The sequence below is a fragment of the Mitsuaria sp. GD03876 genome (assembly GCF_029840635.1).
Classification (GTDB): domain Bacteria; phylum Pseudomonadota; class Gammaproteobacteria; order Burkholderiales; family Burkholderiaceae_C; genus Roseateles.
The window spans coordinates 1-221,431 of record NZ_JAOCCU010000001.1; the positions used below are offsets into that span (position 1 = coordinate 1).

Sequence of the window (221,431 nt, forward strand, 5' to 3'; positions counted from 1 at the left end):
GGGCGCCGGCGAGAACCTGTTCATCATCAAGAACGGCGTCGTCTACACGCCGGACCTGTCGGCGGGCGCGCTCAACGGCATCACCCGCAACACCATCTTCGCGATCTGCCAGGACCTGGGCCTGAAGCTCGTCGAGAAGCGCATCACCCGCGACGAGGTCTACATCGCCGACGAGGCCTTCTTCACCGGCACCGCCGCGGAAGTCACGCCGATCCGCGAGCTCGACCGCCTGGAGATCGGCATCGGCAGCCGCGGCCCGATCACCGAGAAGATCCAGACGGCCTTCTTCGACATCGTCAACGGCCGCAATCCCAAGTACGCCCACTGGCTGACGCCGGTCTGATCGGGGTCGCCCCCGTCGGAACGATCCGCCCGCCCCTCGCCAGCCTTCAAGAACAAGATCATGAGCGCCAACACCTCCCCCAAGGCCACCGTCGAAGTCACCGCCCAGGACCTGCAAGGTCCGGGCGTGGTCTTCTGCCCGAATCCCAAGATGCCGCTGTGGAGCAACCACCCGCGCGTCTACATCGACCTGAGCCATGCCGGCGAAGGCGCCTGCCCGTACTGCGGCACGCTGTACAAGCTCAAGGCCGGCGAGGTCCTGCCTTCCGGCCACTGATCCGGCGGGGCCGGGTCCGGCCCTTGCCCGTTCGCCTGAACAAGGAACGAGACCCATGGTGCGCAAGCCTCAGACCGCCCTGCTGCTGGCCTCCCCGGAGGACACCGAAGCGCAGTTCTACGAGGCCTTGCAGGCCGGCGACCTGGAACGGCTGATGGCCGTCTGGGGCGACGAGGACGAGGTCTGCTGCGTGCATCCGGGCGGGCCGCGCGTCGTCGGCGCGGCAGCCATCCGGGCGAGCTTCGAGGAGATCTTCTCGCGCGGCTCGGTGCCGGTGCATCCGGAGTGCCAGCGCAAGCTGGTCGCGGGCGACACGGCGATCCACCAGGTGCTGGAGCGGGTCGAGATCACCGACGAGGACGGCATCCAGAGCGCCTGGGTCGTCGCCACCAATGTCTACCTGAAGACGGCGCTGGGCTGGCGCATGGTCGCGCACCATGCGAGCCCCGGCACGTCGCAGGACGTGAAGCAGGAGCTGTCGATCGTGTCCGTGGGCGCGCCGACGACCCTGCACTAAGAGGTCCGCGCATGCAGTACCAGGCGCCTCCCTGGTTGCCCGGAGGCCATGCCCAGACGATCTGGCCCGCGCTGTTCGCGCGGCGCTTCGACGGCTCGCCGCCGCGGTTCCGCCGCGAGCGCTGGGAGACGCCGGACGGCGATTTCGTCGATGTCGAGCACCTCGTCGATGACGCCCCGGCGCCGGGTGCCCATCCCTCCTCCCATTCATCCGCCTCCCCCTCCGCCGCCGGGGCGGAGCGCCCGCTGCTGGTGCTCTTCCACGGCCTGGAAGGCTCGGTCGAGAGCCAGTACGTCCAGGCCTTCGCCGCGGTCGCGCGCCGGCGCGGCTGGGCCTTCGCGATGCCCTACTTCCGAGGGTGCTCGGGGGAGCTCAACCTCGCGCCGCGGGCGTATCACTCGGGCGACTACGTCGAGATCGGCTGGATGCTCGCGCAGCTGCGCGCGATGCACCGCGGACCGATCGTCGCGGCCGGCGTCTCGCTGGGCGGCAACGCGCTGCTGCGCTGGGCCCAGGAGGCCGGCGAGAGCGCCGCGGCGACGGTGAAGGCGGTGTGCTCGATCTGCTCGCCCATCGACCTGACCGCCGCCGGCCATGCGATCGGCCAGGGCTTCAACAAGCTGGTCTACACCCGGATGTTCCTGCGCACGATGGTGCCCAAGGCGCTGAACAAGCTGAAGCAGCACCCGGGCCTCTTCGACGGCGAGCGCTTGCGCCGCGTGCGCAACCTCTATGAGTTCGACAACATCTTCACCGGGCCGCTGCACGGCTTCCGGGACGTCGACGATTACTGGCTGCGGGCCTCGGCCAAGCCACACCTGGCGCGGATCCGCGTGCCGGCGCTGGTGCTGAACGCGCGCAACGATCCGTTCGTGCCAGCCCGCAGCCTGCCCGCGCAGGGCCATGTCGGGCCGCACGTGACCCTGTGGCAGCCGCGCGACGGGGGCCATGTCGGCTTCCCGTCGGGCCGGCCCCCGGGCCATGTGCGCACGATGCCGGAGCGGGTCACCGACTGGCTGGCGATGCGGCTCTGAGCCGCGCAGGACAACCGGGAGAGCGCCGATGGACGCGATCGTCGAAGCCGCGCTGAAGAAGTGGCCCAACGTGCCGCATTGCTACGGCTGGCTGGCGCTGGACGCGCGCGGCGACTGGTACATGCGCGACGAGCGCATCCAGGCCGCGGGCTCGTTCCCGCGCGTGAAGGGCAGCCGCATCGTGCACGACAAGCTGATCGGCTTCATCGACCGCAACTACGGCGTCGACGACCAGGGCGCCTGGTTCTTCCAGAACGGCCCGCAGCGGGTGTACGTGCAGCTCGAGGCCGCGCCCTGGGTGTGGCGGCTGCAGCCGGACGGCCGCGTGCTGAGCCACACCGGGCGCGAGGCCCGCGTGGCCGGCGCGGTGCTGGACGAGGCGGACCGGTTGTTCCTGGAGACCGACCTCGGGCTGGGCCTGGTGCACACGCAGGACATGGGCCCGGCGGCGGACGCCATCGAGTCCGGCCGCTGGGCGATGACGAACGCGACGCATGCCGAGCTCGTCGCGCGCCATGGCGTGGTGCTGGAACCGCTCGATCCGAAGGCGGCCCGCGGCGATCCCGGCAAGGCCTGACCCCACGGAAGGAGGCCTCCGAGCGAGGGCCCCCTTTCAGGCGTCCAAGAAAAAAGCCGACCCTCGGGTCGGCTTTCGTGCGTCTGGCGGTCGCTTGTTTATTGCGAGGCGCCGGAGGCCGGGGCCGAGGCGCCTTCGGCCCCGGAGGCCGCGGCGGCGGGCAGCTTGGGGTCGTCGAACTTGGCGCCGCCCTGGTTGGCCATGTAGACGACGGCGCGGGAGATCTCGAAGTCGGAGAAGTCGCCGCCGCCCTGCGGGCCCATGTTGCCCTTGCCCTTGAGCGCGGAGTGCACCAGCGTGTCGAAGCCGGTCTTCACGCGCGGGCCCCAGGCGTCGTGGTCGCCGAGCTTGGGCGCGCCGGCGGCGCCGGTGGCGTGGCAGGCCGAGCACTGGGCCTGGAAGACCTGTTCGCCGCTCTTCATCGCGGCGGGGTTGGAGAGGTCCTTGAGCTCGATCGCGCCGATGCGCTGGATGCGGGTGGCGACGGCCTCCTCGTCCAGGCCGGTGGAGCCGGCGGCGGGCTTGATCTCGCTGGAGACGTAGTTCGCGAGCATCACGATGACGACGATCGGGATCAAGAACGCAAAGAAGACCGCGACGGCCAGTTGCTTGGGTGTCTTGATGGGGCCCTCGTGGGCATCGTGACCTTCAGCGTGCGTGTCCTGGGCGTTGGCGTGGTCCTGGGTTCCGCTCATGAATTCCTCGTGGATCGAATCGAATACGGCAGAAGCGAGTCCGTTTTTCTCGGGGCTCCGGATGGCGGATCGCCCTCGGAAAACCGGACCGGGGAACAGCAAATCGGCGCAGTATAGCCAGCCCCCCGGCGGCCCACCCTGGGGCTTTCGTCAAGGTGGGCGCGGACCCGCGGGCGGTCCTCGCGCTGAAGAGATTCGCGAGCTCGCGTCGAGGTGCCTCGGAACAAGGCTAGAATCCGCGCTTCCCATGGCGACCGTGGTGAAGTGGATATCATTGGGCCCTCCGAAGGCTTAGTCGCAAGTTCGATTCTTGCCGGTCGCACCAGAATGAAAAGAAGCCGGTTGTCACTCGCGTGGCAACCGGCTTCTGTCTTTGGCGGCCCGCGCCGGGAGGCGCGCGCCGCGGGCGTCACTTGGACTCGGGCATCGCGGACGAGTGGTGATGCGCGATCAGCCACTTGCCGTCTTTCCACTCGTACACGTAGGTGTAGCGCGCCTTGACCTGGCTGCCGTCCGAGAAGCGGAAGGTGTAGGTGCCGACGTCCTGCGCGATGTTGCAGTCGATCTTGATCGTGCGCTTGTCGATGGTGCCCTGCGGCTTCTTCTGCAGGAACTTGACGAAGTAATCGCGGATCTCGGCCGGCGAGGTGCGCGGCTCGTTGGTGACGGTGGGCAGCAGCACCGCGTCGGTCGCGTAATTGGCGGTGACCTTGTCCGGATCCAGCGTCGCGAGCGAGGCGTTCCAGCGGTCGAAGAGCCCCGCGATCTGCGCCGTGCTCGTCTTGGCGCAGCTCATCGGCTTGCCCGCCGCGTGGTCGTGCTCATGTCCGTGGGCCAGCACCGGACCGGCGGCGGCCAGGGCCAGCGCGGCCAGCGCGCCGCGGGTGGAGAAGGAGCGGAAGGTGAGGAATGCGGTCATCGTCAAGGTTCCTGTTCATGGAGGGACTCGCCGGAGTCGCCGCGGGATCGCGGGCAGTTCCCGGCTGTCGAACAGATTCTTGAGACCGGAGATGAACGGCCGCCTCGCGCGCGATGAACCGTCGATGAGCGCCGGATGAACAGGCGATGAACAGCCGCGTCACTCGGCGCTGTCGTCGAGCCGGTAGCCCAGGCCCCGCACGGTCTTGAGCAGCGGCAGCGCATGGCCCGCGTCGATCTTGGCGCGCAGCCGGCGCACGTAGACGTCGACGATGTTGGTCAGCGGATCGACGGTCACGCCCCAGACGTTGGACAGGATGCGTTCGCGGCTGAAGAGCCGGCCCGGCGCGCTCATCAGCAGTTCCAGGAAGGCGAGTTCCTTGGCGGTCAGCGCGAGCTGGCGGCCGGCGCGGCTGACCCGCATCTGCTCGCGGTCGAGTTCCAGGTCCGCGACCCGCAGCAGCACCGCCTCGACCCGCTGGTCGCGGCCGCGCCGCTGGAGCGCGACGATGCGGGCGAGCAGTTCCTCGAAGTCGAAGGGCTTGGTCAGGTAGTCGTCGGCGCCCAGACGCAGGCCGCGCACCTTGTCGCCGGTGCCGTCCATCGCGGTGAGCATCAGGATCGGCACGTGGCAACCCTCCGCGCGCAAGGTCTGGCACAGGTCCAGGCCGCCCAGGCCAGGCAGCATCAGGTCCAGGATCACGAGGCCCGGGTCGCCGGCGCGCACGCGCTCGAGGCCGTCCGGGCCGGTGGCGGCGACCTCGACGGTGTAGCCCTCGGCGGCGAGGCCGCGGGAGAGGAAGTCGGCGATGCGGGCGTCGTCCTCGATGACGAGCAGGTGTCGGTTCATGGCGGGACGGGTCTCCGGGGGAACTGGAACGGGAGCGGGCGCTAGGCGGGCCGCGAGAACGGCAGCAGCAGGTGGACGGCGGTGCCGGCGTCGACGCGGCTGTCGATCTCGATGCGGCCGCCATGGGCGTCGAGGATGGACTTCGCGATGGACAGGCCGATGCCGGTGCCGTCGGCGCGATGGCGGCGCGCGCGCTCGCTGCGGACGAAGCGCTCGAACACCTGGCCGAGTTCCTCGGGCGGAATGCCGATGCCGTCGTCGCGCACGGTCAGCGCGAGGTCGTCGCCCCGCAGGTCCCAGGCCACGCGCACCGCGCCATGGGGGCGGGAATAGCGGATCGCGTTGTCGACCACGATCATCAGCGCCTGGCGCAGCCGGATCGGATCGACGTGGACCTCGAGCGCCGCGGGCACCGGCATCGCCTCGAGCCGCTGGTGATGCGCGGCGGCCAGCGCCTGCGCCTGCGCGATCACGCCGTCCAGCAGCGGCGCCAGCGCGACGCGCTCCGGCACGATGTCGAGCTCGTCGGCCTCGGCGCGCGCGACCAGCATCAGGTCGTCGACCACCGCCGTGAGCTGCTTGACGGCCGAGACGATGCGGTCGAGCGCGCGCCGGTAGTCGGCCTCCGTCAGCGTCGATGCCCGCAGCGCGATGTCGGCCTCGCCGCGGATGACGGTGGCCGGGGTGCGCAGCTCATGGCCGAGGTCCGCGAAGAGCTGGCGCCGGCGCTGGTCGAGCCGCTGCAGCGTCTGGTGCGCGTCCTCGAGTTCGCGGGTGCGGGCGCGCACCTGGTCCTCGAGCCGGCGGCGCACGGCCTCGGCGGCCTCGCGATGGAGCTGCAGTTCCTGGGCCATCGCGTTGAAGCGCGCGGCCACGCGGTCGAACTCGTCGCCCGAGCCTACGGGGATGCGGTGGTCGAGGCGGCCCGCCTGCAGCGCCTGCGTGCCTTCGAGCAGCGCGTCCAGCGGCCGCTTGAGGCGACGGCTCAGGTGCAGGTAGAGGCCGAGCGCCAGCGCGAAGGTGACGCCGACCATGGCCACGGCCTGCTGGCGCAGCCGGCGGATGCCGTCCTCGGTGGCGGCGCGGGCGATGGGCACGGCGCGGCGCTGGCCGTCGATGGCGCCGTTGAGCAGGTCGCGCAGGTCGCGGCCGTGGGACATGTCGAAGACCTGGTTGAGCTCGAGCCAGACGGCGTCGAAGCTGCCGTGGTCCTCATGCGGCCGCAGCTGCCGCAGCTGGCCGCGCAGCTGGGCGATGTGGTCGCCGAGCAGGTCGCTGATGTCGACGAGCCGCGCGACGCCGTCGGGCACCGGCGCGCCGTCGCGCGCGGCGAGTTCCTGCCAGGACTCGAGATGGCGGCGGGACATCTCCGACAGGCGCCGCGCGCTGGCGTCCATCGCGTCGAGCAGCCGTTCGCGGGTCGCGTCCTGGGCGCCGGCGCCCATCACCTGCTGGGCGGCCCAGTTGCGCAGGCGCTGCTTGTTGGCGGAGAGATCGAGCAGCTCGGACAGCAGGTCGCTGGTCAGGCGGCTGTGGCCCGCGTAGCGGTCCACGCGGATGGCGCCCCAATGGACGAAGGCCGCCTGCACGCAGACCAGCGCGAGCATGGCCACCAGGGCCAGGGTCAATCGGTGCCGGTACATGCGGCGGGATTCTAGGAACGACGGCCGACGCGGCGGGGGCGTTCATCTGCGGTTCATGTGGGGCGGTGGCCGATGCGGTGCTGGCGACGACGACGAAAGGGGGAGACGCCACGCAAACTCGCTCATCCGGATGCCGCCATTTGTGCGATTGCTCATCGAACGCATTTCTCTAGAGTCGCTGGCCTCGGCGCTCGTCGACATCGCCCGGGGGCGGAACGTCGGCAGGCGTCATCACGATGGGAGGTCGATGGATGGAGTTGCTCAAGGAAAACTGGATCCGGCTCGCCTATGGCGCGGTCAGCATCTGCATCGCGTGGGCCGCCTACAGCTTTCGCGTCGAGGTCCTGTCGGACAAGGACACCTTCGACCGCTTCGCCTACATCGGCGGCGTCGCCACCTTCATCGGACTGCTGATCACGGTGTCCGAGGTGCTGCACGCCATCGGCATCTCCAAGGGCATCCGGGCGGAGGCCCGCGCCTTGCTCGCCGAAGCGCGCAAGATCGACCGCGCGGCGCTGTTCAGCGAGTGCCTGCTGATGATTGATCGGATCAACGACGACCTCATCGGCGGGCGGTTCTCTACCGCCTTGCAAGGGCTTCAACAGGTTCGTCGCTCCTTCCTCCGTGCCTCGACATCGAACAGCGGAACCGACCCGTTGTCGGCCAAGCTCGCCGGGGTGGAGGAGCTTCTACAAGGCTCGATTCGGATGGCGGCCATGGCACCCCGCTCCAAGCGCGATGCCGTCGAGATCCAGGAAGGACTGCTGGCCGCCAAGCAGATCCTTGAACACCTCATTGCCGGAAGGACCGACTCCCATGCTGCCTGACAAGATCCGTCGCTTCGTGTCGAAGCTGGTGCAGCGCACCGAAGCCGGGGAAATTCCTTGGGAGTACGACCTCTTCGACGCCGTCGCCTGGAGGGAAAAGGACTTCTCCGTCTCCCTCGAGTACTCGTTCGACGCCAAGAACGCCTGCGGCGTCTTTCGCTTCGTCTACCGTGACGCCGCAGGGCAACGCTATGAGTTCTACACGAATAGCGACTGCGACGACTACCCGATGACGAAGCACCTCTTCGACAGTGCCCAGGCGACCAAGATGGAACTTCCGTTCTAACGGCGGTGCGGAAGGATACTTCCCCGACAACCTCCTACCGTCGCCTCGCCATGCACCTGCTCATCCTCGGCGGCACCGTCTTCCTCGGTCGCCATGTCATCGATGCCGCGCTCGCGCGGGGTCACACGGTCACGATGCTGAACCGCGGGCGGCACGGCCCCGGGCTCTTCCCCGAGGTCGAACGCCTGGTCGGCGATCGCGACGGCGACATGAGCGCGCTGCGCGGACGCGTCTTCGACGCGGTCATCGACTGCTCCGCGTTCAATCCCGGACAGGTTGAGCGCACCGTCGCCGCGCTCGACACGGGGTCGCCGCATGTCGTGCTGGTCTCGTCGATCTCGGCCCACGGCACCTTCCCGCCGCATCGGACCTTCGACGAGTCCGCCCCGCTGATGGCCGGTCACGAGGGCTACGGTCCGCTGAAGGCCCGCGCGGAAGAGGCGCTCGCCAACGCGCTGCCCGATCGCCACGCCGTGGTGCGCCCCGGCCTGATCGTCGGTCCGCATGATCCGACCGGCCGCTTCACCTACTGGCCGACCCGCGTCGCGCGCGGCGGCAAGGTGCTCGCGCCCGGCCGGCCCGAGCGACCCGTGCAGGTCATCGACGCCCGCGACCTGGCCGCGTTCTGCATCGCGCTGGCGGAGGCCCGCGTCACCGGCGCGTTCAACGCCGTCGGCCCGCGCCTGCCGATGCAGGCGCTCCTCGACGCCTGCGTCCAGGCCGCGCCGGGCACCGACGCGCGCTTCACCTGGATGCCGGACGCCCAGTTGCTGGTGCTCGGCGTCGCGCCGTGGACGGGCTTGCCGCTCTGGCTGCCCGAGGACGATCCCCAGCATGGCGGCATGCTGCTGGGCGACAACGCCCGTGCGGTCGCCGCGGGCCTGCGCCCGCGCCCGCTGGCGGAGACCGTGGCGGACACGCTGGCCTGGGCGCTCGCGCCGCGCGAGCCGGGCTGGGACGCGTCGAAGCTCGTCGCGACCCTCGCTCCCGAACGGGAAAAGGAACTCCTCGCCGGCCGACACGGTTAAGCCGGCGACCGGGGCCGCGGTGCCTACCTCAGCCTGAACACCGCGATCGCCGTCGACAGCCGCTGCGACTGGTCCTTGAGGCTTTCCGCCGCCGAGGCGGCCTCCTCGACCAGCGCCGCGTTCTGCTGCGTCATCTGGTCCAGGTGACCCACCGCCGCGTTCACCTGGTTGATGCCGTCGCTCTGCTCCTGCGACGCCGCGCGGATCTCGGCAATGATGTCGGTCACCCGCTGCACGCTGGTCACGATGTCGGTCATCGTCGTGCCGGCGTCGCTCACCAGCCGCGACCCCGACTCCACCCGCTCCACGCTCGTCGCGATCAGCGACTTGATTTCCTTGGCCGCCTCCGCGCTGCGCTGCGCCAGCGAGCGCACCTCGCCGGCCACGACCGCGAAGCCGCGCCCCTGCTCGCCGGCCCGCGCCGCCTCCACCGCCGCGTTCAGCGCCAGGATGTTGGTCTGGAACGCGATGCCGTCGATCGTCCCGATGATGTCGGCGATGCGCCGCGAGCTGTCGCTGATCTCGCCCATCGTCGCCACCACCTGGCCCATCACCGCGCCGCCGCGTTGCGCCGTCTCGGCCGCGGAGCCGGCCAGCTGGTTCGCCGTCGTCGCCGCGTCCGCGGTCTGCCGCACCGTGCCCGTGAGCTGCGTCAGCGAGGCCGCCGCCTGCTGCAGGTTGGAGGCCGTCTGCTCCGTGCGCGCCGACAGATCCATGTTGCCGCTGGCGATCTCCGCGCTGGCCGTGCCGATGCTGTCCGTGGAACCGCGCACCTCGCCGATCAGCCGCAGCAGCGCGCCCTGCATCGCGTCCAGCGACTGCAGCAGCCGCCCGGTCTCGTCGCCGCCGGCCGCGTCGATGCGGCCGGTCAGGTCGAAGCGCGCGATCGCGTCCGCCACCTCCGCCGCCCGGCCCAGCGGCCCGGTGATCGAGCGCGTCAGCCACATCGCCAGCGCGCCGCCCACGACCAGCGCCACCACGCCGAACACCACCAGCGCGATGCGCGCCCGCTGGTTGGTTTCCGCCAGCGACTTCATCACGCCGTCGAGCTGGTCGCGCTGTTGCTGCACCACCTGGCGGATCGATTCCTTGTAGTCCTGCGCCGCGCCCTGGAAGCGCTCGTCGAAGATCTGCCGCGCGCGTGCCGCGTCGCCCTGCTTCTTGGCCTCGGCGATCGCGTCGCGCAGCGACAGGTAGCTCTTGCGCAGCTCGCCGATCCGCTCGAAGCTGGCGCGTTCCTCCGGCGTCGTCAGCAGCTTGTCGAGCTGCTGCTGCAGTTCGGTGGAGACCTTGGTCGACTCGGCCGCCGCCTGCGTGAAGAAGGTCGCCAGGCCCGCGTCGGCGCTGACCGCGATGGCGGTCGTGCGGGTCACGCCGTTGAACACGTTGCGGTACCAGTCCGAGGCGACGCGCTCGGTCACGATCGCGTCCTCGTACATCGCGGCCGTGCGCGTCGCGACGCGGTTCAAGCCCCAGTAGCCGAGCGCCGATCCGATCAGCGCGATCACCAGCACCCCCGCCTGGACAAGTCCCAGGCGGCGGCCGATGGATCCTCGGCCGGAGAAATTGGACGTCATGATGGGTGTCTCCTCGGACGCCAGCCCGAAGGGAGATCGGGCCCCCGGCGCCTGCGGGGATGTTGTCACGCCCGCGCGCGCGCCGCCAGAGCCGCCTCCCCCGGGACACCCCGGCCTCACTGGGGCTGCGCGCGACCCCGCTCCTCCTCGCGACGCGCGTCCGGACGCCGCTCGTCGGGATGGTGGCCGCCGTGCGGCTGCGCCGCGCTGGCCGCCGGATGGCGCGGCGGCGGCGCGGCCTCGCGGGCCTGCCGGTCCTCATGCCCGCGCGGCGCCTGGCGTTCCTCGCGCGGCGGCGGCAGCGGGCGCTCGTCACGCGGGGGTGGCAACGGACGCTCGTCGCGTCCGTGCTGCGGCGGACGTCCTTCGCCCGCATCGCGGCCATGCGGGTGCTCGACCGCCTGGGCCCGCGCGCGGTCTTCCGCAGCCTGTTCCCTCGCCTGATCGCGTGCTTGGTCTCGCGCCTGTTCTCGCGTCTGGTCGCGTGCCTGTTCCCGCGCCTGATCCCGGAATCGATCGTGGTTCAGGTCCTGCGGTGCCCGCTGCGGCGGCTGCGCCAACGGCGGCGACGCCGGGAGTCCGTGCTCCGCCGGGGCCGATGGCGCGGGCGGCGTCATGTGGGCCATCGGCGCCGGCGGGGTCGACGGCGGCGCGACCGACGGCGGCTGGCCCGGCGCCTGGCCCGGCCGGGGCATCGGCGACGCGGCGGCACGCGCCGGCATGTAGGCGGGGACCGGCGTCGCGCTGGCCGGCACCGGCGCCGGCGCGCGCACCACCGCCGGCATCGCCGCGGCCAGGTGCGCCTCGGCCGGCACGTTGCCCTGGAACGCCTTGCCGTTGGCGGTCGAGCTGGCCGGCGCCACGATCGTCACGTTGGTGATGTTGTTGGTGACGTTCTGGACATTGCGGACGTTGGTGACGTTCGTCGTGTTGTGCACGTCGACGTTGTTGATCGTCGTGTTGTGCTGGATGCGCATGCCGATGTTGGTCACCGGCGGCGCGCTGACGACGACCGCCGGCGGCGTGCCGATCGGCGCCGGCACGATCAGCCCGGCGCGCGAGCCCGGAGGCGGCGGCACGAACACACCCATCGGCCCGACCGGCCGCGCCCCGCCGCCGATGGCCACCTCCACCGACAGGTGCAGCCCCGGCGGCGGCGGCACGAAGGCCACGCCATGCGCGGCCCAGAAGCCGGACACGAAGACCACCGCGCCGTCGCGATGCTCGTAATAGGGCTGGACCCACACGTAGTCCGGCCGCGGCGGCGGGCTCCAACGGCCCGCGCACCACACCCAGCGGCCCTGCCACCCCCAATAGCCGCCGGTCCAGACCGCGCCCGGGAAGGGCCGTGGCGGCGGCACCTCGACCAGCATCGCGGGCGGCGCGACGTCGACGAACACCGGCTCCGGCTGGACCAGCGGCGGCTCGACATACACGCTGACCACCGGCGCGGCGGGCGGCGGCGGGGGCGGCGTCCACACCGGCGCGGGCGGGTACGCCGCGTCGACGCGGAGGGCGGCGTGGCGCGGTTCCGCGCATCCCGCGAGTTGCGTGACGAGGGTCGCGGCGGCAACCGCGGCCAGGGTGACATGAAGGACTTGGCGCATGGACTTCGTGGAGGAGTGAGCTCTCCCGCCCAACGAGGGACATCCCCGCGCGTTGACCCGACGGAGCGCTTTGCGTGTCCAGCGGTAAGGCGAATCAAGATCGGGTCAAGCGCCGATGACATCGGCGTTCACGCCTGCCACCGCGCTCACGCGGCCCTCACGCCGCGTTCAGATCCGCGGCACCAGGCGCACGAGCGGCACTGGTCGCGGCGACACGTCCTCGAGCGATCTCGGCCGGGTCGATCCCCGCATCGGCGGCGTCGCCTTGCCGATCTGGACGAGCCCGTCCAGCACGCGCTGGGCTTCTGCGCGATTGGGCGCACGGTCCTTGTAGCCCGTTGCATCGTTCAGCAGCCAGAGCCAGGATCCCGTCGCCCGGGCGGTCTCGGCCAGATCGACACAGGCCGGCTGCATCGTTCCCAGGAAGGTGGTCAGCCGGACGCGGCGCTGGTTCTCCCATCCACGCCCCTGCTCGCGGCCCGCGGGATGGAAGCGCCCGATCAACCGATGCGCCGCCATCTCGCCGGCCAGCGCCAACGCGCCGATGGTCTCCTCCGACATGCGCAGGTTGAGCCCGCCCTCATCGGGCCGTTGGCTGATCTGCACGATGCGGTCGCGATATCCCGGCGCGGGGAACGCGATCTGGTCGCGCCAGTTCTGCATCGTGCCGACGATGCTCCACAGGAAGGACGCCAACCCCGCTGCGGGGGACTTCGCCCGCTCGGCCGGGGGCCGCGATTCCCAGTCCGGCACCAGGTCCGGCTCCGGCCAGTGCTGCAGGTGGCCGCCCTGGTTGTCGTGGGGCAGGTAGATGCGCCCGCCCGTGTTCTCCGGGTTCTCCGGCCGCTCCCGGTCGATGGGGACGTCCGGATGCGGCGCCTTGAGGTTGATCGCGAAACCGGGATGACGCGGCAGCAGCGCGTCGAACATGTGCAGCGGCATGTTGCTGCCGATGCCGCCGTCGGAGAACCAGACCTTGGTGGCACGCACGCGATGGCGGGCCGCATCCCTCCCCGCATCCTCGTAGGCCTTCTCCTGCGCCACGTTGTGGGCGAGCGACCGGTCGACCGCGTACAGCGGCACCGCCGACAGCAGCAGCGGGAAGCTCAGGCTCATGCGGATCGCCACCACGACCGGCAGGTCCCACTCCCGCGTCAGCGGCCGCAGCGGCGCTTGCGCGGCACTTTCCGCCGGCGCGCCGTAGTCCCCGGCGATCCGATCGCTGGCGCGCGCGAGCGCCGCCATGACCTCGGGCGGGAACAGCGCCGCCCACTCCACCGGGTCGTAATAGAAGGTGGGCGTCCCCTTGCGGAACGGGATGCTGTAGGCCATCTGCTGGCTGACCGCACTGGTCATCACCTCGAGGTGGATGCGCCGCTCGGGCGGGTCTTCGCCGCCCCACAGGTCGCCGAAGGTCAGCGGCGGTCCATCGGGGTCCAGCCCTGCCAGCTCGTTGAAGTAGCGATGCAGCCACGCCGTCAGGGCGTCCTGCCCGCTCGGGTCGCCCGCCTGGGTCAACCCGCTGCACAGTCCGTAGCCGTTGCCGCCGAGCCGGCGCAACAGGCCGCTGGCGAAGAACGCCAACGCCGCCACCGCATGGCACACGGCCAGCAGCGCGGCGACGATCAGCAGGCCGGAGCCCGCGTGGACCTGGACTCGGCTCGCGTCCGAGCCCCACAGCGGCACCGTCAGGATGGTCGCGATCACACCGAGCCCCAACACCGACAACACCCCGCGCGGGCCCTCGTCGGCATGGACGACGGCCAGCCGCCACAGGACCACGCTGGTGGCGGCCTGCACCGCCGCGGCCGCGCCGATCAGACCCACCCAACCGGCGTCAGGCGTGATCTGTCGCAGGAACGGCGCCAACAGCAGCCCGCCGGCCACCGCCATCACGACGAACAGCCAGGCCTGCAGGCCCATCGCAGAAGCCAGCACGCTGGCTGCGGCGCTGCCCGCCGGCCGGCCCAGCGCCGACGCGAACGCCTCGAAATGGCGCCGCAGCGCCGGCACCGGCTGGAACAGCGTGAACAGGCGGCTCCGGTCGCCGCCCGCCGCCGTGGCCCCGAGTTCCTCGGGCAGGTCCGCCAGCCGCTCGAAGGCGCCAGGGTTCCCGTGCTGCCGCCCGTACTCGGCCGCGGCGCTCGCGCCGGCCGCGATCGCGCCCGCCGAGGTGCCGCCGATGTTCTTGAAGACGTAGCGCCGGGCCAGTCCCGCGACCAGCCGCGGATAGATCACGCCGCTGGTGATGCCGCCCTTCATGACGAGGTCGCAATGCGCGACCTGGTCGCCCTCCCCTTGCCGCTGGTCGTCGCGTTCCATGGCGCCCGATTCTGGGCGAAAGGCACGACAGCCGATGACAGGATCAGCCCGGAGCGCCGTCCTGCCACACGACCCCGTCGCGCAGCCGCACGCGGTGGTCGCCGAAGCGCGCCACGTCCTCGGGATCGTGCGTGATCATCAGCATCGGCATGCCGATGCGCTCGAGCAGCGTGTCCAGCTCCGCGCGCATGCGCCCGCGCAGTTCCGGGTCGAGCGCCGAGAACGGCTCGTCCAGCAGCAGCGCGCGCGGTCCGTTGACCAGCGCGCGGGCCAGCGCGGTGCGCTGGCGCTGGCCGCCCGAGAGCTGGTGCGGCCGCTGCTGCGCGACGCGTTCCAGTTCGAAGGCCTGGATCCAGCGGTCCACCGCCTCGCCGCCGGCCTGCCGGGACGGATTGAGCCAGCCGCGCTGCAGCCCGAAGGCGATGTTCTGCCGCACCGTCAGGTGGGGGAACAGCGCGTAGTCCTGGAACAGGTAGCCCAGCCGCCGCTCGCGGGCCGGCACGTCGATGCGCAGGCCGCTGTCGAAGACCGGCTGGCCGTCGACGTGGATCGTGCCCTCGTCGGGCGTGAGCAGCCCGGCGATCGCCTGCAGCGTCAGGCTCTTGCCGGCGCCCGACGGTCCATGGATCACGGTGCGCCGCGCGTCGGTGCTGAACGCCACGTCCAGCGCGAATCGCCGGCCGCCGCCCTCGACCTGCTTGCGGATGCGGACCTCGAAGCTCATGGCGCGGCCTTCGGTCCGGCCAGCCGCCCGGCGGCCAGCAGCACCACGATGCAGGTCAGCGACACGATCAGCACCAGCAGGTTGGCGGTGTCGTCCTGGCCGGCCTGCACGGCCTCGTACACCGCCACCGACAAGGTCTGCGTCTTGCCCGGGATGCTGCCCGCGACCATCAGCGTGGCGCCGAACTCGCCCAGCGCGCGGGCGAAGGCCAGCAGCACGCCGGCCAGCACGCCGCGCCAGGCCATCGGCAGCGTGACGCGGAAGAACAGCGCCGCCTCGCCCAGGCCGAGCACCCGGCCGGCGCGCTCGAGCTGCGGGTCGACCCCTTCGAAGGCCGCGCGGGCCGACTTCATGACCAGCGGGAAGGCGACGATGGTCGCGGCGATCACCGCGCCCTGCCAGGTGAAGATCAGGTTGATGCCGAAGGTCTCCCACAGCCAGCCGCCCAGCCAGCCGCGCTTGCCGATCACGACCAGCAGGTAGTAGCCCAGCACCGTCGGCGGCAGCACCATCGGCAGCGTCAGCACCGCGTCCAGCAGCTCCCGTCCCGGGAAACGCAGCCGCGCCAGCGCGAAGCCCGCGCCGACGCCCAGCACCAGGTTGAGCGCCGTGGCCCAGCCCGCGACCTTCAGCGACAGCGCCAGCGCGACCCAGGCCGGTTCCACGTGCGTCGCCGCTCCCGCGCGATCAGGGCTTCTGGAAGCCGTACTTGGCCAGCACCGCCTGGCCGGCCGCCGAGGCGACGAAGTCCAGGAACTGCTTGCCGCCCTCGGCGTTCGGTCCGCCGTTGGTCACGGCGATCGGGTAGGAGATCGGCGTCTCGGTCGGCACGCTGAAGAGGATGCGGACCTTGTCCTTCTGCACGAAGGCGTCGGTGGCGTAGACGAAGCCGGCCTCGGTCTCGCCGCGCGACACGTAGTCCAGCGCCTGGCGGACGTTCTGCGCGTAGACCGCCTTGGGTTCGACGGCGGCCCAGAGGTTGGCCTTCTCGAGCGCGCCCTTGGCGTAGCGGCCGGCGGGCACGCCCTCGGGCTTGCCGATGGCGATGCGCTTGACGCTGGGCTGCTGCAGGTCGGCCAGCGACGTGAGGGCCACGCCCTGCTCGGCGGGCGTGATGACGACCAGCGCGTTGGCGACGAAGTTGCGGCGCGTGCCGTCGACCAGCAGTTTCTGCTGCTGGGCCTTGTCCATGATTTCCTGGTCGGCGGAGGCGAACACGTCGACCGGCGCGCCCTTGGCGATCTGCGCCAGCAGCGCGTCGGAAGCGGCGAAGTTGAACTGCACCTTGGTGCCGGGATGGGCGGCCTCGAAGGCGGGCGCGAGTTCCTTGAAGGCGTTGGTCAGGCTGGCGGCGGCGGAGACGGTGACGTCGGCGGCGTGGGCCAGGGACAGGCTGCCGGCGGCCATGAGGGCCAGCGCGAACAGCGTGGCGCGGCGGGCGATCTTCATCGGGCGAATGGAACGCATGGCGGATCCCTCTCTCGTTGGCCGAGTCGGCGACAGGAAGGGTCGCAATATATCGCAGGACATTGCGCAACCTCGAACCGGACCTGCCTCCCCGCACACCATTCGCCCGAGGTCCTGGGTGTCTCGAAGCCGGCGGCGCCGGTGCCCCTCGGAGCGAATTCCGAGCGTGCGGAGGAGATTGAGCGAAGAGGGGCACCGGCGCCGCCGGCTTGGGCTCGGTCTCTCAGGACGCTAGCAGCTTCATCAGCTGCCGGATGTCGGCCTTGCAAGCGTCGAGCGCGGTGGCCTCGATCCGCCGGTAGAGCGCGATCACGGTGCGGCCGGTATCGGTGAGCACGCTGCCCCCGCCCTTGGCTCCGCCGGCGGCGGTGGCGACGGCGGGTTCCTTGAGCGCGTGGTTGATTTCGTCGATCAGCAGCCAGGCGCGGCGGTAGGACATGTCCAGCGACTTGGCCGCCGCCGTGATCGAGCCGGTGGCGTCGAGCGCCTCGAGCAGGTCGATCTTGCCGGGGCCGATCGCGATGACGTCACCGACGGTGACGCGCATGCGGAGCTTGAGGGTGGCCTTGGGCGTGGCGGGAGCGGGAGCGGGGATCGGACGTGCGGCCATGGCGGGGATTACACCTCGGATCGTGACGCGGGCGAGCGGGTCAGCCGGCCACCCGCCAGCGGCCGCGCCCCTCCGACTTGGCGCGGTAGAGGGCGTCGTCGGCGCGTCCGAGCAGGGCGACCTCGCCTTCCGGTCCGCCGTCGTGGCAGGCCACGCCGATGCTGGTGGACAGCTGCAAGGCCTGTCCCTGCAGCGTCAGCGGCGCTGTCACCGCGACCAGCACCTTCTCCGCGACGAGCGCCGCCTCGTCGGAGCCGTGCAGGTTCTCCACGATCAGCACGAACTCGTCGCCGGCCAGGCGGCAGAGCTGGTCGGTCTCGCGGATCGTGCCGCGGACGCGCTCGGCGAAGGTCTTCAGCACCGCGTCGCCGGCCGCGTGGCCCAGCGAATCGTTGATCTGCTTGAAGTGGTCCAGGTCCATGAACATCAGCGCCATCGTCCGCTGGCTGCGGCGCGCGCGGGCCAGCGCCTCGGACAGGCGGGACTCGAACTGGCGGCGGTTCGGCAGCCCGGTCAGCGGGTCGAGGCGGCTGAGCTGGTCCAGCTCGCGCTCGACCTGCTTGAACGCGGTGATGTCGGTGGCCAGCGTGTAGACGCCGGCGACGCTGCCGTCGGCGCGGAAGTCCGGCACGTACTCGGCCAGCAGGTCGCGCGCGACGCCGTTGGTCTCCGAGCGCGTCTCGAAACGCTGCCGCACGCCGGCCAGCGCGGCCTTCAGGTGCGGCAGCCGCTGCGCGTGCAGCACCGGTCCGACCACGTCCAGCAGCGGCCGGCCCAGCGCGTCCTCGGTCGACATGCCCATCCAGGCGCGGAAGGTCGCGTTGAGGAAACGCAGCCGCTCCTCCGCGTCGATGTAGGAGATCAGCACCGGCAGGTTGTCGGCGATCGTGCGCAGGCGGCGCTCGCTCGCTTCCTGCTGGAGCATCGCGTCGTGCAACTCCAGCGTGCGCGCCTGCACCCGCAACTCCAGCGACGCGTTGAGCTGCGCCAGCGAGCGGTCCTGCTCCGCCTGGCGCCGGGCCAGGTCGCTCAGCGCCTGGGACAGCAGCGCCGCCTCGCGGTAGCCGCCGACGGCGGGCAGCGCGTCCTCGCTCAGGTGGCGGCGCTGGCTGATCGCCGTGGCCAGCTCGTACAGCGGCCGGCTCATCCGGCGCGCCAGCCACCAGCTCAGCGGCACCGCCGCGGCCAGCAGCAGCACGGCGCTCAGCACGATCTGGCGGCGCAGCTGGTAGTAGTCGGCCAGCGCGACGGCCACCGGCTGCCGCACCAGCACCGTCCAGCCCAGTCCGGGGTACGGGCCGTAGCCCTGGCTGGGCACGCTGACGGCGAAGTAGTCCACGCCGTCGACCTCGTGGTGGCGCAGGCCCTGGCCGTGCTCGGCGCCGATCGGCATCTTCTTGCCCTCCAGGTCCGAGGGCCCGAGGATCACCGCGCCGTCCTTGCCCAGCACCAGCGCGTCGGCCTGGTGCGAGGCCATCGTCGCGTCGATCAGCTCGCTCTTGATCTGGCGCGCCCAGCCCCAGCTCAGGTGCACGCCGAAGACGCCGCGCAGCTGCCCGCGCCCGTCCAGCAGCGGCACCGCGAAGTCGACGAAACGCCAGGGCTCGTTCTGGCGCGGCAGCAGCTTCTCCAGCAGCAGCGCGGCGTGCACGTCGCCGACGAAGGGCTGGCCGGTCTTCGCGCCCTGCCACCACGGCCGCTTGGACACATCGACGCCGTCCAGCAGCCCGCCGGCCGCGGCCAGCACCTTGCCCTTGGCGTCGGTCACGCCCAGCCAGGCGAAGTGGTCGAAGCCGACCTGCACCTGGTCCAGCGCGCGGCGCATGCCTTCGGGGTCCTCGAAGCGGCCGAAGGGCTCGAGCTGCGCCAGCACCCGGACTTCCTTGAACTGCTGCGCCATGCCGCGGTCCAGCGCGTCGCGGAAGTCCATGGCGACCTGGCGCAGCGACTCGATCGCGCGGCGCTCGGCATGGGCGCGGGCGAAGTTCTCGATCAGCAGCGCGGAGATCAGCAGCGCCACCGCCACCGCGCCGAGCACCATCACGGTGAGCCAGCGGCGCAGCGACGCCCGGGAGCCGCGCGGCGGCACGAACGCGTCGGCGGTGCCGGGCTGGGGGGTCGGCCGCTCGGCCAAGGCGGCCTCGGCGGCCGGGGCGTCGTTGTGCATCGCGGCATTCTGTGCGACCGCGGCGCGGCCGCGCAACGCGGGATAGTGCCACTGCACCAGAGCCGGGCAATGGAGGAACCTGCCCAGGCACCGTCGCGGGGCGGGCCGGGCAAGCGCACCAGAAGCGGTCACGCGAGGGCGCCGGCCGGCCCGCCGGCGCCGCCGGGCTGGGCACGGGCCTTGCAACCTGCCCCGCCGGGCCGCCGCCCGCAGGCGGCCCGACCCTGGAGACCCCATGCATGCGCTGACCCTTCCGGCCGCCGGCCACTACGACGAGATGCTGCTGCAAAGCGGCGCGATCCGGCCCAGCTACCAGGCCTTCGCCGACTGGCTGCACGCGCAGACGCCCGACGCGCTGGCCAAGAAGCGGGCCGAGGCCGACCTGCTCTTCCACAAGGTCGGCATCACCTTCGCCGTCTACGGCGACGAGGCCGGCGCCGAGCGGCTCATCCCCTTCGACACCGTCCCGCGCATCGTCCCGGCGGCGGACTGGCAGATGCTCGAACGCGGCCTGCGCCAGCGCGTCACCGCGCTCAACCGCTTCCTGTGGGACATCTACCACGACCACGAGATCGTGAAGGCCGGGCTGATCCCGGCCGAGCAGGTCTTCGCCAACGCCCAGTACCAGCCGGCGATGCAGGGGCTGGATCTGCCGCTGGGCATCTACGCCCACATCACCGGCGTGGACCTGATCCGGCATTCCGACGGCGGCTACTACGTGCTGGAGGACAACCTGCGCGTGCCCTCCGGCGTCAGCTACATGCTGGAGAACCGCAAGATGATGATGCGGCTCTTCCCGGAGCTGTTCGCGAAGTACTCGATCGCGCCGGTGGCGCACTACCCGGCGCTGCTGCTCAACACGCTGCGCCAGGCCAGCCCGGCGGACAACCCGACCGTGGTCGTGCTGACGCCGGGGCCGTTCAACTCGGCCTACTTCGAGCACGCCTTCCTGGCCCAGCAGATGGGCGTCGAGCTGGTCGAGGGCCAGGACCTCTTCGTCAAGGATGGCTTCGTGTTCATGCGCACGACGGTCGGCCCCAAGCGCGTGGACGTCATCTACCGCCGCATCGACGACGCCTTCCTCGACCCGCTGGCCTTCCGCGCCGATTCGATGCTGGGCGTGCCGGGGCTGCTGTCGGTCTACAAGCAGGGCCACGTGGTGCTGGCCAACGCGATCGGCACCGGCGTGGCGGACGACAAGTCCATCTATCCCTACGTGCCGGACATGGTCCGCTTCTACCTCGGCGAGGAGCCGATCCTGCACAACGTGCCGACCTGGCAGTGCCGCAAGCCCGAGGACCTCGACCACGTGCTGACCCACATGGCGGAACTGGTGGTCAAGGAGGTCCACGGCGCCGGCGGCTACGGGATGCTGGTCGGGCCGGCCGCGACGGCGGCGGAGGTCGCGGACTTCAAGGAACGCGTCAAGGCCGATCCTTCCAACTACATCGCCCAGCCGACGCTGTGCCTGTCGAGCTGCCCGACCTTCGTCGAGCGCGGCATCGCGCCGCGCCACATCGACCTGCGGCCCTTCGTGCTGTCGGGCCGCGAGGTCAACATGGTCGCCGGCGGCCTGACGCGCGTGGCGCTGAAGGCGGGCTCGCTGGTCGTCAATTCGTCCCAGGGTGGCGGCACCAAGGACACCTGGATCCTGGAGAGAACATGATGCCCCCACGCTCACTTCGTTCACTGCCCCCCAAGGGGGCGCCGTCCTCCCTTGGGGCGGCCCTGCGGGAGTCCGAAACATGTTGAGCCGCACCGCCGCCCAGCTCTACTGGATGAGCCGCTACATGGAACGCGCCGAGAACCTCGTGCGCATGCTCGACGTGACGCACTCGCTGTCGATGCTGCCGCAGTCGCGCGGCGCCGCCACCGAGCTGGCCGCGCCGCTGGCGATCACCGGCACGCTCGAGGCCTACCAGGCGCGCCATCCGCGCCTGAGCGCCGAGCTGCTGTTCCGCTTCATGGGACTGGACCTGGAGAACCCGGCCTCGGTGCTGTCGTGCATCCGCCAGGCGCGGGAGAACGCGCACGCGGTGCGCGGCCAGATCACCGCCGAGATGTGGGAGGCCATCAACACCAGCTGGCTGGAGGCGCGCGAGCTCGCGCGCAAGGGCGTGGCCGAGCCGTCGTGGTTCTTCGACTGGGTGAAGGAGCGCTCCCACCTGTTCCGCGGCGCGACCTACGGCACGCTGCAGCGCAACGACGCCTACTGCTTCATCCGGCTGGGCACCTTCGTCGAACGCGCCGACAACACGGCCCGGCTGCTGGACGTGAAGTCGCAGCTGATCTCGCCGGCGGTGGACACGCTGGCGCCGGTCGACGCGCCCAGCGAGAGCGCGCCCGACTTCTATGCGTGGAACGCGCTGCTGCGCTCGCTGTCGGCCTTCGAGGCGTACCACGCGGCCTACCGCGACAGCCTGAACGGCCGCCGCGTGACGGAGCTGCTGATCCTGCGTCCGGACGTGCCTCGCTCGCTGCGCGCGTGCTGCGACGAGATCCGCGCGGTGCTGCCGCAGATCGAGGCGCGCGGCGGCGCCGAGGACGCGGGCCGCATCGCCAAGCAGAGCGCCGGGCGGCTGGCGCTGCGACTGGAGTACGGCGCGGTGGACGAGATCCTCGACCAGGGGCTGCATCGGTGGCTGACGGGCTTCCTGGAGGACTCGGCGCGCTTGGGCCTGGACATCCAGCAGGCCTACTTCGAGGCGCAATGAACGCGTCGCAGGATCGCGCACCGGAGACACCGCCATGCATCTGCACATCTCGCACGAGACCGTCTACGACTACGACGCGCCGCTGGCGCGCAGCACGCAGTACCTGCGCCTGTCGCCGCGCCCGTCGCGCCGGCTGAAGCTGCTGCACTGGCGGCTGGAGCTGCCGGCGCCGGCGAGCAGCTGCCGCGACGCGTTCGGCAACACCATGCATGTGCTGAGCCTGGACGGCCCGCGGCGCGACATCGTGCTGCGCGCGATCGGCGAGGTCGACACCGGCGATGCGCCCCCCACGCCCGATCCCGAGGACGACCTGCCCGCGCCGCTGTTCCTGCGCGACAGCGTGCTGACGCGGGCGGACGAGGCGCTGCGGCGCTTCGCGGACGGATTCGCCGGCGCGGCGCGCGCCGATCCGCATGGCGCGCTGCTGGCGCTGATGGCGGCGATCGGCGAGCGCATGCCCTACCTGCGGGGCTACACCGACGCCGCGACGCCGGCGGCGGAGGCCTTCCAGACCGGACGCGGCGTCTGCCAGGACCATGCGCAGGTCTTCGTCTGCTGCGCGCGGCTGCTGGGGCTGCCGGCGCGCTACGTGTCCGGTTACCTGGCGACGGACGCCGAGCATGTGGCCAGCCACGCCTGGGCCGAGGTCCGCCTGCCCGATGCCGCCGCGGGCGACGCGCCGGCGCACGGCATGGCCGGCGGTTGGCTGGGTTACGACATCAGCAACCAGTGCCTGGCCGATGGCCGGCACGTGAAGCTGGCGATCGGCGCGGACTACCTGGACGCGTGCCCGGTGCGCGGCGTGCGCACCGGCGGCGGGCTGGAGACGATGCGCGCGGAAGTGCTCGTGAAACCCGGCACGCCCGATCAACAGTGAGCCCGCACCACGACGGCGCATCGACGGCCTGATGCGCTAACCTCCCGCCCCATGACTTACTGTGTTGCCATGCGGCTGCGTGCCGGCCTGCTGTTCGCGTCGGATTCCCGCACCAACGCGGGCGTGGACCACATCGCGACCTTCCGCAAGATGAATGTCTTCGAGCAGCCGGGCGAGCGCCTGATCACGCTGCTCAACGCCGGCAACCTGGCGACGACGCAGAGCGTGGTGAGCCTGCTGCGCCAGCGCGCGGCGGGCGCGGGTCCGCACCTGATGAACCTGGCGTCGATGTACGACGTGGCGGAGCTGGTGGGACGCACGCTCAAGGAAGTGGTCGCGCGCGACAGCGACGGCAACGGCCAGCTGAACCAGGGCGTGGACTTCGGCGCCAACTTCATCGTCGGCGGGCAGATCGCCGGCGAGGTGCCGCGCATCTTCCACGTCTACCCGCAGGGCAACTTCATCGAGGCGACGGAAGACACGCCCTACGTGCAGATCGGCGAATCCAAATACGGCAAGCCGATCATCGACCGCGTCATCGACTTCGACAGCTCGCTGGCCGAGGCGACGAAGTGCGCGCTGATCTCGTTCGATTCGACGATTCGCAGCAACCTGTCGGTGGGGTTGCCGATCGACATGCTGCTCTACCGCACCGACAGCTTCGCGCCGGCGCAGCCGCACCGGGTCACCAAGGACGATCCCTACTTCTCGACGATCAGCCAGGGCTGGGGCGCCGGGCTGAAGCGGGTGTTCGAGCAGCTGCCGGACGAGGACTGGTTCGCCTGAACGTCCCGGGGCGATCGGGCCACCGGCCGGTCGATGCGCCGGTGGATCAGGTCTTCCCGGCGTCCTTGCAGTCGCAGACGTCGGAGCCGTTGTCGAAGACGACGCGCCAGCGCCCATCGGGATCGCGGCGCCAGGTCGACGCGAAGCGCGCGACCAGCTTCCCCTTCACGTGCACGGGGCCGGTGCTGTAGCCGAGCTGCCCGTTGGGCAGCACCTCGACGAGGTCCGGTGCCCAGGAGAACGGCGCCTCCGGGGCGTCGAAGAAGCGTTTCCAGCTGGCGAGCACCGCGGCCCGGCCGCGCAGCGGCTTGCCGTCGTTGATGAAGACCGCGTCCTCGGCGACGAACTCGGCGAAGGCCTTGAAGTCGCGCCGGGCCATCGTCGCGGCGAAGGCGATCTCGGCCTCCCGGACCGGGTGGCCCTCGCCGCCGCCGGTCGGCGCCTCGCCCGCCGGAGCGGCCCTCGCGGTCGAGGCCCACGCGCCCGCGCCCAGCGCGAGCGTGGATCGGAGGATCGTGCGGCGGTCGGGCATGGCGGGCTCCTCGAAGTGCGACGAGGAGTCTAGGCCGCGCCTCCGCCCGTGCCGTCAGTCATCCAGCGACTTCAGGAACTGCCGGAGTTCCGCCGTCTTCGGCGCGCCGAAGAGCTCGGCCGGCGAGCCAATCTCGTGCACGCGGCCCTGGTGCATGAAGATCACCCGGTCCGCGACCTTGCGCGCGAAGTTCATCTCGTGCGTGACCATCAGCAGCGTCATGCCCTCCTCCGCCAGCGACTCGACCACCCGCAGCACCTCCCCCACCAGCTCCGGGTCGAGCGCCGAGGTGATCTCGTCGCACAGCAGCACCTGCGGCGCCATCGCCAGCGCCCGCGCGATCGCCACGCGCTGCTGCTGGCCGCCGCTGAGCTGATCGGGCATCGCGTCGAACTTCTCCGCCAGGCCCACCCGCGCCAGCAGCGCCCGCGCCTGCTCCGCCGCGTCGCGGTCGGACTGCTTCTTCACCAGCGTCGGCGCCAGCATCACGTTGCGCCCGACGCTCAGGTGCGGGAACAGGTTGAAGCTCTGGAAGATCATCCCGACCTGCTGCCGCAGCGCGCGCATCGCCATCGCGCTCTCGTGCAGCAGCGGCTTGCCCGCCACCGTCAGCGAGCCGTCCTGGAATTGCTCCAGCCCGTTGATGCAGCGCAGCAGCGTGCTCTTGCCCGATCCGCTCTTGCCGATCAGCGCGATCACCTCGCCCCGCATCACGTCCAGGTCGATGCCCTTGAGCACCTCGTGGTCGCCGTAGGACTTGCGCAGCGCGGTGATGCGCACGATCGGTACGCCGGGCACCGGCGCGGACGCGGCGGACGAGGCGGCAGCCGCTGCCGTTGCAGGGGAATCGGCGATCTCAGGCAGCGCGGCCATGCGGTTTCCTTTCCAGGTATTGGGCGAACAGGCTCACGGGGAAGCACAGCGCGAAATAGAACAGCGCCACGCAGCCGAAGACCAGGAAGGGCTTGAAGCTCGCGTTGGCGATCATGCCGCCGGCCTTGGTCAGCTCGACGAAGCCGATCACCGATGCCAGCGCGGTGCCCTTGATGACCTGCACCAGGAAACCGACCGTCGGCGCGATGGCCAGCCGCGTGGCCTGCGGCAGGATCACGTGACGCAGCTGCTCGCCGAAGCTCATCGCCAGGCTGCGCGCGGCTTCCCATTGGCCGCGGGGCACGGCCTCGACGCAGCCGCGCCAGATCTCGACCAGGTAGGCGCTCGTGTAGCAGGTCAGCGCCAGCGACGCGGCCGTCCAGGCCGACACCTCCAGCCCCAGCAGCGCCAGCCCGAAGTAGGCGAGGAACAGCTGCATCAGCAGCGGCGTGCCCTGGAACAGCGCGACGTAGGCGCCGATCGCCCGGCGCGTGCGCGGTCCCAGGCCCAGCCGCAGGCACAGCAGCGCCGCGCCGACCACGCCGCCGCCGATGAACGCGATCAACGACAGCGCCACCGTCCAGCGCGCCGCCAGCGCCAGGTTGCGCAGGATGTCCCAGACGGTGAACTCGATCATGCGGGCCTCCCGATCCGGCGCCAGGTCGATCGCTTCGCGCGTGCCGGCGTGCCGCCGAAGAGCCAGCGCGGTCCCGCCCAGAGCAGGCCGCGGCGCACGATCACCGCCAGCGCCAGGTAGATCAGCGTCGCCACGATGAAGGCCTCGAAGGCGCGGAAGTTGCGGCTCTGGATCAGGTTGGCGGCGTAGCTCAGCTCCTCGGTCGAGATCTGGCCGCAGACCGCCGACCCCAGCATCACGATGACGATCTGGCTGGTCATCGCCGGCCACACCCGCTGGAACGCCGGCGGCAGGATCACCCGCGTGAAGACCTGCACCGGGCCCAGCGCCAGGCTCCGCGCCGCCTCCCACTGGCCGCGCGGCGCGGCCTGGATGCCGGCGCGCAGGATCTCGGTGCCGTAGGCGCCGAGGTTGAGCGTCATCGCGATCAGCGAGGCGGACTCCGGCGACAGCTTCACGCCCAGCGCCGGGAGGCCGAAGAAGACGAAGAACAGCTGGACGATGAAGGGCGTGTTGCGCAGCAGCTCGACGTAGACGCCGACGCCGCGGCGCAGCGCGGTCGAGCCGCAGGCCCGGGCCCAGGCGCCGAGCGTGGCGATCAGCAGGCCCAGCGGCACGGCCACCAGCGTCAGGCCGACGGTCCAGGCGAGGCCGCGCAGCAGCAGCGGCCATTCGGCGAGGACGGCGCCGAAGTCAAAGGCGATCATCGCCGGCTCACAGCGGCAGGTCGCCGGCGCCGCGGCCGAGCCACTTGCGCGACATCGCCTCGAGCTCGCCGGCCTGCTTCGCCGCCGCGATGATCGCGTTCACCTTGGCCAGCAGCGCGTCCTCGCCCTTGGCGACGCCGACGAAGCAGGGGCTGTCCTTGAGCAGCAGCTTGTATTCGACGTTCAGGCCGGGCTGGCGCTGCATCAGGTTGCCGGCGACGGCGGCGCTGGTGGCCAGCACCTGCGTCTGGCCGGCGGCGAACGCGGCGATGGTGGCGTTGTTGTCCTCGAAGCGCTTGAACTCCAGCGTCGACGGCGCGACCTTGGCGAGCTCCTGGTCCTCCATCGCGCCGCGCGTGACGGCGACGGTCTTGCCGGCGAGGTCGGCGAAGCTCTTGATGGCCAGGCTCTTCGGCGCGAAGACCGCCTGGTAGAACGGCGCGTAGGCGGCGCTGAAGGCGATCACCTTCTCGCGGTCGGGGTTCTTGCCGAGCGTGGAGATGACGAGGTCCGCCTTCTTCGTCTGCAGGTAGGGGATGCGGTTGGCGCTGGTGACGGGCACCAGCTCGACCTTCACGCCGAGCTTGGCGGCGATCAGCTCGGCCATCGCGACGTCCAGGCCTTGCGGCTTCATGTCGGGGCCGACGAAGCCGTAGGGCGGGTAGTCGGTCGGGACCGCGATCTTGATGGTCTTGCTCTTGGCGATCGCGTCGAGCGCGGTCTGCGCCTGCGCGCCCAGCGCGAGCAGGCCGAGGCCGGCGGCGAGCAGCAGGCGGCGCGGCACGAGCGCGCGGGCGGAGGAACGGACGGCGTGGCTCATAGCAAGGCTCCTAGGTAGGCGGCAGGGGGGGAATCGTTGGCGTCGGCATCAGCGAGGCGAAGCGCGCGCTGCCGCCGGGCGGGCGTGGCCGGCGCGGCGGCCGCCAGCGGCGTGAGCGCCTGGCGCAGTTGGTGCAGGGGGTCCTCGGCAGGCGTCTCGAGCCGCAGGCCCGCCTGGACGTTGGCGAGGTGGTCGGCCATCAGCGCCTCGGCCCCGGCGAGATCGCCGCGCTCGAGCGCGGCCACGATGGCGACGTGGTCCTGGCAGGACTGCGCCGCCTCGTGCGACGACTGGTAGAGCATCGCGATCAGCGTGGTGCGCGCGGTGTAGTCGCGCAGCGTGTCGGCCAACAGGCTGTTGCCGAGGCATTCGGCGAGGCAGACATGGAAGTCGCCGAGCAGGAAGCTGCGCGCGCCGACGTCGTCGCCGCGCAGCGCGGCCTTCTCCTGCGCGAGGTGCTTCTTCAGCCGCGTGAGCGCCGGCTTGTCCAGCGGACGGCGGCCGCGGATCAGGCCGAGCTCGATCACGCGGCGCGCCTCGAAGGCCTCCCGGGCCTCGTCGCGGGAAGGCGCGATCAGGTACCAGCCGCGGCGTGCGCTGACGGTGACGATGCCGCGCGCGGCGAGCCGCGTCAGCGCCTCGCGGACGATGGTGCGGCTGCAGTCGAAGAGCAGCGCGAGCTGCTGCTCGCCGAGCCGCGTGCCCGGCGCCAGCTTCTGCGCCAGCACGGCTTCGACGATGCGCTGGCTGATGTCGGTGGCGGAAGTGCCCATGCACGGGGCTTTGCAGCTTCCGTGCCAACGGACGCGCGGGGCGCCGTCACCGGTGAACCTGTCTTGTATGCAAGCCTGCGCGACCGTCGCGCACCAGCGTTGCGCACAAGTTTGGTGTGGCGGGCACTGTCCCAGTGCCCGCCGCGCGCCCGCCCGGCTCAGGCCGCATCGGCGCTTTCGGCCTCGAACACCCGGGCTTCGACGACCGGTTCCGGCGACTTCAGGAACGGCGCGTCCTTGATGTCGTGGTACAGGTTGAGCAGCCGCTTCTCCGCCCGGATCAGGAGCGTGGCGTAGAGCATGGGGCGGATGCGGATCGTGGGGCTGTAGACGGTGAACCGGTTCTCGCCCTTGGCGATCCTGCTGCCGAAGATGTAGCCGTCCACGCGCGTCCCCGGCTTGAGATGACCGGCCTGCTCGAGTTCCTTGATGTAGTTCCAGACCTGTTCCCGGTCCCGGCCGTCGATCACCCGCCCCGTCGTCTTGAGCTCGATCACCACCAGCTGGTCGACGCCATCCGCCTCGTACGTGTCGTCAAAGGATGAACAGCTGTAGAGCCCGAGGCTGCTGTCGGGCAGCACCACCAGGTCGGGGCGGTTGCGGGAGCCCTTTCCCTCGGGACAGTCCAGCAGGTCCTGGATCACGCTCGTCATGCCGGCGTTGGCGGTGAACTGGACCGATTCGAACTGTGGCCCGAGCATCCAGAGCCCGCGCTCGAAGAGCGGCTGGAGTTCCTGGACTTCCTTGACACCCACGACCCGGAGCTTGTCGCGCAGCTCGGTCATCAGTCGGAGCCGGCATTCGACCTCGTCCAGGATGCGGATGGCTTTGCCGGCCGTCCATCGGCGCAGGATGTCCCGGATGGCGCCAGCATTGGCGTCCGGGACCCGATCATCGTTGCTTGCTTCCACGCGCGTCTCCTTCGCTTGAGAGGAAGCCGCGAGTGTCAGAAAGAAGTTCGGCGCCAGATATGGCGCCGAATTGCGGGAGCAGCCGGTGTTCAGGCCAGTGTCAGCCCTCGACCCGCATCGAGTAGTCAACCGCCTTGGCGTCCTTGGTCAGCCGGCCGACCGAGATCCGGTCGACGCCCGTCGCCGCGATCCAGCGCAGCTGGTCGATCGCCACCCCGCCCGACACCTCCAGCAGCGCCCGCCCGCCGGCGATCGCCACCGCCTCGCGCATCATCGGCTCGCTGAAGTTGTCCAGCAGCACGCTCACCGCGCCGGCGTCCAGCGCCTCATGCAACTGGGCGATCGTCTCGACCTCGACCTGGATCGTCACGCCCGCCCCCAGCGCCTGCGCCTGCCGCAGGGCCTGCGTCACGCCGCCGGCCGCGGCGATGTGGTTCTCCTTGATCAGGATCCCGTCGTACAGCGCCAGGCGCTGGTTCGCGCCGCCGCCCACGCGCACCGCGTACTTCTGCGCCAGCCGCAGCCCGGGCAGCGTCTTGCGCGTGTCCAGCACCGCGCAACCGCGCGGGTTCGGGCTCGCGCCCTCGATCGCCCGCGCATGCGCCCGGGTCGTCGTCGCCGTGCCCGACAGCAGCTGCAGGAAGTTCAGCGCCGGCCGCTCGGCCGACAGCAGCGCGCGGCCCTCGGCCTCGAGCTCGCACACGATCGTGTCGGGCGCCATGTCCGCGCCCTCGTCGTAGCGCCACTCGATCCGCGACGACCCGTCCAGCGCCAGGAACACGCCCTCGAACCAGTCGCGGCCGCACAGCACCGCCGCCTCGCGCACGCGCACATGCGCCTTCACCCGCTGGCCGGCCGGCACCAGCCGCGCGGTCCAGTCGCTGATGCCGATGTCCTCGAACAGCGCGTCGCGGATGTTGCGCGCGCGGGCCTCGTCCAGGGTCTCGTTGTGGTCGAACATGCCGGCGCCGTCCCGTTTACTCGGCGTCGCCGATCGTGATCGACAGCGTGCCGAAACCTTCGATCACGCCGTCGATCCGGTCGCCCGGCTTCACCGGACCGACGCCTTCCGGCGTGCCGGTGTAGATCAGGTCGCCCGGCTCCAGGTGATAGAACTGGGACAGGTTGGCCACCAGCTCCGGAATGCTCCAGATCATGTCCGACAGGTCGCCGCGCTGCTTTTCCTCGCCGTTGACCGACAGCGTGATCGCGCCCTTGGCCAGCTCGCCCAGCTCGGCGCGCGGCACCAGCTCGGTGATCACCGCCGAATGCTCGAAGCCCTTGCCCAGGTCCCAGGGACGGCCGGTCTTCTTGGCCTCGTTCTGCAGGTCGCGGCGCGTCATGTCCAGGCCGGCGGCGTAGCCCCAGACCGCGTCGGCGGCCTGTTCCGGCGTCGCGCGGAACACCGGCTTGCCGATCGCCACGACCAGCTCCATCTCGTAATGCAGGTTGCCCGTCCCCGCCGCGTAGGGGATCGTGCCGCCCGACGGCGCCAGCGCGCTGGCCGGCTTGGTGAAGTAGAACGGCGGCTCGCGGTCCGGATCGCTGCCCATCTCGCGGGCATGGGCGGCGTAGTTGCGGCCGACGCAGAAGATGCGGCTGACGGCGTAACGCGCGTCGCTGCCACGCACGGCCACGGCGGCCTGGGGCGCTGGGGGGAAGACGTAGTTGCTCATGACGGTGCGGACGGAGCGATCGCAACAGATGCAACCGCGGTGAAAGGGAAGAAGGGAGCGCGGAGCATAACCTTGGCAAATCCGCGCCGCATTGCTAGGGTTGCGGCCATGTTTGAAGCCCGCCCCGCCGGCCAGCGCCTGGCCGTCCTGACGTGTGCCCTGATCCTGGCCGCCTGCGCCAGCCGCGGTCCCGCCCCCTCCCGTTCCCCGTCCGGAGGCCCCAAGGTCTCCTCCTGGCCCGACAAGGACGGCCCCGACGCCGTCATCCCGCCCGACCTCAAGAAGGTGCCCGACGCCGTCCCGAAGCTGGAGTCCATCCGCAAGGGCGGCCCCAACAAGCCCTACGAGGTGCTGGGCGAGCGCTACGAGCCGATCGCCGAGGACAGGCCGCTGGTGCAGAAGGGCCTGGCCTCCTGGTACGGCCGCAAGTTCCACGGCAAGCCGACCTCCAGCGGCGAGATCTACAACATGTACGCGATGACCGCGGCCCACGCGACCATCCCGATCCCCAGCTACGCCCGGGTGCGCAACCCCAGGAACGGCCGCGAGGTCATCGTGCGCATCAACGACCGCGGCCCGTTCCACAAGGGCCGGATCATCGACCTGAGCTACACCGCCGCGCTGAAGCTGGACGTGCTCAACGGCGTCGCGCCGGTGGAGATCGAACGCATCACCTACGAGGACATCCGCACCGGCGCCTGGACCCGCGACCGCGACACGCTGTCGCCCGATCCCAAGGTCGCGCCGGACACCCCCGTCTACGCCGCCGCCACGCCCAGCGGCGCGCCGGACCTGACGACCACCGCCCAGCTGCGCCCGCCCGTCGTGCCGGTGGCGGCGCAGGTCCCCGTGCCCACACCGGTGATCGTGCCGGCGCCGGTCGCCCGCAACGACCGGTCCGCGGATCGCCCGGCGGCGCCACCGGCCTCCACGCCCGCGGCCACCGCCCCGACGGCCACCGCCGCCGCCGACGGCGCCCTGAAGCCGATCCCGATCACCGCGCTGCCGCCGGGCAGCGACCTGCCGCCGCCCGGGCAGTCCAAGGCCGACGCGATGGCGACCGCCACCGCCGGCGCGATCGCCGCGGCCGACCCGGCCGCCCCGGTGCCGGCGCTCAAGATCGCCGCCGCGCAGGGCTTCTGGCTGCAATTCGGCGCGTTCTCGCGGCTCGAGGGCGCGGAGCAGCTGCGCGAGCAGTTCACGCGCGGCATGGAGGAATTCGCGCCGATGCTCACGATCTTCAAGGACAAGAACCTGCACCGCCTGCAGGCCGGTCCGTTCACGAGCCGCGAGGACGCCCGCGCCGCCGCGGACCGCGTGCGCTCGGCGATGGCGCTGACGCCGATCCTGGTCGAGCGCCGCTGAGCGGGCGCGGCTGAGAAGTCGCGGCTGGGAAGGCGCCGCTGCGCGGGCGCCGCATCCCGCGTCGACCGCGGCCGCGATCCTTTCCCCCGGCCGTTTCCATCGCGCACGCACGCGCCCCCAACGCCTCCCCGCACGGGGATTGCCCCTCTGACCGACAGGGGCGGCGCCATGGGGGTGCCGCCATGACCCGGGGGCACGATTGTGTGCCGCCGACCGCTTTGCGATGATGACCCGCATGCCGCCGCTGGACGCCGCCACGCTGCTGATGGTGATCGCCGTGATCGATGCCGTCGCGTGCGTCATCTGGCTCGCGCTGGGCGAGGCCTTGCGCATCGCGCCGCGCGCGGCCCGGCGGATCGCGGCCTATCACGGCCTGCTGGCGCTGGCCTGGTGGCCGGCGATCCCCGAATCGATGGAGCGCCTGGTCGCGCTGCCGCTGGACGTGATCTCCGCCGGGCTGCTGACGGCCGGCGTGCGCGCGCTGATGCGGGTCCGCCACGACGCGTGGGACATCGCCGCCATCGTCGCGCTGGGGCTGCTGGCCACCGCCGCGACCGCCGGCGATCCCGACCTGGCCACCGCGCGCGCCGTCTCCAACCTCGCCGGCGGGGTGCTCGCGGCGATGGCCGCCTGGGATGTCGCCGTCGGCGCGGGCTTCCGGGCCGGCTTCACCGGCGCGCTGATGCTGCCCTACCTGGTGCTGGCCGGCGGCTGCTTCTGGCGTGCCGGCGGGCTGCTCGGCTGGACGCCGCCCGGCCTGGACCTCGCGGGACTGGGCGCCAACGCGCCGCTGGCGCTGCTGCGCCTGGTGGTCGACCTGACCATCGCGACCGGCCTGATCGCGCTGGTGCTGCAGCGGCTGATCGCCCGCGTGCGCCACCTCACGCGCCGCGACGCCCTCACCGGGCTGCTCAACCGCCGCGCGCTCGAGGAGCACCTCGCCCGGATGCAGGCGCTGGTCGAGCGCGGCCGCGCCAACGCCGTGCTGGTGCTGGACGTGGACCACTTCAAGCGCATCAACGACGAGCTCGGCCATGCCGGCGGCGACGCCGCGCTGCAGCACCTGGCCGGCGTGCTCGGCGCGACGCTGCGCGACACCGACTGCTTCGGCCGCCTGGGCGGCGAGGAATTCGCGGTGCTGCTGCCCGACACGGACCTCGACGGCGCGATGCTGGTCGCCGAGCGGCTGCGCAAGCTGCTGCAGGAACAGCCGCTGGCCTGGGGCGACAAGCTCTGGCCGATCAGCGCGAGCTTCGGCGTGGCGACGATGCAGCGCGGCGACGCGAACGGCCATGGCGCGCTGTCCCGGGCCGACGCCGCGATGTACGCGGCCAAGGCGCGCGGGCGCAACCGCGTGCTGCGCGCCGCCGGCGAGGCGGAGTTCGCGTGATGGAGGCCGCCCGATGATCCCCGCCGCCGATCCGGTCTCGCTGATCGCCGCGCTGGTGGCGCTGTTCGGCGTCGCGGCGGTGGTGTGGCTGATGATCGCCGCGGGCCTGCGCGAATCGCCCGCCGCCTGCGCCAGCGTCGCCGGCGCGAACGCGATGCTCGGCGGCTCCTTCCTGCTGCACGAGGCGCTCGGCCTGACGCTGCCGATGCATTACTGGTGGTCGGACCTGCTGTCGCTGGCGGGGATCGGGCTCGTCCGCCTGGCGGTGCCGCTGATCGGCGACCGGCCGGCGCCGTGGCGCGCGGTGCTGGCCACGATCCTCGTCGTCGGCGTCGCCACCGCGCGCTTCACCGGCGGCCCGGAGGCGCTGCTCCACAAGCTGCTGCTCTACGGCGCGATGGGCGCGCTGGCGCTGCTCGCGGCGCGGGACGCCTGGCGGCTGCTGCGCGCGCGCGGCCTGCACGCGCGCGCCGCGCTGGTGCTGGCCGCGCCGCTGGTGATCGTCGGCGCCCTGCTGCTCGCGCGCCCGGTCGAGGCGTTGCTGGCGCCCGGCCGCACCGAGGACATCGACGTCCAGTCCGCCTTCAACATCGCCTGGCTGTGGGCCTCGCTGGTGCTGGCGCTGCTGATCAACGGCTGGATCGCGTTCCTGTTCCTGATGAAGCTGGTGCTGGAGATCCGCCGCCTGACCGAGCGCGACCCGCTCACCGACGCGCTGAACCGGCGCGCCTTGTCCGAGGCGGTCGACGCGGAGCACTCGCGCCAGATGCGCGGCCACGGCTATGCGCTGGTGCTGCTGGACATGGACCGCTTCAAGCAGCTCAACGACACGCTGGGCCATGCGGCCGGCGACTCGGCGCTGAAGGCGCTGGTGAACGTGGTCAAGCCCTGCCTGCGCGAGGTGGACCGGCTCGCGCGGCTCGGCGGCGAGGAGTTCTGCGTGCTGCTGCCCCACACCGGCATCGCCGGCGCGGCGCTGGTGGCGGAACGCATGCGCGCGCTGCTGGCCGAGCATCCGTTCGCGTGGAACGGCCAGTCGTGGTCGCTGACGGCGAGCTTCGGCATCGCGGAATCGTCGGCGGCCGACGCCAGCGCCGCCGAGGTGATGCGCCGCGCGGACCAGGCGCTCTATCGCGCCAAGGGCCAGGGACGCAACGTGGTGCAGGCGGTGGAGGTGGAGCCGGCGCGCTGAAGGCGCCCGGCGGCCCGCACCGCGAGGCCGGAGCCGGCGCGGGAACCGGCGCGGGAGCCGGAGTCGTGTCGAGCGGGACGGGGCGAAGCCCCGCGGCTCAGCGCGGCATCGGCCCGGTCAGCGGCATCAGCATCAGCGCGGTCGCGCCGACGGCGATCGCCGCGGCGGGCAGCCGCCTCGGCCACCACGTGGCCAGCGCGACGACCGTGAACGCGCCGACGCTCAACTGCGCGGTCCACATCGCCCAGGCGACGCCGTGGTCCAGGCGCGGAATCACGGTCCACCACGACGCCAGGAACGCCACCAGCGCCACCGTGCGCAGTCGCCGCACGCGACGTGGACTGGGCATGTGCTCGAGCGCCTCCTCGTGATGACGCTCCGTCGCCAGGCACAGCGCGGCGAACGCGGCGAAGGAACACAGCATCGGATGCAGCAGGTCCATCACGCGCCCTCCGTGCCCGCGGCGGCGGCCGGCGCGGGATCGGCCAAGCCCGGCGACATCGACGCGGGCGCCGGCGCGGGGGCCTTCTTCTTCAGCGACAGCGGCGGCGCGCCGGGCTTGCAGCGCCAGGCGAGCACCGCCAGCAGCGCCGCCACCGCGACGAAACCCGCGTTGACCGCCTGCACCACCGGACCGGCGTGCCAGAACGGCCAGCCGCCGACGATGTCCATCACCGGCAGCGCCGCCCACGCGAGCGCACCGGCGGTGAACAGGTGCCGCCAGCGCGCGCCCAGCGCCGCCGCCAGGAAGCCCAGCGCCAGCACGCCGTAGAAGACCTTGATCTCCGCGTCGGTCCGCTGGGCCATCTCCAGCGGCAGCCAGCGCGTGGCGTGGCAGAACGCCGCCATCGCGATCGGCAGGCCCGCGATCGCGCCGATGTTCAGCGCGTCGACCAGCTTGTGCCCGGCGCCGATCGCCACCCGGCGGCGCTCGGCATCGGCGCGCCGCTTGACGCTCCAGAGCACCAGCCCGGTCGCGATCATCGCGGTGCCCAGCAGGCCCAGCCCGACCAGCACGAAGCGCAGCGGCAGGTCCGCGAAACGCGCCACGTGCAGCCCATAGAGCACGCCATAGGTCGTCGCCGCGCGACGCTCGTTGTCCGAGCGGCGGATCAGCTGCAGCGTCGTCGCGTCGTACATCAGCCGCGGACCGCGGTACTGCAGCCGGTCGCCGTCATGCGGCAGGAACTCGACCACCGCCCGCGCGCCCTCGCGCTGCAGGCCGATGCCCTCGATGCGGCCTTCGGGCATGCGCTGGCGGACGTCGCGCAGCAGCGCGGACCACCCCGCCTCGCCGATCAGCGGCAGCGGCGCCTTGACCTCGCCGTCGCGCGCGCGGCCGCGCGGCGCCTCGTCGCCGCCGAGCTCGCCGAAGTACGCGCCGGTCTGCGCGCCGTAGGCCGCCGCGATGCCGGCCGGCAGGTACTGGCTGTGCATCGTCATCAGCCCGCTGAAGGTGATGACCAGGTAGAACGGCAGCGCCAGCACGCCGCAGACGTTGTGCGCGTCCAGCCAACTGCGCTGCGCCGCCTTGGCCTTGGGCCGGAAGACGAAGAAGTCCTTGAAGATCCGTCGGTGCGTGACGATGCCGGTCAGCAGCGCGACCAGCATCAGCAGCGTCGCCAGGCCGACCGCCCATCGGCCCTCGAGGATCCACTTGCTCTGCTGCGCCGAGCGCAGCTCGAAGTGGAAGCGATAGAAGTACTCGCCGGCGCCGAAGGTGGTGCGCGTCGCCACCAGGCCGCCGGTGGCCGGATCGAACCAGCGCTGCACGAAGCGCGCGCGCTCGCCGGGCTTGGCCGGCGCCTCGCGGTAGAACACCGAGGCCTGCGGGCGGCGCTCGTCCTGCGCGGTGAAGCGCCAGCTCGCCGCCGCCGGCGCGGCCGCCTGGATCGCGTGCTCCGCCCGCGCCAGCTGCGCGGCGGTCAACGGCCCGGCCGGCGGCAGCGCATGCAGCTCCGGCCGGCTCCACAGGTTCAGCTCCTGCTTGAAGAACGCGAAGGTCCCCGCCAGGAAGATCGCGAACAGCAGCCAGCCCAGCACCAGGCCGGTCCAGGTGTGCAGCCAGGCCATCGCCTGGCGGAAGCCCTCGCGCGCGCCATCGGTTCTCATGCGGCGTTCTCCTCAGAAGCGGCCGGCGACGGCCGGCAGCACGGTCGCGCCGAGCAGCAGCGCCGGTCCCAGCACCCAGGCCCAGGCGCGCCACGCGCTGCGCGCGGTGAAGGCCGTCATGATCGCCACCGCGTAGGCGACGAAACCCAGCATCACGCCAGCGATCGTGGCCTCGGCGCGGTTGTCGGACAGCAGCGGCTGCAGGTGCAGCGCGACCGCGGCGGCCAAGGCCGAGGCCAGCGCGTAGCCGCCGCCCAGCGCCGCCACCGCCCGCGAGGCGACGGCGGCGCGATACCGCCACGGCAGCCGCGACGCCGACGACGCGGGCTTGCGGGCCGCGACGTCCGTGGCGTTCGCACCGCCGAGGCGCGCGGCCATCGCGGCCCGGACGGCCTTGGTGACCATCGTCAGAAGCGGCCGCGCACGCTCAGCATCACGCTGCGCGGGTCGCCGTAGTTGGGATAGTCGAGGTTGGCCCAGTAGGTCTTGTCCAGCGCGTTGCGCACCGACAGGCCCAGGCTGAACCGGTCGTTGAGCTGGTAGTTGGCATGCAGGTTCAGCAGCACGAACGCGCCCTGCGTGACCGTCACCGTGCCCAGCGTCGGATGCGGGATGCCGAAGCCGGTCACCGTGCTCTGGTAGTTCAGCCCGCCGCCGACGGTCAGCTTCTCCCAGGCGCCGGGCAGCCGATAGCTGGTGCTCAGCTGCACGGTGTGGCGCGGCAGGTTCGCGTAGATCAGATCCTGCGCGTTGCGGGTGATGCGGGTGTTGGCGTAGCCCGCGTTGACCGTCCAGCCCCGCGCGACCTGGCCCGCGACGTCCAGTTCGAAGCCCCGCGTCTTGGTGCCGTTCACGCCGATGAACGCATTGCTGCCGTCGGGCAGCGAGCCGTCGGGCACCGACGAGTCCCGCACCGCGTAGTTGTCCTGCTTGGCCTCGAAGACCGCGGCGGACACCGCCAGCTTCTTGTCGAAGAACTCGCCCTTCAGGCCGAACTCGGTGTTGCTGCCGCGGATCGGCGCGAGCAGGTTGTCGTTCTTGTCCTTGTAGTTCTGCGGCTTGAACAGGTCGGTGTAGCTCGCGTAGAGCGAGACCGAGTCGGTCACGTCGTAGACGACGCCGAAGTACGGCGAGACCTCGTCGGTGACCTTGTAGGCGCCGGAGGTGCCGGTGAAGCCGCCGGTGGTGTTGAACGCGTCGGTGCCGGTCTTCCAGTAGCTCAGCCGCGCGCCGGTGATCACCGACAGCGCGTCCAGCACCTTCCAGCGGCCCATGGCGAAGACGCCGCTCTGCTCGGTCTCCGCGACGCGCTTGGCGCCGGTGGCGCTGAAGGTCGGCGTCGGCGCGCTGCCATCCCAGGTGCGGATGTCCGGGATCGCGTAGCTCCAGCTGTTGACGCCGGTCAGCGTCGGCGTGGTGGTGGTCGTCTTCACGCCGTTGGCGCCGATGACCAGGTCATGCCGGCGCCCGAAGAGCTCGACCGTGCCGGACGCGTAGAGGTCCAGGCTGTCGCGCTTCTCCCAGCTGCGGCCGACGGCGGCCAGCAGCTTCAGGCCGGCGCCGGTCTTGGGGTCCGGATAACCGCTGGCATAGGGCACCAGGCGGAAGGTGTTGCCTTCGCTGTGGTTGGCGATGGCCTTGAGCGTCCAGTCGTCGCCGAGCTTCTGCTCCAGCACCGCGTAGAAGGTGCCGTTGAAGCGCGACCAGCGCGACCACGACGGCGAGAAGCTGGTCTCGCGCGGCAGCCCGGCCAGCGAGCCGTCCGAGGCGAAGCGCGGGATCGTGCCCCAGACCGGGCCCTTGGGCGTGTTGTTCTGGTTCTGGTAACCGAGGGTCAGCGTGGTGCTGGCGGTCAGGTCGGCCTCGACGGTCGCCATCAGCGCGGTCTTGTTGTCCAGGTGCCGGTTGCGGAAACCGTCCTTCTCCTGCGCCGACGCGATCAGCCGCGCGCGCACGCGGCCGTCGCGGGTCAGCGGCGTGTTGAGGTCGGCCTCGAGGCGATGGAAGTCGTCGGAACCCAGCACCACCGCGCCGTAGGCGGAGAACGCCTTCTCCGGCCGCTTGCGGATCATGTTCACCGTCGCCGACGGGATGCCCGCGCCGGTGGTCAGGCCGTTGGCGCCGCGCACGACGTCGATGCGCGAGTAAAACGCGGTGTCGAACTCCTGCTGCGTGTTGCCGCTGTAGGTCGGCACGCCGTCGATCTGGAAGTCGGTGATCTGGAAGCCGCGGGCGAAGTACAGCGGGCGCTGGGTGTCGTAGAACGACACGTTCACGCCGGTGATGTTCTGCATCACGTCGTTGATGCTGATCAGCGTCTCGTTCTCGAGGCGGGTGGCGTCGAGGCTGCTCATCGACTGCGGCGTCTCCCGCGCGGTCAGCGGCAACCGGGTGCTGGCACCCTCGAGCTTCTTGCGCGCGGCGCTGATCGTCACGCGGTCGAGCGCCTTGCGACGATCGGCGGCCGTGCCGCCCGAGGTGGCGGGATCGGCGGTGGCGTCGGCTTCAGGGGCGTCGGCGTCGTTCGACGTCGCGGGGACGGACTGCGCGACGGCGGCGCCGGCGGACAACAGCAGCGCGACCGCGGCCGCGAGAGGAGTGAGGGAGGAGCAGCGGGACATGGGAAAGAGCAGCAGCGAGCGGGCGTGAGCCCGCCACCGGCGCGCGCACGAGCGCACCGGGCCCCGGAGGGAGGTGTTGGAAGGAGGCTTGCGGGTCCGGCTCCAGGCGCCGTGCGGCGCGCGCAACGGAGGTTGCGGGGCACGGTGGAGCGTGAGGATCAGGCTGGCGGGAGGCCCTATCCGCCGGGCTTTGCCGACTAGATGAGAACTGTTCTCATTGTAGAAACAGTCTGCGGCGGCGTTCAGGCAAAACCTGCCCCTGTGTGCGGTCTTCGGCCCCACCCACGCTCGCTGCCTGCGCCTTGTGGCCGTGGTCAGGCCAAGGCGACACGGTTGCGGCCCAGATGCTTCGCGCGCTCGACGGCCGCATTGGCGCGGGCGATGAGCAGGTCCGTCGCGTAGGGCGGCGCGCTGGCCAGGCCCATGCTCAGCGTCACGTCCAGGCCCGGCGCGAGCTCGCTCCACGGATGCACCGAGACGCTCGCGCGGATCCGCTCGCAGACCTCGAAACCCCGGTCCGCCACCGTGTCCGGGAAGACGACCAGGAACTCCTCGCCGCTCCAGCGCAGCAACACATCGGAGCCGCGCGTGTTCTCGCGCAGCAGCTGCGCCAGCTCCTGCAGCACGCGGTCGCCAATCTCGCGACCATGGCGCTCGTTGATGTTGCGCAGGCCGTCCGCGTCGATCAGCGCCACCGTCAGCGGGCGCGCCTCCTGCTCCGCCGCGCGCAGCAGCGGCGGCAGCCGCGCTTCCAGGCAGCGGCGATTGCCCAGGCCCGTCAGCGGATCCTTGAACTCCGCCGCGTCGCGGGCGGCGGCCCCAGTCGGATCGGCCGCGTACTCCGCTTCCATTCGCGAGACGAAGTACTGCGATTGCGCCATCAGCTGCGAGACCGCGCGCCGGCGCTCCAGCGTGCGCGCCTGCTCCAGGTGGAACAGCGACGGCCCCAGCAAGGCCAGCGCCTTCGCCGCGCGGTAGCTGGCCTGGTGCAGGCGCAGGCGCAGGAACAGCGGCACGTCGTTCAGCTCGGTGCCGTCCGCCGCGTCGCCGCGCCCTCCGGCGTCGCGCGCGGTCACGCGCTCGAGGTCCTCCTGCAGCGCCTGCAGCTGCTGCCAGGCGGTGCTGGCCTGGCCGCGCGCGAGCTGCAGTTCGGCCAGCATGCCGCGCAGGCGCCAGTCGAGCAGGCGGAAGCCGGCCCGCTCGCTTTCATCGCGCGCTTCGGTGAGCAGCGGCTCGGCTTCGTCCAGGCGCCCCATCAGCAGCAGCACCTCGCCGAAGTTGGACGCGGTCAGCGCGATGCCGTAGCGGTCGCCGAGCTGGAGCGAATGGGGACGCGCCTCGCGCGCGAGTTCGAGCGCCCGCTCCAGCGTGCGCGGCGCCTGCTGCGGCGCGGCGCCGTCGCGCTGCAGGTGGTAGGCGCCGATCGCCACGGTGCACAGGTTGGTGAGCGTGACCACGCGCTCGTAGGGCGTGGCGTTGGTGCGCAGCAGGCCGCCGGCCTCGCTCATCAGGCGCTCGGCCTGCCAGGGATCGCCCATGCGCTCGAAGCAGGCGCCCAGGCCGTTCAGCGCGACCGCGTGCAGCCTCAGGTCACCCAGCTCGCCGGCCAGCTTCAGCGCCTCGTGCGCGCAGGCCAGGCCTTGCTCGTAGGCGCCGAGCTCGCAAGCCGCCAGGCTCATCCAGCGCAGCAGCTCGCACATCGCGGCACTGGCGCCGAGCGGCCGCATCAGCCGCAGCGCGCGCTCGCCGACGTCCAGCATGCCGGACAGGTCGCCGCGGCGCAGGCGGAAGAAGGCGCGCAGGCGGCCGGCCTCGGCCTGTTCGTTGATGTAGCCCTCGGCGTCGGCGCGATGCCAGATGGCATCGGCGAGCGCGAGGCCGTCGTCCAGCCGGGCCTCGCGTTGCGCGAGGCGGGCGCGCTCGAGGAGCTCGCCGAGCGGCGCGCCGTCCAGGGACGCCGTCGCTGGCGTCGTCATCGCATCGGGAGAAGGGGTGCCGCTTGGGAACATCCGGCAAGCGTAGCCGAACCTGTCTCCTGCACTGCGAAGACCCTCACCCCCCGGCCTCTCGCAACTCCCTCTCCCGCACTGCGGGAGAGGACGGGGGTGAGGGTCGTGGCCGGACTCGGCGCCCGCCGAGCGGCCTGCTCAGCCCTGCATCACTGGCTCGTCGGCATCACGAACTCGGCGCCCTTGGCGATGCTCGCGGGCCAGCGCTGCATGACGCTCTTCTGCTTCGTATAGAAGCGCACGCCCTCCTCGCCGTAGGCATGCATGTCGCCGAACAGGCTCTTCTTCCAGCCGCCGAAGCCATGCCAGGCCATCGGCACCGGGATCGGCACGTTGATGCCGACCATGCCGACCTGCACGCGGCGCGCGAACTCCCGGGCGACATTGCCGTCGCTGGTGAAGCAGGCGACGCCGTTGCCGAACTCATGCGTGTTGACGAGGTGCAGCGCCTCGCTGAAGTCCTTGACCCGCACGCAGGCGAGCACCGGCCCGAAGATCTCTTCCTTGTAGAGCCGCGTCGACGGCTGGACGTGGTCGAACAGCGTGCCGCCGGTGAAGAACCCGCCCGGCAGCCCGTCGACCTGGTGACCGCGCCCGTCGACCACCAGCGTGGCGCCTTCCTCGACGCCCTGCGCGATCGCGCCCTCGATGCGGTCGCGCGCCTCGCGCGTGACGATCGGGCCCATCTCGGCGCGCAGGTCCATGCCGTCCATGATCTGGAGCGCCTTCGCGCGCTCGGCCAGCTTGGGCACGATCTTGTCGGCCACGTCGCCGACCAGCACCGCCACCGAGATCGCCATGCAGCGCTCCCCCGCCGAGCCGTAGGCGGCGCCGATCAGCGCGTCGACGGCCTGGTCGATGTCGGCATCGGGCATGACCACCATGTGGTTCTTCGCCCCGCCCAGCGCCTGCACGCGCTTGCCGTGCCTCGCGCCGGTCTCGTAGATGTACTGCGCGATCGGCGTCGAGCCGACGAAGCTCAGCGCCCGCACGTCGGGATGGTGCAGCAGCGCGTCGACGACCTGCTTGTCGCCCTGCACGACCTGGAAGATGCCGTCGGGCAAGCCGGCCTGCTTGAACAGCTCGGCGATGGCCAGGCTGGGCGACGGGTCGCGTTCGCTCGGCTTGAGGATGAAGGCGTTGCCGGTGGCGACGGCCAGCGGCGCCATCCACATCGGGACCATGAACGGGAAGTTGAACGACGTGATGCCGGCCACCACGCCCAGCGGCTGGCGCGTCGTCCAGTTGTCGATGCCGGTGGAGACCTGCTCGGTGTAGTCGCCCTTGAGCAGCTGCGGCACGCCGCAGGCGAACTCGACGACGTCGATGCCCCGGGTCACCTCGCCCTGCGCGTCGGTGAAGACCTTGCCGTGCTCGGCGGTGATCATCGCGGCGAGGCGGTCGCGGTGCTGGTTCAGCAGCTCGAGGAACTTGAACATCACCCGCGACCGGCGCAGCGGCGACGCATCGGCCCAGGCGGGGAACGCGGCCTGCGCGGCGGCGACCGCCGTGTTCACGTCCTCGGCATTGCCCAGCTGCAGCTGGCGGGCCACCTCGCCGGTGGCCGGATTGAAGACCGCCTGGCTGCGACCCGAGGTGGCCGCGCGGCGCTGGCCGCCGATGAAATGGGGGATGTCGGCGTTGTCGGTGAACGCGGCGGGGGATGGGGTGCTCACGGCGGTCTCCTGCTTCTGTGGGATGCCGACGAGTCTAGGCAGCGCCTCCCACCCTGCCTAGCCCAGATGGCCGATCACATTGTTCGATAGACTGAACAATCATGGCCTCGCGAACCCCCGCCCTTCCCTCTCGTCCCGCCTCGGCGACCGCGGTCGCCACCGCCACGGGTTTGCCCCCCGGCAGGACGGCCTTGCCGGTCCGGGCGGAAGTCCGGGACGAGCTGCTCTGGTCCCAGCTGCAGGCGCTGATCGCCGTCGCGCGGCTGGGCAGCTTCACGAAGGCGGCGCAGCGGCTGGGCCTGTCGAAGGCCGCGGTGAGCCAACGGGTGGCGGATCTGGAGCGCCACCTGGACCAGCAGCTGGTGCAGCGCACGACGCGCTCGGTGCGGCTGAGCGAGGCCGGCCTGCGCCTGGTCGAGCAGGCCGAGCCCGGCCTGGCGCTGCTGAGCCGCAGCCTGGGCGAGGCGCGCGAGGCCGCGGGCGCGCCGCGCGGGCTGCTGCGCGTGACCGCGCCGGTGGCGCTGGGCCGGCAACATGTGGCGCCGGCGCTGCCGGCGTTCTTCGACCGCTACCCGGCGCTGCGGATCGAGCTCGACCTGTCGGACCGGCTGGTGCCGCTGGCGCAGGAGGGCTTCGACCTGGCGATCCGGCACACCAGCGCCCCGCCGGAAACGCATGTGGCCTTCAAGCTCTGCGCGTCGCGCGCGCTGCTGACGGCGAGCCCCGCCTACCTCGCACGCGCGGGCACGCCGCAGCATCCGGCGGAACTGGCGCAGCACCGCTGCCTGCCCTATCTGCGTCCCGGCCCGGCCCAGTGGTTCTTCGAGCGCGTCAGCGAAGGCGGCGATCCCGAGCGCCTGCGCGTGCCGGTGCAGGGCTTCTTCCGCGCCAGCAACAGCGAGGTGCTGCGCGACGCGGCGCTGTCGGGGCTCGGCATCGCGCTGCTGCCGGACTTCAGCGCGGGCGAGGCGATGCGAGACGGCCGGCTGGTGGAAGTGCTGCCCGACTGGCGCCCCGTCGGCTTCTTCGGCGACGCGATCTACGCGATCCACCCGTGGAGCAGCCACACGCCGCAGGGCGTGAGGCTGCTGGTGGAGCACCTCAAGGGGGCGATGTCGGGCGGCTACTGACGCCGGGCGCCTGAAGCCAGGCGACCGAAGCCGACGGACGGGCGACGCTTCGCGGTCAACGCGCGGTGGTCAACGCGTGACCTTCGCCGCGCTCAGCGGCACCAGCGCGAGCAGCGCGGCCAGCAGCCAGAACGCGGACGACAGGCCGACGCCGGCGGCGAGGAACCCGATCAGCGCCGGGCCGAGCAGCACGCCCGCGTAGCCCGCCGTCGTCACGGCGGAGACCGCGAACGCCGCCGGCATCGCCGTCTGTTGGCCGGCGCGGCGGAACAGCACCGGCACCAGGTTGGACGCGCCCAGCCCGATCAGCACGAAGCCCGCGAAGGCCACCGCGCGCACCGGCGCCAGCAGCAGCGCCGCGACCCCGAGCACCGCGACCACGCCGCCGATCACCAGCGTGCGCCGGTCGCCGAGCCGCGCGACGACCGCGTCGCCGGCGAAGCGCCCCGCCGTCATCGCCACCGAGAACAGCATGAAGCCCAGGCCGCCCTGCGCCGGCGCGACCAGCTGCGACTCGGTCAGCAGCAGCGCGCTCCAGTCCAGCACCGCCCCTTCGGCGAGGAAGGTCGCCGCGGCCAGCAGCGCCAGCAGCCACACCATCCCGCGCGGCATCACGAACAACGGACCGCCCGAGGTCCGCGCGGTCTCCAGCACGTAGGGCCAGGCGACGACGACCGCCAGCGCCATCAGCGCGGCGCCGAGCGCCGTCGCATGCAACGGCTCGAAGCCCATCGACAGCAGCAGCGTCATGAAGCCCGCGCCGACGAAACCGCCCACGCTGTACAGGCCGTGGAAGCCCGACATCAGCGGCTTGCCCGCCGCGCGCTCGACCTCGATCGCGTTGATGTTCATCGCCACGTCGAGCGAGCCCAGACAGGCGCCGAAGGCCGCCAGCGCCAGGCCCAGGCTCCACGGCGCGTCCGCGACCGCGAGCAGCGGCAGCACCGCCGCCATGCCGAAGCCGCTGGCCACGATCACCGGCCGCGTGCCCAGGCGCGTGCTCAGCACGCCGGCCGCCACCATCGCCGCCACCGATCCCAATCCCAAGCACAGCAGCAGCACGCCGAGCGTGCCCTCGTCGATGCCCAGCCGCTGCCGCGCGAACGGCACCAGCGGCGCCCAGCAGGCGACGCCGAAGCCCGCCACCAGGAAGGCCAGCCGCACGGCGAGCCGGTTCTCGGGTTTCTCGACGGCGGTGTCGGCGCCCGCCAGCGCTTGCGGGGACGCGCTCATCGGGCGGTCTCCACCGGGACCACGTCGACGCCCGCCTCGCGCAGGCCGGCGACGACGCCGGCATCGAGGTCGTGCTCGATCACCGCGGTGCGCAGCATCCCGAAGCTGGCGATGCGGTGCGGCGCCGAGGCGCGCGCCTTGTCGCTGGTCAGCAGCGCCGCCGGGTGGCGGCTGTTCTGGACCAGCGTGCGCTTGAAGGCGGCTTCGCTGAACTGCGTCGTCATGATCCCGTCCGCCACCGACAGCGAGCACACGCCGATGAAGCAGCGGTCGATCCGCATCCGCGAGAGCGCGTCCACCGCCGCCGCGTCGACGCAGCCGCCCAGGTGCCGGTCGACCTCGCCGCCCACCATCAGCAACCGCAGGTCCTGGCGGCGCAGCACCTCGGCCGCGACGTCGACCGCGTTGGTGGCGATCGTCAGGTCCGCGTCCTCGGGCAGGAACTCGACCAGCGCCAGGTTGGTGCTGCCGGTGTCGATGAAGACCAGCTCGCCCCGCCGCACCGTCGCCGCGCCGGCCCGGGCCAGCGCCGACTTGCGGTCCGGCGCCTCGCGCAACCTCGCGGCCAGCGGCCGGTCGCCGTCGACCACGGGCACCGCGCCGCCGTAGACGCGCCGGCACAGGCCCTCGGCGGCCAACGCGCGCAGGTCGCGGCGGATCGCGTCCTCGGACAGCTTGAACTCGGCGGCCAGGTCGGCCGCCACGACGGCCTGCCCCGCCGACAGGCGTTCGGCGATCAGCAGGCGGCGGGATTGGGGAAGGTCGGCTTGCGTCATGACGCCCTCGGTTGGAGCGCCGCAGTATGCATGGTTTATCTCGTTCATGCACGTTGTCGCATGATTGTTCGTGCTGCGGCTCGCCCGACATTTCCGCGCCTTCACCCCCTAACTCGCTGCTTCTTCCCTCAAATCTCTCCCCCGCAGTGGGGAGCTACCCCTGATCCGTGGGAGTTCGCCTTCCCCCGCAAGGGGGCCGACATCCCTAGAGCAGCGGTTTTTTGCGGCGAGGCGGCCGCCGAAAGTGACGCCGGGCGGTCGATGTTGGCCGCCAGGAGATCGGCATGAAGTCTTTGAACGTGATGCGTCGCATGGCCGCCTGGGCGGTCCTGAGCGGCGCGACCGCCGTCGTGCTGGGCCTGACGCCCGCCGCGGCACAAACCTCGACGTCGGACCGCGACGTGGTGCCGGGCGCGCAGTTGCGCACCGGTGAACCGCTGCGCGTCGGCGGGTACGCCGCGCTGCGGGCCAAGGCGCTGCAGTCGCCGCGCAAGGTCCGCGTGATCGCGCGGCTGTCGGCCTTGGCGGCCGGCACCGGGCCGGCAGCCGAGCCGCTGCGGGCGCTGGGCGAGAGCCCCGCGATCCGGAGCGCGCGGGACCAACTGGTGCTGCGCCTGCGGGCCCGTGGCGCCGAGTCGGTGGAGGGGCTGGCGGACACCTCGCTGGTCGTGATGGAGGTCGACGCGGCGCAACTCGACGCGCTGGTCGCCAACGGCGAGGTCGCCGAGCTGACCGAGGACGTCCCGGTGCCGCCGATCCTGGCGCAGTCCGGACCGCTGGTGCACGCGCCGCAGGCGCAGGCGCTCGGCGCGCGCGGTGCCGGCACCGCGGTGGCGATCCTGGACACCGGCGTGCAGAGCAACCATTCGTTCCTGACCGGCCGCGTCGTCGAGGAGGCCTGCTTCTCGACCACCTCGGCGGGCAGCAACGCGACCTCGGTCTGCCCGGGCGGCGCCTCCAGCAGCACCGCGGTCGGTTCCGCGGCGCCCTGCGGCATCGGCGGCTGCGACCACGGCACGCACGTGGCCGGCATCGCCGCCGGCCGGGCCTTCGGCAGCACCACCTTCAACGGCATGGCGCCCGACGCCAACATCATGGCCGTGCAGGTGTTCTCGCGCTTCGCCGACACGCCGGGGAACACGCCCTGCGCCAACGCGGGCACCGCCTCGCCGTGCGCGCTGAGCTTCACCTCGGACCAGATCCGCGGGCTGCAACGCGTGCTCGACCGGCGCGCCGCGCGCAACGTGGTGGCGGTGAACATGAGCCTGGGCGGCGGCGTCAACGCCGCGGCCTGCGACGCCGATGCCCGCAAGGACGTCATCGACGACCTGCTCGCGGCCCGCGTGGCCACGGTGATCGCCTCGGGCAACAACGGCTCGTCGACCGGCGTCAGCGCGCCGGGCTGCATCTCCACCGCGGTGACGGTGGGATCGACGACCAAGACCGACACGATCTCGAGCTTCTCCAACAGCTCGTCGCTGGTGGACATCCTGGCGCCCGGATCGAGCATCAACTCGTCGGTCACCGGCAGCGCCTTCGGCGTCAAGAGCGGCACGTCGATGGCGACGCCGCACGTGGTCGGCGCCTTCGCGGCGATCCGCTCGATGGTGCCCGGCGCCAACGTGGGCGACATCCTCGGCGCGCTGCAGGCCACCGGCGTCGCGATCACGGACGCGCGCAACGGCGTGACCAGGCGGCGCATCAACATCGAGGCCGCCGTCCAGCAGCTCGCGCCGCAGCCGTTCGCGCTGTCCAGCGGCATGCTGTTCCAGATGCACGCCGACGGCCGCATCTGGGCCCACACCGGCGTGGCCTGCTCGGGCAGCAGCTGCCCGGGCTGGGTGATGCTGGACAACAACCCCGCCACCAAGGCGATTGCCGCCGGCGGCAACGCGCTGTACCAGCTGCACGCGGACGGCAAGGTCTGGCGCTACACCGGCATCCGCTGCGGCGCCAACGCCTGCCCGGGCTGGCAGATGCTGGACAACAACCCGGCCACGAAGCAGATCGCCGCGGGCGGCACCTCGCTGTACCAGCGCCACGCGGACGGGAAGATCTGGCGCTCGACCGGCGCGGCCTGCTCAGGCAACAGCTGCCCCGGCTGGACGATGCTGGACACGAACCCGGCCACCGTCGACATCGTCGCGGACGGCACGCGGCTCTACCAGCGCCACAACAACGGCCGCATCTGGCGCTTCACCGGCACGGTGTGCTCCGGCAACAGCTGCCCGGGCTGGTCGATGCTGGACAACAACCCGCACACGATCGCGCTCGCCGCGGCCGGCGGCGCGCTGTTCCAGCTGCATGACACCGGCGCGATCTGGCGCTCCACCGGCGTGGCCTGCTCCGGCAACAGCTGCCCGGGCTGGACGATGCTCGACAACAACCCGGCGGCGCGCGAGATCGCGGCCAACGTCGGCGGACTGTTCCAGCGGCATGTCGACGGGAAGATCTGGCGCTTCACCGGCACGGTGTGCTCGGGCAACAGCTGCCCGGGGTGGACGATGCTCGACAACAACGGCGCGACGGTGCAGATCGAGGCGGCCACCAGCGGCCTCTACCAGCGCCACGGCAACGGCCGCATCTGGCGGTCGACCGGCGCGGCGTGCTCGGGCAACAGCTGCCCGGGCTGGGTGATGCTGGACAACAATCCGGCCACCACCGCCATCGTGACGGCCCAGCCATGACGTTCCGGTCACCGCGCCTGTCCCGGCCCCGCATGCCGACCTCCCTGGGCATGCCGGCGTGCGTGGTCGCGGCCCTGATGGGCACGGCCTGCGCGCTGATGGGCGGCGACGGCGCGGTGGCCGGTTCGCCGGGCGCGCCGATGTCGATGCCTTCGGGGGCGCCGGGCGCCGGGGCCTCGGGCATTCCCGGCGCGTCGTCCCCTTCGGCGTCCGATTCGGAGTGCCTCGCCATGGACCTCATCGACGGCGCGAGCGCGCTGCTTCAATCGCTGGACCGGTCGCCCGACCGGCCGGCGCGGGTGCTGCTCAAGCTCAAGCCGGGGCCGCAGGCGCTGGCGGAGGTCCGACGGGCGCTCGACGCGGCGAAGGCCACGGGCGAGGCCGTCGGCGGCCGGCCGCTGCTGGTGGCGGAGCTGACCGCCTCGCAGCTGCGCGCGGTGCTGGCGACCTGCCAGGTGGCGGGCGTGCAGCGCGACGAGCCGGTGCCGGGAACCTGACGACCGGATCGGCCATCGCGACGCTGCCATGATGTCGCCCAGCCGAGGCCCATCCCGGGCCTTCCGCCAAGGAGCGCCCATGAGCACCGCATCGATGCTGTCGACCCTGTTCCGCTACCAGGCCTGGGCCCATGACGGGTTCCTGCGGGCCATCGAGGCGCTCGATGCCGGGCGGCATCCGGAACAGCGCCACCTGGCGCTGCGCGTGCTCAACCACGTCTACGTGGTCAACCAGATCTTCACCGGCCACCTGACCGGCCAGCCGCACGGCTACGAGGCCAACAACACCGTCGACACGGCGACGCCCGAGGCGCTGCGCGCGGCGCATGCGGCATCGGACCGGTGGTTCCTCGAATACCTCGCGTCGATCACGCCGGAGCAACTGGCCGAGCGCGTCGCGTTCCGCTTCACCGACGGCGACCACGGCGCGATGACGCGCGAGGAGATGCTGTTCCACGTGGTGACGCACGACGGTTATCACCGCGGCGAGGTGGGGCGGCTGCTCAAGCAGATCGAATCGCCGCTGCCGTGGGACACCTTCGCGGTGTTCCTGCACCAGGACCAGCCGGAGCGGCGCGGTCAGCAATGACGGCCGGGGCGGCGAGCGCGGCCCCATGCCGCCAGACCGCACGAAGCGTCTGCGACGCCCGGATCGCGACCCACAAAAAAGGACGCCCGACCAGCGAGCTGACCGGGCGTTGCAAGTCCTAGAAAGGACGTCGTTGGGATCGGTGCCTGCCGTCGGGGCCTGGGGCCGCGCCGTCGGAAGACGTGAGATGGACTCTAGGGCGAACCCTGAGCCTCCGGCATCCCCTCAAGGTGGGAATCAGTCGAAAAATAGTCAGCAGGTGTAAGCACCACTCCGCAATACGGAAAAGTCCTCGGCATCGCGCGGAACGCCCATGACTTTCGTGCGGGAGGCCACACAAGACACGCCGGTCCGCATGCCCAGGCACGCGCCGCGTCGCCCGTTGGAAGGACAGTCCCGCCCCGGGTCGACCCGCCCGGATAATCGCGCCCCATGACCGCGTCCAAGCCTCCCCAGAAGTCCGGCCCCCGCCCGCCCGCCGCCAAGACCGGCGCGCCCGCCCGCGGTCCGCGACCCCAGCACGGCCGCGCGCCTTCGGGCGCCGCCGCGCCCAGCGCGCCGCCCGACGCCTGGAGCGACGACGACCTCGACGAGCTGCAATCGCTGCTCGACGAGGTGCCCGCGCCGCTGGAGCCGCTCGACGCGTCGATGCTCGACGGCTTCCTGGTCGCGGTGATCCTGCAGCCCAAGCCGGTGCCGCTGTCCGATTGGTGGCGCTGGGTCCTCGATGCCGAGGAAGGCCGCCCCGCCCCGGCCCGCTACGACGCGCAGCCGCTGCTGCAGCTGGTCCAGCGCCGCGAGCGCGAGCTCAAGCAGGCGATCGCCGATCGCCAGTGGTTCGACCCCTGGGTCTTCGAGCTCGACGAGGACGCCTCGCCCTCCGAGACGGTGCTGCCCTGGGTCGCGGGTTTCGCGCTCGCCGCGGACCTCTTCCCGGCGCTGATGAACCTGGACGAGTCCGAGCTCACCGAGCCGCTCGCGCAGCTCTACATGCACCTGGATCCCGAGGACCTCGAGGACGCCGACGCGCTGCTCGAGGAGATCGAGAGCCTGGAGCCGCCCGAGGAGCTCGACGAGGCCGTCGAGAGCCTGGTGCGCGCCACGCTGCTGCTGGCCGACGTCTCGCGGCCGCAGCCGAAGCCGCAACGGCCCGGCGGCCATGGCGGCCCGGGCGGCCCGCGCCGCGGCGGACCGCCGCCCCGCCGTCAGCGCTGAGGCTCGGCGCCCGCGCTGGGCGCGATGGGCGCGCCAGGTCCGACCTGGCGCTTCATCCACTCGCTCATTTCCCACAGCGTGTGACCGATCGACTCGCGCGCGGTGTAGCCGTGCGACTCGTGCGGCAGGGTGACGTAGCGCACCGTGCCGCCCGTGCCCGCCAGCGCCTGGTACAGCCGCGCGCTCTGAATCGGGAAGGTGCCCGGGTTGTTGTCCGCCTCGCCGTGGATCAGCAGCAGCGGCTCCTTGAGCTTGTCGGCGTAGTTGAACGGCGAGAGCCTCTGGTAGACGTCCTGCGCCTCCCAGTAGGTGCGGCGCTCGCTCTGGAAGCCGAACGGCGTCAGGCTGCGGTTGTAGGCGCCGCTGCGCGCGATGCCGGCCTTGAACAGGTGGGTGTGGGCCAGCAGGTTGGCGGTCATGAAGGCGCCGTAGCTGTGGCCGCCGACCACCATGTGGTCGCGGTCGCTGACGCCCAGCTCCACCGCCTTGTCGATGATCGCCTGCGCGTTGGCCGTGATCTGCGCGATGAAGCTGTCGTTCACCGTCTTCGGATCGCCGACCACCGGCATCGTCGCGTCCATCAGCACCACGTAGCCGTCCAGCAGCAGCATCAGCGGGCTGGTCGCCGGGAAGGTGTTGAAGCGGTTGGTGGAGCCGCTCACCTGGCCCGCGGTCGACGCGTCGGTGTACTCCAGCGGATAGGCCCAGACGAAGGTCGGACGGCGCTCGCCGGCCTGGTAGCCCGGCGGCTTGTACAGCCAGAACGAGAGCTCCACGCCGTCCGCGCGCTTGAAACGCACGAACTCGCGCTGGATGTCGCGCAGTTGCGGCGTCGGGTTCTTCACCTCGGTCAGCGGCTTGATGTCGGCCAGCGAGGCGCCGCCGCGCAGCATCACGTTGCCCGGCTCGTCGATGCTCTCGCGCACCGTCAGCACCTGCGCGCCGGCGCCGTCGAGCACCGCCAGCGGCCGCTCGAAGTGCGCGGCGTCGCCGCCCTGCGCGGCCACGCCGGACTGGAACACGCGCGACTTCTTGTTGTCCGCCAGCGTGAGCCGGTCGATGAAGGGCTTGTCGCCCTCGGGGCTCGCGCCGAGGCCGAAGTACCAGATCGCGCCGTCGTCGACGCGCGCCACCGTGCGGCCGGTCGGCTGCATGCGGCCCACCGGCGTGCCCGGATCGCGGTAGCGGTCGCGCACCGAGCGCTCGACCAGCCGCTGCGCCGGCGCGGCGCCGTCCATCGTGACCAGCTCGGTCGAGGTCCGCATCTTCGCGAGGTCGAAGTCCTGCACCAGCGCCTGCTTGCCACCTTCGAGGAACTCCAGCCGCGACAGCCGCTGCGCGACGCGATGCACCTCGCGCGCCTCGCCGGTGTAGGGCGCGTCCAGCCGCATCAGCCGGTCGCGATGCGGCACCTGCACGCGGTTGTCGCCGTCGTCCAGCGCCTCGACCCAGTACACCGCGCCGTCGCCGCCGGGCGAGGCGAAGAAGTGACGCGGGCCGGTGATGACGCCCTCGACCGGCACGCCCTCCTTGAGCTTGGTGCGGCCGATGGCCACGACCTTGCCGTCGACGCCGCGCACCTCGGCCTGCGACGCGAAGTCGTCCCACGCGAGCTGATAGCTGAAGGGCTCGAGCAGACGCATCGTCAGCACCTGGCCCGGCGTGCCGAGGGCCTCGAGGTGGGTGAAAAGGCCGGGCTCGCCGACCGCCTTCACCACGCCGGTGGTGAGGTCCACGCGCGCCAGCTGCGAGCTCGCGTGATGCGCGAAGACGGCTGCGTCCTGCGCGTTGGCCAGCAGGTCCTGCGTCGTGCGCTCCGGCGAGTTGCGACCGATCGATTCCTGGATCGCCGGCCCCGCCGGCGCGCTGAACACCGGCGCGGGGCCGCGCTTGGCCGGCACCGTCAGCGTCATGAGCTCATGGTCGTTGAGCCATACGACGTCGTTCTCGAGCATCGTGTGCAGCTTCAGCTTGGGCACCGCCTTGAGCTTGCCGGTCGCCACGTCGCCCACCCACAGCTCGACCGCCGTCGCGGTGCGGCGGTTCAGCAGGAAGCGCTTGCCGTCCGGCGAGAAGCGCAGCAGGTGGAAGGTGCCGCCGGCCGGCAGCACGACGCGCCGCTCGGCGTCGCCCCCGGGCAGCGCGCGCAGCGTCAGCGCGTCGATCTCCGACATCAGCTGCGGGCTGTCGGTGGCCGGGTCGTAGCGCAGGCCGGCCTGGCGCAGCACCGGGCGGGCCAGCTCCGCGATCGTGCGGAAGCGGCGGTGGCCCGCGATCGCCAGCGTGCGCTGGTCCGGCGAGACCTGGAAGGTCGGCAGGCCCTGGGTGTCGAGCACCGCGCGGATCGCCGCCGACGGCTGCTGGTAGACCTGCGCGAGCGTCGCGGCGGAGGTCAGCGGCCTCGTCGCGGCCGCCTCGTCCGCGGGGGCCGCCGTGGCGGCGGCACCGCCGAGCGCGGCGGCCAGCGCCACGATCAGCGGCTGGCGGGCGCGGCGGGACAGGCGGGAGGAACGCGGACTCGGCGACGAAGCGCGGGACATGGACATGTGTCGGCCTGGAAACATTGGGAAGGCGGCAATCTAGCAGCGCCCTCCCCCGTTGTCCGGCCCGGCGCCTCCGGGTTGTCCCGGAGTCAGCCCGCGTTCAGGTCACGCCGCGAACAGTCGCGCGGCATGCAGGCCCAGCCCGGTCGCGACCGAGGCGAAGCGATCGCCACGCACCGGACGCGCGTCGGGGTAGTCGGCGGCGATGCGGTCGGCCAACACGCGCAGCCCGGTGGAGCCGCCGGTGAAGTACAGCGCGTCCACGTCCGAGGGCTTCAGCCCCGCGCGCTCGACGGTCTCGCGGCCGGCTTGCGCGATGCGCTCGATGTCGCCGCGCAGCGCGTCCATCGCCGCCGCTTCCGACAGCTCGACCGACAGGCCGGACTCGATCAGGCCGAGGTCGATCGTGCAGTCGCCGCCGCCGGCGACCTCGATCTTGGCGTCCTCGGCGCGGTTGGCGAGCTCGTGGCCCAGGCGCTCCTCCAGCACCGTCATCAGGCGCTGGTGGTGGCGCGGGTCGCCGTAGAAGCCCTTCATGTTGCGCAGCTCCAGCACGCGCTGCGGGCTGTAGCAGGTGTTGATCAGGTGCCAGGTCGCGAGGTCGAAATAGACGCCGCTGGGCACCTCGCGCGCCGTCTGGCCCGCCTTGGCCGGGCCGAGCGCGCGGTAGCCGAATTCGCGCAGGATGCCGGTCAGCTCGATGTGGCGGTCGAAGTCGGTGCCGGCGATGTGCACGCCGTGGTTGGCGAGGATGTCGTCGCGGCGGTCCAGCCGGCCCAGGCGCTCCGGCCCGACGCGCACCAGCGAGAAGTCCGAGGTGCCGCCGCCGATGTCGGCCACCAGCACGAGCTGTTCGCGCTCGGCGTGCTGCTCGAAGTCGAAGGCCGCGGCGATCGGCTCGAACTGGAAGTGCACGTCCTCGAAGCCGACCGCGCGCGCCGCGGCGGCCAGCGAGGCCTGGGCGGCGGCGTCGCGTTCGGGCTCGCCGTCGACGAAGTAGACCGGGCGGCCCAGCACCGCGCGGCGCGGCTCGTGGCCGTCGGCCGAGGCGGCCTGGCGGCGCAGCCGCTTCAGGTAGCCGGCCAGCATGTCGGCGTACTTGACGCCCTTGCCGCCGCCGACGTCGGTGACCTGGTCGATCAGGCTGGAGCCCAGGATGCTCTTCATCGAGCGCATCAGCCGCCCGTCGACGCCCTCGACATAGGCGGCCAGCGCGGCGCGTCCGAAGGCCCGCGGCGGGCCGTCGGCGTCATGGCGGCCCTCGGCGAAGTAGAAGACGGCGGTGGGCATCGTCACGTTGCCGCCTTCGAGCGCGACCAGGCGCATCGCGCCGGGGCGTTCGACGTCGGGAACGGCGACGGCCGAATTGGAGGTGCCGAAGTCGATCGCGCAGAAGTCGCGGGGCAGGCCGGAGGACGAGGAAGACATGGCGCGACGGAAATGCGAAAAGGGCGCGGATTCTAGCCGCGCCCTTGTTTCAGGCCGCCGGCGTCCCGATGACGCCGGCAGGGGCTCCAGCGGATTACGCCGGTTGCAGCGTGCGCGCGGCCTTGGCCGGCAGCGCGTCGCCGTAGAAGGCGAAGTCCAGCTCGGGGCGCTTGCCGCTCATCAGCTCGGCCAGCGCGCGGCCGGAGCCCGCGCCGTGCGTCCAGCCCAGCGTGCCGTGGCCGGCGTTGATCCACAGGTTGGATGCCTTCTGGCTGCGGCCGATGTAGGGCACGTTGGTCGGCGTGCTCGGGCGCAGGCCGGTCCAGTAGTTGGGCTCGGACAGGTCGGCGACGCCGGGGAACAGCTCGTCGTAGCGGCGGATCAGCGACTCGCAGCGGACCTTGGAGGTCGGCGTGTCCAGGCTGGTGTCCAGGCCCACGAGCTCGGCCGTGCCGGCGATGCGGACGAAGTCGCCCAGCCGCGAGATCGCGATCTTGCGCGCGTCGTCCAGCAGGCTGACGCTGCTGGCGAGCTCGGGCTTCTTCAGCCGCATCGTGGCCGAGTAGCCCTTGGCCGGATAGATGTTGAGGTGCTCGCCCAGCGGCTTGGTCAGCGCCGGCGCGTACGACGCCAGCGCCACGACGTAGGCGTCGCCCTTGAGCCATTGCGCCTGGCCGGTCTCGCGCGAGCGGACCTGCACGCCGCCGATCTCCTGGCCCTGCGGCTGCAGCGTCACGATGTCGTGGTTCCACAGGAACTGGGCGCCGCGCTTCTCGGCCAGCTGGGCCAGCGCCTGCGTGAACACGCGCGCGTCGCCCGATTCGTCGCTGGGGGTGTAGGTGCCGCCGAAGACCGCATGCTGCGCCGAGCGCAGCGCCGGCTCGATCGCCAGCACCTCGTCGCGGCTCAGCACGCGGCGATCCACGCCGTGGCGGCGCATGATCTCCGCGCCCTGCGCGCCGGCCTCGAAGTCGGCCTCGCTGCCGAAGAAGTGCAGGATGCCCTTCTGCAGGCGGTTGTATTGGATGCCGGTCTCGGCGACCAGCGACTGCAGCGACTCGTGGCTGTAGCGGCCCAGGCGCACGAGCTGCTCGACGTTGCGCTCGAACGCGGCGGTCGTGCACTGGCCCAGGAAGGACAGGCCCCAGCGCCACTGCGCCGGATCCAGCCGCGGGCGGAACAGCAGCGGCGCGTCGTCCTTGAGCAGCCACTTCGCGACCTTGAACGGCGCGCCGGCGTTGGCCCAGGGCTCGCAGAAGCAGACCGAGATCTGCGCGCCGTTGGCGAAGCTGGTCTCCAGCGCCGCGTCGGGCTGCCGGTCGACGACGACGACATCGTGACCCTGGTCCAGCAGGTACCAGGCGGTGTGGATGCCGATGATGCCGGCGCCGAGGACGATGACCTTCATGGGAGGAGCTCCAGGTGAACTTGTGGTTCGGCGTCGATGTCGCGTCGAAGTCGCATCGGCGTCGCCTTGGGGGCGTCAGGCCAGCGGGCGCAGGATCAACTGCAGTCCCAGGATGGCCATCACGAGGGCGATCAAGGCGTCGATGCTGCGCCAGACCGCCGGGCGGCGCAACGGCCCCGCCACCGCCGCCGCGCCGAAGCCCAGCAGCGAGAACCACATCCAGGACGCCACCGAGGCGCCCGCCGCGAACGGCAGCTGCAGGCCCGCCGGCTGCTGGGCGCCGACGGTGCCCAGCAGCACGACGGTGTCCAGGTAGACATGCGGATTCAGATAGGTCATCGCCAGCGTGCTGCCCAGCACCGCCGTCAGCGACGCGCTGCCCGCCTGCGCCTGCAGGCCGGCCCGGGGCGAGATCGCCCGCAGCGCCGCCTTGGCGCCATAGGCGAGCAGGAAGGCCGCGCCGCCCCAGCGGAACAGCTCCATCAGCAGCGGGCTCGAGGCGATCAGCCGGCCCAGGCCGAACACGCCCAGCCAGATCAGCAGCATGTCCGACAGCGCGCACACCACCACCACCGGCGCCACGTGCTGGCGCATCAGGCCCTGGCGCAGCACCAGCGCGTTCTGGGCGCCGATGGCGACGATCAGGCCGGCTCCGGTGAGCCAGCCTTGCAGCAGGGCCGCGCTGGGGGACGACATGGGGGTGTTCCGGGCGAGTGTTTCCGCCCGCTCGGGGGAGCGGGTCGCGGAGCGCGATTGTGGAGAGCCGCCCGCGAACCATGAAGTGGGATTAATATTTCAGCGACTCCATTAGGAACGCTAATGAAAGACCTGGATGCCGCCGGATTGGATTGCCTGGCCGCGCTGGCCGACGAGCGCAGCTTCGAGCGCGCGGCCGAGACGCTGGCGATCACGCAGAGCGCCGTCTCGCAGCGGCTGCGAAGCCTGGAGGCGCAGGTCGGGCAGCTGCTGGTGGTGCGCTCACGGCCGCTGCGGCTGACCGAGCCCGGCAAGCGCCTGCTGCGCTACGCCCGCCAACTGGCGGCGCTGCGCTCGGACGTGGTGCGGGAGCTGGGCGTGCAGTCGGCCCAGACCGAGCGGCTGCCGATCGCCGTCAATGCCGACAGCCTGGCGACCTGGGTGCTGCCGGCGCTCGATCCGCTGGTGCAACGCGGGCTGCGCGAGGGGTTCGGGCTGGAGCTGGTCGTCGACGACCAGGACTTCACCCACGACTGGCTGCGCCAGGGGGAGGTGCTCGGCTGCGTGACCACGGTGCCGCAAGCCTTGCGGGGGTGCATCGCGCAGCCGCTGGGGGTGATGCGCTACATCGCGGTGGCGAGCCCGGACTTCGTCGCGCGGCGCCTGCCTGAAGGGCTGGGGGCGGCCAACTTCGCGCAGGTGCCCTTCCTGGTCTTCAACCGCAAGGACGATGCCCAGCAGCAATGGGTGCGGCAGGCGATGGGGCTGCGCTCGGCGCGGCTGAACGCGCGCTACGTGCCGTCCAGCGAGGGCTACGTCAACGCGGTGCGGATGGGATGGGGCGTGGGCGTCGCGCCGGAACTGCAGGTCCGGCCGCTGCTGGCGAGCGGGGAGCTGGTGGCGCTGCGGCCGGAGGTGCAGGTCGAGGTCGCCCTGTACTGGCACCAGTGGAAGCTTGGCGGCGAATCGGCCGCGGGGGACGGCAAGGCCGTCGCGCCGGAAGGCGGAGCGCCGCCGGCATTGCTGGATCAGATCGGGGAAGCCTTGGCCCGGGGCGCCCGGGAGGCCTTGATCGCGCCGTGAGCCGCGAGGCCGGGCGACCGGCGCGCGTTCAGCGCTTGATGGAGGCGACCTGGACGCGGGTCTGCGCCAGGTGGGCCGGGACGGCGCCCGGCGCGGCCGAGGCGGCGCCCTGCTGCGCCAGCGGCAGGCGGAAGCCGCCGCGCTCGTGCTTGTCCTGGACGGAGTTGGCCAGCCATGCCGAGGTCAGCACCACGCTGCTGACAATGGCCCAGGTCATCGACTTGTGAATCAGCGGAGACATGAAAAAAGCAATGGCTAGCGCGAGCTACGAAAGGCCCGGAGCATAGTCACCCCTCATTACGGGGGGGATCACACCTAAGTGGGAAGCGTGGTTATTCCGCTGAACCTGTGGCGGGTTTACCCCAATATGTGTGCATTTGTGAACGGACCTTGAAAGCACCCGCGATCTGGGGATTCTCCCGGCGGGCCAGGCGCGCACACTGCGTCCATCACGCGGTGCGGCATCGGCGCCGCGGGATCCAAAAGTCCCCGTGCTTTTCGACGAGGTCCATCATGCGAATCACGTCCGCCCTGCGCCTTTTCCGTCGCAACACCACCGACGTCCACGAGCCGGAACCGGCCGACATGGGGACCGCGTTCGGCATGGAGGCGAGTTTCGGGGACGACAGCGAGTACGAGGACTTCCGCCGCAGCGACTACGGGCTGGAGTCCGAGGCCTCGCCCCCGGCGACGGTGAGCTCGCCACTGTCGTGGATGGCCACCCGCCGCAGCTGAAATGAACAAGGCGCCCCACCGGGCGCCTTTGTTTTTCCAGGGTCCGCGGCCCGGCGGATCAGCGGATCAGCAGCACTGGCACGTCGCTGTGGGCCATGACCTTCGTGGCCACCGATCCCAGCACCAGCTTGCCCAGCGCCGTGTGGCCGTGCGAGCCCATCATCAGCAGGTCGAAGCGGCCCTTCTCGGCGACGGCCGAGATCGCGTCGGCGGCCTGGCCGGTCTTGACAACGTACTGCGCCTTGATGCCGCGCTTGTCCATGAAGGTGCGGATCGGCTTGAGCACCTTCTCGGCCTCTTCCTGGTAGTAGTCGGCCAGCACGGCCTTCTCGAGCACCGCGGCCGCGCGCGGCGGCACCGCCGCGACCACGTGGACCACCGTGTAGTCATGCGCCCCGCCGAGCCACTCGTCGTGGGCGGACAGGTAGGCCAGCATGCGCTTCGAGTAGGTGCTGCCGTCGACGGCGACCAGGATCTTCATCGTTGTGTTCCTCTCTGACGGCCGACATCCGGCCGCTGGCGAGTGTGTCACGGGGCCGGGGCGGGAATCCAGGAAGACGCAGCGTGGGGATCCGTGCTTGACGGCGCCGGGCCGGACGGGCGGTCCGCGCCCTCCGAAATCCGGCCCGAAGTTCGGCCCGACCTTCAGCCCGACGTTCAGCCCGGCGGCCGCGACGCGGGGTCCGGACCCGGCGCGGGCGGCGGCGCGACGGGCAGGCGTGCCAGCTGCGCCTGCGCCAGCCGGTGGTAGATCGGCACGCTGATCCAGCGCGAGACCAGGCTGGCCAGCAGCGCCGCGGCCATCAGGCTGAGCACCATCGCGTGGCCGTCGACCATCTCCATCACGATGATGAAGGCGGTGATCGGCGCCTGCGTCACCGCGGCCAGGAAGGCGGTCATGCCGATGGCGATCAGCGCGGCGGCGCCCTCGTGGGTGCCGGTGAGCTGGGCGATGTCGCTGCCGATGCCCGCGCCGATGGCCAGCGACGGCGCGAAGATGCCGCCGGGCACGCCGGACCAGACCGCCAGCCAGGTCGCGACCAGGCGCAAGGTGACGTAGAGCACCGGCAGGTCGAGGTGGCCCTCGACCAGGCCGCGGGTGTAGTCGTAGCCGCTGCCGTCGGTGGCGCCGCCGCTGACCAGGCCGATCGCCGCGATCGCGATGCCGCAGCCGAAGGCGAAGCGCACCGGATACCGCGCGCGCCAGGCGCTGAAGCGGTCCGTCCCGCCGAGCAGGCTGCGCTGCAGCAGCCGCGAGAACACGCCGCCGAGCAGCCCGCAGCCGACGGCCGTCAGCAGACCGGGCAACAGGTGAGCCCAGGTCAGGTGGTCGACGCGCAGCCGGCCGAAGTAGCTGGCATTGCCGAACACCGACACCGCCATCAGGCCGGCCAGCACGATGGCCGCGATGATCAGCCCGCTGCTGCGCTGCTCGATCTTGCGGGTCAGTTCCTCGATCGCGAACATCACCCCCGCCAGCGGCGCGTTGAACGCGGCGGCGATGCCGGCCGCGCCGCCGGCCACCAGCAGCCCGTCGTGGTTCAGCGGCGAGCGCCGCGGCAGCCAGCGCTGCGCATGCTGCATGACGCCGGCGGCGATCTGCACCGACGGGCCCTCGCGGCCGATGGCCAGGCCGCCGAGCAGGCCGCCCGAGGTCAAGGCGATCTTGGCCACGCTCAGCCGCAGCGAGACGAACAGCCCTTGCGAGCCTGGTGTCACCCGCGGCGACAGCGCCGCCATCACCTGCGGGATGCCGGAACCCGCGGCGCCCGGCGCGAAGCGGCGGGTGATCCAGACCAGCGCGGCGGTCAGGCACGGTGTCCAGACCAGCGCGAGCCAGGCCGGTCCGTGGCGGACCTGGGCGAAGCCCTCGATCGCCAGGTCGCTGAGCCAGGTGAACAGCACGACGGCCAGGCCCGCCGCGACGGCGTACGCCAGCACGACGGCCCGCGCCAGCCATTGCCGCCAGTCGGCGAGGTCCTCGCGCATCGAGGACAGGAAGTCGGGTTCCGTGTGCGGCTGCGGATCCTTCGATCCCGACCGGTCGTTCGAGGGCGGCTGCATCGGGCGAGTATCCCGCCGCATCGCGCGCGGGCCGCGGCGCAGCGGGCAGAATCTCCCGCTTGTCCGTTCCGCCCCGTCCCGTCGTGCGCCTGCAACTGATCTCCGACCTCCACCTCGAACGCCAGACCGACTTCCAGACGGTGGCCGCGCCGGGCGTCGACCTGCTGGTGCTGGCGGGGGACGTCGGCTCGTACCAGGCCGGCTCGCGGCTGGTGACGAACGACTTCGGCCTGGGCCGCTTCTCGCCGAAACGCGCGGACGCGCCGTGGCCGCGGGTGCTGTACGTGCCGGGCAACCACGAGTACGACGGCCTGGACTTCGCCACCGCCCAGGCGCGGCTGCGCCAGACCTGCGACGAGCTGGGCATCGAGTGGCTGGACCGCGAGCAGCTCGTCATCGGCGACGTGCGCTTCATCGGCACGACGCTGTGGGCCGACTTCGACGCGCTGGCGGCGCGCGAGCCGACGCCGACGAAACAGCTCGCCGCGCGCGAGAAGGCGTTCCGCGCCGCCAACCATTACCTGCGCCGGTTCTCGACGCTCGTCGACGGGAAGCACCTGCTGGCCGAAGGCATGCGGGACGTGGCGCTCGACTGCCAGGCCTGGCTGCGCGAGGCGCTGGCCCAACCCTTCGACGGCAAGACGGTGGCGGTCACCCATTTCGCGCCGAGCCTGCGCAGCGCCGATCCGCGCTACGGGCTGACGCCGGGGACGGCGGGGTTCTGCAACGCGCTGGACGAGCTGCTGCCCTTCGCCGACCTGTGGCTGCACGGCCACCTGCACTGCGCGCACGACTACGTCGTCGAGTCGCCGTCCGGCCCGCGCGGCGAGGTGCCGCACCGCTGCCGCGTCGTCGCCAATCCGCTGGGCTACGCCAACAAGGGCGAGCAGGCGGACTACCGGCCGGACCTCGTCATCGAGGTCTGAGCGCCACCTGCCTGGTCAGGCAGACGCCAGCGCCGGCGATCGCGGCCGGCGGGCCGCCCGCCTCAGCGCTTCGCCGGCGGACCGTCGTAGGTCCACAGGTACTCGCGCGGCATCGGGCCCTTGTTGCGCCCGCCCTGCTGCGTCTGCTCCCACGCATGCGCCAGGATGCCCACCGAACGCGAGATGCAGAACAGCCCCCGGGCCAGCGGCGCCGGGAAGCCGAGCTCGGCATAGATCACCGCCGTCGCGCCGTCGATGTTCATCGGGATGCGGCGGCCGTCCTTGCGGCGCTGCAGCTCGGCCTCGACGGCCCGGCCGATCCGCGCGAAGCGGCCCGACACGACCTTGAGCGCCGCCGCCTCGTCGACCAGCTCCAGCAGCCGCGGCGCGCGCGGATCCACCGGATGGAAGCGGTGGCCGAAGCCCGAGACGAACTTGCCGCGCAGCTCGATCGCCTCGTCCAGGCCCGCGGCCGTGGCGGCCTCGAGCGACGCGCCCGCGTCCATCCGCGCCGCGATCGACTGCAGCATCTCCACGCACTGCTCGCCCGCGCCGCCATGCACGTCGCCGAGCACGTTCAGCGCCGACGCCATCGCGTTGTTCAGCCCGACGCCGCAGGTCGCGGCCATGCGCGCGATCGCGATGCTCGGCGCCTGCGGGCCGTGGTCGACCGCCGCCATCAGCGCGACGTCCAGCAGCTTGGCCTGCTCCGCGCCGGGCAGCTCGCCGCGCGTCATCAGCCAGACCATCTGGGCGAAGCTGACCTGCCCGATCAGGTCCTGGATCGCATGGCCGCGGTAGCGGATCACGCCGGGCGACATCTCGATGATCGAAGTCCGCCACCAGTCCGGCACCCGCGGGTCGTGCACCGCATCGGCGCCCGGCGCGCGCCCGATGCTCCCGCCCGTTCCGCTCGTGCTGCTCGTGCTGCTCGTGCCGCTCGTGCCGCTCGTGCCGCGCACGTCGTCCTGTTCGTTCATACCGCCTTCTCCGCTTTCAGCGCGGCGCGCTCGTCGGCGCCGTAGCCCAGTTCCTCGAGGATCTCGTCGGTGTGCTGGCCCAGCCGCGGCGGCGGCGTCGCCACCGACGGCGCCTGCCCGTCGAGCTTGAATCCGGTGCGCACGACCCGGATCGGCCGCCCCACGCCCGGCACGTCCTCGAAGCCGCCGACCATGCCGCGCCCCGCGATCTGCGGATGCGCCAGCGCCTCCTTCACCGACAGCACCGGCCCTGCCGGCACCCCGGCGGCGGTGAAGCGCTGCCACCAGTCCGATGCCGGGCGCTCGCTCATCGCCGCCTCGAGCAGGTGCTTGAGCTCGGCGCGATGCCGGAGCCGCGCCTGCCGGTCGGCGAAGCGCGCGTCGGTCGTCCATTCCGGATGACCGACGACGGCGCATACCGCCTCGAACTGCTCCTGCTTGTTGGCCGCGATGTTGAGCAGGCCCTCGCCGGTGCGGAAGGTGCCGGACGGGCTCGCGGTCACGTTGTCGTTGCCCATCGGCTGCGGCTCGCGGCCGGCCACCAGCAGGTTGGACACCGCCCAGCCCATCGTGGCCATCGCCGCCTCGAGCATCGACACGTCGATGAAGGTCGCGGATGTCCGGTCCCGGTCGGCCAGCGCCGCCGCGATCGCCATCGCCGCGGTCAGTCCGCCGATCGTGTCCGCCACCGGATAACCGACCCGCAGCGGCGCCGTCTCCGGATCGCCGGTGATGCTCATCATTCCGGACATGCCCTGAATGATCTGGTCATAGGCCGGCAGGTCGCGCAACGGGCCGTCCTGGCCGAAGCCCGAGATCGCGCAGTACACGAGGCGCGGATGCTCGTGCCGGAGCTCGTCGAAGCCCACGCCCAGCCGCTGCATGACGCCGGGGCGGAAGTTCTCGACGACGACGTCGGCCGTCGCGACCAGCTTGCGGAACACCGCCTTGCCGGCCGGCCGCTTGAGGTCGACGGTGATCGAGCGCTTGCCCGGGTTCTGCGCCAGGAAGGACACGCCCATGTGGGCCTGGTTCAGCGCCGGATCCGCGCCGAGCTGGCGGGCGAGGTCGCCGGTCTCGCGCGCCTCGACCTTGATGACGTCGGCGCCCAGGTGCGCCAGTTGATGACACGCGAACGGGCCGGCCAGGACGTTGGTCAGGTCCAGGACGCGCACGCCGCGCAGGGGCTGGTGGCTCATGGGGAACTCCGCCGCGCGCTCAATCGACCTTGACGTTGCCGGCGCGGACCAGGTCGCCCCAGCGTTTCTGCTCGCGCGCCAGGAACTGGGCCGCCTGCTGCGGCGTGCCGGCCATCGGGACGCTGCCCTCGGACTGCAGCTGGCCGATCATGGCCGCCTTGGCCAGCGCCTTCTGCACCTGCGCGTTCATCCGCGTCACCACCGCCGCCGGCGTGCCGGCCGGCGCGACGATCATCTTCCAGTCCGCCGTGTCGAAGCCCTTGAAGCCGCTCTCGGCCACGGTCGGGACGTCCGGCAGCACCGGCAGCCGCGCCGCCGAGCTGACCGCCAGCGCGCGCAGCTTGCCGGCCTTGATGAAGGACACCACCGTCTGCGGCGTCGCGAAGTAGTAGTCCACCTGCCCGCCGAGCAGGTCCGTCGCCGCCGGGCCGGCGCCCTTGTAGGGGATGTGGGTCACCTTGATGGCGGCCTGCTTGGAGAACAGCTCCCCCGTCAGGTGGCCCACCGTGCCATTGCCGGCGGAGGCCATCGACAAGGACCCCGGCTTGGCCTTGGCGGCGGCGACCAGGTCGGCGACCGACTTGAACGGCGAGGCGGTCGACACCACCAGCACCACCGGCTGGCCCGCGACCAGCGCCACCGGCGTGAAGGCCTTGGACGCGTCGTAGGGCATCTTGGGATAGAGCGTCGGGTTGATCGCCAGGTTGGCGGTCTGGCCCATGCCGAGCGTGTAGCCGTCGGCCTTGCTCTTGGCCACCGCGTCCAGGCCGATGTTGCCGCCCGCGCCGGCCTTGTTGTCGGCGACGAAGGTCCAGCCCGTGTCCTCGCGGATCTTGTCCAGCACCAGCCGCGACACGATGTCCGTGCCGCCGCCCGGCGGGAACGGGACGATCAGCTTGATCGGCTGCGCCGGATAGGCCGGTTCGGCGGCGACCGCCGCGGTCGCGCCCAGCGTCGCGAGCAGCGCCCCGGCGGCGCCGCGGATCAGGGAGGGCCGGGAAGGCATCGTGGATCGGGTCATCGGTCGTCTCCGTGTTTGTTCTATCTGGCAGAACTGTGATTTGTCTGATAGAACTGTAGGCGACGCGATCAACGATGAGGCGAGGGTTTACCCGTGGCTGACCAACATCCCCCTTCCGACGGCGCCGGCGGCGAGACCGCCGACAGCAGCGGCGTGGCCGTGCTCGACCGCGCCTTCGCGCTGCTGGGCGCGTTCGGGCAGGACGACGACAGCCTGACGCTGACCGAGTTGTCGCGCCGGACCGGCCTGTACAAGAGCACCGTGCTGCGGCTGCTGACGGCGCTGGAACACGGCGGCTTCGTCCGCAAGCTGCCCGACGGCGCCTATGCGATCGGGCCGGCGCCGCTGCGGCTGTCGACGATCTACCAGCGCTCGTTCCAGGTCGGGCCGGTGATCGAGCCGCTGCTCAAGCAGCTGAGCGCCGAGACCGGCGAGACCGCGTCGTTCTACGTCCGCCATGAGGACGCGCGGATCGCGCTCTACCGGTGGGAGCCGGCGCGCTCGGTGCGCGCGGCGGTGGCGATCGGCCAGCAATACGCGCTGCACCAGGGCGCGTCGGGCAAGGTGCTGTGCGCGTTCTCGGACGACCGGCGGGAGGGCTTCGATGCGATCCGCGCCCGCGGCTGGGCCGCGTCCTACGGCGAGCGCGAACCGGACACGGCCTCGGTCGCGGCGCCGGTCTTCGCGATGGGCGGGCACGCGCAGGGCGCGATCGCGATCTCGGGGCCGCGGGTGCGGTTGGCGCCGCCCGAGGCGATGGTCGCCGCCTGCCGCGCGGTGCTCGGCGGCGCGCGGGAAGCGAGCCGGCTGCTGGGCGGCGACACGGCGCGGCTCGACGCGGCGCTCCAGTCGCTGCGCATCGAGGACTTCAGCGCCGCCGGTTGAGCGGCGACCGGGCTCGAGGCGGGTTCGACCGCTGACGACCGGCGGCGAACGACGCACCATGAAAAACGCCGGCGCGAAGGCCGGCGTTCATCGGGTCAGGCGAGCGGCGCTCAGGCGGCGCCGTGGCAGTTCTTGAACTTCTTGCCCGAGCCGCAGTGGCACGGGTCGTTGCGGCCCAGCTTCGGCGCGTCGCGGCGCACCTGCTCCACGTGGTAGCGCTGTTGCTCGGTCGCTTCCTGCAGGTCGACCACCGTCAGGATCAGGTCCTCGATCGCCTCGTCGATGTTCTTGAGCGGGTGCTCGCGATTGAGCGTCTCGACGATCTCCTTTTCCTCCGGCGTCTCGGCCGGCAGGTGGCGATACAGGCGCGCCAGCAGCGTGTTGACGTTGTCGTCGGCCTGCTCGTGCAGGTCGGGGAAGGTCACCGCGGCGTATTCGAAACCGCCCACCCACGGCAGCAGCGCGCGAGTGATCGGATCGTCGGGCAGCTGGATCGCGTCGGGATCGGTGCCTTCGGCGGCGGCGATCTCGGCGGCCGCTTCGACGGCATCCTCGGCCTTCTCCTCGGCTTCAGCGGCGTTGTCGGCGCCATCGGCGTCGTTCGCGCTGTCGGCGTCGCCCGCGTCATCGGCGTCCAGGTCCAGCACCACCGGGTAGAACCAGCCCTGCTCCAACATGCTCTGGTTCAGCGACGCGAACCGGCGCTCGACCAGCGCGCGGATGCGGGCCAGCCAGGCGGGGTCGATGTCGTCGGGCAGCGGGCGGCCTTCGTAGTCGAAGACCGGCGGTAGCCATTCCTCGATCGGGATCAGCCGCGGCTGCACCAGCACGCCGGCCAGGTAGCCGTCCAGCATCGAGGCGTCCAGCGGCTCGAGCGGTTCGGGGGTGGCGGCGAGGAGATCGTCGAGTTCATCGAACTCGGCGTCGGAAAGGTCGTGGGCAATGCTCATGGGGCGCGATTGTCGCCGCTCGCGCCCGCCAGCGCCGTCCCCGGCGACGGCGCCACCGACTCGATCAGCCGTTCCCGCATCCAGCGCTGGGCGCTGCGGTCCTCGTTGCGCAGGTGCCAGAGCAGGTCCACGTGCACCGGCGACAGCTGCATCGGCAGCGGGCGGTAGATCAGCGATTCCTGATAACCGGTCGCGGTGATGAAGGACTGCGGCAGCACCGTCAGCAGGTCCGAGTGGGCGACCACGCGGCCGGCGGTGAAGAACTGGTTGACCGTCAGCGCGATCCGCCGGCTGCGCTTGAGCGCCGACAGCGCCTCGTCGACGAAGCCGTAGGGCCGGCCCGAGAAGCTCACCAGCAGGTGATGCGCCTGGCAGAAGGCATCCAGCGTCAGCTCCTGGTCGGCCAGCGGATGGCCGCGGCGCATCACGCAGACGTAATACGAGTCGTACAGCCGCTGCTGGCGGATGGCCGCCATGTCGCCCTGCCCCTTCAGCGCGGCCACGGCGGTCGGGAAGTAACCGAGCGCGAAATCGGCCTCGCCCTGCTCCAGCAGCGAGCGCGGATCACGGGTGGTCAGCGGCAGCACATGGACGTTGGCCAGCGCTCGCATTTGCTCGAGCGCCTGCATCAGCGGCGGCAGGATCAGCGCGGCGGTCGCGTCGGCCATCGCCAGGCGGAAGGTGTATTCCTCGGCGGCCGGGTTGTAGTCGCCCGGATCCAGCGCCACCCGCAGCCGCGTCAGCGCCGACCGGACCTCCGGCCACAGGCCCTCGGCCCGCGAGGTCGGCTTCATGCCGAAGGCCTGGCGCACGAACAGGTCCTCGCCGAGCGCCTCGCGCAAGCGCTTCAGCGCGTGGCTGACCGCCGGTTGCGTCATCGACAGCCGCTCGGCGGCGCGGGTCATCGAGCGCTCCGCCATGACGGCGTCGAAGACCTTCAGCAGGTTCAGGTCGAGGTTCCGGAAGCTCATGGCGGCCTTTCTGGCGGGCACTTTGTCACGGGGAAAGCGGGGATTCGCGGTCGCGCGACACCGGCGGCGGGCGCTGGCAGGCCGCTCAACCCGGGGCGTTCCTGCGCATTCCTTGGCATCCGGCGCCCGGCGATGTGCGTTCGATCACGGTCTGCACGCGCTCCGCCCAATGATATGCACGGTGTTTATACATTCGATGCCCATCTTTCATTGGCGTCATGACTAGGGGAAACCCTATAGTTCGTTCCGTCGGCTCCAGAAGGGCCGCGAAACAAGCCAAACAAAGGAAATCGCCATGAGCGTCGCTACCCAAACCTTCGGTCTGCCGCTGAGCCGCACGGTGCGTCGCGGCGGTACGTTCGCCACCATCGGTGCCCGCGTCTGGGCCCGCACGATCACCAACGTGAAGGCCCGCATCGAGGCCTCCAAGATGGCTCGCGCCGAGCGCGAACTGCTGCTGCTGGCCGCCCAGTACGAAGAGAGCATGCCCTCCTTCGCCGCTGAACTGCGCGCCGCGAACGCCCGCCGCAACGGCTGAACGCCGACCCCGCCGGGGGCTGTACAGACCCGGCCGTGACGTCTGGAGGTGAGCGCAGGCTCTCCTTGCCATCCGCACCAGGCCTCACAAGACAAAAGCCCGCTTCGAGTCGTTTCGAGCGGGCTTTGCCTTTTCCGGACGCCGGAAATGGGTCCGCCCGGACCCGCCTCTTTCGAGGCGGCTTCCGGGCGGGATTCGGTTCGGGGGGCGCCGGGGGTCCGGCGCGGTCCGGTCGATCAGGCCTGGGACAGGCGCTGCTCGATCCGGGCCTTGGTGGCCGGCAGTTCGGCCGGCAGGCCCTGGGCCAGCTGGACGAAGAGTTCGTCGTGCAGCTTCAGCTCGGTCGCCCAGTCCTCGTTCGAGATGTGGGTGACGGTCTTGAACTGTTCCGGCGTGAAGGCCAGGCCCTGCCAGTTCAGGTCTTCATAACGCGGGCTGGTGCCGAAGGCGTGCTCGGTGCCCTGGCCCTTGCCGTCGACGCGCTCGAGCATCCACTTCAGGACGCGCATGTTCTCGCCGTAGCCGGGCCAGACGAACTTGCCGTCGGCGCCCTTGCGGAACCAGTTGACGCAGAAGATCTTGGGCAGCGTCGCGCCGGAGGCCGACAGCTTGGCGCCCAGCGACAGCCAGTGCTGGAAGTAGTCCGCCATGTTGTAGCCCATGAAGGGCAGCATCGCGAACGGGTCGCGGCGCACGACGCCCTGCTGGCCGGCGGCCGCTGCGGTGGTCTCGGAGCCCATCGTGGCGGCCATGTAGACGCCCTCGGTCCAGTCGCGGGCCTCGGTCACCAGCGGCACGGTCGTGGAGCGGCGGCCGCCGAAGATGAAGGCGTCGATCGCCACGCCGGCCGGGTTGTCCCACTCGGCGTCCAGCGCCGGGTTGTTGGTCGCGGCGACGGTGAAGCGGGCGTTCGGATGGGCGGCCTTGGCGCCGGTTTCCTTGGCGATGGCGGGCGTCCAGTCCTTGCCCTGCCAGTCGACCAGGTGGGCCGGGGCGGTGTCGGTCATGCCTTCCCACCAGACGTCGCCGTCGTCGGTCAGCGCGACGTTGGTGAAGATGACGTCCTTGTCCAGGCTGGCCATGCAGTTGGGATTGGTCTTCTGGTTCGTGCCGGGGGCGACGCCGAAGTAGCCCGCTTCCGGGTTGATCGCGTACAGGCGGCCGTCCTTGCCGGGCTTGATCCAGGCGATGTCGTCGCCGATGGTGGTGACCTTCCAGCCCTCGAAGCCGGCGGGCGGGATCAGCATCGCGAAGTTGGTCTTGCCGCAGGCGCTGGGGAAGGCGGCGGCGACGTGGTGCTTCTTGCCTTCGGGCGAGGTGACGCCCAGGACCAGCATGTGCTCGGCCAGCCAGCCCTGGTCGCGGCCCATGGTGGAGGCGATGCGCAGCGCGAAGCACTTCTTGCCCAGCAGCGCGTTGCCGCCGTAGCCCGAGCCGTAGGACCAGATCTCGCGGGTCTCGGGGTAATGGACGATGTACTTGGTCTTGTTGCAGGGCCACTTGACGTCGGCCTGGCCGGCTTCCAGCGGCGCGCCGACGGTGTGGACGCAGGGCACGAACTCGCCGTTGTCGCCCAGCGTGTCCAGGACCGCGCGGCCCATGCGGGTCATGATGCGCATGTTCACGGCGACATAGGGGCTGTCGGACAGCTCGACGCCGATGTGGGCGATCGGGGAGCCGATCGGGCCCATCGAGAACGGCACGACGTAGAGCGTGCGGCCGCGCATGGCGCCCTTGAAGAGCGCCTGGTCGCCGGTCTGCAGCAGGGCGCGCATCTCGGCGGGTTCCATCCAGTTATTGGTGGGACCGGCGTCGAGCTTGTTCTTCGTGCAGATGAAGGTGCGGTCCTCGACGCGGGCGACGTCGCTGGGGTCGCTCCAGGCGAGGTAGCTGCCGGGGCGCTTGGCCGGGTTCAGCTTCTGGAAGGTGCCGGCGTCGACGAGTTGCTGGCACAGGCGGTCGTACTCGGCCTGGCTGCCGTCGCACCAGTAGACGTCCTTGGCCTCGGTGAGCGCGGCGATCTCGGCGACCCAGGCGACGAGGCGCTGGTGCTTGACGTAGGCCGGCACGTTCAGGCGCAGCCCTTCCATTACGGGTTGGTTCATGGCGATTCCCAATTTGAGGATATGAAAAGCGGAATTGGGTCAGCTCCGATCCGGTGGCTCGCCCCCCTGTCTGACAGAGGAGGAGACCGCGGAGCTGACCCAATGCCGCGCCTCAGGCAGTGGCTTCGCCGAACGATGGTTCCAATGTAATCACGCCGTAACTCAAGCGCATGCGCGGGTTATGCGTTTCTGGAATGGTTTGATGCACGGGCCGGGGACGGGGTGCGGCGGCGCCGCGCGCAAGGGGGGTGCCGGGGGCGTTCGGGACCTGCGCGGGGCGCCTATCGACGGTCCCAGGGCGCCGTCTCACCCCCGAAGCGCTTCGCCAGGAACTCGATGAGCAGCCTGAGCGGCATTGGCTGATGTCGCCGGGACAGATAGACCGCCTGGACGTCGATGGGGGCCAGGGCGTAGTCCGGCAGGACCTGCTGCAAGGTGCCGCGAAGCAAATCATCACCGACGAGATAGGTCGGCAGCATGGCGATGCCCGCGCCGGCCAGCACGGAGGCCAGGACCACGGCGGTTTCGTTCGCCGTGATCGCGCCGCTCACCGCGACGGTGACCGCTTCGCCCGCCCGGGTGAGCCTGTACTCCGGCGCGAAGCCGGTGCTGTGGATCACGCACTGGTGCGCGCGCAGGTCGTCGGGCCGCTGGAGGGGGCCGGCTCGCTCGAGGTAGGACGGCGACGCGCACAGGACCGAGTGGCAGATCGCCAGGCGACGCGCCACGAGGCCTGGAGCGACGTGGTTGCTGAGCCGGATGGCGAGGTCGATGCGGTCCTCGACGAGGTCGACCGTCCGATCCACCATCACCAGGTCAATCTCCACCCTGGGGTGCAGCGCCTGAAACTCCACCACCGCGGCGGTCAACTGCGCCGTCGCGAACGATGGCGAGGATGTCAATCTCAAGCGCCCTTGCGCCTCGACGCTCCCCGAGCCCGCCTGCGCGACCACGTCGGCGGCCAGCGCCAGCATCTCCCGGCAGGTCACCAGAGCCTGCTGACCCGCGTCGGTGAGCGCGAGCTTGCGGGTGGTGCGATGCAGCAGCCTCGCGCCCAGCCAGTCCTCGAGGCCCTCGAGGTAGCGGCTCGCCATGGCCCTGGACATGTCCAGGGCGTCGGCGGCGCCGGTGACGCTGCCCCGGTCGACGATCTCCGCGAACACCCGCATCGAGGTCAATCGGTCCATGATTCGCTCGCTCTGGTTGACAAATATTCAATCCGGATGGAGTTTATCGACGAGTGGGTACTCAATAAAGTTATCTCCATGGCAGATGTCCTGCCCCCAGGAGAACCGAATGACCGTCGCCCGTACCCTCGCCAAGCTCGCTGTCACCGCCACCGTTGTCGTGTCTGCCGTGGCGGCGCATGCCCAGACCGCTCCGCTGACCCTCACCGTCTATCACGCGGGCCCGGACAGCTTCAACGTCAACTCGGTGCTGATCGCCGGCAAGACCGATGCTGTCCTGGTGGACACCGGATTCACCCGGGCCGATGCCATGCGTATCGCGGCGATGGTGCTGGACAGCCACAAGTCCCTCAAGACGATCTACATCAGCCAGCCGGACCCGGACTACTACTTCGGCATCGACGTCCTGAAGGCCTATTTCCCGGACGCGAAGGTCGTGGCCACCGCTCCCACCGTGAAGAAGATCGAAGCGACGCTGCCGACCAAGCTCGCCTTCTGGCCGCCGAAGATGGGCGCGAACGCCCCCAAGGGAGTCAGCCTCCCCGAGGTGCTGGCCGGAAACACGATCACGCTGGAAGGCCAGACGCTGGAGATTCGCGGGACGGATGACCGGCTGCCCCATCGCAGCTACGTGTGGATCCCGTCCCTCAAGGCCGTCGTCGGCGGTGTGAACGTCTTCGCCGGCCTGCATGTCTGGACGGCGGACGCGTCGAGCGCGGAGGACCGTGCCGCCTGGTCCAGGAAGCTGGGCGACATCGCGGCGCTCAAGCCCGCGGTGGTCGTGCCCGGCCATTCGGCGCCTGGCGCCGCCGAAGACGTCTCGCAGGTGGCCTATACCCAGGCCTACCTGCAGCGCTGGGACGTCGAGCTGAAGAAGGCCAACAACAGCGCCGAGCTGATTGGCGCGATGAAGGCCGCGTATCCCACCGCCGGTCTCGGCGTCGCCTTGGACATCGGCGCCAAGGTCGCCAAGGGCGAGATGGCCTGGTGAGCACCGCCACGACGGAGAACGCCATGAACAAGTTCAGTCTCCCCAAGAAGGCGGTGGTCTACGTCACGGACGCCTATTGCGGCTGGTGCTGGGGCTTCTCGGCGCGCATGGGCGAATTCGAGGCCGCCAACCGTCACCGCGTGCCCTTCACCGTGGTCAGCGGGGGTCTCTTCGTCGGAAGCCGCGCCGGGGCCATCGCCAACTATCCCTACATCGCCGAGGCGAACGAACGCATCGCACTTCTCACCGGCGCGGTGTTCGGGCCGGCGTACCAGGCCTTGCTGGAGCAAGGGGACATGGTGATGAACTCCCTGGATGCAGGGGCGGCGCTGGCGGCGCTGCGTGCCCAGGCGCCCGACCGGGCCGTGCATTGGGCTCACGAACTGCAAGCGGCGTTCTACGGACGAGGGCAGAGCCTTTCGGAGGCGTCCACCATCGCGGCGATCGCGAAGGCTGGCGGCCTGGACGACGCCCTGGTCCGGCAACAGCTGGCCGACGGCTCGGCCCAGGCCGCGGCGAAGGCCGACTTCGACCTGGTGCGCCACCAACTGCATGTCAGCAGCTACCCGACGCTGCTGTTCATCGACGGCGACAAGGTGCACCAGCTTCCCGCCACCGGGGCCGCGCTGGACGTGCTGAACCGGAAGCTGGACGAACTGCTGGCGGACGAGGTCGCCATGTGAGCCCGCCGACCGGCACTGGGCGCTCCCGTCGACAATGCGTGGTTTTCAAGCATCGAGAAGACCGCCGAAACGGTTCCCAGGGAGTTCATGTTCACCCGATTCCTCTCCGCGCCGACGGGGCGCGGCCTCGCGCTAGCCGCCGCGCTGGCGACGCAGTTCTTCGCCGCGACAGCGCAGCCGGCGGCTGAAGCGCCGGTCGCGCGCCCGCTGACCCCGGCGCAGGAAGCCGCGGTCCTTCGGATCGCCAATGGCACGCCGACCTTCGTCTCGCACTGGCGCGACAGCGCGGGCCTGCAATTCCCCGCTGTGGAGTCCATCCAGCGCCAGGCGCTGCTCGCCCGCTGCGAGGCGCTGCAGTCGAGGCATTTCAGCCTGCTGAAACCCGACCACCGCGCCGCCGCGGAGCGCGTGGCCCTCGGCGAGGAGCAGGAACGCAGCCGTATCCTCGGCGCGCCGGGCAGCGCCACGCGGCACCGCGCGTGGCTGGTGGTCTTCGCGATGCTCCCGCCAGGGGAGCAGGCGTCGCTGCTCGCCGGTGTCGAGGGCCCGCGCGGCGATCAGGTGCTGCAGGCGTTCTCCGAGCAACGCGTCCTCACCGACTTCATCAGCGCGGCGGCCAATCCGCCGTCCGGCCAGCCGCAGCCCGCGGCGCCGGTCTGGCTCAAGGCGTACTTCCAGGCGTCGGACCGGCTGCCCGCGCTGCGGGCGGCGGTCGGCAAAGCGCTGCCGGCCCGGCTGCGCGACTTCGACCGCGTCGACGGATTCGACCGCCTGACCGTGGCCGACGCAGCTTGGCTCATGCCGCTGGCCCAGGATCTGTCGGACCAGGCCGACGCGCTCGGCGCGGCGCTCATGGCCACGTATCCGAAGGACGTGGTCGACGCGGTGAAGCGTCTTCAGCAGCTCGAATTCGACGCCCACGCCGAATCGCTGCCGTCGTTCATGCCGCCAGGATCGCCGCGGTCCCCGTTCGCCGAAGCCGCGGACCGGCTGTATCCGCAGCCGGGCGACCCGATGGAGCTCTCTTTCGGTCGCGGCATCCTGCTGCCGGCGCGCGCGGAGCTTCCGAAGTTCTGCGCGCCGCAGCGTTGATCGGAGCCCTCTTCATGGTTCGTCCCGTCAACATCGGCAAGCGCGGCCTGCTTCAAGCGCTGGCGCCTTCCTTCCTCATGCTGTCGGTCTTCTCCGGCGCGGCGGCCTGGGAGGAAACCCCCTTCGGCGAGCTGTCGAGCACGACCGCCACGCTCGACGTCCGCAAGGGCCGCAAGACCCGTTTCGTCTTCCGGTCCGGCGATCGCGAGTTCACCTGTCCCGGCTCGTTCTGCTTCCGGCGCCAGCTCGAGCGGCGACAGGGCCAGGACTTCGTCATCGAGCACGACACCCGCGGGCTGGCGTTCTCGATCGGCGACGCCCAGGGCGTGATCGTGTCCCGGGACGACGTCCGCAAGGCGTTCCTCAAGCACGTCGCCTGGTCGGCCGGGTGGTTCCTCGTGTTTGTCCTGTGCGTCGCCCGGCTGCTTCAGCGCCGGCGGTTCTCCGACGAGTAAGCAGACGCGCCCCGCCTGACCGAACGTCCCGCGACAGCCGGGCATCGACCGGGTGTAGGCGACCACCGGGACCGGGGAACCCCCAACCCCTCGGGGCTCCGCCCGCGCGCCGAATGCCCCTATGCTCGGCGCCAACCCCGCGAGGTCCCCGACGCCCATGTCCGCACCCACCGGCCTCTCGCTCCGCGCCCGCCTCTACCTGGTGCTCGGCCTGGCGCTCGCGCTGGTGGGCGCCTCGGCGCTGCTGGGCTGGTGGCAGTCGCAGCGGCTCGCCGGCATCGCGCAATCCCTCTATGAAGACCGCCTCGTCCCGGTCGACCTGCTGCGCGAGCTCGAACACGCGCTCGGCGCGCAGCAGCTGGGCGCGGTCCTGATCGCGCAGGCGCAGCAGCCCGACGCGGCCAAGATGGACAGCGCCGGCCGCCGCCTCGCGGACTCCACCCGGCGGCTCTGGTCCCGCTACCTCGCCACCCGCATGGTGCCGGCCGAGTCCGCGCTCATCGCCCGCACCCAGCCGCTGCTGGACCAGCTCTGGAGCGCGCTGACCATCGGCCAGGCGCCCACGCCCGACGCGCTGCGCGAGCTCAACCAGCGCCGCCTCGCGACGATGAAGATGCTCGACGAGCTGATCGCGTTCCAGCTCAGCCAGGCCCGCGTCGACACCGAGCGCGCCCAGCAGGCCGCCACCGACGCGGCCCGCCTCGGCCTGCTGCTGGTGCTGCTGACCGCGGGGCTGTGCAGCATCGTCGTGTGCACCGTCTGGACCCGCTACGACGACGAGCGCCGAGCCGGCCAGCACTCGCGCCAGCGGCTGCAGCAGCTCTACATCGCGCTGTCCCAGACCAACCAGCTCATCGTGCGCCGCGAGGCGGAGGCCTTCGACGACCCCGCCGCCGAGCAGCACCTGTTCGAGGGCATCTGCCGGATCTGCGTCGAGACCGGCCATGCGCGCTTCGCCTCGGTCGTGCTGGTCGACGGCGACCAGTTCGAGCGCGTCGCCGAGTTCGGCCCCGGCGACCGCCTGATGCCCGGGGCGCCGCGCCAATGGGGCCGCGACGCGCCCTTCGCGCGCAGCTCGATGGCCACGCGCGCGATCGCCGGCGGCACGCACCAGGTCAGCAACCGCGCGCTGGAGGACCCGCACCTGGCCGTGCCCGGCGCGCCGATGATCCCGCCCGGCGTCGAGTCGATGGCCGCCTTCCCGCTGCGCCGCTGCGGCGAGGTCGTGGGCGCGCTCAGCCTGCTCGCGGGCGAGCCCGACTACTTCGACCCGCAGGTGCTCGGCCTGATCGACGAGATGGCCGGTGACCTGTCCTTCGCGCTCGAGCACCTCAAGCGCGAACGCGACCAGGCCCGCGAACTGGAACGGCTGCGCGACGCGCTGCATCGCAGCGAGCAGGGGCTGTCGGATACCGCACCGGCGGCGTTCCGGCCGACGGCCGCGCCCAGGCCTGCGGCAGAATCGTCCGATGCAACTGATCAGTCTGAACACGGCCCGCGCTGAAGCGCTGCGCATCGACGGTCGCGACGTGATGTCGGGCATCCGCAAGCGGCCGGTCGACGGCCCCGTCGAGGTCCGGCCGCTCGGCCTGGAGGGCGACGAACAAGCCGATCCCAGCGTCCACGGCGGCCTGTCCAAGGCCGTCTACGCCTACCCCTCCGAACACTACGCGTTCTGGCGCACCGTCCGCGCCCAGGCCCAGGTCGCCGGCTGGGACGACCCGCTGCCCTGGGGCGCGATGGGCGAAAACCTGTCGATCTCCGGCCTCGCCGAAGCCGACGCCTGGATCGGCGACGTGCTCGTCTTTCCCGACTGCGAACTCGCTGTCAGCGAGCCGCGTTATCCCTGCTTCAAGTTCAACGCGGTCATGGGGTTCAACAAGGCCGCCAAGATGATGACGCAGAGCGGGTGGTGCGGGTTCTACCTCGCGGTCCGGCGAGCCGGGACCATCGCCGCGGGGCAGGCCTTCACGGTCCGTCCAGGACCGCGCGAAGTCTCCATCGCGGAGATCTTCAGGTCGAAGGGACAGCGCTGAGGTCGAGGACTGCGCTAAGTTCGAGGACTGCGCTCGCGGCACGTTCCGGTGCCCCTCTCCGCTTCACGCCTCCGCACGCTCGGCAGGCGCTCCGAGGGGCACCGGCCCGAGCCGCTCCAAACCAGGACTCCAACGACTGCTTCGACCGAGCCGCTCTCAGCGAGGACTCCAACGACTGCTGCGACCGAGCTGCTCTCGTCAGCGCTCCAACGACAAGGCCGCCCTCGGGCGGCCTTGCTGCTGGTGCTTGGCGGATCAGTCGGCCAACGCGGGGTAGTCCGTGTAGCCCTCGGCGCCGCCGCCGTACATCGTGGCCGAATGGGCCTTCTGCAACGGCGCGTTGAGCTTCAGGCGACGCACCAGATCCGGGTTCGAGATGAAGCTACGGCCGAAGGCCACCGCGTCGGCATGCCCGGTCGCCACCGCGTCGATCGCCATCTGGCGCGTGTAGCCGTTGTTGGCGATGTAGACACCCTTGAAGCGCTCGCGCAGCGCGTCGTAGTCGAACGGCGCCACGTCGCGCGGGCCACCGGTGTGACCCTCGATCACATGCAGGAACGCCAGCTTCAGCGGCGACAGCTGCTCGACCACATGGTTGAACAGCGCCTGCGCGTCGCTGTCCTGGCCCGCGTCGTTGACCGGCGTCACCGGCGACAGGCGCAGGCCCGTGCGGTCCGCGCCGATCGCCTCGACGATCGCCTGCATCACCTCGAGCAGCAGCCGCGCGCGGTTCTCGATCGAGCCGCCGTAGGCATCGGTCCGGTCGTTGATGCTGTCGCGCAGGAACTGGTCCAGCAGGTAGCCGTTGGCGCCATGCACCTCGACCGCGTCGAAGCCGGCCGCCATCGCCGCCTTCGCGGCATGCACGTAGTCCTGCACGATGCCGGGCAGCTCCGCGGTGGACAGCGCGCGCGGGGCGGCGACGTCGACGAACCCTTCCTTGGTGAAGGTCTTGCTGTTGGCCTGGCGATCGGTCGACGACTGCGGCTTCGCGCCATCAGGCTGGAACTCGGCGTGGGAGATGCGGCCGACGTGCCAGAGCTGCACGGCGATCTTTCCGCCTTCGGCATGGACGGCGTCGGTCACCTGCTTCCAGGCGGCGATCTGCTCCGGGGAGTGGATCCCCGGCGTGTCCAGGTAGCCCTGGCCTTGCTGCGTGATCTGGGCGCCCTCGCTGATGATCAGGCCGGCGGACGCGCGCTGGCGGTAGTACTCGACGGCCAGCGGTCCCGGCACCAGGCCGACGGAACGGTTGCGCGTCAGCGGGGCCATGACGATGCGGTTGGACAGCGTGAGGGCGCCGACTTGCAAGGGGTCGAAGAGACTGGGCATGGTGATTCAGGACAACGTGAGGGTGACGTGAAGACCCGGCGGGGGGATGCCGGTCAGGATGCCGCGCAGCTTAGCGAGCGATCCGCCGCGCCGCTGCGCCTAGGCGACAGTCCGGATGCCGGCTGGGGCCTTGGATCGATGGCGAGAGCGCGTCCGATCGCTTGGCTACACTCGCCCGGCCGCGTGGGGACGCCGTCCCCGGCTGTCCGTTCGCCACGCGGCGATCCCCCACCGTCCTGCCTCGGGAGCCCGTCGATGTCCTCCGGTGCCGCGCTCGATCCCTTGCTCCGATCCCTGTGCCGGGACGCCTCGCGGCGACGGCTGCTGCAAGGCGGCGCCGCGCTGGCGCTGCCCGCCTGGCTGGGACGCGCCGGCGCGCAGGCGTCGTCGGCCTCGAGCGCGGTGCTGCGGGTCGGTCCCGACCATCCGGTGAAGACGCTCGCCGCGGCCGCCTCGCAGGCGAAGCCGGGCATGACGATCGAGGTGCAGGCCGGCGATTACCCCGGCGACGTCGCGGTCTGGCCGCAGGACGACCTGACGCTGCGAGCCGTCGGCGGCCGCGCGCGGCTGCTGGCGAATGGGGCGCATGCGCAGGGCAAGGGGATCTTCGTCACCACCGGCAAGCGGATGACGATCGAGGGTTTCGACTTCATCGGCGCGCGGGTGCCGGACCGCAACGGCGCGGGCATCCGGCTGGAGCGCGGTTCGCTGACGCTGCGCGATTGCAAGTTCCAGGACAACGAGAACGGGTTGCTCGCCGCGAACGATCCGGCGATCGAGCTGCGGATCGAGTCCTGCGACTTCGGCGCGATCGCGCCCGGCGAGGGCCGCACCCACAACTGCTACGTCGGCGCGATCGGCAAGCTGACGGTGACGGCGAGCTACTTCCACCACGGTGCGTCGGGTCACCTGCTGAAGACGCGGGCGGCGGTGAACCATGTCTTCTACAACCGGCTGACCGACGAGACCGGCCGCGCCAGCTTCGAGTTGGAGTTCCCGAATGGCGGCCTGGCGCTGGTGATGGGCAACGTGATCCAGCAGAGCCCGTCGACCGAGAACTTCCACCTGATCGCGTATGGCAGCGAGGGGCTCTCGAACCGGCGCAACGAGCTGCACCTGATCCACAACACGCTGGTGGATCGGCGGCCGCAAGGCGGGGTCTACCTGCGCATGTCGCAGCCGGCGCAGAAGCTGCGGCTGATCAACAACGTGCTGCATGGCAAGCATGAGCTGCCGGCAGGGCCGGACCGCGAGCAGCACCACAACTACTTCGTCGAGCTCGACAGCTTCGTCGACGCGGACCGCTACGACTTCCGGTTGCGGCCGGGGTCGCCGCTGTTCGGGCGGGCGGTGGACGCGGGGACGGTCGACGGCCAGGTGCTGAAGCCGGCGATGCAGTACCAGCATCCTCGCGGGCTCAAGGAGGTCCCGGCCGGGACGGGGCTGGCGCCGGGGGCGTTTCAGGTCTGAATCGCCTGCTGCTTCGCCTCTCGCGCCAGCTTGAGCTCGAAGGGCCGGACGATGTCGATGCTGCGTGCGCGCTCGGGGATGGACTCGCCGCCCGCGATACAGTCCTGCCCATGCTCGCTTACCGACACGCATTCCACGCCGGCAACCATGCCGACGTGCTCAAACACCTCGTGCTGGCCGAGGTTCTCCGCTACATGGGGGAGAAGGACAAGGCCTACACCGTGGTGGACACCCATGCCGGCGCGGGGGGTTACGCCCTCGACGGCCGCTACGCCCAGAAGAACGCCGAGCACCTCGGCGGCATCGCCGCCCTCTACGCCCGCACCGACCTGCCCGAGCCGCTGCAGCAGTACGTCCAGCTCGTGCATGACTTCAATCCCGGCAAGAAGCTCGAGCAGTACCCCGGCTCCCCCGCCATCGCGCGCTTCCTGATGCGCGAGCAGGACCGCCTGCGCGCCTACGAGCTGCATCCCACCGACCACCGCATCCTCGCCAGCTACCTCGAGGACCGCCCCAACACGCAGGTGCTGCAGCAGGATGGATTCGCGTCGCTGAAGGCCGAACTGCCGCCGCCGTCGCGCCGCGGTGTCGTGCTGATCGATCCGCCCTACGAGATCAAGGCGGATTACGGCAAGGTCGTCGCCGCGCTGCGCGAGGCGCTGCAGCGTTTCGCCGACGGCACCGTCGCGATCTGGTATCCGCAGCTGCAGACCGTCGAATCGGCGCAGCTGGTGCAACGCCTGAAGTCGGCCGCCGAGCCCATTGCGAAGAAGGGATGGCTGCATGTGCGCCTGACCGTGGCGCAGGCCGACGAGCGCGGCTTCGGCATGATGGGCAGCGGCATGTTCGTGGTGAACCCGCCCTTCGTGCTGCATGACAAGCTCGCCGAGTGCCTGCCCACGCTGGTCGACACGCTGGGCCAATACGACGACGCCAACTACCTGCTCGAACAGCAGACCGTCTGACCGGTCAGCCAGCCGCCCCAACGACAACGCGCGCCCCGAGGGGCGCGCGTTTGCTTTCCGGGATCCCGAGCCATCGGTTCGACGTCTGTTGGAAGTCCTCGCTTGAAGCGGCGGATGCCGGCTCCCCCCCGACGCGAATTCCGAGCGGCGAGGAGGAGATTGAGCGGCGGGGGGGAGCCGGCATCTGCCGCGCTCGCGGTCCCCGAAGCCGGGGGATTCAGTACCCGACCGTGAACCGCCGCCGGATGTGTTGCGGCCGTTCGAGTTCATCGACGATCGCGACCGCCAGGTCAGCGGTGGACACATGCGCGGGCCCATTGGCGTCCATGACCGGCGTATCGAGGCTGGTGCGATAGCTACCGCGGCGTTCACCCGGTTCCAGGTGGACGGCTGGCGACAGGAAGGTCCAGTCCAGCGAGGTTTCGAGGCGGATGAGGTTGAGCGCCTCACGCGCTGCGAGGGCGCCTTGTTTCCACTGGGCCGGGAAGTCGGGCGAGTCGACGATCTGGAGGCCGGGGGCTGCGTACAGGCTGCCGGCGCCGCCGACGACGAGGAGGCGTTTCACGCCGGCGCGTTTGACGCCGTCGTAGATGGCGCGGGTGCCTTCGAGGAATTCGGTGTGGATGTCCGGCACGGACCATCCGGGGTTGTAGGCGCTGACGACGGCGTCGGTGCCTTCGACGGCGGCGGCGACCTGGTCGACCTGCTTGGCGTCGGCCTTGACGACGGAGAGGCCGGGGCGGGCTTCGAGCTTGGCGGCGTCGCGGGCCAGGGCGACGACCTCGTGGCCGCGGGAGAGCAGTTCCTTGAGCACTTCGCTGCCGACGAAGCCGGTCGGTCCGATCAGGGCGACTTTCATGGGGATTCCTTTCGAGGGAGAAGATCCGAGGTTCGGGGGATGCGACGGGTGTCGCGATGGGATGAACTGTAGGAACTTCACAATCTCCGCAAAAGTCCTCAGAATCCGCCTTCATTCTTTAGACGATCTACACAATCCCGATGTTGGACCAACTGCGCCGAATGGCCGTGCTGGCGACCGTCGTCGAACAGGGCAGCCTGGTCGCGGCGGCCCGGCAACTGCAGACGACGACCTCCGCGGTCAGCCAGCAGCTGCGCGCGCTGGAGCGCGACATGGGGGTGACGCTGCTGCACCGATCGACCCGTCGCATGGGCCTGACCCCGGCTGGCGAGCGCTTCGTGCAGGGTTGCCAGGCGATGCTGGCCGCCGCCCGCGAGGCCCAGACCCAGCTCCATCACTTGCGCGACGCGCCCGAAGGGGAGCTGCGCATCAGCGCCCCGGTCGGCGCGGCGCGCCAGATCGGGCCGGCGCTGGCGCCGCTGCTGGCCGCCCATCCGGGCTTGAGCCTGCACCTGGAGGTCGACGACGGGTTCACCGACCTCGTGGCCAAGCGCATCGACCTGGCGGTGCGTTTCGGCCGCCTGCCCGACAGCAGCTGGGTCGCGCAGCGCATCGGGCAGAAGACGGTCGAGCTCTTTGCCGCGCCGTCGTACCTGGCGCGGCGCGGCGTGCCGACCACGATGTCGGACCTGACGCGCCATGACTGGCTGTTCCTGCGCTCCGACAGCGGCGCGATCAAGAGCATCGCGCTGGTCGGCCCCGAAGGGCGGGAGGAAGTGCTGCGCGTCAGTCCCCGCGCCAGCAGCAACAACCAGCTGAGCCTGCAGCAGTTCTGCGAGGCCGGCATGGGCCTGGCGCTGCTCAGCGCCGAGGACACCGACGAGTCCCGCGCCCGCGGCCGCTTGCTGCCGCTGCTGCCGGGCTGGTCCTTGCCGTCGCTGCCGGTGTACGTGATGACGCCGCAGCGCGACGCGCAACCGGCCAAGGTGCGCCATGCCATCGAGGCGCTCAGCCACGCCTTCACGGCGGCGACGACCTGAGCGCGGGGCGATCGGCATGGCGGACGACCACTGGATCCAGCTGCGCCGCGACGCGCGTACCGGCATCGAGACGGTGCGGGCGCATTTCACCGGTCACGCCTACGACCCGCATGGCCACGACGAACTGCTGATCGGCATCACCCAGCAGGGCGTGCAGCGATTCCATTGCGGGCGCGCGCTGCACACCAGCACGCCGGGCCGCGCGATCCTGATCGAGCCGGGCGCCGTCCACGACGGCCATGCGCCGGAGGAAGCCGGATTCACCTACGCGATGCTGTACCTGCCGCAGGACTGGACCGCGCGCCTGCTCGAGCGGCATGGCCTGGGCGGTCTGTCGGCGATCCAGCCGGCCTTCCGCGACACGCTGGCCGAGGATCGCCGGCTCTTCGACGCGATCGGGCAGGCCTTCGACGCGCTGCATGCCGGCGAGGCGCGGCTCGCTTGCGACCAGCACCTCGACCGGCTGGTCGCGCTGCTCGCCCGCCATGTGGACGCCGATGCCGCCGGCCGCCGGGGCGATTCGTCCCGCCTGGCCGAGCGCGCCCGCGAGCTCCTCCATGACCGCATGGCAGGTGACATCGGCCTGGACGACCTCGCCGCGCACACCGGCATGGACCGCTTCCGGCTGACGCGCCAGTTCAAGCAGACCTTCGGGCAGTCGCCCCACGCCTACCTGGTGGGCCTGCGCCTGCGCACGGCGCGCGCGCTGCTGGCGCGCGGTCACCGGCCGTCGGAGGTGGCGGCCGAGGTCGGCTTCGCGGACCAGAGCCACCTGGGCCGCTGGTTCCAGCGCGCCTACCGGCTCACGCCGGCCGACTACCGGCGCCGCTGCACAAACGTTCTAGACCCTGACCCGCCCTCGCCGTGACGATCGCCGCATCCCTGTTGATGCACCCCGTGCGCTCCTCATGTTCGATACGAAAGTGGCCCTCATCGTCCGCAGCGACCTCGCGACCTGGCAACGGCTGAACGTCGTCGCCTTCCTGGCCACCGGCGTGGCCTCCTCCGCGCCCGAGGCGATCGGCGAGCCCTACATCGACGCCGCCGGCCGCCGCTTCCCCGGCCTGCTGGTGCAGCCGATGCTCGTCTTCGAAGGCAACCTCGACGGCCTGCGGGCCGCGCATCGCGAGGGCCTCGACCGCGGCCTGACGCTGGTGCCCTACGTGCACGCGATGTTCTCGACCGGCAACGACGCCGACAACCGCCGCGTCTTCCTCGCCGGGGACGCGGACCATCCGGATCTTGTCGGCCTGGCGCTGCGCGGACCGAAGAAGGCTGTCGACAAGGCGGTCAAGGGTCTCACGCTGCACCGCTGAACGCTCCACGGATGTCCGCATGGCGCCGTCATCGGGCGCCGGTACATTCGCCGGATGCCATTGAGTCAAGCCGCCTGGGCCCGCATCGTCCCGTTCGTCCTGTTCATGGGCCTGCTCGCCTTGCGCGGCGCGGTGCCGGAGGACAACGGCTGGGGCTTCGATCCGCGCTGGATCTACGCGTTGAACCTGGTCGTCGTCGGCGGCGCGCTGGCGTGGTACTGGCGCGGCTATGGCGAGCTCGACCGGCAGAACCTGCCGAGCATCGGCGAGGCCGGCTTGAGCGTCGTCGTGGGGCTGGCCGTCTTCGGACTGTGGATCACGCTGGACGCGCCCTGGATGCAGCTCGGCGAGCCGACCGCCGGCTTCGTGCCGAGGACGCCTGAAGGCGGCCTCGACTGGCCGCTGATCGCGGTGCGCTGGCTCGGCGCGACGCTGCTGGTGCCGGTGATGGAGGAGCTTTTCTGGCGCGGCTTCCTGATGCGCTGGATCGCGAGCCCGCAGTTCGAGACCGTCGATCCGCGCGCCGCCGGGCTGAAGGCGCTGGTGCTGTCGACCTTCGTCTTCATGCTCGCGCACACGCTGTGGCTGGCGGCGATCGTCGCCGGCGCGGCCTACGCGTGGCTGTACCAGCGCACCGGCAAGCTGTGGACCGCCGTGATCGCGCACGCCGTCACCAACGGCGTGCTCGGGATCTGGGTCGTCCACAGCGGACGCTGGGAGTTCTGGTGAACCGACGGGCGGCCCATCCGGCCGCCTCGCCGATCAGCGCTTGAGCGCCTTGGCCACGCCTGCCGGGCGCTGCAGGTGCTTGAAGCGCTCGAACAGCCAGCAGCGCATGCCCATCACCAGCGTGAACTGACGCTTCTCCTCGTCGGGCAGCTTCTGGTCGAGCAGGTGTTGCCGCGCGAAGTCCTCGGCGACGCGCTGCAGCCGGTCGCGCAACTCGCGCGCCATGCCGGGGCTGAGCTGGCCGTGGACCAGCATCAGCAGTTCGGCGTCGCTGTCGAAGCCGCCGGCGAAGAAGTCCTGCATCACGTTGTCGCGGAAGAAGCCCATCACTGGCCCCTGCGGCCGCCAGCGGAAGGTCTTGGCGACCTGCAGCCGGTAACGGTTGAGCGGCCGCAACTCGATGATGCCGAGCCGGTCCAGCTGCGCGAGCGCGCGCGTCACGTCGGCCTCGCTCATCCGGTAGGTCGCCACGATCTGCTCGAAGCTCCACTGGCTCAGGCAGCAGATGGCGGTCAGCAGCAGCTTCTCGTCGGCGACGACCTCGCGTTCCTGCTGCAGCGTCAGCTCGCGGCGCAGCGGCTGCGACTGCGCCAGGCGCTGCGAGAGCTCGGCGAAATCGGTCTTGAGCACGCGGCAGATCTCATCGATGCGCGAGAGCGGCATCTCGCCGCCGGCGGCGAACATGCGCTTCACGCTGGATTCGGAGAGGTCGAGCTCCTTGGCCAATTGCGCGTAGCTGACGCCGGACTGCTTCAACTCGGCCTTGATGAGGTCGATCAGGGATTGGGTGCTCGCCATGGGGGCGAACGGTAGCGCAGTTCGGTAGCGCGGCGCGACACCCGATGGCCCGCGCCGCGCTACCGCGCCGGTCGGATCGCCTCTCGGGCCGTGATGCTGCCGACCATCGCGCCCGTCTCCACTTCCCCGGGCGCCGACCATGCTCCGACGACGTCATCTCCTGTGCTGCGGCGCCGCCGCGGCGGCGGGTCTGTTCAGCGCGCTCGCGGCGGATGCCGCCGGACCGTGGCGCAATCCCTGCGGGCACCCGGCGGCGCCCATCCCGGGCGTCGATCCGCAATGACTGGAACGGACCTGGGAGGGCCTCGACCCCGCGCAGCTCTGGGACGTCCACGCCCACCTGATCGGCACCGGCGATTCGGGCTCGGGCTGCTGGATCGCGCCCTCGCTGTCGCAGTGGTGGCATCCGGTCGAGGTCGCGCGCAAGCACGCGATCCTCAACGGCGCGTGCGTCGACGCGCGTGCCGTGGCCTCGGCCGACATCGATCGCGCTTATGTCCGGCGGCTGACCGCGCTGGCCGATGCCTTTCCCGAAGGCGCGCGATGGCTGCTCTTCGCTTTCGACGAGGCCGTCGACGAGACCGGCCGCCGCCGTCCGGACTGGACGACCTTCCATGTGCCCGATGCCTACGCCCGCGCGATCGCGGCGGAGCGGCCGGACCGCTTCGGCTGGGTCGCGAGCATCCATCCGAACCGGGAGGACGCCCTCACCCGCCTCGATCGCGCGATCGCGGGCGGCGCGCTGGCGCTCAAGTGGCTGCCCAGCAGCATGGCCATCGACCTGCGCGACCCGCGGCTGCGCCCCTTCTACGACCGCCTGGCGGCCGCGCGGCTCCCATTGATCGTCCATTGCGGCGAGGAGCACGCCGTCCCCGGCGCCGGCCGGCAGGACCTGGGCAACCCGCTGCTGCTGCGCGAGCCGCTGCGCCACGGCGTGCGGGTGATCGCGGCGCACTGCGCCTCGCTCGGCCTGGCGATGGACCTCGACCTGCCCCGTCCCCGCCCCGCCCAGGCCTTCGACCTGTTCGCCCGCCTGATGGACGAGCCCGCCTGGCAGGGCCTGCTGCTGGGCGACGTCTCGGCGATGTTCCAGTTCAACCGCCGCCCCGAGGTCTGGCGCACCGTCCTTCGCCGCCGCGACTGGCACGACCGCCTGCTGCACGGCTCCGACTACCCGCTGCCGGGGGTGCTGCCGCTGGTCCGCCTGCCGCAGCTGGTCCGGGCCGGCGTGCTGGACGAAGTCCACGTCGCTCCTTTGGGGGCATTGCGGGATCACCACCCCCTGATGTTTGATCTCGCCCTCAAGCGGCTCGCCCGGTGGCAGGGGGACGCGCTGGGCACCGAGGTCTTCGCGACCGCCCGGCATTTCTCCCCGCCGCCGGCCTGAACCGTCCCCGGACCCGGCGGTAGCACCGATCGATACCGCCCCAGGCGGCGCGCGATACTCGCCGCGAATTCACCGGGGGCCCCGGGGCGAAGGCGACGACAGTCGCGCCATCGCCACCGGACACCACCACCCAAGGGGCGACAACGACCCCGATCACATCCCGGTCCCGCGACCGGTTTCACAGGAGGAATCTCGACATGACCACCCCGTCCATCCGCATCCAGCGCGACACCCAGGCCTGGCGCTATCAGGTGTGGATCTCGTTCGGCATCAGCGTGGCGCTGTGCGCCATCGGCCTGGCCTGGCTGCCGGGCGCCGACCTGGACCGCGCCTTCATGGTCATGGGCTACGTGTTCTGCCTGTCCACCGCGTTCGCGCTGTCCAAGTACATCCGCGACAACCAGGGCGCCCGCACCGACACCCCGATGTGGGGCCTGGTCGTGTGGTCCGGCTTCGCGCTGGCCATGGGCCTGACCGGCTGGGGCCTGTACCGCATGGAGATCCAGCCCGTCTGGAAGGCCTACCTGCTGGTGTGCTGGCTCTACCTGATCTCCAACGTGTTCACGCTGGCCAAGATGCTGCGCGACGCCCATGAGGCCGACCTCGCCGACGCCCGCCTGCAAGGCCGCCGCGAGGCCCACCGCGACGCCGCCGTGGCCGCCGCGGCCGCCGAATGAGCGTCCGGCGCCCTCGCCTTCGCCCTCGTTCCCGGCCTTCCCCGTTCCGACCTGAAGTCCCGCTCCCCAGGAGTCACTCCATGCGCGCCCATCGCGTCCTTCTTTCCGTCCTGACCGCCGCCGCCCTCGCCGTCGGCACCGCCGGCGCGGCCCGCGCCCACGGCGGCCCCAGCGAAGCCAGCGTCGTGCTGTCCGCCCTGCCGGTGGCGATCTCGGTCGTCGCGCCGTCGGCGGTGCTGGTGGCCGGCGCCTCGCTGGTGGTCGTCGCGGTCGAGACCACCGCCCGCGGCACCGTCTGGGTGCTGCAGCGCGCCTCCGACGGCGCGCGCATCAGCGTCGAGTTCTCCGGCAAAGTCGTCGCCACCGCCGCCAACTCGATCGGCACCGCCGTCGTCGTGACCGCGATCAGCACCGGCTACGTGCTGTCCGCCGCCGGCGAGGCGATCGCCTTCATCCCGAACGAGGTCGGCGCCTCGCTGCTGCACAACGAGCGCATCACCGACAAGGACCGCGTGACGCGATGAGCGCCCGCGCCGCCTTCCCGTCCGCTCCGGCGCCCGCGGCCGCGAAGGCGTTGCTGGCCGCCGCGATGCTGGGCGCGCTGCTCGCCGCCGCGCCGGCCCACGCCGGCCGGGCCTGCGAGGACAAGCCCCCGACGCTCGACCAGATCCGCCGCGGCATGGACCTCGCGCAGGCCACCGCCGCCGCGCTGGACCGCAGCGGCGCCGACGTCGTGCTGCTGGCCCGCGCCGGCCAGGACCTGAGCGAGTACGGCCTGCGCTGGTCGCATGTCGGCTTCGTCTACCGCGACACGGCGGGCACCGGTGCCCAGGCCCGCCCGGTCTGGCGCGTGGTGCACAAGCTCAACGAGTGCGGCACGGCGCTGTCCGACCTCTACCGCCAGGGCCTGGGCGAGTTCTTCATGGACAAGCCCTTCCGCTACGAGGCCGCCTTCTCGGTGCTCAAGCCCGAGCTGCAGCAGGCGCTGCTGCCGCTGCTGCGCGAGAACGCGCGCGCCGCCACGATGCATGCGCCGGCCTACAGCATGGTCGCCTACCCCTGGTCGCGCCAATACCAGCAGAGCAACCAATGGGCGCTGGAGACGCTGGCCGCCGCCGCCGCGCCGCGCGAGGTCACCAACCGCGCGCAGGCGCAGGACTGGCTCAAGCGCCAGGGCTACCAGCCGTCCGACCTGCGCCTGTCCACCGCCAAGCGGCTGGGCGCGCGCGTCGGCATGGCCAACGTCGCCTTCGACGACCATCCGTCGGCACGCCGCTTCGCCGGCCACATCGAGACGACGACCGCCGACACGATGTTCGACTGGCTGATCCGCGGCGGCTACGGCCAGCCCGTCCAGGCCGTGAAGGCCACGCCCTGACACGCGACTGACGGACACTCCCTCGTCCCCGGTCCTCCCCGTTCCTCCCCGAACTTCCACAGCGAGCCCTCCCCCATGAGCGACGCCCAACACCCCAGCCAGTTCGCCCTCCTGGGCCAACGCCGGTTCGCCCCGTTCTTCTGGACGCAGTTCCTCGGCGCGGGCAACGACAACCTGTTCAAGTTCGCCTTCACCGTGCTGGTGACCTACCAGCTCAATGTCAGCTGGCTGCCGGCGGCGCAGGCCGGGCTGGCGATCGGCGCGCTGTTCATCCTGCCGTTCGTGCTGTTCTCGGCCACCAGCGGCCAGCTCGCCGACAAGTACGACAAGGCGCGGCTGATGCGCTTCGTGAAGAGCCTGGAGATCGTCATCATGGCGCTCGCCGCGCTGGGCTTCTACACGACCAACGTGCCGCTGCTGCTGGGCTGCGTGTTCCTGATGGGGCTGCACTCCACGCTGTTCGGGCCGGTGAAGTACGCCTACCTGCCGCAGCACCTGAACGAGCACGAGATCACCGGCGGCAACGGCATGGTGGAGATGGGCACCTTCGTCTCGATCCTGCTGGGCAACCTGGCGGGCGGGCTGCTGGTGGCCGCGCCGATCGTCGGGCCGCAGCACGTGGCGATCGCCTGCGTGGTGGTGGCGGTGCTGGGCCGCGCGACCGCGCAGGCGATTCCCGCCAGCCCGTCGACCGATCCCGGCCTGGTCATCAACTGGAACCCGGCCACCGAGACCTGGCGCAACCTGAAGCTGGCGCACGGCCAGCTGGCGGTGTTCCGCTCGCTGCTGGGCATCTCGTGGATGTGGTTCTTCGGCGCGGTGTTCCTGGCCAACTTCCCGGCCTTCGCCAAGGAGGTGCTGCATGGCAACGAGCAGGTGGCCTCGCTGCTGCTGATGGTGTTCTCGATCGGCATCGGCGTGGGCTCGCTGCTGTGCGAGGTGCTGTCGCGCCGCCATGTCGAGATCGGCCTGGTGCCGCTGGGCGCGATCGGCATGAGCATCTTCGCGATCGACCTGTACTTCGCCTCGCGCGGCCTGCCGCCGTCGGCGCCGCTGAGCGTGGGCGCCTTCCTGGCCAATCACGCCCACTGGCGGGTGCTGGCCGACCTGTGCCTGCTGGCGCTGTTCGCCGGCCTGTACAGCGTGCCGATGTACGCGCTGATCCAGATGCGGGCGCAGCCCTCGCATCGCGCGCGGATCATCGCGGCCAACAACATCCTGAACGCGATCTTCATGATCGCCAGCTCGATCATGGCCGGCGCGCTGCTGGGCGCGGGGCTGTCGATCCCGCAGCTGTTCCTGGTGGTGGGCATCCTGAACGCGGTGGTCGCGTTCTACATCTTCCTGGTGGTGCCGGAGTACCTGCTGCGCTTCTTCGCTTTCGTGCTGTCGCGGCTGGTCTACCGCTTCAAGGTCCAGGGCGACCGCCACATCCCGGCGCAGGGCGCGGCGGTGCTGGTGTGCAACCACGTGAGCTTCGTCGACGCGGTGCTGCTGATGGCGGCGAGCCCGCGGCCGATCCGCTTCCTGATGGACCACCGCATCTTCAAGATCCCGGTGCTGGGCTGGATGTTCAAGCTGGCCAAGGCGATCCCGATCGCGCCGCAGAAGGAGGACCCCGCGACCTACGAGGCCGCCTTCGCCGCCGCGCAGGCGGTGCTGGACGACGGCGAGCTGGTGGGCATCTTCCCCGAGGGCGGCCTGACCCGCGACGGCGCGCTGCAGCCGTTCAAGGGCGGCGTGATGAAGCTGCTGGAGGGCCGGCCGGACCTGCCGGTGGTGCCGATGGCGCTGCAGAACCTGTGGGGGTCGTACTTCTCGCGCGTGGAGCAGGGCGCGGCGATGGTGCGGCCGTTCCGGCGCGGGATCTTCTCGCGCGTCGGGCTGGTGGCCGAGGCGCCGATCCCCGCGCGCGACGTGACGCCGGAGCTGCTGCGCGAGCGCGTGGCGGGCTTGCTGGGCGAGGCGGCCGCGGTGGCTGGCCAGCCGGCGAAGGCGTGAGCTGAAGTACAGTCGCGACCAACGCGCCGGTGAGACAACCCTTAATGGGCGCCCCACGGTGTAAAGAGCGAAGGCCTCCGCAAGGAGGCTTTCTGCTATCCGCGATCCGAAGCGCTGCTGCAATGCTCAGTGGAGCATCAATGCTGCCTACGGGTCGACCCTGCCCCGAAGTTGGGTGTCGATGATTGCCCGGCACCAAAAGACCCATTGCTAGACTCGCCAAAAATGGCAGTCTCGAAGAAGCTCTCCATGACTCAAGCCGCCAGCCGTACGGGAGGCCGTACAGAATTTGCAACCGAAGCGGACTTTGTTGAACGTTTTGTCGGCAAGCTCTCGAAAGGTCGGACCTCGTTCGGCAAGGTGCAGATCACGCAGGAGTGGGACCATCGCGCGGGCTTCGTCGATGTCCTCGCTCGACATCGTCGCAAGACTCTGGTGGCCTTCGAAGCCAAGCTGGACAACTGGAAACGAGCATTTCATCAGGCGTATCGCAGCACTGCGTACGCCAACAAGTCGTACGTCATCGTCCCCACACATGTGGCCAATAGAGCCCTGAGGGATCGAGACGAATTCGAGTTGCGGGGGGTGGGACTATGTTCATTCGACGGGAAGTCCGTGCAGGTGCTCATCGAAGCATCCGAGCAGGACGCACTATTGATCTGGCTGCGCGAGCAGGCGCACGAGCACTTCGACGCGCTCGAAGATGAGCTCGCAACTGAACCTGGATCAGGTCGCCGCGCAGCTCTGCCAGCAATGCGGATTTGAGTTTCGCGGACTCCTGGGAAAGGGCGCGTTCAAGAGCGCCTACTTGGCCGTCCATCAGCACTACCCGTTCGCGCTGAAGATCGCCGCTGTTTCGGGCGGCGCCGACCGCCTCATGCGCGAGGCTGAGGCACTCAAGGAGTGCTCTCATCCCTCGATTGCTAAGCTACTCCAGGCGTTCTCATATGCCTACGGGCCGCATCAGCTGTGGGTTGTCTACGAGGACTACCTTGGCGGAGGCACGCTTGAGTCACGTCTGAGGATTTCACCGCTGACTGCGCACGACGTCCGCAGCATCGGCATACGGCTGGCCGAGGTGCTCGGCCATCTGGACGACAAGCGTCTGGTGCATCGAGACATCAAGCCCGCGAACATCATGTTTCGTGGCGTCAACGATGTGGACCCGGTTCTCACCGACTTCGGCATTGTCAGGATGCTGAATCAGCCAACGTTGACTCAAGCCTTCATGCAGATGGGGCCGGGGACGCCGGCTTATGCGGCTCCGGAGCAACTTACCAACGACAAGTCGCTCATCGACTGGAGAACTGACCAGTTCGGACTAGGCATCGTGTTGGCGGAGTGCTTGTTGGGACACCACCCATTCCTGACTCAGGGTCAGAGCATTAACGACGCGATCCACAGCGTTGCTGCGCGGCAGGAGGTGCCGGCTATCAATGCTCAGCGGCTCAGAGAACTTGGATTCGACAGCGTCACCCGAGCTCTGCGCTCGTGGCCGATCGCGCGGTTCCGAAAGCCCATCGAGTTCGTCGACGCTCTTATGCGCAACTGAGGGAGCAACATCATGGCCGCCTACCTCCAACAAGGCCACGCCTCTTGGAACCTATTAGAGGAACCGGACATTGGGACCTACACCGGCATGGTGCTTAGCCCAGTCAACGATGGTCCGTCCGAAGTTGCCGCCGGGCTGCGCAGACTCGGTGACCTACGCCCCAACATTGAGGTCATTCTCGATCCGCAGCTGTACAACCCGGCCGTAGACAAGGGGCTGATGGATCGGTGGGCCTACTTCACGTCGGATTTCGCCACTGCCAACCACGGTGATGCTGCTTGGTGGACTCAGCGCGGCGTTGCCGTCGCAGATCAGGCTGCGGAGCTCGGCGTCGACGCGTTGTGCTCGCCGGCGATGTTTCCAAAACACTTCGTCGATGACTACTACAGCCTCGTGGTGGACATTGCCGACGCAACTCGTCAGTACGCAACCGCTCAGGGTCTCGAGACGCTGCTGACAGCCATCGTCAGCCTTCGCGACCTCGCAAATCCGGCACGGGCGCTCGCGATCGCATCGATCCTTTCTCGCAGCCGCTGTGACCGCATCTATCTCACGTTCTTGAACGAGGAGGTGCTGCAGCAAAGGGACCCGCTACACGAGCCCAATGGGCTTCCCACGGCAGTCCACCTAGTTCGACTTCTATCGAGCTACATGCGGGTGCACGTCGCGTTCGCGGCTCATGACGCCGTGATGTGGAAGTACGCCGGTGCAGCCGATGTCTCCACGGGCAAGTTCATGAACCTTCGGAGGTTCTCTCCTGGCCGGTGGGAGGAGGCGCAAGGGCGCGGAACGCAGACTGCGTACTGGACCGAGGGCAGTCTGCTGACGCTGCTGCGTCCTGCAGACGTGGCTCTACTACGAAGGAATGGATGGTTCGACGGTCGCGATCTCTCGGACAACCCTGCAAGTCTTCGCATCACGGACTTGATCGTCAACGGATCGAAAACACTTTGGGTGAAAGAGTCGTGGCTGCAGCACCTCCGCTGCATCAGCAACTGTGAAGCACAGTGGAACGAAGGACCAGATGCGGCCGAAGCATTCCTCGTCGAGTCGGATCGACTGTGGGGCGACATCATCGACACGCGCCGATTGCTGCTTCAAGACCGCCAGAACAACGGAAATCATGTGCGCCACTGGCTGAACGCTGTTCGAGAAGGCGGCCGGCGTTAGGAGGATCAATCAGATGAAGAAACTGATCCCTGCACCGGTGCTATCCCTGGTCGCGGACTTTGTCGCCGACCAGGAGACCCACGCCAGCCTGGACAGCCTCTTCACCTATGCGGAAGCGCCGGGCGATCCTCCGCCAGGCAGCAAGCCAGTGAAGGCGCTCACTTGGCTGCGGGCCACCAACAAGGATCACCCTGAACCTCTTTCAGTACTGGGGCGGATCATTCACCAGTACATGGAGGCGCCCGAGGTAGCTCAGGACTACAAGTTCGACGATTTGGGGGGGGACGAGCCTGAATGGAGCGTCAAGAAGCGCGAGACGGTGCGGAGGATCGAAGCCGCGCTTGCTAAGTATGGGCTTCAATACCGAATGGGCGGCCACATCACCGACGGCGGGATGGCGCCCAGCAAGACATTGGGCGAACTTATCCACGGGCGTGACATGCCTGCCATTCATCGGGAGTTTGACCGGGCGATGGAATCAGTCGAGGCGAAGCCTCGGGACGCAGTGTCCGCAGCTGCGAACGTACTGGAGTCCGTGTTCAAGGTCTACATTGAAGACAATGCCCTGACCATGCCAGACAAGCAAGACCTGCAGCCAGTCTTCAAGGTGGTGCGAGCCCATCTTGGGCTCGATCCGGCAAGCGTCGAGGACCAGGACCTCCAACGCATCATCACTGGGCTGTTCTCCGTGGTCGACGGAATCGGTGCGTTGCGAACGCATGCCAGCAGCGCTCACAGCGAGGGCCGGAAAAGCTACAAGCTCGAGCCAAGGCACGCACGGTTGGCCATCAATGCTGCCCACTCAGTGGCCACATTCATTCTGGAGACGTGGGATAAGCGGGCAACTGCGCAGCGTTCGACCACCTAGTAGGGCCGCGATCCCTTTAAGCCAGTTCGGGCGGGCGATTGGGATTGCCCTTGCCGCCGCGCTCGAAGGACCGCGTCGCTGGTGGCACCGTCGCGAAGGGGACGAAGACGGTTCCTCACCCCCTCCGCGCCCGTAGCATCACGCGCCGGACCCGCAGCCGGATCGCCCTTGCCGAGCGCCACACCGCGCTCGCGCGCACCCAGGCCAGCAGGCCGTCCTTCCACACCGTCCAGCGCGCGTGCAGCCGCGCGAACCACGGCAGGCTCATCAGCGCGGGCTGCGTCAACGCGAAGATCCGCGCCACGACCGCCGTGCCGACGACCTTGGCCAGCACGATGACCGCCAGGCCCAGCCCCGGCCGGCCGATGCCGATCAGCCACAGCGCCAGCAGCTTGACCGGCAGCAGCAAAAAGCCCGGCAGGAAGAACACCACCAGCGCGACATAGGGCGGCAGCCGCCGCACCAGCGCCTCGAGCTGCCGGAACACCGGCAGCCGGCCGATCGCCGCCATCCACCGCTGCAGCGGTTCCCAGCCCCATTCCTCGAAGAGGATGACCAGGGCCAGCACCACGCGGACCAGCCAGCGCAGCGGCGCGAGCATCGACTTGAACATGGCCGGGATCATGCCAGGGCAGCCCCCGCGACCCCCATGCCAGAATCGCCGCCCGCCCCTCGACGGCCCGAGATCCCGCCATGCAAGACCCCGTTTCCCCGCTGCGCGACGCCGCCCTCGACCACCTGTCCGCCGGTCGGTCGACGCAGGCGATCGCCGCCTATGAAGCGCTGCTGCGCGTCACGCCGGGCGAGCCGGACGACTGGTTCAACCTCGCCTGGCTGCAGCGGTCCGGGCGCGACTTCGACGGCGCGCTCGCGTCCTACGACCGCGCCCGCGCGCTCGGCGCCGAGGGGCCCGAGGAGATCCACCTCAACCGCGCCGTGATCCTGACCGAGGACCTGCGCCGCGAGGACGAGGCGATGGCGGAACTCGAGCGCGCGCTGGCGATCGCGCCGCGTTTCCTGCCGGCGCTGGTCAACCTGGGCAACCTGCACGAGCAGCGCGGCGAACGCGCCCAGGCGCAGCGCCGCTACGAGGAGGCGCTCGCCGTCGAGCCCGGCCATGCGCTGGCGCTGTCCCGGCTGGTGAACCTGCGCCGCTTCGAGGCGGCCGACGATCCGCTCATCCAGCGCCTGCGCCAGGCGCTCGGCGTGCGCGGCCGCCATCCGGCCGAACACGCCGACCTCGCCCACGCGCTGGGCAAGGCGCTCGACGACGCCGGCGCCTACGACGAGGCCTTCGCCGCCTACGCGCACGCCAACCAGGCCGCCCGGCACGCCCACGGTCCCCGGCCGCTGCGCTACGACCGCGCGGCGCATGAGCACCTCGTCGACGCGCTGATCCGCCAGTCCCGACAGCCGGTGCCGCCGTCCCGGGACGACGCGCCCGCGCCGTCGGCGTTCATCTGCGGCATGTTCCGGTCGGGATCGACGCTGCTCGAGCAGATCCTGGGCAGCCATCCCGGCGCGACCGCCGGCGGCGAGATCGACCTGCTGCCCGCCCTCGCCCAGCGGCACGTGCTGCCGCCGCTGTCGCACCCCGACCAGCCGCTGCCCGCGGAACTCGCCGAGCGGATGCGCCGCGAGTACCGCGACGGCGTCGCGCTGCGTTTCCCCGGCGCGTCGCTGCTGACCGACAAGCGGCCGGACAACTTCCTGTTCATCGGGCTGATCAAGCAGCTGTTCCCCGACGCCAAGATCCTGCACACGCGCCGCGCGGTGCTGGACAACTGCCTGTCGGTGTTCTTCCTGCACCTGGGGCCGTCGATGTCGTACGCGCTGGACCTGGAGGACATCGCCCATTGGTACCGGCAGTACCGCCGGCTGATGGCGCATTGGAAGTCGCTCTACGGCGACGACATCCACGATGTCGACTACGACGCGCTGGTCACCGACCCGCGTCCGCAGATCGAGCGCGCGCTGGCGCATGTCGGGCTCGGCTGGGACGACGCCTGCCTGGACTTCCATGCGAGCAAGTCGACCGTCGCGACGCCCAGCAACTGGCAGGTGCGCCAGCCGCTGTACCAGCGCTCGTCGGGCCGGTGGCGGAACTACGAGCGCCACCTCGGCGCGCTGCGCGCGGCGCTGGGCGAGTTCGCGGACGAATGAAGCAGGACGGCGTGACGGGGATCGCCGCGCGGCGATGAACGCGCCACGGTGACCGTGGCCCGGTGAACCCGCCGCGGGCGGCGCTCAGCCGCCGAAGATCCCGGCCGCGCGCAGGCGCTCGAACACGGTGTCCGCCGCCTCGTCCGGCGACACCGTCGCGGTGCGCAGGCGCAGCTCAGGCGCCTCCGGCGGCTCGTACGGCGAGTCGATGCCGGTGAAGTCCTTCAACAGCCCGGCCCGCGCCTTGCGGTAGAGGCCCTTCGGATCGCGCTGCTCGGCCACGGCCAGCGGCACGTCGACGTGCACCTCGAAGAACTCGCCCGGCGCGAAGCGCTCGCGCACCGCCTGGCGGTCCTGCCGGAACGGCGAGATCAGCGCCACGATCACGATCAGCCCCGCGTCGGCCATCAGCCGCGCGACCTCGCCGACGCGGCGGATGTTTTCGACCCGGTCCGCCGCGGCGAAGCCCAGGTCGCGGTTCAGCCCGCCGCGCAGCAGGTCGCCGTCGAGCAGGTAGGTGTGCAGGCCGCGTGCATGCAGGCGTTGCTCGAGCCGGTCGGCCAACGTCGACTTGCCGGCGCCGGACAGCCCGGTGAGCCACACCACCGCCGGCCGGTGGCCCTTGAGCGCGCCGCGCGCGGCGCGGTCCAGCTGCAGTTGCGGGGCGAAGGGCGCGGCGCCGCTCATCGGGCCGGTCCTCAGATCCCGCGCGCGCGGTCCGCGAGGAAGCGCTGGCGGAAGCCCTCGAAGTCGCCGGCGTCCAGCGACTCGCGCACTTCCTTCATCAGGTTGAGGTAGTAGTGCAGGTTGTGCACGCTGGTCAGCATCGGGCCCAGCATCTCGCCGCAGCGGTCCAGGTGATGCAGGTAGGCGCGGCTGAAGTTGGCGCAGCAGTAGCAGCTGCAGGTCTCGTCGACCGGGCGCTCGTCGGCCTTGTAGCGGGCGTTGCGCAGCCGCAGGTCGCCGAAGCGGGTGAACAGGTGGCCGTTGCGCGCGTTGCGGGTCGGCATGACGCAGTCGAACATGTCGACGCCTTGCCGCACGCCCTCGACCAGGTCTTCCGGCGTGCCCACGCCCATCAGGTAGCGCGGCTTGTTGTCGGGCAGCTGGTGCGCGATGTGGTCGAGCACGCGCAGCATGTCGGCCTTGGGCTCGCCCACCGACAGCCCGCCGATCGCGTAGCCCGGCAGGTCCAGGTCCTTGAGCCCGGCCAGCGACACGTCGCGGAGGTTCTCGAACATGCCGCCCTGCACGATGCCGAACAGCGCGTTCGGGTTCTGCAGCCGCGCGAACTCGTCCTGGCAGCGCTTGGCCCAGCGCAGGCTCATCTCCATCGACAGCCGCGCTTCCTTCTCGGTGGTCAACTGGCCCTTGGTCTCGTAGGGCGTGCACTCGTCGAACTGCATGACGATGTCGCTGTTCAGGATCGTCTGGATCTGCATCGAGATCTCGGGCGTCAGGAACAGCTTGTCGCCGTTGACCGGGGAGGCGAACTTCACGCCCTCCTCGCTGATCTTGCGCATCTCGCCGAGCGACCAGACCTGGAAGCCGCCGGAGTCGGTGAGGATGGGCTTGTTCCAGCTCTCGAATTTATGCAGGCCGCCGAACTGCTTCATGATGTCCAGGCCCGGCCGCATCCACAGGTGGAAGGTGTTGCCCAGGATGATCTGCGCGCCCATCTCCTCGAGCGAACGGGGCATCACCCCCTTGACGGTGCCGTAGGTGCCCACCGGCATGAAGATGGGGGTCTGCACGACGCCATGGTTGAGCGTCATGACGCCGCGGCGGGCGCGGCCCTCGGTCTTGAGGAGTTCGAACTTCAGCATGGGCGCGATTATCGGGCCCCCCGGTTGATGGGGTCCGTGGGGGGCTGGCGCCGCGCGGGGCCGGCGTAGACTGGGCCGCCCCCGAAGCCCGCCCCCCGCCCGCCCTCCCAGGAGATCGTCGTTGAGGACCCCGATCGCCGCCCTCGCCGCGTCGGCCGCGCTGGTCGCCGCCGCGCCCGCGCTTGCCTGCGGGCCGTACACGGTGGGCTTCTACGAATACAGCGCGCTGTACTACCGCGACGCGCAGGGCCACTGGGCCGGCATCGACAAGGACGTGGTCGACGAGATCGTTCGCCGCAGCGGCTGCCAGCTGGTGCCGCGCACCGAGTCGCGCATCCGCATCTGGGCGCAGATCGCCGCGGGGCAGCTGGACATGACGGTGTCGGCGCTACAGACCAAGGAGCGGGAGCTGCTGGTCGAGTTCATTCCCTACGTCGAATCCAAGCAGTTCGTCGTCATGCGTCCGGCGCTGGCGGCGACGCTGACCACGCCGGCGGCCTTCCTGGCCGACCGTGCCCGGCGGGTGATCGTGGTGCGGGGCTACGTGTTCACGCCGACGGTGGAGTCCTGGATCACGGCGATGCGGGGACAGGGCCGGGTGGACGAGGCGCCCGACCAGACGACGGCGATGCGCATCTTCAAGGCCGGCCGCGGGGACGCGGTGGTGCTGGGCGCGCACACGCTGGCGACGGCGCGGCGGGCGGATCCGGTGTTCGCCGGCTACAGCGCGCTGTCGTACGCGCCGCACGAGCGCAGCATCGGCGCGCTGGCGCTGTCGCGGCAGCGGATCCCGCAGGAGGACCGCGACCGCATGCGCGAGGCGGTGCGGGAGATGGAGCGCGACGGCTCCCTGGAGATCATCAAGAAGCGGCACCTGGCGGACCTGTCGGACACGCCGTGACCCGCGAGCCGGTCCAGGCCCGGGCCCGCCGGCGTGCGACGCGACAATCGCGCCCATGCCGTCGAGCCTCGCCGCCCCCGTCCACGCCGAACTGATCATCAAGAAGAGCCGCTTCCTCGGCTGCGTCGAGGCGGTGCCGGACCGCGCGGCGGCGCTGGCGCGCGTGGCGCAACTGCGCGCCGAGCATCCGGGCGCCGCGCATGTGTGCTGGGCGCTGATGGCGGGCGGGCAGTCGGCGGCCAACGACGACGGCGAGCCCGGCGGCACGGCGGGCCGGCCGATGCTGGAGGTGCTGCGGCACCAGGACCTGGACGGCGTGCTGGCGACGGTGGTGCGCTACTTCGGCGGCGTGAAGCTGGGCGCGGGCGGCCTGGTGCGGGCCTACACGGACGCGGTGGCGCAGGCGCTGCTGACCGCGGAGAAGGTGCCGATGGTGCGGCTGAAGACCCTGCGCTGCACGCTGCCCTACGCGCAGGAGGGGCTGCTGCGCCGCGAGGCGGGGAAGGCCGGCGCCGAGCTGGTGGATGTGGCGCATGGCGCGCTGGTCGAGGTGACGCTGCGCGTGCCGGAGACGGCAGCGGAGGCGTTCGTGGCGCTGCTCAACGAGGCCGGGCAAGGCCGGATCGGGTGGTTGCAGCCGCCGGAGGACTAGTTGCCTCCCAGGCAGCGGCGCACGTTGCCACCGACCGCGGTGCCGATGGCCTGGCGCGTCGCGCGCCGGACACCCTCGGCGTCCAGCATCTGGTCCAGCCCCCGCGCGGCGTCGCACATCGCGTCGATGACTTGCATCCCGGCCTTGGGCGCGATGTCGCAGGCCGCTGCCAGGCGCAACAGCTGATCGCGGCCCGGATGCCTGGCCTCACCCATCACCGAGGTCTGGTGGTACCCGCCCGGGCCCACGTTGAATGTGAGGTCGAATGCCGGCGCGAGTTCCCATTCCATCCGCCGATTCATCCGCAGGGCGAAATTCTTCGTATGGGACCCCATCCTCGAAAGACGACATCGACCTTGTTCATGATTTCCTGGCCCGCGCCCGTTTGGTTTGCGGCTGTTCAAGGCGCTCCAGGTCGGCAATGCTGAGCGCCACGCCCGGCTTGAAGACCTCACCGAGTTCGTGGACCAACGAGAGCACTTGAAGCACCTTCACCATCGACAGCACCGTGGCATTGCCTCCGGCCTCGAGATTCCTGACGGCATTCACCGCGATGCCGGCGCGCATCGCAAGGTCTCGCTGGGTCCATGACCTCGATAACCGCTGCTGGCGCAGCCGCTCTCCCAGCTCGGCCTGGATCTGCGCGGCGGATGCCAATCTGAAGTCGATCACTTAATTGTCCTTTTAAGGGCGCTTAACTCGTATTTTTGCACTTAAGCGCCCTTATAAGGACATTTATTCCTGCCGCCCCATCGTCGTTCGGCGGCATCGGGGCGCGCGCGGCACGATGGCGGGCGCCACCGCTCCATCGCCCATCCACGAAGCCTGCCTCCCTCGCGCAGCCTAGAATCGCCGGCTGTTTTCCCCACTTCCGCGCGAGATTGCCCGTGGCCGCAACCATCCTCCAAAAGATTCCCGCCGGCGAGCGCGTCGGCATCGCCTTCTCGGGCGGCCTGGACACCAGCGCCGCGGTGCACTGGATGCGCGGCAAGGGCGCCATCCCCTGCGCCTACACCGCCAACCTCGGCCAGCCCGACGAGTCCGACTACGACGAGATCCCCCGCAAGGCCAAGGCCTACGGCGCCGAGATCGCCCGCCTCGTCGACTGCCGCGCGCAACTCGTCGCCGAAGGCATCGCCGCCATCCAGTGCGGCGCCTTCCACATCAAGAGCGGCGGCGCCACCTACTTCAACACCACCCCCCTGGGCCGCGCCGTCACCGGCACCGCCCTGGTCGTCGCGATGCGCGACGACGGCGTCAACATCTGGGGCGACGGCTCGACCTTCAAGGGCAACGACATCGAGCGCTTCTACCGCTACGGCCTGCTCGCCAACCCCGCCCTCAAGATCTACAAGCCCTGGCTGGACCAGACCTTCATCGACGAGCTCGGCGGCCGCAAGGAGATGAGCGAATACCTCATCGCCAACGGCTTCGACTACAAGATGAGCGTCGAGAAGGCCTACTCGACCGACTCCAACATGCTGGGCGCGACCCACGAGGCCAAGGACCTGGAGTTCCTCAACAAGGGCATGCACATCGTCAACCCGATCATGGGCGTGGCCTTCTGGAAGGACGACGTCGCGATCAAGGCCGAGACAGTGACCGTGCGCTTCGAGGAAGGCATCCCCGTCGCCCTCAACGGCCAGCAGTTCGCCAACCCGGTCGAGCTGTTCATGGAAGCCAACCGCATCGGCGGCCGCCACGGCCTGGGCATGTGCGACCAGATCGAGAACCGCATCATCGAGGCCAAGTCCCGCGGCATCTACGAAGCCCCCGGCATGGCGCTGCTGCACATCGCCTACGAGCGCCTGGTCACCGGCATCCACAACGAGGACACGATCGAGCAGTACCGCATGAACGGCATGAAGCTCGGCCGCCTGCTGTACCAGGGCCGCTGGTTCGACCCGCAGTGCCTGATGCTGCGCGAGACCGCCCAGCGCTGGGTCGCCCGCGCCATCACCGGCGAAGTGACGCTGGAGCTGCGCCGCGGCAACGACTACACGATCCTGGACACCGCCAGCCCCAACCTGACCTACGCGCCGGAACGGCTGTCGATGGAAAAGGTCGAGGACGCCGCCTTCACGCCGGCCGACCGCATCGGCCAACTGACGATGCGCAACCTGGACATCGCCGACACGCGCGACAAGCTCGGTGTCTACAGCCGCTCGGGCCTGCTGGGCAAGCACTCCGAAGGCTCGATCCCGCTGCTGACCGGCGGCGACGAGTAAGCCCCGCGAACGCCTCGCCACGCGGCGGGGTTCGCCACGAAAGCCGCCAGCCCTGGCGGCTTTTTTTTTCGCCGGGCCGCCGCGCGAAGGCGCGATGCCGACACTGATCGGGCTTCTTCGATCCTGGAAGGAGTTCACGATGAAGCGTTCGCATGCCCTGTCGACCTGGGCCCTCGCGCTGGGCAGTGCCCTGGCGGCATCCACGGCCGGCGCGCAAGTCCCGGCCGGCGGGAAGCCCCCGGTTGAAAAGGCCGCCACCGACGACTGGCAGCGCTGGGGCGGCACCTGGGTCCGCCTCGAAGCCGACGGCCACCTGAGCTGCCTGAGCTTCGACGCCACGAACTGCGCGTGGAACGACAGCGTCGCGGATCCCAAGAAGACGGCCTGGCCGATCCAGCCGCTGGTCTGCGGTCCGCGGCACCTGGCCTCCACCTGGAAGCTGACCGGCTACAACGACTACGGCGGCGCGAGCGACCGGCATTGGTGCCGTTCCGCCTACGCGTCGCTGTTCGCCAAGTGGGAGGACTACCGCATCCTCGGCGCGGACAAGCTCGTCGCCGCGACACCCTCCGGCGACCTCATGTGCCACTCGACCGACGGCAGCACCTGCTCGGATCCCGCCAAGGTGGATCTCGCCAAGGTCCGCGAGACGCCGGTCCATCCGCTGGTCTGCGGCGCGCATCACCGCCGCGTGCACGGCAACGACGGCTACGACCAGCCCGGCCACTGGTGCCAGCTGCCGAAGATCGTCCAGCGCCACGTCCCGCGCGCGGACATCGCGATCGCGCCGGACGTGGACGCCGTCTCGACGGAGGCCTGGAAGGCGGACGACGAACCGGCCGTCATCGTGCGCGCCACGTTGCCCGCGGGTCGGACCTTGGCACTGACGACGAACGTGCGCCCCGATCAGCTCTGGTGGAGCAGCGTGACGGGCGGGATGGTCGACGTGATTCCGGTCGGCTTCGAATTCGGGCGTCAGTTCCGCTTCATCGCCGGCAAAGGCGCCTTGGATCGCCACATGGCACCGCCCAACTGGAAAAGGCGGCGCCTGGCCGGGGACATCGTCGCGGCGATGAAGGTGACGCCCGGCGGACGCATGTGCTTCTTCGGTACCGCCGCGGACGCCCCGCGGGACGGCGGCTTCATCGCGTCGGGCGCCGGGATCGGCAGTTCGGCGGGCCTCAGGGACTGGAAGATGCGCCTGGTCACCTTCCCGTCCAGCCCGTTCGACCTCCATGCAGGGCCACCCTCTCAGGCCAACACGCTCGATCCCCAGGTGGCCTGGCAACTGGATGACGGCACCGCCACGATCCACGAGATGCTGATGGTGGCGGCCCGCCACGTCCCGATCGAAGGCGACCTGCACGGCGGCAGGCGCAAGGTCTCCTACGCGCAGGGATGCGACGACGATCCCCGGCCGTGAGGCGCTGAACGGGCGCTCCGGAACGTGACGCCCTGAAATGACGAAAGCCGCTGATCGCTCAGCGGCTTTTTCGTTTCGGCGGGGCGGCGGCGCCCCGTCCAGGCCCGGCCTCAGCCGCGGCGGCGACGCGCCAGGAAGCCCAGCGCGCCCAGGCCCGCCAGCATCAGCGCGTAGGTCTTGGGTTCCGGCACCGCCGGCACGACCACCGAGCGGTTGACGTTGGTGTTCAGGAACTCGGCGCGCAGGCCGGTGTAGTTGCCGCCGGCCGTCGCGATGTTGTTCACGACGAATTCCAGCGTGTTCAGGCCGGCCACGAAACCGGTCGTCGCGGTGAACGCGGTCCAGTCCAGGAAGCCCTTCTCCGCGCCCAGCGTCGAGATGACGTGGCCGTTGAGCAGCACCGAGCCGTTGTTGTCCGCCGCCCAGCGGCCGCTGAAGGAGGCGGTGCTGGCGTCGAAGCCGCTCAGGTCGAAGGTCAGCGTCCACTTGAACACGCCCGAGGTCGAGCCGGTGTCGAAGACGTCGTTCTGGTTGGCCGTCGGGATCAGCCACGACGACGAGGCGTTGTTGCCCATCCAGGTCGGGAACGGCGCCTGGTTGCCGTCGGTCACGTGGCCGTTGCCGGCCAGGCCGGTCGACGCGCCCGCCACCACGCTGAACGAGTAATGGCTGTCGACCGCGCCGGCGCCCAGGCCCGCGCCGGTGTTGACCAGGCCGTCGATGGTGGCGGCGCCGGCCAGGCCGCTGAACAGGGCGGCAGCGGCGGCGATCGAGGTGCGAGCGAACAACGTCATGGAGTTTCCCGAGCAGTCATGGGTCTTGTGGCGCCGATTGTCCCCAAGGCGGGTGGCAATCCGGCGCCGCGCCCCCCCGTGTGCGCGGGGGCCCGAACGGCATCGGGCCTGCCATCTGGGCGTCATGCGCCCGAATTCACGGATTCGAGGCCCGGATGCTCAAGGCTGGGGCGCCGCGCCCGGATCCGGGAGCGGCTCGATCCGCGGCAGGTGGGCCAGCTTGTCCGGATTGCGCTGGACGTAGATCGCGCTGATCCGGCCGGGTTCGGCGGCCGGCCGCAGCGCGACCGTCTGCAGCGGCTCGCCGCGCGCGTCGTAGACGACGTAGCCCGGCAGGCCGTTGACCCGCGCCGGCCGCGTGCGCCAGTCGCGGCTGGTGGGCATCTTCACGAAACCGACGAAGGTCCGCGCCACCAGCGCGCCGCCCTCGAGCATGCGCGGGATCGCGCTGACCTTGCCGCCGCCGTCGGCCAGCAGCACCGCGTCGTCGGTCAGCACCTTGGCCAGGCCCTCGACGTCGAACGACTGCAGCGCCCCCATGAAGGCCTGGAACAGCCGCTGGCGCTCCTCGTCCTCGACCTCGTGGCGGGCGTAGTCCGCCTTGACGTGCTGGCGCGCCCGGCTGGCCAGCTGGCGGCAGGCCGCCGCGCTGCGGCCCAGCCGGCGCGCGATCTCCTCGAAGTCCAGCTCGAAGACCTCGTGCAGCAGGAAGGCCGCGCGCTCCAGCGGCGACAGCCGCTCCAGCGTCAGCATGAAGGCGACCGACACGTCCTGCGCGAACTCGGCCTGCGCCTCCGGGCTCGGGGACCAGTCGCCGGCCTCGTCGACCAGCGGCTCGGGCAGCCAGACGCCGACGTACTGCTCGCGCCGCATCGCCGCCGACTGCAGCCGGTCCAGGCACAGGTTGGTCACCAGCCGCGACAGGAAGGCGCCGGCATGCCGCACCGTCGTCTCGTCGACGTCGGCCCAGCGCAGCCAGGCTTCCTGGACGAGGTCCTCGGCCTCGGCGCGCGAGCCCAGCATTCGGTAGGCCAGCGCGCGCAGCGAGCGCGCGTGCTCGCGGTCGAAGCGCAGCGCGCGGGCGGCGGCGGAGAGGTCCAGCGCCGGCAGGGGCGCGGCGTCGTCGGCGGGCGGAGTGAGGTCGGTCATGGCGCGGGGTCCGGAGTCGTCTTGTCCACAAGACGGCGCAGCCTACCCCGATGTGACACGCCCGGGGGACCGGGCGTCGGCCGCCGGCCCTCAGCGGCCGGCGCGTTCCAGCAGCATCGCGTCGCCGTAGCTGAAGAAGCGGTAGCGCTCGGCGATCGCGTGGCGGTAGAGCGCCATGACCGGCTCGTAGCCGGCGAAGGCCGACACCAGCATCATCAGCGTGCTCTTGGGCAGGTGGAAGTTGGTGACCAGCCGGTCCACGACCTGGAAATCGAAGCCGGGGGTGATGAAGATGTCGGTCTCGCGCGCGCCGGCCTTCAGCGTGCCGCCCAGCGCGGCGGATTCCAGCGCCCGCAGCGTCGTCGTGCCGACCGCGGTGACCTTGCCGCCGCCGGCGCGGCAGCGCGCGATCGCCTCGACCGTCTCCGGCGCGACCTGGAACCACTCGCTGTGCATCTTGTGGTCGGCCAGCGACTCGACCCGCACCGGCTGGAAGGTGCCGGCGCCGACGTGCAGCGTCACGTGCGCGGTGCCGACGCCGCGTTCGGCCAGCCGCGCCAGCAGCGCCTCGTCGAAGTGCAGCGCGGCGGTGGGCGCGGCGACCGCGCCGGGCTCGCGCGCGAACACGGTCTGGTAGCGGCGCACGTCGTCGTCGGAGTCGCCGTGCGCGATGTAGGGCGGCAGCGGCACGTGGCCGTGGCGCTCCAGCAGCGCGAACGGGTCGTCCGACAGGCGCAGGTGGAACAGGCCGTCGTCCGGGCCGCAGCGGCCGAGGACCTCGGCGTCGAACGCGTCGGCGAAGCGCACGACCGCGCCCGGCTTGGGGCTCTTGCTGGCGCGCAGGTGGGCCCAGACCTCGCGGGTGCCGGGGAGCACGCGCTCGACCAGCGCCTCGACCGCGCCGCCGCTGGCCTTGGCGCCGTACAGGCGCGCCTTGATGACCTTGGTGTCGTTGAACACCAGCAGGTCGCCGGGGTTGAGCAAGTCGGGCAGCTCGCGGAACACGCGGTCGACCGGCGGGTCGGTCCGGCCGTCGAGCAGCCGCGAGGCGCTGCGCTCGGCGGCGGGATGCTGGGCGATGAGGTCGGGGGGCAGAGCGAAGTCGAAATCGCTCACCGAGAAGGTTCGGGACATGGGGCGCGATTTTCCCATGGCACCCGGGGCCGGGCCGGCCCGGGCGCTACTGCCAGCGCGCGCCCTGCTGCAGCAGCAGGGCCAGCCGGCCGCTGCCCTGCAGCTCGCCGATGCCGCGGCTGAGCGCCGCGGCCAGGCGCTCGCCTTCCGGGCGCGTCTTCGAGAACACCGTGTAGAGCGGCACTTCCGAGACCGCCGGCTCCAGCCACGCCAGCTTGCCGGCGGCGTCTCGCAACTGCGTCTCCAGCAGGTGCGCGCCGACGCCCTTGTCGATCAGCGCCAGGTCCACGCGCCCCGCCAGCAGCTTGCGCAGGTTGGCCAGGTCGTCGACGGCGCCTTCCACCGCCAGGTTCGCGTTTTCGAAACGCGCCGGGTTGGCGTAGCCGTGCACGACGCCGATGCGCAGGTGGCGCAGCGCGGCCAGGTCGTCGACCCGGCGCCGGCGATCGACGCGCGCCATGAAGCCGATCTGGTTGAGGATGCCCAGCGGCTGCGGGAAGCGCATCGTGCGTTCGCGCTCCTCGGAGCGCCACGCGCCGATGACGCCGTCGTGGTCGCCGCGCTGGAACTCGAGCAGCGCCCGCGCCCAGGGCCGGAACGACAGCAGCATCGAATGCCCGCCCTGCGCGAGCGCGGCGCGGGTGATCTCGCAGGCGACGCCGCCGCCGGGCAGCGTGCTGCCGGTGTAGGGCGGGAATTCGGTGGCGACCATCCGCACCGGGCCCTCCGCGGCGCGCGCGGGCAGCGCCGTCGCCGCGGCGGCGGCGGCGAGCCAGACGAGGCTGTCGCGACGGGTGGTCATGGAAACGGCGGGAAGGCGGCGGGAGGCGCGGGCTTGAGGGGAGGCATCGGTCCGGGAGAACCTCGGGCGCAGCCTAGCAGCGCGGGATGTCGCGCGGCTCCCCTTCGACCCGGGTGACCGGGGCGCAAGGGCGCGCCGAAGCGGCATTCGGTCACGCCCGCCCATGAAAAAAGCCGGCCGGGTCGATCGACCCGGGCCGGCTTCAGGCCGTCGGAGGCGGAGTTATTGGCCGCCGGTGCCGGTGGCCAGCAGGGTGCCGTCGACCCCCAGGATCCACCCGGTGCGGACGTCGGTGAACTGCACCTGCGTCAGCGACCGTTGCGCGCCGGAGGCCTGCGCGGTCCAGGTCTTGCCGGCATCCGCGGTGGTCAGCACCGTGCCGTTGTCGCCAACGGCCCAACCGCGCTGCGGCGTCACGAAACGCACCGCGTTCAAGGCCGACGAGGTCGACACGCTGGCGGCGGTCCAGGTCAGCCCGTCGTCCTTGGACACGCGCAGCATGCCGCCGTCGCCCGAGGCCCAGAGCGTGCCCGTGTCGCTGTACGCGACGGAGCGCGGCGTGGCGCCCGTGCCGAAGTAGCGCCCGGTCCAGTTCTTGCCGCCGTCCGAGGTCGTCACCATCCGGCCGCCCGCGCCGTAGAGGACGCCGTTGGATGCGGTCCCGAACTGCAGGCCGGTGTAGTGCGCGTTCGCCGAGCTCAGCGCGGCCAGCAGCGACCAGCTCTTGCCACCGTCCACCGTGCCCATGACCAACTGGCTCTGCGACATGTTGACGTCGGTCATCAGCGCGAAGCCGGTCGCGGCATCGAGGAACTGGTACGCCTGGACGCGTCGCGTGGGCTGCACCGGCGTCACCCAGGTCGCGCCGCCGTCATCGGTCAGCATGAACACGCCGTCCGAGGTCTGTAGCCAGCCCTTCTTGTCGTCGACGAACTGCATCCGGTCGGCATAGTTGTAGCCATACAAGGACTTGGCCAGCCCCGCGGTCCGGGTCGTCCAGTTCAACCCGCCGTCGGCCGTCGCCAGGAGGTCGCCCATCGCGTTGAGCCCCAGGCCGCGCTTGGCGTCGAAGAACCACGCCGTCGTCAGCGTCTTCTTGTAGGCGTCGGCATCGGGGCCGCCGATGCGGGTCCACGTCTGCATGCCGTCCACGCTCAGGCCGGTCGTGCCTTGGCCTCCGCGCGCGACCCAGGCGTTCGCTCCCTGGCGCTTCAACGACCCGCCGGTGTACTCCGCCGGGAGGGCGCGCCAGGTCGTGCCGGAGTCCGTGCTGACCTCGTTCTGGTACGACAGGCTGCTGCTCGTGTAGTAACCGCGCATCCAAACGCCGTTGGCGCGGGCGGGGCGGGAGTACGACACGCCCGAGTACGCGTTGCTCGGCTGGGGTTGCGCCGTCCAGTTGCTGCCGCCGTCCCGCGTGCGGTACAGCGTGTCGCTGATGACCACCGAGGCATCCGCGCCGCTCGTCATGCTCAGCGCCTGGAGATAGCTCCAGCCGTTGGCGGGCAATCCGGACGCCGTGCCGACATCCCAGGTCTGGCCGTTGTCGAGGCTGCGCCGGGCCGTGTACGTGGTGACGTAGTTGCCCGACACGTAGCGCTGCGTCGACGTGAGCAGCATCAGGTTCCTACCGGAAAGGTTGAAACCGACCAGGTTCTCGTTCTCGAATCTCACCGCGAGCGTGCTGGTGCGCCCCTGGTCCACCGACTTGCGCAGGCCTTCGTAGTAGGACGTCTGCCAGAGCACGCCATCGGCGCCCAGCGTCGGATCGCTCTGCAGCGCGGTTCCTTCGATCCAGTTCGCGCCGCCGTCCACGGTCATGCGCGTCCCGGTGTAGCCCGAGATCAGCAGCGTGCCGGGGCCGTCGGCCTGAATCGTGAGGTTGCCCAATTGGGATGGCGCCGGCTGCAACGCCCAGGTCTTGCCGCCGTCGGTGGTGCGCAGCACTGCGCCGAACTCGCCCACGGCCCAGCCGTTGCTGGCATCGAAGAAGGTCACCGCCGTCAGCGTCGACTTGACGCCGCTGGCCTGGCTCGTCCACGTCTTGCCGCCGTCCGTGGTACGCAGGATCGTGCCCTGCTCACCGACCGACCAGCCGTTGTTCGCATCCACGAACGAGAAGTCGTACTGGACCGTGCCCAGCGGACGCGGCGCTTGCCAGCACCAGCCGCTACCCTCCGCGCCGGAGCAGGTCAGGCCCTGCACGTGGGCGAGGTTGTTCACCGTGACGGCGAACTTGACTTCCTTGGACGTGCCGGTCGCATTGGTGACCTTCAGCGTGACCGCGTACTCGCCGCCCTTGGCGTAGTCATGCTTGGGCGCCGCGTCCGTGCTGGTCTGGCCATCGCCGAAGCTCCAGGCGAAGGTCAGGCCGGTCGCCGAAGCCAGGTTGGTGGTGAACGCGGTGCCCGTGGCGACGTCGCTCTTCGCGGCCGCCACGATGGCCAGGTTGTCGGGGATGGCCACGCCCTGGGCCGGCGGAGGCGGCGCGGGCGGCTGCGTGCTGCCGCCATCGCTGCCACCGCCGCCGCAGGCGCTCAGCAGCGCCGCGCTGACCAGCACGCCGGCCCATCCGGCGCGCGAATATTCCTCTCTGCCCACGGCAGTCCTCCCGATTGTTTCAATTTGTCTTCTTGTGAAGCGCGCGGATTCTGCATCAGCTTCACGCGTCCTGAACGCCGCCCCGCATCGCCCGAACGGGGGATCGCCCAAGGCAGAATCGCGGCCATGCCCGAGGCCCGCTCTTCCGACCCTTCGCCGCCGCCGCCCGCGAAGCCGGGCCGCGCCGACGCGCCGGCCGGCGAGGCCGCGCCGGCCAAGTCCGCGCCGCAGAAGGCGATGGAAAAGATGGGCCTGGCCCGCGACATCGACCTGGCGCTGCACCTGCCGCTGCGCTACGAGGACGAGACCTCCCTCACCCCGCTGGACCGCGCCCGCGACGGCGACACGGTGCAGTGCGAGGGCGAGGTGATCGAGAGCCGCATCGAGCTGCGCGGCCGCCGCCAATTGCTGGTCAAGCTGCGCGACGACGACGGCGCGCTGCTCACGCTGCGCTTCCTGCATTTCTATCCCTCGCACCAGAAGACGCTCGCGGTCGGCACCCGGGCGCGCGTGCGCGGCGAGATCCGCGTCGGGTTCTTCGGCCGCGAGATGGTCCATCCCAACTTCCGCAAGGTCGACGCGGACACGCCGCTGGCAACCTCGCTGACGCCGGTCTACCCGACCAGCGCGCAGTTGCCGCAGGCCTACCTGCGCAAGGCGGTGGCTTCCGCGCTGCGCCGCGCGCCGCTGGACGAGGTGCTGCCGCTGGCCGTCGTGCCCAAGGGCCTGCCGGCGCTGCGCGACGCGCTGAACTTCCTGCACCACCCGCCACCGTCGGCCGGGCTGTCGACGCTGGAGGACCACACGCATCCCGCCTGGCAGCGGCTCAAGTTCGAGGAGCTGCTCGCGCAGCAGCTCAGCCAGCAACGCGCGCAGCGCGAGCGCGCCCACCTGCGCGCGCCCCCGCTGCGCGGCGCGCCCGGCGGCCTGCATGAACGGCTGCTGGCCGCCCTGCCCTTCGCGCTGACCGGCGCGCAGCACCGCGTCGCGCAGGAGATCGCCGCCGACCTCGCCCGGGCGCAACCGATGCACCGGCTGCTGCAGGGCGACGTCGGCTCCGGCAAGACCGTCGTGGCCGCGCTGGCCGCCGCCGTCGCGATCGACGCCGGCTGGCAATGCGCGCTGATGGCGCCGACCGAGATCCTGGCCGAGCAACACTTCCGCAAGCTGATCGGCTGGCTCGAGCCGCTGGGCATCCGCGTCGCCTGGATCACCGGCAGCGTCAAGGGCAAGGCCCGGCAGAAGATGCTCGACGCGGCCGCGTCCGGCGAGGCGACGCTGATCGTCGGCACCCACGCGGTGATCGAGGACAAGGTGCGCTTCCACCGCCTGGGGCTGGCGATCATCGACGAGCAGCACCGCTTCGGCGTCGCGCAGCGGCTGGCGCTGCGCAAGAAGCTGGCCGACGAGGCCACCGGCGCCGCCGGGTCGGGTTCAGGCCCGCTCGAGCCGCACCTGCTGATGATGAGCGCCACGCCGATCCCGCGCACGCTGGCGATGACCTACTTCGCCGACCTGGACGTGTCGACGATCGACGAGCTGCCGCCGGGCCGCAGCCCGATCGTCACCCGCGTGTTCGCGGACGGCCGGCGCGACGACGTCATCGAGAAGATCGCCGCCGCCGTCGACGACGGCCGGCAGGTCTACTGGGTCTGCCCGCTGATCGAGGAGTCCGAGGCGCTCGACCTCAAGAACGCCACCGAGACCCACGCCGAGCTGAGCGCGGCGCTGCCGGGCAAGATGGTCGGGTTGCTGCACGGCCGGATGCCGCCGGCGGAAAAGGCGGCGGTGATGTCGCTGTTCAGCGGCGGACAGATGCAGGTGCTGGTCGCGACCACCGTCATCGAGGTCGGCGTCGACGTGCCCAATGCCAGCGTGATGGTGATCGAGCACGCCGAGCGCTTCGGGCTGTCGCAGCTGCACCAGCTGCGCGGGCGCGTGGGGCGCGGCTCCGTGGCCAGCGTGTGCGTGCTGATCTACACCGGACCGCTGTCCGACACCGGCAAGTCGCGGCTGCGCGCGATGGCGGAAACCACCGACGGCTTCGAGATCGCGCGACGCGACCTCGACATCCGCGGACCGGGCGAGTTCATGGGCGCGCGCCAGAGCGGCGCGCAGCTGCTGCGCTTCGCCGACCTGCAGGAAGACGCGCCGCTGCTGAGCGCGGCGCGCGCGCTGGCGCCGGTGCTGCTCGACGAGCAGCCGCGCGCGGCGCAGCGGCAGGTCGAGCGCTGGCTCGGCCACAAGACCGAGTACCTCAAAGCCTGAGCTTGGCGGCGGGGCCTGCGTCAGGCGCCCGGACTTCGGCTCACCGAGCTTGGCCCTGCCAGGGCATGGGGGATCCCTCCAGGACCCCCAAGCCCTGTCCGGGCCCCACGGTAGGTCGCTGGGCCCAGGCCTGCGGAGGTCACTTCAGCTGGGTGGCCCAGTACAGCAGCACTTCGGTGCGGGGCGTGTCCATGCCCAGCCACACCTGGCTCGGCTCGGCGTTGATCTTGTCGATCGTCGTCTGGCCCGAGATCACGCGGCCGAAGGCGGCATAACCCGGATCGTTGGTGTTCTTGAAGTCCAGCGTCGCGCTGTTGTCGACCGAGTTGAAATAGAACTGGCTCGTCGCCGAATCGAACACCGTCGTGCGCGCCATCGCGATCGTGTACTTGACGTTGGACACGCCGACATTGCTCTCCAGCTTGATCGTGCCACCCAGGCCGGTCGTCTTCTCGACGAAACCGCTGGAGTAGCCGCCACCCTGCGCCACGAAGCCCGGCACCACGCGATGGAAGATGGTGTTGTCGTAGTACTTCGCGTTGACGTACTTCAGGAAGTTGGCCACGGTGATCGGCGCGCGCGCGTCCAGCTGGATCACGATCTCGCCGTCGCTCGTCAGCATGCACACCACGTTGCCCGTCACGCCGTTGGCCGCGGCGACACCGGCGGTGCTGCACGTGGTCGTCGGCGGGGTCGTCACGGCGTTCTTCTTCGGCGCCTCGACGGGGTTGTTGTTGTCGTCGTCGCCGCTGCCGCAGGCGGCCAGCGTCAGGGCGCCGCCCAGCGCGACGGTCAGCGCCAGCAGGCGGCGCTTGGAGGTCAGGGAACCGGTGGAGATCGACTTCATTGGGGGCTCGCTTGGGAGGCTCGTGGCCCCCGTTCTGGCAAAGAAGCGCGAAGTATCGTGGTCGGCTCGACACAAGTGGTGGAGCCCGTGCGCGCGGCGCACGAAATCAGACCGGGCTTTCCCTAACGCGGCGCCACCACGGTGTCGTACGTCACCGAACCGGTCGCCATCGGTCGCGAAACGTCCAGGATCGTCGACCCAATGGAACGCCGCTGAAACTCGACGCCGCTCAGAACTCGAGGTTGTCGATCAGGCGCGTCTGGCCGATGCGGGCCGCGGCCAGCGCGACCAGCGGTTCGCCGTCGCGCGCGGGGGCCAGGTCATGCCGGCGGCGCAGCGTGAGGTAGTCCGGCGCCCAGCCCGCGTCGCGCAGCGCCTGCAGCGCGTCGGCCTCGATCCGGTCGAGGTCGCGCTCGCCCGACTGCCAGCGCGCGATCGCCGCCTTCAGCGTGCGCGACAGCAGCAGCGCGTCCTGCTTCTGCTGCTCGCTCAGGTAGCCGTTGCGCGAGGACAGCGCCAGGCCGTCGGCGTTGCGCTCGGTCTCGCCGGCCAGGACGCGGATCGGCATCGCCAACTGGTCGACCATGCGGCGGATCACCATCAGCTGCTGGTAGTCCTTCTTGCCGAAGACCGCCACGTCCGGCTGGACGATCTGGAACAGCTTGGCCACCACCGTGCAGACGCCGATGAAGAAGCCGGGCCGGAAGTGGCCCTCGAGGATGTCGGCCAGCTCGACCGGCGGGTGCACCTTGTAGCCCTGCGGCTCGGGGTACATCTCGCGCTCGTCGGGCGCGAAGACGAGGTCGCAGGTCGCGCCCTCGAGCAGTTCGGCGTCGCGCGCCAGCGTGCGCGGGTAGCGGTCGAAGTCCTCGTGCGGCGCGAACTGCAGCCGGTTGACGAAGACGCTGGCGACCACGAGCCCGTCCGGACCGACCGCCGCACGGGCCTGGCGCACCAGCGCCAGGTGGCCGTCGTGCAGGTTGCCCATCGTGGGCACGAAGGCGACCGGGCGGCCGCCGGCGAGCGCGGCGCGCAGGCCGGCGATGTCGTGGTGGATCTTCATGGTCAGTAGCTGTGCTCGGGCGCCGGGAAGGCGCCGGACTTCACGTCCGCGACGTAGCGGGCAAACGCCTCGCCCACCGAGGCGGAGCCCCGCATGAAGTCGCGCACGAAACGCGGCTTGCGGCCGGTGCCGACGCCCAGCATGTCGTGCATCACCAGCACCTGGCCGGAGCACTCGGGCCCGGCGCCGATGCCGATCACCGGCACGCCCAGCGCGCGCGTCAGCTCGCCCGCGAGCGCGGCGGGCACCATCTCCAGCAGCAGCATCTGCGCGCCGGCGTCGACCAGCTCGCGCGCATGCGCCTGGATCTGCGCGGCGCTCTCGGCGTCGCGGCCCTGCACCTTGTAGCCGCTCAGCGCGGTGACGGTCTGCGGCGTCAGCCCGAGGTGGGCGCAGACGGGGAAGCCGCGCTCGGTCAGGAAACGCACGGTCTCGGTGGTCCAGCCGCCGCCCTCGAGCTTGACCATGTGCGCGCCGGCCTGCGCCAGCCGCATCGCGTGGCGCCAGGCGACCTGCGGGGACTCGTGGTACGTGCCGTACGGCAGGTCGGCCAGGATCCAGGCGGTGTGGCGCGCGCGGGCGACGCACTCGGTGTGATAGACCATCGCGTCCAGCGTCACCGGCACCGTGGTCTTGAGGCCCTGGACGACGTTGCCCAGCGAGTCGCCGATCAGGATCGCGTCGACGCCGGCGTCGTCCATCGCCTGCGCGAAGGTGGCGTCGTAGGCGGTCAGCATCGCGATCTTCTCGCCGGCGGCATGCATGTCCAGCAGGCGCTGCAGGGTGACGGGCTTGCGCTCGGGCGCGGCGCCGGGGGTGCCGGCGGGCCGCGGCGCGGCGTAGGGGGAAGTCGGTTCAGTCATGCGTGTCCCCTGGGAGGAAGGGCCGGGGCGGCCCCTGGGGGTGGGGCGGCAGTGTACCGGGACGGTGCCACGAGGCCGCTTTCTGAGGACAATGGCGCTCCCATGACCCTGACCGAACTGCGCTACATCGTCGCCGTCGCCCGCGAGCGCCACTTTGGCCGCGCCGCGGAGGCCTGCTTCGTGTCCCAGCCGACGCTGTCGGTGGCGATCAAGAAGCTGGAGGAGGAGCTCGACGTCAAGATCTTCGAGCGCGGCGCCAACGAGGTGACGATGACCCCGCTGGGCGAGGACATCGTGCGCCAGGCCCAGTCGGTGATCGAGCAGGCCAGCGCGATCAAGGACATCGCCAAGCGCGGCAAGGACCCGCTGGACGGCCCGCTGCGGCTGGGGATCATCTACACGATCGGCCCCTACCTGCTGCCCGAGCTGGTGCGGCACTGCATCGACCTGTACCCGCGCATGCCGCTGATGCTGCAGGAGAACTTCACCCAGAAGCTGCTGGACATGCTGCGCACCGGCGAGCTGGACTGCGCCATCATGGCCGAGCCCTTCCCCGACGCCGGCCTGGCGGTGGCGCCGCTGTACGACGAGTCCTTCGTCGTGGCCGTGCCCGCGGTGCATCCGCTGGCGAAGAAGGAACGCATCAGCGCCGAGGAACTCAAGGCCGAGACGATGCTGCTGCTGGGCAACGGGCACTGCTTCCGCGACCACGTGCTGGAGGTCTGCCCCGAGTTCGCGCGCTTCTCCACCGACGCCGAGGGCATCCGCAAGAGCTTCGAGGGCAGCTCGCTGGAGACGATCAAGCACATGGTGGCGTCCGGGATGGGCGTGACCGTGGTGCCGGCGCTGAGCGTGCCGGCGCAGGTGCCGCCGCACCTGCGCTACGTCCCGTTCGAGGCCCCGGCGCCGACGCGCCGCGTGGTGCTCGCCTGGCGCCGCACCTTCACCCGCTACGAGGCGGTCGCCGCGCTGCGCAACGCGGTCTATGCCTGCCAGCTGAGCGGCGTGACGCTGCTGTCCTGACGCGTCGCCGGTTCCCCCGCAAGACCTGCCCCCCCGAAGCGAGGGTCTTCAGGGTTTGCGTGCATATGTCACGTTTGTGTCGTTGATAGCCTGATGGGTCCATCGAGGCCTCACGGGGCCTTCAGCCCGAACGGCCGGCGCCAGATCCGGACGCCGAGCCCGCCGATCCATCGCACCTGGGGGGAATCACATGAAGTTTCGTCCGACGATCCTGGCCGCCGCCCTGCTGGCGGCCGGCGCGGCCCACGCGGGCCCCGCGACCGTGTCCGGCTCCGCCAACGGCCTGAACTGGACCGCGTCCAGCAGCATCGTCGGGGTCACCTCGACGGCCACCGGCGTGGGCGGCGGCGACCCGCGCTACAACGCGCCGCGCTCGCAGTACAGCGGCGTGGCCACGCTGATCATGGACTACGGCGCGGGCGGCCAGTTCATCTGCTCGGGCACGCTGCTGCCCAACCAGCGCTCGATCCTGACCGCCGCCCACTGCGTCAGCGACGGCACCAACGCGCGTCCGCTGAGCACCTCGGTCTACTTCTACACCGGCTCCGACCCGGACAACGTCACCTGGAACCAGCCGACGTTCTCCTACACGGTCACCAACTACGCCGTGCACACCGCCTACACCGGCGACGTGATCGACCAGAACGACATCGCCGTGCTGTCGCTGGACCGCCTGGTGGACTGGTCGGTGAAGTCGCATGAGCTGTACGACGGCGGCGACCTGACCGGCCAGAACTTCAACATCGCCGGCTACGGCGGCCGCTCCGACACCGGCGGCGACGTCGGCGCCAACCTGGGCACCGGCCGCCTGCGCCAGGGCGACAACCGCTACGACTTCCGCCTCGGCGATCCCGACTTCGACGGCGCCTGGGCGGACATCCTGGAAGAGCCGGCCGAGCAGATCGAGCACACCTACCTGTCGGACTTCGACAACGGCCTGGCCGTGAACGACCTGTCCTGCAACATCGCCACGCTGGGCCTGGGCCTGCCGCCGAGCGCCAAGTTCTGCGACCGCGGCCGCGGCGCCAGCGAGGTCTCCTCCGCCGGCGGCGACTCCGGCGGTCCGGAGTTCATCAACGGCAAGGTGGCCTCGGTGACCTCCTTCGGGCTGACCTTCGGCTCCGACTGGGGCGATGTCGACGACGACCTGAACAGCTCGTTCGGCGAGTTCAACGGCTTCGTGCCGGTCAGCATCCACCGCGCCTTCATCGAAGCCAACGCGGTGCCGGAACCGGCCTCGTTCGCGCTGGCCGGCCTGGGCCTGCTGGGCCTGGGCTGGAGCCGCCGCCGCCGCGCCCAGTCCTGATCCGCTCCTGATCGCTCCTGCAAGCAAAGGCCGCCTTCGGGCGGCCTTTGTCTTTCCCTATCGCCGCCTTTAGGCTATTCGAATAGCCACCTCGATAGCCAATCTCTAAAGTCCCTCCTCATGCGCCGCCGCGGTCCTCCCTCCGGGAGATGTCGGTGGCGGGTCCGACGCCTACAAAGCGTGCCTGTCTGAAGCATCGAGGAGTGCCCATGAGTGCCAAGCCCCCCCATCCCGCCCAATGCCCGGTCATGACGACGTCGGCCGGCGCGCCGATCGCCGACAACCAGAACTCGCTGACCGCCGGCCCGCGCGGCCCGGTCCTCATGCAGGACTGGCAGCTGATCGAGAAGCTGGCCCACCAGAACCGCGAGCGCATTCCCGAGCGCGTCGTGCACGCCAAGGGCTGGGGCGCCTTCGGCACGCTGACGGTCACGCAGGACATCACCCGCTTCACCCGCGCGAAGCTGTTCGGCGAGGTCGGCAAGCAGACGCCGATGCTGGCGCGCTTCTCGACGGTGGCCGGCGAGCTCGGCGCGGCCGATGCCGAGCGCGACGTCCGCGGCTTCGCGCTGAAGTTCTATACCGACGAAGGCAACTGGGACCTGGTCGGCAACAACACACCGGTGTTCTTCATCCGCGACCCGCTGAAGTTCCCCGACTTCATCCGCACGCAGAAGCGCCATCCGGTGTCCAACCTGCGCTCGGGCACCGCGGCCTGGGACTTCTGGAGCCTCTCGCCCGAAAGCCTGCACCAGGTCACGATCCTGATGAGCGACCGCGGCATCCCGGTCAGCCCGCGCTTCATGAACGGCTACGGCTCCCACACCTACAGCTTCTGGAACGCCGACGGCGAGCGCTTCTGGGTCAAGTTCCACTTCAAGACCCGGCAAGGCCACCGCACGATGACCAATGCCGAGGCCACCGCCGTCATCGGCCAGTCCCGCGAGAGCTACCAGGAAGACCTGTTCGGCGCGATCGGCCAGGGCGACTTCCCGGAATGGACGATGTACGTGCAGGTCATGCCGGAGCTGGACGCGGACAAGACCGCCTACAACCCCTTCGACCTGACCAAGGTCTGGCCGCATGCGGAGTACCCGCTGATCGAGGTGGGCGTGCTCGAGCTCAACCGCAACCCGGACAACTACTTCGAGGAGATCGAGCAGGCCGCGTTCTCGCCGAGCAACGTCGTCCCGGGCATCGGCTTCAGCCCGGACAAGGTGCTGCAGGCGCGGATCTTCAGCTACGCGGACGCGCACCGCTACCGCCTGGGCACGCATTACGAGGCGCTGCCGGTGAACGCGCCCAAGTGCCCCGTCCATCACTATCACAAGGACGGGTCGATGAAGTTCTTCCGCACCCCGACCGGCAACGCCAACGCCTACTACGAGCCCAACAGCTTCGGCGGCGCGACGCAGGACCCGTCGGTGGCCGAGCCCCCACTGCGCCTGAGCGGCGACGCGGCGCGCTTCGACCACCGCGACGGCAACGACGATTACGCGCAGCCCGGCGCGCTGTTCCGCCTGCTGGGCGCCGAGCAGCAGCAGCGGCTGGGCCGCAACATCGCGGAGTCGATGCGCGGCGTGCCGGCCTTCATCGTCGACCGCCAGCTCGGCCACTTCGACCGGGCCGATCCGGACTACGGCCGCGTCGTGCGCGCCGCGCTGGCCGCACTCGACATCGAGCACACCGCCTGAGCCCCCGTGGCCGGCCCATGAAGGAGCAAGACATGACCCTCAAGAACGGACAACGCACCGTGGGCTGGCTGCTGGTCGCCGCCGGCGCCGTGCTGAACGCGCAGACGCTGGTCGACTGGATGCGGCACACGACCGTCTGACGTACGACAACGCCACCTGGATGGGTTAGTCTGGGCGGCGTTTTTGTCTTCATTCCCAAGAAGGAGTCCCTCGATGGCCAAGAAGAGCCCCTCTCCCGCCAAGGCCGCCTCCGCCAAGGGCGCGCCGTCCATCCAGATCGGCATCAGCGACAAGGACCGCGCGGCGATCGCGCAAGGCCTGTCCAAGCTGCTGGCCGACACCTACACGCTGTACCTGACCACGCACAACTTCCACTGGAACGTGACGGGGCCGATGTTCAATTCGCTGCACGCGATGTTCATGGGCCAGTACACCGAGCTGTGGGGCGCGGTCGATCCGATCGCCGAGCGCATCCGCTCGCTGGGCCACGCGGCGCCGGGTTCCTACGCGCAGTTCGCGCAGCTGAGCTCGCTGCCGGACGCGCCGTCCTCGCCGCCGAAGGCGCTGGACATGGTCCGCATCCTGGTCGACGGCCATGAAGGCGTTGCCCGCACCGCGCGCTCGCTGTTCAGCCTGGTCGACAAGGCCAGCGACGAACCGACCGCCGACCTGCTCACCCAGCGCCTGACGGTGCACGAGCAGACCGCGTGGATGCTGCGCTCGCTGTTGGAAGAGTGATGTGGCGGTGCGCCGCCGGCGCACCTGCCCGGTGAACACGAAGGGGACCCGCGGGTCCCCTTTCCTTTTGCCGCCCCGAACCAGACCGGGCTACGCGATCGCCATTTGCGTGGCCAATTCGCTGATCAAGTCGCGCATGTCTTGGCAGTCCTCCGGCGTGACCTGGAAATCGAGGCCGTGAACCGCCGCATTGCGTGTCGACAGGAAGTACTGCATGGTCTGGAACTGTCCATGGGAGATATATCCAAGTGAATATGCCTTGGTCAGCACGCTGAGGTCGGCACATCCTTCGACCTTTTCACCGTCCTTGTGCAGCAGCATCTTCAAGAACTGAAGCAGCGCGGTCCAGAGTGCCGGCACGATGAATCCCGCCGTTTCCGCGCGGATGCCCAACCGGTCGATATCCGACAAGCGGCCTTCGATTTCCTCCCATGTCGCCATTCCCATCGCGCTTGAGGATTCCGCGAAGAGCTCGCCTTCGGACACGATGCAAAACAGCACATCCCACCCTGGATGGCGATGAATCTCGGCAGTTTCCGGACGCATCGAATGGGCGCGGAGCACCCGCCCTGGGAAACTGACATCGACAATCAAATGTCGACCGTCCTTCCATGCCAGCAAATCCGGCAGATAACCATTCAGGGAAAAGGGAACGAGGGCCAGGTCCGGATCCATCATCACCACATGGCCGTCAGCCTCCAATCGCTTGGCGACGATTCGAGCCGCCTTCCGGGGCGTGTCGAACTTCATTCGAGTCATACGAACTCCTCTTGCAAATCCCCGGAATCGGAGATGGCCACGTAGACGCAGGGCTGGCCCAGATCACACGCGTTTGCCAGCAATGCCGGCAAGCCCATTGAATGCTGGCTCTCGCATACTCGAAGATGGGCCGATATATCCATGATCATGGCATCGTCAGCATAAATAAGTGAGCACAGCGCGTCCTGGACTGGCTTGACGAAGTTATTGATATCTCCCGCGTCCCGATCGGAAGTGAGATACACCATGGTGAACTTCAGATCGCAGTCTATCAACGGTTTAGTCGGCCAGACTTGCATCGCGCGCCCATAGACGAAATCCCGCCACGCCCTTTTATGCTCGACGTTCTTCGACTGATGGGAAATCGGGGTCCGAGGCAATAAGAGATCGACGATCAGCGGCATACAAAGTCAATGGCAGATCAATAACAGCCATTCTTCAGACTTCGCATTTCAAGGCCATCGCCCTGACAGGGGCGCATCAATCTGCCGCCATCCCCCGTTCGACGGGGACGCCAGGCGCGTGCGCGAACGGTCTCCCTCCCGGAGACAAGCCGCCGGCTCGTCGCGTCAGCTTCAGCCCACCGCCTTGATCCGTCCTGCCCGGCGCGCGTCGGCCAGCATCGAGGCCAGCGCGCACGACGCCAGCCGCGCGGTCCGCGAATCGGCCCGGCTGGTCAGCACGATCGGCACCTTCGCGCCGAGCACCACGCCCGCCGCGTAGGCCTGGGCCAGGAAGCTCAGGCTCTTGGCCAGCATGTTGCCGGCGTCCAGGTCCGGCACGATCAGCACGTTGGCCTTGCCCGCCACCGGCGACGCGATGCCCTTGATGCGGGCCGCCTCCGGGTCGATCGCGTTGTCCATCGCCAGCGGCCCGTCCAGCACCGCGCCGGTGATCTGGCCGCGGTCGGCCATCTTGCACAGCGCCGCCGCGTCCATCGTCGACGGCACCTTCGGGTTCACCGTCTCCATCGACGACAGCAGCGCCACCCGCACCTCCGGCAGCCGCAGCGCATGCGCCAGGTCGATCGCGTTCTGGACGATGTCGACCTTCTCCTCCAGCGTCGGCACGATGTTGATCGCCGCGTCCGAGATGATCAGCGGCTGCGGATGCCCCGGCACGTCCATCACGAAGCAGTGGCTGATGCGCCGCCCGGTCCGCAGCCCGCCCTCGCGCCGCACCACCGCGCCCATCAGCTCGTCGGTGTGCAGGCTGCCCTTCATCAGCGCGTCCACGCTGCCCTTGAGCGCCATCGCCACCGCCAGTTCCGCCGCCGCGTGGCTGTGCGGCACGTCGAACAGCGCGAAGCGCCCCAGGTCGACGCCGGCCGCCGACGCGGCCTCGGCGATCTTGGCCGCCGGACCGATCAGGATCGGCTCGATCAGCCCCAGCGACGCGGCCTCGGTCGCGGCCAGCAGCGCCACGTCGCTGCACGGATGGACCACCGCCATGCGCAGCGGCGGCAGGTGCCGCACGGCCTCGATCAGGCGGTCGTAGTGGGGATGGGCGCTGTGCGCCTGGGGGTTGAGCGGATGCACGCTCGGACGTTGGTCGATCACCCTGCTTCTCCCTCGGGTTTTAACAATCGATCGCGGTCGATGATGCATGCTGCGGTGCAACAAAGCAAGCCGCGACCCGGCTGGGAGCATGCGCATGGCGGAGTGGTTCCACGACTGGCAGACCTATGCGACGGATGCCTGGCAGCGCGCGGCGCTGACGCTGGACACGATGCGGGAACGCGGCAACGTGTTCCTGGATCACCTGCACGCGGGCAAGCCGGCGCTGCTGAAGTTCGAGCATGAACTGCTGATCGACGGCCGCGACCTGGCCCAGCCCTGCAACTACGCGCTGTTGCGCATCCTGCCGCCCGACGGCGCGGTCGTGGATCCGGCGCGCCGCCCCATCGTCGTCATCGATCCGCGCGCCGGCCATGGGCCCGGCATCGGCGGCTTCAAGCCCGATTCCGAGATCGGCGTCGCGCTGCGCGCCGGCCACCCGGTCTACTTCATCACCTTCGAGCCGGAGCCGGTCGAGGGCCAGACGTTGCTGGACGTCGCCCGCGCCGAGGCGCAGTTCCTCGAGGAAGTCGCCCGCCGCCATCCGAAGGCGCCGGGCCTGCCGGCGGTGATCGGCAACTGCCAGGCGGGCTGGGCGGTGGCGGCGCTGGCCGCCGTGCGCAGCGACCTGATGGGCCCGATCGTGCTCAACGGCGCGCCGCTGTCGTACTGGGCCGGCTCGCCGGAGCAGAACCCGATGCGCTACGCCGGCGGCGCGCTCGGCGGGGCGTGGCTGTCGGCGCTGTCGGCCGACCTCGGCGGCGACCGCTTCGACGGCGCGCACCTGGTCTCCAACTTCGAGAACCTCAACCTGGCCAACACCTGGTGGGACAAGTACTACCACCTCTATGCCAACGTCGACGTCGAGCGCGAGCGCTTCCTCGACTTCGAGCGCTGGTGGGGCGGCTACTTCCGCATGACCGGCGAGGAGATCGAGGCGATCGTCGAGAACCTGTTCATCGGCAACCGCCTGGCGCGCGGCGAGGTCGAGATGGAGGGCTACCGGCTGGACCTGCGCAACATCGCCGCGCCGATGGTGATCTTCGCGTCCTGGGGCGACAACATCACCCCGCCGCAACAGGCGCTGGACTGGATCATCGACGTCTGGGGCAGCGAGAAGGCGCTGGTCAAGGCCGGCCGCACCATCGTCTACATGCTGCATCCGCGCATCGGGCACCTGGGCATCTTCGTCGGCGGCTCCATCGCGCGGCGCGAGCATGAACAGATCGTCGACACCCTCGAGCAGATCACCGCGCTGCCGCCCGGCCTGTACGAGATGAAGATCGACGCCCGCGATCCCGACGCGCCGCTGGCGGCGCTGGAATCGGGCGACTACTCGGTCAGCTTCGAGACCCGCACCGTCGACGACCTGCGCGCGCTGAACCCCGAATGCCGCCGCGACGAAGCGCTGTTCAGCACCATCGCGCAGGTCTCCGAGATGAACATGCGCCGCTACCGCCAGTGGCTGCAGCCGGCGGTGCGCGCCATGGGCAGCAAGGCGCTCGGCGACTGGCTGCGCTGGTGGCATCCGCTGCGCCAGCAGCACCTGGCGGTCTCCGACCTGCATCCGCTCGCGCCCTGGATCCGCCAGGCCGCCGACGCCGCGCGCGAACGCCGCCAGACCGTGGCGCCGGACAACCCCTGGCTGCAGTGGGAACAACTCGGCTCGCGCTGGATCAGCGAATCGCTGGACCGCGTGGGCCAGCAGCGCGACGCGGCGCTGGTGCACTGGGTCGAGGCGGTCTACGGACCGCGCGGCCTGGGCGCGCTGCTGCCGCCGCGCGAGTCGGACCAGGCCTCGGGCGCCGCGCACGCAGCCGCCGACGAGGCGGACGGCCGGCGCGTCGCGCTCGAGCAGGTCGAGCAAGGCGGCTTCGCCGACGCGGTCTGCCGCATCCTGCTGGCCGGGCTGGCGCATCGCGGCGTCGTGCAGCGGCGCGGGCTGATCCTGGGCCAGCAGCTGGCGGACGCGCATAGGCGCATGGCCGCCGAGGCCGAGGGCGCCGTCGCCGCGGCGCCCACCGAGGACTGGGCCACGCTGCTGCACCGGCAGGCGCTGATCGTGACCTTCGCGCGGGACGAGGCGATGGCCGCGCTGCCGCGACTGCTGCCCACGCTCGAGGACCGGGAGCAGGCGCTGGCGCTGGCCAGCGCGGTGCTGATGGCGGAATCGGAGCTCGCCGATCCGCAGTCGCCCGCCGCGCGCTACGTGCACGAGCTGCTGCAGGTCGATCCGGCGCACGTGGCGGACATGGCGCTGGCGCTGTCCGCGCCGGCCGCGGCGACGGTGTCGATCGCGGCCTCCCCCGCGCCCCGGCCGGCGCGCCGGCGCAAGGCGGCCGCATGACCGCGGCCTCCCCCTACGGCCGGCTGCTGGCGGGCCGCAAGGTGCTGGTCACCGGCATCGCCAACGACCAGTCGATCGCCTACGGCTGCGCCCGCGCCTTCCGCGCGATGGGCGCGGACCTGGCGCTGACCTACCTCAACGACAAGGCGCTGCCGCATGTGAAGCCGCTGGCCGAGGAGCTCGGCGCCGAGCTGCTGCTGCCGCTGGACCTGCGCGAGCCCGAGGCGCTCGACGCCGTCTTCGACGCGATCTCGGCGCGCTGGGGCGTGCTGCACGCGGCGTTGCATTCGATCGCGTTCGCGCCCAAGGACGACCTGCACGGCCGCCTGGTCGACAGCAGCGCGGCCGGCTTCGCGATGGCGATGGACATCTCGTGCCACAGCTTCATCCGGATGGCGCGGCTGGCCGAACCGCTGATGCGCGCCGGCGGCGGCACGCTGTTCACGATGAGCTTCCAGGGCGCCAGCCGCGTGGTCGAGCACTACAACCTGATGGGCCCGGTGAAGGCGGCGCTGGAGGCGTCGGTGCGCTACCTGGCGCATGAACTGGGGCCGTCGGGCATCCGGGTGCATGCGATCTCGCCGGGGCCGATCGCGACGCGCGCGGCCTCGGGGCTGGCGGAGTTCGACGCGCTGCTGGCCGACGCCGCGGCCCGCGCCCCGGCGCACGCGCTGGCCACGATCGACGACGTCGGCTACGCGACCGCGATGCTCGCGGCCGATCCCGCGCGGCTCATCACCGGCACCACGCTGTACGTCGACGGCGGTTATCACATCATGGGGTGAGCGATGGATCCACGGCTCGAAGGCGAATTCATCGCGGTGGTCAACGCGGGGTCCTCCAGCATCAAGCTGTCGATGTTCTCGCTGCACGACGACCGCCGCCAAGGCCCGCTGCGGCTGGAACTGCGCGCGCAGGTCGAGGGCCTGGGCACCTCGGCGCCGCGCTTCGAGGCCGTCCACGCCGACGGCTCGCCGGCGGGTTCGCGCGCCTGGCCGGTCGACGCGCGGCTCACGCATGACGGCGCGCTCGACCACCTCGTCGAGTTCGTCACCCACGAGTTCCCCGGCATCGAGATGCTGGGCATCGGGCACCGCGTCGTGCACGGCGGCACCGCCTTCGACCAGCCGGTGGTGGTGACGCCGCCGGTGCTGGCGCAGCTGGAGACGCTGGTCCCGCTGGCGCCGCTGCACCAGCCGCACAACCTGGCGCCGATCCGGCGCGCGTTCGCGGCGCTGCCGGGGTTGCCGCAGGTCGCCTGCTTCGACACCGCCTTCCACCGCGGCCAGTCCGACATCGCCGATGCCTTCGCGCTGCCCTATGCGCTGTTCGAGGCCGGCGTGCGCCGCTACGGCTTCCACGGGCTCAGCTACGAGTACATCGCGTCGCGGCTGCCGGCGCTGTCGCCGCGGCTGGCGGACGGACGCACCGTCGTGCTGCACCTGGGCAACGGCGCCAGCGCCTGCGCGATGCACCGCGGCCGCAGCGTGGCCAGCAGCATGGGCTTCACCGCGCTGGACGGCCTGCCGATGGGCACGCGCAGCGGCGCGGTCGACCCCGGCGTGCTGATCTACCTGATGGACGAGCAGCGCATGGACGCGCGCGACCTGGAGGCGCTGCTCTACAAGCAGTCCGGGCTGCTGGGGCTGTCGGGCGTGTCCAGCGACATGCGCCAGCTGCTGACCAGCGACGCGCCGCGGGCGCGCTTCGCGATCGACGTCTTCGTGCACCGCGTCGCCCGCGAGATCGGCGCGCTGGCCGCGGAGATGGGCGGCCTGGACGGGCTGGTGTTCACCGCCGGCATCGGCGAGCATGCGACCGAGATCCGGCGCCGCGTGCTGTCGCGCTGCCTGTGGCTGGGGCTGTCGGTGCAGGACGTCGCCAATCGCGAGGGCCCGCCCGAACGCCGCATCAGCACCGTCGACAGCCGCTGCGAGGCCTGGGTCATCCCGACCGACGAGGAATTCATGATGGCCCGGCACGCCTTCCGGCTGCTCGCCGGCGAGTGAGCCGGACGGCGACGCCGGCGACGCGCGACGGCGTTTCCTTGTTTCCTTGCCGGCGGCGTGTCCGTGACGCGCGCCGCGCCTTGTTCCCGGTCCGCCTTGTTCCGTGATTCCCGCGTGGAAAGGAGATCCCGATGAGAACGCCCAAGCAGCGCTACAGCGCCGAGGAATGGGAGAAGACGGTCCACGACGTGGACCTGGAGATCGCGCAGCTGGCGATCATGTGCCACATCCGCCTGCTGGATCCGGGGGTGATCGAGCGCGTGCTGGACAACGACGCGCGGGTCTGCCGCGACGGGCATGAAGGCGGCTTCGAAAAACTGCGGGGGATGCTCTACCTGCATTACGAGGTCCAGGCCCGGCTCGCGGAGGAACTCGGCCCGGCGGACGCGGCCGAGGTGATCCAGCGCGTGCGCGCGCACCTGCTGACGCGCATCGGGACGCAGCTCGGCACGCTGGGCACGGTCGGCGGCGCGGGGCCCGAGAGCCAATAACCCCACCGGCTTGGGCCGCGCGGGCCACGGCGCTACAGTGGGCCGCATCGCCTCGCGGGACGCCCCATGCGCATCGCCCTCCTTTCCTTCGACGGCTTCAACGAGATCGACAGCTTCGTCCCGCTGGGACTGCTGAACCGGCTCAAGCCGCTGGGCTGGTCCGCGGAGCTGTGCGGGCCGGGCGCGACGGTCACGTCGATGAACGGCGTGACGGTGCAGCTCAAGCGCTCGCTGGAATGGGCCAACGAGGCCGACGCGGTCTGGTTCGGCTCGGGCATCTACACGCGGGCGATCGCGGAGAACTCCGCGCTGCTGGACCGGCTGCAGATCGACCCGACGCGGCAGCTGATCGCGTCGCAGTGCTCGGGCGCGCTGCTGGTGGCGCGGCTCGGCCTGCTGGGCGACGCCCCCGCCTGCACCGATTCGTCGACCCGCCCCTGGCTCGTGGAGGCCGGCGTGCGCGTGCTCGACGAGCCCTTCCATGCCCGCGGCCCGGTGGCGACCTCGGGCGGTTGCCTGGCATCGCAGTACCTGTCGGCCTGGCTGATGTGGAGCAAGGCGGGCGAGGCCGCCACCCGCGACGCGTTGACCTATGCCGCGCCGGTCGGCGAGAAGGCCGAGTACGTCGAGCGCCTGCTCGCCCGCGTCCGCCCGTTCATGGCCGACGCATGACGCACCGCCACGCAGTCCGTGATCCAGAGTCGGCGGGAGCCGGCCTGGGGGCTGCGACCTGCGGTTAAGCCCCGCCAGCGTGGGAGCAGCCCCCAGGCCGGCTCCCGCCGACGGGCGCAGTCCACACGAGACCCCCGATAATCGCGAGTTCGCCGCCCAAGAGCCGCCATGTCCACCGACCAGCCCAGCCGTATTCAATCCGAAGTCCGCCGCCGCCGCACCTTCGCCATCATTTCCCACCCTGACGCGGGCAAGACCACGCTGACGGAGAAGTTGCTGCTGTTTTCCGGCGCGATCCAGATTGCCGGTTCGGTGAAGGCGCGCAAGGCCTCGCGGCATGCGACTTCTGACTGGATGGAGATCGAGAAGCAGCGTGGCATTTCGGTGGCGTCGTCGGTGATGCAGATGGAGTACCGCGACTGCGTGATCAACCTGCTGGACACCCCGGGCCACCAGGACTTCTCGGAGGACACGTACCGCGTGCTGACCGCGGTGGACGCGGCGCTGATGGTGATCGACGCGGCCAATGGCGTGGAGCCGCAGACCCGGCGGTTGCTGCAGGTCTGCCGCGCCCGCAACACGCCGATCCTGACCTTCGTGAACAAGCTGGACCGTGAGGTCCAGGAGCCGCTGGCGCTGATGGACGAGATCGAGCGCGAGCTGGGGATGACGGTGGTGCCGTTCACCTGGCCGGTGGGCATGGGCAAGCATTTCCATGGCGTGATGGATTTGCGCCAGCAGCGCATGCGGGTGTTCTCGCCGGGCGAGGACCGTGCCGCCGGGACCGAGGAGGTGTTGGACGGCCTGGACAACCCGGCCTATGTCGAGCGCTTCGGCATGCAGTACGAGAACGCGCAGGGCGAGATCGAGCTGGTCAGCGAGGCCGCGCCCGCCTTCGACGAGGAGGCGTTCCTGAGCGGCCGCCAGACGCCGATGTTCTTCGGCTCCGCGGTGAACAACTTCGGCGTGCAGGAGGTGCTGGACGCGCTGGTCGAGCTGGCGCCCGCGCCGGCCGAGCGCGCCGCGATGCAGCGCGTCGTGCAGCCGGAGGAACCGAAGTTCACCGGCGTCGTCTTCAAGATCCAGGCCAACATGGACCCGGCGCACCGGGACCGGATCGCGTTCCTGCGCGTGGCCTCGGGCCACTTCGAGCGCGGCATGCGGCTCAAGGTCGTGCGCTCCGGCAAGGAGCTGCGGCCCAACACGGTGGTGAGCTTCCTGTCGCAGCGCCGCGAGCTGCTGGACGAGGCCTTCGCCGGCGACATCATCGGCATCCCCAACCACGGCGTGCTGCAGCTCGGCGACACGATCACCGAGGGCGAGGCGCTGCAGTACACCGGCCTGCCGTTCTTCGCGCCGGAGATGTTCCGCTCGGTCGAAGTGGCGGACCCGCTCAAGACCAAGCAGCTGCGCGAGGGCCTGCGCCAGCTCGGCGAGGAAGGCGCGATCCAGGTCTTCCGTCCCGAGGCCGGCAGCGTGCTGCTGCTGGGCGCGGTCGGCCAGCTGCAGTTCGAGGTGGTCGCCCACCGGCTGGAACATGAATACGGGGTCAAGGCCCGCGTCATGGCGGCGCGCTACAACGTCGCGCGCTGGGTAACCTGCGACGAGGCCGACGGCGGCGAGAAGGAACTGCGCCGCTTCATCGACCACAACGCCCACCGCGTGGCCTGGGACGCGGTCAACGCGCCGACGGTGCTGCTCGAGTACGCCGGCGAGCTCCGCGCGATGCAGGAGAACTGGCCCAAGATCAGGTTCCATGCGCTGCGCGAGCACGCGGGCCTGGTCTTCCAGAAGCAGATGGACGCCTGAGCCGGCTATTCGCACAGCCGTGGCGCCTGGCCCCGCGCCAGCGCACGGCCTGTCATGCCCGCTTCCTACACTGGTGCGATGCCCCACGTGATCGAGCCCTCGCCGGAGCGCCGCCGCTGCTGCCTCCTGCTCGCGGCCGCGCTGCTGCCGGGCGCGATGCCGGCGGCGGCCTGGGCCTCCCGGCGCCCCGCGGACGGCCCCGGCGAGCTGGTCGGCTTCACCGAGAACCTGCCGCCGCTGAACTACGCCGACAACGGCGTGCCGCGCGGCTTCGCCACCGAGCTGCTGCAGGCGATGGCCGCCGAGGCCGGCCAGCGGCTGCGCGTCGAGGTGCTGCCCTGGCAGCGCTCGGTGCAGGAATCGGCGCGGCAGGCCGACAGCGTGCTGTTCTCGCTGACGCGCACGCCGGAACGCGAAGCCCAGTTCCGCTGGATCGGGCCGATCAGCCCGCGTCGCATCCTCGTCTACCGGCTGAGCCATCGCACCGAGGTGCGGCCGGCCAGCCTGAAGCAGCTCAACGGCTGGCGGCTGGGCGTGTCGCGCGACTCGGCCTCGGCCAAGCAGTTGCTGGCGGAAGGCCTGCGTCCGGAGACCGACCTGGAACTGGGGCTGGACGACGCCACCAACCTGCGCAAGCTGCTCGCCGGCCGCATGGACCTGATCGTGCTGCTGGACTGGGCCGCGGCCTGGCACCTGCGCGAGATGAAGCTGCCCTACGAGGCGCTGACGCCGGTGCTGCCGCTGGACGTGGACAAGTCCTACTGGTTCGGGATGCCGGCGGACGGCGATCCGGCCCTGGCGCGGCGGCTGCAGGCCGCGCTGGACCGGATCAGGCGGGACGGGCGCTACGAGCGCCTGCGCCAGCAGTACTTCGCGTGAGCGCGTCGGTCGGCGCGTCCGGCAGGCAGCCCAGCGAGGCCAGCGTGCGCTCCACCGCCAGCTCCAGCGGCGTGTGCGGCACGCCGCCGTCGCGGCGCAGCTCGGCCGCCAACCGGGCGCCGTCCATGCGCAGCGGCTCGCGCCACAGGTAGCGCATCTCGGCGAGTTCGCGGAACAGCGGCACCACCGGCTGCGCCAGCCGCACCGCCCACCACGGGAAGCGCGCGAGCTTGGGCATCGCGCCGGTGCGGCGCTTCACCACGCGCTGGATCGCCGCCGCCATCTGGCGGCCGTCGGCGTCCCAATGGCCTTCGAAGTGGAAGCGGGCGAACGCGGGCAGCGCGTCTCGGCGCGCGATCAGCGCCGCCATCGCCGCCGCGACGTCGGGCAGGTAGGCCCACTGGTGGCCGACGCCGTCGGTGCCCGGTTGCTGGATCCGCGTCACCGGCCGGCCCGGCGTCACCAGGCCCTGCGAGAACCAGTTGTTGGCCGCGCCCGGGCCGAAGAAGTCGCCGGCGCGCAGCACGATGGCGCGGAACTGGCCGCGCTCGGCGCCCTCGCGCAGGCGGCGTTCCATCTCCACCCGGATCGCGCCCTTGCGGGTCCGCGGGCGCTGCGGCGCGTCCTCGGCCGGATGCGGCAGCGCGTCCGGGCCGAAGTTGTAGACGGTGCCCGGCAGCACGACGGTCGCGCCGCGCGCCGCGGCGGCGGCGATCGTGTTGTCGAGCATCGGCAGCACCAGCTCGCTCCAGCGGCGGTAGCCGGGCGGGTTCACCGCGTGGACGATCACGTCGCAGCCCTGGGCGGCACGCTGCACATCCTGGGCGTCGAGCGCGTCGCCCCGCAGCCAGTGCAGGCCGTCGCGGTGCTCGGACTCGCCGGCCAGTCCGCGCTGGAGCGCCTTGACCGTCCAGCCGGCGTCGCGCAGCGCCCGGGCCACCGCGCCGCCGATCCCGCCGCTGGCGCCCAGCACCAGCGCCGTGCGCTTGGCCACCGCCGTCATCGCGGCCAGCACGCCGATCGCATCCATCGAAGTCATCGCATCCATGTTCCGCTCCTGTTGTGGGGAAGGCATGGGACGGATTCTGGGAAATGGCGACTTTCCTGAAAATTACCGAGCATCGACGGGCAGCTATACATTTCTGTATGGCTTCGACGATCGCATGGGAGTGGTATCGCTCCTTCCTGGGGGTGTTGCGCGAGGGCTCGCTATCCGGCGCGGCACGGGTGCTGGACCTGACGCAGCCGACGGTGGGCCGGCACGTGGCGGCGCTGGAGGCGCAGGTGGGGCAGTCGCTGTTCGTGCGCACGCCCGCGGGCCTGCTGCCGACCGAGGCGGCGCTGGCCTTGCGGCCTTACGCGGAGGCGATGGACAGCACGGCGGCCGCGTTGGAGCGCACCGCGCGCAGCCATGGCGACGGCGTGCGCGGCGTGGTGCGGGTGACCGCGAGCGAGGTGGTCGGCGTGGAGATCCTGCCGCCGCTGATCGCCGCGCTGCGGGAACGGCATCCGGCGCTGGTCGTGGAACTGGCGCTGACCAACAAGGTCCAGGACCTGCTGCGGCGCGAGGCCGACATCGCAATCCGGATGACCCCGCCGAAGCAGGAGCAGCTGATCGCGCGGCGGGTCGGGGTGATCGAGCTCGGCCTGCATGCGCATGAGCGCTACCTGGCGGCGCGCGGGACGCCGGCGTCGATGCCGGCGCTGCTGGCCGACGGGCATGCGCTGATCGGCTACGACGACACGCCGCCCTACGTGCGGGCGCTGGCGCGGCGCTTCCCGCAGTTCGAGCGGGAGAACTTCGCGGTGCGCGCGGACAGCGACCTGGCGCAGCTGGCGCTGATCCGCGCGGGCGCGGGGATCGGGGTCTGCCAGACGGGACTGGCCAGGCGCGACCCGGCGGTCCGGCGCGTGCTCGCCGAGGTCTTCAGCATCCCGCTGGAGACCTGGATCACGATGCACGAGGACCTGCGCGACAGCCCGCGCTGCCGGGTGGTGTTCGAGGCGCTGGTCACCGGCCTCGAACGGCACATCGAGGCCGGCTGAGGCGCCCGGGACACGCCGGGCGCCGGGCGCCGGGCGCCGGGACCGCCTTACGGCTTGATGCTGTAGTTCGCCGGCACCCAGCGGTAGCCCTTGCCGTCCTTGGCCACGTGGCCCAGGCCCGGGAAGGACACATGCGCGATGGCGACCCAGTAGCCGTTCTTCGCCGCGTCCGCGTAGGCCGCCTGGCGCTGCGGCATCGCGCGCTTGGAGTCGGTGTCGAAGCTGATCGTCACCGTCGGGTCCGGGAACTGCACCGCCGCGACGTGCATCAGGTCGCCCCACACCGCCAGCTTCTGGCCCTGGCTCTGCACCAAGTAGACCGTGTGGCCCGGCGTGTGGCCGTAGGCCGCGTGCGTGCGGATGCCCGGCACCAGCTCCGTCTCGCCGCTGAACGGCTTGAGCCGGCCCGCGTCCTGGTACGGCTTGAGCGCCGCGATCGCCGCGCCGAAGAAGTCCTTGTGCGCCGGATCCTTCGCCGCGTTGTCCGCGTTCAGCCAGAAGTCCGCGTCCTGCTGGTCCATCCGGACCACGGCGTTGGGGAACAGCGCCTGTCCGTCCTTGGTCAGGCCCGCCGTGTGGTCGGGGTGCAGGTGGGTGATGTAGACCTCGTCGACCTGCTCGGGCTGGTAGCCCGCCGCCTTCAGGTTGGCCATCAGCTTGCCGGTCGTGGGACCGAAGGCGCCGTTGGCGCCGGTGTCGATCAGCACCAGCTTGGTGCCGGTGTTGACCAGGTAGGCGTTGATCGAGGTCTCGACCGGCGGCTTCAGGAAGCTCTTGCCCAGCGCCTTCGCGACGGTGCCGGGCTTGGCCTTGTCCATCAGCTGGTCCACCGGCAGGTCGATCGTGCCGTCGTTGAGCGCGGTGATCTCGAAGTCGCCGAGCATCATCCGGTAGTACCCCGGCGCCTGCGTCTTCACCTGCGGCGCGGCGGCCTGCGCGCCGGCGGCGGCGAGGGCGAGCGCGAGACCGAGGACGGCGAATCTTCCGGAACGGATCATGGGGAACCTCCTGTGCATGTCATGGGTGTCTTCGAGCAGGCGCGCAGCATAGCCACGCCGCGCCGGCACGACCCGCCCCGTTCGGAATAGGGACCCTTCTCCCTCGGGAGATTCGAGGGACACCACCGCGTCAATGGCTCCTTTGTGTCAGGGGCGCGGGGGCCCGCCGTCAGCCTCGTGAAAGGCAGCGCCGCGGTTCGAGGGTTAGCCCTTGCGCAATGCTGCGTAAAGGGTTTTACGCTGTCGGCGGCCCCTGCCAGGGCCCCTATATTCCTGGCTCCACTACAGAGGCACCGGCCACCGGCGCCCACCCTTGCGCCGATGAGCAACCTCATCCTGGAGACACGCAAACTGACCAAGGAGTTCAAGGGCTTCACCGCCGTGGACTCGGTCGACCTGCAAGTGCAGCGCGGGCACATCCACGCGCTGATCGGCCCCAACGGCGCCGGCAAGACGACCTGCTTCAACCTGCTGACGAAGTTCCTGACCCCGACCCGGGGCCAGATCCTGTTCAACGGCGCGGACATCACCGGCGAGAAGCCCGCGCAGATCGCGCGCCGCGGCGTGATCCGCTCGTTCCAGATCTCGGCGGTGTTCCCCCACCTGACGGTGCTGGAGAACGTGCGCATCGGGCTGCAGCGCTTCACCGGCACCAGCTATCACTTCTGGACCGGCCTGGCGGGGCTGCGCAAGCTCGACGACCGGGCGCTGGAGCTGCTGGAGCTGGTGGACCTGCGCGACATGGCCGCGCTGCGCGCCGCCGACCTGCCCTACGGCCGCAAGCGCGCGCTGGAGATCGCCACCACGATGGCGATGGAGCCCGAGCTGATGCTGCTGGACGAGCCCACGCAGGGCATGGGCCACGAGGACGTGGACCGCGTCACCGCGCTGATCAAGCGCGTGGCCGAGGGCCGCACCGTGCTGATGGTGGAACACAACATGAAGGTGATCAGCCGCATCGCCGACCGCATCACCGTGCTGGCGCGCGGCGCCGTGCTGGCCGAAGGCGACTACGCGACCGTCTCCCGGCACCCGAAGGTGCTCGAGGCCTACATGGGCTCCGAGGCCGCCGAGCTGCAGGGGGCGCATTGATGGCCTACGCGCTCGAGATCAAGGGCCTCCAGGCCTGGTACGGCGAGAGCCACATCCTGCACGGCATCGACCTCGCGGTCCCGCAGGGCCAGGTCTTGACGCTGCTGGGCCGCAACGGCGCCGGCCGCACGACCACGCTGCGCGCGATCATGGGCCTGACCGACCGCCGCAGCGGCTCGGTCAAGGTGCACGGCCAGGAGTCGGTGCACCTGCCCACGCACCGCATCGCGCGGCTGGGCCTGGGCTACTGCCCGGAGGAGCGCGGCATCTTCGCGTCGCTGAGCACCGAGGAGAACCTGCGCCTGCCCCCGACGCTCAAGGGCGGGCGCGGCAAGGTCATGTCCGAGGACGAGATCTACGCGATGTTCCCCAACCTGTCGGAGCGCCGGCACAGCCAGGGCACGCGGCTCTCGGGCGGCGAGCAGCAGATGCTGGCCGTCGCGCGCATCCTGCGCACCGGTGCCGACATCCTGCTGCTGGACGAGATCTCCGAGGGCCTGGCCCCGGTCATCGTCCAGGCGCTGGCCCGCATGATCACCGCGCTCAAGGCGCAGGGCTTCACCATCGTGATGGTGGAGCAGAACTTCCGGTTCGCCGCGCCGCTGGCGGACCACTTCGTCGTGATGGAACACGGGCAGGTCGTCGAGTCCTTCCCCGCCGCGCAGCTCGACGGCAAGCGCGCGCTGCTCGACGAGCTGCTGAGCGTGTAGCCCGGCGCGACATCCGGATTCCCTTCCGAGCTTCGAGTCTGAAACCCGCGTGGCCCGACGAGGCCGTTAGAAAAGGAGACAAGCGATGAAGACGACCCTCAAGACCGTTGCCCTGGCCTCGGTGCTGGCCTGCGGCAGCCTCGGCGCGCAGGCGCAGGTGTCGGGCGACGTGGTCAAGATCGGCATCATCACCGACATGTCCAGCGTCTACGCCGACATCGACGGCGCCGGCGGCGTGGAGGCCATCCGCATGGCCATCGCCGACGCCAAGGGCATGGTCGCCGGCAAGAAGATCGAGCTGGTCTTCGCCGACCACCAGAACAAGGCCGACGTGGCCGCGTCCAAGGCGCGCGAGTGGTTCGACACGCAAGGCCTGGACCTGCTGATCGGCGGCACCAACTCCGGCACCAGCCTGGCGATGGCCAAGGTGGCGGCGGAGAAGAAGAAGCCCTTCATCTCGATCGGCGCCGGCACCTCGCGCCTGACCAACGAGGAATGCACGCCCTACACCATCCACTACGCCTACGACACGGTGGCCCTGGCCAACGGCACCGGCGCGGCGGTGACCAAGGCGGGCGGCAAGACCTGGTACTTCCTGACGGCGGACTACGCCTTCGGCACCTCGCTGCAGAGCGACACCTCGGCGGTGGTGACCAAGTCCGGCGGCCAGGTGCTGGGCGCGGTGAAGCACCCGCTCAACGCGAGCGACTTCTCCTCGTTCCTGCTGCAGGCGCAGAGCTCCAAGGCGCAGATCCTGGGCCTGGCCAACGCCGGCGGCGACACCATCAACGCGGTCAAGGCGGCCAACGAGTTCGGCATCACCAAGACGATGAAGCTGGCCGGGCTGCTGATGTTCATCAACGACGTGCACTCGCTGGGCCTCAAGACCACCGAGGGCATGTACCTGACCGACAGCTGGTACTGGAACCAGAGCCCCGAGGCGCGCGCCTGGGCGCGCCGCTTCTTCGAGAAGATGAAGCGCATGCCGTCCTCGCTGCAGGCGGCGGACTACTCGGCGGTGTCGCATTACCTGAAGGCGGTCGAGGCGATCAAGGGCGACGACGGCGACAAGGTCGTGGCGCAGATGAAGGCCACGCCGATCAACGACTTCTACACCAAGGGCACGATCCGCAAGGAAGACGGCCGCGGCGTGCACGACATGTTCCTGCTGCAGGTGAAGTCGGCCAAGGAGTCCACCGAGCCGTGGGACTACTTCAAGGTCGTGACCCGCATCCCGGGCGACGACGCGTTCACCAAGCTGGCCGACTCCAAGTGCCCGCTGGTCAAGAAGTGATGACCTGATCCGCGCCGCGCGCGCCCGCCGATGCGGGACCGCGCGGCGCCCTGAACCGTAGGAAGAGCGACCCTTATGTCTGAGGTCTTCGGAGTTCCATTGCCGGCACTGCTGGGCCAGCTGCTGCTGGGCCTGGTGAACGGCTCGTTCTACGCGATGCTGTCGCTGGGGCTGGCGGTGATCTTCGGCATGCTGAACATCATCAACTTCGCCCACGGGGCGCTCTACATGATGGGCGCGTTCCTGGCGTGGATGGGGCTGGAGTACTTCGGCATCAACTACTGGGCGATGCTCCTGATCGCGCCGCTGATCGTGGGCGTGTTCGGGCTGGTGATCGAGCGGCTGCTGCTGCAGTGGCTCTACAAGCTGGACCACCTGTACGGGCTGCTGCTGACCTTCGGGCTGACGCTGGTGATCGAGGGCGTGTTCCGCTCCTTCTTCGGCGTGGGCGGGCAGCCGTACTCGGCGCCGGAGGCGCTGTCGGGCGCGACCAACCTGGGCTTCATGATCCTGCCCAACTACCGGGCGTGGGTGGTGGTGGCCTCGCTGGTGGTGTGCCTGGGGGTGTGGGTGCTGATCGAGAAGACCTCGCTGGGCGCGACGCTGCGCGCGGGCACGGAGAACCCGAAGCTGGTGCAGGCCTTCGGCGTGAACGTGCCGCGGCTGGTGACGCTGACCTACGCGGGCGGCGTGGCGCTGGCGGGGTTCGCCGGCGTGCTGGCGGCGCCGATCCTGCAGGTGAATTCGCTGATGGGCTCCAACCTGATCATCGTCGTCTTCGCGGTGGTGGTGATCGGGGGCATGGGCTCGATCCTGGGCTCGATCCTGACCGGCCTGGGCCTGGGCGTGATCGAGGGGCTGACCAAGGTCTTCTATCCGGAGGGCTCCAACACCGTGGTGTTCGTCATCATGGCGGCGGTGCTGCTGGTGCGTCCCGCCGGCCTGTTCGGCAAAGAGAAATGAACAAGAAACCGCTGGGCTACGGGGCCCTGTTCGTCGGCATCGCGCTGCTGCCGCTGCTGGGCGTGTACCCGATCTTCGCGATGAAGGTGATGTGCTACGCGCTGTTCGCGTGCGCCTTCAACCTGCTGATCGGCTTCACCGGGCTCTTGAGCTTCGGGCACGCGGCCTTCCTGGGCGCGGCGGCCTACGGCGCGGGTCACGCGCTGAAGGTCTGGGGTTTCCCGCCGCTGCTGGGGATCGCCTTCGGCACGCTGATGGCGGCGGTCGCGGGGCTGGTGTTCGGGCTGCTGGCGATCCGGCGTTCGGGGATCTATTTCTCGATGATCACGCTGGCGCTGGCGCAGATGCTGTTCTTCTACTTCCTGCAGGCGCCGTTCACCGGCGGCGAGGACGGCTTGCAGTCGGTGCCGCGCGGCAGCCTGCTGGGCATCAACCTGGAGAACGACACGGCGCTGTACTACCTGGTGCTGGCGGTGTTCGTGTTCGGGTTCTGGCTGATCTACCGGACGGTGCATTCGCCGTTCGGGCAGGTGCTGACGTCGATCCGCGAGAACGAGGCGCGCGCGACCTCGCTGGGTTACGACGCGGCGCGCTTCAAGCTGATGGCGTTCGTGATCTCGGCGGCGCTGGCGGGGCTGGCGGGGGCGACCAAGACGCTGGTGCTGGGCTTCGCGACGCTGACGGACGCGGTCTGGACGACGTCCGGCCTGGTGATCTTGATGACGCTGGTGGGCGGCATGGGGACGATGGTGGGGCCGATCGTGGGGGCGCTGGTGATCATCGCCCTGGAGAACAAGATCGGCGACCTGGGCCAGTGGCTGGCCAACGTGACGGGGGTGCAGTGGTTCACCGGGCTGGGCGAATCGGTCAGCCTGGTCACCGGGATGATCTTCATCCTGTGCGTGCTGGCGTTCCGCCGCGGCCTGGTGGGCGAGGCGGGGGCGCTGGTGGAGCGGTTCAGGAAGGGTGCTTGACCCCGGGGCCGAACACCTTGATGAAGGCCTTGTGTTTCGCGGCACGCCAGGCCTGCGGCAGATCCCCGTTGCGTTCGAGGGCTTCGTAGATCTCTCGGACGAGATCGTTGTCGATCATCTTCGCCGTACGCAGCTTGGCCAGCAGCTCATGTCCGTGCATCACCTCGATGCCAAATGTGTTGGCCAGGTCGTGCATGGCCAGGTCGTCGGTCACGACGGCAGCCTGGTGTACTTGGCCGAAAGCCAGGACACGGCAATCGACCCGACTCGGCGGCGTACGGCCCCTCGACGTGAAGCTCATGACCTCCTCGATGACCCAGTCGTAGAGGAACTTGGCTGTCATGTCCAGTTCCAGTTGCTCTGGCCTGGACAACCGGACGGCCTGCGCCAAACGTTCGGCAGCGGCACCTTCATCGGTTGAGAACCAGGGAAACAGGTGGCGCAAGCGGCCGCTGCGCAACACCTCATGCTCGACATCGGACAACACCGTCAGCACGTACTGCTTTTGCCCGAACGCGACGCCCAGTAGCGGTTTCACGCGTCGCGCGAGACGCAAGTACGCGCAGGTATCGAGCAACAGTAGCGTCAAAGGCGTTTACCTCGTCAGCACTGCGTGGAGGGCCGTCGCGTCAGCCAACGGCAGGTCCAGGATCTGCTGCAGATACGCGGGCCCGATGTCGTGCGCCTTCAACATCCGCTGGAGCGAAGGGAAGAACTCGCTTCGGAAGACGTTCTGAGCCGCGGCCAGGTAGGCGCCCGGGTCGGGAGGAGCCGTGCCGAAGAGGTCTTGCGCGACGGTCCTGCCTCGTACGGCACTGCGCACGGCGTGGATGTCGGCTCCCTCGTTCAGCGCCAGGGGCCTGAGACCGTGCGCCTTGGCGAATGCCTGGGCCTGGCAATAGACGGTGAACAGCGAAATCTCATGCGCGGTCGCATGTCGCATCAATGCCGCGACGACGTCCGCCTTGCGTCTGGCGGAGTTCGCTTCCCGCCATGCCCGTTCGGCGAGGGCTTGCGGAAACAGCAGGGCACCGGCAAAGGCGTCCGCGAAGTCTTCTCCCTCGTCGGAGCCGGCCAAGGGCGGCGTGTAGACATGCGCCAGCTCATGCGCCATCCAGAACTTGAAGTCCTCGATCCGCGCGTCGATATTCAAGTAAATGAACGTCACGCGCGTGGCCGGCAGCAGGATGTGGAGCGCGTTTTCATGGCGGCTCTTCTCGCCCCAGAGCACGGGCACGAGGAATGCGTCGTTCGCGGCGAACTCGCTGATCAGCACCGAGTACGCCAGTCTGGCGTCTTGCCCGATTCCGAGCTTGGCCCGCGTTTGCGCGACCGCTCGTTGGAGGTCCGCGTAGTCGGTACTCGGGTTGGGCAACTCGGTGCGCAATGCCCGGAGCTCAGGCAACGACGGGACCAGCGCTCGTAGCAGCTTGCCTCGCGTCACTGCATCGTCAACGTGCTGCTGTGTCGTCTTCGTCGCCGCTCGCTTGCGGAAGGCCACGACCGGACGATCAGGATCTTCGGCCTTGACCAATTGCCCCAGCGACAGCCGAAGCGTCGTCGCGAGCTTCAACAACTTGTCTGGTCGAGGAAGACCCTCTCCCTTCAACCACAACGTCACCGCCTGAGCCGAGACGCCAAGCGATTCGGCGAGCTGCTTTTGAGTCCACCCCTTTTGCGCGAGTGCGGCCTTGATGTTCTCGCTGTGGACAACCTTGTGCATAGAGGGTGGATTGTCGGTGGATATTGTTTGGCAATCAAGTTTTTTCAAGTTTGAAGTCCGTGTGTGCGTGAACGGCGCGGTGTGGTGCGGTGATGCGCTGGTTTGGAGATGTTCTTGAAAGCGACAATCCCCGCCATGACTCCCGCCGCCCCCTCTCCCGTCGCGCCGTCGCGTCTGTCGCTCTACCTGAACCTGATCCGCTGGGACCGGCCGGCCGGCACCTACCTGCTGCTGTGGCCGACGCTGTCGGCGCTGTGGATGGCCGCCGACGGCTGGCCGGGCTGGCACCTGCTGCTGGTCTTCACGATTGGCACCTTCCTGATGCGCAGCGCCGGCTGCGCCGTCAACGACGTCGCCGACCGCGACTTCGACAAGCACGTCAAACGCACCGCCCAGCGCCCCGTCACCGCGGGCCTGATCACCGTGAAACAGGCGCTGACGCTCGGCGCGGTGCTGGCGCTGGTCGCCTTCGCGCTGGTGCTCACCACCAATCCGCCGACCATCCTGCTGTCCTTCGCCGCGCTCGCGGTGACCCTGCTCTACCCGTTCACCAAGCGCTGGATCTCGATGCCGCAGGCGGTGCTGGGCGTGGCGTTCTCGTTCGGCATCCCGATGGCCTTCGCCGCGGCCCAGGGCGGCCGCGAATGGAGCCTGCAGGCGATCGCCGCGTCGGTGCCGCTGTCCGCCTGGGGGCTGCTGGTCGCCAACCAGTGCTGGGTGCTGGCCTACGACACCGAGTACGCGATGGTCGACCGCGACGACGACATCCGCATCGGCATCCAGACCTCGGCGCTGACGCTGGGGCGCTTCGACGTCATCGGCGTGATGGCCTTCTACGTCGTCTTCCTGGCGCTGTGGGCGGCGCTGGGGCTGAAGCTGGGCATGGGTCACTGGTTCCTGGCCGGCCTGGCCGTCGCGGCGGCGCAGGTGGTGTGGCACTACACGCTGATCAAGGACCGCACCCGCGAGGGCTGCTTCAAGGCCTTCCGCGAGAACCACTGGGTCGGCTTCGCGATCTTCGCCGGCACGGTGGCCGACCTGGCACTGCGCTGATCAGGACAGCAGCCGCACGATCATGTCCGGGTGCAGCGGCCAGCCGGCCAGGCCGGCCAGCCCCATCAGCACGCCGAAGCCGGTCGGCACCATGGCCACCGCGAACAGCGCCCACATCTGCGTCAGCGCGGTGATCGCCAGCATCGCGATCGCGATGGCGAGCAGCGCGTCGGACAGGTCGAACTGGTCGTCGCGGAAGTTGAGCGCGTCGTAGCGCTGCTGGTCGGACTCGGCCTGCTTGCGCAGCTCGTCCTTCTTGGCGGACTGCTCGGCGACGAGCGTCTCGTAGCGCGCGATCGCCTGCTGGTAGCCCTCGGCCGCCGAGGCGGGGGCGCCGACGGCCTGCAGCTTCAGCTGCGTCAGCGTGGCCTTGGCGACCTCCTCGCGGGCGTTGCGCGCCTGGTAGAAGGCCCAGTGGTCGATCTTGTCGGCCTGCGCCTGCTGCATGCCCTGGCCGATGTTGTCGTCCTTGATCTTGCAGATGCCCATGAAGGTCGCCAGCAGCGCGACCGTCACCGCGACCGCCACGTTCAGCCGCGACTGCGGCGGCGGCGCCTCCGGCCGGTCGATGGCCTGGCGGGCGTTCTCGATCAGTTCTTCGGGGTCGATGTCCATCGGCTCGGCTCGGGGCAAGGGGAACGGCCGGCCGCGCGCGGCCGGAGCCGGCGCAGCATAGCGAGCAAAGCTGAGCGGGACCTGTACGCGGCCTACAACCGCTCCATCCTCGCCAGCGCCGCCACCAGGTCCGACTGGGTCAGGATGCCCACCAGCCGGGCCTCGTCGCCGACGATCGGGATGTGGTGATGTCCGGTCGCCGCGAACATCGGCACCAGGTCCGCCAGCGGCCGCTCCGCGCTGGCCACCCGCACCTGCCGGCTCATGATCTGGCCGACCACCTCCGGCTTGTCGCTGTGCGTCCCCGGCGACCGCTGGATCAGCTGCCGCAGCCGCGCCGGCCAGTCCGCGTGCACGTCCAGCGACGCGCCCCGCATGAAGTCCGCCAGCGTCACGATGCCCACCACCCGCCGCGCCCGGTCCACCACCGGCAGCGCCTTGATGTGGTGCTCCCGCAGCAGCGACCAGGCCTCCTGCAGCGGCGTGCCCCACTCCGCCACCTTCACGTCGCGGGACATCACGTCCTCGCAGCGCAGCGTCGTCATCCGCCGGCGCGCCGCCAGCAGCCCCGCCTCGTCGACGATCGCCTGCAGGTCGTCGCGCGGGATGTCCAGCACCTGGTTGTAATGCGCCAGCACCGTCTCCAGGTCGGCGCCGCTGAAGGCCGTCGCCTCGCCCGCCGGGCCGCGCGCGGCCACCGCCGGCGCCGCGACCTGCGGGTGCGGGTACTTGCGGCCGGTCACCCCGTTGTAGGCCATGCCCGCCGCGACCATCAGCACCGAGTTCAACAGCACCGGATCGAGCGCGAAATGCCAGTCGTGCACGCCGCTGAGCACCATCAGCAGCGCCGCGGCGCCGCCGGGTGGATGCAGGCAGCGCAGCAGGAACATCAGCCCGATCGCGCCGCCGACGGCGATCGCCGCGGCCAGCTCCGGCACGCTGCCGAACAGGTGCACGCAGGCGACGCCGACCAGCGCCGAGGCCGTGTTGCCCATCACCACCGACCACGGCTGCGCCAGCGGGCTGGCCGGCACGCCGAACACCAGCACCGCGCTCGCGCCCAGCGGCGCGACCAGCCACGGCACGCCCGGCGCGTGGCGCGACAGCCACTCGGTCAGCACCGCCGTCAGCAACAGCCCGGCGATCGCGCCGGCCACCACGCGCAGCCGTTCGCGCGCGTCCACGCGCATCGGCGCCGGGCGCAGCGCCAGCAGCCAGCGCCGCAATCCCGCCGTCCACCGCGACGCGGCGGCGGGCTGCGGGGAAGGGGAGGAAGGACTCGGATCAGGCATGGGAACTCCGAAGGCGCCTGGCGCGCGCCGCCGCGGTCAGCGGCGCGGGCGCGACTTGCGCCGCAACGGCCCGGGATCGCGCAGCGCGACCTCGGGCACGAACATCTCCATCACCCGCAGCTGCTGGCCGTGCCGGGTGAAGACCGAATTGCGCGACCACTGCATCAGCGCCGGCGCCGCCTGGCCGGTCGCCGCCAGCCATTGGCGCTCCATCTGCCGGTGCGTCGCGCCATGGCGCGTCACGCGCCGCGGCTGGAGCTCGCTGCGCTGGATGCGGGGATCGTCGTACAGCAGGTGGCCGAGCGGCCGCGCGCCCAGCCCCTTCAGCGCCTTCCACGGGCCGGCCAGCGAGTGCCCGTGCACCGCCGAGCGCGCCCACACCAGCGGCACCCCGTCCACGCGCAGCAGCACCTCGCGCACCACCGTCAGCCCGCGCCGCGGCAGGCCCAGCGCGGCGCGCTCCTGCGGCCGCAGCGGCGCCACGCTCTGGCGCAGCACCTGCACCTCGTAGCGGCGGCCGGTCGCGGCCAGGCGCTTGCTCAGCGAGCCCGGCGCGCGCAGCCACGCGCGCAGACCCCAGCGGTCGGTGATCCCCATCGATCGGCAGTCGGTTGGCGTCGGAAGTCGAAGGTCGCGGACGGTCCCGGCGCCTCAGGCGCGGCCGAACTCGTCGCCCAGCTCGCCGGCGCGGCGGTGCGCGGCAGCCACCGCGCGCTCGATCGCCTCGCCGACGCCGTCGGCCTGCAGGCTGGTGATCGCGGCGTGCGTCGTGCCGCCCTTGGACGTGACCTTCTCGCGCAGCACCGTCGGCGACTCGCCCGACTGCGTGGCCAGCGCCGCCGCGCCGCCGCAGGTGGCCAGCGCGAGCTCGCGCGCCTTGGCCTCGTCCAGGCCCAGCGCGCGCGCCGCGGCGACCATGTGCTCGATCAGGAAGAAGAAATACGCCGGGCCCGAGCCCGACAGCGCGGTCACCGTGTCGAGGTCGCCCTCGCCGTCGACCCACACGGTCTGGCCGGTGGGCCGCAGCAGCCGCTCGACCAGCGCGCGGTCCTCGGCGGTGACGGCGGCGCTCGCATGCAGCCCGGTGATGCCCTGGCCGATCAGCGCCGGCGTGTTCGGCATGCCGCGCACGACGCGCGTCGCGCCGGTCGCGCGCGCGATCGCGTCGCCGCGCAGGCCCGCCATCACCGACAGCTGCAGCGCCGCGCCCGCATGCGGCGCCACCGGGGCGGCCGCTTCCTGGAACAGCTGCGGCTTGACCGCCCACACCACCGCCTGGGCGCGCGTCAACGACGCGTCGGCGGCGGCCAGCGGCCGGATCCCGAATTCCGCGGCGAGCCGCTCGCGCTGGGCCTCGAAGGGCTCGACCACCAGCAGGTCCTCGGCCGGATGCCCGGCCCGGCGCAGGCCGCCGACGATGGCGCTGGCCATGTTGCCGCCACCGATGAATGCGATGCAGGAATTCATGGGCCGGCAGTGTAGCCCTGGCCCCGCGGGCGACGGCGCGATCAGCGAGCGCGCAGCATCGACGCGCACAGCTCGCCCAGCACCGCGACGCCGCGCCGCTGGGCCTCGTCCATCGGGTTGCCGGCGTTGACGCGGATGAACCGGTCGAAGCGGTCCGAGTTCGAGTACATCAGCCCCGGCCCGATGCGCACGCCCTTCTCCAGCGCCGCGTCGAACAGCGCCAGCGAGGACAGCCCCTCGGGCAGCTCCACCCACAGGCTCGGGCCGCCGGGCGGCAGGCTCAGCCGCGTGCCCACGGGCAACTCGTCGGACAGCGCCTCCACCATCTGCTCGCGCTGCGTGGCGAGCCGGGCGCGCAGCGCGCGCAGGTGGCGCTCGATCTGCCCGCCGGCCAGGAACTCCGCCAGGATCGCCTGGCCGAGCATCTCGTTGGGCCGGCTCTGCGCGTACTTCAGGATCTCGACCCGCGGCTGCCAGCGCCCCGCCGCGATCCACCCGACCCGCATGCCCGGCGCCAGCGTCTTGTGCAGCGACGAGCAGAAGATCACCCGCCCCGTCGTGTCCCAGGACTTGATCGCGCGCTGCGGCGTGTCGCACAGCAGCGCGTAGGTGTCGTCCTCGATCAGCGCGAGGTCGCGCGCCTCGCATGCCGCCAGCAGCGCCTGCTTGGCCGCGTCCGGCATCACCGCGCCCAGCGGGTTCTGCAGGTTGGGCACCACCACCACCGCCTTGAGCCGCGGCTCGCGCGCGGCCGCCGCCTCGAGCGCCTCCACCGAGATCCCGGTGTGCGGACTGGTGGGGATCTCCAGCGCGCGCAGGTTCAGGCTCTCGAGCAGCTGCAGCAGGCCGTAGTAGGTCGGCGACTCCACCGCCACCGCGTCGCCCGGCGTCGTCACCGCCCGCAGCGCGACGCTGAGCGCCTCGGTGCAGCCATGCGTGATGACGAGCTGCGACGGATCGATCTGGATCTGCGCGTTCAGCGCCAGCCGCGACAGCGCCTGGCGCAGCGCGAGCAGGCCCTGCGGATCGGGCTGGGTGCCGAGGATCTCGGGACGGCGGCGCAGCAGCCGCTGGCCGTGCAGCGCCAGCGCGCGGGTCGGGTACAGCGACGGATGCGCGCAGGCGCCCGACAGGTTGATCTCGGCCTTGGCGGCGATGCCGCGCGTCAGGATGTCGGAGATCCGCTCATGCACACCGACGAAACGCGCCGGATCGGCCTGGGTCTGGCTCGGCTCGGCGGCCCGGGCCAGCCGCGTCGGGCGCGGCGCGCGGACGAAGTAGCCGGCGCGCTGGCGCGCCTGCAGCAGGCCCTGGCTTTCGAGCAGCCGGCAGGCCTGCAGCGCGGTGCTCAGGCTGACGCGGTGCAGCCCCATCAGCGTGCGCACCGACGGCATCCGGCTGCCCGGCGGCATCGTGCCGGCGGCGATGGCCTGGCGGTAATGCGCGGCGACCTGCGCGTACAGCGGGTCCGACGACATGCCGGCCGCGTGGGCCGCGCCGGAAGCAGTGCCGGACGCGGTGCCGGAAGCGACGCCGGTGGTGCCGGCATCGGCGGCGGTCGGGCCGGCGGCGACGGTTGCGGCGGTTGCGGCGGTTGCGCCGGGAGCAGCGGTCAAGGCGGGAGGCGCGGCCTGGCGCGCGGGCGTGTCCATGGCGGCGATTCTGCGCCCGCGTGCGCGCGAGGCACCGGAACAGCGGCGTGGCACTCGATACGGAACAGGCCGCGCGCGGGCGCTGTTCCGCAGAACAAATCGATCCGCTGTGCCTGTCGCGGCCGGGCGCCGGCCGGAACACTGGACGTCATCCCATCGAGGCGCCCATCGCGGGCGACACGCCATGTTCCTTTCCGCCGTCCTGAGGTCGCTGCCCATCCCCTGGCCCTGGCAGCAGGCGCGCGCCCGCGTGATGCGGCCGCCCTCGCCGTCGACGTACGAGCACGCGCTGGCCCCGGGTCAGTCGCTGATGCTCAAGCTTGCCCGCGGCACCGTGATGCATGTGCACGCGGGCGTGGTCGACGTCGAGGACGCGCCCTCGCTGTGGGCCGACCAATGCTGGCCGCGGGCGCGGCGCTTCCGCGCCGGTGAGGTCTGGGTCGTGCCGCGCACCGGCTGGTGGCGGCTCGACGGCCGGGTCTCGCGCGACCCGGCCGCGCGGGTCAGTGCACGCCCGCCAGCAGCGCGGCGTTCCCGCCAGCGGCCGCCGTATTGATCGTCAGCGTCTGCTCGGCGACCAGGCGGTAGAGCTGACGCGCATCGGCCAGCTCGACCATCGGCACGACCGGCAGGATCGCGCCGTCCCGGCCGGCCAGCGCGCGCTGCACCGGCACCTGCAGCGCCGCCGACGCGATCACGCCGGCCAGCTTCCCGGCGCGCAGCACCGCGCCGAGTTGGTCCGCCGGCAGCAGCTGCATCGCCGCGGCCGCCACGCCGCCGCGCATCAGCGCGGTACGCAGCTCCTGCGCCACGTCCCCGCCGCCGACGACCGCGACCGCGTTGCCGGCCACCAGCGCCGCGCCCAGGGCCCGCGCCAGTTCCTCCGGCGACGCGCCCTGCGCCAGCACCGCGATCACGCCGCGGCCATGCAGGCGCAGCTCGTTGCTCTCGCCGGTCGGGCCCGGCAGCGCCACGTCGACCAGCACGCGCCGCGCGGCCGCGCCCAGCGTCCGCCACGCCCCGCCGACACCCGGCGTCTGGCCGGCCGACGAGCGCTCCAGCGCCGTCGCCCGCTCGTCGACCGGGCGCTCGGCCCAGGCTTCATGCGCGGCGAACAGCGGCGACAGGTCGGCGCCCGCGCCGGTCGTCGCGACCGCCGAGGCCGCTGCCTCGGCGCCTGCCTCGACCTTCGGCTGCGCGACGAAGCGCAGCAGGTAGTGCGGACCGCCCGCCTTCGGGCCGGTGCCGGACATGCCCTCGCCGCCGAACGGCTGCACGCCGACGACCGCGCCGATGATGTTGCGGTTCACGTAGACGTTGCCGATGCGGGCTTCCGACGCCAGGCGCAGCGCGCGGCTGTCGATGCGGGTCTGGATGCCCAGCGTCAGGCCGTAGCCCAGCGCGTTGATCTCGCGCACGACGCCGTCGACGTCGCCGTTCCAGCGCACCACGTGCAGCACCGGGCCGAAGATCTCCTGCTTCAGCGACGCGATCGTCGGCAGCTCGACCGCCACCGGCGGCAGCAGGCGCGGGCAGCCGTCGGCCGGCACCGCCTCGGCGATCAGCGTGGCCTCGCGCTTGAGGCGCTGGACCTCGCGCGACACGCCGTCGAAGGCCTCGTCGTCGATCAGCGGGCCGACGTCGGTGGCCAGGTCCGCGGACTCGCCCACGCGCAGTTCCTTGACCGCGCCGCGCAGCATCTCGATGACGCCGTCGGCCACCGCCTCGTGCACCGCCAGCAGCCGCAGCGCCGAGCAACGCTGGCCCGCGCTGCGGAAGGCCGACTGCACGACCGCGTCGATGACCTGCTCCGGCAGCGCCGTCGAGTCCACGATCATCGCGTTCAGGCCGCCGGTCTCGGCGATCAGCGGCAGCGCCGCGGCGCCCGGCTTGGACGCCAGCTGGCGGTTGATGATCTGCGCCACCTGCGTCGAGCCGGTGAAGCACACGCCCGCCGTCTGCGGCGCGGCCACCAGGCGCGCGCCGACGGTCTCGCCGCGGCCGTGCAGCAGCTGCACCGCGTCCTGCGGCACGCCGGCGGCATGCAGCAGCTTCACGCATTCGGCGGCCACGGCCGGCGTCTGCTCGGCCGGCTTCGCGGCGACCGCGTTGCCCGCGGCCAGCGCCGCCACGACCTGGCCGGCGAAGATCGCCAGCGGGAAGTTCCACGGCGAGATGCACACGAACACGCCGCGGCCGTTCAGCGCGACGCCGTCGGCGGCCAGGCGCTCCGCCTCGTCGGCGTAGTAGCGCAGGAAGTCGATCGCTTCGCGGACCTCGCTGATCGCGTCGCCGAAGCTCTTGTAGGCCTCCTTGACCAGCAGCGCGCAGTAGCGCGGCAGCTGGTCCTGCAGCGCGTCGGCGGCGCGGCGCAGCACGGCGGCGCGCTCGGCCACCGGCGTCGCGTTCCAGCCGGCGAAGCCGCCCTGCAGCCGGGCCATCGCGGCGTCGACTTCATCGGTGGTCGCCTCGGACATCGCGGGCACGGTGCACTGGCTCAAGGCGTCCAGCAGCGGCCGGCGCTGTTCCGGCACCGCCAGGTCCAGGCCCGACGAGTTGTCGCGGCCCCGGCCCGCGGCGTCGCGGTACAGGTCGACCGGCAGCGGCAGCGCGGCGGCCGTCTGGATCTGCTCGAGCGGCGAGCCCAGCAGTTCCTCCGGCGCCACCGTCGGATCGGCCAGCTGGTGGACGAAGGACGAGTTGGCGCCGTTCTCCAGCAGGCGGCGGACCAGATAGGCCAGCAGGTCGCGGTGCTCGCCGACCGGCGCGTAGACGCGGCACGGGATCGAGCCGTCCTTCAGCACCTCGCGGTAGACGCCCTCGCCCATGCCGTGCAGGCGCTGCATCTCGAACTTGGCGCCCAGCGAGCGCGCCATCTGCAGGATCGCGGCGATCGTGCCGGCGTTGTGGCTCGCGAACTGCGGGTAGATCACGTCGTGGTGGCGCAGCAGCGCCTGCGCGCAGGCCAGGTACGAGACGTCGGTGTGCGGCTTGTGCGTGTAGACCGGGTAGCACGGCAGGCCCTGCTCCTGCGCGCGCTTGATCTCGCCGTCCCAGTAGGCGCCCTTGACCAGGCGGACCATGAAGCGCAGGCCGTGCTTGCGGGCGATCGCGGCGACCGCCTCGACGACGTCGCGGGCGCGCGTCTGGTACGCCTGCACCGCCAGGCCGAAGCCGCGCCACTGCGGGAAGTGCCGGGCGATGCGCTCGGCCAACGCCTCCAGCAGCTCCAGCGAGAGCTCGAGCCGGTCGACCTCCTCGGCGTCGATGGTCAGGTTGATGTTGGCCTGCGCGGCCTTCTCGACCAGCTGCCACACGCGCGGCAGCAGCTCGGCGTAGACGCGCTCGCGCTGCAGCACCTCGTAGCGCGAGAACAGCGCCGACAGCTTGATCGAGATGCCGTCGCTGCCTTCGGGCGACTCGGCCTTGCGGCCGGCGGCGATCGCGGCGATCGCGTTCAGGTAGGACGCCTGGTAGCGCTCGGCGTCGCGTTCGGTGCGGGCGCCCTCGCCCAGCATGTCGTAGGAGAAGCGCAGCTGCGCCTGCGCCTTGCGGGCCGCGTCGGCTTCCTTCATCGCCTCCTGGATGTTGCGGCCCAGCACGAACTGGCGGCCCAGCAGCTGGATCGCGCGCACCGTGGCGGCGACCACCGTCTGCGCGCCCAGGCGCTTCATCACGCCCGAGTCCGACTCCGCGTCGGGCAGGAACTTCTTGGACAGCGAGATCGCGCTCGCCGCCAGGCCGGCCAGCATCTTGTGCGGGCCGTCGGAGCCGCCGTCGAAATCGGCGCGGCCGAGCTGGTCGGCGGTCAGCGCGATGGCGGTCTCCGCGTCGGGCACGCGCAGCAGCGCCTCGGCCAGGCGCATCAGCGCCAGGCCCTCGGCGCTGGTGATCGGGTACTCGCGCAACAGCGACTCCATCGCCCAGAACGGCGCCGGGTTGGCGCGCACCTGCTGCACCCACGGGCGGGCCTGGCCGATCACCGCCGGCCAGTTCAGCGCGCGCAGCTCCTCGGCGAGCGCGCGCACCAGCGGCAGCTCCTCGCGGTAGGGGTCCGGCAGGCGGGAGGTTTCCGGCGGAAGGGCAAAGGCGGTCATGTCGTCCTCGAATGTTCGTGCCAGAGCCGATCCCCTAGCGAATGGAGCTAGTGTAGAAAAGGACGCCATGAATTACTCTCCAATCTTCGCCAGCTTGGCCGCACAAAATCCATCATGAGCACCCTAAAAGACCTGGACAAGATCGATCTGCAGATCCTGGGCCTGCTGCAGCAGGACGGGCGGCTGAGCAACCTGAAGCTGGCGGAGGCGGTGGCGATGTCGCCGACGGCGGTGCTGGAGCGGGTGCGGCGGCTCACGCGCGAGGAGTTCATCCTCGGCTACGAGGCGCGGCTGAACCCGGCCAAGCTGGGCGCGCAGATGCTGGTGTTCATCGAGATCCTGCTCGACCGCACGGTCCACGACGTCATGGACAACTTCCGCGCCGCGGTGCAGGCGCGGCCGGAGATCCTGGAGTGCCACCTGGTGGCGGGCGGCTTCGACTACCTGCTCAAGACGCGGGTGTCGGACATGACGGCCTACCGGGAGTTCATCGGCGAGGTGATCTGGACGCTGCCCGGCGTGCGCGAGACCCGGACCTACGCGGTGATGGAAGAGGTCAAGAGCACGACAGCGCTACCCCTATGACTTCCACACACCGCTGAGCGCCGCAAGGGAATTCAAGGGGGACATCTCCTCCCCCGCCAGCCCCTCCATCTGCGGGCTGCCGTACAGGCTCCGACAGGATCACCATGGAGTGCCTCTCCCCGAGATCCCGGAGTTCCACAAATGAAGTACCGGTCCTCCCAGTCCCAGCTCCCGCGCGCCGCGTCCAGGCCGCTCGCGGGCGGCGGCGGGCCTGACAGCCTGTATCCCAGCCACTACGGCGGCGACAGCCGGTTCAGCCACGGCGAGAGCCGCTTCTCGGACAACGGCAGCAGCTTCGGCGATTCCGACTTCGGCGCGGAGCCCTGTCCCCGGCGCGCGGTGGCCGGGCCGGTGGAAAGCTGGCACGACTCGAGCTACGTGCTGCGGCGCGGGCTCGAGGTCCGCGAGATCAGCGCCAAGGAATGGCGCCTGTGGGATGCCGAGCCGAATCCGCCGACCGCGCCGCGGCGGCGCACGAACGGTGACGGCAATGCGTGAGACGACGCGCGCCCGGCCGGGAGCGCGCGCGCTCAGGCCAGCTGCAGCCGCTTGGCCGGCGCGCGGCGCAGCGGTTCGGGCGGGGGCGTCAAGACGAAGTCCTCCGCCGGCATCGGGCGGCCGTAGTACCAGCCCTGGGCCCAGTCGCAGCCTTCGCGGCGCAGCCACTCGGCCTGCTCGATCGTCTCGACGCCTTCGGCCAGCACGTCGAGGTTGAGGCTGCGCGCCAGCACGATGACCGTGCGCGCGATCGCGGCGACGTTGGCGTCGCTGCTGAGTTCGTTGACGAAGCTGCGGTCGATCTTCAGCGTGCTCACCGGCATGCGCTTCAGGTAGGCCAGCGACGAATACCCGGTGCCGAAGTCGTCGATCGCGATCCGCACGCCGCGGTTGGAGATCCGCGTGAGCAGGCTGATCGCCTGCTCGGCGTCCTCGAGCAGCAGGCTCTCGGTCACCTCCAGCTCCAGCGCGCTGGGCGGGCAGCCGGTCTCGCCGAGGACGAAGTCCAGCGTCTCGATGAAGTCCGGCTGGCGCAGCTGCCGGGCCGACACGTTCACCGCGACCTGCTGCGGCTTGCCTTCCTGGCCCTGCCAGCGCGCTACCTGCGCGCAGGCCTGTTCCAGCACCCAGCGGCCGATCGGGATGATCAATCCGGTCTCTTCCGCCAGCGGGATGAAGTCGGCCGGCGAGATCGGTCCGCGCGTCGGATGGCGCCAGCGCAGCAGCGCCTCGGCGCCGATCAGCTGGCCGTCGCTCAGGCGCACCTGCGGCTGGTACTCGATGCGGAACTGCGCCGCCTCGTTGGCCTGGCGCAGCGCGTGCGTCAGCTCGAAGCGGTGCTGCACCGCCTGCGTCAGCTCCGGCCGGTAGGCCTGGACCGAGCCGCGGGCGTGCAGCTTCGCGCGCACCATCGCGACCTCGGCGTTGCGCAGCAGCTCGTCGACCTGCGTGCCGTCGGCCGGGAACAGCGCCAGCCCGATGCTGGCGCCGACATTGAAGCGGTGGTGGTCGATGACGACGGGTTCGTCCATCGCCTGGATCAGGCGGTCGCCCAGGCGCATCGCGGTTTCCTCGTCGACCAGGCCGGACAGCACGACGACGAATTCGTCCGCGCCCACCCGCGCCACCGAGTCGCTCAACCGCGTCACGTTGGCGAAGCGCGCCGCCGCGGTCAGCAGCACCTGGTCGCCGGCGGCATGGCCGGCGATGTCGTTGACGTCGCGGAAGCCGTCCAGGTCGATGTACAGCACCGCGACGCAGGTCTGCTCGCGCTGCGCGTTGGCCACCTGGCGCGAGATGCGGTCGCGCAGCAGCGCCGCGTTGGGCAGCCCGGTCAGGCTGTCGTGCAGCGACTGGTGCAGCAGCTCGGCCTCGGTCTGCTTGATGCGGGAGATGTCGGTCAGCACGCTGAGGTACTGCACCTGCTCCGGGTCGCCCGACGGCGACGGCACCTTCACGAAGGTCGCCCACATCGGGATCGACTCGCCGTTCTTGTGGCGCTCGGTGACCTCGCCGCTCCACTTGCCGCGCTCGTCGATGTCCAGCCACAGCTGGCGCAGCTTCTCGGGGTCCTGCTCGGCCTCGCGCAGCAGCAGCGGGCGCTTGCCCAGCAGCGTCTGGCGGTCATGGCCCACCATCGCCACCAGCGCCGGGTTGACGTCGACGATGCGCAGCTGGTGGTCGATGACCATGATGCCCTCGCCGCAGTGCTCGTACACGGTGGCGGCGCGGCGCGCGGCGTCGGTGGCCTGCTGCAGCTGGGTCACGTCGCGCGCGATGGCGACCTGGCCCAGGTACTGGTCGTCGTCGAAGACGCGGGCGCTGAGCACGTCCAGGCAGCGCGCCCCGTCGTTGCCGTCGCGCCAGGTCAGGCTGCGGCCGTCGGACTGGGTGTCGACCCAGCCCGGGGGATGGGGCAGGTCGGCGTCGCGGCGGCCGATCAGTTCCTGCTCGCTGAGCCCGACGGCGCGCTCGAAGGCCGGATTGCAGCCTTCGTAGGCGCCCTGGGCGTCCTTGAAATACATCGGGTCGGGGATCGCGTTGAGCAGCGCGCTGAGGCGGGCGCGTTCGCGGCGCACGCGCTTGAGCTCGTCGCGGCGGCGCGCCAGGCGGCCACGCTGCTGCAGGAACAGGCTGACCATCACGCCCAGCGTGAGCCCGCCGACGACGCAGCCCGCGCCGAGCCAGAACACCGTCGAGCCCGAATCGATCCAGGCCGGCAGGTGCACCATCGAGCGCGCCGTCGCCGAGGCCGCGCCGGACGCGGACGCGTCCGCCCATGCCGGCGCGCTCAGGCACGCGGGCAGCAGCGCGGACACGGCGAGGCGTCCCCAACGACGGTTCAGGCGAAGACGCATGGCTTGACCCAAGCTTCTCTTGTGATTTTTTAGGAGGGGCAACAGCTGGCCCCAGGTCGGCCGTCCGCGGGTGGCGGACGTTCCCGTTCGCTCGACCTTCGGAGTATCGACGGCGCGCTGAAGGCGCCGCTAGGGTTTACAGCGAGGCCGCCAGCCGGGTTCCCTGCAGGATTGCACGCTTTGCGTCCAATTCTTTGGCCTCGGCCGAACCGCCGATCAGGTGCACCGACCGGCCCGCCGCGCGCAGCGGCGCCTCGAGCTCGCGCAGCGGCTCCTGTCCCGTACACAGCACGATGGTGTCGCAGTCGATGCGCTCGGGATCGGCGCGGTCCTCGCCGTGGCTGATCCACAGGCCGTGCTCGTCGATGCGCTCGTACTGCACGCCGCCGACCATCCGCGTACCGTGCGTCTTCAGCGCGGCGCGGTGGATCCAGCCGGTGGTCTTGCCCAGGCCCGCGCCGAGCTTGCCGGCGCGGCGCTGCAGCAGCGTGACCTCGCGCGCGGCCGGCTCCGGCTGCGGGCGGGCCAGGCCGCCGCGCGTGTCGGCCGGATCGCCGACGCCCCAGTGCTTGCGCCAGGCCGGCGCGTCCAGCGCCAGCGAATGGCCCTGCTCCAGCAGGAACTCCGACACGTCGAAGCCGATGCCGCCGGCGCCGACGACGGCCACGCGCCGTCCCACCGGCTTCTCGCCGCGCAGCACCTCGAGGTAGGTCAAGACCTGGCCCCGCGCGACGCCCTCGGCCTGGCCGGGGATGCGCGGGTCGCGCGGCGTGACGCCGGTGGCGAGCAGCACCTCGTCGTAGTCCATCAGCTCCTCGGCGCCGACGCGGCGGCCCAGCCGAGGCACGACGCCCAGCAGCTCGAGCCGGCGCTTGAAGTAGCGCAGCGTCTCGTGGAACTCCTCCTTGCCGGGGATGCGCTTGGCCAGGTTGAACTGGCCGCCGATCTCCTGGGCCGCGTCGATCAGCGTGACCGCGTGGCCGCGCTCGGCCAGCGTGGTCGCGGCGGCCAGCCCGGCCGGTCCGGCGCCGACGACGGCGACGCGCTTGCGCCGCGCGCCCGCGGCCACCGGCACGATGCGCAGCAGCGTCTCGTGGCCGGCGCGCGGATTGACCAGGCAGGACGCGACCTCCTGCTTGAACACGTGGTCGAGGCAGGCCTGGTTGCAGGCGATGCAGGTGTTGATCTCGTCGGCGCGGCCCTCGGCGGCCTTGCGGACGAAGGCCGGGTCGGCCAGCAGCGGGCGCGCCATCGAGACCATGTCGGCCGAGCCGTCGGCCAGCACCGCCTCGGCGACCTCCGGCGTGTTGATGCGGTTGCTGGTGATCAGCGGCGTGTGGATGCCCTCGGCGCGCAGCTGCTCGCGCAGCTTCCTCGTGACCCAGGCGAAGCCGGCGCGCGGCACGCTGGTGGCGATCGTCGGGATGCGGGCTTCGTGCCAGCCGATGCCGGTGTTGATGATCGTGGCGCCGGCCTTGGAGACGGCGCGCGCGAGCTGCAGCACCTCGTCCCAGTTGGCGCCGTCGGGCACCAGGTCCAGCATCGACAGCCGGTAGATGACGATGAAGTCGGGGCCGACCGCCTCGCGCATGCGGGTCAGGATCTCGATGGGCAGGCGCATGCGGCGCGCGAAGTCGCCGCCCCAGGCGTCGTCGCGCCGGTTGGTCGCGGCGATCAGGAACTGGTTGATGAAGTAGCCCTCGGAGCCCATCACCTCGACGCCGTCGTAGCCGGCCTCGCGCGCCAGCACGGCGCAGCGGACGAAGGCGCGGATCTGGCGCTCGACACCGCGCGCGCTCAGCGCATGCGGCGTGAACGGCGAGATCGGCGACTTCAGCGCCGACGGCGCGACGTTGAACGGGTGGTAGCCGTAGCGGCCGGTGTGCAGGATCTGCAGCGCGATCTTGCCGCCCTCGGCATGCACGGCGCGGGTGATCGGCTGGTGGCGGCGCGCGGCGCCGCCGGTCATCAGCGTGCCGGCGAAGGGCTTGGCCCAGCCGGCGATGTTGGGCGCGTAGCCGCCGGTGACGATCAGGCCGACCTGGCCGCGGGCGCGTTCGGCGAAGTACTCGGCCAGGCGCTCGACGTGGCGGCGCGAGTCCTCCAGCCCGGTGTGCATGCTGCCCATGAGCACGCGGTTGCGCAGGGTGGTGAAGCCGAGATCCAGGGGCGACAGCAGCTGAGGGTAGGCATTCATCGCGCGGATGCTAGCGCCGGACCCCGCGCGCGATTAGAGAGCCGGACCCAAGGCGCCATGCGGGTTGGCGGATCGTGGCGCGGCGCCGACGGGGCGGGTTTGTCCGGGCTGCGCGCCGGGCCGGGAACACGCGGGCAACTCTGTGTCGGGCCTGATATGGAAGTTCACAAAGCTGGCAAGCCGCCACAAGCCGCAGCAACACGGGGCCCGTTCAATCGCCGCATCCTCAATCGGAGTGTCGGACGATGCGATTCAAGACCTGGGCCTGGGGCCTGAGCGTGGCCAGCGCGGCCTTGTTGGCCGCCTGCGGCGGCGGCGGCAGCGACAGCACGGCGCAGATGCGCCTGCTCAACGCCAGCATCGGCTACGCCGCGCTGGACATGGCGGTGGACAGCACCACGGTGAACTCGGCCGTCGCCTACGCGGGCGTGGGCGCCTACGCCGACGTGAAGACCAACGCCACCGGCACCGAGGTGCAGAGCAACAACGTCGGCAGCACGCTCGTGTCGACGACGCCGACGCTGGCCTCCGGCAGCCATTACTCGCTGATCGCGTACGGCTCGGCCGGCTCGATGCAGACCACGCTGCTGCAGGAGGACCAGGACGCCCCGGCCTCCGGCAAGACCAAGCTGCTGGTGCTGAACCTGGCGCCGGACGCCGGCGCGATGGACGTCTACGTCACCGGCGCCGACGACGCGCTGGACAGCGCCAGCGCGGTGGCCAGCAGCATCGCCACCGGTTCGGGCAGCGGCTACGTGACGCTCAACAGCGGCACCTTCCGCGTGCGCATGACCGCCGCCGGCGGCAAGGGCGACCTGCGGCTGGACATCCCGAGCATCACGCTGCCCTCGGCCGGTGTCTCGACGCTGATCCTGACCGGCAGCACCGGCGGCGTGCTGGTCAACGGCATCCAGCTGATCCAGCAGGGCGCGACGACCAACTTCCCGAACACGACCGCCCGCGCCCGCCTGGTGGCCGCGGTCGGCGGCGGGGCGCTGGTGTCGGGCGCGATCGGCCAGACCTCGCTGCTGCCGACCTCGGTCGCGCCGACGATCGGCGACTACGCCACCGTCGCCGCCGGCACGGCCAACCTGACGGTCTACGTCAACGGCCAGGCGCTGTCGCTGGCCAACCCGGCGCTGGCCGCCGGCAGCGACTACACGCTGATGGTCTGGGGCCCGGCCGCGAGCCCGCAATTCACCGTGCTGGCCGACGACAACCGCCTGCCCACCAGCCCGACGACGAACGCCAAGATCCGCCTGGTCAACGGCGTGGCGAACGCCTCGACCGGCCTGACGCTGAACGTCGACTACAGCGCGCTGGCCTCGAACGTGGTGGCGGGCACCTCGTCCACGCCGCAGACGACGCCGGCCTCGACCTCCTCGCTGCTGACGGTGACCTCGCCGTCCTCGACGACGCCGGTCTACAGCCTGAGCGCGCTGCAGATCCAGGCCGGCTACGTCTACACCGTCTTCATGATGGGCGACAACACCGCGATGGTCGGTTCGCTGCGCCGCGAGCGCTGATCCGACGCTGTCCACCCGCCGGGGAACAGACCCCGGCGCCGGGCCACTGAACGCGCATCCCGCGCGGCGGCCGCAAGACCGCGGCCCGGCGATTACCACCTCCCTGTTGGCCACGTCCTCTCCCGAGGCGTGGCCTTTTTTTTTGGTCCGGCCGGGCGCGCGGACCGGCACGCCGGGAAGGCGGCGCCAGGGATGGCGACGCCCCTGTCCCACCACTTCAAGTAGGTCCGATTCCTTGTTTCGCTGGAAGACGTCGGCAGGCTCACTGCTCAGGGCTGGTGTCCGCGGGCGGCGGCCCCCCTAGGCTCGATGGCTTCTTCCACACCCGTGGCCCCGGATCCGAAGGGGCCCTTGCCACCATGCCTCTCCCCCCACGACACGCGTCGCGCCTGCTCGCGCCGATCGGCGCGCTGGCCTGCGCCTGGCTGCTCTGCGCCTGCGGCGGCGGCAGCAACGACGGATCGACCCGGATCCGGCTCCTGAACGCTAGCCCCGACCTGGCCCAGGGCGACCTGGACATCGACAAGGACCGGATCGCCAGCGCGGTGCCCGCGTTGACGCTGAGCGCGTACAAGCGCCGCGACGGCGGCGCGGTGTCGCTGCAGGTCCGCGACGGCGGTGCCGGCGCGACCGTCGCCTCCTCGCCGGCGACGCTCAAGGACGATGCGCACTACACGCTGATCGCCTACGGGACGCCGGGTGCGATGCGCACCAGCCTGCTCGAGGAGGACCAGCCCGCGCCCGCGAGCGGCCAGAGCAAGCTGATGGTGCTGAACCTCGCGCCGGATGCCGGCCCGGTGGACGTCTTCCTGACCTCGGACGACGCCGCGCTCGCCGGCGCGGTGCCGTTCGTGACACGGGTCGCCGCCGGCGCCGGCAGCGGCTTCGTGACCCGCGACAGCGGCAGCTACCGGCTGCGCGTGACCGGCGCCGGACGGCGCGACGACGTGCGGCTGGACCTGCCGGCGATCGAGCTCGCCTCCGCCCAGGTGGCGACCCTGGTGCTGCGCGGCGGCGCGGGCGGCGTGCTGGTGCACGGCCTGATGCTGCCCCAGCGCGGCGAGGCGATCCGCCGCGACAACCCGTCGGCGCGCGTGCGGCTGGTCGCGGCCCTCGCGCGGGGCCGGGTCGACGGCCAGCTCGATGGCCAGGCGCTGCTGGCGGACGGGGCCTCGCCGGCGATCGGCGCCTACCAGCTGGTGCCCGCGGGCGCGCGAACGCTGCAGGCCAGCGTGGACGGGCGCGCGCTTGCGCCGATCGCCGTGTCGCTGCAGCCCGGCGCGGACCACACGCTGCTGCTGCGCGGTCCGGCGACCGCGCCGACCGTGGACGTCCTGACCGACGACAACCGCCTGCCGGCCGGTGACGGGCAGGCGAGGCTGCGGCTCCTCAACGGCCTGGCGAGGCCCGCGACGCTGAACTTCAACTACAGCCCGATCGCCGAGGCGATCGGGCCCGGACAGGCCGGACTCGCGACCGTGCGGGCGACAGGCGCGGGCCTGCTGACGGTGAGCGCGGCGGGGTCGACCGCGCCGCTGCATGCGGAGCGCGACTTCGCGGCCCAAACCAACAGCGTCTACTCGGTCTTCCTGGTCGGCGACGACGCGGCGCCGCAGGGCATCGTCCGCCTGGAGCGCTGATCGGCCCGCCGCGGGCCGCGGGAGCGGCGGCGGCGGTCGCCGGGGCTGCGTCCCTGCTGACGGCCCCGGGCAGCGCCTTGCGGCAACATCCCCGGATGTCCGCGACCTCGCCCCGCCCCACGGTGATCCAGATCCGCCGCCTGCGCCAGCTGTGGCGCTCGGCCGGCTGGCCTTGCCAGGACATGCTGGAGGTCGAGCTGCTGGCGCTGGGCTGGCTGGAACGGCAACGCGACCTGCACGGCCGCGAGACGCTGCGGCTGACCGCGCCCGGCATCGAGGTGCTGCACCTCGGGCTCCAGAAGAACCGCACCGCCCGCGATCGCCACGAGGACCTGGTGGCCCGCATGGCGATCGAACTGCAGCGGGCGGGACGCGTCGCCTGGCGCGGGCTGTCGCTGCGCGCCGGCCTGCCGCGCGAGGACGAACCGGCGCGCATGCGCTGGGTCAACGCGATGCCGGACGTCTACTCGGTGCGCAACACCACCGTCGAGGACTACCTCGAACCGGCGGTGCACGAGATCAAGGTGAGCCGCGCCGACCTGCTGTCCGAGCTCCGCCGGCCGGCCAAGTCACAGGCCTATCTCGCGCTGAGCGGCCAGTGCTGGTACGTGCTGCGGGCCGGCATCGCCACGGTCGAGGAGATTCCGCCGGCCTTCGGCGTGCTGTTCGCGCACGACCTCGCGGGCGGCGGCAGCCTGCGGTTCGAGCTCGGCCGGCCGGCGCCGCGCCGGGCGATGAAACCGGACTTCGCGACCTGGATGGCGCTCGCGAAGGCGACGCCGGAGCCGGCGCCGCTGGACGAGGGTCAGGACTTGCTCGGCGAAGCCTGAGCGGCGGCGCTCGACGGCCGCGCGGCCGCGCCGGAGGCCCTCGGCGCCAGCAGCAGGTACAGCAGCGGGCCGATCGAGCCGGCCGCCAGCGTCAGCACCGCGTACGGCCAGAAGCGCCGTCCGGTCGCCTGGGCGTCGCGCCACAGGTAGCCCAGCAGCAGCACGCAGGCGATCACCAGGTCGGCCAGCGCCTGGCGGCTGCCCAGGCGCTCGAACAGCGACATCCACAGGCCGACATAACCCAGCTCGGCGATCGCGACCATCGAGTACGCGCCGAACGCGGCCAGCACCAGGGCAAGGGAGATCTTCAGCATGACGGGCTCCTTTCGAGCATCAACGGGGTAGGACATGGCCTGCAGTCTCGGCGCCGGCGCGCACGGCCTCAATGACCTCCGAGGTCATTGCCGCGGGCCGGCCGGCCGCTAGCATCGATCGCATGAACACCACCGCCGCCCCGACCGTGACCGCCCTCCTCCCGCAGCTGCGCCGCGAGCGCCGGCTCAGCCAGCTGGAGCTGTCGCTGCGCGTCGGCGTGTCGCAGCGCCACCTGAGCTGCATCGAGACCGGCCGCGCCCGCCCGAGCCGCGAGATGCTGATCGCGCTGCTGGACGCGCTCGACGCGCCGCTGCCGCGCCGCAACGAGACGCTGCTGGCCGCCGGGTACGCGCCGCACTATCCGCGCCGCTCGCTGGACGATCCGGCGATGGCCGAGATCCGCCAGGCGCTGCACCACCTGCTCGAGGCGCACGACCCCGCGCCGGCGCTGGTGCTGGACGGCGGCTGGAACCTGGTGATGGCCAACCGCGGCATGCACCGGCTCATGACGCTGCTGGGCGTCGATCCGGACGTGGCGCTGCGGCCCGGCTTCAACCTGCTGCGCGCCTGCCTCGCGCCCGGCGGCCTGCGCGCGCTGTGCGAGAACGAGGACGAGGTCTGCGCCGCGCTCTGGAGCCGCGCCAACCACGAGGCGGCGCACTTCCCCGAGCTCAAGCCGCTGATCGAGGAACTGCGCCCGCATGTCTCGGCGCGCGTCGCGCCGGCCGCCCACACGCCGCTGCTGCACACGCGGCTGCGCTCGTCGGCGGGATCGCTGAGCCTGTTCTCGGCCTTCACCAGCTTCGGCTCGCCGCTGGACGTCACGCTGGCCTCGCTGCGCGTGGAGCACTTCTTCCCCGCCGACGCGGCCACGCGGATCGCGCTGGCGGACGGCTGAGCGCCGTCCCCGATTCGCGTCGCCGTCGTGCCGCGACTGGCCGTTTTCGGCCGGCTATGCTGCGCGCCTCGCCTCAGGGAGACCCAGGATGACCGACGCGCAAGACGTTTTCGAAGGCGGCTGCGACTGCCGCCAGGTCCGCTACCGGATGACCGGCCGGCCGCTGATCGTCCACTGCTGCCACTGCCGTTGGTGCCAGCGCGCCAGCGGCGCGGCCTTCGCGCTCAACGCGATGATCGAGGCGGACCGCGTCGAGCTGCTCGCCGGCGAGCCGGTGCCGGTGATGAACCCGTCCGCCAGCGGCAAGGGCCAGAAGATCTGGCGCTGCCCGAGCTGCGCGATCGCCGTCTGGAGCAACTACGCCGGCGGCGGCGACGCGGTGCGCTTCGTCCGCGTCGGCACGCTCGACGAGCCCGACCGCCTGCCGCCGGACATCCACATCTTCACCGAGTCCAAGCAGCCCTGGGTGGAGCTGCCGAAAGGCGCGAAGGCGGTGCCGCACTACTACGACGTCCGCGAGGTGTGGTCGCCCGAGAGCCTGGCGCGCGGCGCGGTGCTCCGCGGCAAGAAGGCGCCGCCGACGGCCTGAGCACGCGACCGGCGCACCCGGGCCCCAGGTGCCGGGGCCTTGCCGGGCGAGGGAGCTTAGAAGCCACCCGCATATCGGGGACGGCCGGGGAACGCCACAATGCCGGCTTCCCTCGACAAGACCGGCTCACGAGGCCGAGCGTCCGCCATGACTTTCCACACCGCGATGCAGGGCCGCCTGCGCTCGACCGCCCGCCTGTCCGTCCTCGCCGCCGCGCTGCTCGCGATCGGCGCCGCGCCGGCCCTGATGTCCGCGGCGGTCGCCGCCAGCGCCTCGGCCTCGGTGTCCTGGCAGGAGGCCTCGGGCGATGCCGACATCGAGCGCGCCTTCACCCAGGCCCGCGGCGAGAAGAAGCCGGTGCTGCTGTACTGGGGCGCCAAGTGGTGCCCGCCCTGCAACCAGCTCAAGGCCACGCTGTTCAACCGCGCCGACTTCATCGAGCAGTCGCGCGCCTTCGTCGCGGTCCACATCGACGGCGACAACCCCGGCGCCCAGCGCCTGGGCGCGCGTTTCAAGGTGCGCGGTTATCCCACCATGATCCTGTTCGGCAACGACGGCCAGGAGATCACCCGCCTGCCCGGCGAGGTCGACGCGCCGCAGGTGCTGCGCGTGCTGCAGCTGGGCCTGGCGGGCGGCCGCCCGGTCAAGACGGTGCTGGCCGACGCGCAGGCCGGCAAGAAGCTGGCGGCCAACGAGTGGAAGCTGCTGGGCTTCTATTCCTGGGAGACGGACGAGCAGCAGCTCGTGCCCGCCGCGCAGCGGCCCGCGCTGCTGGCGAAGCTGGCCGCCGCGAGCCAGGGCGTCGACGACGAGACGACCACGCGGCTGTGGCTGAAGGCGCTGGCCGCGACCGAAGGCGGCGGCACGCTCAAGGCCGACGCGGCGCTGAAGGCGCGCGTGGAGAAGGTGCTGGCGGACGCCGACGCCGCCCGCGCGCAGATGGACGTGCTCAGCAACAACGGCGACGACATCGTGCGCGCGCTGGCGCCGTCGGCGGGCGCCGAGCGCCAGGCGCTGGTCGGGAAGTTCGATGTCGCGCTCAAGCGCTTCGAGGGCGATGCGTCGCTGTCGCGCGCGGACCGGCTGCAGTCGCTGATCGCGCGGGTGGAGCTGGCTCGCCTGGACCAGAAGAAGGACGAGCTCCAGCCGAAGCTGCCCGCGGCGCTGCTGGCCGAGGTCAAGGCGCAGGCCGCCAAGGTCGACAAGGAAGTGACGGACGGCTACGAGCGCCAGGCGGTGATCACGTCGGCGGCGTACGTACTGGGCCGTGCCGGCCTGTGGAGCGACAGCGACGCGCTGCTGAAGGCGAGCCTGGCCAAGAGCCACAGCCCGTATTACCTGATGAGCTCGCTGGGCGGCAACGCGCGCAAGCAGGGTCGCAAGGAAGAGGCGCTGCGCTGGTACGAGGAGGCCTTCAACAAGAGCGAGGGCCCGGCCACGCGGCTGCAGTGGGGATCGAGCTACCTGAGCGCGCTGGTGGAGCTGGCGCCGCAGGATTCGGCGCGCATCGAGAAGGCGGCGGCGCAGTTGCTGGCCGAGGCCGAGAAGGACAAGGGCGCCTTCTACGAGCGCAGCGCGCGCTCGCTGCAGAAGGTGGGCGGCCAGCTGGTCGCATGGAACGCGGGTGGCCAGCATGAGGCGACGCTCGCCCGGCTGCGCACGCAACTGGACGGCGTCTGCGCGAAGCAGGAGGCGTCCGACAAGGGCGCCTGCGAATCGCTGCTGAAGAAGAAGGGCTGACCCCCTCCTCTCCTCTCCTCTCCTCTCCGCTCCTCTCCGCTCCTCTCGGCTCCTCTCGGCTCCTCTCGGCTCCTCTCGGCTCCTCTCAGCGCTTGCTTCGCGTCGTCGCACCGTGCTGTGCGTGGCGCCGCGTCGCTCGATGGTGGCGGGAAGCGGGGGGTGCCGGGGCCCCTTGGAGCGAATTCCGAGCGGCGAGGAGGAGATTGAGCGGAAAGGGGCCCCGGCACTCTCCGCGATCGCTCGGTGGCCCCAAGCGGCCGAGGCTGAAATTACTTCAGCAGTCCTTCCACCTTCATCGCTTCCTGGACGGCCGGCCGTGCCGCGACACGGCCGCGATACGCCACGAGGCTGGCATAGGCCGAGAGGTCGATGCCGACGTGCTGGGCCCAGTTCGACACGGTGAACAGGTAGGCGTCGGCGACGGTGAACTGCTCGCCCATCAGGAACTGCTTGCCTTCGAGTTGGCTGTCGACCCACTTGAAGCGCTCATGCAGCTTCGCGCGGAACACGCCCTTGGCGTCCTCGGAGATCGCGGGGTTGAACAGCGGGCTGAAGGTCTTGTGCAGTTCGGTGGTGATGAAGTTGAGCCACTCCTGCAGCCGATAGCGTTCCATCGAGCCGTTGGCCGGCGCGAGTTGCTTGGCCGGCGCCTGGTCGGCGATGTACTGGACGATGGCGGGGCCTTCGCTCAGGCGCTGGCCGTCGTCGAGCTCCAGCAGCGGCACGTAGCCCTTGGGGTTGATGCCGTAGTAATCGGTCCCGTCCTGCAGCTTGTGGGTCTTGGTGCTGGCGAGCACGGGCTCGAAGTCGAGGCCGGCCTCGCGCAGGACGATGTGGGGCGAGAGCGAGCAGGCGCCGGGGCTGTAGTAGAGCTTCATGGGGGGTCTCCTTCGGTGGGCGCGCCGGGGCGCGTGAGGGGCTCGTGAAGAGCGGTCCCGGGAGCGGGACCCGGGGACCATACGCGCGCGGCGTGTCGGCTGCAATGACAAGGGCATTGGCGGGGTTGTCACGGTCGCGCCAATCGCGCAGGCGGCGCGGGCCTACAGTCGGCCGGTCACGACATGCCCGAGGGGTTCACCGATGAGCAGCGCCGCATCCGCCAAGACCTATGCGTTCGAGGATTTCAGCGTCGGCCAGGTGCGCGAGTTCGGCTCGCGCGTGGTCGACCGCGAGGAGGGCCTGGCCTTCGCCGCCGCCTACGACCCGCAGCCCCTGCACCTGGACGAGGAGGCGGCCAACGCGTCGGTGCTGGGCGGGCTGTCGATCAGCGGCTGGCAGACCTGCGCGCTGGTGATGCGGATGATGTGCGACGCCTACCTGCTGGACTCGACCAGCCAGGGCTCGCCGGGCATCGACAACCTTCGCTGGCTCAAGCCGGTGCGTCCCGGCGACACGCTGCGCGTGCGCATGACGGTGATGGAGACCAAGGCCAGCCGCAGCCGGCCGCAGCTCGGGCTGGTGCGGTCGACCTGGGAGGTCTTCAACCAGCATGACGAACAGGTCATGAGCATGGACGGCTGGGGCATGTTCGGACGCCGCGACAGCTGACGGAAGGCACCCCGTCTCCCCGCCTCGCGCTGGCCATAATCGCCGCCACGAGGAGGAGTGAGACATGTCGACGCGCCCCGGGGCAAGGCCTGCCCCCCGATCCCGGCCAGTCCCGGCCTTGCTGGCGGCAGCCGCCGCCGCCATCGCCTGTGGCGGTGCCCAGGCCGCGCCCGCCGATGCCGACGCATCGCGGCAGGCCCTGCATCCCTGCCGCATCGAGGGCGTCGCCACCGAGGTCCTGTGCGGCAGCGTGAAGCGCCCGCTCGATCCGGCCCGCCCCGAGGCCACCTCGATCGACGTCCACTACGTCGTCGTGCCGGCGCTGGCGCGCAACAAGCTGCCCGACCCGGTGCTGCTGCTGGCCGGCGGCCCTGGCCAGAGCGCCATCGCGCTGACCTCGACGGTGATGCCGCGGCTGTCGCGACTGAACTACCGCCGCGACCTCGTCTTCATCGACCAGCGCGGCACCGGCCGCTCGGCGCCGCTGTCCTGCCCGGACAACAGCGACCGCGGCCTCGAGGAGCTGCTCAAGCCGGGCGCGAAGGTGCGGCTGCTCGAGCAATGCCGCGACGAGCTGAAGCGGCTGCCCTACGGCGACCTGCGCTTCTTCACGACGACGATCGCGATGCAGGACATGGATGCCGTGCGCGCCGCGCTCGGCGCGGAGAAGTGGAACCTGGTCGGCGCGTCCTACGGCACGCGCGCGGCGCTGGAGTACCAGCGCCAGTTCCCCGATCGCGTGCGCCGCGCCGTCATCGACGGCGTCGCGCCGCCGGACATGGTGCTGCCGGTGAGCTTCTCGCAGGACGGCCAGCGCGCGCTGGACCTGATGTTCGACGCCTGCGCCAAGTCCGCCGACTGCAACGCCCGCTACCCGGCGCTGAAGACCGAATGGCAGGCGCTCATCAAGGGCCTGCCGCGCAAGGTCTCGTTCACGCATCCGCTGACCGGCCGCGCCGAGGAGGTCACGCTGACCCGCGACGCGCTGCTCGGCCTGGTGCGTCCGCCGCTGTACGCGCCGCAGTTCGCGGCCGCGCTGCCGGCGGCGCTGCACGAGGCGTCGCAAGGCCGCTTCGACGCGCTCGGCGGCCTGGCCGGGCAACTGGGCGGCGGCTCGCGCTCGATGCGCATCTTCGAGGGCATGCATTTCTCGGTCGTGTGCGCCGAGGACGCGCCGCGCATCGCCGCCTCGACCGACGTGCCCGGCACCGATTTCGGCACGATGGACCGCGAGCTCTACACCCGCGTGTGCGCCGGCTGGCCGCGCGGCGACGTGCCGGCGGCGTTCTACGCGATCCCGCCGGCCCGGACGCCGGTGCTGATGACCAGCGGCGGCAGCGACCCGGCGACGCCGGAGCGCCATGCGCGGCGCGTCCAGCAGGCGCTGGGCGCGAACGCGCGCTCGGTCGTCGTCGGCGCCGCCGGTCACGGCGTCGCGCTGACGCTGCCCTGCCTGCGCGACGCGCTGTTCCGCTTCATCGACGCCCCCAAGGACGCCGACGCGCTGCAGGTCGACACCAGCTGCGCCAAGGACGTGCCGCGTCCGCCCGCCTACCTGCCCCCCACCCCGGCGACCATCGCGGCCGCCGCTTCCGCCGCCCGGGAGTCCGACCGATGATCCGCCTGCACGCGCTCCACAAGACCTTCCAGACGCGCGGCGGCGGGGGCGGCTCGCTCGGATCGCTGTTCGGCAAGAAGAGCGCCGCGCGCACCGTGGTCGCGGTCGAGCAACTGGACCTCGACGCCCCGAACGGCCGCATCACCGGGCTGCTCGGCCCGAACGGCGCGGGCAAGACGACCTCGCTGCGGATGCTGGCGGGCCTGTTCCCGCCGGACCGCGGCGCGATCGAGGTCGACGGCGTCGACGTGCTCAAGCAGCCGCGCGCGGCGCTGGCGCGCATGGGCATCCTGGGCGACGCCCACGGCCTGTACCCGCGGCTGACCGCGCGCGAGAACATCGTCTACTTCGCCCGGCTGCAGGACATCCCGATGGACCAGGCGCAGGCCCGCGCCGAGTCGCTGGCCGAGCTGCTGGACATGCGCGCCATCCTGGACCGCCGCGCCGACGGCTTCAGCCAGGGCGAGCGGATGAAGACCGCACTGGCGCGCGCGCTGGTCCACGATCCCGCCAACATCGTGCTCGACGAGCCGACCAACGGGCTGGACGTCGTCGCCACGCGCGCGCTGCGCGAGGTGCTGCGGCACCTGCGCTCGCCGGCCGGCGGCGGAAAGTGCATCGTCTTCTCGAGCCACATCATGCAAGAGGTGGAACAGCTCTGCGATCAGGTGGTGGTGATGTCGCATGGCCGTTCGGTGGCCACCGGCACCGTCGACGGGCTGCTCGCGCAGACCGGCCGCCAACGCTTCGAGGACGCCTTCGTCGACCTCGCCTTCCCTGAAGCGGCGCGCGCGCGCGCCCTGGAGTCCGCATGAACGGATCGTTCCTCAAAGCCTTCCGCACGGTCTTCGCCAAGGAGATCGTCGACGCCCTGCGCGACCGGCGCACGCTGCTGCGGCTGCTGATCCCGTCGGTGCTGATGGGGCCGTTGATGCTGATGATGATGTCGGGGCTGGCGGCGTCGCTGCAGGAACGCGCCGAGCAGCGCGAGGTGCTGGTCGCCGGCATCGAGCACGCGCCCACGCTGCGCAACTACATCGAGCGCCAGACCTACACGATCAAGGCGGCCCCGGCCGACTTCGAGGCGCAGCTGCGCGCATCGAAGCTGACCGACCCGGTGCTGGTCGTGCCGCCGGACTTCGAGACGCTGCTGGCCGGCGGCGAGCCGGCCGCGGTCGAGATCGTCAGCGACAGCGTCAACCAGCGCGCCGAGGCCGGCGTGGGCGCGATCAGCCGGCTGCTGCAGGGCTTCGGCAACGAGCGCGCGACGCTGATGCTGGCGATGCGCGGCCTGGGCCCGCAGCAGCTGCGCCCGCTGGACGTGCGCGAGCGCGACCTGGCCAGCATGCAGGCGCGGTCCACGCGGCTGACGCAGATGCTGCCGATGTTCATCATGATGGCGGTGCTCTACGGCGCGCTCACCGCGGCGCTGGACAGCACCGCGGGCGAGCGCGAGCGCGGCTCGCTCGAGCCGCTGCTGGTGAACCCGGCGCCGCACGCGGCCATCGTGGCCGGCAAGTGGGCCGCGGTGCTGATGGCGGGGATGCTGGTGGCGGTGCTGTCCAACCTCAGCTTCCTGCCCGGCCAGTGGCTGATGCGCAGCGACGCGCTGGCGGCGATGTTCCAGTTCGGCTGGGCCGAGGCGCTGCGCTTCCTGCTGCTGCAGATCCCGCTGGGCGCGGGCTTGTCGGCGGTCCTGATGGCGCTGGCGATCCGCACGAAGACCTTCAAGGAAGCGCAGGCGAGCACCACGCTGGTCATCACCGCGGTGGCGCTGACACCGATGGTGGCGATCGTGAACCCGGGCGGGGAGGCGGCGTGGCACCTGTGGGTGCCGGGCCTGGGTCAGAACCTGCTGATGATGCAGGTGCTCAAGGGCGAGCCGCTGACCTTCGCGAAAGTGATGCCGACGGTGATCGTCGGCGCGGCGCTGACCGTGGGCGGCCTGGCGCTGGTGGCGCGCTCGATGCGCGCGGCGGTGGCGCGATGAGGCGCGCGCGCGGGGCGCTCGCGCGCCCCGTCGCGTCGGGTTCAGTGCCGCGTGGCCAGCGCGAGCTGCACCTGCTCCTGCCACGGCAGCGTGTGGACGATGCCGTTGAGCTGGATCACCGATTCCATCGGCGCCAGCACCTCGCCGGCGCGGTTCAGGAACTGCAGGTTGGTGACCAGCGCCATCGGATCCACCATCGAGACCATGCCGTAGGGCATGCGGACCCAGTCCCAGGCGACCCCGGCGGCGCCATACTCGGATTCCCCGCTCCACAGGGTTTGCCCCATGGCCGGGTGATCCTCGTCTCCCGCGACCAACACGCGCGTGCTCAAATGCGCGAACTGCAAGCGAGGCAGACGCTGTACATCACACAATATTCGCGGCCACGCGTACACAATCCAGGCTGGTGTCATTGTCAGAATTGTTGAGTTTGGATACTGCGGTTCGGCGGTTGCGCTTCTCCCCATGGGCTGAAGTGTGGTCACGACAGACGGGCCTCGCCAGCTGTAAACCCTAGCAGGGGCGTGAAAGCCTCACGCGGACGCCGCGCAGGCACATCGGTGCGATGCGGCACCGCCACGGAGATCACCAGGGCCGGGCCCGTGCGGCCGGAGCGATAGATGCTGCAAGGCGGTTATCAATCAGTGTTGGAAGCGAGTTCGCGCGACGAGTTCCGCAGCGAGATCACGCGGTTCGCGCGTGGGCTGGAATTCGAGCGGTTCTCGGCGATCCTGGTCGTCGACCACGCGATCGGGAACTCCGATTTCATCGCGGTGGAGAACGCGCCGGACGGCTTCTCGGACATCTTCAACGACCCGCGGCTGGGCAAGCGCGACCCCGTCATGCAGCACTGCAAGCGGCAGAGCGTGCCCATCGTCTGGAACCAGCAGACCTACGTGAAGAACGATGCGCCGGAGCTCTGGGAAGCGCAGGCGCCGTTCGGCTACAAGGTCGGCATCTCGCTGGCGCTGCACCTGCCCGAGGGGCGCCATTTCGTGCTGGGCGTGAATCGCGACGAAGGCCTGCCGACCAACCCGACCGCGCTCACGCGCATGGTCGCGGACCTGCAGCTGTTCGCGGTGCACGCGGTCGATGCCGCGATGCGGCTGCTGCTGCCGACACCGACCGCGCCCGACGTGGACACGCCGCGCCTGACGCCGCGCGAGCTCGAGTGCCTGCACTGGACCATGGAAGGCAAGACCGCCTGGGAAGTCGGCGCCATCCTCAGCATCACCGAACGCACGGCGGTGCTGCACATCAACAATGCGATGCACAAGCTCGGCTGCACGAACAAGCACCAGGCGGTGCTCAAGGCGCTTCGGCTGGGCCTGATTCGCTGATGCTGCCCCGCGGCGGCAGCTGTAAACACTGTAAGAGCTGACAGTTACAAGGCGTCCTGGGCGCTGCTTCAATCCGTCCCGTGCTCAACGAATCCGCAGCACGTCACCGAATCTGGAGCCTCTCATGAACGCCCAACCGAACACCGCCGCCGTCGAAACCGTCGAACAAGAAGGCCTGGTCGAGCTGGATCTCGAATGCCTGACCCACGTCGGTGGCGGCACGCCGAAGGGCACCTGGCTGACCAGCCAGGACGTCTCGCTGCAGAGCGTGGCCGCGACCGGCGGCGTCGAACCCACGCCCAAGGGCACCTGGTAAGCCTCGCGGCTGACCGCGCGATCCGTCAGGTTCGCAACAAGGAGTAGCAAACGTGGTGGCGCTGTTCCGCGCCGAAGCCCAGGCCTCGCAACAGCAGGCCTGGCTGGGATCGGTGCAACTGCATCGTCCGGCCACGTTGCGGTGGCTGAGCATCCTGGCGCTGGGCGGCGTGGTCGCCGTCGGGGCCTTCCTGTTCAGCACCGAGTACACCCGCAAGGCCCGCGTCAACGGCCTGCTGGTGCCCGAGCGCGGCGTGATGCGGCTGAGCGTGCCGCAGAGCGCCACCGTCGTGGCGCGACCCGTCCAGGACGGCCAGCAGGTGCATGCCGGCGACGTGCTGTTCGTGCTGTCGCTGGACAGCGCGAACCCGACCGGCGACGGCCTGTCGAGGACCTTGAAGGAACGCGAGCAATCGCTGGGTGCGGCGCAGTCGCAGCAGCGGGAGCTGGCGCAAAGTCAGGCGAGCGCGTTGAAGGCGCGCATCGCGACGCTCGAATCCACGCTGCGGCAGGCCGATGCCGAGCTGCAGCTGCACGCGGAGCGCGAAGCGCTCGCGCGCCAGAGTCTGGGACGGCTGGAGTCGCTGGCGAAAGACCAGTTCGTCTCGAGCGCCCAGGTCCAGACCAAGCGGGAGGAGTTGCTTGGCTTGCAGGCCCAACGGCAGGCACTTTCGCGTGAGCGCGAAAACCTGCAGCGGGAGGCGTTGGGCTTGCAAGCTGAGCTTCATGCGATCCCCTTGAAGGCGCAGGTGCAGCAAGGGGAACTGGCGCGCGACATCGCCGCGCTGCAGGCGCAGGGCGTCGAGAACGAAGCCCGCCGCCGCCTCGTGCTGCGCGCCCCGAGCGACGGCCAGATGAGCACGGTGCTCGCCGAGCCCGGCCAGGTCGTGCAGGCCGGCACGCAGCTCGCCGCGCTGCTTCCGGCGCGCACCTCGCTGCAGGCCCATCTCTACGCCCCGTCCAGCGCCGTCGGATTCCTGCGGCCGCACCAGGCGGTGCTGCTGCGCTACCAGGCGTTTCCGTACCAGAAATTCGGCCAGCAGGAAGGCGAGGTCCTGCAGGTCTCGCGCACGCCGCTGCAGGCTGCGGAGCTCGCGCAACTCGGCCTGCCCGCCGCGATGGCGCAAGGCGAGCCGATGTACCGCATCACCGTGCAGCTGCAACGCCAGTCGGTCGAAGCCTACGGGCAGGACCAGACGCTCAGCCCCGGTATGCTGCTCGAGGCCGACGTGCTGCTCGAGCGGCGCCGTCTGATCGAATGGATCTTCGAACCGCTGCTGAGCCTCGCCCGCCGTGTCTGATGCCCCCTCTTCCGGCGCCCCCGCGGGCGCCCCGCCGCCGGGCCTGCTCGCGCGGCTGAACCTCGGCTGGCGCCGCCGCCGTCCCGTCATCCTCCAGACCGAGGCCGCCGAGTGCGGCCTCGCCTGCCTGGCGATGGTCGCGGCGACGCATGGCCAGCGCTGGTCGCTGGGCGAGCTGCGCGATCGCTTCGCCGTCTCGCTCAAGGGCCTGACGATGGCGGACCTGGTGCGCATGGGCGCGCAGCTCGGCCTGACCGCGCGAGCGCTGCGTGCCGAGCCGCATTCGCTGCACAAGCTGCAGACGCCCTGCATCCTGCATTGGGACTTCAACCACTTCGTCGTGCTCGACGGCGTGCAGGGCGACCGCGCGGTCATCCTCGACCCCGCGCACGGCGAGCGCCGCCTGCCGCTGTCGGAGGTCTCCAAGCACTTCACCGGCGTCGCGCTCGAGCTGCGCCCGGGCATGGACTTCGCGCGCAAGGCGCCGGCGCCCGCGCCGAAGTGGCGCCAGCTGCTCGGCCACGTGAGCGGCCTGAAGCGCTCGCTGGCGCAGGTGCTGGGCCTCGCCCTCGGCCTGGAGCTGCTGGGCCTGCTCGCGCCCTTCCTGCTGCAATGGACCGTCGACGGCGTCATCGTCAGCGCCGACCGCGACCTGCTCGTCACGCTGGGCATCGGCTTCGCGCTGCTGGTGCTGCTGCAGGTCGGCGTCGGCGTGCTGCGCTCGTGGGCGGTGCTGATCCTGTCGGCGTCGCTCAACCTGCAGTGGCTGTCCAACGTGTTCTCGCACCTGCTGCGGCTGCCGCTGGCGTGGTTCGAGAAACGCCATCTCGGCGACATCTGGTCGCGCTTCTCCAGCGTGCAGGAGATCCAGAAGACGCTGACCGGCAGCTTCATCGAGGCGGTGCTCGACGGCCTCATGGTGCTGCTCACGCTGATGATGATGCTGCTCTACAGCGGCCGGCTGACCGCCGTCGCGCTGACCGCGGTGGCCGGCTACGCGCTGCTGCGGTGGGCCTTCTTCAAGCCGATGCGCGGCGCGCAGGAAGAAGCCCTGACCCACGAGGCCCGCCAGAACACCCACTTCCTCGAGTCGCTGCGCGGCGCGCAGGCGATCAAGCTCTTCAACGCGCAGGCCGATCGCAGCGCGCGCTTCGCCAACCTGGTCGTGGAGCAGATGAACGCCTCGCTGACCGGGCGCAAGCTCGAGCTCGGCATGACGCAAGGCAATCGGCTGCTGTTCGGGCTGGAGCGCGTGGCCATCGTCGCGATGGGCGCGATGCTGGTCCTCGACAAGGAACTGTCGGTCGGGATGCTGTTCGCGTTCCTCGCCTACAAGGACCAGTTCAGCCAACGCATCGCCGGACTGATCGACAAGGTCGTCGCGCTGAAGATGCTGCGCCTGCAAGGCGAGCGCCTCGCCGACATCGTGCTCACCGCGCCCGAAGCCGACCTCGACGCGCCCGGCCGCGCCGTGCCGCAAGGCGCCGCACTCGAGCTCGACACGCTGCGCTTCCGCTACGCCGACGGCGAACCCGAGGTCATCGCCGGCTGCTCTCTGCGCATCGAGCCCGGAGAGTCGGTCGCCATCGTCGGCCCCTCAGGCTGCGGCAAGACGACGCTGATGAAACTGATGCTCGGCATCCACGCGCCGCAGCACGGCGAGATCCGCATCGGCGGCGTGTCCCTCGCCCAACTCGGCGCGAACGCCTGGCGCGAACGCATCGGCACCGTCATGCAAGACGACCAGCTCTTCGCCGGCAGCATCGCCGACAACATCAGCTTCTTCGACCTGAACATCGACCCCGATTGGGTCCGCGAATGCGCCCGGCTGGCATGCGTGCTCGAAGACATCGAGGCCATGCCGATGCGGTTCCAGACGCTCATCGGGGACATGGGGTCCAGCCTCTCAGGCGGCCAGCGGCAACGCATCCTGCTCGCGCGAGCGCTCTACAAGCGGCCGCAGTTCCTGTTCCTCGACGAGGCGACCAGCGCGCTCGACGTGGAGCGGGAACGGCTCGTCAATGCGAGCCTGCGGCAGCTGTCGCTGACCCGGATCGTCATCGCGCATCGGCCGGAAACCATCGCGGCAGCGCAGCGGGTCGTCAGCCTGCAAGGCGGGCGGGTGGTGCAGGATCTGCGGACGGTGCACCACGCTTGAATTCCCCCGCCTGCAGGCATCGACCGAGCACAGCGGAGGAAGCCCAGGGGCAGGACTCCTCATACGCTCGGCAGGCTCCGCTAAATCGTCGCCCTGCCCCTGGGCTCCCTCCGCTCACACCCACCTCGGCGTGCGGGCCTGACGGTTCGGTGAAGATCCAGCCTGCGTCGGAGTGGCTCAGTCAGGCTTGATCTTGGCGCGGGCCACGACCTGCTTCCAACGCTGCTGCTCCTGCGCGATGAAGGCCGCGAATTGCGCCGGCGTGTTGCCAATGGCCTCGGCAGCATCGTGGCTCAGACGCTCGCGCGCAGTCGCGGACTTGATCGCCTTCACGGACTCGGCGGCCAACTTGTCGACGTTCGCCGGGGCGAGGTTCGACGGCGCGCACAGGCCGTACCACTGCGTCATCTCGAAACCCGGATACCCCTGCTCAGCCACCGTCGGCACATCGGGGAGTTGCGGCAGACGCTCCTTCGAACCCGTCGCGATGCAACGCAACTTGCCCGCCTTGATGAACTGCATGATCGCCGGCGCACCCACCGAGGCCGCCTCCAACCGCCCCGCCAACAAATCCGTCAACTGCGGACCCGTGCCCCGGTACGGCACATGCAGGATGAAGAGGTCGGCCACCATCTTCAGATACTCCATCGCCAGGTGACCCGCGCTGCCATTGCCCGCCGAGCCATAACTGAACTTGCCGGGGTTCTTGCGCACCAGCGCCACGAACTCCTTCAGGTTGCGCGCCGGGACGTCCGGGTGGATCACATACAGGCTGGGCACCTTGGCCAGCAAGGTGATCGGCTTGAAATCGCGGTTCGGGTCGTAGGGCAGCTTGTCGTAGATGTACGGGTTCACCGCCAAGGTGCCGATGTGGCCCAGGATCAAGGTGTGCTGGTCCTCGGCACGCGCCACTTCACCCATCGCGATATTGCCGCCGCCGCCGGGCTTGTTGTCCACGTAGACCGCCTGGCCCAGCGTCTTGCTGAGCTCCGCGGCCGTGGCGCGGGCCACGATCTCGCTGCTGCCGCCCGGCGCGAACGGCACGACCAGCCGCACGTTGCGCGACGGCCAGGTCGACTGCGCGAACGCCCCCGGCGCCAGGCCGAACGACGCGCCGGCACCCAGCGCGGCGGATTGCAGGAGGAAGCGGCGACGGTCCTCGTCGGTGGGGGTCATGCGGTGTCTCCGATGTGATCTTCTGGAAACACCGACTCTACGCGGGGCGCGCTTTCAGAGTCCTGTCGAGCTCAGCGCGCGGGCGGTACGGGCGCCGTCTGCTCCTCCATCCAGCCAAGCCAGCGCATCGCCTGCTCCCGGCTGTCCCCGCACATGTCCTCGTGCGGCGGCAGCGAGCCGCAAACCGCCGGCCGCTCCGGGTGGCCGAAGATCTTGCAGCGCAGGTCGTCGTCGAGCTGGATGCAGCGCACGCCCGCCGGCTTGCCCTCGGGCATGCCGGGAATGGGGCTGCTGATCGACGGCGCGATGCAGCAGGCGGCGCAATGGGGACGACAGTTCATGACCGGCGGATTGTCGCCGCGAGCCGCTCCGCGGCGCCAATAAGGTCCGCCGCGCATGCCCCTGGGGCAGTGACTTATCCACAGGCCCGCGTAAAATCGCGCCCTTCCCTCATCTGACCGCCAGCCGGCTGTCCATCGCCTGAACCCGCGTCTGCCGCGGCCCGCGATGGCCTCGATCGACCGATCGCCGAATCCGCTGGACGCCTTGCCATGCTTTATCCGAAAGAGTTCGACGTGATCGTGGTCGGTGGTGGCCATGCCGGCACCGAAGCCGCGCTGGCCGCCGCCCGCATGGGCGTCAGCACGCTGCTGCTGACCCACAACATCGAGACGCTCGGCCAGATGAGCTGCAACCCGTCGATCGGCGGCATCGGCAAGGGCCACCTGGTCAAGGAAGTCGACGCGCTCGGCGGCGCGATGGCCGCGGCCACCGACGAGGGCGGCATCCAGTTCCGCATCCTGAACGGCTCCAAGGGCCCGGCCGTGCGCGCCACCCGCGCCCAGGCGGACCGCATTCTCTACAAGGCCGCCATCCGCCGCCGGCTCGAGAACCAGCCCAACCTGATGCTGTTCCAGCAGGCCGTCGACGACCTGATGGTCGAAGGCGACCGCGTGGTCGGCGCCGTCACCCAGTCGGGCCTGCGCTTCCGCGCCCGCGCCGTCGTGCTGACCGCCGGCACCTTCCTGGACGGCCGGATCCACATCGGCCTGGACAACTACGCCGCCGGCCGCGCCGGCGATCCGCCGGCGGTGTCGCTGTCGGGCCGCCTCAAGGAGCTGAAGCTGCCGCAAGGCCGCCTGAAGACCGGCACCCCGCCGCGGCTGGACGGCCGGACGATCGACTTCTCGAAGTGCGCCGAACAACCCGGCGACCTGGACCCGGTGCCCGTGTTCAGCTTCATGGGGAACGCCGCCCAGCATCCGCAACAACTGCCCTGCTGGATCACCCACACCAACGAGCGCACCCACGAGATCATCCGCTCCGGCTTCGACCGCAGCCCGATGTTCACCGGCGTGATCGAAGGCGTCGGTCCGCGCTACTGCCCGTCCATCGAGGACAAGATCAATCGCTTCGCCGACAAGGACTCACACCAGATCTTCCTGGAGCCCGAAGGCCTGACGACGCACGAGTTCTATCCGAACGGCATCTCGACCTCCCTGCCCTTCGACATCCAGCTGGCCGCCGTCCAGTCCATCCCCGGGCTGGAGAACGCGCACATCCTGCGCCCCGGCTATGCGATCGAGTACGACTACTTCGACCCGCGCGAACTGAAGTCCAGCTTCGAGACCCGCGCGATCGGTGGACTGTTCTTCGCCGGCCAGATCAACGGGACCACCGGCTATGAAGAGGCCGCGGCCCAAGGCCTGTTCGCCGGGTTGAATGCCGCGCTGCAAGTCCAAGGCAAGGACGCTTGGCTGCCGAGCCGCGACCAGGCCTACCTGGGCGTGCTGGTCGACGACCTGATCACCAAGGGCGTGACCGAGCCCTATCGGATGTTCACCAGCCGCGCCGAGTTCCGCCTGCAGCTCCGCGAGGACAACGCCGACCTGCGCCTGACCGAAGCCGGCCGCCAATTGGGGCTGGTGGACGACGCCCGGTGGGATGCCTTCAACCGGAAGCGCGATGCTGTTTCACGTGAAACAGAGAAGCTGAAGACGACTTGGGTGCACCCGAACATCCTGCCGGCCGCCGATGCGGAACGGCTAGTCGGCAAGGCGTTGGAGCGCGAGTACACGTTGGTCGATCTGTTGCGCCGCCCCGGCGTCACCTTCGATACCGTGTCCGAGGTCGCCGCCATCGCGCGTCCGGAAGCGGGTGTCTCCCGCACTGCGCTGTCGGAGTCGCTGGGCGTGGAGCTGGCGGACGCGGTCGTCGAGCAGGTGGAGATCAGCGTCAAGTACGCCGGCTACATCAGCAAGCAGCAGGAAGACGTGGCCCGCGCTTTCAGCTACGAGCACCTGAAGCTGCCCGAGGACCTGGACTACGGCCTGGTCACCGCCCTCTCCTTCGAGGCGCGGCAGAAGCTGAACAAGCATCGGCCGGAGACCCTGGGCCAAGCATCCAGAATCTCCGGGATCACGCCGGCGGCCATCTCGCTGCTGCTGATCCACCTGCGCAAGGGCCGCTTCAAGGGCTTCGCCGACCAGGAAGCGCCGGCCGAGCCATCTGCCGCCTGATGAAGGAGGCGCGGTCAAGTGCCGCGCCCTTCCCGCTTCGCTGAACCGATCACCCCTTTCCGACCTCGCCGTTGATGACCGACCTCGACCTCCGCGCCCGACTTGCCGCCGCCGCCCAGACCCTGGAGCTTGGCCTGAATGACCAGCAACTCGACCGGCTGATCGCCTACCTCGGGCTGCTGTCGAAGTGGAACAAGGTCTACAACCTGACCGCCGTCCGTGATCCGGAAGCGATGCTGACCCAGCACCTGGTCGACAGCCTCAGCCTGATCCCCCCGCTGCGCCGCCATGCCGCCGGCCAAGCGCTGCGGTTGATGGACGTCGGTAGCGGTGGTGGGCTGCCGGGTGTCGTGATCGCGATCTGCGATCCGACGATCGACGTGACCTGCGTCGACACCGTCGGCAAGAAGGCGTTCTTCATCGCGCAGGTCGCCGCCGAGATCGGCCTGCCCAATCTGCATGCGGAGCACTCCCGCGTCGAGCAACTGAAGACCGCGCCCTTCGACGTGATCACCTCCCGTGCGTTCGCGTCGCTGGCCGACTTCACCGAATGGACCCGGATGCACCTGAAGCCGGGTGCCGTCTGGGCCGCGATGAAGGGGCAACACCCCACGGAAGAGCTGGAAGAACTGGCTCGCCGGGCGCCGGACCTGGGCGTGTTTCACGTGGAACAACTCGATGTCCCCGGTCTGGACGCACAGCGCTGCCTGCTCTGGATCCGTCCGACCGCCGCCATCGGTTAAGCTCCGCCCCTCTCCGAGCCCAGTCCTCCGACCATTCATGGCCAAGATCTTCTGCGTTGCGAATCAAAAAGGCGGTGTCGGCAAGACGACCACCACGGTGAACCTGGCCGCCGGCCTCGCGAAGGTCGGCCAGCGCGTGCTGGTGGTCGACCTCGATCCGCAGGGCAACGCGACGATGGGATCGGGCATCGACAAGCGCGCCCTGGCCCTGACCGTCTATGACGTGCTGCTGGAATCGGCCACCATCGCCGAAGCCAAGCAGCGCAGCGAGAAGGCGGGCTACGACGTGCTGGGCGCCAACCGGGAACTGGCCGGCGCGGAGGTGGAGCTGGTCGAGCTGGAACGCCGCGAGAACCGCCTCAAGGCCGCTCTCACCGCCGCCGCCTCGGATTACGACTTCGTGCTGGTCGACTGCCCGCCATCGCTGTCGATGCTGACGCTGAACGGCCTGTGCTCGGCGCATGGCGTGGTCGTGCCGATGCAGTGCGAGTACTTCGCGCTGGAAGGCCTGACCGACTTGGTCAACACGATCAAGCAGATCCACGCCAACCTGAACCCGGACCTGCAGATCATCGGCCTGCTGCGCGTCATGTTTGATCCGCGCATCACGCTGCAGCAGCAGGTCAGCGAGCAGCTGAAGGCGCACTTCGGCGACAAGGTCTTCGACACCGTCATCCCCCGCAACGTCCGCCTGGCCGAAGCGCCGAGCTACGGCCTGCCGGGCGTGGTGTTCGACGGCGGCTCGAAGGGCGCGCACGCGTTCATCGACTTCGCCAAGGAAATGGTCCAGCGCGTCGGCGCGATGCGCTGAGCGGCGGTCCGCCATGGTGCCGCCGGAACTGGACGCCCTCGCCCGCCGCGCCGAACTGGCCGGACTCAATGCCGCGTCGGCGCCACGTGAAGCGCATGTGGATGGCTGGCTGCTGCGGCTGTCGCCGGGACACGCGCGGCGCTCCCGCTGCGTCAACGCCGTGGCCGCCGGCTCGCTGCCGTTGAACGAGGTCCTGCGCCGCTGCCGCGCCGCGTTCGACCAGGCCGGGCTCCCGCTGATCCTGCGGCTCACCCCCTTCAGCCAGCCGGCCGATCTGGCCGAGCAACTGGGCGCGCTGGGTTGGCGGGCGTTCGGACCGTCCGAAGTGATGGTGCTGCCGTCGCTCGACGCCTTCGAGGACGACCACGGCCTGGTGGCCCTCACCTCCGCCGATTACGCCGCGCTGATCGGCCGCCTGCGCGGCTCCAGCGACGCGGAGATCGACGGCCATGCCCGCCGCCTGGAACAGGCGAGCGTGCGGCATCAGGCCTTCCAGCTGGTCCGCGACGGCGAGCTGCTGGCCTGCGGCCAGGTGGCGATCGACCCGGGTCCCGACGGGTCGTCCCGGGACGGGATGGCCGGGCTCTTCGACATCTTCACGCCGCCGTCCCAGCGCGGACAGGGCCATGGCCGCCGGCTCTGCGCCGCGTTGCTGGCCATCGCGCGCCGCCAGGGCGCTTCGTCGGGGTATCTGCAGGTGGCTGCGGAGAACGAGGCCGCGAAGCGCCTGTACGCCTCGCTGGGCTTCCTGCGCGCCTACGACTACCACTACCGCAGCGACGACCCGCGCACCTGGGACTGAGCCGTCCGCCGGTGCTCGCGAGGGTCAATCGCGCGGCCGCCAGACCTTCAGCAGCGTGTGGCGGGTGAAGCCCGGCACGAAGTCGTGCACATGGCTGATGCAGGCGTAGCCGAGGTGCTCGTAGAGATCGGCGACCTCGTCGAGCAGCGTCTCGATCAACGCGTCCACGCAACCGCGCTTCAGCGCCATCGCCTCGAGCTGGCGCAGGCAGTCGGTGCCGATGCCCTGCCCCCGGTGGTCGGCGTCGACCCACAGGAAGCTCACGTAGAGCCGCTGGAACTCGGTGCGGCCGAAGCCGCCGGCGATCAGGTCGTCGCCGTCGTAGAGCGCGATGGCGATGTCCTCGGCATCGCTGCCCTGGGCCTGCTGGCGACCGTGGGCGGTGACGCCATCGCGGATGGCGTCGAGGTCGGTCCGCGGCACGGCGCCATCCCGGCGCCAGGTCCTGCCGTCGGACCGATCCGATCCGGCCATCAGATGCCGTTCACGTCCGGGCCGGTCAGGCCCAGCGATTCGTCGACGCCCAGGTGCACGTTCATGCTCTGCACCGCGGCGCCGCTGGCGCCCTTGCCCAGGTTGTCCAGCCGCGCCATGACGAGGATCTGCTGCTCGCTGCCGAACACGAACAGGTCGACGTTGTTCGTGTCGTTGTTGGCCTGCACGTCGAAGAAGCCGCCGGCCAGCGTGTCCGGGTCGCGCAGCGGTTTCACGTGGATGAAGGCCTCGCCGTCGTAATGCGCGGCCAGCGCGTCGCGGACCTGCTGCGGCGTCGTGCCGGCGCGCAGCTGGCTCAGATGCAGCGGCACCGTGACCGCCAGGCCCTTGTAGAAATTGGCCACGATCGGCATGAACACCGGCGCGGTCCTCAGCCCGGTGTGGGCCATCATTTCCGGCAGGTGCTTGTGGACCAGGCCCAGCGCGTACGGCCGCGGCGCGGTCAGCTTCGGATTTCCGCCGGCCTCGTACTCCGCGATCATCGACTTGCCGCCGCCGGAGTAACCGGTGATCGAGGTCGCCGTGACCAGCGCGTCGGGCGACAGCAGGCCGGCGTCCACCAGCGGACGCACCGCCAGGATGAAGGCGCTGGCGTGGCAGCCCGGGTTGGCGATGCGCTTGGACTCGCGGATCGCGGCGCGCTGGCCCTTGGCCAGTTCCGGCAGGCCGAAGGCCCAGCCCGGCGCGGTGCGGTGCGCGGTGCTCGCGTCGATCAGGCAGGTCTTGGGGTTGGTCACCATCGCCGCCGCTTCGCGCGAGGCGGCGTCGGGCAGGCACAGGAAGGCGACATCGGCGGCGTTCAGCAGCCGGGCGCGCTCGGCGGGATCCTTGCGCTTGTCGGCGTCGATGCGCAGCACCTCGATGTCGGCGCGCTGCGCCAGATATTCATTGATGCGCAGGCCGGTCGTGCCTTCCTGCCCGTCGACATACACCGCGTACTTCATCGCCGCTCCTGCAAAATCCGCTGCCTCCGGGACCCTCCCGAAGAAAGCGCGAAGCATAAGGCCAACAGATGTCACAGCACCCCCTCGCGACGAATGACCTCGAGGTTCCCGCCCTCGATCGCCTCGTCTTCCTGCTGCCGGGCTGGCTGAACTCCGACCCCGACCACTGGCAAAGCGAATGGCAGCGGCGCCACGGCGACACCCGCGTCGAGCAGAACGACTGGGAATGGCCCCGGCGTGGCGACTGGATGGCCCGGCTGGACGAGGTCCTTCAGCAGGAGGCGCGCCTGAACGAGCGCCCGGCGCTGCTGGTGGCGCACAGCCTGGGTTGCCAGCTGGTGGCGGCCTGGGCGGACCATTCGGCGCACACGCGGCGGGTGGCCGGCGCGCTGCTGGTCGCGCCGCCGGACACCGAGCGCGAGGACACCCCGCCGCAGCTGCACAACTGGCGGCCGATCCGCCGTCCGCGGCTGCCCTTCCCCTCGATCGTCGTCGCCTCGAGCGACGATCCCTTCTGCCGCCCCGAGCGCGCCGCCGGCATGGCGGCGGACTGGGGCGCGGAATTCGTCCTGGCCGGCGCGCTGGGCCATCTCAACGCGGCGTCGGGCCTGGGCGCCTGGCCCGAGGGCCGCGCGATGCTGCGGCGACTGGCCGACTGACCCGGCGCCGGAATCACGGAGAATCGCGCCCCATGGCGACAAAGAAACCCAAGGGCCTGGGCATGGGCCTGGAGGCCCTGCTCGGCCCCAAAGTGAGCGACGCACCGGCGGTGCGCGAAGGCGAACCCGGCGTGCTGCCGCTGGCGCAGATGCAGGCCGGCAAGTACCAGCCGCGCACGCGCATGGACGAGGGCTCGTTGTACGAGCTGGCCGAGAGCATCAAGGCGCAAGGGATCATGCAGCCGATCCTGGTGCGGCCGATCGCGCCCAACGGCGCGGTCCGCTACGAGATCATCGCGGGCGAACGGCGCTTCCGCGCCGCGAAGCTGGCCGGGCTGGCCGAGGTGCCGGTGCTGGTCAAGCCGGTCCCGGACGAGGCCGCCGCGGCGATGGCGCTGATCGAGAACATCCAGCGCGAGGACCTCAACGCGCTGGAAGAGGCGCAGGGCCTGAAGCGGCTGGTCGACGAGTTCGGCCTGACCCACGACCAGGCGGCGCAGGCGGTGGGCCGCTCGCGCAGCGCGGCGTCCAACCTGCTGCGCCTGCTGAACCTGGCCGAGCCGGTGCAGAACATGCTGATGGCCGGCGACATCGACATGGGCCACGCGCGCGCGCTGCTGGCGCTGGACGGTGCTCACCAGATCACCAGCGCGACCGAGATCGCGGCCAAGAAGCTCAGCGTGCGCGACGCGGAGAAGCTCGTCCAGCGCCAGCAGGGCGCGGGCCGGCAGGCCCCGCTGCTGCGCGTCAAGGCTGGCAAGAGCCGCGACGTGCTGCGGCTCGAGGAAGAGCTGTCGGACCTGCTGACGGCGCAGGTGGAAATCCGCGTCAAGAAGAAGACCAAGCGCGGCGAGCAAGGCGAGGTCGCGATCAGCTTCGGATCGCTGGACGAATTGAACGGCTTGCTGCAAAAGCTGCGTCCGGACGACGCCGCCGAATAAGGCGTCCGCCGACGCCCAAACCGGGAGGATGGCACGCGGGATGCGTGCTGTCTTCTGCGTACTTCCCACAGGTGCCTCATACCAGGGGGAACCGTCAACTTCCGTGCTTCACAGACGTTGCATGAGGGAGTACAACGGGGTCATGTCTTGCTATCGCGCAACGTTGTCGATGGGCGTAGCATGACTCCAAAGCCTCGCCGCCCACGAGGTTGTCCTGCCCCCCGGGACATCGGGCGGTGGACTTTGCGCCAGCATGGGCTGGCCGTTTGCTGAATGCACGCTGAGCTCGGAAAGCTCTGATGACGCCTTGAGTCATGGACGTCGCCAGAACTTCCTGGACGATGCGAGGTCCGTTGTCGCACGGACGCGCGTCGCCTCCCCCACGAACTACTCTGGAGGTCAGCATGGATGTGATCAGCCATTTCGCGGCTCGCTACGAACGCAGCAAGGTCGAGGAACTCACGCTCGAGGAGTACCTGGACGAGTGCAAGCGCAATCCCCTCGCCTACGCCACCGCGGCCGAGCGCATGCTCAAGGCCATCGGCGAGCCGCAGATGCTGGACACGCGCAACGACCCGCGGCTGTCGCGCATCTTCCAGAACAAGGTCATCAAGATCTATCCCGCCTTCGCCGAGTTCTTCGGCATGGAGGACGCGATCGAGCAGGTGGTCAGCTACTTCCGCCACGCGGCGCAGGGGCTGGAGGAAAAGAAGCAGATCCTCTACCTGCTGGGCCCGGTGGGCGGCGGCAAGAGCTCGATCGCCGAGCGGCTCAAGCAGCTGATGGAGCACGTGCCCTTCTACGCGCTCAAGGACAGCCCGGTGAACGAGAGCCCGCTCGGGCTGTTCGATCCGGTCGAGGACGGTCCGCTGCTCGAGCGCGAGTACGGCATCCCGCGCCGTTACCTGAACCGCATCCTGAGCCCCTGGGCGGTGAAGCGGCTGGACGAGTTCGGCGGCGACATCCGCAAGTTCAAGGTCATCAAGCGGCTGCCGAGCGTGCTCAAGCAGGTCGGCGTCGCCAAGACCGAGCCTGGCGACGAGAACAACCAGGACATCAGCTCGCTGGTGGGCAAGGTCGACATCCGCAAGCTCGAGACCTACGCGCAGGACGATCCCGATGCCTACAGCTTCTCCGGCGGCCTGTGCCTGGCCAACCAGGGCCTGCTGGAATTCGTCGAGATGTTCAAGGCGCCGATCAAGGTGCTGCATCCGCTGCTGACGGCGACGCAGGAAGGCAACTTCAAGGGCACCGAGGGCTTTGGCGCGATCCCCTTCGACGGCATCGTGCTGGCGCACAGCAACGAGAGCGAGTGGAAGACCTTCCGCAATAACAAGAACAACGAGGCTTTCCTCGACCGCATCTACATCGTCAAGGTGCCCTACTGCCTGCGTGTCAGCGAGGAAGTGAAGATCTACGAGAAGCTGATCCGCAACTCGTCGCTGGCCGAGGCCAAGTGCGCGCCCGGGACGCTGAAGATGATGGCGCAGTTCGCGGTGCTGACACGGCTGAAGGATCCGGAGAACTCCAGCGCCTTCAGCAAGATGCAGATCTATGACGGCGAGAACCTGAAGGACACCGACCCGAAGGCCAAGTCGATCCAGGAGTACCGCGACTACGCCGGCGTCGACGAGGGCATGGCCGGCATCTCCACGCGCTTCGCCTACAAGATCCTGTCCAAGGTCTTCAACTTCGACTCGACCGAGGTCGCCGCCAATCCGGTGCACCTGATGTACGTGCTGGAGCAGCAGATCGAGCGCGAGCAGTTCCCGCAGGAGGCCGAGCAGAAGTTCGTCGGCTTCATCAAGGAGGTACTGTCGCCGCGCTATGCCGAATTCATCGGCAAGGAGATCCAGACTGCCTACCTGGAAAGCTACAGCGAGTACGGCCAGAACATCTTCGACCGCTACGTGACCTACGCCGATTACTGGATCCAGGACCAGGAGTACCGCGACACCGACACCGGCGAGGTGTTCGACCGCTCGGCGCTGAATGCGGAGCTCGAGAAGATCGAGAAGCCCGCGGGCATCAGCAATCCGAAGGATTTCCGCAACGAGATCGTGAACTTCGTGCTGCGGGCGCGGGCCAACAACGCCGGCAAGAACCCGACGTGGACCAGCTACGAGAAGCTGCGCACGGTGATCGAGAAGAAGATGTTCTCCAACACCGAGGAGCTGCTGCCGGTGATCAGCTTCAACGCCAAGGCCAGCGCCGACGAGGCGAAGAAGCACGAGAACTTCGTGCAGCGCATGGTCGACAAGGGCTACACGCCCAAGCAGGTCCGGCTGCTGTGCGAGTGGTACCTGCGGGTCAGGAAGTCGAGCTGACGACGCGACAGGCCCCGCGCGGCGCCCGGCAACGGCGCGCGCGGGGCGGACACGACGAGAACCAGCGAGGTCCCCATGACCGGCCTTCAACAAATCATCGATAGACGGCTGTCGGGCAAGAACAAGTCGATCGGCAATCGCGAGCGCTTCCTGCGCCGCTACCGAGACCAGATCCGCGACGCGGTGCGGCGCGCCGTCGACAAGCGCGGCATCCGCGACATGGAGCGCGGCGAGGACGTGCACATCCCCAAGCGCGACCTGAGCGAGCCCGTCTTCAGCCACGGCGACGGCGGCATCCGCGAGGTCGTCCGGCCCGGCAACACCGAGCACATCAAGGGCGACCGCATCGGCAAGCCGCAAGGCGGCCAGGGCGGCGGCGGCGGATCGCAGGCGAGCGATTCCGGCGAGGGCGAGGACGATTTCGTCTTCCACCTCAGCAAGGAGGAGTTCATGCAGGTCTTCTTCGAGGACCTGGCGCTGCCCAACCTGGCGCGCACGACGCTGGCCGAGACGCCGGAGTACAAGACCGTGCGCGCCGGCTACGTCACCGACGGCACGCCGACCAACCTGCATGTGGTGCGCTCGATGCGCGGCGCGCTGGGGCGGCGCATCGCGCTGGGCATGGACAAGCGGCGCGAGCTGAGCGAGCTCGAGACCCGGCTGCAGACGCTGCGCCAGGAAGAGGACATCCGCCGCCCCGAGATCCAGGCGCTGATCGCCGAGACCGAGGCCCGCATCGTGCTGCTGCGCCAGCGCATCGGCGCGATCCCCTTCCTCGATCCGATCGACCTGCGCTTCCGCAACCGGATCAAGGTGCCGCAGCCGACGACGCGGGCGGTGATGTTCTGCCTGATGGACGTGTCGGGCTCGATGGACGAGAGCCGCAAGGACCTGGCCAAGCGCTTCTTCATCCTGCTGTACCTGTTCCTGACGCGGCACTACGAGAAGATCGAGGTCGTCTTCATCCGCCACCACACGCAGGCGCAGGAGGTCGACGAGCAGAACTTCTTCCACGCGACCGAGACCGGCGGGACGGTGGTGTCGTCGGCGCTGGTGATGATGGAAGAAATCATCCGCGCGCGGTATCCGGCCGGCGACTGGAACATCTACGGCGCCCAGGCCAGCGACGGCGACAACTGGCACCACGACAGCGGCCGCTGCCGCGAGCTGCTGGCCGACAAGATCCTCCCGCTGTGCCGCTACTACGCCTACGTGCAGGTGGCGGAAGCCGAGCAGAACCTGTGGGAGGAGTACGCGAAGCTCGAGGAAGACGTGCGGCACTTCGCGATGCGCAAGGCCGTCGAGGTGGCGCAGATCTACCCCGTCTTCCGCGACCTGTTCAAGAAGGAAGGGGCCACCGCATGAGCGCGGGACCGGAGGACATGACCATGAGCAGCCTGGAAAACCGTCGCAACGTGGGCATGGGCGTCGGCGCCAACGAGTACGGCGGCCGCCGCGCGCGGGCGCCGCTGACCAAGATGCGTCCGCTGGAAAAGCGGCCCGAGCGCCCGCTGGCCTCGCCCAGCGACTGGACCTTCGAACTGGTCGAGGAGTACCACGAGGTCATCCGCCAGACCGCCGAGCGCTATGGGCTGGACACCTATCCGAACCAGCTCGAGGTGATCACCGCCGAGCAGATGATGGATGCCTACGCGTCGGTCGGCATGCCGGTGAACTACCGGCACTGGAGCTACGGCAAGGAGTTCATCGCCACCGAGCGCCACTACAAGCGCGGCCAGATGGGCCTGGCCTACGAGATCGTCATCAACTCCGATCCGTGCATCGCCTACCTGATGGAGGAGAACACGATGGCGATGCAGGCGCTGGTCATCGCGCATGCCTGCTACGGTCATAACAGCTTCTTCAAGAACAACTACCTGTTCCGGATGTGGACCGATGCGTCGTCGATCATCGATTACCTGGTCTACGCGAAGAACTACGTCGCCGACTGCGAGCAGCGCCACGGCCTGGACGCGGTGGAGTCGACGCTGGATTCTTGCCACGCGCTGATGAACCACGGGGTCGACCGCTACCGGCGCCCGGCCAAGCTGTCGCTGGCACAGGAACAGACGATGCGCAAGGACCGCGAGGCCTACGCGCAGCAGCAGGTCAACGACATGTGGCGCACGCTGCCGCGGCGTCCGGAGGACGAGGCCAAGGCGGAGGAGAAGCGCCGCTTCCCCGACGAGCCGCAGGAGAACCTGCTGTATTTCATCGAGAAGAACGCGCCGCTGCTGGAGCCGTGGCAGCGGGAGATCGTGCGCATCGTCCGCAAGATCGCGCAGTACTTCTATCCCCAGCGCCAGACGCAGGTGATGAACGAGGGCTGGGCGACGTTCTGGCATCACAAGCTGCTCAACACCATGTACGACGACGGTTACCTGTCGGACGGGATGATGATCGAGTGGCTGAAGTCGCACACCAACGTGGTGGCGCAGCCGCCGATGGCGCAGATCAATCCGTATGCGCTGGGATTCGCGATGTACACGGACATCAAGCGCATCTGCGAGCACCCGACCGACGAGGACCGCGAATGGTTTCCGGCGATCGCCGGCAGCGACTGGCTGCCGACGCTGGATCACGCGATGCGCAACTTCAAGGACGAGAGCTTCATCGCGCAGTACCTGAGTCCGAAGCTGATGCGGGACTTCCGGTTGTTCTCGATCCTGGACGATGAACACCAGGCGGAGTACGAGATCTCGGCGATCCACGACGAGCAGGGCTACCAGCATGTCCGCGAGGCCTTGTCGCGACAGTACGACCTGTCCACGCGCGAGCCCAACATCCAGGTGTGGAACGTGAACCTGCGCGGCGACCGTTCACTGACGCTGCGCCATCAACAACACCTGGACCGTCCCTTGCATGACGACGCCCAGGAAGTGATGAAGCACGTGGCCCGCCTCTGGGGCTTCGGCGTGCAACTGGAGAGCGTGAACGCTCGCGGCGACGTCACCAAGCGCTGGAGCGTCCCTGCTCCGCAGCATTGAGTCGCACCACACGACGCAGTACCTCTCGTCGAGTCACCGGAAGCGGGGCCGGGGTCGACGATTTTTGGAGCCTGCGAGAAGTATGAGGAGACCCCGGCCCCGATTCTGGTGACGGGCGCAGTGCTGGCTTTTCAGCCGAAGATCTTCCCCGGATTCATGATGTTGTTCGGATCGAGCGCCTGCTTGAGCGCTCGCATCTGATCGATGGCGCCGTCGCCGGCTTCCTGGCGGAGGAAGTCCTGTTTGTGGAGCCCGATGCCGTGTTCTCCGGTGCAGGTGCCTTCGAGCGCGATGGCGCGGGCGACCATGCGTGCGCTGAGTTGTTCGGCGGTTTCGCGTTCCGCGGGAATGGCGGGGTCGATCAGGTAGCCCATGTGGAAGTTCCCATCGCCCACGTGGCCGACGATGAAGTAAGGCAGTCCGCTGGCCTCGACCTCTTCCACCGACGCGTTGATGGACGCCGCGAGCTGCGAGATCGGCACGCAGGTATCGGTCGTCACCGCGCGGCACCCTGGTTTCATCTGCAACGCGGACAGGTAGGCGTGATGCCGCGCCGTCCACAGGCGGGTCCGCTCTTCCGGCGTGGTCGCCCATTCGAAGTCGGTACCGCCGTGTTCCGCGGCGATTTCCTGCACCGTCGCTGCCTGCTCCGCGACCCCGGCGTCAGAGCCGTGGAATTCCATCAGCAGCATGGGGGCCTCGCGCAGCGTGAGCTTGTCGTGGCGATTGACCGCCCGCACCGCATGCGCGTCGAGCAGCTCGCAACGGGCGATCGGCACGCCCATCTGGATGATGGCGATGGTGGTTTGCACGGCCGCGTCGATGGTCTCGAAGGAGCACACCGCGGCTGACACTGCTTCGGGCAGCGGGTACAGCCGCAGCGTGATCTCGCAGATCGCGCCGAGCGTCCCTTCGCTGCCGACGTACAACCGCGTCAGGTCATAGCCGGCGCTGCTCTTGCGCGCCCTTGAGCCGGTGCGGATCAAGCGGCCGTCCGGGGTCGCGACCGTCAGGCCGAGGACGTTTTCCTTCATCGTCCCGTAGCGCACCGCGTTGGTCCCGCTGGCGCGGGTCGCCGACATCCCGCCGATCGACGCATCCGCGCCCGGATCGATCGGGAAGAACAGCCCTTGGTGCCGGATCTCGGTATTGAGCTGGTTGCGGGTCACGCCCGCCTGCACCGTCACGGTCAGGTCCTCGGCGTTGATGCTCAGGATCCGCTTCATCCGCGACAGGTCGAGGCTGACGCCGCCCTGCACCGCCAGCAGGTGGCCTTCGAGCGACGTGCCCGCGCCGTAGGGGATCACCGGCACCCGATGCGCGTTGGCCAGCGCCAGCACCTCGGCCACCTCCTCGTTGCTCTCGGCGAACACCACCGCCTCCGGCGGCGGCACGTCGAAGGGCGACTCGTCGCGGCCGTGCTGCTCCCGCAAGGCCATCGCGGTGCTGCAGCGCTCGCCGAAGCGCGCCTTCAGCGCCTCCAGCATCGCCGCGGGCATCGGCCGCGGCGCGTAGGCCGGCTGGTGCGTGGCCAGGGAATCACCGGGTTCTCGGGGCGCGTTCATCTCGGTCTCCTGATCCCGCGCGGTCCGCGTCGCCATCGACCCGGCCGGGGTGTCTCCGATCGATTTTAGGAAGGGCTGTCGCCGCATTCGCGGGCGTCGTCGCGCTTGCGCCGCGACCCGCACAGTGACAGCATCGTCAGACCGCGCGCAGCGTCGCGCGACACAAGGAGGCCGTCATGTCCCACCTGTGGTTATGGTCGATCTGGGCGCTGCTGCTGGCGCTGCTGGTGCTCGCGAGCCTGCGCGTCGACTGGCTCAAGGTCTGGTGGATGGACCAGCTCCGCCACCTGCCGGGCGAGTCGCCCGACGACATCGATCCCGGCCAGCCCGCCGGCACCGCTGAACCCGGCCAGCGCCGGACGGCGCCGCACATGCCGCGGCCGGTCGGCATTCCCAGACACACGGTGCACGATATCCACGGCCACGCCGCGGCGCTGACGCACCACCATCGTCCCGCCTTCCACCGCAGCGGCAGCCGCCACTGACGCCTCCCTTGCCGGAGTTGCGGCAAGATGCCGGGTTTGCACTTCCGCAGCCCGCGCGGCATCCGCCATGGCCAATCGACTTTCCCAGATCGCGACCCGCACCGGCGACGACGGCACCACCGGCCTCGGCGACGGCAGCCGTGTCCCCAAGGACCATCTGCGCGTGCAGGCGATGGGCGACGTGGATGAATTGAATTCCCAGATCGGCGTGCTGCTCGCCGAACCGCTACCCGACGACGTCCGCGACCTGCTGGTCACGATCCAGCATGAGCTGTTCAACCTGGGCGGTGAACTCTGCATGCCGGGCTACAGCCTGCTGAAGGAGGCGGCGGTCCTGCACCTGGACCAGGCGCTGGCCGACCACAACGCCGCCCTGCCCCGCCTGGCGGAATTCATCCTGCCCGCCGGCACCCGCAGCGCCGCGATCGCGCATGTCTGCCGCACGATTGCGCGGCGCGCCGAACGGGCGGTCGTCACGCTGGCCGCGACCGAGACGATCAACGTGGCGCCGCGCCACTACCTGAACCGGTTGTCGGATCTTCTGTTCGTGCTGGCCCGCGTGCTCAACCGGGCCAACCTCGACGGCAAGGGCGGCGACGACGTCTATTGGAAGAGCGAACGCCTGGCCCGCTACGAGGCCGAGGACGCCAAGGACGGCGCGGACGCCCAGGAACCGGCCGGAAACGCCTCCTGAGGCCGTTTCGAAGCCAAGGTGGCCCTCCGGCCCCAGCCCGGCCTCAGGCCACGGCCGCCGCGGCGCTGGTGAGCCGCCTGGCGTAGGCCTCGCGCAGCGCCGGCGGCGACACCACCTCGACCTGCCCCGCATGCCGCAGCAGGTCCATCAGCAGCTCCGTCGCGTCGACGAAGGGCAGTTCCAGCTGCCAGCGCCCGTCCGGCAGCCAGGCGCTGCGCTGCGACGGGTGCCATTCCTCGCTCGAGACCCAGGCGGCGATCTGATCGCTGAAGATCACCGTCGCCCATTGCGGATCGCCGCCGGCGAAGATCCCGTAGCCCTGGTCGAGCTCCCCTTCGAGTTCCTTCAACGGCAGGCTGCGCGCCGACGTGCCGTCGAGCACCGCCGCATCCTCCATCGCATCGAGCGCGAACCGTCTCAGCCCGTCACTGGCATGGCACCACGCATCCAGGTACCACGTGTTCCGGTAATGCACCAGGCGCTGCGGTGAGACCTCGCGTTCGCTGACCGATCCACCGCCTGGTCCGCGCTTGCGATAGCGCAGCTTGAGCCGCTGCCGCTTCACGACGGCGCTGCCCACGGTCTCGAAGTGCTCCGACGGCACGCGTCGCCGCGCCGTCGAGATCAGCTTGATGCGGCGCGTCATCTCCTGCGCCTCCACCGCGTCGCCGCCCAGCATGCCGGTGAGCTTGTCCAGCATCGGCTGCAGGTGGCGGCTCAGCAGCCCGTTCTCGTCGAGCCCGGCCATCATCTGATGCATGGTCAGCAGCGCGTGCAGCTCCTTCTCGCTGAACCACACGCCGGGCAGCTCGTGCCGCTGGCCGCGCCACTGCTGGCCGAAGCGATAGCCGTTCTCGGCGGCGTCGTACTCGATCGGCGCATCCATCCGCTCGCGCAGGTACTGCAGGTCGCGCTTGAGCGTCGCCGGCGACACCTCGAGCAACTCGCGCATCTCCGCGAAGCTCACGCAGCCGCGGCTGCGGATCAGCATCTCGATCTTGTAGAAGCGCTCCGTCCGATCCATGGACCCTCCTGACAGATTTGGGTCGGCCGACACCATGTTTTCGTTGGCCGATCCGTGGGTGGCTCATTCTATGAGCCAGCTCGCTTGAATACTTGATCCCAAGACTGAATCACCGGTCCCCCAGGTCCTCACGTGTTCAAGGAGAACTCCATGGCCGCCACGATCCACCGCCACGCCGACGACATCACCGTCCAGCAACTGTCCCTGCCGATGACCGCGGTCGAGGCCCGGGACGGCGCGACCGACGAGGCGGGCGCCTCGAGCCACGAACGCGTCGGTTTCGAACTGGGCTGGGACTACGCCCATCACGGGCTGACGCCGCCGGTGGAGCAACTCTTCCGCCAATCGCCGCTGCAACAGGGCTGGCAACTGGGCCGGTCGACCTTCGGCGCCCGCACGCTGAAGTCGCATCGTCACACGCAGCTGTGGCTGTCGCTGCGCCTGCATGCCTGGCAGCGCGGCCGCAGCTTCGAGACGCTGCTGGTCACGCCCAACTACCTGCAGCAGCTGGACACCACCCACTGCCCCATCAGCCGCCTGCACTTCAGCGACGAGCAGGACCATCCGCAGCGCCGCTCGATCGACCGTGTCCGCGACGACGCCGGTTACGCGGCGGGCAACCTGGTCCTGATGAGCCATGCCGCCAACGTCGCCAAGCTGGACCGGGGCTGGCAGCAATGCTGGGCGATGGCGCAGAGCCTGCGCCAGGGGCCGATGACGATGGCCGGCGGCCTGAACGCCGAAGGCTGGGAACGGATGGCGATCCTGGCGAGCTTCGTCACGCCGATGTCGCATGACCTGGCGGCGACGCTGCCGATGCTGGTGCTGCCGCCGAACCGGCTGCGGATGTTCAACCCGGTGCAGGCCTTGCAGGCCCTGGTCACCCGCCAGCTCGCGACGCCAGGTTGGAGCCAGCGCCTGACACGGCTCGAGGCGCTGATGGCGCCGCAACAGCGCGCGGATTTCTCGAAGTTCGTACTGGCGCTGGTCCCGCGCGTGCTGCGTTGCCAATCGCTGAGCGACCCGATGGAGATCCGTTGGGCGCTCGAGGAAGCCTGGCGCGATCCGCTGCTGCAGAAGCGTTGGACGCACTTCGCGCAACAACTGACCCCCGAGCAGGCCGAGACGCTGGTCCAGCGTGCCGCGAACAAGCGCTTGAGCACCGTCCGCGTGCAAAGCCACGCGGCGGCCACCGACGGGTGGGCGCTCGAGCGTCAGGGCTTTCGCACGGCGGCGTGATCGACGCGATCAGCCGGGCAAGCCGAGATGGAGTTTTTCAAGACCGCCGTTCTGGTCCTGGAGCGCGACGTGATAACCGCGTTCCTTGAACCAGTTCGCCCAATTGCGGGCGAGTGATTTCTCCGGCAGCCAGGGGCCGGTGCGGTCCATGTGGACACGATTGCCGCGGCGTTCGTAGAACACCACGCGCCACATGTTGGAGGGGATGCGATCGTGGAAGCTGCTCATAAGCAGCCGCGGAATCTAGCAAAGCAGCGTGTCGCTTTGGGAGGGGGGCAACACCTGGAACCAGGCCGAGATCGCACGGACCGTGCAGAGTTGCCGGGCCACCTGGCCACGACTGTTCGCAGACCATTCCGACAGGTGCTTGTCATCGCACAACAGCAGCGATGCGTGGCCCTGGATCGCGAGTTCGATCAGCGATTGCTTGTCGTCGGCCAGGCCGGCGATGCGCGTGCCGCGCACCGGTTTCACGACCTCCGCGTACGGCAGGAAATCGGCGAGCAATTCCTGCTGCTGCGCGGTGGACAGGCCGAGCTTCGGATAGGCCAGCGCGCGCATCAGCGTCGCGGCGAGCTCGGGGCTCACCAGCGGGGACAGCAGGTGCTGTTGCCAGGCGCGGCGCAGGCCGAGGGCCTCCCCTTCCGAGATCAGCAGCGCGCGCAGGATCCATGACGGATCGATGACGGCGCGCAGTGGCGCCGCCGGTTTGGATCGACGCGTCATGCGGCCTTTGCCGCCTTGCGCTTGCCCGCCGCGCGAACCGGCTTCGCGGCCGGCGTGGCGGCGCGCTTGGACGGCGTCTTGGCGGCGGCGGTCTTCGCCTTCACCGAGGGGCTCTTCGCCGCGGGAGGCTTCGCCCCGCGCTTGCGCGCCGGCTTCGCCGTCACCGCGGTCTTGGCGCCCTTGGCCTTCCCGGCGGGCGCGGCCTTCGACGCGAAGGCCATCGCCTGGGCCACCAGCTCATCACCGAGCTCGAGTTCCGCCAGCTTGGCCCGCACCGCGTCGCCGCGCTGGATGCGCACCGGCGTCAGCAGCACCTGGCCGGCCTGCAGCACCACCTCGAAGTACTGCACCGGACCCAGCTTGTCGGTGACGCTCTTGGGCAGGGTCAGCTGGTTCTTGGACGTCAGCTTCGCCAGCACGGATCAGACCAGCGAACGTTGCAGGCGCAGCTGCTCCAGCGGCTTGCCCTCGACGTCCACCGCCTTGACGCTGTCCGACTCGGCGCGGAAGCCGGCGATCTCGAAGAAGCGCATCGCGCGCTCGTTGTTCTTGTAGGTCCACAGCGTGACGCGGGTGCAGCCTTCTTCCTGAAGACCTTCCTGCGCCGCCTCGACCAGCGCCTGGCCGACGCCCTTGTCCCAATGCGACGGCGCGGCGTACATGGCCCAGATCTCGCCGGTGGTCGACGGCGTGCCCTTGTCGCGGGAACGGTCGAAGCCGACGAAGCCCATCACCTCGTTGTCCAGGTGCGCGACCAGCACCTGGGGCTCGCACATGTTGATGGCCTCGCGCCAGTAGGCCTGGCGCTGGGCGACGGACAGCCCGTTCAGGGCGGTATCGGGCCAGAACTCCCTGTACGCATCCTGAGCGGAACTCACCTGGATCTGGGCGATGGCCTTGGCATCACGCAGCGTGGCCGGGCGAATCTGAATACTCGACATACCTTGAGAACTAACGCAATTCGGGAAAGGGCGGGATTGTCCCAGTCAATGCGGCCAAACGGGCACCTTGACAGTAAATGTTTTGCTGACCTCCGATCGACGCGGACCGCGCCGCATCGACGACGCCGCGAAGTTCACGCGATGCGAACTTCAGGTCGGCGCCACGGGGTGTCGGGTCAGACGAGGGAGTCCTGCAAGTGGCGGCGCAGGTCGCGGGCGTAACCGGTCGCCGCCTTGTGCCACTGGGGCCGCGCGACGGCTTGCAATCGCAGCAGCAGCTCGTGTTCGACGCTCAGTTCACCGAGAAATTCGCCGAGTTCAACCCCGATGTCGCGCTGCATCCGCTGCACCAGTTGCGCGGTCGTCAACGCGTCGGCGAGTGCCCGGTGCGCGCGGCCGTTGTCCGGCAGCCGGTGATAGCGGGCGAGCGTGCCGAGCTTGCAGTTCGGCGATTCCGGATAGAGGCGCCGAGCCAGTTTCACGGTACAGGCGAACTCGGGCGCGATCCGCGGCGCGGCGCCGGCGCGGTCGAGTTCATGCAGCCAGAAGCCGCGATCGAATCCCGCGTTGTGCGCGACGAAGCCGCAGCCTTCGGTGAACTCGGCGACCTCGCGCATGACGACCGCGGCATCGGGCGCGTCCTCGAGCATCTCGTTGCTGATGCCGGTCAGGCTCTGGATCATCGGCGGGATCCACGCGCCGGTGTTCATGAGGCTCTGGTACTGGCCGACGACCTCGCCGTCGCGCAGCAGCACCGCGCCGATCTCGGTGGCGCGGCCGCCGCCCTGCGGCGAGTTGCCGGTGGTCTCGAAGTCGATGACGGCGATGGTGCGTTTCATGCGGTCGGGGCGGGGTACTTCGTCGCGTTCATCGCGATCTTGCGCTCGACCGCCGCCGGCACGTCGACACCGGCGCGGTCCGCGATCTGCAGCAGGTACATCAGCACGTCGGCGATCTCCTCGCCGAGGTGACGGTGCTCGTCGGGCGACAGCCGCTGCGACTCCTCGGCGGTCTTCCACTGGAAGATCTCGACGAGCTCGGCCGACTCCACGACCAGCGCCATGGCCAGGTTCTTCGGCGTGAGGTACGGGTCCCAGTCGCGGGCTGCGGCGAAGTCGCGCAGCCGCCGTTGCAGGTCGGCAATGTCCATGGGTCGGCAGTGTGCAAGTCCGTCGCCAGCGGCTCAAGCGCCGTGTGCGCTGTGAGCGCGCCACAGCAACGCCGCAAAGAAATTTCCTGCCTCTCTTTTCAACATCAAGGTTTTATAGATCTCTCTGGTCGTCTTAGTAGAGCGGGCCGTTTTCTGTGGACAAGTCTGAATTCTTCATGAGAACCAAGGACTTGCCTCGATCACAACCATGTGCGCGGAGGGCCTGGTTGCCGCTGCATGAACAGACAACAAGACCGTCGGGACCCGGTCGCGCTGTGGAGAACCGCCCGGTTGCGAGAAAGTTTTCCACAGCCTTGTTGGCTTTACAGCGCTGACCGGATTGCGCTAGCGCGCCGCGGGAATGGGGATAACTTCCCCCGCGGCGTTCAATCGATCCCCACCACCTTGTGCATCTGGATCGACAGCTTCCATTGCGGATGGGCCATGCAATAGGCGATCGCCGCCTTGGTGTTCTGCTTCTGCAGCACCGAGTCCATCGGCTGGAGGAAGAAGTGGTCGAAGGCCAGGCCGGCGAAGCGCTCGGGCTGGGCCAGCGGCTGTGGATAAACCAGCTTCAACTCGTTGCCGCGGGTCAGCACGACCTCGGCGTCCGCTTTCGGGCTGACGCAGATCCAGTCCAGGCCTTCGGGCGCGGGCTGCGTGCCGTTGGTCTCGACGGCGATCTCGAAACCCAGCGCCTTCAGCGCGGTGATCAGCGGTCCGTCCAGCTGCAGCAGCGGCTCGCCGCCGGTGCACACGACGTAGGGCGTGCCGGTGCGGCGGCCCTGCTCGTCGGTCGGCCACTTCGCGGCGATCGCCTCGGCGAGCGCGTCGGCCGAGGCGAACTTGCCGCCGCCCTGCCCGTCCGTGCCGACGAAGTCGGTGTCGCAGAAGGTGCAGACGGCGCCGGCGCGGTCCTGCTCGCGGCCGCTCCACAGGTTGCAGCCGGCGAAACGGCAGAACACGGCCGCGCGGCCGGCCTGGGCGCCCTCGCCCTGCAGCGTGTAGAACATTTCCTTGACGGCGTAGGTCATACCGGGATCAGCTCCTCGAACGGACCGTGGCTGACGATGGCGCCGCTGCCGCGGGTCTCGAACAGGTCGACGCGCTCCAGCGGCTCGAGCTTGGCCTTGGCCTCCTTCAGCACCCACGCGGCCAGGCTGGCGGTGTCCGAATCGGGCAGGCCGGCGAGTTCGTGCAGCGGGTGGTGGTCCATCGCCTTGAAGATCGGGTTGAACAGCTCCTTCACGTCGCCGAAGTCCATCGCCCAGCCGTGGACCTGGTCCAGCGGCGCGCTCAGGTGCAGGCGCAGCGTGAAGGTGTGGCCGTGGATGCCGGCCAGCGGATGGTCCGCCGGCGCGCGCTTGAGCTTGACCGCGCTGTCCAGGGTGAATTCCTTCCAGATCCGGTAGCGCTCGCCGTCGAAGTTGGCGCCGCTGGAGCCGGTCTCGTAGACGGTGACCCAGCTCAGCTCGGGCAGCTGCGGCTTGAGCCGCGCCCACAGCCAGGACGAGATCAGCTCGCTGGTCGGGTTCGACAGGCCCTCGATCTCGTTGAGGCACTGGTAGTTCAGCTGCGCGTGGAACGGCGCCCACAGCGCGTCCAGGTGGTCGTAGTCGATGCTCAGGTCGCGTTCGCCGAGGTCCTGGTTGGCGTGCAGGATCAGCTCGAAGCCGTGGCCGTGCATGCGGCCGCACTTGTGGCCCATCGGGACGTTGGGCAGTTGGTGGGCGGCCTGGAAGCGATAGCGGCGCCAGACATGCGCGTGGCCGTTGGCGTCCAGGTCGACGCCGGAATGCGTGGTGCTGTGGATGCCGACCTGGGTGATGCCGGGGACCTGGAACTCGGTCTCCAGGCGATGGCGGATCCAGCGGGCGATGTTCTCGTCGGTCGGCTGGGGGATGTGCTGGTTCAGCAGCGCATGGTCCAGCGGGGCGACGCAGCGTTCGAGGCAGTCACGCAGCGCGTGGACCTCGCCGCCGGGGAACGGTGCCCAGCCGGCGGGCAATTCGGCGCGGACGGTGGCCAGGTAGCTGTGGCCGTGCAGGCCGCGGGCGCGATGTCCGGGGGGGAGCGCGTCGATCTGACACGCTGACTCGAAACCCGCCGAAGCGGTGAAAAGAGAGGCGGGGGAAGAAGACATCCCGAGAGTGTGACACGCCGGCTTTTCTTATCCCTTTATGTTGAATATCTCTCTGGTCGTATTGGTAGGTGTTGGCGGGTTTGTGTGGACAACGACCGAATTGCTTGTCGCATCAACGACTTGCGAACAGGGCAACGATGTGGGCGGGACCCGGGGGAACGGCGGGATGAAACGACAACAAGTTCGCCGGGACCGGTTCGGCTGTGGACAACCCGGCAGTTGTTCAGCGCGCATCCCCAGGGTTGTGCACAGCCCCGCCATCAAGACCAAATCGCCCGTGAGGGCGAAAAAATGCCCCGCATCGCGGGGCTTCGTCATTCAGTCCAGGTGAATCTGCCGGATCACTTCTTGTCCGGCCAGATGCTGCGCAGCAGCTGCGCCAGGCGGGCGCCGCCCTTGATGACGTTCAGCCGCGTCTGCTCCAGGCTGCGGGCCTCGTACCCCGCCGGCGGCGTGGCCAGCCAGCGCGGGCCGCGCAGGCTCTGCTGCCGGGGACCGAAATTCATGCCGTCGAACGCGTCGCGCGCGCCCAGCAGCGATTCGCTCGCCCACAACACCGGCCAGTCGTCCGGATTGCCCGTCGCCGGCGCCACGTCCTTGGCCAACGCCGGCATCGCCCCCAGCTGCTCCGGGCTCAGGCGGCCCGGCAGGCCGTCCCAGTAGCTGTGGAGGTTGCCGCCCGGCGTGCCATCCGGCCGCGGCAGCGTGATCGCATTGGCGCCGACCGTGTGCGTCTGCGCGTCGGCGCCCTGCTTGTCCGGGTCGTACGGCTTGCCGTCCGCGTCCAGGTAGAGCGAGCCCATGTGCAGCGGCTGATGCATGTCGCCCAACGCATGCACCACCAGCGCCAGCGCGTCGCGTTCGGTGAAATCCATCGGCGGGGTCTGCTTGCCGGTGCGCAGCACCAGCACCGCGGCCTTCAGCGCCGGCACGATGTCGTGATCGCTGGTGCCGATCGCGCCCGGCACGTACCGGCCCCGCTGGATCGCGACGTTCGCGTAGTGGTACTGCTTGTTGCAGGACTCCTCGCCCGGCTTGGGCTCGCACTGCTCGAAGTTGCGCTTCACGTAATCGCGCATCCGGGCTTCTTCCTCGGCGTTGTTCTCGAACACCGCGCACTCCGGGAACCGGCCGGTCGCCGCGTACTTGAAGTCGTTCCCGGTGTCGATGCCCTTCACGCAGTCGTCCCACACCGCGATGTCGCGCAGCGAGACCGGACCCAGGATGCGCTGGACCTCCGCCTCGGCGCGATGGCCCTTGATCAGCTGGGCGGCGATCTCGCCGACCGTGTTGTGGCCGACCGCGCCGAAGCCGAAAGCCTGGCCGCAGCACGCCGCCAGCAGCGACAACGCGGCCAGGCCGCGGGTGATGGAAACGCTCATGTCGTCGAACCTGTCTCGAGGGATCGCGGATTGTGCATGTCGCTCGATGACAGGCCGCAACGGAGATTCCCGCGTCCGCCGGCCGGCCGGGCGCATCTCGCCATATGCGCCGGCCGCATGTGCATCGGCAAAGCGCTTCGTTCGGCAAATGAGCGCGGCTGCCTAAGCTGACCCTCACCTTTTCAGGAGCCCCACCCCATGAGCATCACCGCCATCAATGTCCGCAACCAGTTCCGCGGCACCATCAAGGAGATCGTCGAAGGCCCGGTCGTGTCGGAGGTCGACGTGCAGACCGCCGGCGGGCTGATCGTGACGTCGGTGATCACGACGCGCTCGGTGAAGGAACTCCATCTGACCGTCGGCAAGGAAGTCGTGGCGCTGGTGAAGTCCACCGAGGTGTCGATCGCCACGCTCTGACCCCGAGGCAGGAGACCGCCATGGCGCTCTACCCCCATCGCGCGGCGCACCGCACCGGCAGCGCCGAACCCCGCCTGCTGATCATCCCGGGCCTGCACGACAGCGGCCCGGCGCATTGGCAAAGTTGGCTGGAGCAGCAGTACCGCGACGCGCACCGGGTGCGCCAGCGCGATTTCAGCCGGCCCGAGCTCGAGCGCTGGTCCGACCGGATCCAGGCGCGGATCGAGAACGCGGGCCCGGGCGAGTGGATCGCCGTGGCGCACAGCTTCGGCTGCCTGGCGCTGGCGCATCACCTGCAGCGGCATCCGGATTCCCCGGTGCGCGAGGCGCTGCTGGTGGCGCCGGCCGAGCCGGAAAAATTCGGCCTGGCGGAGAGCCTGCCGCACCAGCGCCTGGGTCGGCCGACGGCGCTGATCGCCAGCCAGAACGACCCGTGGATGAGCGCCTCCAGCGCTTTGCGCTGGGCCACGAGATGGGGCAGCAGCTACAGCAACATCGGCCAGGTCGGCCACATCAACACCGAGTCCGGCTTCGGGCCGTTCCCGCTGGCCAAGCGTTGGGTCGAAGCCGCCCGCGCCCGGGCCGCGCGCGAACGCCGGCCCGACCACGCCAGCATCCTGGAGTGGTCGTTCTCGGTCTGACCCTCTCGACGCCCTCCTCGCCTCGGCCGCCCTTGCGGGGAATCCCTGTCAGGGGCGCGGAGTCTCGCGTCCGACACGTTCCAGGACTATGGTGGCCCCTCGTTCCTCACGAACCAGGGAGACACCGATGCCCTTCACCATCCGCCTGCACCGCGTCCTGAAAGCCCCGCCGGAACGCGTGTTCCGCGCCTTCACCGACCCCGCCGCGATGTGCAAGTGGCTGCCACCCTTCGGCTTCACCGGGACCATGCACCAGATGGACGCCCGCGCCGGCGGCACCTGGCGCATGTCCTTCACCAACCTCTCGGCCGGCGGCTCCCACAGCTTCGGCGGGGAATACCTCGAGTTCGAACCCGGTCGCAAGCTCCGCTACACGAGCCGATTCGACGACCCGAACCTGCCCGGCGACATGACCACCACCGTCGAGCTGACCCAGGTGTTCTGCGGGACCGAAATGCAGGTCACCCAGGAAGGCATCCCCGACGTCATCCCGTCGCAGGCCTGCCACCTCGGATGGCAGGAATCGCTGATCCAGCTGATTCAACTCGTCGAACCCGATATTCCGAACGGCTGATTTTTCGGCCTCTTTCGACGGCGATTTCCGGCGGCCATTTCAGGCGACTCGACCCTGGCAGGGAATGTCAGGGTCTGCGCATTTTTTCGAGCCGAAGTCGGCGAAGCGGTGGTGGGGTGCGATGCGCCTTCGCCTCCCGATTTCTGGGTCTCGATGGATTCGAGGCGATCGGCCGGTTCTGGGACCGGTTCGGAGTGTCAGCACCTGTCAGCCTCTACGCTTTTTTTTGAGGCGATTTGGGGTGTCGGGAAGCTCCCCGACTCCGATTTGCCAGGCGCGGGCTCTTCACGACGCGGGGGGCGTCCCTCCGGGAACCCCCGCATCATTCCGGCCCCACCCACACTCGCTGACTCCCCCTTTCGCGTGAATCACGGACGGCGCGAATCACGGGAGATCACCATCCCGGTTTCTTCGAATCCTCGAAGTAAGGAAACAAGGAAGGTCGACGTCTTGTGAGGGTCTCGACCATTCCCTAGCATCGCCGCCATGTCGCGCTCCACCCCATCCCCACGGCGATCCCCCTTCGCCAACACCCTCCTCGGCCTGGGGCTCGGTCTCGCCACGCTCATCGCTGCCACAACGGTCACCGCGACGACCGCCACCACGGCCGCTGATGGCATCGCATCCAAGGCGGCACCCTCAGACCGCTCAGCCACCGACGAAGTCCAGGTCCGGTTGATCAGCGCCTCCTCGCGCGTCGCGCCCGGACAGACCGTCCAGGTCGCCCTCGAACAACGCATCGCGCCGCACTGGCATACGTACTGGAAGAACCCCGGCGATTCCGGCCAGCCCACCAGCATCGAGTGGTCCCTCCCAAAAGGCGCCACCGCCAGCGAGATCCACTGGCCCGCGCCCAAACGCTTCGACGTTGGCCCCATCACCAACTACGGCTACGAAGACCAGGTCCTCCTGCTCACCGAAATCCGGCTTCCTCAAGACCTGACCCCCGGATCGACCGCCACCCTCACCGCCGAAGCCACCTGGCTCGTCTGCCGCGAGGAATGCATCCCGCAGCAAGCGACGCTCGCCCTGTCGCTCCCCGTGGCCGCTTCGCCGACGCCCTCGTCCGACGCGGCGCGGTTATCCACAGCCTTGTCCTCGTTGCCACCGAAGGCCCCGTTCGACGCGACCTCCCGCATCGATGGCAAGGACCTCGTCGTCAGCTGGCCAGCGGCCGCGACCTCGGGTGCGCGGCAGGCCCTGTTCATGCCCAATGAGTGGGGACGCATCCAGCACGCGGCCAAGCCGGTGCTCGATCGCGACGGCGATGCCTGGCGACTCCGCATGCCCGTCGGCGAGCAGCCAGCATCGGCGGGACAAGCGCTCGAAGGCTTGCTGCTGGTCGACGGCAAGGCCTGGGAAGTCCGCATGCCGGTGGGCGGTGGCGCATCACCCGGCGATGGATCAGACCTCAGCCTGTGGACGGCGATGGGGCTCGCGCTGATCGGCGGCCTGATCCTGAATCTCATGCCGTGCGTGTTCCCGGTCCTCGCGATCAAGGCGCTCGGATTCCTGCAAGGCAGCGCGCGTGAGCACCGTCGCCAAGGCCTGGCCTACACCGCCGGCGTGCTGGCCGCCTTCGCCGCGCTCGGTGTCGTGCTGCTCGCGTTGCGCGGCGCCGGCGACAGCATCGGCTGGGGCTTCCAGTTCCATTCCTCGCTGTTCGTGCTGCTGCTCGCGTGGCTGATGTTCGTGCTCGGCCTGTCGCTGGCCGGCCAGCTGCAGATCGGCGCCGGCTTCGCCGGCATCGGGCAGGGCCTGGCGAGCAGACCCGGCCTCGCCGGCAGCTTCTTCACCGGCGTGCTCGCGACCGTCGTGGCCACGCCCTGCACCGCGCCGTTCATGGGCGCGGCGATGGCCTTCGCGCTCGCGCAACCGGCGCCGGAATTGATGGCTGTTTTCCTGTCGCTGGGACTCGGCCTGGCGTTGCCGTATCTGGCGCTGGCCTGCTGGCCGGCGCTGCAGCGCCGCTTGCCGCGCCCAGGTCCGTGGATGGAAGTGCTCAAGCAGGCGCTCGCCTTCCCGATGTTCGCCGCGGCGATCTGGCTGGTCTGGGTGCTCGCGCAGCAGGCCGGGCCGATGGGCGTGCTGGTGGCGCTCGCGGGCATGGGGCTGGTCGCGCTGGCCGCCTGGGTCCGCGCGGTGAGCCGGCATGCCTCGCCCCGCTGGCGTTGGATCGGCGGCGGCACGGCCTTGGCGGCGGTCGTCGCCACGGCCGCGCTGGTGCCGTCGTTGTCGGCGATCACCGACGACAGCTCGTCGGCGTCGGTCGTCGCGACGGGTCTCGACGGCGCCAGCGGCGGTGTGGTCGGCACCGGCGGTTCCGGCAGTGCTGGCGATGTCGGTGGCGGTCGCGCGAAGCCTGTGGACAACACGCACGAGCCCTATTCCCCCGAGCGCCTCGCCCAGCTGCGCGCGCAGGGCAAGCCGGTGTTCGTGAACCTGACCGCGTCCTGGTGCATCACCTGCCTGGTGAACGAGCGCGTCGCGCTGTCCACCGACGAGGTGCGCGAGGCCTTTACCCGCCAGGGCGTGACTTACCTGAAGGGCGACTGGACGCGCCAGGACCCGCGCATCACCGCCTTGCTCAAGCAGCACGACCGCAGCGGCGTGCCGCTCTACCTGTTCTATCCCGCCGGGACCGGCAGCAGCGCGCAGGTGCTGCCGCAGCTGCTGACGCCCGGCATCGTCACTTCGGCCCTGCGGGCCGGAGCGCCCTCTGTCCCCTGAGCCGCTCCCGTTCCGGAGCCCCCACCTGGAGATCACCGCCATGAACGTCTCGACCACCGCTTCCTCCGTGCCGACTTCCTGGTCGCGCCGTGCCGTGCTCGCCACCGCGGCGTTCGCCGCGACGCTGTCGATGGGCGGCCTCGCGCACGCGCAGGCGCAGCTCGACCAGCCCGCGCCCGCCTTCAGCGCGGCGACGGCCGACGGCAAGACCGTGACGCTGGACAGCTACAAGGGCAAGACCGTGGTGCTGGAGTGGACCAACCACGAGTGCCCCTACGTGAAGAAGCACTATGGCAGCGGCAACATCCCGGCGCTGCAGAAGGAAGCGACCGCGCAGGGCGTGGTGTGGCTGCAGGTGATCTCGTCGGCGCCGGGCCAGCAGGGCAACGTCGACGGCCCGACCGCGATCAAGCTGAACAAGGACCGCGGCGCGGCACCGACGCAGGTGCTGCTCGACCCGAGCGGCCAGATCGGCAAGAGCTACGGCGCGCAGACCTCGCCGCACCTGTTCATCGTCAACCCGCAAGGCGTGCTGGTCTACAAGGGCGGCATCGACAGCATCGCCACCGCGAAGGTCGACGACATCTCCAAGGCCGATCCCTACGTGAAGACCGCGCTGGGCGAGCTCGCGGCCGGCAAGAAGGTGACGCACGCCAGCACCAAGCCCTACGGCTGCTCGATCAAGTACGGCAGCTGAGCCGTCACGGCGTCACAGCGTCACCGCGTCACGGCGTCACGGCGTCACAGCGTCGCGCCATCGAGTCGTCGCGCGATCGAATCGTCGAATCGCGGAGCCGCCGAGCCGCCCGCGTGGACGGGGAAGCCCTCGCCCGCCCGGGTGCATCGACGCTGATCGCCCACGGGCGGAGCGAGGCTGGGGACAATCGCGCCTTTGCGCAGTCCCCCGATGAGTTCCTCCCCGCCCGCCGCCGCCACGTCCACCGCGTCCCCCAACGCCCAGCCGACCGCGCCGATGTCGCGCGCGCTCGTGCTGCTGCTGGCGGTCGGCGCCGGCCTGTCGGTCGCGCCGCTGTATTACGCGCAGCCGATGCTGGGCCTGCTGTCGACCGAGTTCGGCGCCAGCGCCTCGCAGATCGGCCTGATCCCCACGCTCACGCAACTGGGCTACGCCGCGGCGATCCTGCTGCTCGCCCCGCTGGGCGATCGCATCGAGCGCCGCCGGCTGATCGCCTTCAAGAGCGTCGCGCTGCTGCTGGCGCTGGTGATCGCCGCGGTCTCGCCCAACCTCGCCGCGCTGTGCCTGGCCAGCGTGCTGATCGGCATCACCGCGTCCCTGGCGCAGGACCTGCTGCCCGCCGCCGCGACGCTCGCGCCCGACGCGCAGCGCGGCCAGACCGTCGGCACGGTGATGACCGGCCTGCTGCTGGGCATCCTGCTGTCGCGCGTCGTCAGCGGCACGCTGGCGCAGCAGTTCGGCTGGCGCTGGGTGTTCGGCATCGCCGCGGTCAGCGTGCTGCTGCTGGGCATCGCGTTGCAGCGCGGCCTGCCGCGGATGGCGCCCGCCAGCCCGATGCCCTATGGCGAGCTGCTGCGCTCGATGGTCACGCTGACCAAGCGCTACCCCGCGCTGCGCACCGCCGCCGCGACGCAGGCGCTGCTGGCGGTCGGCTTCAGCGCGTTCTGGTCGACGCTGGCGGTGATGCTGCATCAGGAGCTGAACCTGGGCAGCGCGGCGGCCGGTGCCTTCGGCCTGGCCGGTGCCGCGGGCGCGCTGGCGGCGCCGCTCGCCGGCCGCGTGGCCGACAAGCGCGGCCCCCGCGCCGTGATCCGGGTCGGCGCCACCCTGGTGCTGTTGTCCTTCGTCGGGATGGGCCTGCTGCCCAGCAACCTGTGGGTGCTGGTCGCGGGCACGGTGCTGTTCGACCTCGGCGTCCAGTCCGCCCTGGTCGCGCACCAGAGCATCGTCTACGGCCTGGAGCCGCCGGCGCGCAGCCGCCTCAACGCGGTGCTGATCGGCGCGATGTTCATCGGCATGGCCAGCGGCGCGTGGCTCGGCTCGGTGGCCTTGCAGTCGATGGGCTGGCGCGGCGTGTGCGGCCTGGCGGTGCTGACCTCGGCGGGCGCGCTCCTGCTGCGCGTGCGCGCCGACCGCGCGAGCGCGGGCTCGCCCGCCGGGACCCCGGCCCCCTGACGCGAAGGCGACGCCGGATCGCCGCCGCCCGCGGATCCGGTGTCGCTGCCACCGCCTCGGCGGTGTGCGCCGAACGCGACGAACCGGCTCGGAACTGTCGCTTTCTTCCGCTTCCTCCTGGTTTCGTCGCGCGCTTGACGCTGGCGTGACGCGGCGGTGTCGCAGCCAACCGTTACAGTCCGCGAACAACAGCGAGCGGACGGGATGACGGACAGACGAGCGTGGGAGGCGGCCGACCCTGGCGCCTGGCAGGCGGAGCGGACGCTCCACCAAGGCCGCCGGAGCGAGATCGTCCAGGTCGGCGACGGCCGGGGCGGCACCGCGTTGCTCAAGCGGCTGCGCGACCCCCGCGCCGATCCCGCCGCGACCGCCCGGTTGCGCCGCGAGTTCGAGCTGGCCCAGCGCCTCGATGCCGCCTTCGTCCTGCGCCCGCGCGCGCTGGTCGAGCACGACGGCCGCCCCGCGCTGCTGCTGCCGGAACTCGGCGCCGAGACGCTGCGCCACCGCCTGCGGCGCGGCACCCTCGGCAACGACGAACTGATCCAGCTGGCGCTCGACCTGGTCGACGGGCTGCAGCACCTGCACGGGCTGGGACTGATCCACCGCAACCTCGGTCCCGGCCAGGTGCTGCTGCTGCCCGGCGCCGGCCATGAACCGGCCCGGACGCTGATCGCCGACCTGGGCCTGGCCGCCGAGATCGAACGCGAACGCCCGCTCGTCCAGCGCGCCGAGCTGATCGAGGCCTCGCTCGCGACGCTCGCGCCGGAACTGACCGGCCGCATGAGCCGCGACGTCGACTACCGCGCCGACTTCTACAGCCTCGGCGCCACGCTGCTGGAGGCGCTGACCGGCGCGCCGCCGTTCAGCATCGAGGACCCGGCCCGCGCGGTGCACGCGCACCTGGCGCTCGCGGCGCCGATGGCCACGACCCGCAATCACCAGGTCTTCGCGCCGCTGGCGCAGGTCGTCGCGCACTGCCTGCACAAGGAACCCGAAGGCCGCTACCAGAGCCACCAGGCGCTGCGCCACGACCTGCAGCTGTGCCAGGCCGCGCTGCGCCAGGGCCGCGCGCTGCCCGGCTTCGAAGCCGGCCACGGCGACGCCGCGGTTCGCTTCCAGCCCAGCGGCCGGCTCTACGGCCGCGAGTCGGCGCAAGCCCAGCTCGGCCAGGCCTTCGACGACGCGGCGACCGGCCATGCCGGCGGGTCCGGGCTGGTCGCCGTCGCGGGGTTCTCCGGCATCGGCAAGACGGCGCTGGTGCTGGCCGCGCAGCGCAGCCTGCTCGCGCAGCGCGGACATTTCGCCGCCGCCAAGTTCAACCAGTACGGCCAGGACCGGCCTTACGGACCGCTGCTGCACCTGCTGCAGCAGCGCGCCGCGCAGGTGCTGGCGCTGCCGGCGCCGCAACAGGCGGTCTGGCGCGAGCGCCTGGACGAGCGCCTGGGCGCGAACGCCGCGCTGCTCGCGCAGGCGCTGCCGGAGATGGCGCCGCTGCTGGCGCTCGACGCGCCATTGGTGCCGGTCGGCCCGGCCGAGGCGGAGAACCGCTTCCTGCGCAGCGTCAGCCAGGGTTTCGCCGCGCTGGCGCGCGAGGGCGAGCCGCAGACCTTGTTCCTCGACGACTGGCAATGGGCCGACCGCGCGTCGCGCCGCTTGCTGCGCGAATGCCTGAACGACGCGACGTTGCGGCACACGCTGTTCGTGCTGGCCTACCGCGACAACGAGACCCCGCCGGGCCATCCGATCGCGCAGGAGCTGTCGGAGTTGCGCCAGCAGTTGGGCGAGCGTTTCACGCCGTTGCGCATCGGCCCGCTCGGGCTGGACGACACGCGGCACCTGCTCGCCGACAGCCTGCACCGCGACCCCGCAGCGGAAGACGTCGGCCTGGACGAGCTGGCGCGGCTGTGCCAGACCCGCACCGCCGGCAACCCGTTCTTCCTGCGCCGGCTGCTGGAGGACCTGGTCCGCCGCGGTCTGATTCACTACGACGCCGCCGCGCAGCGCTGGGACCATGCGCTGGAACGCATCGCGGCGACGCGCACGGCGGACAACGTCGTGGCGCTGATGCTGCAGCAGCTCGAACGCCTGCCCGATGCGACGCGCCAGGCGCTGAGCGTGGCGGCGCTGCTGGGCGCGGGCTTCGGCCTGGACAGCCTGGCCATGGCGCTGGACGAGCCGGCCGACGCGCTCGCCACCGCGCTGCTGCCCGCGCTGCAGGCGCAGCTGCTGGTGCCCGCCAGCGCGCTGTACCGCTACGCGCCGCAGCTGCAGGGCCAGGCCAGCGAATCGGTCCGCTACGCCTTCGCGCACGACCGCGTGCAGGAAGCGGCGCTGCAGCGCATCGCCGCCGACCAGCGCCCCGCGCTGCAGCTGCGCATCGGCCGGCTGCTGCGCGACGGCCACCGCGCCGCGCAGCCGGACTTGCCGCTGCCCTACACGGTGCTGCATCACCTGAACGCCTCGCGCATGCTGCTGCGCGAGCCGCACCACGAGGCCGAGCGCCAGGCGCTGGCCGGCTACAACGCGCAGGCCTCGTTCCAGGCGATGGACGCGGCCGCCTTCGAGCCGGCGGCGGACTACGCCGAGCTCGCGCTCGAGCTGGCGCCCTGCTCGCCGCAACGCGCCGCCTGGCTGCATCACGCGGCGCGGATGGCCTACCTGGCCGGCCGGCCGTCGCGGATGGACGCGCTGCTCGAATCGGCGCTCGCCGACACGACCGACAACGCGCAGCGCGCGCGGTTGCTCGAGGTCCGCATGGAGGCCTTCTACGCGCAAGGCCGGCTGGCCGACACGGTGGACCTCGGCCTGGAGCTGTTCCTGCTGCTGGGCGCCGAGCTGCCGCGCGCCGGCGGGCCCGACGCGATGGCCAAGGTCATGCAGCTGCTGGCCGGGCTGCAGCAGGAGATCGCCGCGATCGGCCTGGACACGCTGGCCGAGCGCGCGCCGATGCGCGACGAGCAGCGCCTGCTGCTGATCTCGATCGCCGCCAAGATGACCGCCGCCGCCTACATCGTGCGGCCGGCACTGCTGCCGCTGCTGACGCTGTTCCAGGTCCGGCTGATGGTCGACCACGGGCATGTGCCGCAGGCGCTGTCGGCCTATTCGGTGCTGGGGCTGATGTGCGCCGAGTTCCTCGGCGACTACCGCTTCGCCCACGACCTGGGCCGCATGTCCACCGAGCTGGTCAGCCGCCACGGCTGGATGCAGGTGTTCGCGCATGCCGGGTTCTCGTTCCACGCCTTCCTCAGCCACTGGGTGCAGGGCCTGCGCGTCAGCATGGACGGCCTGATGCAGACGCATCGCAACGGGCTGGAGTTCGGCAACCTGCGGCACGCGGGCCTGGGCCTGTACGTGCACGACGCGCATGCGTTCCTGGCCGGCACGCCGCTGCCGGCGCTCGAGGAGCAGCTGGTCACGCACGGCCGCCGCCTGCGCGCGATGCGCCAGCCGGTCGCCGCCGACTACGAGGACGCGTTGCTCGGCCTGGTGCGCACGCTGCGGCAGCCTGCCTTGCCCGAGGACGGCTTCGACGGCCAGGAGGCGCTCGCGCGCACCTACGGCGAGCGCCAGGACCAGACCGGGCTGATGTTCCTGCACGGCTGGCAGGCGGTGCTGCATTTCGTGGCCGACCGGCCCGAGCCCGCGCTGCGCCTGGCCAAGGAGGCGCGCGCGCTGTTCGCGGCCGGGCGCGGCATGCACGCGCAGTCGCTGCTGCTGTTCATCGCGGCCTGGGCGGCGCAGCGCGTCGCCCTCGCGGGCGGGACGCGGGACCTGGCGCTCGAGGACGACGCGCTGCAGCGCCTGGAGCGCTGGCGCGATGCCGGCCCCGGCCACCTGCACGACCGCGTCGCGCTGCTGCGGGCGCAGCGCGCGATGCTCGACGGCGCGCCGGCGGCGGAGATCGACGACGGGCTCGAGCGCGCGCTGGCGGCGGCGCAAGGGCCGCTGGGCACGCCGCTCGACGCGGCCGCCGTGCTGCGCGCCCAGGCCGACTGGTGGCGCGAGCGCGCGCCGGAGCGTGCCGACGCGGCGCGCGCGGGCCTGCTCCGGGCCTGGAAGGCGTGGGGCGTGACGGCGCTGGCCGGCGAGACGCTGGGCACGCCGCTGCCGCTGGATGTCCACGGCGCGCCGGTCGGGGAGACCGGACCGGCCGGCGAGATCCGCGCCGACGCGGCCGACCTGAGCACGCTGACCAAGGCGGTGCAGGCGATCAGCAGCCAGCCGGACCTGCCGCGGCTGCTGCGCCGGCTGCTGGAGGTCGTGGCCGAGAACGCCGGCGCGCAGCGCGCCGCCATCGTGCTGGCCAACGGCGCCGCCGGCGCGACGCGCTGGGTGCTGCAAGCCGAGGCCACGTTGGGCGAGCAGCCCCGGCTGCACCTGCTCGAGCAATTGCCGCTCGAGCGTGCCGGGCAGCAGTTGCCGCTGGCGCTGATGGGCCGCGTGCTGCGCGACGGCCGCCGCGAGCTGATCGCCGACGCGCGCGGCCTGGCGACGATGGAGGACTACTTCCAGCAGCAGTCGGCGCCGCCGCGCTCGGTGCTGGCGCTGCCGCTGCTCAAGCAGGGGCAGACGGTGGGCGCGCTGTACCTGGAGAACGCCGCCGCGGCGGGCGTGTTCACCGAGGCGCGGGTCAGCTTCCTGGAACTGCTGTGCGCCAACGTCGTCAACGCGGTGGACAACGCGCGGCTGGTGGCGGAGCTGCAGGAGCTCAACGCGAGCCTGGAACGCCGCGTGGCGCAGCGCACGCGGGAGCTGGCCGACAGCGAGGAACGCCTGCGCGCGGTGCTGGACCATGCGCCGATCCCGATGGTGGTGACGCGCGAGCATGACGCGCTGATCGTGTACGCGAACCAGCCGTCGGCCGACATCGCCGGCCGCACGCTGGACGACCTGGTCGGCAAGCCGGCGATCAGCTTCTACCGCGACCCGCAGGACCGGGACCGGATGCAGCAGAAGTTCCGCCAGGAAGGCCGGCTGCAGGGCGAGGAGCTGTGCCTGCTGGCGGCCGACGGCAGCGAGCTGTGGATCCTGCTGTCGCAGGTGCCGGTGAACTACGACGGCGCGGCGTCGGTGCTGAGCACGCTGGTGGACTTCACCGACCGCAAGCGGCTGGAGCTCGAGCTGCAGCGGCTGGCGACGACCGACGCGCTGACCGGCGCGGCCAACCGGCGCAGCTTCCTGGAGCACGCCGAGGCTGAGGTGGCGCGCAGCCGGCGCTACGGTCTGGAGATGGCGCTGGTGATGATGGACGTCGACCACTTCAAGCGCATCAACGACACGCTGGGCCACGCGCGCGGCGACGCGGCGCTGTGCCGCCTGGTGCAGCTGTGCGCGCAGATCGTGCGCAAGCAGGACCTGCTGGGCCGGCTCGGCGGCGAGGAATTCGGCCTGCTGCTGCCGCAGACCTCGCTGGAGGACGCGTCCCACCTGGTGGAGCGGCTGCGGCATCACATCGAGACCAGCGGGCTGGAGCTGCAGCCGGGCTCGCCGCCGGCGACGCTGACCGCGAGCTTCGGCGTGACCGCGCTGCGGCCGGAGGACCTGCGCGTCGAGGAACTGCTCGGCCGCGCGGACCAGGCGCTCTATCGCGCCAAGGACGGCGGACGCAACCGGGTCGAGCGGCAGGCCTGACGCTCGGGCCGGTCAATCGGGCCGGTCAATCGGGCCAGGCGATCGGGCCAGGCGATCACGCCGGACGCTGCCGCGATGGCCGCAGCCAGGGGCGGCTCGCGGCGGCGGCGCGAACGCGTCAGGGATCGATGCGGGAGGGTTTCGCGCGTTCCCGGTAGAACGCGTCGAGCCGCGCGGCGTAGTGGGCCTGGGTCTCCGGGGTGAGCCAGTGCATCAGGCCCTCGCGCAGGTTGGCCGCGCCTTCGGGGCGACCGTAGGCCTTGTCGATGCCGCGGATCGCGGCGAGTCCCCACGGCGTGCGCGGGCAGGCGATGCCGGCCATCACCAACTCGCTGGCGCCCTGGATCGGCACGCTGACGAGGTCGGGCGGGTTGCCGGCCATCACCAGCGCCATGTCCTGGTCGACCGAGTAATCGGCCCGGTCCAGGCTGAGCATCTGCAGCACGCGGGCGCCGAAGTCGCGCGGCGAATACAGCGCCACGGCGCTGGCGGCGGGTCGGGCGGCGAGCTGCTCGTCGAGCGCCGGCCCGTAGCTCCGACCGTCGATCAGCGCGCCGCGCAGCGAGGTGTCGGCCAGCAGCTGGGCCAGCCGCACTTCGCCGGCCGCGTTGCGGGGCAGGCGCTTGAGGCGATCGCGCCGCACGATCAACTGCGGCGGCGGGGTGAGCTGGGTGTTGGTGAAGTAGGCGGACTTCTCGCGTTCCGTCGTCCGGACCAGGTTGGCGCGGCAGACCTCGTCGCCGTTCTCGATCATCTGCCAGCTGCGCTTGGCGTTGGCGAAGACGACCTCGTGCTGGACCGTCGGCCAGTGCTTGCCGAGGTAGGTGGTGACGCGGGCGGTGACGCCGCTGGCATCGGCGCCCTTCATCTGCGGCGCGTGGTCGGAGGCGAGCCAGGTGATCTTCGTCACCGTCGGCGGGGCCGTCGACGCCGCGCCGCCGCCTTGAGCGCCCGCGACCGGGCTCGCCAGCAGGGCGGCCAGGGGCAGGAGGACGGCGAGACGCGCGCGGAACGGGACGGGGAACTTCACGCCGGGCAGCATACGGGGATCACCCCGGATCGATGGCGGCCTGCGCCCGACGCGGCACGGCGAGGGCGGTAGTAGGTCACTGCCTGTGAGTCGGCGACGGGGGATGGGAGGGCGCCGCCGTCGAATCGTTCTGGGTCGCTGCTCGCCGAGCGGGTGGTCATCCGATCAGCCAATTGGTCAGCCAAATAGTCTGCCAAAACAACCCCTATATCGGGGAAATGATTGTAAAAAAGCCAGTCATGACATAGGCTTACTGGATTGATTGGTCTGCCAATCCGTCTGCCAAAAAGATTGCCAACAAGTGTCCGTCAAGCCGACCATCGTCACTGCGTTCGATTCCCCACATCAGTTCGAACCGCTCCTGCCCGGAGGGCGCCACCTGGGCGAATTGAAGGAACGCGGCGATCAGATCGCCAGGGCCTCGCTGCTGCTTCAAGGCGGCGCGCATCCCAGCGTGCTGGCGGTACTGCGCCAACTGGTGAGGGCGATGAACTCGTACTACTCGAATCGGATCGAGGGACAGAGCACGCATCCGCTCTACATCGCGCAAGCGCTGACCCGCAGCTTCGCCGACCAGCCCGACATCGCCGCGAGGCAGCGCCTGGCCGTCGCGCATGTCGAGGCCGAGCAAGCGTTGGAACGCCTCCTCCAGGACAACGCCGACCCGCTGGTCAGTGCCTTCACGATCCTGGCCCACCGCGAGTTGTATGAGCGCCTGCCCCCAAAAGATCGCCGGTCGGAAGAAGGCACCGTGATCGAACCCGGCGAGATCCGGACGACCGACGTGGCGGTCCAGCGTCATCAGCCGCCGACGCATGCGTCGCTGCCAAGGTTCCTCGCCCGCTTCGACCAGGTGTTTGCCAAGCGATGGGTGATGAGCGACCTGCCTTTCGTGGTGGCTTGCGCGCACCACCGCATGGCGTGGGTGCATCCCTTCGCCGACGGCAACGGGCGGGCCACCCGCCTCCAGACGCATGCGGCGCTGTGGACGCTGTCAGGCGGACTCTGGTCGGTGAATCGCGGCTTTGCGCGGCGTCGGGACGAGTACTACGCCCGCCTGTCCGAGGCCGACATGGCCCGCCAGGGCGACCTCGACGGCCGCGGCAATCTCAGCGAACGCACGCTGGTGCGGTGGTGCGACTTCTTCCTGGAGACCTGCGAGGACCAGGTGGCGTTCATGGGCAAGCTGCTCGACCTGCCCCACATGCGGACGCGCCTGGCGCAGTTGGCGGCCGTCCGTCGGCAGGAGCCTGGAAAGGACCTGGTCTACCGGCCCGGGATCGAGCTGCTGCTGTATCACCTCTTCGCCGCCGGGCCGCTCAGCCGCGGCGAGTTCCAGCAACTGACGGGACTGCCGCAGCGCACGGCGGCAAGAGTCCTGAAGGGACTGCTCGACGACGGCATCGTCAGCTCGGAAAGCCGGAACTCCGCCGTGCATTTCGCGCTGCCGCTCGATGCCCTGCCCATCCTGCTGCCCGGCCTCTACCCGGAAGCAGCGGCCCCTCTCTGAAGAAAAAAAGCCCCGCCGGCTTGTGGCCAGCGGGGCTGCTCGCACGGAGCGAACGGTCAGGTTGCCTTTGACGCGGCTAACGCCGCGCCCGAGATCGACCGAGGAGACAAACGTTGAAAGCGTGTGGCGCGGTCCCCGCGGGACTCAGCGCGCCGTGTTGATCTGGTCGAAGACGCCGCCGTCGTCGAAGTGCGTCTTCTGCGCGTTGCGCCAGCCGCCGAAGACCTCGTCGATCGTCACCAGCTTCACCGGCGCGAACTGCTTGGCGTACTTCGCCGCCACCTTCGGATCGCGCGGCCGGTAATAGTTCTTCGCGGCGATCTCCTGCCCTTCCGGCGAATACAGGTACTCCAGGTAGGCCTGCGCCACCTTGCGCGTGCCCTTCTTGTCCACCGTCTTGTCCACCACCGACACCGGCGGCTCCGCCAGGATCGACAGGCTCGGCGTCACGATCTGCACCTTGTCCGGTCCCAGCTCCTTCACCGCCAGGTAAGCCTCGTTCTCCCAGGCGATCAGCACGTCGCCGATGCCACGCTCGACGAAGGTCGTCGTCGCGCCGCGCGCGCCCGAGTCCAGCACCTTGGTGTTGGCATAGATCCGCTTGACGAAGGCCTTGGCCGAGTCCGCGTTGCCGCCCGGCTGCTTGAGCGAATACGCCCAGGCCGCCAGGTAGTTCCAGCGCGCGCCGCCCGAGGTCTTCGGGTTCGGCGTGATCACGTCGATGCCGCTGCGCGCCAGGTCCGGCCAGTCGTTGATGTGCTTCGGATTGCCCTTGCGCACCAGGAACACGATCGTCGAGGTGTACGGCGACGCGTTGCTCGGCAGGCGCTTCTGCCAGTCCGCCGGCAACAGCTTGCCGTGGTCGTGCAGCGCGTCGATGTCGTAGGCCAGCGCCAGCGTCACCACGTCCGCGTCCAACCCGTCGATCACCGAGCGCGCCTGCTTGCCCGAGCCGCCATGCGAGTTCTTCACCGTCACCGTCTCGCCGGTCTTGGCCTTCCAGTACTTGGCGAACGCCGCGTTGAAGTCCTGGTACAGCTCGCGCGTCGGGTCGTACGAGACATTGAGCAGCGTGACCGCGCCCTGCGCATGGGCCAGGGGCATCAGCGCCCCACCCAGCAAGGCGGCGGTGGCGAGCAGCGAGACGGAGCGGCGAATGACGTTCACGGGATGGTTCTCATGACGAGGGGTTGGGGGAGCGCCCAATGTAGGCAAGCCCACATTGGAACGGAACCAAGAAGTTCTGCTTAGCTTTGCACGCCGGCATCGGGATCGCGGGCCAGGGGCGAGCCGCAATGAAAAGGGGCCGTTCCCTCGTGAGGAACGGCCCAACGCCGGGGCACGGTCGCGCCGGCGGTCGGAACCCCCGGATCAGCCGCCGAAGCGGTGCTCCAGCTCGATCCAGCCCTGGCGGCCATGCGGCAGGTAGTAGCCCACCGGGTAATACGGCCAGGTCGCGCTCGGGTCGCGGCGGACCTTGTCGAACACGTTGTTGACGATCACGCTGACGCGCGTGTTCTTGGCCAGCTGCCAGGCCGTGCTGGCGTTGACGTTCCAGTACGGGCCCGCCCAGGCGCCGCGCTCCTCGCCGGGAATGCGGCCGTTGCGCTGCGTGGCGATCGTGTGCGACCAGTCGCCGATGCGCCAGTTCAGGCTGGCGTTGAGCCGGCTTGGCCAGTCGCCGAAGTCGCGCGTGCCCACGACGTTGTCGTTCGAGTCGCCCGCGAACTGCTGGTAGCGGAAGCTCTTCACCTTCGTGTACTTCGCGTCCACGCTCCAGCGGCCCCAGCCCTCGGTCGACCAGCTGTAGCGCGTGCCGACGTCGATGCCCCAGGTCGACTCGCTGGCCGCGTTGATCGGATTGACGCGGATCTCCGCCACCTCGCCCGGGCGCACCAGCGCGTCCAGCGGATTGCGGCGCACCCGCGCGATCGCGTCCTGGCAGGTCGGCGAGCCGATGTCCTTCGCCCCGGCGCGGCAGTCCGCCTCGGTGCGCAGCACGCCGTCGGCGCTCAGGTCGGTCACCAGGTCACGGATCGCGATCTTCCACAGGTCCACCGACAGGTCGAACGACGCCGCCGGCTGCCACACCGCGCCCACGCCCCACGAACGGCCGCGCTCGGACTTCAGGTCCGACGAGCCGGTGCGCACGTAGTTGAAGCCAGGCGAGACGTTGGCGAAGTCGCAGCTCGACAGCGGCTGTCCCGCCTGCGCGCAACGGTAGTAGTCCGTCGACGACGAGTAATAGCCCTTGGTCTGCTGCGCGAAGATGTAATTCATGTCCGGCGCGCGGAAGCTGGTCGCGTGCTGCGCGCGCAGCAGCAGCGACGCCAGCGGCCGGAACTCCAGGCCCGCGTTGTAGGTCGTGCTGCCGTCGTGGCGGCCGGCGAAGTTGTAGCGGTCATGGCGCGCGGCCAGCGTGGCCGTCAGCTGCTTCGTGATCGGCGCGTTCAGCTCGCCGCCCAGCGCCAGCCGGTCGCGCGTGCCGCGCACCGCCGGCGAGGTGCTGGTGTTGTAGAAGACGTCGGTGCCCAGCCGCGGGTCGGCCTCGTTGCGGAAGCCCTGCGTGCCGGCTTCGGCCACCGCCGCCGCCTTCACCGGACCGCCGGGCAGCGAGAACCACTCGCCGCTGGCCGTGGCGCTCAGCTGCTGGCTCCAGCTCGCGTTGCGCGTCCAGCTGCGGCCGGTGACGCTGTCGATCTCCGCCTGGGTCAGCGGCCGGAACAGCCGCGCCGGATCGGCCGAGTAGATCGCCGTGCCGTCCGACTCGGTGCCGAGCTTGGGGCCCAGCAGCAGCTGGTCGATGCCCGACAGCAGCCGCGGCGTCGTCGTGCGGTTCAGGTAGTACGAGCTGTTGGCGGCGACCTCGTAGGTCCAGCTGCCGGCCAGCTCGCCGCGCGCGCCGACGGCGACGTTGTGCGTCGCGTCCTGCCACTTGCGGTTGAAGCGGTCGACGCCGCCCAGCTCCTCGGGCGCGAAGCGCCGCGTCCAGGTCTCGAGCAGGCCGGTGCGCGCGTTGCGGAAGTAACTCTTGCCGGTGACCTCGGAAGTCCAGCTCGGGCCGCGGGTGTTGTTCTCGGTCCGCGCCCAGCCGAACTGGCCCTCGGCGAACAGCTCCAGCCCGGGGTGGACCTGCCAGGTCAGCTGCCCCGCCGCCTGCGCGCTGCGGTTGCCGGTCTGCGTGGTCCAGAAGCTCGGCGACGCGCGGCCGCTGCCGCAGAAGGTGCCGGTCTTGCCGGTGTAGGCGCTGGTCGAGCCCTCGAAGAGCCCGGTCGCGCCGGCGCAGCCGTCGGCCGGCGTCAGGTACTTGCCGGTGGTCGCGTCGCGGCGGCCGATGACCGCCGTCGGCGCCGCGCCCTTGAGCGTGGAATCGGCCATGAAGTCGCGCTGGCGGCTCCAGATCGGCTCGCGGCCGCTCAGCTCCACGCCCCACACGCCCTGCACCGGGCCGGCGTCGAAGCCGCCGGTGATCTGCGCGCGGGCGTTCTCGCCGCCGCCGCGCTGCGTGCCGCCGGCGCGCAGGTTCACGGTGACGCCGTCGACGTGTTTCTTCAGCACGATGTTGACCACGCCGGCGATCGCGTCCGAGCCGTAGACGGACGACGCGCCGCCGCTGAGCACCTCGATGCGGTCGATCAGCGCCGACGGGATGTTGGCGATGTTGACGAAGTTGACCGAGCCCTCGTAGGCGGTGGGGTAGTCGGCGACGCGCCGGCCGTTGACCAGCACCAGCGTGTGGTTGGGCCCGAGCCCGCGCAGGCTGATCGCGTTGGCCGCCGGCGTGAAGGTGTTGCCGAAGTCCTCGCCCTGCGTGAAGCCGGTGTTCTCGGTCAGGTTGCTCAGCGCGTCGGAGACGTTCTTGTAGCCGAGGCGGTCCAGGTCTTCCGACTTGATCACGGTGACCGGGCTCGGCCCCTCGCTGCTGACGCGCGAGATGCGCGAGCCGGTGACCACCACCGACGGCAGCGGCGCGTCCTTGGCCGCGGGGTCCTTGGCGGGCGCCGGCTGCTCGGCGGCGGAGGCCGCGGCCTTGGCGGGCGCGGTCTCCTGCGCGAAGGCGGCGGTGAGGGGATAAGCGGCGGCGAGCGCGGCCACCAGCGTGGCGGCCGTCCGGGTGAGGCGGACCGCGGGCGCGACGAAGGGCTTCAAGTGACTTCCTTGTGGGAGTGATCAGGGGAGCCCGTCACTCTAGGAAGCGGCCCTCGCGGGAAGAACCAATCGATTCAGCTTTGCTTTGTCGTGCACCGCGAGGATGCACATGCGGAAATTCTTTCGGCACCCCCGCGGTCGACGACGTCGTCGTCGTCGATGGCCCGACTCAGTCCGAGCCGCCGGGCGCCACGCGCGCCTGCTCGACCAGGTCGCGCGTGAGCGGCGGCGCGAAGGTCTCGATGAACGCGTAGACGTAGTCGCGCAGGTAGGCGTCGCGCCGCACCGCCAGCCGCGTCAGGTTGTCGGCGAAGAGATGGCGCGCGTCGATCGCGCGCAGGTGGCGGTCGCGCTCCTCGTCGTAGGCGATCGCCGCGACGATGCCCACGCCCAGGCCCAGCTCGACGTAGGTCTTGATCACGTCCGCGTCCATCGCGACCAGCACCACGTCGAGATCCAGCCCCGCCTTGGCGAACGCGTCGTCGATGTGCGAGCGGCCGGTGTAGCCGGTCTCGTAGGTGATGACCGGGAACTGCGCCAGCCGCTCCAGCGTCAGCGGCGTGCCGGCGTTGGCCTCGGCCTCCAGCGGATGGCCAGGCGGCACCAGCACCGTGTGGGTCCAGCGGTAGCACGGCAGCGTCAGCAGCTGCGGATGCAGCGCGAGCGCCTCGGTGGCGATGCCGATGTCGGCTTCGCCGTCGATCAGCAGCCGCGCGACCTGCTGCGGCGAGCCCTGCGTGAACTGCAGGCTGACCTCGGGGTGCGAGTCGCGGAAGTCGCGCACCGCCGGCGGCAGCGCGTAGCGCGCCTGGCTGTGCGTGGCGGCGATGCGCAGGTGGCCGCTGTCGGCGCGGGCGAAGTCCTCGCCGGCGCGGCGCAGGTTCTCGGCCTCGCGCAGCAGCCGCTCGACGATCGGCATCACGTTGCGGCCCGGCTCGGTCAGGCCGGTCAGGCGCTTGCCGGCGCGCACGAAGATGTCGATGCCGAGCTCGTCCTCGAGCTCGCGGATCTGCCGGCTCACGCCGGGCTGCGAGGTGTGCAGCGCCTGCGCCACCTCGGTCAGGTTGAAGTTGCGGCGCTGGGCCTCGCGGACGGATCGGAGCTGTTGGAAGTTCATCGTCGGGGGGCTGAGGCCCGCCGCGCGGCGGCGACAGGCTCATGGATTTGCTTATGCGGATTGATTATTCGAATCCGCGCCCGCGATGTCCTCCAACAAATATCGATAAGCAATCCCGCGGCCGGCGCATGTGCAAACCACGCGCGGCGCGATGCCGCGCCGCCCTCGGCCCGCGCGCGTCGCGCGGCCGACGAGCCCTCGCCTGTCAGGCGTCCGGGTCCATCGCCTCGCGCACCGCGTCCTCGGTGAGCTCGGCCACGCACTCCTGCAGGAAGCGATAGGCGAAGCCCCGCAGGTAGTGGCCGCGCTTGAGCGCGATGCGCGTGGTGTTCGGCGGGAACAGGTGGCTCGCGTCGATCAGGCGCAGGCCCGCGTCGCGCGTCGGCTCGAAGGCCATCGCCGCGATCACGCCGACGCCCAGGCCCACCTGCACGTAGGTCTTGATCACGTCCGCGTCCAGCGCCGACATCACCAGGTCCGGCGCCAGTCCCGCGGCGGCGAAGCTCGCGTCGATGCGCGCTCGCCCGGTGTAGCCCTCGTGGTACGTGATCAGCGGCTGCTCGGCCAGCGCGTCCAGCGTCAGCGGCTGCGTCGTCAGCGGATGGCCCTCGGGCACGACGACGGCGTGCCGCCATTCGTAGAACGGGAAGGTGACGAAGGCGTCGTCCTTGCCGAGCGCCTCGGTGGCGATGCCGATGTCGGCCTCGCCGGACTGCAGCAGCGAGACGATCTCCGACGGGCTGCCCTGGTGCAGCACCAGGTGGACCCGCGGATAGGCCGCCTTGAAGCGCGCCACCACCTGCGGCAGCGCGTAGCGCGCCTGCGTGTGCGTGGTCGCGATCGTCAGCTGGCCCTGGTCCGCGCTGCTGAACTGCTGCGCCAGCCGCTTGATGTTGCGCACGTCCTGCAGCATCCGGTCGACGACGACCGCCAGCTCCTTGCCCGGCTCGGTCAGCCCGAGCAGCCGCTTGCCGCGGCGCTGGAAGAGCTCGACGCCGAGCTCGTCCTCCAGGTCCTTGATGTGCTTGCTGACACCCGACTGCGACGTGAACAGCGCCGCCGCCACCTCGGTCAGGTTGAAGTTCTGCTGCACCGCCTCCCGGACGATGCGCAACTGTTGCAGGTTCATGTGGGCATCCCCATCGTCAATCTCCGCGCGGGGCCGCTGGGCCCGCCCCTCGAGGGGCTGGCGAAGCCGGTAGGGGTGGTTCTTGTCAGGCCGCCTGGTCGATGCCGAACAGGCTCAGGCGCGAGGCCTGCAGCCGCACCTGCTGGCCGGCTGCGAGTTGCAGCGCCTCGGCCTGCTCGCGGCTGAGCTCGGCTTCCAGGTGCTCGCCCTGCGCGCCGCGCAGCTCGACGCGCGCGGCGGCGCCGAAGGCCAGCACGCGTTCGACGGTGGCCGGCAGCCCCGGCGCGTCCTGCGTCGGGATGATGGTCAGCTCATGCGGACGCGCGTAGGCCTGCACCAGGCCGTGCGAGGCGCCTTCGATCGTCGCCGCGGCGCCCTGCGCCAGCGTCTGGTCGC

At 70.5% G+C, this 221,431-nt stretch carries 203 protein-coding genes, 1 tRNA gene and 3 pseudogenes (1 of these 207 cut by a window edge); 108 read left to right on the forward strand and 99 right to left on the reverse strand.

From position 1 onward, the window contains the following. From N5D62_RS00005 to N5D62_RS00025, 5 genes are all read left to right on the forward strand, one after another. Nucleotides 1–343: aminotransferase class IV (locus tag N5D62_RS00005; protein ID WP_279755242.1), on the forward strand; the 343-nt coding region annotated here is incomplete at its 5' end. Nucleotides 344–403: 60 nt separating this feature from the next. Next, the gene (locus N5D62_RS00010; protein WP_279755244.1) at nt 404–619 is read left to right on the forward strand and encodes a zinc-finger domain-containing protein; all 216 of its coding nucleotides are present in this window, start codon (nt 404–406) and stop codon (nt 617–619) included. Between the two features lie 55 nt (nt 620–674). After that, on the forward strand, nt 675–1,136 hold the full coding sequence (locus N5D62_RS00015; RefSeq protein WP_279755246.1) for a nuclear transport factor 2 family protein: 462 nt from the start codon (nt 675–677) through the stop codon (nt 1,134–1,136). Between the two features lie 11 nt (nt 1,137–1,147). Beyond that, nucleotides 1,148–2,170 carry an alpha/beta fold hydrolase gene (locus tag N5D62_RS00020; RefSeq protein WP_279755248.1) on the forward strand — a complete coding sequence of 341 codons (1,023 nt, stop codon included), beginning with the start codon at nt 1,148–1,150 and terminating at the stop codon, nt 2,168–2,170. Between the two features lie 28 nt (nt 2,171–2,198). After that, nucleotides 2,199–2,747, forward strand: a complete 549-nt coding sequence (locus N5D62_RS00025; protein ID WP_279755250.1) for a DUF2946 family protein — start codon at nt 2,199–2,201, stop codon at nt 2,745–2,747. Nucleotides 2,748–2,845: 98 nt separating this feature from the next. Here the strand turns inward: N5D62_RS00025 and N5D62_RS00030 are convergent, their stop codons facing one another. Then, on the reverse strand, nt 2,846–3,442 hold the full coding sequence (locus tag N5D62_RS00030; protein ID WP_279755252.1) for a c-type cytochrome: 597 nt from the start codon (nt 3,440–3,442) through the stop codon (nt 2,846–2,848). A 250-nt stretch (nt 3,443–3,692) separates the two neighbouring features. Between N5D62_RS00030 and N5D62_RS00035 the strand changes: the two genes are divergently transcribed. Further along, nucleotides 3,693–3,767, forward strand: a tRNA-Arg gene (locus N5D62_RS00035). 84 nt (nt 3,768–3,851) lie between these two features. Here the strand turns inward: N5D62_RS00035 and N5D62_RS00040 are convergent. The 3 genes from N5D62_RS00040 to N5D62_RS00050 form a co-directional block, all read right to left on the reverse strand. Then, on the reverse strand, nt 3,852–4,361 hold the full coding sequence (locus N5D62_RS00040; protein ID WP_347881794.1) for an SgcJ/EcaC family oxidoreductase: 510 nt from the start codon (nt 4,359–4,361) through the stop codon (nt 3,852–3,854). 159 nt (nt 4,362–4,520) lie between these two features. After that, nucleotides 4,521–5,210 carry a response regulator transcription factor gene (locus tag N5D62_RS00045; protein WP_279755254.1) on the reverse strand — a complete coding sequence of 230 codons (690 nt, stop codon included), beginning with the start codon at nt 5,208–5,210 and terminating at the stop codon, nt 4,521–4,523. 41 nt (nt 5,211–5,251) lie between these two features. Next, the gene (locus N5D62_RS00050; RefSeq protein WP_279755256.1) at nt 5,252–6,853 is read right to left on the reverse strand and encodes an ATP-binding protein; all 1,602 of its coding nucleotides are present in this window, start codon (nt 6,851–6,853) and stop codon (nt 5,252–5,254) included. 251 nt (nt 6,854–7,104) lie between these two features. Here N5D62_RS00050 and N5D62_RS00055 point away from each other — a divergent pair, with 251 nt between their 5' ends. The 3 genes from N5D62_RS00055 to N5D62_RS00065 are packed head-to-tail and all read left to right on the forward strand — an operon-like array spanning nt 7,105 to nt 8,994. Further along, complete coding sequence (locus tag N5D62_RS00055; protein WP_279755258.1) at nt 7,105–7,680, forward strand: hypothetical protein; 576 nt, start codon at nt 7,105–7,107, stop codon at nt 7,678–7,680. Beyond that, the gene (locus N5D62_RS00060) at nt 7,670–7,966 is read left to right on the forward strand and encodes a hypothetical protein (protein WP_279755259.1); all 297 of its coding nucleotides are present in this window, start codon (nt 7,670–7,672) and stop codon (nt 7,964–7,966) included. Before N5D62_RS00055 ends, N5D62_RS00060 begins: the two co-directional genes overlap by 11 nt. Before the next feature lie 50 nt (nt 7,967–8,016). Beyond that, the gene (locus tag N5D62_RS00065; protein WP_279755261.1) at nt 8,017–8,994 is read left to right on the forward strand and encodes an NAD-dependent epimerase/dehydratase family protein; all 978 of its coding nucleotides are present in this window, start codon (nt 8,017–8,019) and stop codon (nt 8,992–8,994) included. 23 nt (nt 8,995–9,017) lie between these two features. Here N5D62_RS00065 and N5D62_RS00070 read toward each other — a convergent pair whose 3' ends face one another. The 8 genes and pseudogenes from N5D62_RS00070 to N5D62_RS00105 all read right to left on the reverse strand — a co-directional run bounded on the left by N5D62_RS00070 (nt 9,018) and on the right by N5D62_RS00105 (nt 19,468). After that, on the reverse strand, nt 9,018–10,571 hold the full coding sequence (locus N5D62_RS00070; protein ID WP_279755263.1) for a methyl-accepting chemotaxis protein: 1,554 nt from the start codon (nt 10,569–10,571) through the stop codon (nt 9,018–9,020). Nucleotides 10,572–10,687: 116 nt separating this feature from the next. Continuing rightward, a complete protein-coding gene (locus N5D62_RS00075) occupies nt 10,688–12,178 on the reverse strand; it encodes a hypothetical protein (protein WP_279755265.1) in 1,491 nt (496 codons plus the stop codon). Nucleotides 12,179–14,311: 2,133 nt separating this feature from the next. Further along, a pseudogene (locus N5D62_RS28270) lies at nt 14,312–14,500 on the reverse strand (hypothetical protein); the annotation flags it as partial. A 43-nt stretch (nt 14,501–14,543) separates the two neighbouring features. Next, the gene (locus N5D62_RS00085) at nt 14,544–15,224 is read right to left on the reverse strand and encodes an ATP-binding cassette domain-containing protein (protein WP_279755267.1); all 681 of its coding nucleotides are present in this window, start codon (nt 15,222–15,224) and stop codon (nt 14,544–14,546) included. Next, entirely contained in the window at nt 15,221–15,889 is a 669-nt protein-coding gene (modB, locus tag N5D62_RS00090; RefSeq protein ID WP_279755269.1) for a molybdate ABC transporter permease subunit, read from the reverse strand. The genes N5D62_RS00085 and modB overlap by 4 nt, the downstream gene beginning before the upstream one ends. A gap of 22 nt (nt 15,890–15,911) precedes the next feature. Continuing rightward, nucleotides 15,912–16,631 carry a molybdate ABC transporter substrate-binding protein gene (gene modA / locus N5D62_RS00095; protein ID WP_279755595.1) on the reverse strand — a complete coding sequence of 240 codons (720 nt, stop codon included), beginning with the start codon at nt 16,629–16,631 and terminating at the stop codon, nt 15,912–15,914. Nucleotides 16,632–16,914: 283 nt separating this feature from the next. Next, nucleotides 16,915–17,238, reverse strand: a complete 324-nt coding sequence (locus N5D62_RS00100; protein ID WP_279755596.1) for a LysR family transcriptional regulator — start codon at nt 17,236–17,238, stop codon at nt 16,915–16,917. A 103-nt stretch (nt 17,239–17,341) separates the two neighbouring features. Next, nucleotides 17,342–19,468: a diguanylate cyclase gene (locus tag N5D62_RS00105; RefSeq protein WP_279755270.1), complete on the reverse strand. Its 2,127-nt coding sequence runs from the start codon at nt 19,466–19,468 to the stop codon at nt 17,342–17,344. A gap of 235 nt (nt 19,469–19,703) precedes the next feature. On the opposite strand from N5D62_RS00105, the gene N5D62_RS00110 reads away from it, so the two are divergent. The 4 genes from N5D62_RS00110 to N5D62_RS00125 all read left to right on the forward strand — a co-directional run bounded on the left by N5D62_RS00110 (nt 19,704) and on the right by N5D62_RS00125 (nt 23,845). Then, complete coding sequence (locus N5D62_RS00110; protein ID WP_279755272.1) at nt 19,704–21,134, forward strand: circularly permuted type 2 ATP-grasp protein; 1,431 nt, start codon at nt 19,704–19,706, stop codon at nt 21,132–21,134. 79 nt (nt 21,135–21,213) lie between these two features. Beyond that, nucleotides 21,214–22,182: an alpha-E domain-containing protein gene (locus N5D62_RS00115; RefSeq protein WP_279755274.1), complete on the forward strand. Its 969-nt coding sequence runs from the start codon at nt 21,214–21,216 to the stop codon at nt 22,180–22,182. Between the two features lie 34 nt (nt 22,183–22,216). Then, nucleotides 22,217–23,059 (forward strand): transglutaminase family protein, encoded by an 843-nt coding sequence (locus tag N5D62_RS00120; RefSeq protein WP_279755275.1) that lies wholly within the window; start codon nt 22,217–22,219, stop codon nt 23,057–23,059. Nucleotides 23,060–23,110: 51 nt separating this feature from the next. Beyond that, nucleotides 23,111–23,845, forward strand: coding sequence for a proteasome-type protease (locus tag N5D62_RS00125; protein ID WP_279755277.1), 735 nt, complete (start codon nt 23,111–23,113; stop codon nt 23,843–23,845). Nucleotides 23,846–23,891: 46 nt separating this feature from the next. Here N5D62_RS00125 and N5D62_RS00130 read toward each other — a convergent pair whose 3' ends face one another. The 9 genes from N5D62_RS00130 to N5D62_RS00170 all read right to left on the reverse strand — a co-directional run bounded on the left by N5D62_RS00130 (nt 23,892) and on the right by N5D62_RS00170 (nt 30,774). Continuing rightward, nucleotides 23,892–24,377, reverse strand: coding sequence for a nuclear transport factor 2 family protein (locus N5D62_RS00130; RefSeq protein WP_279755279.1), 486 nt, complete (start codon nt 24,375–24,377; stop codon nt 23,892–23,894). A gap of 54 nt (nt 24,378–24,431) precedes the next feature. Next, nucleotides 24,432–25,250: an amino acid ABC transporter ATP-binding protein gene (locus tag N5D62_RS00135; RefSeq protein WP_279755281.1), complete on the reverse strand. Its 819-nt coding sequence runs from the start codon at nt 25,248–25,250 to the stop codon at nt 24,432–24,434. Next, nucleotides 25,234–25,887 (reverse strand): amino acid ABC transporter permease, encoded by a 654-nt coding sequence (locus N5D62_RS00140; protein ID WP_279755283.1) that lies wholly within the window; start codon nt 25,885–25,887, stop codon nt 25,234–25,236. The genes N5D62_RS00135 and N5D62_RS00140 overlap by 17 nt, the downstream gene beginning before the upstream one ends. Next, on the reverse strand, nt 25,884–26,594 hold the full coding sequence (locus N5D62_RS00145) for an amino acid ABC transporter permease (RefSeq protein WP_279755285.1): 711 nt from the start codon (nt 26,592–26,594) through the stop codon (nt 25,884–25,886). The genes N5D62_RS00140 and N5D62_RS00145 overlap by 4 nt, the downstream gene beginning before the upstream one ends. Before the next feature lie 7 nt (nt 26,595–26,601). Then, on the reverse strand, nt 26,602–27,414 hold the full coding sequence (locus N5D62_RS00150; RefSeq protein WP_279755286.1) for a transporter substrate-binding domain-containing protein: 813 nt from the start codon (nt 27,412–27,414) through the stop codon (nt 26,602–26,604). After that, on the reverse strand, nt 27,411–28,187 hold the full coding sequence (locus tag N5D62_RS00155; RefSeq protein ID WP_279755287.1) for a GntR family transcriptional regulator: 777 nt from the start codon (nt 28,185–28,187) through the stop codon (nt 27,411–27,413). The genes N5D62_RS00150 and N5D62_RS00155 overlap by 4 nt, the downstream gene beginning before the upstream one ends. 158 nt (nt 28,188–28,345) lie before the next feature. Then, complete coding sequence (locus N5D62_RS00160) at nt 28,346–29,098, reverse strand: hypothetical protein (RefSeq protein ID WP_279755288.1); 753 nt, start codon at nt 29,096–29,098, stop codon at nt 28,346–28,348. Between the two features lie 100 nt (nt 29,099–29,198). Continuing rightward, on the reverse strand, nt 29,199–30,059 hold the full coding sequence (nadC, locus tag N5D62_RS00165; protein ID WP_279755289.1) for a carboxylating nicotinate-nucleotide diphosphorylase: 861 nt from the start codon (nt 30,057–30,059) through the stop codon (nt 29,199–29,201). Between the two features lie 16 nt (nt 30,060–30,075). Then, a complete protein-coding gene (locus N5D62_RS00170) occupies nt 30,076–30,774 on the reverse strand; it encodes a fumarylacetoacetate hydrolase family protein (protein WP_279755290.1) in 699 nt (232 codons plus the stop codon). A gap of 108 nt (nt 30,775–30,882) precedes the next feature. Here N5D62_RS00170 and N5D62_RS00175 point away from each other — a divergent pair, with 108 nt between their 5' ends. The 3 genes from N5D62_RS00175 to N5D62_RS00185 all read left to right on the forward strand — a co-directional run bounded on the left by N5D62_RS00175 (nt 30,883) and on the right by N5D62_RS00185 (nt 34,721). Then, complete coding sequence (locus tag N5D62_RS00175) at nt 30,883–32,139, forward strand: septal ring lytic transglycosylase RlpA family protein (RefSeq protein ID WP_279755291.1); 1,257 nt, start codon at nt 30,883–30,885, stop codon at nt 32,137–32,139. 235 nt (nt 32,140–32,374) lie between these two features. After that, on the forward strand, nt 32,375–33,529 hold the full coding sequence (locus N5D62_RS00180) for a GGDEF domain-containing protein (RefSeq protein WP_279755292.1): 1,155 nt from the start codon (nt 32,375–32,377) through the stop codon (nt 33,527–33,529). A 13-nt stretch (nt 33,530–33,542) separates the two neighbouring features. Then, the gene (locus tag N5D62_RS00185; protein WP_279755293.1) at nt 33,543–34,721 is read left to right on the forward strand and encodes a GGDEF domain-containing protein; all 1,179 of its coding nucleotides are present in this window, start codon (nt 33,543–33,545) and stop codon (nt 34,719–34,721) included. A gap of 97 nt (nt 34,722–34,818) precedes the next feature. Here the strand turns inward: N5D62_RS00185 and N5D62_RS00190 are convergent, their stop codons facing one another. From N5D62_RS00190 to N5D62_RS00215, 6 genes are all read right to left on the reverse strand, one after another. Beyond that, a complete protein-coding gene (locus N5D62_RS00190; protein WP_279755294.1) occupies nt 34,819–35,163 on the reverse strand; it encodes a DUF3325 domain-containing protein in 345 nt (114 codons plus the stop codon). Next, nucleotides 35,163–36,833, reverse strand: a complete 1,671-nt coding sequence (locus N5D62_RS00195; RefSeq protein ID WP_279755295.1) for a PepSY-associated TM helix domain-containing protein — start codon at nt 36,831–36,833, stop codon at nt 35,163–35,165. The genes N5D62_RS00190 and N5D62_RS00195 overlap by 1 nt, the downstream gene beginning before the upstream one ends. 12 nt (nt 36,834–36,845) lie before the next feature. Continuing rightward, nucleotides 36,846–37,139: a DUF3649 domain-containing protein gene (locus N5D62_RS00200; RefSeq protein ID WP_279755597.1), complete on the reverse strand. Its 294-nt coding sequence runs from the start codon at nt 37,137–37,139 to the stop codon at nt 36,846–36,848. A gap of 101 nt (nt 37,140–37,240) precedes the next feature. Continuing rightward, nucleotides 37,241–39,454: a TonB-dependent siderophore receptor gene (locus tag N5D62_RS00205; protein WP_279755296.1), complete on the reverse strand. Its 2,214-nt coding sequence runs from the start codon at nt 39,452–39,454 to the stop codon at nt 37,241–37,243. A gap of 314 nt (nt 39,455–39,768) precedes the next feature. Beyond that, a complete protein-coding gene (locus N5D62_RS00210; RefSeq protein ID WP_279755297.1) occupies nt 39,769–41,430 on the reverse strand; it encodes a GGDEF domain-containing protein in 1,662 nt (553 codons plus the stop codon). A 182-nt stretch (nt 41,431–41,612) separates the two neighbouring features. After that, the gene (locus N5D62_RS00215) at nt 41,613–43,139 is read right to left on the reverse strand and encodes a CoA-acylating methylmalonate-semialdehyde dehydrogenase (RefSeq protein ID WP_279755298.1); all 1,527 of its coding nucleotides are present in this window, start codon (nt 43,137–43,139) and stop codon (nt 41,613–41,615) included. 191 nt (nt 43,140–43,330) lie between these two features. On the opposite strand from N5D62_RS00215, the gene N5D62_RS00220 reads away from it, so the two are divergent. Then, complete coding sequence (locus tag N5D62_RS00220; protein ID WP_279755299.1) at nt 43,331–44,269, forward strand: LysR family transcriptional regulator; 939 nt, start codon at nt 43,331–43,333, stop codon at nt 44,267–44,269. Between the two features lie 69 nt (nt 44,270–44,338). On the opposite strand, the gene N5D62_RS00225 is transcribed toward N5D62_RS00220, so the two are convergent. Then, on the reverse strand, nt 44,339–45,502 hold the full coding sequence (locus N5D62_RS00225) for an MFS transporter (RefSeq protein ID WP_279755300.1): 1,164 nt from the start codon (nt 45,500–45,502) through the stop codon (nt 44,339–44,341). Further along, nucleotides 45,499–46,278, reverse strand: a complete 780-nt coding sequence (locus N5D62_RS00230; protein ID WP_279755301.1) for a DeoR/GlpR family DNA-binding transcription regulator — start codon at nt 46,276–46,278, stop codon at nt 45,499–45,501. Before N5D62_RS00230 ends, N5D62_RS00225 begins: the two co-directional genes overlap by 4 nt. Before the next feature lie 284 nt (nt 46,279–46,562). On the opposite strand from N5D62_RS00230, the gene N5D62_RS00235 reads away from it, so the two are divergent. The 4 genes from N5D62_RS00235 (at nt 46,563) to N5D62_RS00250 (ending at nt 51,266) form a co-directional block, all read left to right on the forward strand. After that, nucleotides 46,563–48,965, forward strand: coding sequence for a S8 family serine peptidase (locus N5D62_RS00235; RefSeq protein ID WP_279755302.1), 2,403 nt, complete (start codon nt 46,563–46,565; stop codon nt 48,963–48,965). A gap of 32 nt (nt 48,966–48,997) precedes the next feature. Beyond that, on the forward strand, nt 48,998–49,462 hold the full coding sequence (locus N5D62_RS00240) for a hypothetical protein (RefSeq protein WP_279755304.1): 465 nt from the start codon (nt 48,998–49,000) through the stop codon (nt 49,460–49,462). A gap of 79 nt (nt 49,463–49,541) precedes the next feature. Continuing rightward, complete coding sequence (locus N5D62_RS00245) at nt 49,542–50,051, forward strand: DinB family protein (RefSeq protein ID WP_279755305.1); 510 nt, start codon at nt 49,542–49,544, stop codon at nt 50,049–50,051. Between the two features lie 432 nt (nt 50,052–50,483). Continuing rightward, nucleotides 50,484–51,266 carry a YecA family protein gene (locus N5D62_RS00250; protein WP_279755306.1) on the forward strand — a complete coding sequence of 261 codons (783 nt, stop codon included), beginning with the start codon at nt 50,484–50,486 and terminating at the stop codon, nt 51,264–51,266. Here N5D62_RS00250 and N5D62_RS00255 read toward each other — a convergent pair. The 4 genes from N5D62_RS00255 to N5D62_RS00270 all read right to left on the reverse strand — a co-directional run bounded on the left by N5D62_RS00255 (nt 51,257) and on the right by N5D62_RS00270 (nt 57,341). After that, complete coding sequence (locus N5D62_RS00255) at nt 51,257–53,812, reverse strand: prolyl oligopeptidase family serine peptidase (protein WP_279755307.1); 2,556 nt, start codon at nt 53,810–53,812, stop codon at nt 51,257–51,259. The genes N5D62_RS00250 and N5D62_RS00255 overlap by 10 nt on opposite strands. A gap of 102 nt (nt 53,813–53,914) precedes the next feature. Next, nucleotides 53,915–55,237 carry an Hsp70 family protein gene (locus N5D62_RS00260; protein WP_279755309.1) on the reverse strand — a complete coding sequence of 441 codons (1,323 nt, stop codon included), beginning with the start codon at nt 55,235–55,237 and terminating at the stop codon, nt 53,915–53,917. A gap of 94 nt (nt 55,238–55,331) precedes the next feature. Further along, on the reverse strand, nt 55,332–56,645 hold the full coding sequence (locus N5D62_RS00265; protein WP_279755310.1) for a D-amino acid dehydrogenase: 1,314 nt from the start codon (nt 56,643–56,645) through the stop codon (nt 55,332–55,334). Nucleotides 56,646–56,720: 75 nt separating this feature from the next. Continuing rightward, on the reverse strand, nt 56,721–57,341 hold the full coding sequence (locus N5D62_RS00270) for a LysE/ArgO family amino acid transporter (RefSeq protein ID WP_279755311.1): 621 nt from the start codon (nt 57,339–57,341) through the stop codon (nt 56,721–56,723). Nucleotides 57,342–57,464: 123 nt separating this feature from the next. On the opposite strand from N5D62_RS00270, the gene N5D62_RS00275 reads away from it, so the two are divergent. Then, a complete protein-coding gene (locus N5D62_RS00275; RefSeq protein WP_279755312.1) occupies nt 57,465–58,424 on the forward strand; it encodes a LysR family transcriptional regulator ArgP in 960 nt (319 codons plus the stop codon). A gap of 28 nt (nt 58,425–58,452) precedes the next feature. Here N5D62_RS00275 and N5D62_RS00280 read toward each other — a convergent pair whose 3' ends face one another. Continuing rightward, the gene (locus N5D62_RS00280; protein ID WP_279755313.1) at nt 58,453–58,641 is read right to left on the reverse strand and encodes a hypothetical protein; all 189 of its coding nucleotides are present in this window, start codon (nt 58,639–58,641) and stop codon (nt 58,453–58,455) included. Nucleotides 58,642–58,937: 296 nt separating this feature from the next. On the opposite strand from N5D62_RS00280, the gene N5D62_RS00285 reads away from it, so the two are divergent. Continuing rightward, on the forward strand, nt 58,938–59,159 hold the full coding sequence (locus tag N5D62_RS00285; protein WP_279755314.1) for a hypothetical protein: 222 nt from the start codon (nt 58,938–58,940) through the stop codon (nt 59,157–59,159). A 58-nt stretch (nt 59,160–59,217) separates the two neighbouring features. Here the strand turns inward: N5D62_RS00285 and N5D62_RS00290 are convergent, their stop codons facing one another. Then, nucleotides 59,218–59,640, reverse strand: coding sequence for a universal stress protein (locus tag N5D62_RS00290; protein ID WP_279755316.1), 423 nt, complete (start codon nt 59,638–59,640; stop codon nt 59,218–59,220). A 176-nt stretch (nt 59,641–59,816) separates the two neighbouring features. Next, nucleotides 59,817–61,223: a chloride channel protein gene (locus tag N5D62_RS00295; protein ID WP_279755319.1), complete on the reverse strand. Its 1,407-nt coding sequence runs from the start codon at nt 61,221–61,223 to the stop codon at nt 59,817–59,819. A gap of 83 nt (nt 61,224–61,306) precedes the next feature. Between N5D62_RS00295 and N5D62_RS00300 the strand changes: the two genes are divergently transcribed. After that, nucleotides 61,307–62,149, forward strand: coding sequence for a metallophosphoesterase (locus N5D62_RS00300; protein WP_279755598.1), 843 nt, complete (start codon nt 61,307–61,309; stop codon nt 62,147–62,149). A gap of 62 nt (nt 62,150–62,211) precedes the next feature. Here the strand turns inward: N5D62_RS00300 and N5D62_RS00305 are convergent, their stop codons facing one another. From N5D62_RS00305 to N5D62_RS00315, 3 genes are read right to left on the reverse strand one after another with little or no spacing between them, the layout of a single operon-like run. Then, a complete protein-coding gene (locus N5D62_RS00305) occupies nt 62,212–63,129 on the reverse strand; it encodes a citryl-CoA lyase (protein WP_279755320.1) in 918 nt (305 codons plus the stop codon). Continuing rightward, a complete protein-coding gene (locus tag N5D62_RS00310) occupies nt 63,126–64,328 on the reverse strand; it encodes a CoA transferase (protein WP_279755321.1) in 1,203 nt (400 codons plus the stop codon). The genes N5D62_RS00305 and N5D62_RS00310 overlap by 4 nt, the downstream gene beginning before the upstream one ends. 19 nt (nt 64,329–64,347) lie before the next feature. Beyond that, complete coding sequence (locus tag N5D62_RS00315; RefSeq protein ID WP_279755322.1) at nt 64,348–65,349, reverse strand: tripartite tricarboxylate transporter substrate binding protein; 1,002 nt, start codon at nt 65,347–65,349, stop codon at nt 64,348–64,350. A gap of 93 nt (nt 65,350–65,442) precedes the next feature. Here N5D62_RS00315 and N5D62_RS00320 point away from each other — a divergent pair, with 93 nt between their 5' ends. After that, entirely contained in the window at nt 65,443–66,234 is a 792-nt protein-coding gene (locus tag N5D62_RS00320; protein WP_279755323.1) for an IclR family transcriptional regulator, read from the forward strand. Nucleotides 66,235–66,344: 110 nt separating this feature from the next. On the opposite strand, the gene N5D62_RS00325 is transcribed toward N5D62_RS00320, so the two are convergent. Together N5D62_RS00325 and N5D62_RS00330 are read right to left on the reverse strand one after the other, a co-directional pair. Next, a complete protein-coding gene (locus tag N5D62_RS00325) occupies nt 66,345–67,184 on the reverse strand; it encodes a UPF0149 family protein (RefSeq protein WP_279755324.1) in 840 nt (279 codons plus the stop codon). Then, nucleotides 67,181–68,155, reverse strand: a complete 975-nt coding sequence (locus tag N5D62_RS00330) for a LysR family transcriptional regulator (protein ID WP_279755325.1) — start codon at nt 68,153–68,155, stop codon at nt 67,181–67,183. The genes N5D62_RS00325 and N5D62_RS00330 overlap by 4 nt, the downstream gene beginning before the upstream one ends. A gap of 295 nt (nt 68,156–68,450) precedes the next feature. Between N5D62_RS00330 and N5D62_RS00335 the strand changes: the two genes are divergently transcribed. Beyond that, the gene (locus N5D62_RS00335) at nt 68,451–68,693 is read left to right on the forward strand and encodes a hypothetical protein (RefSeq protein WP_279755326.1); all 243 of its coding nucleotides are present in this window, start codon (nt 68,451–68,453) and stop codon (nt 68,691–68,693) included. A gap of 236 nt (nt 68,694–68,929) precedes the next feature. Here the strand turns inward: N5D62_RS00335 and N5D62_RS00340 are convergent, their stop codons facing one another. Both N5D62_RS00340 and N5D62_RS00345 read right to left on the reverse strand, forming a co-directional pair. Continuing rightward, nucleotides 68,930–70,798, reverse strand: coding sequence for a phosphoenolpyruvate carboxykinase (GTP) (locus N5D62_RS00340; RefSeq protein WP_279755327.1), 1,869 nt, complete (start codon nt 70,796–70,798; stop codon nt 68,930–68,932). Nucleotides 70,799–71,079: 281 nt separating this feature from the next. Next, entirely contained in the window at nt 71,080–71,985 is a 906-nt protein-coding gene (locus N5D62_RS00345; protein WP_279755328.1) for a LysR family transcriptional regulator, read from the reverse strand. 109 nt (nt 71,986–72,094) lie between these two features. On the opposite strand from N5D62_RS00345, the gene N5D62_RS00350 reads away from it, so the two are divergent. The 6 genes from N5D62_RS00350 (at nt 72,095) to N5D62_RS00375 (ending at nt 77,242) form a co-directional block, all read left to right on the forward strand. Then, entirely contained in the window at nt 72,095–72,976 is an 882-nt protein-coding gene (locus N5D62_RS00350) for an MBL fold metallo-hydrolase (RefSeq protein WP_279755329.1), read from the forward strand. Between the two features lie 23 nt (nt 72,977–72,999). Next, nucleotides 73,000–73,659, forward strand: a complete 660-nt coding sequence (locus tag N5D62_RS00355; RefSeq protein WP_279755330.1) for a DsbA family protein — start codon at nt 73,000–73,002, stop codon at nt 73,657–73,659. Between the two features lie 87 nt (nt 73,660–73,746). Then, nucleotides 73,747–74,751, forward strand: coding sequence for a hypothetical protein (locus tag N5D62_RS00360; RefSeq protein ID WP_279755331.1), 1,005 nt, complete (start codon nt 73,747–73,749; stop codon nt 74,749–74,751). Nucleotides 74,752–74,765: 14 nt separating this feature from the next. After that, nucleotides 74,766–75,206 carry a hypothetical protein gene (locus N5D62_RS00365; protein ID WP_279755332.1) on the forward strand — a complete coding sequence of 147 codons (441 nt, stop codon included), beginning with the start codon at nt 74,766–74,768 and terminating at the stop codon, nt 75,204–75,206. A gap of 157 nt (nt 75,207–75,363) precedes the next feature. Continuing rightward, nucleotides 75,364–76,710, forward strand: a complete 1,347-nt coding sequence (locus N5D62_RS00370) for a GAF domain-containing protein (protein ID WP_279755333.1) — start codon at nt 75,364–75,366, stop codon at nt 76,708–76,710. Continuing rightward, on the forward strand, nt 76,676–77,242 hold the full coding sequence (locus tag N5D62_RS00375; protein WP_279755334.1) for an MOSC domain-containing protein: 567 nt from the start codon (nt 76,676–76,678) through the stop codon (nt 77,240–77,242). Before N5D62_RS00370 ends, N5D62_RS00375 begins: the two co-directional genes overlap by 35 nt. Before the next feature lie 255 nt (nt 77,243–77,497). Here N5D62_RS00375 and N5D62_RS00380 read toward each other — a convergent pair whose 3' ends face one another. After that, nucleotides 77,498–78,574 (reverse strand): alkene reductase, encoded by a 1,077-nt coding sequence (locus tag N5D62_RS00380; RefSeq protein ID WP_279755335.1) that lies wholly within the window; start codon nt 78,572–78,574, stop codon nt 77,498–77,500. Nucleotides 78,575–78,829: 255 nt separating this feature from the next. On the opposite strand from N5D62_RS00380, the gene N5D62_RS00385 reads away from it, so the two are divergent. Further along, nucleotides 78,830–80,044 carry a hypothetical protein gene (locus N5D62_RS00385; RefSeq protein WP_279755336.1) on the forward strand — a complete coding sequence of 405 codons (1,215 nt, stop codon included), beginning with the start codon at nt 78,830–78,832 and terminating at the stop codon, nt 80,042–80,044. Here the strand turns inward: N5D62_RS00385 and N5D62_RS00390 are convergent. Further along, on the reverse strand, nt 80,035–80,211 hold the full coding sequence (locus N5D62_RS00390; RefSeq protein WP_279755613.1) for a hypothetical protein: 177 nt from the start codon (nt 80,209–80,211) through the stop codon (nt 80,035–80,037). The two genes, N5D62_RS00385 and N5D62_RS00390, sit on opposite strands and share 10 nt — an antisense overlap. Between N5D62_RS00390 and rlmJ the strand changes: the two genes are divergently transcribed. Next, nucleotides 80,155–81,009 carry a 23S rRNA (adenine(2030)-N(6))-methyltransferase RlmJ gene (gene rlmJ, locus N5D62_RS00395; protein ID WP_279755337.1) on the forward strand — a complete coding sequence of 285 codons (855 nt, stop codon included), beginning with the start codon at nt 80,155–80,157 and terminating at the stop codon, nt 81,007–81,009. The two genes, N5D62_RS00390 and rlmJ, sit on opposite strands and share 57 nt — an antisense overlap. A gap of 217 nt (nt 81,010–81,226) precedes the next feature. Here rlmJ and N5D62_RS00400 read toward each other — a convergent pair whose 3' ends face one another. Then, a complete protein-coding gene (locus tag N5D62_RS00400) occupies nt 81,227–81,868 on the reverse strand; it encodes an NAD(P)-dependent oxidoreductase (RefSeq protein WP_279755338.1) in 642 nt (213 codons plus the stop codon). Between the two features lie 140 nt (nt 81,869–82,008). Between N5D62_RS00400 and N5D62_RS00405 the strand changes: the two genes are divergently transcribed. From N5D62_RS00405 to N5D62_RS00420, 4 genes are read left to right on the forward strand one after another with little or no spacing between them, the layout of a single operon-like run. Continuing rightward, nucleotides 82,009–82,908: a LysR family transcriptional regulator gene (locus N5D62_RS00405; protein WP_347881795.1), complete on the forward strand. Its 900-nt coding sequence runs from the start codon at nt 82,009–82,011 to the stop codon at nt 82,906–82,908. A gap of 16 nt (nt 82,909–82,924) precedes the next feature. After that, the gene (locus N5D62_RS00410; protein WP_279755339.1) at nt 82,925–83,776 is read left to right on the forward strand and encodes an AraC family transcriptional regulator; all 852 of its coding nucleotides are present in this window, start codon (nt 82,925–82,927) and stop codon (nt 83,774–83,776) included. A 40-nt stretch (nt 83,777–83,816) separates the two neighbouring features. Beyond that, entirely contained in the window at nt 83,817–84,224 is a 408-nt protein-coding gene (locus tag N5D62_RS00415; RefSeq protein WP_279755340.1) for a DUF2000 domain-containing protein, read from the forward strand. Between the two features lie 54 nt (nt 84,225–84,278). Beyond that, entirely contained in the window at nt 84,279–84,953 is a 675-nt protein-coding gene (locus N5D62_RS00420; RefSeq protein ID WP_279755341.1) for a CAAX prenyl protease-related protein, read from the forward strand. Nucleotides 84,954–84,986: 33 nt separating this feature from the next. On the opposite strand, the gene N5D62_RS00425 is transcribed toward N5D62_RS00420, so the two are convergent. Then, on the reverse strand, nt 84,987–85,751 hold the full coding sequence (locus N5D62_RS00425) for a helix-turn-helix transcriptional regulator (RefSeq protein WP_279755342.1): 765 nt from the start codon (nt 85,749–85,751) through the stop codon (nt 84,987–84,989). 283 nt (nt 85,752–86,034) lie between these two features. On the opposite strand from N5D62_RS00425, the gene N5D62_RS00430 reads away from it, so the two are divergent. From N5D62_RS00430 to N5D62_RS00470, 9 genes are all read left to right on the forward strand, one after another. Then, on the forward strand, nt 86,035–87,138 hold the full coding sequence (locus N5D62_RS00430; RefSeq protein WP_279755600.1) for an amidohydrolase family protein: 1,104 nt from the start codon (nt 86,035–86,037) through the stop codon (nt 87,136–87,138). 197 nt (nt 87,139–87,335) lie between these two features. Next, entirely contained in the window at nt 87,336–87,815 is a 480-nt protein-coding gene (locus N5D62_RS00435; protein WP_279755343.1) for a YiaA/YiaB family inner membrane protein, read from the forward strand. 80 nt (nt 87,816–87,895) lie between these two features. Further along, complete coding sequence (locus tag N5D62_RS00440) at nt 87,896–88,339, forward strand: hypothetical protein (protein ID WP_279755344.1); 444 nt, start codon at nt 87,896–87,898, stop codon at nt 88,337–88,339. Then, nucleotides 88,336–89,193 carry a DUF2145 domain-containing protein gene (locus N5D62_RS00445; protein WP_279755345.1) on the forward strand — a complete coding sequence of 286 codons (858 nt, stop codon included), beginning with the start codon at nt 88,336–88,338 and terminating at the stop codon, nt 89,191–89,193. Before N5D62_RS00440 ends, N5D62_RS00445 begins: the two co-directional genes overlap by 4 nt. A 75-nt stretch (nt 89,194–89,268) precedes the next feature. Beyond that, on the forward strand, nt 89,269–91,194 hold the full coding sequence (locus N5D62_RS00450) for an MFS transporter (protein WP_279755346.1): 1,926 nt from the start codon (nt 89,269–89,271) through the stop codon (nt 91,192–91,194). Nucleotides 91,195–91,443: 249 nt separating this feature from the next. Next, nucleotides 91,444–91,959: a hypothetical protein gene (locus N5D62_RS00455; RefSeq protein ID WP_279755347.1), complete on the forward strand. Its 516-nt coding sequence runs from the start codon at nt 91,444–91,446 to the stop codon at nt 91,957–91,959. After that, the gene (locus tag N5D62_RS00460; RefSeq protein ID WP_279755348.1) at nt 91,898–92,746 is read left to right on the forward strand and encodes a serine/threonine-protein kinase; all 849 of its coding nucleotides are present in this window, start codon (nt 91,898–91,900) and stop codon (nt 92,744–92,746) included. The genes N5D62_RS00455 and N5D62_RS00460 overlap by 62 nt, the downstream gene beginning before the upstream one ends. A gap of 12 nt (nt 92,747–92,758) precedes the next feature. Beyond that, nucleotides 92,759–93,916, forward strand: a complete 1,158-nt coding sequence (locus N5D62_RS00465) for a hypothetical protein (RefSeq protein ID WP_279755349.1) — start codon at nt 92,759–92,761, stop codon at nt 93,914–93,916. Between the two features lie 13 nt (nt 93,917–93,929). After that, nucleotides 93,930–94,784: an abortive infection family protein gene (locus tag N5D62_RS00470; protein WP_279755350.1), complete on the forward strand. Its 855-nt coding sequence runs from the start codon at nt 93,930–93,932 to the stop codon at nt 94,782–94,784. 115 nt (nt 94,785–94,899) lie between these two features. Here the strand turns inward: N5D62_RS00470 and N5D62_RS00475 are convergent, their stop codons facing one another. Continuing rightward, nucleotides 94,900–95,397 carry a hypothetical protein gene (locus N5D62_RS00475; RefSeq protein WP_279755351.1) on the reverse strand — a complete coding sequence of 166 codons (498 nt, stop codon included), beginning with the start codon at nt 95,395–95,397 and terminating at the stop codon, nt 94,900–94,902. An 80-nt stretch (nt 95,398–95,477) separates the two neighbouring features. Between N5D62_RS00475 and N5D62_RS00480 the strand changes: the two genes are divergently transcribed. Continuing rightward, nucleotides 95,478–96,947 carry a sulfotransferase gene (locus N5D62_RS00480; protein WP_279755352.1) on the forward strand — a complete coding sequence of 490 codons (1,470 nt, stop codon included), beginning with the start codon at nt 95,478–95,480 and terminating at the stop codon, nt 96,945–96,947. A gap of 84 nt (nt 96,948–97,031) precedes the next feature. Here the strand turns inward: N5D62_RS00480 and cysC are convergent. After that, a pseudogene (cysC, locus tag N5D62_RS00485) lies at nt 97,032–97,604 on the reverse strand (adenylyl-sulfate kinase); the annotation flags it as partial. 41 nt (nt 97,605–97,645) lie between these two features. Further along, on the reverse strand, nt 97,646–98,773 hold the full coding sequence (gene tgt / locus N5D62_RS00490; RefSeq protein ID WP_279755353.1) for a tRNA guanosine(34) transglycosylase Tgt: 1,128 nt from the start codon (nt 98,771–98,773) through the stop codon (nt 97,646–97,648). 121 nt (nt 98,774–98,894) lie between these two features. On the opposite strand from tgt, the gene N5D62_RS00495 reads away from it, so the two are divergent. Both N5D62_RS00495 and N5D62_RS00500 read left to right on the forward strand, forming a co-directional pair. After that, nucleotides 98,895–99,674, forward strand: coding sequence for a transporter substrate-binding domain-containing protein (locus N5D62_RS00495; RefSeq protein ID WP_279755354.1), 780 nt, complete (start codon nt 98,895–98,897; stop codon nt 99,672–99,674). Nucleotides 99,675–99,729: 55 nt separating this feature from the next. Beyond that, entirely contained in the window at nt 99,730–100,326 is a 597-nt protein-coding gene (locus N5D62_RS00500; RefSeq protein ID WP_279755356.1) for an IMPACT family protein, read from the forward strand. Here the strand turns inward: N5D62_RS00500 and N5D62_RS00505 are convergent. Then, nucleotides 100,323–100,661, reverse strand: a complete 339-nt coding sequence (locus N5D62_RS00505; RefSeq protein WP_279755357.1) for a HipA domain-containing protein — start codon at nt 100,659–100,661, stop codon at nt 100,323–100,325. The two genes, N5D62_RS00500 and N5D62_RS00505, sit on opposite strands and share 4 nt — an antisense overlap. Before the next feature lie 25 nt (nt 100,662–100,686). Beyond that, nucleotides 100,687–100,998, reverse strand: coding sequence for a helix-turn-helix domain-containing protein (locus N5D62_RS00510; RefSeq protein WP_279755359.1), 312 nt, complete (start codon nt 100,996–100,998; stop codon nt 100,687–100,689). A gap of 215 nt (nt 100,999–101,213) precedes the next feature. Between N5D62_RS00510 and argG the strand changes: the two genes are divergently transcribed. Further along, nucleotides 101,214–102,554: an argininosuccinate synthase gene (gene argG, locus N5D62_RS00515; RefSeq protein ID WP_279755361.1), complete on the forward strand. Its 1,341-nt coding sequence runs from the start codon at nt 101,214–101,216 to the stop codon at nt 102,552–102,554. A 139-nt stretch (nt 102,555–102,693) separates the two neighbouring features. Further along, nucleotides 102,694–103,977 (forward strand): hypothetical protein, encoded by a 1,284-nt coding sequence (locus N5D62_RS00520; protein ID WP_279755362.1) that lies wholly within the window; start codon nt 102,694–102,696, stop codon nt 103,975–103,977. Nucleotides 103,978–104,087: 110 nt separating this feature from the next. Here N5D62_RS00520 and N5D62_RS00525 read toward each other — a convergent pair whose 3' ends face one another. The 5 genes from N5D62_RS00525 to N5D62_RS00545 form a co-directional block, all read right to left on the reverse strand. After that, nucleotides 104,088–104,771: a PEP-CTERM sorting domain-containing protein gene (locus tag N5D62_RS00525; RefSeq protein WP_279755363.1), complete on the reverse strand. Its 684-nt coding sequence runs from the start codon at nt 104,769–104,771 to the stop codon at nt 104,088–104,090. Nucleotides 104,772–104,930: 159 nt separating this feature from the next. Continuing rightward, a complete protein-coding gene (gene sigJ / locus N5D62_RS00530; RefSeq protein WP_279755364.1) occupies nt 104,931–105,920 on the reverse strand; it encodes an RNA polymerase sigma factor SigJ in 990 nt (329 codons plus the stop codon). Nucleotides 105,921–106,010: 90 nt separating this feature from the next. Next, a complete protein-coding gene (queA, locus tag N5D62_RS00535) occupies nt 106,011–107,054 on the reverse strand; it encodes a tRNA preQ1(34) S-adenosylmethionine ribosyltransferase-isomerase QueA (protein ID WP_279755365.1) in 1,044 nt (347 codons plus the stop codon). Nucleotides 107,055–107,100: 46 nt separating this feature from the next. After that, complete coding sequence (locus tag N5D62_RS00540; RefSeq protein WP_279755367.1) at nt 107,101–107,856, reverse strand: transporter substrate-binding domain-containing protein; 756 nt, start codon at nt 107,854–107,856, stop codon at nt 107,101–107,103. Nucleotides 107,857–108,078: 222 nt separating this feature from the next. Beyond that, nucleotides 108,079–110,457, reverse strand: coding sequence for a YCF48-related protein (locus tag N5D62_RS00545; RefSeq protein ID WP_279755369.1), 2,379 nt, complete (start codon nt 110,455–110,457; stop codon nt 108,079–108,081). 126 nt (nt 110,458–110,583) lie between these two features. On the opposite strand from N5D62_RS00545, the gene recG reads away from it, so the two are divergent. Next, complete coding sequence (recG, locus tag N5D62_RS00550; protein WP_279755371.1) at nt 110,584–112,725, forward strand: ATP-dependent DNA helicase RecG; 2,142 nt, start codon at nt 110,584–110,586, stop codon at nt 112,723–112,725. Nucleotides 112,726–112,864: 139 nt separating this feature from the next. On the opposite strand, the gene N5D62_RS00555 is transcribed toward recG, so the two are convergent. The 3 genes from N5D62_RS00555 to panB all read right to left on the reverse strand — a co-directional run bounded on the left by N5D62_RS00555 (nt 112,865) and on the right by panB (nt 115,498). After that, nucleotides 112,865–113,572, reverse strand: a complete 708-nt coding sequence (locus N5D62_RS00555) for a peptidylprolyl isomerase (RefSeq protein WP_279755372.1) — start codon at nt 113,570–113,572, stop codon at nt 112,865–112,867. A 229-nt stretch (nt 113,573–113,801) separates the two neighbouring features. Then, the gene (panC, locus tag N5D62_RS00560; protein ID WP_279755373.1) at nt 113,802–114,635 is read right to left on the reverse strand and encodes a pantoate--beta-alanine ligase; all 834 of its coding nucleotides are present in this window, start codon (nt 114,633–114,635) and stop codon (nt 113,802–113,804) included. 2 nt (nt 114,636–114,637) lie between these two features. Beyond that, complete coding sequence (panB, locus tag N5D62_RS00565) at nt 114,638–115,498, reverse strand: 3-methyl-2-oxobutanoate hydroxymethyltransferase (RefSeq protein ID WP_279755374.1); 861 nt, start codon at nt 115,496–115,498, stop codon at nt 114,638–114,640. A gap of 102 nt (nt 115,499–115,600) precedes the next feature. On the opposite strand from panB, the gene N5D62_RS00570 reads away from it, so the two are divergent. The 4 genes from N5D62_RS00570 to N5D62_RS00585 all read left to right on the forward strand — a co-directional run bounded on the left by N5D62_RS00570 (nt 115,601) and on the right by N5D62_RS00585 (nt 120,259). After that, entirely contained in the window at nt 115,601–116,521 is a 921-nt protein-coding gene (locus N5D62_RS00570) for a hydrogen peroxide-inducible genes activator (RefSeq protein ID WP_279755375.1), read from the forward strand. Between the two features lie 190 nt (nt 116,522–116,711). Continuing rightward, nucleotides 116,712–117,827, forward strand: coding sequence for a trypsin-like serine protease (locus N5D62_RS00575; RefSeq protein WP_279755376.1), 1,116 nt, complete (start codon nt 116,712–116,714; stop codon nt 117,825–117,827). A 248-nt stretch (nt 117,828–118,075) separates the two neighbouring features. After that, nucleotides 118,076–119,521 (forward strand): catalase, encoded by a 1,446-nt coding sequence (locus N5D62_RS00580; RefSeq protein ID WP_279755601.1) that lies wholly within the window; start codon nt 118,076–118,078, stop codon nt 119,519–119,521. Between the two features lie 213 nt (nt 119,522–119,734). Continuing rightward, nucleotides 119,735–120,259: a DNA starvation/stationary phase protection protein gene (locus N5D62_RS00585; RefSeq protein ID WP_279755377.1), complete on the forward strand. Its 525-nt coding sequence runs from the start codon at nt 119,735–119,737 to the stop codon at nt 120,257–120,259. A gap of 90 nt (nt 120,260–120,349) precedes the next feature. On the opposite strand, the gene N5D62_RS00590 is transcribed toward N5D62_RS00585, so the two are convergent. The 3 genes from N5D62_RS00590 to N5D62_RS00600 form a co-directional block, all read right to left on the reverse strand. After that, the gene (locus N5D62_RS00590) at nt 120,350–121,009 is read right to left on the reverse strand and encodes a hypothetical protein (protein WP_279755378.1); all 660 of its coding nucleotides are present in this window, start codon (nt 121,007–121,009) and stop codon (nt 120,350–120,352) included. Nucleotides 121,010–121,014: 5 nt separating this feature from the next. After that, nucleotides 121,015–121,422: a RusA family crossover junction endodeoxyribonuclease gene (locus N5D62_RS00595; RefSeq protein ID WP_279755380.1), complete on the reverse strand. Its 408-nt coding sequence runs from the start codon at nt 121,420–121,422 to the stop codon at nt 121,015–121,017. A gap of 171 nt (nt 121,423–121,593) precedes the next feature. Further along, nucleotides 121,594–122,574: a phosphate acetyltransferase gene (locus N5D62_RS00600; RefSeq protein WP_279755602.1), complete on the reverse strand. Its 981-nt coding sequence runs from the start codon at nt 122,572–122,574 to the stop codon at nt 121,594–121,596. A gap of 97 nt (nt 122,575–122,671) precedes the next feature. Here N5D62_RS00600 and N5D62_RS00605 point away from each other — a divergent pair, with 97 nt between their 5' ends. The 7 genes from N5D62_RS00605 (at nt 122,672) to N5D62_RS00635 (ending at nt 130,781) form a co-directional block, all read left to right on the forward strand. After that, nucleotides 122,672–124,921 (forward strand): DUF3141 domain-containing protein, encoded by a 2,250-nt coding sequence (locus N5D62_RS00605; RefSeq protein WP_279755382.1) that lies wholly within the window; start codon nt 122,672–122,674, stop codon nt 124,919–124,921. After that, complete coding sequence (gene fabI / locus N5D62_RS00610; protein WP_279755384.1) at nt 124,918–125,706, forward strand: enoyl-ACP reductase FabI; 789 nt, start codon at nt 124,918–124,920, stop codon at nt 125,704–125,706. The genes N5D62_RS00605 and fabI overlap by 4 nt, the downstream gene beginning before the upstream one ends. Nucleotides 125,707–125,709: 3 nt before the next feature. Beyond that, complete coding sequence (locus N5D62_RS00615; protein ID WP_279755386.1) at nt 125,710–126,930, forward strand: acetate/propionate family kinase; 1,221 nt, start codon at nt 125,710–125,712, stop codon at nt 126,928–126,930. Between the two features lie 131 nt (nt 126,931–127,061). Further along, complete coding sequence (locus N5D62_RS00620; RefSeq protein WP_279755387.1) at nt 127,062–127,421, forward strand: hypothetical protein; 360 nt, start codon at nt 127,062–127,064, stop codon at nt 127,419–127,421. 66 nt (nt 127,422–127,487) lie between these two features. Next, on the forward strand, nt 127,488–128,093 hold the full coding sequence (locus N5D62_RS00625; RefSeq protein WP_279755389.1) for a DJ-1/PfpI family protein: 606 nt from the start codon (nt 127,488–127,490) through the stop codon (nt 128,091–128,093). Nucleotides 128,094–128,261: 168 nt separating this feature from the next. Further along, entirely contained in the window at nt 128,262–129,902 is a 1,641-nt protein-coding gene (locus tag N5D62_RS00630) for a peptide chain release factor 3 (RefSeq protein WP_279755390.1), read from the forward strand. Between the two features lie 54 nt (nt 129,903–129,956). Beyond that, nucleotides 129,957–130,781: a transporter substrate-binding domain-containing protein gene (locus N5D62_RS00635; RefSeq protein WP_279755391.1), complete on the forward strand. Its 825-nt coding sequence runs from the start codon at nt 129,957–129,959 to the stop codon at nt 130,779–130,781. On the opposite strand, the gene N5D62_RS00640 is transcribed toward N5D62_RS00635, so the two are convergent. Then, entirely contained in the window at nt 130,732–131,820 is a 1,089-nt protein-coding gene (locus N5D62_RS00640; RefSeq protein ID WP_279755603.1) for an NAD-dependent epimerase/dehydratase family protein, read from the reverse strand. The genes N5D62_RS00635 and N5D62_RS00640 overlap by 50 nt on opposite strands. A gap of 107 nt (nt 131,821–131,927) precedes the next feature. Here N5D62_RS00640 and N5D62_RS00645 point away from each other — a divergent pair, with 107 nt between their 5' ends. Next, nucleotides 131,928–132,827, forward strand: a complete 900-nt coding sequence (locus N5D62_RS00645) for a LysR family transcriptional regulator (RefSeq protein ID WP_279755392.1) — start codon at nt 131,928–131,930, stop codon at nt 132,825–132,827. A 47-nt stretch (nt 132,828–132,874) separates the two neighbouring features. Here the strand turns inward: N5D62_RS00645 and N5D62_RS00650 are convergent, their stop codons facing one another. Then, nucleotides 132,875–133,825: an MBL fold metallo-hydrolase gene (locus tag N5D62_RS00650; protein ID WP_279755394.1), complete on the reverse strand. Its 951-nt coding sequence runs from the start codon at nt 133,823–133,825 to the stop codon at nt 132,875–132,877. 321 nt (nt 133,826–134,146) lie between these two features. On the opposite strand from N5D62_RS00650, the gene N5D62_RS00655 reads away from it, so the two are divergent. The 5 genes from N5D62_RS00655 to N5D62_RS00675 all read left to right on the forward strand — a co-directional run bounded on the left by N5D62_RS00655 (nt 134,147) and on the right by N5D62_RS00675 (nt 138,858). Further along, on the forward strand, nt 134,147–134,917 hold the full coding sequence (locus N5D62_RS00655) for an ABC transporter ATP-binding protein (protein ID WP_279755395.1): 771 nt from the start codon (nt 134,147–134,149) through the stop codon (nt 134,915–134,917). Next, entirely contained in the window at nt 134,917–135,627 is a 711-nt protein-coding gene (locus N5D62_RS00660) for an ABC transporter ATP-binding protein (RefSeq protein WP_279755396.1), read from the forward strand. The genes N5D62_RS00655 and N5D62_RS00660 overlap by 1 nt, the downstream gene beginning before the upstream one ends. 85 nt (nt 135,628–135,712) lie before the next feature. Beyond that, entirely contained in the window at nt 135,713–136,921 is a 1,209-nt protein-coding gene (locus N5D62_RS00665) for an ABC transporter substrate-binding protein (RefSeq protein WP_279755398.1), read from the forward strand. 75 nt (nt 136,922–136,996) lie between these two features. Then, nucleotides 136,997–137,884, forward strand: coding sequence for a branched-chain amino acid ABC transporter permease (locus N5D62_RS00670; RefSeq protein WP_279755399.1), 888 nt, complete (start codon nt 136,997–136,999; stop codon nt 137,882–137,884). Continuing rightward, entirely contained in the window at nt 137,881–138,858 is a 978-nt protein-coding gene (locus N5D62_RS00675) for a branched-chain amino acid ABC transporter permease (protein ID WP_279755400.1), read from the forward strand. Before N5D62_RS00670 ends, N5D62_RS00675 begins: the two co-directional genes overlap by 4 nt. Here the strand turns inward: N5D62_RS00675 and N5D62_RS00680 are convergent. Both N5D62_RS00680 and N5D62_RS00685 read right to left on the reverse strand, forming a co-directional pair. Next, complete coding sequence (locus tag N5D62_RS00680; RefSeq protein WP_279755401.1) at nt 138,842–139,396, reverse strand: hypothetical protein; 555 nt, start codon at nt 139,394–139,396, stop codon at nt 138,842–138,844. The genes N5D62_RS00675 and N5D62_RS00680 overlap by 17 nt on opposite strands. A gap of 57 nt (nt 139,397–139,453) precedes the next feature. After that, on the reverse strand, nt 139,454–140,629 hold the full coding sequence (locus tag N5D62_RS00685) for a helix-turn-helix domain-containing protein (RefSeq protein ID WP_279755402.1): 1,176 nt from the start codon (nt 140,627–140,629) through the stop codon (nt 139,454–139,456). Between the two features lie 87 nt (nt 140,630–140,716). On the opposite strand from N5D62_RS00685, the gene ubiA reads away from it, so the two are divergent. Then, nucleotides 140,717–141,634, forward strand: a complete 918-nt coding sequence (gene ubiA, locus N5D62_RS00690) for a 4-hydroxybenzoate octaprenyltransferase (RefSeq protein ID WP_279755403.1) — start codon at nt 140,717–140,719, stop codon at nt 141,632–141,634. Here ubiA and N5D62_RS00695 read toward each other — a convergent pair whose 3' ends face one another. From N5D62_RS00695 to N5D62_RS00715, 5 genes are all read right to left on the reverse strand, one after another. Then, nucleotides 141,635–142,249 (reverse strand): DUF4337 domain-containing protein, encoded by a 615-nt coding sequence (locus tag N5D62_RS00695; protein WP_279755404.1) that lies wholly within the window; start codon nt 142,247–142,249, stop codon nt 141,635–141,637. A 92-nt stretch (nt 142,250–142,341) separates the two neighbouring features. Further along, nucleotides 142,342–143,439 (reverse strand): HPP family protein, encoded by a 1,098-nt coding sequence (locus tag N5D62_RS00700; RefSeq protein WP_279755604.1) that lies wholly within the window; start codon nt 143,437–143,439, stop codon nt 142,342–142,344. 138 nt (nt 143,440–143,577) lie between these two features. Next, complete coding sequence (locus N5D62_RS00705) at nt 143,578–144,138, reverse strand: chorismate lyase (RefSeq protein ID WP_279755405.1); 561 nt, start codon at nt 144,136–144,138, stop codon at nt 143,578–143,580. 54 nt (nt 144,139–144,192) lie between these two features. Beyond that, nucleotides 144,193–145,008 carry a pyrroline-5-carboxylate reductase gene (gene proC, locus N5D62_RS00710; RefSeq protein WP_279755406.1) on the reverse strand — a complete coding sequence of 272 codons (816 nt, stop codon included), beginning with the start codon at nt 145,006–145,008 and terminating at the stop codon, nt 144,193–144,195. Nucleotides 145,009–145,049: 41 nt separating this feature from the next. Beyond that, nucleotides 145,050–146,660, reverse strand: coding sequence for a PLP-dependent aminotransferase family protein (locus N5D62_RS00715; RefSeq protein ID WP_279755407.1), 1,611 nt, complete (start codon nt 146,658–146,660; stop codon nt 145,050–145,052). 184 nt (nt 146,661–146,844) lie between these two features. Here N5D62_RS00715 and N5D62_RS00720 point away from each other — a divergent pair, with 184 nt between their 5' ends. Continuing rightward, a complete protein-coding gene (locus tag N5D62_RS00720; RefSeq protein WP_279755408.1) occupies nt 146,845–147,216 on the forward strand; it encodes a hypothetical protein in 372 nt (123 codons plus the stop codon). 637 nt (nt 147,217–147,853) lie between these two features. Here N5D62_RS00720 and putA read toward each other — a convergent pair. Beyond that, nucleotides 147,854–150,757 (reverse strand): annotated as a pseudogene (putA, locus tag N5D62_RS00725) (bifunctional proline dehydrogenase/L-glutamate gamma-semialdehyde dehydrogenase PutA); the annotation flags it as partial. Between the two features lie 114 nt (nt 150,758–150,871). On the opposite strand from putA, the gene N5D62_RS00730 reads away from it, so the two are divergent. Together N5D62_RS00730 and N5D62_RS00735 are read left to right on the forward strand one after the other, a co-directional pair. Beyond that, nucleotides 150,872–151,342: an Lrp/AsnC ligand binding domain-containing protein gene (locus tag N5D62_RS00730; protein ID WP_279755409.1), complete on the forward strand. Its 471-nt coding sequence runs from the start codon at nt 150,872–150,874 to the stop codon at nt 151,340–151,342. A 141-nt stretch (nt 151,343–151,483) separates the two neighbouring features. Then, nucleotides 151,484–151,840 (forward strand): hypothetical protein, encoded by a 357-nt coding sequence (locus N5D62_RS00735; RefSeq protein ID WP_279755411.1) that lies wholly within the window; start codon nt 151,484–151,486, stop codon nt 151,838–151,840. Nucleotides 151,841–151,872: 32 nt separating this feature from the next. On the opposite strand, the gene N5D62_RS00740 is transcribed toward N5D62_RS00735, so the two are convergent. Continuing rightward, nucleotides 151,873–154,197, reverse strand: a complete 2,325-nt coding sequence (locus tag N5D62_RS00740; protein ID WP_279755412.1) for an EAL domain-containing protein — start codon at nt 154,195–154,197, stop codon at nt 151,873–151,875. A 136-nt stretch (nt 154,198–154,333) separates the two neighbouring features. Continuing rightward, nucleotides 154,334–156,394 carry an NADPH-dependent 2,4-dienoyl-CoA reductase gene (locus N5D62_RS00745; RefSeq protein WP_279755414.1) on the reverse strand — a complete coding sequence of 687 codons (2,061 nt, stop codon included), beginning with the start codon at nt 156,392–156,394 and terminating at the stop codon, nt 154,334–154,336. Between the two features lie 245 nt (nt 156,395–156,639). Between N5D62_RS00745 and N5D62_RS00750 the strand changes: the two genes are divergently transcribed. The 3 genes from N5D62_RS00750 (at nt 156,640) to N5D62_RS00760 (ending at nt 160,390) form a co-directional block, all read left to right on the forward strand. Further along, complete coding sequence (locus N5D62_RS00750) at nt 156,640–157,920, forward strand: DUF4397 domain-containing protein (RefSeq protein ID WP_279755416.1); 1,281 nt, start codon at nt 156,640–156,642, stop codon at nt 157,918–157,920. A gap of 359 nt (nt 157,921–158,279) precedes the next feature. Next, complete coding sequence (locus N5D62_RS00755; protein ID WP_279755418.1) at nt 158,280–159,560, forward strand: DUF4397 domain-containing protein; 1,281 nt, start codon at nt 158,280–158,282, stop codon at nt 159,558–159,560. Between the two features lie 95 nt (nt 159,561–159,655). Further along, complete coding sequence (locus tag N5D62_RS00760; protein ID WP_279755419.1) at nt 159,656–160,390, forward strand: hypothetical protein; 735 nt, start codon at nt 159,656–159,658, stop codon at nt 160,388–160,390. Here N5D62_RS00760 and N5D62_RS00765 read toward each other — a convergent pair. After that, on the reverse strand, nt 160,366–160,704 hold the full coding sequence (locus N5D62_RS00765; protein ID WP_279755420.1) for a DUF2834 domain-containing protein: 339 nt from the start codon (nt 160,702–160,704) through the stop codon (nt 160,366–160,368). The genes N5D62_RS00760 and N5D62_RS00765 overlap by 25 nt on opposite strands. 122 nt (nt 160,705–160,826) lie before the next feature. On the opposite strand from N5D62_RS00765, the gene N5D62_RS00770 reads away from it, so the two are divergent. From N5D62_RS00770 to N5D62_RS00780, 3 genes are all read left to right on the forward strand, one after another. Then, on the forward strand, nt 160,827–161,603 hold the full coding sequence (locus tag N5D62_RS00770; RefSeq protein ID WP_279755421.1) for a helix-turn-helix transcriptional regulator: 777 nt from the start codon (nt 160,827–160,829) through the stop codon (nt 161,601–161,603). Nucleotides 161,604–161,691: 88 nt separating this feature from the next. Continuing rightward, the gene (locus N5D62_RS00775) at nt 161,692–162,192 is read left to right on the forward strand and encodes a GFA family protein (RefSeq protein WP_279755422.1); all 501 of its coding nucleotides are present in this window, start codon (nt 161,692–161,694) and stop codon (nt 162,190–162,192) included. 147 nt (nt 162,193–162,339) lie between these two features. Further along, nucleotides 162,340–163,932 (forward strand): thioredoxin fold domain-containing protein, encoded by a 1,593-nt coding sequence (locus N5D62_RS00780; RefSeq protein WP_279755423.1) that lies wholly within the window; start codon nt 162,340–162,342, stop codon nt 163,930–163,932. A gap of 269 nt (nt 163,933–164,201) precedes the next feature. Here the strand turns inward: N5D62_RS00780 and gstA are convergent, their stop codons facing one another. Continuing rightward, nucleotides 164,202–164,810, reverse strand: coding sequence for a glutathione transferase GstA (gene gstA, locus N5D62_RS00785; RefSeq protein WP_279755424.1), 609 nt, complete (start codon nt 164,808–164,810; stop codon nt 164,202–164,204). Nucleotides 164,811–165,012: 202 nt separating this feature from the next. On the opposite strand from gstA, the gene N5D62_RS00790 reads away from it, so the two are divergent. The 4 genes from N5D62_RS00790 to N5D62_RS00805 all read left to right on the forward strand — a co-directional run bounded on the left by N5D62_RS00790 (nt 165,013) and on the right by N5D62_RS00805 (nt 169,088). Continuing rightward, nucleotides 165,013–165,480, forward strand: a complete 468-nt coding sequence (locus N5D62_RS00790; RefSeq protein WP_279755425.1) for a MaoC family dehydratase — start codon at nt 165,013–165,015, stop codon at nt 165,478–165,480. 118 nt (nt 165,481–165,598) lie between these two features. Then, nucleotides 165,599–167,098 carry an alpha/beta hydrolase gene (locus N5D62_RS00795; protein WP_279755426.1) on the forward strand — a complete coding sequence of 500 codons (1,500 nt, stop codon included), beginning with the start codon at nt 165,599–165,601 and terminating at the stop codon, nt 167,096–167,098. Then, a complete protein-coding gene (locus tag N5D62_RS00800) occupies nt 167,095–167,913 on the forward strand; it encodes an ATP-binding cassette domain-containing protein (RefSeq protein WP_279755427.1) in 819 nt (272 codons plus the stop codon). Before N5D62_RS00795 ends, N5D62_RS00800 begins: the two co-directional genes overlap by 4 nt. Then, nucleotides 167,910–169,088: an ABC transporter permease subunit gene (locus tag N5D62_RS00805; RefSeq protein ID WP_279755429.1), complete on the forward strand. Its 1,179-nt coding sequence runs from the start codon at nt 167,910–167,912 to the stop codon at nt 169,086–169,088. Before N5D62_RS00800 ends, N5D62_RS00805 begins: the two co-directional genes overlap by 4 nt. Nucleotides 169,089–169,129: 41 nt before the next feature. Here the strand turns inward: N5D62_RS00805 and N5D62_RS00810 are convergent, their stop codons facing one another. Further along, nucleotides 169,130–169,375 carry a hypothetical protein gene (locus tag N5D62_RS00810; protein ID WP_279755430.1) on the reverse strand — a complete coding sequence of 82 codons (246 nt, stop codon included), beginning with the start codon at nt 169,373–169,375 and terminating at the stop codon, nt 169,130–169,132. A 333-nt stretch (nt 169,376–169,708) separates the two neighbouring features. Between N5D62_RS00810 and N5D62_RS00815 the strand changes: the two genes are divergently transcribed. From N5D62_RS00815 to N5D62_RS00830, 4 genes are all read left to right on the forward strand, one after another. Continuing rightward, nucleotides 169,709–170,428 (forward strand): autoinducer binding domain-containing protein, encoded by a 720-nt coding sequence (locus tag N5D62_RS00815; RefSeq protein WP_279755431.1) that lies wholly within the window; start codon nt 169,709–169,711, stop codon nt 170,426–170,428. Nucleotides 170,429–170,552: 124 nt separating this feature from the next. Further along, entirely contained in the window at nt 170,553–170,744 is a 192-nt protein-coding gene (locus N5D62_RS00820) for a hypothetical protein (protein WP_279755432.1), read from the forward strand. Between the two features lie 52 nt (nt 170,745–170,796). Then, nucleotides 170,797–172,044, forward strand: coding sequence for an HlyD family efflux transporter periplasmic adaptor subunit (locus tag N5D62_RS00825; protein WP_279755433.1), 1,248 nt, complete (start codon nt 170,797–170,799; stop codon nt 172,042–172,044). Further along, on the forward strand, nt 172,037–174,202 hold the full coding sequence (locus N5D62_RS00830) for a peptidase domain-containing ABC transporter (RefSeq protein ID WP_279755434.1): 2,166 nt from the start codon (nt 172,037–172,039) through the stop codon (nt 174,200–174,202). The genes N5D62_RS00825 and N5D62_RS00830 overlap by 8 nt, the downstream gene beginning before the upstream one ends. A 177-nt stretch (nt 174,203–174,379) precedes the next feature. Here N5D62_RS00830 and N5D62_RS00835 read toward each other — a convergent pair whose 3' ends face one another. After that, entirely contained in the window at nt 174,380–175,378 is a 999-nt protein-coding gene (locus N5D62_RS00835; RefSeq protein WP_279755436.1) for a tripartite tricarboxylate transporter substrate binding protein, read from the reverse strand. A 71-nt stretch (nt 175,379–175,449) separates the two neighbouring features. Continuing rightward, the gene (locus N5D62_RS00840) at nt 175,450–175,719 is read right to left on the reverse strand and encodes a YkgJ family cysteine cluster protein (RefSeq protein ID WP_279755438.1); all 270 of its coding nucleotides are present in this window, start codon (nt 175,717–175,719) and stop codon (nt 175,450–175,452) included. Between the two features lie 210 nt (nt 175,720–175,929). Between N5D62_RS00840 and mnmG the strand changes: the two genes are divergently transcribed. From mnmG to N5D62_RS00860, 4 genes are all read left to right on the forward strand, one after another. Next, on the forward strand, nt 175,930–177,897 hold the full coding sequence (gene mnmG, locus N5D62_RS00845) for a tRNA uridine-5-carboxymethylaminomethyl(34) synthesis enzyme MnmG (protein WP_279755440.1): 1,968 nt from the start codon (nt 175,930–175,932) through the stop codon (nt 177,895–177,897). Between the two features lie 74 nt (nt 177,898–177,971). Then, nucleotides 177,972–178,640, forward strand: a complete 669-nt coding sequence (gene rsmG, locus N5D62_RS00850) for a 16S rRNA (guanine(527)-N(7))-methyltransferase RsmG (protein ID WP_279755442.1) — start codon at nt 177,972–177,974, stop codon at nt 178,638–178,640. Nucleotides 178,641–178,677: 37 nt separating this feature from the next. Continuing rightward, on the forward strand, nt 178,678–179,451 hold the full coding sequence (locus N5D62_RS00855; RefSeq protein WP_279755444.1) for an AAA family ATPase: 774 nt from the start codon (nt 178,678–178,680) through the stop codon (nt 179,449–179,451). A 13-nt stretch (nt 179,452–179,464) separates the two neighbouring features. Then, nucleotides 179,465–180,253: a GNAT family N-acetyltransferase gene (locus N5D62_RS00860; protein ID WP_279755445.1), complete on the forward strand. Its 789-nt coding sequence runs from the start codon at nt 179,465–179,467 to the stop codon at nt 180,251–180,253. A 24-nt stretch (nt 180,254–180,277) separates the two neighbouring features. Here the strand turns inward: N5D62_RS00860 and N5D62_RS00865 are convergent, their stop codons facing one another. Then, nucleotides 180,278–180,676, reverse strand: a complete 399-nt coding sequence (locus N5D62_RS00865) for a GNAT family N-acetyltransferase (protein ID WP_279755447.1) — start codon at nt 180,674–180,676, stop codon at nt 180,278–180,280. Between the two features lie 50 nt (nt 180,677–180,726). Next, nucleotides 180,727–181,692 carry an N-acetyl-gamma-glutamyl-phosphate reductase gene (gene argC, locus N5D62_RS00870; RefSeq protein ID WP_279755449.1) on the reverse strand — a complete coding sequence of 322 codons (966 nt, stop codon included), beginning with the start codon at nt 181,690–181,692 and terminating at the stop codon, nt 180,727–180,729. 68 nt (nt 181,693–181,760) lie between these two features. Here argC and N5D62_RS00875 point away from each other — a divergent pair, with 68 nt between their 5' ends. From N5D62_RS00875 to N5D62_RS00895, 5 genes are all read left to right on the forward strand, one after another. Next, nucleotides 181,761–182,351, forward strand: a complete 591-nt coding sequence (locus N5D62_RS00875) for an alpha/beta hydrolase (RefSeq protein ID WP_279755451.1) — start codon at nt 181,761–181,763, stop codon at nt 182,349–182,351. 32 nt (nt 182,352–182,383) lie between these two features. After that, on the forward strand, nt 182,384–183,292 hold the full coding sequence (locus N5D62_RS00880) for a ParB/RepB/Spo0J family partition protein (protein ID WP_279755453.1): 909 nt from the start codon (nt 182,384–182,386) through the stop codon (nt 183,290–183,292). Nucleotides 183,293–183,696: 404 nt separating this feature from the next. After that, nucleotides 183,697–185,619 (forward strand): PrkA family serine protein kinase, encoded by a 1,923-nt coding sequence (locus N5D62_RS00885; RefSeq protein ID WP_279755454.1) that lies wholly within the window; start codon nt 183,697–183,699, stop codon nt 185,617–185,619. Nucleotides 185,620–185,694: 75 nt separating this feature from the next. Further along, nucleotides 185,695–186,984 carry a YeaH/YhbH family protein gene (locus tag N5D62_RS00890; protein WP_279755455.1) on the forward strand — a complete coding sequence of 430 codons (1,290 nt, stop codon included), beginning with the start codon at nt 185,695–185,697 and terminating at the stop codon, nt 186,982–186,984. Nucleotides 186,985–187,097: 113 nt separating this feature from the next. Further along, nucleotides 187,098–188,606, forward strand: a complete 1,509-nt coding sequence (locus N5D62_RS00895; protein ID WP_279755605.1) for a SpoVR family protein — start codon at nt 187,098–187,100, stop codon at nt 188,604–188,606. A gap of 131 nt (nt 188,607–188,737) precedes the next feature. On the opposite strand, the gene N5D62_RS00900 is transcribed toward N5D62_RS00895, so the two are convergent. Then, entirely contained in the window at nt 188,738–190,171 is a 1,434-nt protein-coding gene (locus N5D62_RS00900) for an FAD-linked oxidase C-terminal domain-containing protein (protein WP_279755456.1), read from the reverse strand. 176 nt (nt 190,172–190,347) lie between these two features. Between N5D62_RS00900 and N5D62_RS00905 the strand changes: the two genes are divergently transcribed. Both N5D62_RS00905 and N5D62_RS00910 read left to right on the forward strand, forming a co-directional pair. Then, nucleotides 190,348–190,656, forward strand: coding sequence for a hypothetical protein (locus N5D62_RS00905; protein ID WP_279755457.1), 309 nt, complete (start codon nt 190,348–190,350; stop codon nt 190,654–190,656). Between the two features lie 67 nt (nt 190,657–190,723). Further along, nucleotides 190,724–191,350, forward strand: coding sequence for a cob(I)yrinic acid a,c-diamide adenosyltransferase (locus N5D62_RS00910; protein ID WP_279755458.1), 627 nt, complete (start codon nt 190,724–190,726; stop codon nt 191,348–191,350). A gap of 43 nt (nt 191,351–191,393) precedes the next feature. Here the strand turns inward: N5D62_RS00910 and N5D62_RS00915 are convergent, their stop codons facing one another. Beyond that, entirely contained in the window at nt 191,394–192,374 is a 981-nt protein-coding gene (locus tag N5D62_RS00915; RefSeq protein WP_279755461.1) for a WYL domain-containing protein, read from the reverse strand. 150 nt (nt 192,375–192,524) lie between these two features. Between N5D62_RS00915 and N5D62_RS00920 the strand changes: the two genes are divergently transcribed. Next, nucleotides 192,525–193,613 (forward strand): hypothetical protein, encoded by a 1,089-nt coding sequence (locus tag N5D62_RS00920; RefSeq protein ID WP_279755463.1) that lies wholly within the window; start codon nt 192,525–192,527, stop codon nt 193,611–193,613. Nucleotides 193,614–193,622: 9 nt separating this feature from the next. Here the strand turns inward: N5D62_RS00920 and N5D62_RS00925 are convergent, their stop codons facing one another. From N5D62_RS00925 to N5D62_RS00965, 9 genes are all read right to left on the reverse strand, one after another. Then, nucleotides 193,623–193,841, reverse strand: a complete 219-nt coding sequence (locus tag N5D62_RS00925; RefSeq protein WP_279755464.1) for a hypothetical protein — start codon at nt 193,839–193,841, stop codon at nt 193,623–193,625. Between the two features lie 15 nt (nt 193,842–193,856). Beyond that, nucleotides 193,857–194,339, reverse strand: coding sequence for a PIN domain-containing protein (locus tag N5D62_RS00930; protein ID WP_279755465.1), 483 nt, complete (start codon nt 194,337–194,339; stop codon nt 193,857–193,859). Continuing rightward, a complete protein-coding gene (locus tag N5D62_RS00935) occupies nt 194,336–194,758 on the reverse strand; it encodes an AbrB/MazE/SpoVT family DNA-binding domain-containing protein (protein ID WP_279755466.1) in 423 nt (140 codons plus the stop codon). Before N5D62_RS00935 ends, N5D62_RS00930 begins: the two co-directional genes overlap by 4 nt. A gap of 3 nt (nt 194,759–194,761) precedes the next feature. Next, nucleotides 194,762–195,280, reverse strand: a complete 519-nt coding sequence (locus N5D62_RS00940; protein WP_279755467.1) for a GNAT family N-acetyltransferase — start codon at nt 195,278–195,280, stop codon at nt 194,762–194,764. Between the two features lie 176 nt (nt 195,281–195,456). Then, nucleotides 195,457–196,119, reverse strand: coding sequence for a 3'-5' exonuclease (locus tag N5D62_RS00945; RefSeq protein ID WP_279755469.1), 663 nt, complete (start codon nt 196,117–196,119; stop codon nt 195,457–195,459). Beyond that, the gene (locus N5D62_RS00950) at nt 196,116–196,430 is read right to left on the reverse strand and encodes a nucleotide pyrophosphohydrolase (RefSeq protein WP_279755470.1); all 315 of its coding nucleotides are present in this window, start codon (nt 196,428–196,430) and stop codon (nt 196,116–196,118) included. The genes N5D62_RS00945 and N5D62_RS00950 overlap by 4 nt, the downstream gene beginning before the upstream one ends. Before the next feature lie 386 nt (nt 196,431–196,816). Beyond that, entirely contained in the window at nt 196,817–197,464 is a 648-nt protein-coding gene (gene queE, locus N5D62_RS00955) for a 7-carboxy-7-deazaguanine synthase (RefSeq protein WP_279755472.1), read from the reverse strand. Further along, on the reverse strand, nt 197,461–198,573 hold the full coding sequence (locus tag N5D62_RS00960; RefSeq protein WP_279755473.1) for a 6-carboxytetrahydropterin synthase: 1,113 nt from the start codon (nt 198,571–198,573) through the stop codon (nt 197,461–197,463). Before N5D62_RS00960 ends, queE begins: the two co-directional genes overlap by 4 nt. 341 nt (nt 198,574–198,914) lie before the next feature. Beyond that, complete coding sequence (locus N5D62_RS00965; RefSeq protein WP_279755474.1) at nt 198,915–199,955, reverse strand: S1/P1 nuclease; 1,041 nt, start codon at nt 199,953–199,955, stop codon at nt 198,915–198,917. Nucleotides 199,956–200,153: 198 nt separating this feature from the next. Between N5D62_RS00965 and N5D62_RS00970 the strand changes: the two genes are divergently transcribed. From N5D62_RS00970 to N5D62_RS01000, 7 genes are all read left to right on the forward strand, one after another. After that, nucleotides 200,154–200,372, forward strand: coding sequence for a molybdopterin-binding protein (locus N5D62_RS00970; protein WP_279755475.1), 219 nt, complete (start codon nt 200,154–200,156; stop codon nt 200,370–200,372). Between the two features lie 20 nt (nt 200,373–200,392). Beyond that, nucleotides 200,393–201,013: an alpha/beta hydrolase gene (locus tag N5D62_RS00975; protein WP_279755476.1), complete on the forward strand. Its 621-nt coding sequence runs from the start codon at nt 200,393–200,395 to the stop codon at nt 201,011–201,013. A 127-nt stretch (nt 201,014–201,140) separates the two neighbouring features. Then, complete coding sequence (locus N5D62_RS00980; RefSeq protein WP_279755477.1) at nt 201,141–201,587, forward strand: SRPBCC family protein; 447 nt, start codon at nt 201,141–201,143, stop codon at nt 201,585–201,587. 675 nt (nt 201,588–202,262) lie between these two features. Beyond that, a complete protein-coding gene (locus N5D62_RS00985) occupies nt 202,263–204,317 on the forward strand; it encodes a protein-disulfide reductase DsbD domain-containing protein (protein ID WP_279755478.1) in 2,055 nt (684 codons plus the stop codon). 40 nt (nt 204,318–204,357) lie between these two features. Beyond that, nucleotides 204,358–205,014 carry a redoxin domain-containing protein gene (locus N5D62_RS00990; RefSeq protein WP_279755479.1) on the forward strand — a complete coding sequence of 219 codons (657 nt, stop codon included), beginning with the start codon at nt 204,358–204,360 and terminating at the stop codon, nt 205,012–205,014. A 210-nt stretch (nt 205,015–205,224) separates the two neighbouring features. Next, complete coding sequence (locus N5D62_RS00995; protein ID WP_279755480.1) at nt 205,225–206,469, forward strand: MFS transporter; 1,245 nt, start codon at nt 205,225–205,227, stop codon at nt 206,467–206,469. Between the two features lie 204 nt (nt 206,470–206,673). Beyond that, on the forward strand, nt 206,674–212,100 hold the full coding sequence (locus N5D62_RS01000) for a diguanylate cyclase (RefSeq protein ID WP_279755481.1): 5,427 nt from the start codon (nt 206,674–206,676) through the stop codon (nt 212,098–212,100). 118 nt (nt 212,101–212,218) lie between these two features. On the opposite strand, the gene N5D62_RS01005 is transcribed toward N5D62_RS01000, so the two are convergent. Then, on the reverse strand, nt 212,219–213,130 hold the full coding sequence (locus N5D62_RS01005) for a TIGR02285 family protein (protein WP_279755482.1): 912 nt from the start codon (nt 213,128–213,130) through the stop codon (nt 212,219–212,221). Between the two features lie 301 nt (nt 213,131–213,431). Here N5D62_RS01005 and N5D62_RS01010 point away from each other — a divergent pair, with 301 nt between their 5' ends. After that, the gene (locus N5D62_RS01010; protein ID WP_279755483.1) at nt 213,432–214,640 is read left to right on the forward strand and encodes a Fic family protein; all 1,209 of its coding nucleotides are present in this window, start codon (nt 213,432–213,434) and stop codon (nt 214,638–214,640) included. A 144-nt stretch (nt 214,641–214,784) separates the two neighbouring features. Here the strand turns inward: N5D62_RS01010 and N5D62_RS01015 are convergent, their stop codons facing one another. The 5 genes from N5D62_RS01015 to N5D62_RS01035 form a co-directional block, all read right to left on the reverse strand. Then, a complete protein-coding gene (locus tag N5D62_RS01015; protein ID WP_279755606.1) occupies nt 214,785–215,744 on the reverse strand; it encodes a sulfate ABC transporter substrate-binding protein in 960 nt (319 codons plus the stop codon). Nucleotides 215,745–216,011: 267 nt separating this feature from the next. Further along, nucleotides 216,012–218,789, reverse strand: a complete 2,778-nt coding sequence (locus N5D62_RS01020; RefSeq protein WP_279755484.1) for a TonB-dependent receptor — start codon at nt 218,787–218,789, stop codon at nt 216,012–216,014. Between the two features lie 169 nt (nt 218,790–218,958). Continuing rightward, on the reverse strand, nt 218,959–219,906 hold the full coding sequence (locus N5D62_RS01025) for a CysB family HTH-type transcriptional regulator (protein WP_279755485.1): 948 nt from the start codon (nt 219,904–219,906) through the stop codon (nt 218,959–218,961). A 205-nt stretch (nt 219,907–220,111) separates the two neighbouring features. After that, nucleotides 220,112–221,035 (reverse strand): CysB family HTH-type transcriptional regulator, encoded by a 924-nt coding sequence (locus tag N5D62_RS01030; protein ID WP_279755486.1) that lies wholly within the window; start codon nt 221,033–221,035, stop codon nt 220,112–220,114. A gap of 85 nt (nt 221,036–221,120) precedes the next feature. After that, a protein-coding gene (locus tag N5D62_RS01035) for a sulfate ABC transporter ATP-binding protein (RefSeq protein WP_279755487.1) crosses the window boundary here: on the reverse strand, nt 221,121–221,431 show its final stretch. The gene runs 763 nt beyond the window's last position; the window shows 311 of its 1,074 coding nt (coding positions 764–1,074); its start codon lies beyond the right edge, outside the window; the stop codon is at nt 221,121–221,123.

What these genes read in the sequence shown, in the direction of transcription:
- N5D62_RS00970 (WP_279755475.1), top strand. Translation starts at nt 200,154, where the DNA reads ATGAGCATCACCGCCATCAATGTCCGCAACCAGTTCCGCGGCACCATC.
- N5D62_RS00480 (WP_279755352.1), top strand. Translation starts at nt 95,478, where the DNA reads ATGCAAGACCCCGTTTCCCCGCTGCGCGACGCCGCCCTCGACCACCTG.
- N5D62_RS00360 (WP_279755331.1), top strand. Translation starts at nt 73,747, where the DNA reads ATGTTCACCCGATTCCTCTCCGCGCCGACGGGGCGCGGCCTCGCGCTA.
- N5D62_RS00015 (WP_279755246.1), top strand. Translation starts at nt 675, where the DNA reads ATGGTGCGCAAGCCTCAGACCGCCCTGCTGCTGGCCTCCCCGGAGGAC.
- N5D62_RS00010 (WP_279755244.1), top strand. Translation starts at nt 404, where the DNA reads ATGAGCGCCAACACCTCCCCCAAGGCCACCGTCGAAGTCACCGCCCAG.
- N5D62_RS00135 (WP_279755281.1), bottom strand. Translation starts at nt 25,250, where the DNA reads ATGGCCGCGCTGCCTGAGATCGCCGATTCCCCTGCAACGGCAGCGGCT.
- N5D62_RS00695 (WP_279755404.1), bottom strand. Translation starts at nt 142,249, where the DNA reads ATGGACATCGACCCCGAAGAACTGATCGAGAACGCCCGCCAGGCCATC.
- N5D62_RS00775 (WP_279755422.1), top strand. Translation starts at nt 161,692, where the DNA reads ATGACCGACGCGCAAGACGTTTTCGAAGGCGGCTGCGACTGCCGCCAG.
- N5D62_RS00420 (WP_279755341.1), top strand. Translation starts at nt 84,279, where the DNA reads ATGCCATTGAGTCAAGCCGCCTGGGCCCGCATCGTCCCGTTCGTCCTG.
- N5D62_RS00330 (WP_279755325.1), bottom strand. Translation starts at nt 68,155, where the DNA reads ATGAGCTTCCGGAACCTCGACCTGAACCTGCTGAAGGTCTTCGACGCC.
- N5D62_RS00980 (WP_279755477.1), top strand. Translation starts at nt 201,141, where the DNA reads ATGCCCTTCACCATCCGCCTGCACCGCGTCCTGAAAGCCCCGCCGGAA.
- N5D62_RS00140 (WP_279755283.1), bottom strand. Translation starts at nt 25,887, where the DNA reads ATGATCGAGTTCACCGTCTGGGACATCCTGCGCAACCTGGCGCTGGCG.
- N5D62_RS00185 (WP_279755293.1), top strand. Translation starts at nt 33,543, where the DNA reads ATGATCCCCGCCGCCGATCCGGTCTCGCTGATCGCCGCGCTGGTGGCG.
- N5D62_RS00640 (WP_279755603.1), bottom strand. Translation starts at nt 131,820, where the DNA reads ATGACTTCGATGGATGCGATCGGCGTGCTGGCCGCGATGACGGCGGTG.
- N5D62_RS00305 (WP_279755320.1), bottom strand. Translation starts at nt 63,129, where the DNA reads ATGAACGAACAGGACGACGTGCGCGGCACGAGCGGCACGAGCGGCACG.
- N5D62_RS00760 (WP_279755419.1), top strand. Translation starts at nt 159,656, where the DNA reads ATGTCCGCGACCTCGCCCCGCCCCACGGTGATCCAGATCCGCCGCCTG.
- N5D62_RS00265 (WP_279755310.1), bottom strand. Translation starts at nt 56,645, where the DNA reads ATGAAGGTCATCGTCCTCGGCGCCGGCATCATCGGCATCCACACCGCC.
- N5D62_RS00915 (WP_279755461.1), bottom strand. Translation starts at nt 192,374, where the DNA reads ATGGATCGGACGGAGCGCTTCTACAAGATCGAGATGCTGATCCGCAGC.
- N5D62_RS00590 (WP_279755378.1), bottom strand. Translation starts at nt 121,009, where the DNA reads ATGAAGTTCGACACGCCCCGGAAGGCGGCTCGAATCGTCGCCAAGCGA.
- N5D62_RS00575 (WP_279755376.1), top strand. Translation starts at nt 116,712, where the DNA reads ATGAAGTTTCGTCCGACGATCCTGGCCGCCGCCCTGCTGGCGGCCGGC.
- N5D62_RS00555 (WP_279755372.1), bottom strand. Translation starts at nt 113,572, where the DNA reads ATGAAGTCGATCTCCACCGGTTCCCTGACCTCCAAGCGCCGCCTGCTG.
- N5D62_RS00500 (WP_279755356.1), top strand. Translation starts at nt 99,730, where the DNA reads ATGCCGTCGAGCCTCGCCGCCCCCGTCCACGCCGAACTGATCATCAAG.
- N5D62_RS00365 (WP_279755332.1), top strand. Translation starts at nt 74,766, where the DNA reads ATGGTTCGTCCCGTCAACATCGGCAAGCGCGGCCTGCTTCAAGCGCTG.
- N5D62_RS00065 (WP_279755261.1), top strand. Translation starts at nt 8,017, where the DNA reads ATGCACCTGCTCATCCTCGGCGGCACCGTCTTCCTCGGTCGCCATGTC.
- nadC (WP_279755289.1), bottom strand. Translation starts at nt 30,059, where the DNA reads ATGTTCGACCACAACGAGACCCTGGACGAGGCCCGCGCGCGCAACATC.
- N5D62_RS00170 (WP_279755290.1), bottom strand. Translation starts at nt 30,774, where the DNA reads ATGAGCAACTACGTCTTCCCCCCAGCGCCCCAGGCCGCCGTGGCCGTG.
- N5D62_RS00855 (WP_279755444.1), top strand. Translation starts at nt 178,678, where the DNA reads ATGGCCAAGATCTTCTGCGTTGCGAATCAAAAAGGCGGTGTCGGCAAG.
- N5D62_RS00445 (WP_279755345.1), top strand. Translation starts at nt 88,336, where the DNA reads ATGAGCGCCCGCGCCGCCTTCCCGTCCGCTCCGGCGCCCGCGGCCGCG.
- N5D62_RS00045 (WP_279755254.1), bottom strand. Translation starts at nt 5,210, where the DNA reads ATGAACCGACACCTGCTCGTCATCGAGGACGACGCCCGCATCGCCGAC.
- N5D62_RS00595 (WP_279755380.1), bottom strand. Translation starts at nt 121,422, where the DNA reads ATGCCGCTGATCGTCGATCTCTTATTGCCTCGGACCCCGATTTCCCAT.
- N5D62_RS00190 (WP_279755294.1), bottom strand. Translation starts at nt 35,163, where the DNA reads ATGGACCTGCTGCATCCGATGCTGTGTTCCTTCGCCGCGTTCGCCGCG.
- N5D62_RS00230 (WP_279755301.1), bottom strand. Translation starts at nt 46,278, where the DNA reads ATGACGCAAGCCGACCTTCCCCAATCCCGCCGCCTGCTGATCGCCGAA.
- N5D62_RS00465 (WP_279755349.1), top strand. Translation starts at nt 92,759, where the DNA reads ATGGCCGCCTACCTCCAACAAGGCCACGCCTCTTGGAACCTATTAGAG.
- N5D62_RS00800 (WP_279755427.1), top strand. Translation starts at nt 167,095, where the DNA reads ATGATCCGCCTGCACGCGCTCCACAAGACCTTCCAGACGCGCGGCGGC.
- N5D62_RS00840 (WP_279755438.1), bottom strand. Translation starts at nt 175,719, where the DNA reads ATGAACTGTCGTCCCCATTGCGCCGCCTGCTGCATCGCGCCGTCGATC.
- N5D62_RS00990 (WP_279755479.1), top strand. Translation starts at nt 204,358, where the DNA reads ATGAACGTCTCGACCACCGCTTCCTCCGTGCCGACTTCCTGGTCGCGC.
- N5D62_RS00275 (WP_279755312.1), top strand. Translation starts at nt 57,465, where the DNA reads ATGAAAGACCTGGATGCCGCCGGATTGGATTGCCTGGCCGCGCTGGCC.
- N5D62_RS00995 (WP_279755480.1), top strand. Translation starts at nt 205,225, where the DNA reads ATGAGTTCCTCCCCGCCCGCCGCCGCCACGTCCACCGCGTCCCCCAAC.
- N5D62_RS00715 (WP_279755407.1), bottom strand. Translation starts at nt 146,660, where the DNA reads ATGGACACGCCCGCGCGCCAGGCCGCGCCTCCCGCCTTGACCGCTGCT.
- N5D62_RS00735 (WP_279755411.1), top strand. Translation starts at nt 151,484, where the DNA reads ATGAAGTACCGGTCCTCCCAGTCCCAGCTCCCGCGCGCCGCGTCCAGG.
- N5D62_RS00635 (WP_279755391.1), top strand. Translation starts at nt 129,957, where the DNA reads ATGCCCGCTTCCTACACTGGTGCGATGCCCCACGTGATCGAGCCCTCG.
- N5D62_RS00620 (WP_279755387.1), top strand. Translation starts at nt 127,062, where the DNA reads ATGAGAACGCCCAAGCAGCGCTACAGCGCCGAGGAATGGGAGAAGACG.
- N5D62_RS00670 (WP_279755399.1), top strand. Translation starts at nt 136,997, where the DNA reads ATGTCTGAGGTCTTCGGAGTTCCATTGCCGGCACTGCTGGGCCAGCTG.
- N5D62_RS00125 (WP_279755277.1), top strand. Translation starts at nt 23,111, where the DNA reads ATGACTTACTGTGTTGCCATGCGGCTGCGTGCCGGCCTGCTGTTCGCG.
- N5D62_RS00810 (WP_279755430.1), bottom strand. Translation starts at nt 169,375, where the DNA reads ATGGGGCAAACCCTGTGGAGCGGGGAATCCGAGTATGGCGCCGCCGGG.
- N5D62_RS00570 (WP_279755375.1), top strand. Translation starts at nt 115,601, where the DNA reads ATGACCCTGACCGAACTGCGCTACATCGTCGCCGTCGCCCGCGAGCGC.
- N5D62_RS00055 (WP_279755258.1), top strand. Translation starts at nt 7,105, where the DNA reads ATGGAGTTGCTCAAGGAAAACTGGATCCGGCTCGCCTATGGCGCGGTC.
- N5D62_RS00805 (WP_279755429.1), top strand. Translation starts at nt 167,910, where the DNA reads ATGAACGGATCGTTCCTCAAAGCCTTCCGCACGGTCTTCGCCAAGGAG.
- N5D62_RS00965 (WP_279755474.1), bottom strand. Translation starts at nt 199,955, where the DNA reads ATGAGCGTTTCCATCACCCGCGGCCTGGCCGCGTTGTCGCTGCTGGCG.
- N5D62_RS00505 (WP_279755357.1), bottom strand. Translation starts at nt 100,661, where the DNA reads ATGGGGTCCCATACGAAGAATTTCGCCCTGCGGATGAATCGGCGGATG.
- N5D62_RS00435 (WP_279755343.1), top strand. Translation starts at nt 87,336, where the DNA reads ATGACCACCCCGTCCATCCGCATCCAGCGCGACACCCAGGCCTGGCGC.
- N5D62_RS00355 (WP_279755330.1), top strand. Translation starts at nt 73,000, where the DNA reads ATGAACAAGTTCAGTCTCCCCAAGAAGGCGGTGGTCTACGTCACGGAC.
- N5D62_RS00415 (WP_279755340.1), top strand. Translation starts at nt 83,817, where the DNA reads ATGTTCGATACGAAAGTGGCCCTCATCGTCCGCAGCGACCTCGCGACC.
- rsmG (WP_279755442.1), top strand. Translation starts at nt 177,972, where the DNA reads ATGACCGACCTCGACCTCCGCGCCCGACTTGCCGCCGCCGCCCAGACC.
- N5D62_RS00060 (WP_279755259.1), top strand. Translation starts at nt 7,670, where the DNA reads ATGCTGCCTGACAAGATCCGTCGCTTCGTGTCGAAGCTGGTGCAGCGC.
- N5D62_RS00905 (WP_279755457.1), top strand. Translation starts at nt 190,348, where the DNA reads ATGTCCCACCTGTGGTTATGGTCGATCTGGGCGCTGCTGCTGGCGCTG.
- N5D62_RS00770 (WP_279755421.1), top strand. Translation starts at nt 160,827, where the DNA reads ATGAACACCACCGCCGCCCCGACCGTGACCGCCCTCCTCCCGCAGCTG.
- N5D62_RS00345 (WP_279755328.1), bottom strand. Translation starts at nt 71,985, where the DNA reads ATGGACCGATTGACCTCGATGCGGGTGTTCGCGGAGATCGTCGACCGG.
- N5D62_RS00605 (WP_279755382.1), top strand. Translation starts at nt 122,672, where the DNA reads ATGGCGGAGTGGTTCCACGACTGGCAGACCTATGCGACGGATGCCTGG.
- N5D62_RS00665 (WP_279755398.1), top strand. Translation starts at nt 135,713, where the DNA reads ATGAAGACGACCCTCAAGACCGTTGCCCTGGCCTCGGTGCTGGCCTGC.
- N5D62_RS00740 (WP_279755412.1), bottom strand. Translation starts at nt 154,197, where the DNA reads ATGCGTCTTCGCCTGAACCGTCGTTGGGGACGCCTCGCCGTGTCCGCG.
- N5D62_RS00195 (WP_279755295.1), bottom strand. Translation starts at nt 36,833, where the DNA reads ATGAGAACCGATGGCGCGCGCGAGGGCTTCCGCCAGGCGATGGCCTGG.
- N5D62_RS00475 (WP_279755351.1), bottom strand. Translation starts at nt 95,397, where the DNA reads ATGTTCAAGTCGATGCTCGCGCCGCTGCGCTGGCTGGTCCGCGTGGTG.
- proC (WP_279755406.1), bottom strand. Translation starts at nt 145,008, where the DNA reads ATGAATTCCTGCATCGCATTCATCGGTGGCGGCAACATGGCCAGCGCC.
- N5D62_RS00925 (WP_279755464.1), bottom strand. Translation starts at nt 193,841, where the DNA reads ATGAGCAGCTTCCACGATCGCATCCCCTCCAACATGTGGCGCGTGGTG.
- N5D62_RS00790 (WP_279755425.1), top strand. Translation starts at nt 165,013, where the DNA reads ATGAGCAGCGCCGCATCCGCCAAGACCTATGCGTTCGAGGATTTCAGC.
- N5D62_RS00150 (WP_279755286.1), bottom strand. Translation starts at nt 27,414, where the DNA reads ATGAGCCACGCCGTCCGTTCCTCCGCCCGCGCGCTCGTGCCGCGCCGC.
- N5D62_RS00920 (WP_279755463.1), top strand. Translation starts at nt 192,525, where the DNA reads ATGGCCGCCACGATCCACCGCCACGCCGACGACATCACCGTCCAGCAA.
- N5D62_RS00225 (WP_279755300.1), bottom strand. Translation starts at nt 45,502, where the DNA reads ATGAGCGCGTCCCCGCAAGCGCTGGCGGGCGCCGACACCGCCGTCGAG.
- N5D62_RS00650 (WP_279755394.1), bottom strand. Translation starts at nt 133,825, where the DNA reads ATGATCCGTTCCGGAAGATTCGCCGTCCTCGGTCTCGCGCTCGCCCTC.
- N5D62_RS00400 (WP_279755338.1), bottom strand. Translation starts at nt 81,868, where the DNA reads ATGAAAGTCGCCCTGATCGGACCGACCGGCTTCGTCGGCAGCGAAGTG.
- N5D62_RS00295 (WP_279755319.1), bottom strand. Translation starts at nt 61,223, where the DNA reads ATGCAGCCGCCCTCGAACGACCGGTCGGGATCGAAGGATCCGCAGCCG.
- N5D62_RS00585 (WP_279755377.1), top strand. Translation starts at nt 119,735, where the DNA reads ATGGCCAAGAAGAGCCCCTCTCCCGCCAAGGCCGCCTCCGCCAAGGGC.
- N5D62_RS00450 (WP_279755346.1), top strand. Translation starts at nt 89,269, where the DNA reads ATGAGCGACGCCCAACACCCCAGCCAGTTCGCCCTCCTGGGCCAACGC.
- N5D62_RS00580 (WP_279755601.1), top strand. Translation starts at nt 118,076, where the DNA reads ATGACGACGTCGGCCGGCGCGCCGATCGCCGACAACCAGAACTCGCTG.
- N5D62_RS00075 (WP_279755265.1), bottom strand. Translation starts at nt 12,178, where the DNA reads ATGCGCCAAGTCCTTCATGTCACCCTGGCCGCGGTTGCCGCCGCGACC.
- N5D62_RS00940 (WP_279755467.1), bottom strand. Translation starts at nt 195,280, where the DNA reads ATGTCGAGTATTCAGATTCGCCCGGCCACGCTGCGTGATGCCAAGGCC.
- N5D62_RS00425 (WP_279755342.1), bottom strand. Translation starts at nt 85,751, where the DNA reads ATGGCGAGCACCCAATCCCTGATCGACCTCATCAAGGCCGAGTTGAAG.
- panC (WP_279755373.1), bottom strand. Translation starts at nt 114,635, where the DNA reads ATGAAGATCCACCACGACATCGCCGGCCTGCGCGCCGCGCTCGCCGGC.
- argC (WP_279755449.1), bottom strand. Translation starts at nt 181,692, where the DNA reads ATGAAGTACGCGGTGTATGTCGACGGGCAGGAAGGCACGACCGGCCTG.
- N5D62_RS00820 (WP_279755432.1), top strand. Translation starts at nt 170,553, where the DNA reads ATGAACGCCCAACCGAACACCGCCGCCGTCGAAACCGTCGAACAAGAA.
- N5D62_RS00155 (WP_279755287.1), bottom strand. Translation starts at nt 28,187, where the DNA reads ATGGGCACTTCCGCCACCGACATCAGCCAGCGCATCGTCGAAGCCGTG.
- N5D62_RS00950 (WP_279755470.1), bottom strand. Translation starts at nt 196,430, where the DNA reads ATGGACATTGCCGACCTGCAACGGCGGCTGCGCGACTTCGCCGCAGCC.
- N5D62_RS00375 (WP_279755334.1), top strand. Translation starts at nt 76,676, where the DNA reads ATGCAACTGATCAGTCTGAACACGGCCCGCGCTGAAGCGCTGCGCATC.
- N5D62_RS00440 (WP_279755344.1), top strand. Translation starts at nt 87,896, where the DNA reads ATGCGCGCCCATCGCGTCCTTCTTTCCGTCCTGACCGCCGCCGCCCTC.
- N5D62_RS00050 (WP_279755256.1), bottom strand. Translation starts at nt 6,853, where the DNA reads ATGTACCGGCACCGATTGACCCTGGCCCTGGTGGCCATGCTCGCGCTG.
- N5D62_RS00930 (WP_279755465.1), bottom strand. Translation starts at nt 194,339, where the DNA reads ATGACGCGTCGATCCAAACCGGCGGCGCCACTGCGCGCCGTCATCGAT.
- N5D62_RS00130 (WP_279755279.1), bottom strand. Translation starts at nt 24,377, where the DNA reads ATGCCCGACCGCCGCACGATCCTCCGATCCACGCTCGCGCTGGGCGCG.
- N5D62_RS00875 (WP_279755451.1), top strand. Translation starts at nt 181,761, where the DNA reads ATGTCACAGCACCCCCTCGCGACGAATGACCTCGAGGTTCCCGCCCTC.
- N5D62_RS00900 (WP_279755456.1), bottom strand. Translation starts at nt 190,171, where the DNA reads ATGAACGCGCCCCGAGAACCCGGTGATTCCCTGGCCACGCACCAGCCG.
- N5D62_RS00255 (WP_279755307.1), bottom strand. Translation starts at nt 53,812, where the DNA reads ATGTCCATGTCCCGCGCTTCGTCGCCGAGTCCGCGTTCCTCCCGCCTG.
- N5D62_RS00370 (WP_279755333.1), top strand. Translation starts at nt 75,364, where the DNA reads ATGTCCGCACCCACCGGCCTCTCGCTCCGCGCCCGCCTCTACCTGGTG.
- N5D62_RS00380 (WP_279755335.1), bottom strand. Translation starts at nt 78,574, where the DNA reads ATGCCCAGTCTCTTCGACCCCTTGCAAGTCGGCGCCCTCACGCTGTCC.
- N5D62_RS00070 (WP_279755263.1), bottom strand. Translation starts at nt 10,571, where the DNA reads ATGACGTCCAATTTCTCCGGCCGAGGATCCATCGGCCGCCGCCTGGGA.
- N5D62_RS00270 (WP_279755311.1), bottom strand. Translation starts at nt 57,341, where the DNA reads ATGTCGTCCCCCAGCGCGGCCCTGCTGCAAGGCTGGCTCACCGGAGCC.
- N5D62_RS00675 (WP_279755400.1), top strand. Translation starts at nt 137,881, where the DNA reads ATGAACAAGAAACCGCTGGGCTACGGGGCCCTGTTCGTCGGCATCGCG.
- N5D62_RS00645 (WP_279755392.1), top strand. Translation starts at nt 131,928, where the DNA reads ATGGCTTCGACGATCGCATGGGAGTGGTATCGCTCCTTCCTGGGGGTG.
- N5D62_RS00405 (WP_347881795.1), top strand. Translation starts at nt 82,009, where the DNA reads ATGTTGGACCAACTGCGCCGAATGGCCGTGCTGGCGACCGTCGTCGAA.
- N5D62_RS00350 (WP_279755329.1), top strand. Translation starts at nt 72,095, where the DNA reads ATGACCGTCGCCCGTACCCTCGCCAAGCTCGCTGTCACCGCCACCGTT.
- N5D62_RS00625 (WP_279755389.1), top strand. Translation starts at nt 127,488, where the DNA reads ATGCGCATCGCCCTCCTTTCCTTCGACGGCTTCAACGAGATCGACAGC.
- N5D62_RS00630 (WP_279755390.1), top strand. Translation starts at nt 128,262, where the DNA reads ATGTCCACCGACCAGCCCAGCCGTATTCAATCCGAAGTCCGCCGCCGC.
- N5D62_RS00860 (WP_279755445.1), top strand. Translation starts at nt 179,465, where the DNA reads ATGGTGCCGCCGGAACTGGACGCCCTCGCCCGCCGCGCCGAACTGGCC.
- N5D62_RS01000 (WP_279755481.1), top strand. Translation starts at nt 206,674, where the DNA reads ATGACGGACAGACGAGCGTGGGAGGCGGCCGACCCTGGCGCCTGGCAG.
- N5D62_RS01025 (WP_279755485.1), bottom strand. Translation starts at nt 219,906, where the DNA reads ATGAACTTCCAACAGCTCCGATCCGTCCGCGAGGCCCAGCGCCGCAAC.
- N5D62_RS00720 (WP_279755408.1), top strand. Translation starts at nt 146,845, where the DNA reads ATGTTCCTTTCCGCCGTCCTGAGGTCGCTGCCCATCCCCTGGCCCTGG.
- recG (WP_279755371.1), top strand. Translation starts at nt 110,584, where the DNA reads ATGCCCGAGGCCCGCTCTTCCGACCCTTCGCCGCCGCCGCCCGCGAAG.
- N5D62_RS00705 (WP_279755405.1), bottom strand. Translation starts at nt 144,138, where the DNA reads ATGGGGATCACCGACCGCTGGGGTCTGCGCGCGTGGCTGCGCGCGCCG.
- N5D62_RS00325 (WP_279755324.1), bottom strand. Translation starts at nt 67,184, where the DNA reads ATGAGCATTGCCCACGACCTTTCCGACGCCGAGTTCGATGAACTCGAC.
- queE (WP_279755472.1), bottom strand. Translation starts at nt 197,464, where the DNA reads ATGACCTACGCCGTCAAGGAAATGTTCTACACGCTGCAGGGCGAGGGC.
- N5D62_RS00105 (WP_279755270.1), bottom strand. Translation starts at nt 19,468, where the DNA reads ATGCACAACGACGCCCCGGCCGCCGAGGCCGCCTTGGCCGAGCGGCCG.
- panB (WP_279755374.1), bottom strand. Translation starts at nt 115,498, where the DNA reads ATGACTGAACCGACTTCCCCCTACGCCGCGCCGCGGCCCGCCGGCACC.
- N5D62_RS00315 (WP_279755322.1), bottom strand. Translation starts at nt 65,349, where the DNA reads ATGACCCGATCCACGATGCCTTCCCGGCCCTCCCTGATCCGCGGCGCC.
- N5D62_RS01015 (WP_279755606.1), bottom strand. Translation starts at nt 215,744, where the DNA reads ATGCCCCTGGCCCATGCGCAGGGCGCGGTCACGCTGCTCAATGTCTCG.
- N5D62_RS00540 (WP_279755367.1), bottom strand. Translation starts at nt 107,856, where the DNA reads ATGACCACCCGTCGCGACAGCCTCGTCTGGCTCGCCGCCGCCGCCGCG.
- N5D62_RS00085 (WP_279755267.1), bottom strand. Translation starts at nt 15,224, where the DNA reads ATGAGCTTCGAGGTCCGCATCCGCAAGCAGGTCGAGGGCGGCGGCCGG.
- N5D62_RS00115 (WP_279755274.1), top strand. Translation starts at nt 21,214, where the DNA reads ATGTTGAGCCGCACCGCCGCCCAGCTCTACTGGATGAGCCGCTACATG.
- N5D62_RS00020 (WP_279755248.1), top strand. Translation starts at nt 1,148, where the DNA reads ATGCAGTACCAGGCGCCTCCCTGGTTGCCCGGAGGCCATGCCCAGACG.
- tgt (WP_279755353.1), bottom strand. Translation starts at nt 98,773, where the DNA reads ATGCTGAAGTTCGAACTCCTCAAGACCGAGGGCCGCGCCCGCCGCGGC.
- N5D62_RS00175 (WP_279755291.1), top strand. Translation starts at nt 30,883, where the DNA reads ATGTTTGAAGCCCGCCCCGCCGGCCAGCGCCTGGCCGTCCTGACGTGT.
- N5D62_RS00245 (WP_279755305.1), top strand. Translation starts at nt 49,542, where the DNA reads ATGAGCACCGCATCGATGCTGTCGACCCTGTTCCGCTACCAGGCCTGG.
- N5D62_RS00470 (WP_279755350.1), top strand. Translation starts at nt 93,930, where the DNA reads ATGAAGAAACTGATCCCTGCACCGGTGCTATCCCTGGTCGCGGACTTT.
- N5D62_RS00880 (WP_279755453.1), top strand. Translation starts at nt 182,384, where the DNA reads ATGGCGACAAAGAAACCCAAGGGCCTGGGCATGGGCCTGGAGGCCCTG.
- N5D62_RS00890 (WP_279755455.1), top strand. Translation starts at nt 185,695, where the DNA reads ATGACCGGCCTTCAACAAATCATCGATAGACGGCTGTCGGGCAAGAAC.
- N5D62_RS00385 (WP_279755336.1), top strand. Translation starts at nt 78,830, where the DNA reads ATGTCCTCCGGTGCCGCGCTCGATCCCTTGCTCCGATCCCTGTGCCGG.
- sigJ (WP_279755364.1), bottom strand. Translation starts at nt 105,920, where the DNA reads ATGACCGACCTCACTCCGCCCGCCGACGACGCCGCGCCCCTGCCGGCG.
- N5D62_RS00780 (WP_279755423.1), top strand. Translation starts at nt 162,340, where the DNA reads ATGACTTTCCACACCGCGATGCAGGGCCGCCTGCGCTCGACCGCCCGC.
- N5D62_RS00730 (WP_279755409.1), top strand. Translation starts at nt 150,872, where the DNA reads ATGAGCACCCTAAAAGACCTGGACAAGATCGATCTGCAGATCCTGGGC.
- N5D62_RS00520 (WP_279755362.1), top strand. Translation starts at nt 102,694, where the DNA reads ATGAAGCGTTCGCATGCCCTGTCGACCTGGGCCCTCGCGCTGGGCAGT.
- N5D62_RS00885 (WP_279755454.1), top strand. Translation starts at nt 183,697, where the DNA reads ATGGATGTGATCAGCCATTTCGCGGCTCGCTACGAACGCAGCAAGGTC.
- N5D62_RS00765 (WP_279755420.1), bottom strand. Translation starts at nt 160,704, where the DNA reads ATGCTGAAGATCTCCCTTGCCCTGGTGCTGGCCGCGTTCGGCGCGTAC.
- N5D62_RS00235 (WP_279755302.1), top strand. Translation starts at nt 46,563, where the DNA reads ATGAAGTCTTTGAACGTGATGCGTCGCATGGCCGCCTGGGCGGTCCTG.
- N5D62_RS00755 (WP_279755418.1), top strand. Translation starts at nt 158,280, where the DNA reads ATGCCTCTCCCCCCACGACACGCGTCGCGCCTGCTCGCGCCGATCGGC.
- N5D62_RS00250 (WP_279755306.1), top strand. Translation starts at nt 50,484, where the DNA reads ATGACCGCGTCCAAGCCTCCCCAGAAGTCCGGCCCCCGCCCGCCCGCC.
- N5D62_RS01030 (WP_279755486.1), bottom strand. Translation starts at nt 221,035, where the DNA reads ATGAACCTGCAACAGTTGCGCATCGTCCGGGAGGCGGTGCAGCAGAAC.
- mnmG (WP_279755440.1), top strand. Translation starts at nt 175,930, where the DNA reads ATGCTTTATCCGAAAGAGTTCGACGTGATCGTGGTCGGTGGTGGCCAT.
- N5D62_RS00145 (WP_279755285.1), bottom strand. Translation starts at nt 26,594, where the DNA reads ATGATCGCCTTTGACTTCGGCGCCGTCCTCGCCGAATGGCCGCTGCTG.
- N5D62_RS00210 (WP_279755297.1), bottom strand. Translation starts at nt 41,430, where the DNA reads ATGACGACGCCAGCGACGGCGTCCCTGGACGGCGCGCCGCTCGGCGAG.
- N5D62_RS00290 (WP_279755316.1), bottom strand. Translation starts at nt 59,640, where the DNA reads ATGAAGATCCTGGTCGCCGTCGACGGCAGCACCTACTCGAAGCGCATG.
- N5D62_RS00895 (WP_279755605.1), top strand. Translation starts at nt 187,098, where the DNA reads ATGCGTCCGCTGGAAAAGCGGCCCGAGCGCCCGCTGGCCTCGCCCAGC.
- N5D62_RS00655 (WP_279755395.1), top strand. Translation starts at nt 134,147, where the DNA reads ATGAGCAACCTCATCCTGGAGACACGCAAACTGACCAAGGAGTTCAAG.
- N5D62_RS00205 (WP_279755296.1), bottom strand. Translation starts at nt 39,454, where the DNA reads ATGTCCCGCTGCTCCTCCCTCACTCCTCTCGCGGCCGCGGTCGCGCTG.
- N5D62_RS00835 (WP_279755436.1), bottom strand. Translation starts at nt 175,378, where the DNA reads ATGACCCCCACCGACGAGGACCGTCGCCGCTTCCTCCTGCAATCCGCC.
- rlmJ (WP_279755337.1), top strand. Translation starts at nt 80,155, where the DNA reads ATGCTCGCTTACCGACACGCATTCCACGCCGGCAACCATGCCGACGTG.
- ubiA (WP_279755403.1), top strand. Translation starts at nt 140,717, where the DNA reads ATGACTCCCGCCGCCCCCTCTCCCGTCGCGCCGTCGCGTCTGTCGCTC.
- N5D62_RS00455 (WP_279755347.1), top strand. Translation starts at nt 91,444, where the DNA reads ATGACTCAAGCCGCCAGCCGTACGGGAGGCCGTACAGAATTTGCAACC.
- N5D62_RS00240 (WP_279755304.1), top strand. Translation starts at nt 48,998, where the DNA reads ATGCCGACCTCCCTGGGCATGCCGGCGTGCGTGGTCGCGGCCCTGATG.
- N5D62_RS00340 (WP_279755327.1), bottom strand. Translation starts at nt 70,798, where the DNA reads ATGAACCAACCCGTAATGGAAGGGCTGCGCCTGAACGTGCCGGCCTAC.
- N5D62_RS00815 (WP_279755431.1), top strand. Translation starts at nt 169,709, where the DNA reads ATGCTGCAAGGCGGTTATCAATCAGTGTTGGAAGCGAGTTCGCGCGAC.
- N5D62_RS00700 (WP_279755604.1), bottom strand. Translation starts at nt 143,439, where the DNA reads ATGCGCGTGGACGCGCGCGAACGGCTGCGCGTGGTGGCCGGCGCGATC.
- N5D62_RS00910 (WP_279755458.1), top strand. Translation starts at nt 190,724, where the DNA reads ATGGCCAATCGACTTTCCCAGATCGCGACCCGCACCGGCGACGACGGC.
- N5D62_RS00310 (WP_279755321.1), bottom strand. Translation starts at nt 64,328, where the DNA reads ATGAGCCACCAGCCCCTGCGCGGCGTGCGCGTCCTGGACCTGACCAAC.
- N5D62_RS00030 (WP_279755252.1), bottom strand. Translation starts at nt 3,442, where the DNA reads ATGAGCGGAACCCAGGACCACGCCAACGCCCAGGACACGCACGCTGAA.
- N5D62_RS00460 (WP_279755348.1), top strand. Translation starts at nt 91,898, where the DNA reads ATGAGCTCGCAACTGAACCTGGATCAGGTCGCCGCGCAGCTCTGCCAG.
- N5D62_RS00335 (WP_279755326.1), top strand. Translation starts at nt 68,451, where the DNA reads ATGAGCGTCGCTACCCAAACCTTCGGTCTGCCGCTGAGCCGCACGGTG.
- N5D62_RS00660 (WP_279755396.1), top strand. Translation starts at nt 134,917, where the DNA reads ATGGCCTACGCGCTCGAGATCAAGGGCCTCCAGGCCTGGTACGGCGAG.
- N5D62_RS00110 (WP_279755272.1), top strand. Translation starts at nt 19,704, where the DNA reads ATGCATGCGCTGACCCTTCCGGCCGCCGGCCACTACGACGAGATGCTG.
- N5D62_RS00750 (WP_279755416.1), top strand. Translation starts at nt 156,640, where the DNA reads ATGCGATTCAAGACCTGGGCCTGGGGCCTGAGCGTGGCCAGCGCGGCC.
- N5D62_RS00100 (WP_279755596.1), bottom strand. Translation starts at nt 17,238, where the DNA reads ATGCGCGTCACCGTCGGTGACGTCATCGCGATCGGCCCCGGCAAGATC.
- N5D62_RS00945 (WP_279755469.1), bottom strand. Translation starts at nt 196,119, where the DNA reads ATGAAACGCACCATCGCCGTCATCGACTTCGAGACCACCGGCAACTCG.
- N5D62_RS00040 (WP_347881794.1), bottom strand. Translation starts at nt 4,361, where the DNA reads ATGACCGCATTCCTCACCTTCCGCTCCTTCTCCACCCGCGGCGCGCTG.
- N5D62_RS00120 (WP_279755275.1), top strand. Translation starts at nt 22,217, where the DNA reads ATGCATCTGCACATCTCGCACGAGACCGTCTACGACTACGACGCGCCG.
- N5D62_RS00960 (WP_279755473.1), bottom strand. Translation starts at nt 198,573, where the DNA reads ATGTCTTCTTCCCCCGCCTCTCTTTTCACCGCTTCGGCGGGTTTCGAG.
- N5D62_RS00260 (WP_279755309.1), bottom strand. Translation starts at nt 55,237, where the DNA reads ATGTCTTCCTCGTCCTCCGGCCTGCCCCGCGACTTCTGCGCGATCGAC.
- N5D62_RS00410 (WP_279755339.1), top strand. Translation starts at nt 82,925, where the DNA reads ATGGCGGACGACCACTGGATCCAGCTGCGCCGCGACGCGCGTACCGGC.
- N5D62_RS00280 (WP_279755313.1), bottom strand. Translation starts at nt 58,641, where the DNA reads ATGACCTGGGCCATTGTCAGCAGCGTGGTGCTGACCTCGGCATGGCTG.
- fabI (WP_279755384.1), top strand. Translation starts at nt 124,918, where the DNA reads ATGACCGCGGCCTCCCCCTACGGCCGGCTGCTGGCGGGCCGCAAGGTG.
- N5D62_RS00180 (WP_279755292.1), top strand. Translation starts at nt 32,375, where the DNA reads ATGCCGCCGCTGGACGCCGCCACGCTGCTGATGGTGATCGCCGTGATC.
- modA (WP_279755595.1), bottom strand. Translation starts at nt 16,631, where the DNA reads ATGGCCGCCGGCAGCCTGTCCCTGGCCCACGCCGCCGACGTCACCGTC.
- queA (WP_279755365.1), bottom strand. Translation starts at nt 107,054, where the DNA reads ATGTCCCGAACCTTCTCGGTGAGCGATTTCGACTTCGCTCTGCCCCCC.
- N5D62_RS00615 (WP_279755386.1), top strand. Translation starts at nt 125,710, where the DNA reads ATGGATCCACGGCTCGAAGGCGAATTCATCGCGGTGGTCAACGCGGGG.
- N5D62_RS00285 (WP_279755314.1), top strand. Translation starts at nt 58,938, where the DNA reads ATGCGAATCACGTCCGCCCTGCGCCTTTTCCGTCGCAACACCACCGAC.
- N5D62_RS00525 (WP_279755363.1), bottom strand. Translation starts at nt 104,771, where the DNA reads ATGACGTTGTTCGCTCGCACCTCGATCGCCGCCGCTGCCGCCCTGTTC.
- N5D62_RS00975 (WP_279755476.1), top strand. Translation starts at nt 200,393, where the DNA reads ATGGCGCTCTACCCCCATCGCGCGGCGCACCGCACCGGCAGCGCCGAA.
- N5D62_RS00745 (WP_279755414.1), bottom strand. Translation starts at nt 156,394, where the DNA reads ATGAATGCCTACCCTCAGCTGCTGTCGCCCCTGGATCTCGGCTTCACC.
- N5D62_RS00025 (WP_279755250.1), top strand. Translation starts at nt 2,199, where the DNA reads ATGGACGCGATCGTCGAAGCCGCGCTGAAGAAGTGGCCCAACGTGCCG.
- gstA (WP_279755424.1), bottom strand. Translation starts at nt 164,810, where the DNA reads ATGAAGCTCTACTACAGCCCCGGCGCCTGCTCGCTCTCGCCCCACATC.